Genomic DNA, 230,686 nt, shown 5'->3' on the forward strand with positions numbered 1-230,686 from the left:
GGCTCGTTGGCGATGATCTTCGACCCTAAAATCGTCTCGCGCTTCGCCGATTGCGGCGTGACCCTGGTCGATGCACCCACTGAAGTCATTCCACTGGCGCTGAAGTACCTGGGGCGCGACCCGCGAAGCGCCGCGCCGGAGGACCTCAAGGCCGCCCAGGATTTGCTGCTGTCGGTCAGGCCGTACATCCGCAAGTTCGACTCGGTCAACTACCTGACCAGCCTGCCCAATGGCGATGTGTGCATGGCCATGACCTGGTCCGGCGATTACGCGACCGCCATGGCTCGCGCCGAAGAAGCCAAACTGAAGATCAAGCTGGCCTATTTCATTCCCAAGGAAGGTTCGCTGATCTGGTTCGACAACCTGTACATCCCCGCCGATGCGCCCCACGTGGCCAACGCCCACACGTTCCTCGATTACTTGATGCAGCCACAAGTCATGGCCGACGTGACGGACTTCATTCACTACGCCAACAGCAACGCGGCGGCCACACCGTTAGTGCACGCCGATGTGCGCAACAACCCGGCGATTTATCCCGATGACGAAACCCGCCAGCGGCTGTTTCCGCAGAAAACCCAGGATGCAAAAGAGATTCGTGCCATGACCCGCGTCTGGAGCACGGTGAAGAGCGGGATTTGATCGTTTACCCATTTTGGTTTGAGGTTTTTGTATGGCTACTCCAACTCAGAAAATGCTGTCGAGCGTTGATAACGCCCATTTGCTCAAAGCTGATAAAGCCCACTACATGCACGGCTATCACATGTTCGACGAACACGCCGAACAGGGTGCGCTGAACATTGTGGCCGGTGACGGCGCTTATATTTACGACACCCAGGGCAACCGCTTTCTCGATGCGGTGGGCGGCATGTGGTGCACGAACATCGGGTTGGGCCGAGAGGAAATGGCGCTGGCGATTGCCGACCAGGTCCGGCAACTGGCGTACTCGAACCCGTTTTCCGACATGTCGAATAACGTCGCCATCCAGTTGTGCGAGAAACTCGCCAGCCTTGCCCCCGGTGACCTCGATCACGTGTTCCTGACCACCGGCGGCTCCACCGCCGTGGACACCGCTTACCGGTTGATTCAGTACTATCAGAACTGCCGTGGCAAGCCGGAAAAGAAGCAAGTCATCGCCCGTTTCAACGCGTATCACGGCTCGACCACACTGACCATGTCGATCGGCAACAAGGCCGCCGACCGTGTGCCGGAATTCGATTACGCCAACGACAAGATTCACCACGTCTCCAACCCAAATCCTTACCGGGCGCCGGATGGCATGGACGAGCCGCAGTTTCTCGAGTTTCTGATCAAGGAGTTCGAAGACAAGATCCTGTCCATCGGCGCAGACAAGGTCGCGGGCTTTTTTGCCGAGCCGATCATGGGCTCCGGCGGCGTGATCATTCCGCCCAAGGGTTACCTGAAACGCATGTGGGAAGTCTGCCAGCGCTACGACATTCTGTTTGTCGCCGACGAGGTGGTGACGTCGTTCGGGCGCCTGGGCAAGTTCTTCGCCTCGTATGAGGTGTTCGATGTTCAGCCGGACATCATCACCACGGCCAAGGGGCTGACGTCGGCTTACTTGCCGTTGGGCGCGTGCATTTTTTCCGACCGTATCTGGAAAGTGATTGCCGAGCCCGGCAAGGGCCGTTGCTTCACCCACGGCTTCACCTACAGCGGCCACCCGGTCTGCTGCACGGCGGCACTGAAAAACATCGAGATCATTGAGCGGGAAAACCTGCTGGAGCATGTCGACGTGGTCGGCGCGTATCTGGAACAGCGTCTGGCCACACTCAGCGACTTGCCGCTGGTGGGCGATGTGCGCTGCCAGAAGTTCATGGCCTGCGTGGAGTTCGTGGCCGATAAACGCACCAAGGCGTTGTTCGCCGACGAGATCAACATCGGCGAGATGATTCACTCCAGGGCGCAGGCCCGGGGGCTGCTGGTGCGGCCGATCATGCACCTCAATGTCATGTCGCCGCCGCTGATCCTGTCGTGCGCTCAAGTGGATGAAATCGTCGAGACCCTGCGGGTGTGCATTCTTGAAGTGGCGGGCGAACTTGAGCAGAACGGCCTGTATTTCGGCCAATGAGTTCGTCGAATCCGCGGTTATCAGGTGCCGGTTCACCCGCTAGACTGCGGGGCATGAGCAAACCAAACGATGACACATTGATCGCCTTGCCCTTCGGCGCCTTGCATAAATGGCACGGCGAAATGCGCCAGGCCTTCGCCCATATCGATGAGCCCGACGCGCTGAGCTTTTTGGCGTCGGCCTTCGGGCATCTGGTGGCAATCGAATCGGTGATGATCAGCCTGGAACACAAGGACCGCCCGCCACAATTGTTGTATCAGCGGGGCATCCCGGAAAAATACCGGGAGTCGATCATCGACCGCTATTTTTCCGGGGGCTACCTGCTCGATCCGTTTTGCCTGGCGGTGGAGCAGGGGCTGGCGCAAGGGTTTTATCACCTGGAGGACATTGCCCCGGACAACTTCTTCGACAGTGAGTACTACAAGACTTACTACTTGAAGGCCGGGAGTTCGGAAGACAGTTTTTACATTGTCGATACCGGCCATGACACCCAGGTGTCGGTGAGCCTGTTTCAAGGCTTCGGCGGGGAAAGTCTGCGGCTTGAACAGCTGAACCTGCTGCGGGCGGTTGAGCCGCTGGTGCGCGAATTCATCAGCGAGTTCAGCCGCCGGGGCTTGCAGCTCAGCGCCGTCAATGAGGGCGTGCGTGACGATCTCAAACAACGTGTGCAGTCTGCCTTCGAGCAGTTCGGCTGCGACTTGCTGACCGAGCGCGAGCGGGAAGTGGCGCACATGGTGCTGCGGGGGCACTCGGTGAAATCCACGGCCAGCCAGATGAGCATCTCGCCGGAGACGGTGCGCATGCACCGCAAGAACCTTTATCTGAAGTTGAACATCGGTTCACAGTCGGAATTGTTTGCGCTGTTTATCGAGTGGCTGCGCAAGCACTGATCCAACCGCCAGCCGCTCCCACAAGGCATCACCATAGAAGACGGGATGAGCAATTAGCCGGGTCTTCGAACCACTACGGATCTGACTTTTTATCTACCTGGGGAGCCAAGGGGCTATCCAGCACCCAATGCATTTTCTGAAAGGCTTTGCGCTCGCGCGCGACCGCAGCGTCCCATTCATCCCCGAACGCTTTGCCCGAGCGGACCAGCTCCATGACGGCCGCCGTTGCGACGGTCAGTTCGAGGCGCGCCTGGCGCAGGTCTTCGTTGAACTTCTCAATCGTCATCCATGCACTCTGAAAGTCGTCGCAGCCGTTTGTATGGCCGGGAAGCAGATTTTTTCGGCCAGATTTGAGGGTCGATTGGTAGCAAGTCATAGAGGTTCAACTAGAATTTTAGACGTCGGAAGGCAGGTTGCAGCCGCGCTCAAATAACAAAAACAGTGCAAAACAAGGGGCACCCAACCTTGAAAATTTCAGCCCTCTGCGCTACCGGGAGCTTGTTGGTTTCGACTGCGGTGTCTGCCACCGGGATTATTCCTGTCCTCGACCTGGACTTCACACGACCGGCTATCGAGACCCTGAAAAAAATCGGCATCAATGACGCGTGTATTATTGCCGCCTCCAACCCTGCAGCGTTCACCTACTGCCGGGAAGGGTCATCAACGCTCTGGAAATATCAGGCGCTGGATCTGGAACAACAGGCGTCGATCCTTAAAGGCGAACAGCGACCCTCCACGGATTTCGGGCGAATCACCGTGGTGGAAGTTGACAGTGCCGCCTGCCTGGAAGACACCCCTGCGCCTTTGATCAAGCCGGCTATCACTCGCGGGTTGGCCTTGGGCGTGATCTTGCTGTTTTTGTTGATCGGCTTTCGATACACCTACCGGGCGATCATGCCCCACCGCGATGACCACGAAGAGCTGTCGGACGCGTCCTTGCAACGATTGACCGGATACTTGCCGGCAAAGGCGCTGGGAGCGTTTGGTATTGCCGCTGCCGTGACGCTGGTTTACTGCTTCTGGTGACATCACCGGCAACAGCGTTCGTCCGGACAACTCGGTCAACTGTGGGAGTGAGCCTGCTGCCTGTTTGGCGTACATGTTTAAAGGCGTTTAAGGTTACTTCCTGAAAGCTACAGCGCCTTGCGCCATTGCCTACGACTACGCCAGAATCCGCCGGCTTGTGCGCTTTGGACCCCCTCGGTAACTTGGTCCCCGTCACTGATACCCAGTGATCGGGTTTAGTAGCCCGAAGGTTTGAAGGCTGCACAAGCGTCTGTCAGACAGGTGTTCCAATGCCTGTCCCTGATGGTGGCTGTGCGCAGGGCGCCCTCGGGCGCGCCGGCTTTGCCTTCTTTCCCCGGTCTACTAACCTGCGTACAGCCGCCACCCCTTGTATTAGTAGCGAGGTGTGGCTGCCCATTAAGGAAGAAAGGCATATGTGCAAAGTTACTCCAAACCCGCCAGACACTGATCCGGCATCCCCCTACGAATCACTCGATTCCAAAAAACTCCACGAAGCCGCCGAACGCGCCCTCGACCATTACCTCAACCCCGCCGCCCTCAAAATCCCGGTCATTCGAAAACCGAGCACCATGTTCATGATCGCGCCGGACATCAAAGACGAAGACCTGCTGGCCCACACCTGCGAATCACTGGCCTCGGCCAGCGTCATGACTGCTGATTTCGCGGCGTACCTGGAAGGACCGCATCGGCATACGGCGCTGGGGATCCAGCAGATCATCATGCAAGCGGAACTGGCGGTGAACCGGATGATGGATAACGTCGACGTGCCCCAGTAAGCACCGCCCCTGTGGCGAGGGAGCTTGCTCCCGCTTGAGTGCGCAGCACTCACAAGATTTGCATGCATTGCGAAAATCTTGGGGCTGCTGCGCAACCCAGCGGGAGCAAGCTCCCTCGCCACAAAATCAATTCTGATTTGAAATGCTCCTTTGGGTGACTAACGGCAACCCCCCCCAATGTGGAATCCATTGCTTCCCATTAATAGGAAGCATTACTATTCACGCCCCGTCTCCACAGCACACTGCAATGACCCCCAAGTTGCCCCGCAGACACGGCTTTTTCGAGCATTACGAAGAGTTGGTTGGCACCTGGACCCGTCGCCTGAGAAATCGTCAGCAGGCCGAGGACCTGGCGCACGACACCTTCGTGCGGGTGCTTGAGTCCGATTCGTCGGCGGTGGAACAACCTCGGGCCTATTTGCACCAGACCGCGCGCAATATCGCGGTGGATGGTTATCGGCGTGAGGACCGGCGGGGCGCCATGGAGTCGGAGGCGGTTGATCACAGTGGGTCGTCGTCCGGTGACCCGGAGCATTTCATGCAGGCGATCCAGTTGGCTGATTCCATCGAACGGGCGCTCTGCGAGCTGCCGGTTAACTGCCGAAAAGTCTTTGTCTGGCAGAAGATCGAAGGCCTGACCCAGGCGGAAATCGCCGAACGCCTGGGTCTGTCCAAGAACATGGTGGAAAAGTATATGATCCGCACCTTGCGGCATCTGCGCGACCGCCTCGACGGACTGCACCCATGATCGGCCGCGCTTTCTCATCCCCAGCCAAACAGGAACTTCCATGATGGATACTCGTGATTGTGCGTGCGGGCAAACAACGGTGCGCGACGATGCGGTGCGCTGGTTTGTGCGTTTGCAGGAACCGGCCGTGGACGTCGAAGCGTATCGGCGTTTCGAAGCCTGGCTGGCTGAACATCCCCAACATCGCGACGAATTCCAGGTGCTGCAGGGCTTGTGGACGGCCGCCGATCTGCTGCCCGCCAAGCGTCTGCAAGCCCTGTGCGAAACGCCGCCGGCACGTCGCAAGCGTCAGCCGCTGGTGCGTTATGCGGTGGCGGCCAGTGTGCTGGCCGTGGCGCTCGGCTTGGGGTTGTTCAGCGGGTTGAATCACCCGACGACCTACATGGCCGACTATTCCACTGCCTTGGGCGAGCGTCGTCATGTGGCGTTGCCCGACGGTTCGGTGATCGACCTGAACAGTCGCAGCCGCGTTCTGGTGCGTTATGAAAAGGACCGTCGCGGTATCGAACTGATGGAAGGCGAGGCCATGTTCAGCGTCGAGCACGACATCAACCGGCCGTTCGTGGTCGAGGCGGGTAGCGGCAAGGTGACGGTCACCGGCACGCGTTTCGATGTGCGCCGCGACCTGACCGAAACCCGGGTCGCGGTGGAGCAGGGCACGGTCAAGGTTCAGGGGCAGGGACCTGATGTGATCAGCCTCACCGCCGGCCTCGGCACTCGTGTCGATGCCAAAGGCGTGGTTGCCGCCGCTTATGCGGTCAATCCGGCGGAACTGACCGCGTGGCGCAGCGGCAAACTGGTGTTCAACAACGCCAGCCTTGCCGATGTCGCCGCAGAAGTCTCGCGCTACCGCGAGAAGCCACTGACGGTCGGCAACGACAAAGTGGGCAATCTGCGCCTGACCAGCGTGTTCAAAGCCGACAACACCGACGCGCTGCTCAAGGCCTTGCCGAGCATTCTGCCGGTGGCCGTGCGGACCCTCGATGACGGCAGTCAGGAAATAATTTCCAATTAATTTCCAAACCGATTCAGGTTTTTTTTGAGTTCTTCGTCTTCTTGTCCAACTGCAACTGGTTTGCATTAACAGCCGCACACTCTTGCGATCTACAGGACAATGTTCGACGTGAAGAAAACCCCCGCTAAAAACAATAAGTCACCTTGGCTGCGGCTTGTGCTCGCCCTGGCCGTCAGTGCCGCGCTTCCCCAGGCATTTGCCGCCGACGGCATTCATATTCCCGCGCAACCGTTGGGCCAGGCCTTGAGTGAGCTGGGTCAGCAAACGTCGTTGCAGGTTTTCTTCAGTCCTGAGCTGGTGGCCGGCAAACAGGCCCCCGCCGTCGACGGCGACCTCTCGCCGGAACAGGCCTTGCGCCAATTGCTGCAAGGCAGCGGCCTGCAATACCAGATCGATCAAGGCTCGGTGACCCTGATGCCAGCGCCGACTTCCGCAACGGCCGGCCCGATCGAGCTGGGCATGACCGACATCAAAGTGGTCGGCGACTGGCTCGGCGATGCCGACGCTGCGGTGGTGCAGAACCATCCCGGCGCACGTACCGTGATCCGCCGCGAAGCGATGGTCGAGCAGGGCGCCATGAACGTCGGCGACGTATTGAAGCGCGTGCCCGGCGTGCAAGTGCAGGACGCCAACGGCACCGGCGGCAGCGACATTTCCCTGAACGTCGGCGTGCGCGGCCTGACCTCGCGCCTGTCGCCACGCTCCACCGTGCTGATCGACGGCATACCGGCAGCCTTCGCGCCCTACGGCCAGCCGCAACTGTCCATGGCACCGATTTCCTCCGGCAACCTCGACAGCATCGACGTGGTGCGCGGCGCCGGTTCCGTGCGGTATGGACCGCAGAACGTCGGTGGCGTGATCAACTTCGTGACGCGCGCGATCCCGGAAAAAGCCACCGGTGAAATCGGCACCACCCTGGAAACGTCCCAGCACGGCGGCTGGAAGCACATCGACACCGCATTCCTCGGCGGCACCGCCGACAATGGCATCGGCATGGCGCTGTTGTATTCCGGCGTGAACGGCAACGGTTACCGCGAGCGCAACAACGGCAATGACATCGACGACGTGATGCTCAAGACGCACTGGGCGCCCACCGATGTCGACGATTTCAGCCTCAACTTTCACTACTACGACGCCAGCGCCGACATGCCCGGCGGCCTGACCCAGGCACAGTACGACGCCAATCCGTTTCAGTCCGACCGCAATAACGACAACTTCAGCGGGCGCCGCAAGGATGTCTCGTTCAAGTGGACGCGGCAGCTCGATGATCGCACTCAGGCCGAAGTGCTGACGTACTACACCGACAGCTTCCGTGGCAGCAATATTGCGGCTCGCAATCAGCAAACCCTGGGCTCGTTCCCGCGCACGTATTACACCTTCGGTATAGAACCGCGGGTGTCCCGTGTGTTTGACGTCGGCCCGACCACCCAGGAAGTCAGTGTCGGTTATCGCTACCTCAAGGAGGGCATGCACGAGCAGGCGAGCCGCCTGGCGCTGGTCAACAACGAGCCAGTGATTCGTCCTGGTTCGGACGGCCATGTGTACCAGGATCGTACCGGCGGCACTGAAGCCAACTCGGTGTACGTCGACAACAAGATCGACGTCGGTAACTGGACGATTACGCCCGGCATCCGCTTCGAACACATCAGCACCGACTGGCACGACCGCGCCGTGCTCGACACCGCCGGCAGACGTGTACCGGAGAAAAACCGCAGCATCGAAAGCAACGAGCCACTGCCTGCCCTGAGCGTGATGTATCACCTGTCGGAGGAGTGGAAGCTGTTCGCCAACTACGAAACCTCGTTCGGCAGCCTGCAGTATTTCCAGCTGGGTCAGGGTGGCACGGGGGATGAACCCGCCAATGGCCTGGAGCCGGAAAAGGCCAAGACTTATGAAGTCGGCACGCGCTACAACAATGAGGTGTGGGGCGGCGAGTTGACGGCGTTCTACATCGACTTCGATAAAGAGTTGCAATACATCAGCAATGACGCGGGCTGGACCAACCTCGGCGCGACCACGCACCAGGGCATCGAGGCGTCGGTGCACTACAACATGGCGGCACTGGACCCACGGCTCGACGGCCTGACCGCCAACGCCGGGTTCACTTACACCCGCGCCGTGTATGAAGGTGAAATTCCAGGCTTCAAGGGCCGTGACCTGCCGTTCTATTCGCGCCAGGTGGCGACCGCCGGCCTGCGTTACGACATCAACCGCTGGACCTACAACCTCGACGCGTTTGCCCAGTCCAAGCAGCGCTCACCGGGCGTTGCGGTGAACGCCGACGGCAGCTTCACCAACAACTACATCACCGAAGGCTCCGCCGATGGTCAGTACGGCGACATTCCGGGCTACGTAACCTGGAACGTGCGCGGTGGGTATGACTTCGGCGCGCAGTTGTCGAATCTGAAGCTCGGGGCCGGGGTGAAAAACATCTTCGACAAGCAGTACTTCACCCGCTCCAGCGACAACAACTCGGGGATGTACGTCGGTGCACCACGCACGTTCTTTGTGCAGGCCAGCGTCGGGTTCTGATAGCCCGAGTCGCCTTCATTCGCGGACAAGCCTCGCTCCTAGGGACCACCGAACCTGTAGGAGCGAGGCTTGCCCGCGAAGCTTTCAAACCTTCAACACTTTCCCGCCAATGGCTACCGCCACCAGCAACACCGCCATCAACCCGAAGGCAAAACTCAAGCTGCTGCCATGGGCGATGAAGCCGATCACTGCCGGGCCCGCGAGAATTCCTGCGTAGCCCAATGTGGTAATGGCCGGCACTGCAATGTGCTCAGGCATGACCGTCTGTTTCCCGACCGCGGTGTACAGCACCGGCACGATGTTCGAGCAGCCCGCACCCAATAACGCATACCCGACCAGTGCCGCCTCCCAGGCCGGCGCAAACGTCGCCAATGCCAAACCCGCCGCCGCCATCAGGCCGCCGAACACCATCACCCGCGTCGCGCCCAGGCGCCGGACAATCCGGTCCCCGGTCAGCCGTCCGGCGGTCATGGTCAGCGCAAACGCGGCGTAACCGAGCCCCGCATACGCCGTGTCAATCCCGCGTTCCTGCACCAGGAACACCGCGCTCCAGTCGAGCGCCGCGCCTTCGGCCAGGAACACGATGAAACACATGCCGCCAATAAACAGCACGATGCCATGGGGCACGGCAAAGGCCGGTCCCGAGCTTTCGCTGCCGTAAGGCAACAGGTGCGGCGCGGCTTTGAGCAAGGCCAGCACCAGAACCACGATCACCACCGCCATCGCCCCCAACGGCGACAGACCCAAGCCGAGCAGGGCGCTGACACCCGCCGCGCCGACAATCCCGCCGAGGCTGAACATCCCGTGAAACCCCGACATCATGTTCTTGCCGCTGGCCCGCTCGACGATCACCGCTTGCAGGTTCACCGTCGAGTCCACCGTGCCCAGGCCCGCGCCGAACATGAACAGCGTGGCGATCAATGCCGGTATTGACGACACGGTGGCCAGCAACGGCAACGCCGCGCAAATCAACAACGTCCCCCCGGTTGCCACCCGACGGCAGCCGAAACGCGTGGCGAGCAGGCCAGCTATCGGCATCGCCAGAATCGAGCCCACCCCCAGGCACAACAGCAACAACCCGAGCGTCCCTTCGTCGAGCCCGGCCCGTGCCTTGGCATAAGGCACCAGCGGCGCCCAGGCGGCGATGCCAAGACCGGCAATGAAAAAGGCGATGCGGGTGGACATCTGCTCCAGGCGTCCGGGAACAAATGAGGCTTGGGTATTGAGGCTGGTCATATCGATCCTTGGCAAAAAAACGTCGCACTCCCAAAGGGACAGTGACTGACCCATAGGGTTCGGTCAGCGTCCACAGCGGTTTGCGGTCAGGCAGGGCGACATCCTTGCATAGCCTGACCCTCTGTCGCGAGCGCAGGCCGCGAGTTAATTGCCTGTGCAGGCGACAACGTGTGGATGCTGAAGGTTTGCAGCGGTATTTTCCGACGCACTGGCTGTGGTCACGAACGGTTGTCGATCAACGAGCAATAAAACGTGTCACCGAGACGATCTGCGTTCCTTGCACTTGAATGTGCAAGAGCGCGGCAGGAAGGGAGGGCTCGTCGTCGAAACATTCAACAATGACAGTGCTGGCTGTTGTCGCCTGGATCGAAAGGCGCAGCGAGCGGCGTAACAGGCGTTTGATCGCAGCACTCAGGGGGACGGCTGATTTGCCATTGCGTACTTGCTCACAAAACGCCAGCGCTACCTCGCGCGGTGTGGGGGGAGGCGGCGAAACAATTGCGGCTTCGTCAAACAGTCGATTGAGCTGATCGGCCGCAGCCACCGCTCTCGGGAAACCGGCGAAGGCTGAAACCTGCAGCAATATTCCCGTCAGTTCTGCCGGTGCGAGCCCCGAGGCCAGCCCCGTCTTGAAATGCACACTCAACGGTGGCCCGACCATGCCCGCCGCGACAATCGCAGCAAACGACACCGCTTCACGCAGACGAGGATCCAAGTCAGAACGGTCATGCAAATAACCGTAAACAACACCCACCGCCAGTTCGCCCAGGGCCGGGACCGTTCTGAACAGTGCTTCCAGGCGAGTTGCGCCGTCAGGAACCAGGTCGATGAAGGATTTCCGGCCCTCGCTGTATAGCGTTTCCATGGGAGAGATCGGGTATCGGCTGCTCATGTCGTGCCCTCTTTTCAGACCTGCAACGCCAATCTAGAAGGTGCCTCTTGTCTCGCTCTCGGTGCCGCTGGTGAAGCTGACGTTTGGTCCTGGCTGCCAACGCACGGCGTGCGACGCGTCGTTATTGCGCTCGATGCATTTCCACAGGGTGTCTTGATCCGCCGGCACATCAACCGAACCGTTCCATTGGTTCTGCGAAGGCCTGTGGGCCAATGCCACGGCATGACGAGGATCCCAGGCCCCCAGTTCCAGCGACGAGCCCACGGCATAATCGTCGCGCAGCGTGATGAATTCGGGGTTGAAGGTTTCGAACACGCGCGGGTTGTCGGTCTTTAGATCGGCGTTCCCATCGAGGAAGGTATCGCCCTTATCGCAGGCGCCACAATCATGGCGGCATTCGCTCCGGCCTCTGAGGAACAGCGGTTCATTGCGATTGTTTTCGGCCATGTGGTTGGGTACGACGTCGTAGACCAATTTGACGCCTGCAGTTACTCCGCCGAGTACCAGGGCAATGAGCAGGGACACTAGGGAAGCCCGTTTCATGACCTTCCTCCGAACGTGCATCAGGAGCTTCACTCTGGCCCGGGGGCGAAGGCTTGTCTGCTGTCATAACTGACAGATCTGGCAGACTTGTTCGCAATAAGTGTCGAGGGATTTATAACTGAGTGACTGGAGGAACGCCCGGCTCTTGCTCACACAACGCCCGAACCAGTGGGTCGCGCACCTGCATCAGTTCGAACAGGCCCAGGGCACGTAGCGCCGGCAACGCCTGGAGAATGTCTTGCGTCGCGGCCGTGCGTTGATCCTCGGGTGTCTGGGGATCGATCAGCATCCGGGCATTGATCAGAAAGGCCCCGACCGTGCCTTTGCGCACGACAGTTCTATTGAATTGGCCTTGGTTCAGATCGTCGGGAAGCAGGTCTTCGGCGCGCATGGTTGAGACTCCGGTGAATGAGTGCCCAGACTAATCCGTTGCTCATGGCTAAACTGCGCTATCCGGGTCATTCGATAACGTGAAACTGCCAATGGCTGAACCGCTGATATCTATTGAACAGGCGCAATCCAACGCAGGGCCGCTGGTGATTGCCTCGGTCCTGAACAGTCCCATCGAGCGCGCCAGCACTCCCCACCGGCATGCGCGCGGGCAACTGTTGGGCGCGCGGCGCGGGCTGTTGACGGTGGAGGCGGCAGATCATCACTGGGTGGTGCCGGCGACCCATGCGGTGTGGATTCCACCCGACTGTGTGCATGGCTTGCGCTCCCACGGGCCCTTCCACGGCTGGAGTGTCTACGTGGTCGCGCCGGCCTGTGTCGTATTGCCCGGACAACCCTGCATCATCGCAACTTCAGGTTTGCTTCGTGAGGCCGTCGACCGGGCGGCGACCTGGAGCGAGGGACCGCTGGATCAGCGACAGGAGCGGATCGCTCAATTGATTGTGGATGAGGTCGCCGCGCTGCCCGCCGAGCACTTCGGTCTGCCGCTGCCACTCGACCCGCGTCTGCGGCGGATCAGTCAGGCGCTGGCCGACGACCTCGCCGACAACCGTTCGCTCACCGAGTGGGCGCAATGGGCCGGTTTGTCCGCCCGGACCCTGGCCCGGCGCTTCGTCGATGAAACAGGCTTCAGCTTCAGCCAATGGCGCCAGCGCGCACGCTTGCTGCGAGCGCTGGAGTTACTCGCCGCCGACGTACCGGTGACCACCATCGCCCTGGAACTGGGCTACGACAATGTCAGCGCGTTCATTGCGATGTTCCGGCGAACGTTTGGCGTGACGCCGGGGCGGTATTTCATCGCAGGCCGTTGACGCCTACAGTACGGGCTCTTTTCAAGCTGACTTTCAGGACCGATCCATGACGCCGTTCTACGATGCTCGAGGCAATATCTACGCGGTGGTGACGCCCGACGAGGTGCGCGGTCGCGGTATCGATTTGCCGGACCAGGCTCGTGACGCCGCGCAGATCCGCGAGCACTGGGTATTGGCCGCTATCGAGGCATTTTGCAGTTGGGCGCCCGGTTCACAGCCATCGGGCAGCAAAGACCATCGCTGCGACGGGCTGTTGGTGGGGCCGTTTCAATCCTCGCCACCCTTTGATCTGTTGATCGTCAATACCGACGGCACCCTGGCCGAGCGCAGTGGCAATGGGCTGACGATTTTTTCCCAGGCGCTCAGTGAGCAAGGATTGATGCCCGAGGAGCAGGCGTGCCTGCTGCGGGTTCATCACGACAAGCGCGATGCGGTTTCACCGGTGGAAACCACTGTGGACGCCGCTGAGGTCGACGGTGTGCAAGGGTTCTGGCTGGATTTGGGCAAGCCTTCGTTCGGGCCGCAAGCGGTGGGTGCGCGCGAGGCTGAACGCGTGACGCTGAACGAGCGCGAAGTCAGCCATGTGCAGCCGTTGTCGGCGCTTGATCCTGCCTGGAACCGCAGCCAGTTTGTGCGCATCGGCAATCCCCATTGCGTGACGCTGCTGACGAATGCCGACGCGTTGCCCAGCAATGAGCAGATGCGAGAATCGCCCTTGGCTCAAGGCTTGATGCGTATCGCCTATGCCGCGCCGACCGGGGCTGGGCATCCGTGTCCGGCGGGGGTGAATTTGCAATGGGCGATACTTGAGTCAGAGGGGAGAGTGGTGGCGCGGGTGTTTGAGCGCGGGGAAGGGCCGACGGCGTCGTCAGGCACCAGCGCCAGTGCGGTGGCGTGTGCGGCGTGGCGGGTGGGTTGGGTGGCGGCGGGTGAGGTGAAAGTCGTCATGCCGGGCGGCACGGCGCCGGTTTTGTTGGAAGAGTCGGAGGGGAAATTGAGTCGGGTCAGGCTGTTTGGCACGGCGCGGTTGATGGGTTGATTATTAGATAGCCATCGCGAGCAGGCTCACTCCCACAGGGGTTTTGTGATCGGCTCGCCCCCCCCTGTGGGAGCGAGCCTGCTCGCGAAGAGGCCCGCCCAGTCAGCGAAATTTCAGAGCTGACCCGCCCATTCCACCACCGGCATCGTCCGCTTCATCAACACCTTGCCATCGCGTACCGAATACAACGGCAACCCCTGGCTGCGAATCACCTCGTAGTCGCTGTCCGCCGACAGAATTAGCAAGTTCGCCGGGCGCCCGGCTTCCAGCCCATAACGGTCCCCAAGGTTCATGGCCTTGGCGCTGTTGTCGGTGACCAGGTCCAGCGCACTTTGCAGGTTGCGATACCCCAGCATGTGGCAGATATGCAGCCCCGCTTCCAGCACCCGCAGAATGTTGCCGTTGCCCAGCGGATACCACGGGTCAACGATCGAATCCTGGCCGAAGCACACGTTCATCCCCGCTTCCAGCAACTCATTGACCCGGGTCACGCCGCGGCGTTTCGGAAAGGTGTCGAAGCGCCCTTGCAGGTGAATGCTTTCGGTGGGGCAGGAGACGAAACTGATCCCCGAATGCCCGAGCAGACGGAAGAGTTTGGCGCAGTACGCGTTGTCGTAAGAGCCCATGGCCGTGGTGTGGCTGGCGGTCACCCGCGAACCCATGCCACGGCTGCGGGCTTCTTCGGCCAGCACTTCCAGAAAGCGTGAATGCGGGTCGTCGGTTTCGTCGCAATGCACGTCCACCAGGCAGCCGGTGCGCTCGGCGAGGTCCATCAGAAACTTCACTGAGCTGACGCCCTGATCGCGGGTGTATTCGAAATGCGGAATGCCCCCCACCACATCGGCGCCCATACGGATCGCTTCTTCCATCAGCTCCCGGCCGTTGCGGTAGGACTCGATGCCTTCCTGCGGGAACGCGACGATTTGCAGGTCGATCAGGTGCCGGCTTTCCTCGCGCACTTCAAGCATTGCCTTGAGCGCGGTCAGTTGCGGGTCGGTGACATCGACGTGAGTGCGCACATGCTGGATGCCGTGGGCGGCGAGGGTCTGGATGGTTTTCTTGGCGCGGGCCTTGGTGTCTTCCTCGGTGATGGTCACCTTGCGTTCGCCCCAGCACTCGATGCCCTCGAACAGCGTGCCACTCATGTTCCAGCGTGGCTCGCCAGCGGTGAGGGTGGCGTCGAGGTGAATGTGCGGCTCGACAAAGGGCGGCACCACCAGGTTGCCGCCAGCGTCGAGGTCGTCGGGCCCCAGGGTGGGGGCTTCGGTCTGACGGGCGATGGTGCGGATCAGGCCGTTTTCCAAGTGCAACTCATGCAGGCCTTCTTGGTTGCGCAGGCGGGCGTTGATGATGTGCATCAGGCGAATCCTTTTATAGATCTTGTAAGGGAGCTTCAGCGGCACGGGCACCCAGTACGCTGGTCAATAGCACATACGTTAGCGCGGCAGCGGCAATCCCTACCAGTGGCGCGATCCAGGGCGAGCTGAATGCGGCGACGGTGCCGACGGCATAGGCGGTCAAACCGGGCCAGTTGAACGCCGGTAATCGAGCATCGGCCAGACGAGGATATTGACCACGATAGCGGTAGAAGAAATCCGCCATGATCACGCCGCCTATCGGCGGAATCACCGTGCCCAGCAGGATCAGATACGGCACAAGCATGTCGTACATGCCCAGCAGCGCGAGCAAGGTGCCGATCACCGCGCCGGCCAGGGTCACGGTTTTGCGGCGGCCGGTGCGCAACAGGTTGCAGCCGGCGACGGCGAAGTTGTAGATGGTGTTGTCCTGGGTGCTCCAGATGTTGAGCAGCAACATGGCCATCGCGGCCATGGCGAAACCTTGCAACAGCAGCACTTCGACCACGTCCGGTTGCTGGTAGACGATGGCCCCGTAGGCCCCGATCAACACCATCAGGCCGTTGCCGATAAAGAAGCCGATCAGGCTCGCCAGCACGGCGACCCGGGCGGAACGGGAGAAGCGCGTCCAGTTGGTCGCCTGGGTGGCGCCGCTGACAAAGGTGCCAAAGACCAAAGTAATCGCGGTCGACCAGTCAAGCGTTCCCGTCGGAACCACCGCGAGCAGCCCATCGAGCCCGCCGACCTTCACTGTGGCGACCCACATCGACAGCATCAGCAGCAACATCATGGCGGGCACCGCAATGTACGAAAGGATTTCCAGCCCGCGATAACCGACATACGCGGTGGCGCAAAATGCCAGGCCGAACAGCACCATCAGGCCCAGAACGGTGCCCTCGCTCAGTTCGAAATACTTGCCCAGCACCACGGCGGCCGTGGCCGTGCCCCAGGCGTACCAGCCGATCTGGGTGAAGCCGAGGATCAAGTCGCTGAGCTTGCTGCCGACCTCGCCGAAGCAAAAACGCCCCATCAGCACCGAATTCAGGCCGCTCTTGAAGGCGATGTAACCCAGGCTTGCGGCGTAGATGCCCAGCAGCAGATTGCCGACGATAATCACCGCCATCATCTCGCCAAAACTGAACGCCACGCCAAGCTTGCCGCCGGCGAACATGGTGGCGGTGAAGAAGGTGAATCCCAGCAGCACCATGGCGGTGGAGGCGAGGCCTTTGCGGGCATGCATCGGTACTTCGCTGAGAGGGTAGTCGTTGCCCGGATCTTTTTGCGTCATGTGGCGTTCCTTGCTGAATGGGTGACGCGGGAGGGGTTGCAGTGGTCGTGCCAATGGCTGGATATGCAGTTACTTATAGTCGAGGCGGAGAGTTTGGCGCGGGAGGGGCACAAATGCGGTGCACCTGAAGGAATATAGAGCCCATGTGGGAGCGAGCCTGCTCGCGAATGCGGTGTGTCAGGCAATGTAGATGTCGACTGATACACCGCATTCGCGAGCAGGCTCGCTCCCACAGGGATTCGGTTTCTTCAGGAGGGCTGGATTAAGGGCAGGAACCGCAGTAAAGCCGCGACGATGGCCTCGGGCGCATCCTCCTGAACCAGGTGCCCGGCATTGGGAACCGCATGAAATTGCGACCCGGCGATCATCTGATGCAGTGCCCGTCCACGCTCGATGGGAATCCACTGATCCTCCTCGCCCCACAGAATCTGCACCGGGCAACGCACCGTTGGGTACAACACCTCAGCCTCGCGGGTGTAACGCTCGTCCATCTGCGCAATCTGCCGATAGAACGCCGCTTGCCCGGGATCGCCCAGCCACGGTTGTACATACGGGTCGAGCTCTTCATCGGGGATGTCGCGCTTGATCGCCCCGCGAATATATGCCGGCACAATCGCCTGTTGAATGTAATCGGGCAGTCCGCTGAACGCCGCTTCATGCTGGCGTACATGCTGCACGAACGGCGAACCCCAGGGCGTCAACGCCACCGGATCAATCAATGTCAGGCTGCGGTAATCCTTGCCGTTGAGCAGGTGCGCGCGCAGCGCGGTGGCACCGCCGAAGTCGTGGGCGACCACGTCCGGCCGCGCCAGGCCCCAGTGATCGAGCAAGCTCGCCAACAGGTCGTTCTGCACCCCCAGCGATACGTCGCCGGTGATTTTCTCGGATTGCCCATAACCCAGCAGGTCGAAGTAATGCACCCGGTGGGTGGTGATGAAATGTGGAGCGATGCGGTGCCACACGTAAGACGAAAAGGGCGTGCCGTGCACAAACACCAGTGGCGGGCCGTCGCCGCGTACGGCGTAGCGAACGGAATGCCCGTTGAAGCGATAGGTCTGAGCCAGCGGCCAGTCAGTCCTCATGGGGATGTCCTCTTGGCATGTTCGAGCCAAAAAGCATAGGCATAAAAAAACAGCCAATGAAGGCTGTTTTTTGTATCACTGACGAAACGCATTGCTCCTTGTGGGAGCGAGCCTGCTCGCGATAGCGTCGGCACACATGGCATCAATGTGACTGACAGGGCGCTATCGCGAGCAGGCTCGCTCCCACAGGGGAATTGTGTTGTCTTTTAGAGCGGGTTACTCGCCGTGATAGATGCAGCCGCTGGTGCACGTCTCGTGGATACGGATCGCGCTGAGTTCCGGCAGCAGGGGCTTGAGTTCCTTCCAGATGAACTTGGCCAGCACTTCGCTGGTCGGGTTTTCCAGGCCGGGAATATCGTTCAGGTAGTTGTGGTCGAGGCGCTCGTACAACGGCTTGAAAATCGCCTTGATTTCCGAGAAGTCGCGGATCCAGCCGGTGTGCGGATCGAGGTCGCCGCTCAAGTGGATCGCCACTTTGAACGAGTGACCGTGCAAACGGCCGCATTTGTGGCCTTCCGGTACGTGAGGCAGGCGGTGGGCGGATTCGAACGTAAACTCTTTGAAGATTTCCACAGTGATTTCAGCTCTGTCAGGTGGCGATCGCCGCGGCGATGTGGGCAGGCGGCGAGTTTACCAGAGCGCCAGGCAAAACACTGACTAAAGGGTCAGCAAGCGCTCGCCGAGGCGACCATTGGCGGCCAGTTCGAGAAACTCGTCACCCAGGCGACGGCTTTCGTCCATCGTCGCACGCCAGTATTTCTGCCGGCTCGGGGCATCGCCCATGAAGCGCTTGAAGTCGTTGCGGTCCGGCAGTTTGCCGTAGGGCAGGCGCGCCAGGTAGTCCTTCGATGGCGCCAGCAGCAGGACATCCTGCAACCGCGCCGGGCAGGCTCGGCGCCACGGCAGGGTCTTGTCGAACCAGCCGGGAATGACCCGGTCGGTGAAATGCGGATAGAGCACGATGTCGTTGCCGCTGTAGGGCAGGTCGAGGTGATAGTCGAGCAGGCCGCCATCGCGAAACGTCCCCGCGCCTGCGCCCGGCAGGTCACGCACGCCTTCCATCACCATCGGGATCGAGCCCGACGCAAGCAGCGCCTGACGCAGGTTACCGGCATTCAGCGCGACGAAGCGTGACGGGAAATCGTTGAGTGCATGGACCGGCGGCGCCAGGCGCGGGTCGTGGATGATCAGCCGTTCGAAATGCCGCGACAGCCGTGCGCGCCCCCGCAGGTTGTCGGCGATCACCGACGACAGGCCCAGCCCGAGACGGCCGCGATGATCGTCCGCGAGCAAGCCGTGGCTTTTGACCACCATGATGTTCAGGCGGTAGTGGGCGTTGTCCAGAATCGACGCATCGCGACCGTCGAGCAGTTCATCGAGCATGCGCCGGGAGCTCTGGCTGATCTGCGCCATGGTCACGCCCTTGTCGAAGTTCTGCTCGGTGTAGAGGTGACCGAGGCGCCGGATGCCTTCGGCGGCGTCCGGCAGACAGGCGCTGGCGAAGCGCCAGGAGCCCACCGACGCTCCGATCAACGCACGCTCGCGCGGTGCGGCCGGCAGCCATTCGCCAAACAACGCCAGGTCCAGACCTTGAATCCCCAACGCTTTCGGCCCCCCGGCGGCCCCCGGCAACGTGCCGACATCGGCGGCGCTCAAACCGTTTTCACGGATGCGTGCCAAGGCCCGCGGGCCGGCCTTGAGGGTCAGGGAAGGGAACTTGATGTGGATGGCGGTCATACCGGTCTCGATGTCGGGCAAGCGGGGGATTATAAACAGCTCAGGCAACGCCACCAATCCACACTGTGGGCGTGAGCCTGCTCCGATTGCGGTCTGTCAGGCATTAAAGATGTCGACTGACATGACGCTATCGCGAGCAGGCTCGCGCCCACAGGGTCGGTGTTCGCCCAGGATTTATGGGTTGCTCCAATGATGGCAATTCAGTTTCAGTTAAGTTCAGCCCGCTAAGGTGCTCCTCGTAGGCAACACATAAAAAATACGGAGACACCCATGAAAACCCTGACTGCCCTGTTCACCGCGTCCATCCTTACCCTGACCGCCAGCCTCGCCCACGCCCGTGATTTAGGCCCCGATGAAGCCCTGCGATTGCGCGACGCTGGTACCATTGTGTCTTTCGAGAAGCTCAACGCCACCGCTCTGGCCAAACATCCCGGTGCCAAAATCACCGAAACCGAGCTGGAAGAAGAGTACGGCAAGTACATCTACCAGGTTGAGCTGCGCGACCCACAGGGCATTGAGTGGGATCTGGAATTAGACGCTGTCAGCGGCCAGGTTCTCAAGGATCATCAGGATACGTAATGAAGGTGTGTTCATTTTCACGCATGGCGTTGGTGCTGCTGGCGTTCTGCTCGGTCGTCATGGCCCGCGACCTCGATCAGGACGAAGCCCTGCGCTTGCGCCAGCAAGGCGTGATCCTGCCGCTTGAGCAATTGTTAAAACAGGCGTTGGACCGCTACCCCGGCTCCAAACTGCTGGAAGCCGAGCTTGAAGAAAAACACGACGTCTACATTTACGAAGTCGAGTTGCTGACCACCGAAGGGGTGGTTCGTGAACTGGACCTCGACGCCACCACTGGCCAGTTACTGAAAGACAAGGAAGATTGATCGATGCGTTTGCTTCTGGTGGAAGACCACGTGCCGCTGGCCGACGAATTGATGGCCGGCCTCAACCGGCAGGGGTATGCCGTGGACTGGCTGGCCGATGGCCGAGACGCGGTGTATCAGGGCAGCAGCGAGCCGTATGACCTGATCATCCTCGACCTGGGCCTGCCGGGTTTGCCGGGGCTTGAGGTGCTGGCGCAATGGCGGGCCGGTGGTCTGGTCACGCCGGTGCTGATCCTCACGGCACGCGGTTCCTGGGCCGAGCGCATCGAAGGCCTCAAGGCCGGTGCCGACGATTACCTGACCAAACCGTTCCACCCCGAAGAGCTGCACCTGCGGGTCCAGGCGTTATTGCGGCGCTCCCACGGTCAGGCCAACCAGCCGACGCTCAAATCGGCGGGGCTGCACCTGGATGAAGGTCGCCAGTGCGTCACGCGTGACGGTGCCGATATCCAGCTGACGGCCTCCGAGTTTCGCCTGCTGCGTTATTTCATGCTGCACCCCGAGCAGATCCTTTCCAAAAGCCACCTCGCCGAACACCTCTACGACGGTGAAACCGAGCGCGATTCCAACGTGCTCGAAGTCCACGTCAACCATCTGCGGCGCAAGCTTGGGAAAAGTGTGATCGAAACCCGTCGCGGCCAGGGTTACCTGTTCGGCGGACAAGCCCAGTGAGGTCGATTCAGCGCCGCTTGAGTCTGGGGCTGATCAGCGTGATGGTGGTCGTCGGCCTGGTGCTGGCGCAAACCAGCCTGTGGTTGTTCGAAAAGGGGCTGCAGCGCTACCTCGAAGACGGTTTGCGCAACGACAGTGAAAACCTGCTGGTGGCGCTGGTGCGCGGGCCGGCGGGGTTGCAACTGGATGAGCGGCACCTGTCGCCGGCCTATCAACGGCCGTTTTCCGGGCACTACTTCCGTATCGATTTCGCCGACAAGCATTGGCGTTCCCGCTCGTTGTGGGATCAGGAACTGCCGCCACTCGACCATCCCGGCCTGCACAGCAACCTGCAACTGGGGCCGGAAGGTCAGCAATTGCTGGTGCTGCGTTCGGACTATCGCCGGCTCGGGCAATCGATTTCGATCAGTGTGGCGCAGGACTACACGCCCGTGCGCGAGAGTTTTCGGCGCATGCAACAAGTCGGCCTGGGCCTCGGGCTGGCGGGGTTGCTGCTGATTCTGCTGCTGCAACGGATCACCGTGCGCCGCGCCTTGCGCCCACTGGAAAAGGCCCGCGAGCAAATCGCCCAGTTGCAGCAGGGCCAGCGCTCGCAACTCGATGACCAGGTGCCGGTGGAACTGGAGCCGCTGGTGGCGCAGATCAACCATTTGCTGGCCCACACCGAAGACAGCCTTAAACGTTCACGCAATGCCCTGGGCAACCTTGGGCATGCGTTGAAAACGCCGTTGGCGGTGTTGCTGAGCGTAGCTTCCAGCGAGAAGCTCGACGCTTATCCCGAACTGCGCAAACTCCTCAAGGCACAACTGGAACAGGTCCAGCAGCGGCTCAGTCGCGAACTCAATCGCGCCCGCTTGTCCGGCGATGCGCTGCCGGGAGCGCTGTTTGATTGCGATGGGGAACTGCCGGGGTTGTTGGCGACGTTGAACATGATTCACGGCGAACACCTGAACCTGAGCTACCGCGCACCAACCGGTTTGCAGCTGCCGTGGGATCGCGAGGATTTGCTCGAACTGCTAGGCAATCTCTTGGATAACGCCTGCAAATGGGCGGATGCCGAGGTTCGGTTGAGCGTGGTCGAGACGGCGCAAGGGTTTGAATTAAGCGTGGAAGATGATGGGCCGGGGATTCCCGAGGCGCAGCGCGATCAGGTGCTGAACCGGGGGACACGGCTGGATGAACAGACGGATGGGCATGGGTTGGGGCTTGGGATTGTGCGCGACATCGTCGACACGTGGGGCGCGGTGATGCGGTTGGAGGAAAGCGAGTGGGGCGGCCTGAAAGTGCTGATCAAACTCCCCAAACGCTGAGTATCCCTGTAGGAGCGAGCTTGCTCGCGAAAGCGGTGTGTCAGTCGACATCTCTGTTGGCTGACAAACCGCTATCGCGAGCAGGCTCGCTCCCACATCTTGATCTTCAGTGGACGCGATAACGGCGTTAAACGCGAAACTGGTCCATCAGACTCTGCTGCTGATTCGCCAGGCTATTGAGTGACTGGCTCACCCGCGCCGATTCATTCGCCTGTCCCGACAGCGACTCCGTCACATCGCGAATCGTCGCCACGTTGCTGTTGATCTCCTCGGCCACCGCGCTCTGCTCTTCGGCCGCAGACGCAATCTGCAGGTTCATGTCGCTGATCACCGTCACCGCCTCGCCGATCTGGCGCAGCGCTGTCACCGCTTGGCCCACTTGCTCGACGCTGCCTTGCGCCTGGCGATGGCTGTTGTTCATCGAGCCAACCACGTCCTGCGTGCCGCACTGCAATTGCTCGATCACGACGCGGGTTTCTTCAACCGACTCCTGGGTGCGTCGCGCCAGGTTGCGCACTTCATCGGCGACCACCGCAAAACCTCGTCCGGCCTCACCGGCGCGGGCCGCTTCGATCGCGGCGTTGAGGGCCAGCAGATTGGTCTGTTCGGCAATGGCGCGGATCACTTCCAGCACCGAACCGATTTTCTCGCTGTTGGCCGCCAGGCCTTCCACTTGCACCATGGCCGCGCTCATGTCGGCGGCGAGGTTGCCGATGCTGGTGGTGGTCTGGTCGATGACGGTCAGGCCGCGGCGAGTCGCTTGGTCGGCATCCTTCGCGGCCTGGGCGGCTTGCGCGGCACTGCGGGCGACGTCCTGGGCGGTGGCGCTCATTTCGTGGGAGGCGGTGGCGACCTGATCGACCTGACGGTATTGCTGCTCCATGCCGGCGCTGGTCTGCGTGGCGATGGCGGAGGATTGATCCGCGGTGCTGCGGGCGTCCTGCACCGAGCGTTTCACTTCGGCGATGATCGGTTGCAGCTTGTCGAGGAAGCGGTTGAACCAGCCAGCCAACTGGCCCAGTTCGTCCTGCTTGTCGTAAGCCAGGCGTCGGGTCAGGTCGCCTTCGCCGCTGGCGATGTCTTCGAGCATGTGCGCCACGCCGAGGATCGGTCTGGTCACGCTGCGCGCCATCAGCCACACCAACAGCAAGCCAATCAGCGCGGCCAGTACACCGAGGCCGAGCTCAATCAGGGTGCCGCTGCGGTTGCTGTCATCGAGTTGGTTTTTCAGGGTTTCGGCGGGGCCGACCAGGACTTTTTCCGGCACGTCGAGCAACACGCCCCAGGATTTCCCGCCGGGAATCGGCTGGAACGGCGACAGCACTTTCAGTTGCTGGTTGCTGTGCAGGCTTTCGGTGGTGCTGCTGGCCGCGAGCATGCGAATCAGCTCGGTGCCGTCGGACGTGTCCACGGTGTCCAGGTGCTGGCTGAGCTTGCTGGCGTCCGCGCTGTAACCGGCGAGCAAGCCGACCGGGCTGATGATGCTGACGCGGGTCTGGCCGTCGTAGAGCTTTTTGCTCGCGCCCTGACTCATGGCCTGCAAGCTGTTGAGGTTGATGTCCACCGACAGCGAAGCGATGACTTTGCCGTTGACCATCAGCGGGAACACGATGCTGGTCATCAGCACCTGCTGGCCGTCGATCACATAGAAATACGGTTCGATCACGCACGGCTTGAGCGTTGTGCGCGGGCAGGTGAACCAGGCGTTGGCCGGCTCGCCGCTGGGACCGGCCTTGGTGTCGGCCATGTCGCTTTCCGGCAGCGCCATGGAGGTCACTTTGCCAGGCACAGGTTGCGACCAATACAGGGCAAAACGGCCCTTGTCGTTGCTGCCCAGCTCAGGCTGGCCAGCGAACAGATCGTCCTTGCCGTCCAGCGCGTTGGCTTCGAATACCAGGGACAGGCCGAGCAAATCCGGGTTGGCTTGCAGCGCCGACTTGACCTGGCGGGTCAGGTCTTCACGCAGGTCGAAGGCGTCCAGAAAACGCTTTTCCGCCTGGTCGCGCAGGAACAGCACCTGGCGCGAAAAGCCGTGGCCGTATTGATAGGCGTCCATGAACTGCTGACGAATCACCAGCGCCTGGTTTTCACCCTGGGATTCGATCCGGGCCTGAGCGGCTTCGGTGAGCATCTCCATGCTCGAGGCTTTCACCATCTCGGAGCTGTGCTCCATGCGATACAGCGAAAGACCCACCAGCAGGGTCACGATGCCGGCCAGGCAAAGCCCGGCCAGCAGGGTGATTTTCCATTGGATGGAAAGTTGTCTGAGCGACATGGAGAGACGTCCTTATTCGATATTTATCTGAGACTTTGCACTGTAACGGCCACGCTTCACCTTTCTTTATGCCGGCATCCGAATAAGGCTCGCCGCTGATTTTGTGGCGAGAACGCTTGCCTGGGGCGAGGGAGCTTGCTCCCGTTGGGTTGCGAAGCGACCCCTGGCATTCCGTCAGCCACTACGCATCGGCAGGTTTTACGCCTGCTGCGCAGTCGAACGGGAGCAAGCTCCCTCGCCACAGGTATTTCGTGGCCCGTTACATACAGGTCGGCCCATGCGCTTTGACACCGGGCCGACTCTGCGGCACAGTGCGCGCCCTCTAATAAAACCCATTCCTTGATCTGCTGGCGGCGCTTCGCAGACTGCCGGCTGAGCTCATTTCGCTTGCCCTGAGGTATCGATGATTAATGCTGTAATTGCCGCGGTCGGCGTCATGCTGGTCCTTAGCCTGTCCCGCGTGCACGTAGTGATCGCGCTGATTGTCGGCGCCCTGGTGGGGGGGCTGACCGGTGGCCTGGGCATCGATGCCACCCTGAAAGCCTTTAATAGTGGCCTCGGCGGCGGGGCGACGGTGGCGTTGTCCTACGCTTTGCTCGGTGCGTTCGCCGTGGCGATTGCCAAGTCCGGCCTGGCCCATGCCCTGGCGGACAAGGCCCTGCTGATGGTGGATCGCCAACACGCCAGCGGTGGCGGCCAGGTCAAGTGGCTGCTGATCGGCTTGCTGTGGGTGGTGGCCATCGCTTCGCAGAACATTCTGCCGATACATATCGCCTTTATTCCGCTGCTGGTGCCGCCGCTTCTATATGTGCTGACCAAGTTGCAACTGGATCGCCGCTTGATCGCCTGCGTCATGACCTTCGGCCTGATCACGCCGTACATGTTCCTGCCGGTCGGCTTCGGCAACATCTTTCTGAATGAAATCCTGCTGGCCAACGTTGCGCGCAGCGGCGTCGATATCAGCGGCATCAACGTCACCCATGCCATGGGCATTCCGGCGTTGGGCATGGTCGTCGGCCTCGCGGTGGCGTTTATCAGCTATCGCAAGAAGCGCGTCTACGACCTGGAAAAGATCGAGAAAGTCGAGCAAGTCGCGGTGGAGTACAACCCGCTGAGCCTGATCGTCGCCGGTGTGGCCATCGCGGCGGCGTTCATCATTCAGCTGCTGCTGGACTCGATGATCATTGGTGCGCTGGCGGGTTTCCTGATCTTTTCGGTGTCGGGCATTGTGAAGTGGCGCGACACTGACGACCTGTTCACCGAAGGCATGAAAATGATGGCGATGATCGGTTTCATCATGATCGCCGCCTCGGGTTTCGCCGAAGTGATGAAAGCCACCGGTCAGGTGCAGACGCTGGTGCAAACGTCGGCGTCGTGGATCGGGCACAGCAAAGGCGTCGGCGCGCTGTTGATGTTGCTGGTCGGCCTGCTGGTGACCATGGGCATCGGCTCGTCGTTTTCCACCGTGCCGATCCTGGCGGCGATTTTCGTGCCGTTGTGCGTGCAGTTGGGTTTCAGCCCGATCGCGATCGTGTGCATCGTCGGCACGGCCGGTGCGTTGGGTGACGCCGGTTCGCCGGCCTCGGACTCGACGCTGGGCCCGACCTCCGGTCTGAACATTGATGGCCAGCATCACCACATCTGGGACACCGTGGTCCCGACCTTCCTGCATTACAACCTGCCGCTGCTGGCGTTCGGCTGGGTGGCCGCGATGGTCCTCTGATTTCACTTCCGTAGGAGCCAGCGGTGCGGCGCCCCTACTTGCCGCACCGCTGGCTCCTACAGTTTTTCGTTGGCGTGCCGTTAAAGCCTTTAACCACGCCAACAAAATCAAAAGAGTGAACCGTCATGCGCATGAGCCTGAAGGCTAAAGTCCTGTCCCTTGCTGTCCTCCCGGTGTTGCTCTTTGCGCTAGTCATCAGCCTGACCACGCTGTTCATTCTGCAGGAGCAGGCCAGCAAGGAAGTCGAGGAAACCCGCCAGCGCCTGCTCAGCGATGCCAAGGCCACCCTGCAAAGTTACGTGGCCGTGGCCATGACCACGATCAAACCGCTTTACGACGCGGCCACCCCTGGCGATGACGCGGCGCGGGCGCAGGTGATCAAGCTGTTGTCGAGCATCACCTACGGCAAGGATGGCTACTTCTTCGGCTACGACTCCAACACCGTGCGCCTGTTCAAGGCCAACAGCCCGGAAGGCGTGGGCCAGAGCTTCAAGGACAACCGCGACCCGAACGGCGTCTACGTCAACCGCGACCTTGTCAAAGTCGCCAAAGACGGCACCCACTACCTGCAATACAGCTCGCCACTGCCCGGCAACACTCAAGTGCTGGTGCCGAAACTGGGCTACACCGAATACCTGCCGAAGTGGGACATGGCGGTCGGTACGTCGGTGAACCTTGATGGTATCGAGGCGCAAGTCGCGCTGGTCCAGGCCAAGGTGCAGGAGCGGATGGAAGGCGTGGTGCTGACCATCGTCGGTATCGCCGTGGTGATGCTGCTGGTGATCGCGGCAGCCGGGATGCTGCTGGCCAATACCATTCTGCGTCCGCTGAACCTGATGAAAGCCAACCTCGATGACATCGCGGCGGGCGAGGGCGACCTGACCCGTCGTCTGACCATCACCAGCCAGGACGAACTCGGCGAACTGGCCGGCTCGTTCAATCGCTTTGTCGACAAGATCCACGGCCTGGTGCGTCAGATCACCGAAATGACGTCGCAACTGACCGGCCTGGTGAATCAGGTCTCCGACCAGGCCCAGCGCTCGGATCAGGCTATGGAGCGTCAGCGCCACGAGACCGATCAGGTCGCCACGGCGATCAACGAAATGTCGGCGGCGGCTCAGGAAGTGGCGAAAAGCGCACAAAACGCGGCGGTAGCGGCCCAACAAACCGACGAAGAAGGCCAGGCCGCCAAGCGTGTGGTGGCCGGCAGCATCGTCAAGATTCATGCGTTGGTGAACGACATCCGCAGCAGTGGCGTGTCCCTCGACAGCCTGCAAAAAGACGTTTCGTCGATTGTCAGCGTGCTGGGGGTGATTCGTTCGATTGCCGAACAGACCAACTTGCTGGCACTGAACGCTGCCATTGAAGCCGCGCGTGCCGGTGAAGCCGGTCGTGGTTTTGCGGTGGTGGCCGACGAAGTGCGGGCGCTGGCCAGCCGCACGCAGATCAGCACCCAGGAAATCCAGGGCATGATCGACCGCTTGCAGGCCGGGACCCAATCGGCGGTGGAAGCGATGCGTCGTTCCAGCGAAGCGGGCGATGGCACCTCGGCCCAGGCCAATGAAGCCGGCGCATCGCTGGACACCATGGCCCAGCTGATCGGCACCATCAATTCGATGAACGCGCAAATCGCCAGCGCGGCTGAAGAGCAGACCGCCGTGGCCGAAGAGATCAACCGCAGCGTGCATCAGATCGCCGTGGCGGTGGACAGCGTCGCCGACGAAACCCAACTCGGTGCCCAGACCTCACGCAGCCTCGCCGACCTCGGCCAGCGCCTGGGCAAACTGGTCGGCCAGTTCCGGATCTGACAAGCGACGCGAGCCTGCTCGCGATAGCGGTCTGTCAGCCAATATTAATGTTGGATGTGCCGGCCCCATCGCGAGCCGGCTCGCTCCCACAGGGTTTGTTTGGTGTCAGGGTCTGTCCCAGTAGGGCACCGTTCCGAAGCACTCCACGAAGAAATCAATCACCGTGCGCACCTTCACCGACAACCGTCGGCTACCTGGCCACAGCACCGCAATCTGCTGCGGTTCGAGGCTGTTGGACACCTGATATTCCCCCAGCACCGGCACCAGCGTGCCGTTGCGCACCGCCTCGCCGATCAGCCACGACGGAAACATCACCAACCCCAGGCCTTGTTCGGCGGCTTGCGTGAGCGTGTCGGCGTGGTTGCCGGTGATCGGGCCTTTGACGGAGTAGGGCGTCCAGTCCTGCGCGTCCTTGCGGAAAAACCAGCGTTGCTGCCCGGCCACGCCCTTGTAGGCCAGGCACTGATGCGCTGCCAATTCTTCGGGATGGTGCGGCGTGCCATGGCGTTTGAGGTAGGCCGGGCTGGCGGCCACTTGAAAGCGATGGGGCGCCAGGATCCGCGCCTGCATGCTCGAATCGTGCAGCGGGCCAATGCGAAACAGCAAATCGGCGCCTTCCTGCAACGGGTCGACGTAGCTGTCGGTTTGCTGGATATCCAGTTGCAGTTTCGGATAGCGCTCGCACAACAGCCCCAGCCACGGCGTCAGATGCCGTTGCCCGAAGACCACCGGCGCATTGATCCGCACCAGCCCGCTGGGTTCGCTTTGCTGCTCCTGCAAGGCCTGTTCGGCTTCCTCCAGTTGCACCAGCACCAGCCGCGCGTGATGACCGAGCATGCGGCCGGCTTCGGTGGGCGTGACGGCGCGCGTGTGGCGGTAGAGCAATTGCTGGTTCAAGGCTTGTTCCATCAACTGGATCTGTCGGGAAATCGACGAGGGTGCCAGGCCCTCGCGGCGGGCGACTTCGGAGAAGCTGCCATGGTCGAGCACCGCGACAAACAGCCGAAGCGCCTTGAATCCAAGCTCGTTGAGGCCATGCATGGTCGATCCTGCTGTGCGAGTTGCGCAAAAGTGTTGTCGGGATGCTCCCATTTATCGCAAAGGATCGCCAGCCGATAATGCCTGCCACAACAGCCCCCTGGCAGGAGCGAAGGTTGCTCGCGAAGGCGGCGTGTCAGACGCCGGAAATGTCGACTGATATGACGCCTTCGCGAGCAAGCTTCGCTCCTACCGGGGCCGTATTCATCTGACGAGCAGGTTTTCCTTATGCAATCCTCTTCAATCGACATCGCTTCAGTGCCAGCGGCCAAACCAGGGCTGCGGCTGTTGCTGCTGCCTCTGGTGATCCTCGCCGGCATGGGCCTTTCCGTGGAGGCCGGTCTGCTCGGGCCGCTCGGGGTTCAGGTCGGGCATTTATGGGCGACGTTGAGCATCTTCGGCGTCGGCTCGGCGATTCTGTTTCTGCTGTTGTTGTTCAGCGGCAAGCAACAAGGTCCGGCGTTGAACACCTTGCCGCGCTGGCAGTTGATCGGCGGCTTCCTCGGGCCGATCTACGTGGTGGTGCTGACCCTGGCCACGCCGCACATCGGGATCGCGATGACGATGATCGCGATCCTCTCCGGGCAGGTCGGCAAAAGCGTGTTGATCGACCACTTCGGATGGTTCGGCGCCACCCGCAAAAAGGTCAACGGAGAGCGTTGGCTAGCGTTGCTGCTGATTGTCGCGGCACTTGTTCTGATTGCTCGGGGTTGATGATGAATCTGATTATTTTGTTGGCCGTGGTGGTGGCCGCCGGCGCGGTGTTGAGTATCCAGGCGGCGATCAACGGGCGTCTGGGGGAAACCGTCGGCGTGTTGCGCAGCAGTTTGCTGACCTTCGCAGTGGGCGCGGTGGTCACCGGGTTGCTGATCCTGTTTTTTGAACCGGCCCATGCCGTGAGCCTGCTGGACGTGCCGAAATGGCAACTCAGCGGTGCCTTGTTCGGCGTCGTCTACATGATGGTCATGGTCGGCGCGGTGCCGCGGGTCGGCACGGCGGTGGCAACCGTGGCGGTGATCGTCGGGCAGTTGGGCATGGGGATGTTGATCGATAACTTCGGCTGGCTGGGTAACCCGGCGATCGAGTTGTCGAGCAGTCGGTTGCTGGCGATGGTGTGCCTGGCGCTGGCGTTGCTGTTCATGTATCGCAGCAGCACTCGAAGCGAGTAACTGCGCGCCATTTTGTAGCTCCTACACTGATGAGTGAAGTGCGCATTTGCCGCACGCGACGACCACACCCAAGGAGTCAGACTCATGATCGACAGTGAAAGTACCTGCGACTGCCCCAAATGCTCCTGCAAACTGGGCGAGCACCCGATAGCGCGTCACGGCAAACACTATTGCTGTGAAGCGTGCGCCAAGCACCACGAACATGGCGAGGAGTGTGCGAGCAAAGGTTGCAAGTGCGCACACGCCAAATAGCTCATCAACATGAAGTGGAGCCTCTCGGGCTCCACTTTCAATGTCGGATAACTACCCCCTGTAATGCTCAGCCCGCCGGTCGCCACGTCACATTTTCGATGCCGAATTTCTCCGCCAGCGGCTTGCTGGTTTTTTGCACCTTCTCTCGGCCAAAGCGGGGTATTCGTCCAACCCCTGCGTCACAACTGGCCCAGTGCCAAGCCTCCGCGTTGTCCATTTTGTCCAGGCGGATAATGAAAGACTTTGGCGCGCCATGAAGGGTGTATTCAATGACGAAAAGTTTTGCGTTGTTCATAAAGCCCGTATTCCTCCCTGTGGTAATACAAGGATCGTTGGGGTTAAGGAAAATTCATTCGGATTGTCAGACGGCTGCCGCCGGTGGCGACAAGGTGAGTGGCCCGTTACCATGCAAGACCTGAAAACCCCAATGATCATTGCCCATGGCCCTTGCCGCCCCGCCAGACCTGAGTGACACCGATGTGCCCGTGCAACCGCTGGCACGCACTTACTCGCGTGGCTTGTACATCGAGCCCCACGAGCATGAATGGGGCCAATTGCTGTACGCCATGAGCGGGGTCATGTGGGTGGAAACGCCCCAAGAGGCGTTGGTGGTGCCGCCGCAACGGGCGGTGTGGCTGCCGCCGGGCGTACCGCATGGCATCCGCGTGGTCTCGGACCTGCAGATGCGCAACATCTACCTGCGGCCCTCATTGGCGGTCACGTTGGATGACAGTGTTCAGGTGATCGAAGTCGGCGGGCTGCTGCGTGAGCTGATCGTCGGGCTTGTGGAGCAGGGCGATGATGGCGCGCCCGAGTACTACGAGGCGCTGGTCGGCCTGGCGTTGTTGGAGCTTAGACGAGCCAGGCGTTCGCTGTTGAAAATCCCGTTGCCGGATGATTCCAACCGACGCCTGATGAACCTGTGTCAGGCGGTCATGGCCGCGCCCTCGCTGGCCATTCCCTTCGAGCAGCACGCGGAAAATGCCGGTGCCAGCGTGCGCACCCTGGCACGGCTGTTCAAGGAAGGCCTGGGCATGGGCTTCGCCGAATGGCGGCGGCAGGTGCAATTGGCGACCGCGGCGGCGGAGTTGATTCAAGGCGTGCCGGTCAGCACGATTGCCCGCGAACTGGGCTATTCGCCGAGCAGCTTCAGCGACATGTTCCGCCGGGAACTGGGTGTCGCGCCTTCGCAGTTTGCGGCGAGCCAACACCCCGTCCAGCCATGACGCACCCCTGTAGCAGAGGGAAAACCTTGTAGGCGTGAGCCTGCTCGCGATAGCGGTGTATCAGGTAGCACAAATGTCGACTGACACTCCGCTATCGCGAACAGGCTCACGCCTGCAGGGCTCCGCCGCTACACAATTGGCAGTGCACCCGCCGCGCTTTGGCCGATATTCAGAAGCACTTGGCCGATGCCCGCCGCCAACGCTCTTTAGACTTCAGGCATACCTTGTTTGCCCACGGAGTCTGCCATGAGCTACCTCATCTCGCTGGTCATTGGTCTGGGCGTCGGCCTGCTCTACGGCGCACTGGATTTTCGTTCGCCCGCCCCACCGGCCATTGCCCTGGTGGGCCTGCTGGGCATGCTCGCCGGCGAAAAGTTGTGGCCCATGGGCCGGCAACTGGTGGCGGGCTGGGTCTCCTGAAACCCCTTTCTTTATGCGATGGACACTCCCATGAAAGCACTGCAATTCGACCAGACCGGCGACCTCTCGGCCTTGCGTTATGTCGATGTCCCGACCCCCGTTCCCGGCGCCGATGAAGTGCTGGTGCAGATCAAGGCGGCCGGCCTCAACCCCAGCGATGTGAAGAATGTGTTGGGACGGTTTCCCTACACCACCTTGCCACGGATTCCCGGTCGGGATTTCGCCGGTGTGGTGGTTGAAGGGCCGCAGGCACTGATCGGTCAGGAAGTCTGGGGCACCGGTCGTGAACTGGGTTTTTTTGCCGATGGCTCCCATGCGCAATTCGTCAAACTGCCGGCCAATGGCGTGGCGCTCAAACCCACCCATCTGAGCTTCGCCCAGGCCGCCAGCCTCGGCGTGCCGTACACCACGGCGTGGGATGCGCTGGAACGCAGTCTGGTGACTGCTGCAACGCGGCTGTTGGTGATCGGCGGCGGAGCGGTCGGCAGTGCCGCGCTGGCGTTGGCCAAGGTGCGGGGTGCTCAAGTCCTGGCGGCGGCGCGGCGACCCGAGCAGGTCAAGGATCTGCAGGCGCAGGGGTATCAGACGCTGCAACTGGATAAACCGGAGGAGCTGGGCGCGCAGGTGCAGGCCGTGTATACCGGCGGCGCCGACGTGATTTTCGACACCACCGGCTTCTGGCTACCGGCCTCGGTCCCGGCGCTCGCGGCGTTCGGCGGCATCGCGATCATCGCGGCGCCGGTCGACGGCATGGTGCAACTGCCGGCGCTGGCGTTGTATCGCAAGGGCGGTTCGGTGGTGGGGATCAATTCGTTGTTGTATGGCGTGCAGGCGTGTGCGGCGATGCTCGATCAGTTCGGCAAGTTCTTTGATCAGGGGGTGTTGCCGTTGCCGGAAGGGTTGTTTGAATCGCCGCTGGCCGAAGGGCTGGAACGGTATGAAGAAGTGAACCAAGGTGCCGGGGACAAGGTGATTTTGGTGCCGTAACGCCGATCAAAATGTGGGAGTGAGCCTGCTCGCGATGACGGAGTGTCAGTCGACATTTGTGTTGCCTGATACACCGTCATCGCGAGCAGGCTCGCTCCCACAGGGTTTTGCATTGTCAGATCAAGCCTCGGGAACACCATTCTCCCACGCCGACCAATTGTTCAAGATCTCCAGCACCAACGGATTCCCCGTCCGGTACAGGTTCTCCAGTGCCGGCACAAACCCGCCCTGATCCGCATACTTGAGCAGGTTGTCCACCTCGCTCTGGCCCGGGGCCGGTCGATCAAAGTCGGAGCCCGCGCGCACCACCGCCAGGCGTTGCACATCCACCAGACCCTCGCGACTGGCCCGCAGCAGCGCTTCGTAGGTGGAGTTATCTTCCTGTTGCGTCGTGCAGTATTCGCCTTTGTCGTCGGTCAACAGCTTGGTCCAGACCTCGGCACGTTCACTCAAGCGCGTCCCGGAAAACCAGGTATTACCGGCCAGCGTGTCGCACTTCGTCACCGTCGGTGGCTGATTGGCTGGGGCCGACGGGTATTTCAGGCGCCATGCCGCCGATTCCTTGCTCTCGCTCAACTTGACGTTGTGCGTCAGGGCGAATGCCTTGGCCTGCAACTTCGGATTGAGCTCGAACACTTCGGTCTTGTAGTCCAGCGGCGGTTTTTGGTTCGGGCCTTGGGTGTTGATGCCGATGTATCCGGTTGGCCAGTCTTTCGGCGCGTCTCGCGAATCCAGTTCCCACTGGGTGCCGAACTCCACCAGGTAATGGGCCCACGCGGTGGTGCCAATGGTCCCGTGTTTCGGGTTGATGCCGGCAATGCCGGCGATCAGGAAGTAGCTTTTACGCAGGTCGAATTTCGGCGACAGGGCCAGGGCCAGTGTCGAAGCTGCGGCGTTGGTCTGGCCCATGCCGGTGACCATCAGGCACACCTGCTGCGTGTTGCAGCGAATGGTCGGGTACTCGGCGGACAGGCCCGGCACTCGAACTTCCTGATTGAGCTCCAGACGATCGATCCAGTTTTGCGCCTCGGGGGCGAACATGGTGATCAGCATCACTTTCGGCTGGATCGGTGCTTCGCTTGCCCAGGCAGTGGAAGAGAGCAGGGCGGCACAGGCCAGGGACATACGCGTCATTGCATTCATAAAACCTCCAGGTTCAATCAAGCCTCAGAACTGATAACCGATGCCGGCGTAGTAACCCCAGCCATTGGAGCGAGCGCGGAAGTCACCGTCGCCGAAATTCAACTCGCTGCCATCCTCCCAGTTGCCGCCGTTGTGGAAGTAACGGCCGACCAGGGTGAAGCGCAAGTGTGTGAACGAGTACAGCAAGACGTTGGTGGCGACGGTGGCGTTGGCGGTGCGGGCCGGGTTGTCCTTGTGCAGGTCGGAGCCGAAATCGAAGTTGGTGAAGCCGATGTACGTCAGTGACGCGCCGTTGCTGAAGCTGCTGATCGGCACGATGTATTTGAGCTGGGCACGGTAGCCGTCCCACGAATACTCGTTGCTGGCGCCGTAGTTTTCCCACTGATAACGCCCGTAGAAGTTCGCCGACAAGTTGACTCGCGAGTGGGTGTCGATGTCGGTGCCCAGGCCGCTGTAAAGCGTATTGGCGCGGTTGGCGCTGTTGCTGCCGTGGTCGTAGATCCAGTCGAACGCCACGTACCATTCTTTGAACGGCCCGATGGCCAGGCTGCGGCCGGCAAGGTGGTCGATGGAAATGCGCGGTTCGTGCTCCATGAACACCGGCGAACCGTGGTCCCACACGCCTTTGTCATGACTGTTGCCGATGTCGAAGATCTTCGGGATGTCGATGTAGCCGTACAACTCGAACGGCCCTTTGCGCCCGAAGTACTCGTACTCCAGGTAAATATCGTCGGCCGGTTGCGGGCCGAAACTGATGTCTTTGCTGCCGATGACGGTCAGGTCCTGATTGAACCAGTCCGACAGGTAAACGCCTTTTTTCGGCGGGCTGGCTTCGGGACTCAGGGTTTCGCCCTGGGCGGATTCTTCGGCGGGCGCGGATTGCGCCAAAACGGTGCTGCTGAGTAGTCCTGTAACGCTGGCCAGCAGCAAGGAAACAGCAAGAGTGCGCGAGCAAGTCACGCGGCTGGACGTGCGGTGCATTAAAAGTCCCTTTTCGTGCGGATCAAAAGCCCGATTCTTCGGGCTTGCGCGGTTATGTCGCGAAAACGTCTATATCAGCGACTCGCAAACGTTTGCATAACAGATGCCAATTATTTCAATTCCATGAAAAATCGACGAAATAAGGGTTTTTATTGTCGGGTTGGTCAGTTACGCGAACTGACACTTCTGTAGCTGCTACAAGGCCGGTGGTGTTGCGCCTTGGATTGACCGCCAGTGGTAGACTCGCCCCCATTGTCTTCACGAGGTATTCCCATGAGCGAGCCGATTCGTCTGACCCAATACAGCCACGGCGCCGGCTGTGGCTGCAAAATTTCGCCGCAAGTGCTTGAGGTGATTCTGGCCGGCAGCGGCGCGCAGAACCTCGATCCCAGGCTTTGGGTCGGCAACGCCTCGCGCGATGACGCGGCGGTGTACGCGATCGACGAAGAACGCGGCGTGGTCTCGACCACCGACTTCTTTATGCCGATCGTCGACGACCCGTTCGATTTCGGCCGCATTGCCGCCACCAACGCCATCAGCGATATCTACGCCATGGGCGGTGATCCGCTGATGGCGATTGCAATCCTTGGCTGGCCGGTGAATGTATTGGCGCCGGAGATTGCCCGGGAAGTGATTCGCGGTGGACGTTCGGTGTGTGACGAGGCGGGCATTCCGTTGGCCGGTGGGCATTCCATCGACGCCCCGGAGCCGATCTTCGGCTTGGCGGTGACCGGGCTGGTTGAAAAGCGCCACATGAAGCGCAACGACACCGCCACCGCCGGTTGCCTGCTTTACCTCACCAAACCGCTGGGCATCGGCATCCTCACCACCGCCGAGAAGAAGGGCAAGCTGCGCACGGCCGACATTGGCCTGGCTCGCGACTGGATGTGCACCCTGAACAAACCCGGCAGCCGTTTCGGCAAGCTCGACGGCGTGACGGCGATGACCGACGTCACCGGTTTCGGCTTGTTGGGGCATCTGGTGGAAATGGCCGACGGCAGCAACGTCACCGCACGCATCGAATACAACCGTGTGCCGCGTCTGCCGGGTGTCGAGTATTACCTCGACCAAGGCTGCGTGCCGGGCGGCACCCTGCGTAATTTCGACAGTTACGCGAGCAAGGTCGGGCGCGTGCAGGAACTGCATAAACGGGTGCTGTGCGATCCGCAGACCAGCGGCGGCCTGCTGGTGGCGGTCACGCCCGAAGGCAACGAGCAATTCCTCAAAGTGGCCAGCGAATTGGGCCTGGCCCTTGAGCCAATCGGTGAGCTGGTCGAGCGACAGACCCACGCGGTCGAGGTGTTTTGATGTCAATCGACTTCACCGACTACCGCGACATCTTTCTCAACGACCGGCCGATGCTGGATGCCCGCGCGCCGATCGAATTCCACAAGGGCGCGTTCCCCGGGGTGGTCAATCTGCCGCTGATGAACGACCACGAGCGGCAGCGGATCGGCACCTGCTACAAGCAACACGGCCAGCAAGCGGCGATCACCCTGGGGCATCAATTGGTGTCCGGCGAGATCAAGGCCGAACGCATCCAGGCCTGGGCCGATTTTGCCCGGGCGCACCCCGAGGGCTATTTGTATTGTTTTCGCGGCGGCTTGCGTTCGCAGATCGTCCAGCAGTGGCTCAAGGACGAGGCCGGCATCGACTATCCGCGCGTCGGTGGCGGCTACAAGGCCATGCGCAGCTTCTTGCTGAACACGGTCGATCAGGCCGTTGCCCAGTGCGATTTCGTATTGCTGGGCGGCATGACCGGCACCGGCAAGACCGAGGTGCTCACGCAGCTACGCAACGGCCTGGACCTCGAAGGCCACGCCAATCATCGCGGTTCCAGCTTCGGCAAACGCGCCACCGTCCAACCGTCCAATATCGACTTTGAAAACCGCCTGGCGGTAGACGTGCTGAAGAAGCGCGCTCACGGCATCGAGCAGTTTGTGCTGGAAGACGAAAGCCGGGCGATCGGCAGCTGCGCGTTGCCCTTGCCGCTGTTTCAGGGCATGCAGCAGTACCCGATGGTCTGGCTGGAGGACAGCCAGGAAGGGCGGGTCGAACGGATCTTGCGCGATTACGTCGTGGACTTGTGTGCCGAGTTCATCAGCGTGCATGGCGATGAAGGCTTTGCGCTGTTTTCCGAGCGTCTGCTGGAAAGCTTGAACAATGTGCAGAAGCGCCTGGGCGGTGAACGGCACCGGCGGATGTTGATCTTGATGGAAGACGCGTTGGCGGAGCAGGCGAACAGCGGGGCGGTGGATTTGCACCGGGGCTGGATCGAAGGGTTGCTGCGTGAGTATTACGATCCGATGTATGCCTTTCAGCGGGAGAAGAAGGGCGCGCGGATTGAGTTTGCCGGGGAGAAGGGCGCGGTTCTTGAGTACCTGCGCGAGCGGCAGATCAACCGACCGTGATGTGTTGAATTTTCTGGCCCCATCGCGAGCAGGCTCGCTCCTACACTGGATTTGTGTCGCGCCGGAAATCCAGTGTGGGAGCGAGCCTGCTCGCGATAGGGCCCAGACAGGCGCTATAAACTTTAATGCCTGGAGGGTATCGACTGCTTACGTCGGACACGTCTCCCGCCCATTATCGAGCCCTTGCTTGTAGCTATGGCTCTGCAGGCTCGCCTTGCCGTTATGCCAGGTCAGCGTGAGCACAAACAGCGAGTCGTAGTCGCTGGATTCCCAGTCTTCGGTGATCTTCTGTTTCTTTCCGACTGCATCTCCCGCGACCTTGTTGATCAGCTCGGGCAGGTAACCGTGGGACCAGGCGGTGTAGATGACCGAGTTGTGGTACTTGTCGTGGAGCAATTCATCGGCCAGGTCGCTGGTGTCGTTGGCTGAAAAGTTGATGTTCACCGGCAAGCCGAGCTTGATCGCGCTGGGGCTGATGGTCATCAGGGGGCGAATGTAGCTGTAGGAATTGTCCAGTTCGCCTTCCTCGACATTACGTGTCGGGTTGGCGGCAAAGACGTAATTGGCCTTGCCGAATTTTTCCGGCAGCAAGGTGGCCAGGTCGATGGCACGGTTCAGGCCCTGGCAGTTGAGCTGGCCCAGACCACCTTCGGGTTTTTCCGCGTGACGCAGGAATACCAGGGTCTGGGTGCCGTCTGCCGGTTGGGCGCGGCTTTCACTGGACTCCAGCGACAAAAACAACGCGCTCATCGCCAGCAGGGAGGGCAGGACGACATACGCGCGTTGCTTGAAGCGATCGGCAAATTTGAAAAGGTTCATCATTTAATAGGTGATCTTCAGCGCATTCGGTTAAGGCTGACAAACCTTTACACCACGAGCTCCCAGCATCGGGTGTTTTCCATGTCATTGGGCCGGTCCGTTTCCGAAAGGGCAGTTCTCAGAGTCCTCTGAAGCCCATTTGGTTCGATTCCGGCGAGTGCGCCGCAATGTACCGGTAACCTTGCATGGGTTGGAGCAGAGGTTATCGACAGGATGTTGCGGATTTATGGACACGGTACAGGTAGCGGCGCAGAACGATGACTGCAATGTTTTGATCTTCTTCATCAACAAGATTGATACGCAAAAAACCAGTCTCCTCCATTATGATCAGCGCTTACTGTTCACTGTGGATGCTCCCCATGACCGATCTGTCCGCGTTCCCGATTACCCAAAAATGGCCGGCTCAATACCCGGACTGGATTCAGCTGTACTCTTTGCCGACCCCCAATGGCGTCAAGGTGTCGATCATGCTCGAAGAGATCGGTCTGCCCTACGAGCCCCATCGCGTGGGCTTCGACAGCAACGATCAGATGTCCCCCGAATTTTTGTCGCTGAACCCCAACAACAAGATCCCGGCGATCCTCGATCCCCACGGCCCTGATGACAAACCCCTGCCGCTGTTCGAGTCCGGGGCGATCCTGATTTACCTTGCCGACAAGAGCGGCCAGTTACTGGCGCAGGAGTCGGCGGCGCGTTACGAGACGATCCAGTGGCTGATGTTCCAGATGGGTGGCATCGGGCCGATGTTTGGCCAGCTCGGGTTCTTCAATAAGTTCGCCGGTAAGGACTACGAGGACAAACGTCCCCGTGACCGCTACGTCGACGAAAGCAAACGCCTGCTGAAAGTACTGGACAGCCGTCTGCAAGGGCGCGACTGGATCATGGGCGAACGCTACACCATTGCCGACATCGCGACCTTTCCTTGGGTGCGCAACCTGATTGGCTTCTATGAGGCTGGCGATCTGGTGGGCATCAAGGATTTCCCCAACGTCACTCGCGTGCTGGAGCGCTTCCTGGCGCGGCCGGCGGTGATACGCGGGCTGGAAATTCCCAAGTAAATCTCTTCGACTCTCTCAAGACCAAGGCAGGCAATGAGCTCATTCGATTTCAAACAAGTAGATGTCTTCAGCCAGGTTGCACTCAAGGGCAATCCGTTGGCAGTCGTGTTCGGCGCAGACAGGCTCAGCGATGAACGCATGGCGGCGTTCGCAAGCTGGACCAACCTCAGCGAAACCACATTCATCCTCGAACCGCGCGACCCTCGCGCCGACTATCGGGTACGGATCTTCACCACCCTCACCGAGTTGCCGTTCGCCGGTCACCCGACCTTGGGCACTTGCCATGCATGGCTTGAGGCCGGGGGCGTGCCCAAGGGCGAGGAGATCATTCAGGAGTGCGGCGTCGGTCTGGTGCGGGTCCGCAGGCAAGGCGCGGAGCTGGCCTTTCTCGCGCCGCCACTGATCAAGACAGGGCCGGTGGACGCTGACGTCGTCGAGCGTGTGCGCCGAGGGCTGCGACTGGAGCCGGGGGCGATTGTCCGGGCTCAATGGGTCGATAACGGTGCCGGCTGGTTGGCGGTGATGGTCGAGGACCGCCGACAGGTGCTGGATTTGCAGCCGGATCATTCACAGATGCTGGGCCTGGCCGTCGGCGTGATAGCGCCATGGCACCCTGAGCGCGATGGCGATGATGCGCAGTTTGAAGTGCGCGCTTTCATCTCCGGCGATGGCATGCCGGAAGACCCGGCTACCGGCAGCTTGAACGCCGGGATTGCGCAGTGGTTGCTTGCCGAAGGCTTGGCGCCGGCGTCCTACGTGGTCAGCCAGGGCCTGACCATGGGCCGCGCCGGGCGCATTCAGGTGGAGCAGGTGGGTGATGAGATCTGGATTGGTGGTTCGGTGGTGACCTGCATCAGCGGTGTGCTGGAAATCTAAAACTTGTGGGCGCGGGATAGCGCGCTAAGGCGGTGCGTCAGATACATCTTTGTTGGATGTGCCGCCGTCATCGCGAGCAAGCCCGCTCCCACAGGGAACCGCGTTATATCGCGCGATTATCGCAGCCTCGGTAACGCAGTCTTGGGTGATCGAGGTTTGTGCCCCGCGCCTTTGAGGGCATAAGCTTCGCCCCCTACGACTTTCATCACGACCTCCGTTTTTCAGGAACCCCTCATGTCCAGCCAGTTCCCCGAAGCACGTCCACGCCGTCTGCGCCGCAATGCGAGCCTGCGCAGCCTGTTCCAGGAAACCGAGTTCAGTCTGAACGACCTGGTGCTGCCGATTTTCGTCGAGGAAGAAATCGATGACTTCGTGCCGATCAAAAGCATGCCCGGCGTGATGCGCATTCCAGAGTCGAAACTGGCCGGTGAGATCGAGCGTTACGCCCGCGCCGGGATCAAGTCGGTGATGACGTTTGGCGTGTCCCATCACCTGGACAGCAGTGGCAGCGACACCTGGAGCGACAACGGCCTGGTGTCGCGCGTGTCGCGCATTGCCAAGGACGCGGTGCCGGAGATGATCGTGATGTCCGACACCTGCTTCTGCGAATACACCGACCACGGCCATTGTGGCGTGATGCACAACCATGAAGTCGACAACGACCAGACCCTGATCAACCTCGGCAAACAAGCCGTGGCGGCGGCACGGGCCGGTGCGGATGTGATTGCACCGTCAGCGGCCATGGACGGGCAGGTCCAGGCCATTCGCCGGGCCCTCGACCAAGCCGGTTTCACCCAGACCGCGATCATGGCCTATTCGACCAAATTTGCGTCTGCGCTCTACGGCCCGTTCCGCGAAGCTGGCGGCAGCGCGTTGAAAGGCGACCGCAAAAGCTACCAGATGAACCCGATGAATCGCCGCGAAGCGGTGCGCGAGTCTCTGATGGACGAGCAGGAAGGCGCCGATGCGCTGATGGTCAAACCGGCCGGCGCGTACCTGGACATCATCCGCGACATTCGCGAAGTGTCGCGTTTGCCGTTGTCGGCGTATCAGGTCAGCGGCGAGTACGCGATGATCAAATTCGCCGCGCAGGCCGGGGCGATTGATGAGGACCGCGTGGTGCGTGAAAGCCTTGGCGCGATCAAGCGGGCGGGGGCGGATCTGATCTTTACCTACTTCGCGATGGACCTGGCCCTGGCCGGGATCTAAGAAACACCTCGGAACCCCTGTAGGAGTGAGCCTGCTCGCGATGGCGTCTTGTCATTCGACCCATGTATTGACTGATACGCCGCCATCGCGAGCAGGCTCACTTCCACAGTAAATACTGGGGGCTCAGGGGCTGCCGAAAAACGGCCGGATCCCGTGCTCCTTGAAATACCGCTCAATCACCTTGGGATCCGCCGAGTTGTCGGCAATCGCCACATACGTATCCGGACGCAGCAGGTAAAACCCGTTACGCCCCAACCCCGCCGCTTCAAACGCCGGCCGCCAGTCGAACACGTGCAACGGCAGGTGATGCTCGTGACACCAGGCGATCATTTCGTCACTGGTGTCGCCATACACATGCACCTGCCAGGTCAGACACTTCAGCGATTCGAAATTGTCCCCCTCACCGTCGTGAGCCCAGGGCAGGCGGTCGCCGCCATGAACGTGGCCCGCGACCCCCGTGCTCAACGCTGTCCCACGATAGTTCAGGGTGATCTGCGACACCGTGCGAAACAGGAACTCACGGGACGTTTCGAATGAGGCCATTTTGGGGATCAGGAACGGTGCCAGACGGGTGCGCAACAAATCGGCCATGCGCCCTTCGGCAGTCACGAAGGTGAAGACCCGGTCGGTGGTGGCCACCAGTTTGCGGGCGAAGGTGATGCGTTCGGTTTCGTAGGTGTCGAGCAGCGTGGCTGTGGCGCCGCCGCTCAAGACGGCCGCCAGCTTCCAGGCCAGGTTGATGGCATCGCCGATCCCGGTGTTCATGCCCTGACCGCCCGCCGGGCTGTGGACGTGGGCCGCGTCGCCCAATAGAAAGGCACGACCGTTGCGAAAGTGATCCGCCACCCGATGATGCACACGATACGTCGAGAACCAGTTGACCTGCTCAATCTGCACCTTCAGGTGTTCGATGGCCCGACTGCTGACGTCGGCAAACCCGAGGGTTTCAGCACGGTCGGCGCGCTCGTCGCGCACGGTGCCGATCAAGCGGGCGCGGCCTTCGCCGGCTAACGGAAACACCGCGAGAAAGTCCGCTTCATCCAGGTCCAGGTGCAGTTCGCCGTTGAACGTCGGCCCGTGAGCCTGCACGTCCGCCACGTAGAAAACCTGCTGGTAGGTGCCGCCGGGAAAACCGGTGTCGAGGGTCTTGCGCACGATTGACCGGGCGCCGTCGCAACCCGCCAGGTAACACGCCTGGCAGATTTCCTGTTGGCCATCGTGCAAGCGCAGCCTTGCACTGATGCCATCGCCGGTCTCTTCAAAACCCTCCAGTTCGGTGCTGCGTTCGACCTTGATACCGAACCCTTCGAGGCGTTCAATCAGCAATTGTTCGTGCTCATCCTGAGGGAGCATCTCGAGAAACGCGTAAGGCGTCAGCCCCTCGCCGATGCCGGTCAATGGCAAGCGCGCTACGGGCTCGCCCTTGACCCAGAAATTCGCTGCGTCCACCCGGTGGCCTTTTTGTACCACGGCATTGCTGAGGTCGAGCTGACGGTAAAGCTCCAGCGTCCGTGCCTGGACCGCCAGCGCCCGGGACGTGGTGCCGGGGGCCGACGTCTTGTCGATAATCCTTACCACAATCCCCAGTTTGCTCAGCCACAGCGCCAATACCAGCCCGGTCGGGCCGGCGCCGACGATCAGCACGTCGCTACGGTTCATGAGCCTGTCCTCCTCGGTGTGTGGCACAAGTATGGTCCAGCGCGGGGATATGAAAAGGCAGGCCGCCCAACGGAAAAGGCCCGCAACCGTGAAGTGGTGGGGGATGAAAGGGGAACGGGGCGTTGCGGCAGCAGTCATAGCCTGCGCCATGCCTTTGATCGTATGGTTAACCCGGTTCAGAAGAGTTGATGGAGCACCATGCAAGCCAATCGATTGATCATGAGTCTCGCGGCGCTGCTGGTGCTGGCGGGTTGCGGCACCCAGCGCACTCAGGAGTTGCCGGCCCGCAAACCCGCCGAGGTCAAGGCCGAGATCGTGCGCCTGCTGCCAGCGAAAACCGTTGACCGCCAAGGCTGGGCCACGGACATCTACGCCGCTTTTGCCGCGCAGAACATCTATCCCTCCACGCAAAACCTGTGTTCGGTACTCGCGGTCACCGAGCAAGAGTCGACCTTCCAGGTCGACCCACCCGTGCCGGGCCTGGGCAAGATCGCCCGCGAAGAGATCGACCGTCGTGCCGCTAAAGTCCATATCCCCAGCCTGCTGGTCAGCGGTGCACTGCAGGTCAGTTCATCCAACGGTAAAAGCTACAGCGACCGGCTGAATGCGGCGCGCAGCGAAAAAGAACTCAGCGCGATTTTCGATGACTTCATCGGCATTGTGCCCATGGGGCGGACCTTGTTTGGAGGGCTCAATCCGGTGCACACCGGTGGGCCGATGCAGGTCAGCATCGACTTCGCCGAGCAACAGGCACGGGATTATCCGTATCCGGTGAACGGCTCGATCCGTCGTGAAGTGTTCAGCCGTCGCGGCGGCATGTACTTCGGCATTGCTCACTTGCTCGGGTACCCGGTGAGTTACAAACAGCCGCTGTATCGCTTCGCCGATTTCAATGCCGGTTGGTACGCCAGCCGCAATGCGGCGTTTCAGAATGCGGTGAGTCGAGCGTCAGGCATCCCTTTGGCGCTGGATGGTGATCTGGTGCGCTATGACGCGATCATGCCGGGCACCACGGAATTGGCGGTGCGCAGCCTTGGCAAGCAATTGGGCATGCGCAACACGACCATTCGCGATCAATTGGAGGAGGGCAAAAACCTGCAGTTCGAGGACACCCAGCTTTATGCGCGGGTGTTCGACCTGGCCGAGAAGGCGGAAGGTCGGCCGTTGCCTCGTGCAGTGTTGCCGGGGATCGTGCTGCAAAGCCCGAAAATCACCCGCAAACTCACGACGGCTTGGTTTGCCAAGCGGGTGGATGAGCGTTATCAGCGCTGCATGACACGGGCGGGCAAGTGACCGGCCGCAAAAAACAGGCAAAAAAAACCCGGCTGATGAGGCCGGGTTTTTCATTGAGTACTGCGGTAAAACCCTTCATTTATACAGCGCGGCTTTCGATCAGACGATCCGAACCACCTTCAGCAACGCGGTTTTCGATCAGGCGATCCGAACCACCTTCAGCGACGCGGTTTTCGATCAGGCGATCCGAACCACCTTCAGCAACGCGGTTTTCGATCAGACGATCCGAACCACCTTCAGCGACGCGGTTTTCGATCAGACGATCCGAACCACCTTCAGCGACGCGGTTTTCGATCAGACGATCCGAACCACCTTCAGCTACGCGGTTTTCGATCAGACGATCCGAACCACCTTCAGCGACGCGGTTTTCGATCAAACGATCCGAACCACCTTCAGCCACACGACTTTCGATCAGGCGATCCGAGCCGCCTTCAGCGACAACCGGGTGAGCAGAAGAAGCGGCGAAAGCGTTAACTGCAAAAACCGAGAAAGCGATGCTGAGAAGGATTTGGCGTTTCATGATGGTGTGCTCCGGGGTGTAGTTGTTTGGTATGGAGGCGATGTTACGCCGCGGATTTTTTATGAGAACTTCATTGAGGTGATGGTGAACATCGACGGCATTGATAGGTGACACGATCCCCCTCACGCGGGCGTGATGGTTCAGTCGTCGGATGGCGGCGGCGGGGTCGATCGGCGCTTCTACACTGGATAGCTGGCGCGTGCCTTTACCTTCGAGGAGTCGATCATGAGTGCCAGTTCCCATGCTCCCGAGCACACCGGCCTGCTGCTGGTGGATCCTTACAACGACTTCCTCAGCGAAGGCGGCAAACTGCATGGCCGCGCTCAACCGGTGGCTGACAGCGTCGGTACGCTGGCCAACCTGAAAACCGTGGTGGCGGCTGTTCGCAAGGCCGGCATCCAGGTTTTCTATGTTCCGCATCACCGCGCCGAGCCCGATGAACTGGCGCACTGGAAACACCCCACTCCCTATCAACAAGGCGCCAGCCGTGCGCAAGTATTTGCCGCCGGAACCTGGGGCGGGGAATGGCACCCGGATTTCCAGCCACAGGCCGGTGACGTGATCGTCAAGGAACACTGGGGCGGCAGTGGTTTTGCCAACACCGATCTGGACTATCTGCTCAAACAGCACGGGATCAACAAGGTTGTGGTGGTGGGGATGCTCGCCAATACGTGCATCGAAAGCACCGCCAGGTTCGCCGCCGAACTGGGCTATCACGTCACGCTGGTGCGCGACGCCACGGCCGCGTTCAGTGCCGAGGCCATGCACGCCGCGCATGAGATCAATGGACCGACGTATGCCCACTCGATTGTCACGGCGGCGGAGTTGATCGCGGCGCTCGGTTGATCGCGCTCAGATGACTTTCACTGCCCGACCGATGAATTGAATCGGCCCGGTCGGCTTGCCGATCGGTGAGCCCTGCGGATTTTCCAGGGTCAGCTCGAACAGTTGATTGGGTTGCAGTGGCGGCAATTTGTCGAGCGGAATCGATAGGGTCTGTCCCGGTTTGACCAAGCCCAGAGACACCGGTCCTTGCCAGTCATCGGCCTTGGTCCAGAACTCGAGCGCCTTGTCGGCCGGGACCTCAATGACACCCAGCGGAATCAGCTGGATTTCCCTCGGGTTGCTGGCCTGGATCACCCAGCCAGGAGCCTTGTCCTGAGGACCGACCAACACCACCAGGTAGGTAGGCTTGACGGTGGTTTGCGTCAGCATCAATGCGCCGAGCAGCAACGTGGCCGCCAGCCCTGCACCAGCGAGCCCGCGCCAGAGCGGCAACAGATTCCACCAGGATAAAGACTGAGCCGCGATGAGCGACGGTGGCCGTGTCACCTTGTTCACGCTGCGCTCGATACGCTGCCAAAGGTAGGGTGACGGCGGGTGAGGTTCTGCCAGATCGGTCAGGCCGAGCAGGCGACGCTCCCAGGCGTCGACGGCGGCCCGTAACTCAGGTTCGTCGGGCAGGCGCTGTCGGACCTGGGTGCGAAGCTCTGCGGACAGGGTGCCCAACACATATTCGCTGGCCAGTTCGTCGAGTTCTTCCGGGGTTTCATTCGTCGGTTTGCTGATCATCCCATGCACTCCCGCAGTGCCGTCAGGCTCCGCTTGATCCAGGCTTTGACGGTGCCCAGCGGGGTGCCGAGTTTGTGTGAGATTTCAGCATGAGAATATCCGTCGACGTAGGCATGCAGGATACAGGCGCGCCTTGCAGGCTCCAGTTGTTCCAGGCATTGATGAATGCGCCCGGAATGAGCCTGGGCATCGAAGGTTGCCGTGTCGTCCACCCCATCGAAATCACCTTGAATCTCGCGACTGTTATCACGGATGAAATTCAGGGCCAGATGTCGCGTCAAACTGAATATCCAGCCCCGCGCCGACCCTCGCGCCGGGTCGAACTGCGCGGCGCCATTCCATATCTTGATGAAGGCATCGTGGACGATGTCTTCCGCCAGCGCAGTGTCACGCACCAGGCGTTTGGCAACGCCCAGCAGGCGCGGACTCTCCTGCACATACAAATCACGCAGGGCCTGACGCTCACCGCGGGCGCAGGCGGCGATATGGGCTTCGTAATCGAAAAGAGTTTCGGGTAAGGACACTGAGTTCAGCCGTCAATAATGGGCAGCAGCCCCGGGCCATCGGACCGGGGCCAGTGCTGAGCAGCGTAGACCAATTTCCCGCAAGCCTGGTTTCAGTTGGCCGCCCAAAAAATGTAATCCGCCTGGTACTTCACCACTTCTTGCTTGCCCTTGTTGGCCGCCGAGCATTCAGCGCTCGGAGCCACGCCACCTTTGAGGGCGACGCGCTGGATGTAGCTGACGCCGGTCATTGCGCCTTTTCCTTCGGCCGGGTTGGCCTTGACCAATTGATAGGGCAGGTTGCCCGGACTCGAAGGCGCGACAGCCAGTTGAGTGCCGGTGACTTTCGAACCGTCTTTCGCCTGCCAGGTGGCGGGCGGTCCGAAATAGGTGCCGACCTGTTTGCCGCTGCGATCATTGAGTACCGCTTTGGGGCCGACAAAGAACCATTCGGTCTGGCCGGCGGCATTGACCTTGTCACGGCATTCGTAAGTGATCTCGCCGACACCGGTGGTTTCCAGGGCGACCTTGTGCCCGTCCGGGACCTTGATGCTGTCGGGCAGACCTGACTGGGCGTAGGCCATTGGGCCCGCGACGAACAAACCGGCAAGGCAAATCAGCTGTTTGGCATTCATGAATAGCGCTCCGTAAATGAGTAATCTGCTCGGCAGCCTCAGGGGCTGTTACTGGTACTACCCATCGGAAAGCGATTTGGATGCAGTGGCATAAAAAGAAATTTTCCAGCATGGTCAGTATCAGATGCTACAAAGAGACACTCTTGAAGGGGGGTGCTTATGTACCAGCTCTACGGACACCAGAATTCCGGCGCCGCCGCGATAGAGGCCGCCCTCGAACTCTGTGAAATCCCTTATCGTTTTATCGACGTCGAGTCGTCTGCGGAGGCTGCCAAAGCCCTGGAGAAACTCAACCCGCTCAAGCAGATTCCCACCTTGCAATTGCCCGACGGCAGCGTCCTCACCGAAAGCGCGGCGATCCTGATTCATCTGGGGCTCGCGTTTCCCGAGTCAAACCTGCTGTCGAACACGCCCGCCGAGCGTGATCAAGCGATCCGGGGCCTGGTGTACATCGTCAGCAATTGCTATGCGGCCATCGGCATCATCGATTACCCCGAGCGCTGGCTGATCGAGCCGAATCAATCGGCCATGGAAAACCTCATGGCCGGCGCCCGTCGACGGTTGCACTGGAGTTGGGAGGTGTTTGCCGATCAGTTCTCGGGCGAGTTGTACCTGGACGACGAGACGCCTGGGGCACTGGATGTGCTGGCGGCGGTGGTGACGCGATGGGCGGGCAGTCGTGAGCATCTGCGCAATGCCCGACCCGGTTTTTATGCGTGGCTGACGCGAATCGACCGCCACCCGACGCTGGCACCGGTTTTCGCCCGGCATTGGCCAACCTGAAAAATCACGTAAATCAAATGTAGGAGCGAGCCTGCTCGCGATGGCGGTGGATCAGTCAATACAAGTGTCGACTGACACACCGCCTTCGCGAGCAGGCTCGCTCCCACAGGGAAACTGCGTAATTTCAGAGTCACTCGCCGCGAATGTACTGCTCCAACTGGCGAATCAATTCAGCCTGTTCGGCGATGGCTTCCTTGACCAGGTCACCGATCGACAGCAAGCCGATCAACTTGCCGTTTTCCACCACAGGCAGGTGGCGCAGGCGTCTGTCGGACATGATGCCCAGGCAGGTATCAACGGTTTGATGGGTGTCCACGGTGATCACCGGCGACACCATGATGTCGCGAACCGGCGTGCCCACCGAAGAACGGCCATGCAGCACCAGTTTGCGCGCGTAGTCCCGCTCGCTGATGATCCCCAGCACTTCGTCATTCTCCACCACCAACAAGGCGCCGACGTTTTTTTCGGCCATCTTCATCAGGGCTTCGAGCACCATGTGATCGGGTTTGATCTGGTGCACTTCCTGATTTTTCTGATCTTTCAACTTGAGCAGTTGGGCGACGGTTTTCATGATGGCTTCTCAGGTGTTGTCGTTGTTATTGAAGAATCGTAGACCCAGGCGCCGAGGGCAAGGCGGAAAGCGGCAGATAACGCGCAAAAAACGTCATTCGACGGATTTTTTTCGGTTAACCGGAAGTTTTTCGCTGATCCATGGGCTGATCTCAGCCCCCTGTGGGAGTGAGCTTGCTCGCGATAGCGCAGGGTCAGCCAATACAAGCGGCGACGGATGCACCGCCATCGCAAGCAGGCCCGCTCCCAAAGGGGGTGCATTCAGCTCAGAGAGGGCTATCCCCCGCGATGACGCGTAGAATTGCCGCTTGAATCAAATCTTGAGGTTGCAGTGGTGGATTTACAGCAGGGCTTCGTCCTGACCCGGCATTGGCGCGACACCCCGGCCGGTACGCAAGTCGAGTTCTGGCTGGCGACCGACGCCGGTCCCCAACGTATCCGTCTGCCACATCAACCGTCGGTGGCATTTATCCCGGCGGCCCGGCGCGAGCAAGCCGAGGCTGTTTTGCGCGGCGAAAAAAATGTCGAGCTCAAGCCATTGGCCCTTCAGGATTTCGAGCACCGCCCGGTGCTCGGCCTGTATTGCCAGCAACATGGTCAGTTGATGCGCCTGGAAACCGCGCTGCGCAAAGCCGGCGTCGAGATGTTCGAAGCTGACGTGCGCCCGCCGGAACGCTACATGATGGAGCGTTTCATCACCGCGCCGGTCCTTTTTGGTGGCACGCCAGGGTCCGAAGGCCTGCTGCTCGACGCGCAGATGAAACCCGCTCCCGACTACCGGCCCAACCTCAGGCTGGTGTCCCTGGACATCGAAACCACGGCTCAGGGCGAGTTGTATTCCATTGCCCTGGAAGGCTGCGGCGAGCGCCAGGTCTACATGCTTGGTCCGCCCAATGGCGATGACAGCGCGGTGGATTTCCAACTCGACTACTGCGACTCCCGAACCGTCCTGCTGAAAAAGCTCAACGAATGGTTCGCCCGCCATGACCCCGACGCGATCATTGGCTGGAACGTCGTGCAGTTCGACCTGCGCGTGCTGCACCAGCACGCCCGTCAGTTGGGTGTACCGCTGAAACTGGGGCGTGGCGGCGAAGAAATGCAATGGCGCGAGCACGGCAGCCGCAACCATTACTTCGCTTCGGCCGCCGGCCGGTTGATCATCGACGGCATCGAGTCCCTGCGCTCGGCGACCTGGAGCTTCCCCTCGTTCAGCCTGGAAAACGTCGCGCAAACCCTGCTCGGCGAGGGCAAGGCGATCAGCACGCCGTACCAGCGCATGGACGAAATCAACCGCATGTTCGCCGAGGACAAGCCGGCACTCGCCACGTACAACCTCAAGGACTGCGAGCTGGTGACGCGGATTTTCGCCAAGACCCAACTGCTGACCTTCCTCCTGGAACGGGCCAGCGTCACCGGTTTGCCGGCGGACCGCAGTGGCGGCTCGGTGGCGGCGTTCACCCACCTGTACATGCCGCTGATGCACCGACAGGGTTTCGTGGCGCCGAATCTGGGCAACAAGCCCGCGCAGGCCAGCCCCGGCGGTTTTGTCATGGATTCGCAGCCGGGCTTGTACGAGTCGGTGCTGGTACTCGACTACAAAAGCCTCTATCCGTCGATTATCCGCACTTTCCTGATTGATCCGGTCGGGCTGATCGAAGGCTTGCAGCATCCCGAAGACAGCGAGTCTGTGCCGGGTTTTCGCGGTGCGCGTTTTTCCAGGACCCGGCATTGCCTGCCGGCGATCGTCGCGCGGGTAGCCGAAGGCCGCGAGACCGCCAAGCGCGAGCACAACGCGCCGTTGTCGCAAGCGCTGAAGATCATCATGAACGCCTTCTATGGAGTGCTCGGTTCCAGCGGCTGTCGCTTCTTCGATACGCGTCTGGCGTCGTCCATCACCTTGCGCGGCCACGAGATCATGCTGCGCACCCGGCAGCTGATCGAAGCCCAGGGGCACACGGTGATTTACGGCGACACCGACTCGACGTTCGTCTGGCTGCGTCGCGCTCACGGTCAGGACGAGGCCGCGCAGATCGGCCGCGCGCTGGTGGACCACGTCAACCAGTGGTGGCGCGAGCATGTGCAACAGGAATACGGGCTGGAAAGCGCTCTGGAATTGCAGTTCGAGACCCACTACAAACGCTTTCTGATGCCGACGATTCGCGGCGCCGAGGAGGGCAGCAAGAAGCGTTACGCCGGGCTGGTCACCCGCGCCGATGGCACTGACGAAATGGTCTACAAGGGCCTGGAAACCGTGCGCACCGACTGGTCGCCGCTGGCCCGGCAATTCCAGCAGGAACTGTACTCACGGATTTTCCATCGTCAGCCGTATCAGGATTACGTGCGCGACTACGTGCGCAAGACCCTGGCCGGCGAGTTCGACGACCGCCTGATCTACCGCAAGCGCCTGCGCCGTACTCTGGATGACTATGAACGCAACGTGCCGCCCCACGTCCGTGCGGCGCGGATCGCCGATGACTACAACGACCAGCAGGGCCGCCCCCGGCAATACCAGAACGGCGGCTGGATCAGCTACGTGATCAGCGTCGCCGGGCCCGAACCGCTGGAGATTCGCAGCGCGCCCATCGACTACGACCATTACGTCACCCGGCAATTGCAACCGGTGGCGGATGCGATTCTGCCCTTCGTGGACGACGACTTTTCAACCTTGATTGGTGGGCAACTGGGCTTGTTTTGAGTCCAGCAGCTGCAGCGTCCAGTCATCCCGTATGCCGTGAAAGTATTGATCCAGTGCCTTATGGAACACGCTGCCCTTGGGGGCGATTTGGGCGAACAGGGTCATCGACGAGTGAAACTTGAGGTTGTCGGGATGTCCGAAAATCTCGGCGATCGAGCGTTGTTTGATGTCCAGGACCAATTGAGTGCAGGTTCGCAGTCGAGCGCCCAGCGTTGGATGCTCAAGATAGGCCACGGCTTCCTCGCGGGAGCGGATCGCGTAATGTCGAGACATCTGGCTACCGCCCAATCCGGCGAACTGCGGAAAAACGAACCACATCCAGTGCCGGCGCTTGCGGCCGGCTTTCAACTCTTCCCGGACCCACTCGAACACGGGGTCTTGTGCTTGCACAAAGCGTGGCAAATTGAAGTCGTCGAGCTGATCAGTGCTTCTCATGCAGAAGCCCTCTGACAGTACCGCGATGGCTTAGACCATGGCCAACCGGTGCTTGCGTTGTGGCGCGTGAAACGCGTGGTCCAGCGCCTTCAAGTCCTCGTCGTCGAGCCGCAGTTGTGCGGCCTGCGCATTCAGTTGCACATGTTCAGGAGCGACCGCTTTGGGGATGGCGATCACGCTTGTCTGTCGCAGAATCCATGCCAGTGCTATCTGAGCCGGCGTCGCGGCGTGACGGGCGGCAATCTGCCTGAGCGCCGGATGGGTCAGCATCGTTCCTCCCTGACCGATGGGACAGTATGCCATCAACGGCTGCTGATGCTGTTGACACCAGGGCAGAAGATCAAATTCGATGCCGCGCTCTTCCAGGTTGTACAGCACCTGGTTGGTAGCGCAGGCCGGTGAGTTCAATTCCTCCAGGTCGTCAACGTCGAAATTGGACACGCCCCAACGGCCGATTTTGCCGTCTTCTCGCAGGCGTTCGAAGGCTGCGACGGTTTCCTCGAGCGGATACTGGCCGCGCCAATGCAGCAGGTATAAATCGATGTAATCGGTGTTCAAGCGCCGCAGGCTGCGTTCGCAGGCCTGGGGGATGCCTTTGCGGCTGGCGTTGTGCGGGTAGACCTTGCTGACCAGGAAGACCTTGTCGCGCAGGCCTGTTATGGCTTCACCCACCACTTCCTCCGCGCCGCCTTCGGCATACATCTCGGCGGTGTCAATCAGGGTCATGCCCAGCTCGATGCCCAGGCGCAGCGCGGCGACTTCCTTGTTGTGTTGCGAGGGATCTTCGCCCATGCGCCAGGTGCCTTGACCGATGACCGGTACGTCGACGCCGGCCAGTTCGAGGGTCCGCATGAAAACCTCCTTTTTCGAATCGATAGATACTCTCCAGTTGGCAGCAGAATACCCCGGTGGTTCCGTGGACGTGTAGCAGCTGCTCGGCAGCTGCTTGATTGTGGGGGGATGTTTAGTGGGCCGAAAACTTCAGCACAGTGCTCTGGGTATAGGTCTTGCCCGGGTCAAGTCGGGTGGACGGGAAGTTCGGCTGGTTCGGTGAGTCCGGGTAGTGCTGGGTCTCGAGGGTAAACGCGCCCCAATGCGGATAAACCTTGCCGCCCTTGCCCTTGACCGTGCCATCGAGGAAGTTGCTGGTGTAGAACTGCACGCCGGGTTCAGTGGTGTAGAGCTGCAAGCGGCGCCCGGAGAGTGGGTCGCTGACATCGGCCGCCAGCTTGCCCACATCACCCTTGGCGTCCAGGGCCCAGTTGAAGTCAAATCCGCCCTGTTTCGGCTCGGCGAATTTCAGTTGCGGGTGATCGGCCTTGATGTTTTTGCCGATGGCGGTGGGTTGTGTGAAGTCCATCGGCGTACCCGCGACCGGGGCCAGTTCGCCGGTCGGAATCAGTTTGGCGGTGACCGGCGTGTAATGGGTCGAATGCAGGGTGACGAGCTGTTTCAGAACATCCCCGTTGCCCGCGCCGGCGAGGTTGAAATAGCTGTGATTGGTCAGGTTCAGTACGGTCGGTTTATCAGTGCTGGCCTTGTAGTCGATGCGCAGTTCATTGTTCTCGGTGAGGCTGTAAGTGACCTCGGTCTTGAGGTTGCCGGGGAAGCCCATTTCGCCGTCCGCCGACAGATAGGTCAGGGTAACACCCACCGAATCCTTGCCTTTGCTCGGCTGAGCTTTCCATATGCGCTTGTCAAACCCCTGCGGGCCGCCGTGCAGCGAGTTGGAGCCGTCGTTGAGCGGCACCTGATAGCGTTTGCCGTCCAGTTCGAACGCGCCGTTGGCCAGGCGATTGCCGAAACGCCCGATGGTCGCGCCAAAGTACGCGGTGCCGCTCTGATAGCCCTGAACGTCGTCAAAACCCAGCACCACGTCGTCGAGCTTGCCGTTTTTGTCCGGCACCTTCAGCGACTGCAAAATGCCGCCGTAGGTAATGATGGTGGCTTGCAGGCCATGGCTGTTGCGCAAGACGTATTGCTCGACGGGTGTGCCGTCGTTGGTCTTGCCGAAGGCTTTGTGTTCGCTGGACAGGCCAGCCGCTTGAGTGGGGAGGGTGGCGATCATCAGGGACAGTCCGAGGCCGGAGAGCAGGTGTCGGGAGTGCAGCATGGTTGACCTTCCTTTTTGTTGTTTTTGGAATGTAGTCATACTAATGATCGATTTCGATCGTCGATCAAGGAAGGATTTATAGCTGATATGTGAAGTGTTGCAATTAAAAGTATGACTAATGTGTCGGTGTTCGTTATGGAGGCCAGGGTTTACGGACCATCGGCACTGCACTTTTTCAGCTTTGGCGGCTCTATCCTTGGCCAGCCTGCGGCGATCCCCTCCGTCGGCCAATGCCCAAGTTCAAGCACCCATGGCTCGAGTTTTACCCTTCTTCGCTTCACTTCTACGGCGCCGATGCCTGCTGCTGGCCAGCCTGTCGATGCTCTTCGCCAGCGGATGCAGCCAGCAACAGGGTAGCGACATCGTCAACCAGTTCCGCGAAGGCACGCCCCAGGAATTCCTCCAGACCAGCGTCGACCGCATGGCGACCCTGGCGATGCGCGACAACCTCGACAGCCTCTACTTGCTGATGAGCAAGCTCTACCTGCGTAACCCGGACGAGTTGAAAAAATCCGGCTTCCTCGACGCCCGCACCGCCGGTAAACAAGTGCGCCTGGCCATCGAACAACAGCAGCCGCTGCCGACCCTCGGTGGCAAGAAGGACCTCGCGGCGCTGAGCTACGCCATGAGCCCTGAGTTTCTCGGCGACCGGGTCGGCGCCTTCATCTACGCCATCGGCAGCATGCTGGTCACCGCTCACGGCAACCGTCTCGAGTTCTATATGACCGATGCTATCAACCCGACCTTCGTCAATAACGCCGCCCGCAACATCGAGAAAGCCACCTGGATCCTGAGCCAGCGGCAAAACAAAAACGGCGAGCCCTTGCTGTTCTCCAACGAAATTTCGGAGGAGGGCAGCAACCTGAGTTTTGCCGTGGAGTTCGGCAAAATCGTCGCGCGGCTGGATCTGCTGACGCAGATGCTGGACGAGCGTTATCGGCGGATCGGCCTGAACTACGCGCAGAGCTTGCTGTTTTTGAATTTCCTGCCCGTGCAGTAAATCAACCCCACCGCACTCACTGACACAGCAGATCCCTCTGTAGGAGCGAGCCTGCTCGCGATAGCGTTGGCACATTCAATATCACGTCACTGAAACATCGCCATCGCGAGCAGGCTCGCTCCTACAGGGGGGGTTGAGTAAATAGGAAAAGTAGTAAGTTGTGGAATAACGATAGTTCGCATCGATATAACTGGTTATAAGAAAAATCGCTATGCTGCGGTCCAGTTTTTCCATGCGTTTTATTGCGGGCGTGTTAATGGATTTCGTTAACTTCGGGTTGGTGGTGGCAGGGTTGGTCGTCGGCTTTATCGTCGGCATGACCGGGGTAGGCGGTGGGTCTTTGATGACCCCGATTCTGCTGTGGTTCGGTATCAATCCGGCCACGGCGGTGGGCACCGACTTGCTGTACGCGGCCATTACCAAATCCAGCGGTGTGCTGGTTCATCGCAAGAACAACAATATCGACTGGGCGATCACCGGTTGGCTGACCCTCGGCAGCGTGCCGGCAGTAGCGCTGACGTTGTGGTTTCTGAGCAGTTTGCAGACTTCTCCCGACGCGATGAATTCCGTTATCAAACAGGCCCTCGGCTTCGTTCTGTTTGCCACGGCCCTGGCGATTTTCTTCAAAAAACGCTTGCTCGACTTCGCCCACAAACGGGCTGGCGGCCATTACAACCCCAGCGGTTCGCGCCTGAATGTGTTGACGGTCATCACCGGTCTGGTCTTGGGCACCATGGTCGCACTGACCTCGATCGGTGCCGGCGCCCTCGGCACCGTAGCGCTGTTCATCCTCTATCCGTTGCTGCCGACACGCCGCCTAGTCGGCACGGAAATCGCCCACGCCGTGCCATTGACCCTGGTCGCCGGCCTGGGCCATGCCAGCATGGGCAACATGGATTGGCAGGTGCTGGGTTACTTGCTGGTGGGTTCGCTGCCGGGGATTTACCTGGGCAGCCACTTGACCGGTCGTATCTCCGACGAAGTGCTACGTCCTTGCCTGGCCACGATGCTGGTGTTGATCGGCTATAAACTGGCGTTTTAGCGTGTACCCCAGATAAAAATGTAAATTGTCTAGTCTTGAAGCAGGGCTACGCCTGTTTCACCCGAACGCCCGATGCACCGCATCGGGCGTTTTGTATTTTAAGGACAGGTGTGGGCACTCTTGGTTGTCGATAAAGATCGCTGCCGCACCCTCTGCTCAAAAAGTGCTGCGCAGGTGAACGTCAGTTGGTGACCAACAGTTCCGGGCCGAGGTAGTCGTTGATGTGGTCAATATCGTCGTCGCCCAGACTGCCCACCGAAGAGGCCAGGCGCAGGCGCGACATCAAGTAGCGCAGCTTGGCCTCGAACAAATCGTGGCGCGCATCGAAGAGCAGCTCTTCGGCATTGAGAACGTCCGAGTTGGTGCTGGTGCCGCCTTCTTTGAAGCCTTTGCGTGTCGAAGTCAGTGAGCGTTCGTTGGACTCCACTGCTCTCTCCAGCGCGCGAATACGTTGGGCGCCGCTCTCTACGCCGCGATACTCACGGGTGGTACCGGAGATGACTTCCTGGCGCGTAGCGTCGAGTTCGTCCAGGGCCTTATAGCTATTGGCGCTCGCCTGGCGCGTCAACGCGCTAGTGCCACCACCGTTGTACAACGGGAAGTTTGCCTCCAGCCCGATTGAGGCGTAGCGGTTGCGTTGATTCAGCTCGGAGATTGATTGGCTATCGCCCGCGGTGTAGCCGGCAACGAAATCAAGTGTCGGCCAGTGACCAGCCCTGGCGCGCTTCACTTCTTCTTCAGCGAGGTCGCTGCTATGACGGCGCGCATGGATCAGCGGGCTGTCAGTCTGAGCCTTGATTAACCAGTCCTGCAGGTTGCTCGGTAGCAGCGGTGGCGTATTGAAGGTCGGACGCAAGGTGGTCAGGGATTCGGGGGATTCTCCGATGTATTCCTCAAGCTTGCGGCGCGCGTTGACCAGGTTGTCCTGCGCTTCGATCAGCTCAACCGCGGCGAGGTCGCGGCGAGCGATCGACTCGTCGATGTCGGTGACGGTACCGGCCCCCAACTCCATGCGTCGTTTAGCCGAAGCGAGTTGCTCGTCAAAGGCGCTTAACTTGGCTTTGGCAAGGATGATGGTTTCGCTGGCCAGGAGCACGTCGAAATAGCTTTCGGCCAGGCGCACTGCGGCGTCCTGACTCTTGGCATCGAATACCGCGACGCTGTAGTCGGCACGCTGTTTACCCTGGCGGAACTCGGCCATTTTCTGTTTGTTGAACAGCGGCTGGCGCAAGCGCACGTTAGCGCCCTTGGAGTCGTAGTCGAGATCCCTTTCGATGCCGCTCTGGCGCTGGGTGCCATTGACCTTGTTGTCGTAGGCCGAGGCACTGATCTGCGGTAGCAGGCCGGCCTGGCCAATGGCGCGGTTTTCCAGGCCGGCCTCTTTTTCATGTACGGCGGCGCGATAGACGGGGCCTTGGTACTGCAACAGATCCCAGGCTTGCTTGAGGTCCATGGCGCCAACCGGGAAGGACAGCGCAAGCAGGCAAAAGATCAGGCAATGACGGTCCATTTCATTGTTCCTTGAACGAGCTGTCGACACGCTCGAGCATTGGTTTGAGAAGATAGCTCATCAAGTTGCGCTCGCCGGTCTTGATGGTGACGCTGGCGGGCATACCGGGACGAATGTGATTGCTGCCAAGCTGGCTCATGCCATCGGGAGTGACTTCTACCTGTGCCAGATAGAACGGTTGCTTGCTTTCCTCGTCGAGCAGGCGGTCGGCGGAGACTGTCTTCACACGGCCAGGGATGTTGGGCGTCTGGGCATGGTTGAAGGCCGGAAACGCAATGTCCACGGCCAGGCCGGGGACCATCTTGTCGATCGCCTGTACCGGAATCATCGCGTCAACCTGCAGCGGTTCATTGTCCGGAACGATTTCCATGATTTTGAAGCCGGGCTGAATGATCCCGCCGATGGTCGCAATGCTCAGTGAATGGACGATGCCATCGATCGGCGAGCGAATCACCGTGTGGGTCACTTCATAGTCCAGCGCACGCAAGCGGTCGGCCAGGGTGGTATTTTCCTTGGCGGTGTCGGTGAGCTGCGATTCGACTTCCTTCTGGTAATCGTGCTGGCGCTGAAGGATGCGCAGCTTGATTTCGGTGGTCTGGCTGCGTATGCGGGCGATGTTGTTGAGGTTTTCGGCCTGGCCGGCGGAGAGGTCGGAATTGCTGCGTTCCAGCTCAAGCAGGCGGTTGCGTGGCACATAGCCTTCGGCCGCCAGCACGCGGGTACCTTTTAGTTCCTGGTTGAGGAAGTCGATCTGCGAGGCGCGGGCGCCATAGACCTGCTGCAGGCCCTTGAGCTGCACCGCCGACGCCGCGAGGTTTTCCTGAAGGATGCTGATTTCGCCAGCGAGGCCGGCGCGTCGGGTGTCCAGCAGGCGTTGTTGCAGATTCATGGCGGCCACCAGGCGGTGGTCATTCCCGAAGCGCTTGAGCAGTTCAGGGTCGTAGTTCACCACGTCGCGGCCGTCGCGTTCCGCTTCCAGACGGTTTTCCACCGTCTTGCTGACGATGTACTGGGCGCTGACCGCACCCTGTTCGGAGGCGGCGCGCAGCGAGTCGAGGCGGACCAGCTCCTGGCCTTTTTTCACTGCATCACCTTCGCGAACAAGAATGGCCTCCACAGTGCCGCCGGTCAGATGCTGCACGGCTTTACGATTGCTGGTGACTTTGACCGTGCCAGTCGCGACCACGCCGGCATCCAGTGGCGCCAGCCAGGACCACAGGAGGAAGCCACCGAAGCCGGCGAGCATCAGCAACATGCCCCAGCGCACGGGTTTACCGACGTCCAGATCCACCACGTTCCTGGGATCGGCGAGAATCATCTCGGTGTGTTGGCTCATTTGCATGATCGGTCACTCCCGTGATTTGACGGAGGCCAGCGGAGTCGATGCGCCTGCAGGCATCACACTGGCCTTGCGCAGCGCTGCAAATACTTCGTCGCGAGTACCGAGCATCTGCACACCGCCGTCGCGCAGCATCAGCACCTTATCGACGGCGCAGAGCACATTGGGACGGTGGGAAATCAGAATGACGGTGGCGCCGCGGTTTTTCAGTTGAGCCAGCGCCTCGACCAAGCCCTTTTCACCGACGTCGTCGAGGTTGGCGTTCGGCTCGTCCAGCACAATCAGATTGGGTTCTCCATACAGCGCGCGAGCCAAGGCGATGCGTTGCTTCTGGCCTCCGGACAGCGGGCTGCCATCGGTGCCCAGACGGGTCTCATAACCCTGCGCCAAACGCAGGATCATCTCGTGCACTCCAGTCGTCCTGGCGGCGCGTATGACCGCATCGCTGTCCACTTCGCCAAAGCGCGCAATGTTGTCGGCGATGGTGCCCTCGAACAGCTCCACGTCCTGTGGCAGGTAACCGAGCCAGGGGCCAAGTTCGCCCTTGTTCCAGGTGAATATGTCCGCGCCGTCCAGGCGCACCTTGCCGGCCTGCGCCGGCCAAACGCCAACCAACAGACGAGCGAGGGTGGATTTGCCCGAGGCGGATGGACCGATAATGCCAAGGCTTTCGCCGGGGGAAAGGTTGAAGCTCACTCCGCGCAGAATCGTGTTGCTGGTGCCGGGCGCACCGGCATACACATTCTCCACCGCCAGCATGCCCAGCGGCCGCTGCAGCGACATGCTCGGTGGCCGGCGAGGATAGTCGTTCAGCATCTCGTTCAACCGGGCCCAGGCCGAACGGCAGCCAAGCAATTGCTTCCACGACGCGATGACTTGTTCAACCGGGGCCAGCGCGCGGCCGGTGAGGATCGAGCAAGCAATCATCATCCCCGGGGTGATCTTGCCTTCGATCGCCAGCAACGCGCCGGCGCCGAGGATCAGCGATTGCAAAGTGATGCGCACGAAGCGCCCGGTACTGCTGATCAGGGCAGCACGGTCGGAAGCCAGGGTCTGCATTTCCAGAATGTGCAAATGGCTTTGGTACCAGCGCTTGCCGATCGAAGGCAGCATGCCCATGGCCTCGATAACCTCGGCGTTGCGCAGGTTGTTGTTGGCGTAGCTGGCGGAGGTGAGGGCAGCCTGATTGGCTTCGGCCAGTGGCTTTTGCGTTGCCTTCTCGGTGAGATAAGCCAGGCCCACCAGAATCAGCGAGCCGATCAGCGTGACCAGTCCGAGCAGCGGGTGGATCAAATAGGCGACCAGCAGGTAGATGGGGGTCCAAGGCGCATCAAAGAATGCGAACAGACCATTGCCGGTGAGAAATTGACGCACCTGTGCGAGATCTTGCAGGGCCTGGGCCGGATTGCCTCCGGCGCGACTCAGGTTGCGCTCGAATGCTGCGGTGAAAATGCGTCGATTGAGGTCCATGTCGAGGCAGTTGCCGACTCGGATCAGCACGCGGGTGCGGAACATTTCCAGCGTGGCCATTAGCAAGAACAGGCCTATCACCAGGAAGGTCAGCATCGTCAATGTTGTGACGTTACGACTGACCAAGGCCCGATCGTAGACCTGCAGCATATAAATAGCTGGCGTCAACATCATGACGTTGATGACGCCGCTGAATCCGGCCAACGAGTAAAAACTGCGGCGAAGTCGAAAGAGCGCGTCGGCCAGTTCGGATCGGGTACTTGAGAGCTTGTGCATTTGATAGACCCTCACCGAAAAGCCGGGTGTGCTTGCGGCAAAAAGCAGCAAGGAAAATGTGTGAAAAACCATAGATGTAGTTGCGAATGCTTCTCGCGGACACAAGCCATAGCGTTCCTGGAAAAGTTCCGTAAATTTTTATGTTCACATGCAGCAGCGTAGGTGGCGTTTGTCTCTCTAGCGATACAGTTTGAAATAACATTTCGCTCTAGTAGTTCGTATGAATATTTATATGTCGTTTAATAACAGTAAGTTGGCATGCCCAATGACGATGATATTTTTTTACGTCGTAATATTGACAGCGCATTGCTATAGAACTTTAGTCATGTTCAAGGGCGCCCGTCTGAATCTTGCCATCGCTTCGAAAGTGCAGGGCACGGTGGTCCTGAAGGAGCACGGCATGTCGATCATTTTGTTCTGTTGCACCGTGACGGAGCTGTTCAGGAAGTTCGCTTCGACTTCCCGATTCCATGGCCCACCAGTGGCTCGGAATCGCTCTGCCTAAACGCTCAGCGAGCAATTTCATCCAGCGAATTCCAGGCGCGCATTCACCGGCGCAGGGGACGGCTTTGCCTGCCCCACGCCTGCTCTCGCCAAACACTGAACCAACGAACTGCGCAAGCCAGCACGTGACTTGGCGCGGGAGGATTTATTCGTCCCGAGCCTTTCCCATATAGATCGAGGGCAATCGAAATGGCCAATTTCAACAAGTCGGACCTGGAGTTCATTCTCAAGCAAATCTTCATCGCAGAAGCGCATGCCGACGGCGCCAGCCTCAGTGATTTGCTACCCAACAGTCAGGTGCCATACGGCCTGCGAACCGTCGATGGCAGCTACAACAACCTGGTCGCCGGACAAAGCGAATTTGGCGCTGCGGACAATTCCTTCCTGCGCCTGCTTGACGCTTCGTATCGTGCGTCGTACGCCGGGACAGGGACGGTGGTCGATCCGCAGCCACGGATTATCAGTAACCTGATCAACGACCAGACCGCCAACAACCCGGCCGCTGTCGCTGCGAACGGTGGTGCTGACCCAGTGATCAGCCCCGGTCTGGATGGCGTGTTCGGCACGGCCGACGACAAGGAAGTATTCTTCATCCCCAACGAGTCGCCGGACGCCGGCCTGACCGCCGGCTTCAACTCGTGGATGACCTTCTTCGGCCAGTTCTTCGACCACGGCCTTGATCTGCTCAGCAAGAGCAGTACCGACGTTGTGTTTATTCCGCTGCAGCCGGACGATCCGTTGTTTGTGCCGGGCAGCCCGACCAACTTCATGGTGCTGCCACGTGCAGTGCGTACGGCCGGCGCGGACGGAATTGTCGGCACTTCCGATGATGGTCAGCCCAACACCACCTCACCGTTCGTAGACCAGAGCCAAACATACAGCTCGCACCCGTCGCACCAGGTGTTCCTGCGTGAGTACGTCCTCAACGCGGCCGGTGACCCTATTGCAACGGGGCGCTTGATTACCAACCGCGATCTCGGCGCTGATGGCAAATTCGGCACGGCCGATGATGGCGACGGCGAAAGCGGCGGCATGGCGACCTGGGCAGTGGTAAAAGCCCAGGCCCGTGACATTCTCGGCATCAACCTGACCGACCTCGATGTGCACAACGTGCCGTTGCTCGCGACTGATGCCTATGGCAGCTTCATCCGGGGGCCGAACGGTATGCCGCAGGTGGTGATGCGCACCAGTAACGGTACCGACGGTATTGCCGGGACGGCTGATGACGTCACGCAACTGGTCGAAGGCAACCGGGATGCGCCGATCAGTCTGGCCAACGCCGTAAGCACCGGACATGGTTTCCTCGACGACATCGCCCACAATGCCGCGCCGGTCGCCGTCGGTGGGGTTCTGCAAGCGGATGCCGACGCCGATGTCGGCAATGCGCAGCCCGTGGGTGCGGGCGGCAACAACCTGACCTATGACAACGAACTGCTCGACGCCCACTACATTGCCGGCGACGGCCGGGCGAACGAAAACATTGGCCTGACCGCCGTGCACCATGTGTTCCACTCCGAGCACAACCGCCTGGTCCAGCAATCCAAGCAAACCATCCTGGCCGCCGGCGATCTGGCGTTTCTCAATGAGTGGCTGGTGGACGACGTCGCCGCAATGCCTACGACACTCGCCGAAATATCAGCCTTGGTGTGGGACGGCGAACGCCTGTTCCAGGCCGCCAAGTTCGGCACCGAGATGCAGTACCAGCACCTCGTCTTCGAAGAGTTCGCGCGGACCATTCAGCCGCAGGTTGACGCATTCCTTGCCCCCAACGGGTATGACACCTCGATCAACCCGGCCATCCTCGCCGAGTTCGCCCATGTGGTGTATCGCTTCGGTCACTCGATGTTGACCGAGACCGTCGATCGTTTCGACCCCGAGTTCAATCCGCTGCTCACTGACCCGAACAACCCGGACTCGCAAATGGGTCTGATCGCGGCCTTCCTCAATCCGCTGGCGTTCGCCGGCAGTGGCGCTACTGCAGACGAAGCGGCAGGGGCGATCATTCGCGGTGTGACCCGTCAGGTCGGCAACGAGATCGACGAGTTCGTCACCGAAGCGTTGCGCAACAATCTGCTCGGTCTGCCCCTCGATTTGCCGGCCTTGAATCTGGCGCGTGGTCGCGACACGGGTATCCCGACCTTGAATGAGGCGCGGCGTGAGTTCTACTCATCAACCGGCGACAGCCAACTCAAGCCGTACATCAGTTGGGCAGACTTCGCGGACAACCTCAAACACCCCGAGTCGTTGGTCAACTTCATCGCAGCCTATGGCACGCATGAAACGATTACGGCGGCGACCACGCTGGCAGACAAACGCGCTGCAGCCCTGGCGCTGGTATTCGGTGGTGATGATGCGCCGGCTGACCGCCTGGACTTCCTCAACAGTACCGGTGCCTATGGCAACGTAACGCTGGCCGGCAAGGATGGGCTGCTGGGTACTGCCGACGATGTGGCGGGTGTAACGATCACGGGCGTCGACGATATCGACTTCTGGGTCGGTGGCCTCGCCGAGCAGAAGATGCCGTTCGGCGGTATGCTCGGTTCGTCGTTCAACTTCGTGTTTGAGACCCAGATGGAGGCGTTGCAGGACGGCGACCGCTTCTACTATCTGTCACGTACCGCGGGCCTGAACTTCGGCACCGAGTTGGAAAACAACTCCTTTGCCAAGCTGATCATGCTCAACACCGATGTCACACACCTGTCGAACACCGTGTTCCTGACGCCTACTTACACCCTGGAAGTGAATCAGGCCAATCAGTTCACTGGCCTTGGCGCGGGCAGCGCCGATCCAACTGGCGGCCTCATGATCAACGGTGTGGAAATCGTGCCGCTGGTGATCCGCGATAACCCCGACACCGTGGGGGCGGACAGTAATTATCTGCAATATACCGGCGAAGACCATGTCGTCCTGGGTGGCACCGCTGGCAATGACATCATCGTCTCCGGTGAGGGCGATGACACCCTTTACGGCGACGGTGGCAACGACCGCCTCGAAGGCGGCGCCGGCAACGATGCGGTACTGGGCGGCGCGGGCGATGACATCATCACCGACTCGTTCGGTGACAACCGTCTGGAAGGTAATGCCGGTAACGATGTGATCGTCGCCGGTAGCATGCTGGTTGGCGGCAACCTGATCCTGGGGGGCGATGGCCAGGACTTCATCATCACCACCGAAGACATCAGCACCACCTTCGGCGGTCAGGGTGACGATTTCATCCTCGGGGCCAAGACCAACCTGCCAGCTACGGGCAACGAAGGTGATGACTGGATCGAGAGCGGTACCCAGGACGGTGCGCCAGGCGATAACGCCTCGCCGTTGCTCAATGACGACGTGATCGGCAACGATATCTTTGTCGGTGGTGGTGGCTTCGACGAAATGATCGGCGAGGGTGGCGATGACATCTTCGTCGGCAGCGATGCCCAGGACAATATGGACGGCATGTCCGGTTTCGACTGGGTGACCTACAAAAATGACAGGGTCGGTGTGACCGTTGACCTGACCATGGCCACGCTGGCGCAACCACACGGCAACGCGCCAAACCAGAACAACGGGCCGTTCAATCCGGTCGGTGCCTCGCCGACCTCGATCCTCGACCGTTTTGCCGAGGTCGAAGGCTTGTCCGGTTCGCAATTTGGCGATGTGCTCAAGGGCGATAATGTTGATGCGGTCACGATTGCCGACCACGGCGGGACCACGGGCAGTGCGCTGACCAATGTGGCGTTGATTCGCGGACTGGAGCAATTCCTGGCCGATGCCGGCTTGCCGACCACTGGTTTTGCCACGGGCAATATCATCCTCGGTGGCAATGGCAGTGACCTGATCGAGGGGCGTGGTGGCGATGACCTGATCGATGGCGATAAATGGATCAACGTCAGAATTGCGGTGTATGGCCCCAACGACGTCAACCATACCGGCCCTGAAATCGCCACCTTCGACAGCATGGTCGACATGATTCCGTTCATGATCGACGGCACCTATAACCCAGGTCAGCTCAAGGCCGTGCGGGAAATCCTGCCCGGCACTTCGACAGGCGGGGCGGCTTTCGACACTGCCGTTTTCTCCGGCCTTCAGTCTGAGTATGTGGTGACGCGTGACACCCGAGGCACGGCCAATGTGGCGGACGATGTCTGGACAGTGACCGATACCGAAGCGGGTCGCGACGGCACCGATACCTTGCTGCATATCGAACGCCTGCAGTTCGCCGATACCCAGCAAGTGCTGGTGCCGGATCTGAACGCACAACCGTTGGGCAGACCGACCGTCGCGGATGGAAACGGCGGCGCGATCACAGTGGGCGACACATTGACGGTGAGCATGGCCGGAGTGCGCGATTCCGACAACATCACGGTGGGTAACCCGCAGGGTTTCGTCAACAATGCCTCGGTGTCCTACTATTGGCAGTTCGAAGCCGACCCCGGCACCGGCGTGTTCGAAGACATCATCCAGCTGCCAGCGGGTGACCTGGCGTTCCAAAGTGCCGACGGCACCACGTTCAAGGTCTCGCCGGATCTTGCCGGGCTGGCACTGCGGGTCAAAGCGATCTACCAGGATGGTCACGGCACGACTGAAGTGGTGTTCTCGCAACCGACTGATGTGGTGGCTCCCGGCGAGCCGGTTGTGCCGACGGCGCAGACACCGGTAGTCAATGCCACTGCGGGGGGCGAGGGCCTTAACATGGTCCGCTCCGACCTCAACTTCATCCTTGATCAGATCAAGATTGCCGAGGCTGATGCGGCCGGTCAGGACATCCTCTCGCTGATCCCGAATATCCGCGCGCCGTTGGGCCTGCGTGCGGTCGACGGCTCGAACAACAACCTGATGAACCTCAACGGCATCAACAACACCGAGTTTGGTGCCGCGGATAACACCTTCCCGCGCTTGACCGATCCGGTCTTCAATCCGGCGGAAGGTGCTCCTGCCGGCTTCTTCGGCCCCGGCTCGCCGGCCATTCCGGGATCGTCGTATCAGCAGAACAGCGGCTTTGTGTTTGACTCGCAGCCGCGCACGATCAGTAATCTGATCGTCGACCAGACGTCGAACAACCCGGCGGCCTATGCCACTGCTTACGACCCGGGTGCGGACGGTGTGCTCAACTTCGGCGCAGAGGGGAACGACGACGTGCTCAAGGATGGCACTCGAATAGTCGCCAGCCCCGGCATGGATGGTCAGTTCGGTACTGCCGACGACCATGATGTGTACCTGTTCGAGAACACCGCGTCGGACGCAGGGTTGTCCGCGCCGTTCAACGCCTGGATGACCTTCTTCGGGCAGTTCTTCGATCACGGTCTGGACCTGGTGACCAAAGGCGGTTCGGGCACGATCTTCATCCCGCTGCAACCGGATGATCCGCTGTATGTGCCCGGTGGCAACACCAACTTCATGGTGCTGACCCGCGCGACCAACCTGCCCGGGGCGGATGGCGTTCTCGGCACGGCCGACGACATCCATGAGCACACCAACACCACGTCGCCATTCGTGGATCAAAACCAGACCTACAGCTCGCACCCATCACACCAGGTTTTCCTGCGCGGTTATGAGCTGACCGACAACGGCCCCATCGCGACCGGCAGATTGATCACTAACCGTGACCTGGGGGCGGATGGCAAGTTTGGTACCGCAGACGACACCGAAATCGGTGGTATGGCGACCTGGAAAGTGGTCAAGGCGCAGGCCAACGACATTCTGGGTATTCGCCTTACCGACGCCGACGTCGACAACTCCCCGCTGTTGGCGACCGACGCTTATGGCAATTTCATCAAGGGGCCGAACGGCTTCCCGATGGTCGTGATGAAGGGCGCTGACGGTCTTGGTGGCACGGCTGATGACGTCCTTGTCGAAGGCAATCCGCTTGACCCCATTAGCCTGACCAACGCTGTGCGTACCGGTCACCAGTTCCTCGCCGACATTGCCCACAATGCAGCGCCGGTGTTCAGCGGTGGCGTGCTCGTGCCTGACGCGGATTCGGATACTGGCAACGCAGTGCCGTTCAATCCGCAGACCGGGGCCAACCTGGCCTACGACAACGAGTTGCTCGATGCGCATTACATCGCTGGCGACGGCCGGGTCAACGAGAACATCGGCCTGACCGCGGTGCATGCGATCTTCCACTCCGAGCACAATCGGCTGGTCGCGCAGACCAAGGACACCGTGCTTGATTCGGGTGACGTAGCCTTCCTCAACGAGTGGCTGCTCACTCCTGTGGGCGCTTTGCCCGCCAACCAGGCTGAGATCGATGCGCTTGTGTGGAATGGCGAGCGCTTGTTCCAGGCTGCCAAGTTCGGCACCGAGATGCAGTATCAGCACCTGGTGTTCGAGGAGTTTGCGCGGACCATCCAGCCCAACGTTGACCTGTTCTTTGCACCGACCCAGGTCTATGACGTTGACCTCGATGCCTCGATCGTCGCCGAGTTCGCCCATACCGTGTACCGGTTTGGCCACTCGATGCTGACCGAGACCGTCGATCGCTTCGACGTCGACTTCAACGTGATCGGCGATCCGAACAGCGCTGATCCTGATCAGCAACTCGGTCTGATCGCGGCGTTCCTCAACCCGTTGGCGTATGCCGCCAGTGGCGTGACGCCCGAAGATGCGACCAGTGCGATCGTGCGTGGGATGACTCGGCAAGCCGGTAACGAAATCGACGAGTTCGTCACCGAGGCGCTGCGCAACAACCTGCTCGGCCTGCCGCTCGACCTGCCGGCGATCAACATTGCCCGTGGCCGCGACGTGGGGATTCCTTCGCTCAATGCGGTCCGCCGCGACATCTACAGCCAAACCGGTGATACCCAACTCAAGCCTTACATCAGCTGGGTCGACCTGGTGCAGCACCTCAAGCATCCAGAGTCGTTGATCAACTTCATCGCGGCCTATGGCACGCATAGCACGATCACGGAGGCGACCACACTGGAAGCCAAACGCGCTGCAGCCATGGCGCTGGTATTTGGTGGTGATGATGCGCCGGCTGACCGCTTGGACTTCCTCAACGGAACCGGTACCTGGGCCAACGTCACGCTGGCCGGCAAAGATGGGGTGATGGGGACTGCCGACGATCTGAAGGGAGTGACGATCACGGGCGTAGATGCCATCGATCTCTGGATCGGCGGCCTGGCCGAAGAGAAAACCCCGTTCGGCGGCATGCTCGGCTCGACCTTCAACTTCGTGTTCGAGAACCAGCTGGAAAAACTGCAGGACGGTGACCGCTTCTACTATCTGGAGCGTACGGCTGGCCTGTCGATGAATGCCGAACTGGAAAGCAATTCGTTCGCCAAGCTGATCATGGCCAACACCTCGGCTACGCACTTGCCGGGCCTGGTGTTCTCGGACCCTGGTTTCTATCTGGAAAGGGACCAGAGCAAGCAGTACAACGATGGCCTGGGCAACGCTGATCCGCTTGGCGAGAACGGCGAGCAGGTGGTGTTCCGCGACAACCCGCTGACCGCAGGACCGGACACCAACTACATCAAGTACACGGGTGATCAGCACATCGTGCTGGGCGGCACCAACAATGCCGACATCCTCATCGCCAGTGAAGGCGATGACACGGTCTGGGGTGACGGCGGCAACGATGTCATCGAAGGCGGTGACGGCAACGACCAACTGCGCGGTGGCGCCGGCGACGACATCATCACTGACCGCGGCGGCGACGATAACATCCAGGGGGGCGACGGCAACGACGTGCTGCACGGTGGCAATGGCGTCAACCTGATCATCGGCGGGTTCGGCAATGACTTCATCGTGACCGGAGAGGACGCCTCCGAGGCTATTGGTGGCCACGGCAACGACTTCATTCTGGGCAGCAAAGCCAACGAACAGGACATGGGTAACGAAGGCGACGACTGGATCGAGAAGGGCACGTCGGACGGTGCACCTGGCGACAACTTCGACCCGCTCGGCAACGACCCGATAATCGGCCACGATGTGTTCATCGGCGCTAGCGAAAACGACAAGTTCAACGGCGAGGGCGGCGACGACATCATGGTCGGCAGTCTCGGCCTGGGTGACCGCTATATCGGTGGCTCCGGCTATGACTGGGCAACCTTCAAGGGGCTCGCCCAGGGCGTGACCATCGACTTCACCGATCGCTTTTTCGATGTTCCGCCGGTGCCGGGTTCGGGGGCTTCGGCGCTGGTGCGGTTCGACATCATGGAAGGTTTGTCGGGTTCATCACACGGGGACTACCTGCGCGGTGATAACGAAGATGCCACAACACTGCCCGGCGCCGGAGCAACTGGCAGTGTGCTGACCAACATCAACCTGATCGACGGCCTGGTTGATCTTCTGCCCGCCGGAGCAACGTTCTTCGACGGCGGCAACATCATCCTCGGCGGCAGCGGCAGCGACCTGATCGAAGGTCGCGGTGGTGACGACATCATCGATGGTGACAAGTGGCTGAACGTGCGTATAAGCGTGCGGGAAAATGTCGATGGTACTGGCGAGGAAATCGCCACGTTCGACAGCATGGAGCCGCTGGTGCCGTTTATGTTGAACGGTACTTACAACCCGGGCCAGTTGGTCATCGTGCGGGAGATTCTGACCGGCAATGACAGCTACGACACTGCATTGTTCTCCGGTAATTTGGGGGAATACGGCATCGAGATCGATGGCGACACTGTCATCGTGACCGACTCGGTGGCGGGGCGTGATGGCGTCGATCGCCTGACAGGCATCGAGCGTCTGCAGTTCGCTGACGTGGCGCAATCGTCCGGAGTGGGCACCGCTCAAAACAACGACCCATCGGGTCATCTGGCAATCCTCGATGCTGCAACCGGTGTGCGTGACGAAACGCCTGTCGCCGGCCAGTTGCTGCGAGTCAGTGATCGGGCGGTACACGACGCGGACAACCAAAGCGGGACCAACCCGACCGGTGCGGTGACTGGCGGGGTGGCTTACTACTGGCAGGTCGAAACCATTGCCGGCACGGGCGTTTATGATGACATCACCTCCCTCGCTGCGGGCGAGGCAACGCGGGCGATCGGCACCACCTACCGGGTGACGGACGATGTGGCAGGTCTGAACATCCGCGTCCGGGCGGTGTACCAGGATGCGAAGGGCACGCTGGAGATCGTCGATTCGTCCGGGAACAGCACACCGACCGAAGGGCCGACCGTTACCGGGCTTGCCGTGCAGAACCAGCTGTTGACCGCTGACCCGTCGAGCATCATCGACCTCGATGGCCTGAGCAATCCGCAGTTCACCTATCAGTGGCAGGCGAACGACGGGCTTGGCTTCGTCAACATCGCCGGCGCTACCGGTAGCACGTTCGCGCTTGGCCAGGCTCAGGTCGATCAGGAAGTGCGCGTGGTCATCGGTTACGTAGATGCTTTCGGTGTGGCCGAAAGCGTTTCGTCCAACATCCTGGGGCCGGTGGAAAACGTCAACGATGCACCGACTGCAGGGCCAACCTTAACCGGGCTTGCCGTGCAGAACCAGGTGTTGACCGCTGACCCGGCGAGCATCATCGACGTCGATGGCTTGAGCAATCCGCAGTTCACCTACCAATGGCAGGCGAACAACGGGTCTGGCTTCGTCGACATCAACGGCGCTACCGGTAGCACGTTCGCGCTTGGCCAGGCTCAGGTCGGACAGGCAGTGCGCGTGGTCATCGGTTACGTGGATGACTTCGGTGCGGCCGAAAGCGTTTCATCCAACACCCTGGGGCCGGTGGCCAACGCCAATGATGCACCGACAGGCGCATTGCTGATCAGCGATACGACACCGAATCAAGGGCAGGTGCTAACCGCGCTGACGGGCGAGATTGTCGATGCGGATGGGCTGGGCACCTTCAGCTTCCAGTGGCAGCAAGGTGTCGGTGTGTCCTTCACTGACATCAACGGTGCGACTGCTGCGACCTTCACCCCGGGTGCGGCGCAAGGCAATCTGCAACTGCGAGTGATCGTGCGCTACACCGATGGCTTCGGCACGCTGGAGTCGGTGACCTCTGCGGCGACGGCGGCAGTAACTGTACTGAGTGGCGTGGTCCTGCAGGGCAATGCGTTTGCGAACACCCTCACCGGCACTGCGGGTAACGATGTGCTGATTGGCCTGGGCGGGAGCGATACGCTGAATGGCCTGGCCGGTATCGACCAGTTGTTTGGCGGCACGGGCAACGACATCCTCAACGGCGGAGACGACAACGACGTCCTCAATGGCGAGGACGGCACCGACACCCTCAACGGTGGGCTCGGCGCGGATACCATGAACGGCGGTGCCGGCAACGACACGTTTGTGGTCGACAACGTCGGTGACCTTGTCACCGAGGCGCTGGGTGGTGGTACCGATCTGGTGCGAACCAGTCTGACGAGCTACCAGCTCGGTGCCAACGTCGAGAACCTGACCTATACGGGAACCGCAAACTTCACCGGTACCGGTAACGCGCTAGCCAACATCATCACCGGCGGGGTGGGTAGTGACCTCCTCAATGGCGGTGCAGGTGCTGACCGGTTGGTGGGGGGCGCCGGCAACGATACCTATGTCGTCGACGCAGCCTTGGACGTGGTGGTCGAGGTGTTAGGTGGCGGTACGGACACCGTGCAGACCTCGCTGGCCAGCTACACGCTGGGCGCTAATGTCGAGAATCTGACCTACACCGGAGTCGGCAACTTCGTCGGCAATGGCAACGGGTTGAACAACGTCATCACCGCCGGAGCGGGTAATGACACCCTCAATGGTAACGACGGCAACGACCAACTGTTCGGTGGCATTGGCACCGATACCCTGAACGGCGGCAATGGCGATGACAGCCTCGACGGCGGTGATGGGGCGGATGTCTTGAATGGTGGATCAGGCAACGACACGCTGCTCGGTGGTGACGCTAACGACATATTGTTGGGTGGAACCGGCATTGACTTTATCGATGGCGGAATTGGCAACGATACGGTCACTGGCGGTGCCGGTAACGACATGATGGTTGCCAGCAGTGGCAACGATATCTTCATGTTCGCAGCGGGCTTCGGGGCCGATCAGATCATCGGCTTCGATGCCGACGCGGTGGGAGGCCAGGACCGGCTCGATATTTCCGCGTTCGGCGTCACTGCTGCGACCTTTGCCGGCATCGTTATCATCACCGATATCGGTGCGGATACCTTGATCAGCTCCGCAGGGCCTGAATCCATCCGCCTGGTCGGTGTGGCCGATGCAACAACCGTCACTGCCGCAGACTTCATTCTGGCCACTTGAGGTTCTGATCAACAATGTCGCAGGGAGCGTGGACATCGGAGGGGAGGGCAATGGATGCCCTCCGTTTTTTAAAACTCTGGCCGTTTGTTCGGCCGAAAATGCGTGAACCACTCTGGCACGCCGGTATGTCGGTTCGTGGGAAACGCTCGATCAACATTTGACCAGGGAATGGAAATAGGGGAGCCCGACCTTGAACATTTCAACGACCTGCGCCATGAGCAGCCTGTTGGTTTCGCTCACCGCTTCTGCTACCGGGATCATTCCGGTCTTCGAGCTGGACTTCACCCGATCCGCAACAGAAACGCTGCAAAAAATGGGCATCAACGACGCTTGTATTATCGCCGCTTCACATCCCGCTGAATTTACCTACTGCCGAGAAGGATCTTCAACGCTCTGGAAGTATCAGGCGTTGGATCTAGAGCAACAGGCGGCGATCCAAATTGGCCAAACGCGGTCTTCGATGGATCATCAGCGAATTACTGTCGCGCAATTCAATAGCACTGCCTGCGAAGAAGATCACCTTGAGCCAGTGGTAAACCCGGCGATTGGTCTTGGATTTGTCCTCGGCTTGTTCACCCTGTTTCTGTTGATCGGTTTTCGACGCGCCCGCCACCTGTAATCCAAACGTGATGAATGCTTCCCACGGACTCTTGCCTGCTGAACAAGCTGATAAGACGCCGGGCTGTTCCTGTCGCAAAAATCCTGGAGCAACGCAGCCTGGCGTTCCGGCCTTTTTTCACCACCAGGCAAGGTGGCCTGGTGCAGGTCAAGCGGATGATGGAGCGGTGCGGCGGGGTGTTCAGTCGGGAAAGTCGCGAGGGCGACGGCACGGTGTGTCCGCCTGTTGTTCAAGCGAATTCCCTGAATATGGGGAGGAACTTTACCCAGTAGCGGGTGCCATGCCCCAGTCGCTTTTTGGGCATGGCAAATTGATGTTGATAAGCCATTGTTCTGCTGGGTATTGATGCTTTGTATAGAACATTACGAATCTGGCGAACTCCTTGCACTCCTCCCATTACCCCCTTCACGACTTAGAGGCGGCTGGTGATGGACAGAAAAGCGCGGCACCCCTGCAAGTGGTTTGGTCTCCTGACGCCCCTGAGCGTCCTTCTGACAATGACGCTCGGCACAACAAACCTGCGCGCCAGCCCGATCGACGACGAACGACAGCCCGAACCCTCCGACCCTTCAGCGTACTACGACGAACCGACTGACAAAGTAGGCGCCTTGAACGCCATTTTGACCATGCCCCCGGCTAACCTCGATTCCTTCGACTTGCCGGGTGGCGTCAAAGGCAGCAAAGACACCACGCGCAAGGAAAACATCCTGCCGCCAGCGCTGCAGACCAGTTTCAATTACCCCACCAACGGAAAACCCAGTCCGCTGTATGGTGCTCTGCCGTTCACTCAACCACTGGCGCTGTTCGAAGAATTCGGTGTGGAAAAACTCGACCCCACCACCCCGGCGGCACTGTTGCCGTTTCCACCCGCCGCCATTGGCCCGCTGCCACAACAAGATCCCACCAGCGTCGCACGCAGCGCTCCGCCGAGTGCGGCGCTCGACGCGTTCTTGCGTCAACCAGGCCTGACTCCGTTCCCCAGCCAGTATTCCAACGTGGTCGACCGCAACCCTTGGCAGAAGCAGATTGAATTTTTCCTCAACCGCCGTATCGGCTCGTCGGCTGAAGGCCGTCCGCCAGGAAAAGGCTGGTCGCACCAGCGCTGGAACGAGTTTTACCCGCAGGTGGCCTACAAGACCGTGCAAGCCGGCGCACGGGTGAATACCGGTTTGCGTGACAGTCGCCAGATGCACCGCTATGCCGTGGGTGAGTTCGGTCCCAGTGGTCTCTATTACAATGTGGCGGGCGTGCCAGCGACAGCAGGCACCTCCAAAGGATCTGAACCGCGTTTTCATCCGAAAATGCCGGTGCAGAAACTCAACTCGCTATGGACCTTCGACGGCACCTTGCCGCCAAAATTGCTCATGGTGCGGTACGGGCAACCCGTGTTGATGCGTCATTACAACGGCTTGCCGATCGACCCGTCGGCGAACATGGGTTTTGGTCTGCACACCATCACCACCCACGAACACAACGGTCACGTACCGGCGGAAAGCGACGGTTACACCAATGCGTTTTTCTTCCCAGGGCAATTCTACGACTATCGCTGGCCGATCCAGTTGGCCGGTTACGACAGCATCAACACCAAGGCTGAAGACCCGCGTGCAGCGTTTCCGTGCTCGCCGGGCGAAACCCTGTGGACTAACGACCTCGCCCCCGGCCGCAAAACCTGCGACAACGGGATGATCAAAATCCGCGGTGACTGGCGCGAAACCATGAGCACCCACTGGTTCCACGACCACATGCTCGATTTCACCGCGCAGAACGTCTACAAGGGCAACGCGGCGATGATGAACTACTACAGCGCCCTGGACCGCGCCAATGAATCGGTGAATGACGGCGTCAACCTGCGCCTCCCCAGCGGCAGCGCCTTGCCCTGGGGTAACCGCGACTACGACGTCAACCTGATGTTTGCCGACAAGGCGTGGGATAAGAACGGTCAACTGTGGTTCAACCCCTTCAACACTGCCGGCTTCCTCGGTGACCAGGTGCTGGTCAACTGGAAGTGGAAACCAACCTTGGACGTCCGTGCCCGCAGCTATCGGTTCCGTATGCTCAACGGCTCCGTGTCGCGCTACTTCAAGATGGCGCTGGTGCGCGAGATCAAGGGCACCAGCGGCGAGTTCCAAGGGCCTGTCGGGTCGGGCGTGTCGTATGCCCGGGTGCCGTTCCACCTGATCGCCAACGACGGCAATATCATGGAACACGCCGTGCCGTTCGACGGCACCATGGACCTGGATGCCGACGGTGACAAACAGAACCACAACGCGATCCTGCCAACCCTGGGCATCGCCGAGCGTTTCGACATCATCGTTAACTTCTCGAAAAACGGGATCAAACCAGGCGACAAGCTGTTCTTCGTCAACCTGCTGGTGCACCAAGACGGCAAGGGTCCGGAAGAACCCGTCGCCCTGGCTGACGTGCTGTCCGAGAAGTACCGGGCGATCATCAAGCAAACCAGCAAGGGGCCAAAGTGGGAGGACGGTGATCCGGCGGTAGGCAAGGTGTTGCAACTCAACGTCAAGGCTTACACCGGTCAGGACCTGGCCATGGACCCGGCCGCTTATGAGCCGGCCAAACCGGGCAAGGCTGAAGGCCTGTTTATGATCCCGCTGAAAATCCATCGCGACAATGCGGCCGACAAGGCGCTGCTGGCTCAGGCTCGTCACCGCACCTTTACCTTCGGCCGTTCTGATGGCACCGATGAAGCACCCTGGACGGTCAAGACCGACGGCGGTTTCGGGTTTCGCATGGACCCACGTCGGCTGAACACCTCGACCAAACTGGCCAGCGGTCCGACCGACGCCGGCGCCACGGGCTTCGGCACGCTGGAAGTGTGGCACATCAAGGGTAATGACACGGGCTGGGGCCACCCGGTGCACGTGCACTTCGAGGAAGGGATCATCCTCAGTCGTGGCGGCAAGCCACCACCGGAATGGGAAAAATGGGCACGCAAGGACGTGTATCGCGTCGGTTCGGAAAAGGATGGTACGGACAATGTCGAGATTGCGATCCAATTTCGCGAATTCGCCGGCACCTACATGGAGCACTGCCACAACACTCAGCATGAGGACAACTCAATGCTGTTGCGTTGGGACGTTGAAAAACCCGGGCAAGTGCAGTTGATGCCGACTCCGTTGCCGAGCTGGGATGGCGTGCGCTACGTGAACTCCGCTGCGCTGCCAACCTTCCGCACCGGCGACGGCTACGGTACCAAAGCAGCGGTCACACCATGATCCGCAGGGGAGCCGACATGACATCAACTGCGCCGCGCTCCCGCGCCCTGGGCATGCACCTGATTTTGCTGCTGGTCACCGGCGTGCTGGCCGCTTGGCTGCTGCTCGCTCATGAAGGTGCACCGTCACCCACGGAATCGGCGACACCCTGGGGCGGCGATTACTTCCCCAACACCTTGCTGACCGATCAGGACGGTCGGCAGGTGCGTTTTTTCGAGGACCTGATCAAGGGCAAAGTGGTGGTGATCAACTTCATCTTCACCACGTGCAGCGACTCCTGTCCGCTGGAAACCGCGCGCCTGCGCCAAATGCAACAGTTGCTCGGGGACCGGGTCGGGAAGGATATCTTTTTCTACTCGATCAGCATCGACCCGCTGAGCGATACCCCCGAGGTGCTTAAAGCCTACGCCCAGCGCTTCAAGGTGGGACCGGGCTGGCAGTTTCTCACCGGCGAATTCGAGGCCGTTACCGACCTGCGAAAAAAACTCGGGCTGTTTATCGAAGGCGTCGACAACGGACGCAGCAAGGATCACAACCTGAGCCTGATCGTTGGCAACCAGAGCACCGGTCGCTGGATGAAAGCCTCGCCGTTCGAGAACCCGTGGATCCTCGCCGATCAGTTGGCCAATACCTTGCAGAACTGGAAGCAGGCCAGTGCCGAAGGGAGCTACGCCAATGCGCCCGAGATTCGTCCGCCGAGCAACGGAGAAGAATTGTTTCGCACCCGTTGCGCGTCGTGTCACAGCCTCGGGCCGCAAGACGGGCAGGGCATCGGCATGCGCAGCATCGGCCCGGACCTTATCGGCGTGACCCGTCAGCGAGACCCCGTCTGGCTCAATCGCTGGATCCGCGAACCGGACCGCATGCTTGCCGAAAAGGACCCGATTGCGCTGGAACTGTTTGAGCGCTTTGACAAGATTCCAATGCCCAACCTGCGCCTGGATGAAGACGCAGCGCAGTCCATCATGGATTTTTTGCAGGAAGAAACTGACCGTCAACAATCGTTGCAGGCGGCGCAGCTGCAATAGCAGCTGAATACAATCATTGAGCCGTCGGGCTCGATCAATGCCACCAGCACTGATCCAATGAAGAGGCTTCAACCCGGTACTCAGGAGCCACCCATGCAGATACTCCAGCGCCAAAAAGTACCTGCGCTGCCGCACACGGCGGCAGGAGAAGGCACGGGCTTGCGTGGCCAGTTCAATCTGCTGCGCTGGTTTTCCCTGGGCAGTTTTTTCATCATCGCCGCCGTGGCGCTGGGGCTGGGTTATATATCTACGCGCTTCGTCGTCGAGGAAAGCATCGAGCGCGACTCCATGCTGACTGCGCAATTCATTCAGGCCATTGGTGATGCCGAAATCCGCCACGCCTCGATTACCCCGAACAGAACCATGGGCGAAATGCTCGATCCTCGAGGTGACAATGCCTATTCCGACGTCGATCCTGGCTCTCGTGCGGCTGCCCGCACAGAGTTTCTTGATCATGTCGCACACTTGCCGGACACGCTGTTGGCGGTGGTGTACGCTCTGGATCGCACGGTGGTCTGGTCGACCAACCCGGAGTTGGTCGGCGTGCGCATTGAAAATGATAAGGAGCTGGACGAATCCTTTGAGATGAAGGAAACCGTGTCCACCAGCTACCACCAGATCGATGAAGAACGTCCCGAACAGATGCTGCTGCGCGAACCCAAGTACTTGTTCATCGAGAACTACATCCCGATGTTCAATGCCGACAAAAGCAAAGTGATCGCCATGGTGGAGATCTACAAAGAACCTGCGGACCTGGTGGCGCGCATCCAGCGTGGTTTCAAGTCGATCTGGCTGGCGACCCTGCTTGGTGGTGTCATCATTTACCTCGCGCTATTCTGGATTGTCTGGCGTGCGTCCGAGCTGCTCGAGAGCCAGCAGAAACAGTTGATCGCCAACGAAACCTTCGTGGCGCTGGGTGAAATGTCCTCGGCCGTGGCCCACAGTTTGCGCAATCCGCTGGCGAACATTCGCTCGAGCGCCGAACTGGCCCAGGAAATCGCCAGCCAGAATACGCAAAAGAACATCGGCGACATCATCAATCAGGTCGATCGCATGTCGCGTTGGGTTCGTGAATTGCTGATGTCGTTGCGGCCGATGAATGACGACTATGAGGCGGTGGATCTGGTATTGATCATTGATGACACCCTGGGTGCCTTCGACGCGCTGATCAAACGCTCCGGCGTTGAAGTCCGTTTCACACCCAAGGTCTGCCCGCCAGTGGTTAGTCAGCAGGTGTTGCTGACGCAAATTCTCAATAGCCTGATTGCCAACGCCCTGGAAGCCATGCCCAGGGGCGGCGTGCTGAGTATCGAGATTGAATCGCCGCAGACGGGCCATGTGTGCATGATCCTGAGCGATACCGGCAAGGGCATGACCAAGCAACAGCAACAAATGGTCTTCAAGCCGTTTTTTACCACCAAACAAGGCGGGTTGGGCGTAGGCCTGGCCCTGGTCAAAAGGATAATGGAACGCTTAGAGGGCTCGGTCGAGCTGACCAGCCAGGAGCAGGCAGGAACCCGCGTTTGTCTCAACTTTAAAGTGGCAACGGGGGGAGAGTACGGAGCACAGCATACCGCTGGTCGAGGATGATGGAGCGCTCATGGCGGGTTCTCACGGCGGATCAGGTGTATCGTAATAAGGGATGAGATTAGCTCAGCCTGTTGCGCAATGACCGCCCTGACCTAAGCTTTGGTCAAGGCGGAACACAATTGCGGTGCGTCACCCGGAACGATCGCCGCGATGCGCAATCATTAGAGCGTGGATATCAAAAGGAGATGCGCATGCTCATCAGGTCTTTGACCCTGACTACCTTGCTGGCTTTCGCCGGCCCCTTGCTTGCCGCCGAAGACGGCTCACCGCTGGACAATGACAAAGGCAGATCCCGGCCACTGATTGTGATTGCTTCGAGTACCGTTGACCCGGTCTGGGTGAGCCTGAAAAAGGCGATGGACGATCCGGCCAACAAGGATGGCGTCAAGCAACGCAATATCAGGGTGTACACCGTGCTGAACATGTTCGGTCAGCTCGACGGCAAGGACCTCGGCCAACAGGACACCATGGCACTGATCCGCTCGCTGAAACTCGGCGCGGGGGCGTTTCCCAAAGTCATCCTGGTGGGCAAGGACGGCGAGAAGAAGTTCGAGAGTTCGGGGGATGAATCAAAGTCGGTCGACTTGAAGAAGATTTTCGACACCATCGACGCCTTGCCAGCCGCCGAAAAAGAAGCCGCACCGCCGACAGTCGCAACGCCCGTCGTCGCCGAACCGGCCGCTAAAGGCGCCAAGGGTGCAAAACCCGCCAAACCCGCCAAACCGGCCAAGCCCCCTGAGATGCCTGACGATTGAATCCCTATTGACCCCGGGTGAGCAGACTCCGATTCTTGTAAACGTCGCCACCCACTGTGGGCGCGAGCGTGCTCGCGAAAGCGGTCTGACAGGCAACCTTGATGTTGGATGTGCCAGCTCCTTCGCGGGCAAGCCCGCTCCCACAGGGATGCCCGTTTGGCATAAGGGTTGGGGCGTTACCAGTTGTAGCGATAGCCGACCGTCAGCGCCCAAGGCTGTTCGATATCGTTGCCTTTGGTGTAGCCCGCTTCGGCGAAGAAGTTGTGTTTTTCAACCGCCGTCACAGTGACGCCACCCGCTACCTCGGCTCGTGAACTCGGCAAGCGGCTGTCGAGTTTTGCCCCGTTGACGTTCACTGTGCTGTCGCCTGCATGTTCGGTGATCCAGGCGGCCTTGACGTAAGGTTTCACCGCAACGCCATTGCCTGGCTGCAGATTTCGCCCGAACGCTCCGCCAACACGGCTTTGCAGCGAAACCATCGAATCCTGTTTAACGCTCAGGCCATTGCTCGCCGTGTAGCTGCCGCCACTGATGCGCGCTACCTGCAGCCCCGCTTGGGGTTCAACGAACCAGCCCTGGCTTAGGTCGATAGTCTTGCCGAGTTGAACGTCAGCACTCACGGCGTGGTTCTTGTAGCGCGCCTTGACCTTGTCGCCGAGGTTGCTGGTGATGTCGACGTCATTGTTCAGGTGGCTGTATTTCAGCGCGCCATCGACATACATCCCGCTGCGGTCCAGATAGGCGGCATAACCCCCCAGCGTCGCGCTGTCGATCGTGCCATTGCTGGCCTCGCCAAAGTGTTGCCGCGCCTGACCCTTGCCGAGCAAGCCGCCCACATACAGCGTACCGTCGGCAAAGGACAGGGCCGTGTCGGCGCCGATTTCCAGGCCGTTGACCTGTTGCTGGAACGCGCGACTGGCACCTGTGTCCAGGCGTTGTTCAGTGCCATAGCCACGGATCCACAGACCTCCCTGATCCTTACCCGAACGAAGATCGCCCAAATGCTGGGTCGTCGCATTCATCTGCGCGCCGATCAGCGCAGCGGAGGCGGCGTGGCTGGCGACCGCCGCGTTGGCGCCTTTGCTGAGAACTTTTGCCTGAGGAACAGGGTGAGTCTGGATCGGTTGCGGCGTTTGCGGTGGCGGGGCGATGACTGGCTTGTCTGGCTGTTCAGTGACGGGTGGGGTCACCGGGTTGACTGGATCGACCGTATCGGTCGGATCTACGGGATCTACGGGATCTACGGGATCTACGGGATCTGCCGGATCTACGGGATCCAGGTCAGGTGTGTTTTCGCCGGGTTTGGCCAGGAACCAATCGTCGTCGTGCTGTTGCAGGGTGTAGCGGTAGGCGCCGGCATCGACGGTCCCGCCATGGAGTTTAAAATCACCGCTGCCACCGTTGCCATCCACCAGCATCAGTTGCTGCTGCTCGCCGCTCGGCGCGTTCCCGGAGTCGGCAACCACCAGGGTGTGGCTGTCGCTGATCGGCCCTTGCACCTTGATCAGGTCGCCTTGCAGTGAGGCCAGGTCCGTGTTCATCAGGAAGCTGCCATTGCCGGTCAACGGGCCTTTAATCGTCAGCGTGTGAAAACCGTTGATGGCCGGATCGGCGAACGTGACTTGACCGGCGATATGGTTCGCGCCGCCCAGCACTGCATCACCCTTGAGTCGCAGAACACCACCCGAATTGATCGTTGTGTCACTGGCTTCGGCCAGGTCGCCGAGCACCATGAGGCCACCCTGATTGACGGTGGTGAAGTGGATATGCGGGCCAGCCCCACTATCCATCATCCCGCCCTGATTGACCACGGTGTTGATGACCGAGGCGTTCTCGCTGAGGGAAAGTTCGCCACCGTCATTGACCGTCGTGCGGTCGGCATTGCCGTTTTCGTAAACGGTCATCTGACTGTTGTTGACGAAAGTGTTCTTGGCGGTGGCATCGGTATACACCCACATAGTGCCGCCTTTGAGCTGGGTATCACTGACCACCGCGTTCTGCGCCACCTCCAGGTTGCCGTCGTTGACGATGGTGCGCAGGGCTGTGGCTGAACCGACGACGACCATGGTGCCGTTTTCAACGACGGTGCTGAATGCCGCCGCAGAGTCATAGACACTCAGCCTTCCACTGCCATCGACTGTGGTGCCGTTCGCGCGCCCGCCGTCCAGAAGTTGGATGAACCCATTGCTCACGGTGCTATCGGTCAGAGTGCCGCCCGTACCGACGTAAATCGTCGAGCCATCGTTCACCGCTACATTGGCCTGAGGCGTTGTCAGGCAGTTGAGCGAGTCGCAGCTGGCAGCAAAGGCGCCGGCAGGCGCGCAGCCCAGCATCAACAATGCCCCGGACAGGGAGACACGAGAAAACGGTACACCAAAAGTAAACATAACGATCCGCCGACTGCATGGAAATGAGCCGCGGATTCTCCGGGTGTGGGCGAGGCGGATAACGCAGGCACTTCCTATCTTTTTGTAGGACGCGTCCTACAAAAGTCGACCGTTGAGGTGCTCTTGAAGGCTGTTTTGCAGGCGTTGCATCTGCTCGGCAAAGGCCTGATGCAGGCGACTCAGGGCGTCTAGCGGAATCGACTGGCCACACGCCTGCTCCAGTTCCTCGCAAGCGCTGATCAGCGGCGCCGCGTGGATGATCCGCGCGCTGCCGAGGATCTTGTGACTGCGCCGCCCCATGGCGCTGTAATCGCCAGCGGCATACAGCGCCTGCATGGCGTCGAAGTCTTCCTGATTAGTGCGCAGCACCGTGGCCAGCAACTGGCGAGTCATGGCCGCATCACCCGCCGTAATATCGCTGACCTTCGAGATATCGAAGCAGGGGGCCGCCGCCTGTTGCACTTGTTCGACCTGGCGAAGATAGCGCTCAAGCGCCGAGCGGGTGACGGGTTTGAACAGGCAGTCGTTCATGCCGGCATCCAGGCAGCGCTGGATTTCCTGAGGCTGAGCATTGGCCGTCAGTCCGACCACATGGGTTGCAGTTCGTCCTTCCCGGGCCTCGACCGACCTGAGTTGGCGGGTCATCTGGTCGCCGCTCATTTGCGGTATGTTGCAGTCGGTGATCACGTAGTCGAAGATTTCCCGGTCCCACACCCGCAATCCCTCGAGCCCGTTCTCGGCGCACGTCACGCGCATGCCCAGCGACTCCAGTTGACGTTGCAGCACCACGCGGTTGAACTCGTGATCTTCGACGATCAGGATATCGCGCGCTGGCAGCGGTGCCAGGTGTTCAGTGCTGTCCAAAGGCGCCGGGGCGTCGTCAGGCGCCAGGTCCGCGTCGAGTTCCAGGGTAAAACACGAGCCTTGTCCCGGCGCGCTGACGCAGCTCAGTCGCCCGCCCATCAACTGCGTCAATTGCTGACAGATCGCCAGGCCCAGCCCCGTACCGATCTGCAACTCGCTGTCGCTGGATGCGAACTGGGTATAGGGCTGGAACAGCCGCTCGCGCTGTTTATCATCCATGCCGACACCGGTGTCTTGAACACTCAGGCGCACGTGGGCGAGGTCGCCTTGCGGTTCAATCAACAGCTGTACCATTACCGAACCTTGCGGAGTGAATTTGATCGCGTTGCTGATCAGGTTGGACGCAATCTGCCGGAACCGCAGCGAGTCCAGCTCCACCGCGGTATCGAGCCCTTGGTTGATGAATTCCAGCGCGACGTTTTTCTGCTGCGCAAGGCTGGCGAAACTCTGAATCACCGTGCTGACCAATCGCTCGGGATGGCAGGTGCCGCTGCGCAGCTCGAACTTGCCGGATTCGATTTTCGACAAATCAAGAATTTCGCCGATCAGCTCCATCATGCCGCTCGCGGACTTTTGTGCGATGTCGATCAGCTGCGCGTCGGAGCGATGGTCGCGCATCAGTTCGAGCACGCCGATCAAGGCGCTCATCGGCGTGCGGATCTCATGGCTCATCACCGCGAGGAAGTGACTCTTGCCCCGGTTGGCTGCTTCTGCCAGGTCCTTGGCCTGATGCAGTGCGTGCTGCAAATGCTGCTGTTCGGTAAGGTCGATCCAGCCGCCGATCACCCCGGTCATGGTGCCGTCGGAATCGCGGTAGGGCAGTGCCCAGTGGTAAATGTGATACGTCTTGCCGTTGACGGTCATGGTGAAGTTGTCGAAGGACGGCTCGCCGCTGTCGAGCGTCGCGCGATGAATGCGCTTGTAGCTCCAGGCGTCGTCGGGGGCAAGAATGTTTGCTTCGATCAGGCCTTTGCCCTGCACCTGCTCCAGTTCGATTTCCATCACTTGCAGATAGGCGCGGTTGCAGGTCAGCAGCAAGCCTTGGCGGTCGCGCACGTAAATCGGATGCGGCGTGCCGTCCACCAGCACTTTCATGAACTCCAGTTGGTCATTCAGGGCTTTTTGCGCTTTCTGACGTTCGGCGATTTGCCGGCGCAAGCCGCGGTTCCATGCCAGGATCGCCAGCACTACCACCAGTAGCCCCAGCACCGCTTTATAGAACCAGCTTTTGTAAGCGCTCCAGCCGCCCTGGCTCTCCTGCGGGTTCTGCCAGCGGTTGGCCAGGTCGCTGAACTTCTCGGGACGGATATCGAGCAGGGCCTTGTTGAGGATCGAGACCAGTTCGGCATTCTGATGCCCGGTGGCAAAGCCGATCAGCGCGGGTTGGGAGCCGATCACCGAGTCGATTTGCAGTCGGCCACGGAAAAAACGGTCGATCAGGTACGTCGCGCCCAGTTGCGGCTGGATGACGCCCTCGACCCGGCCTTCAGCGAGCAATTCATACGTCTCGATGGGCGCGTCCACTGAGACCTGTTGAATGTCCGGCCACTCGCGTTCCAGCCAGTTGGCGGCGGCCGAGCCTTTGACGAGCGCGACTGGCCGGCCTTTCATGCCCGTCAGGCCCGAATGCTCGGGTTGCGTGCGTGTCACCAGCACAAAGGGGTTGATCACGTAGGGGCGGGAGAACATCAGGCCGGGTTCGCGGCGTTCACTGTAGGTCAGCGCGGCAATGATGCTGACCGGGTCCCGTTGTGCCCGGCTGGTCATGGCATCGACGGAAGTGATTTTGCTCGGACGGAACACCAGCCCCGTTCGGTCATTGATCAGTTCGAGCAAGTCCGCCGCCATACCGCGGAGTTGACCTTCCGCGTCGAAAAAGCTGAAGGGCGAATACAAGTCGTTGGCCAGCACATCGATCTGCGGGTGATCCTTGATCCATTGCTGTTCCACCGGCGTCAATTGCAGACGGCTGTAACCCAGCCTTGGATTGGCGCCGATGCCCCAGCGCCGGGCCATCACGCCGCGTTCCTGGGGGGAAATGTTTGCCAGGGCACTGTTGAGCAGCGTGCGCAACGGCGTGTTCCCGCGCTGTACCGCAAAGCTGAAGCCCAGGCCTTCGGAGTCGCGCTGGATCGTCTGCTTAAGGCTTTGCTGATAGCTGCGCTCCACCAGGTACTGCGCGGAAATGGCGTCGGTGAGCAGCACCATTCCTTCGCCATAGGCAACCCGGCCCAAACCTTCATCGGTCGAGTGCACCGACTCGACCTGCAACTGCGGGAACAATGAGGCAACCCGTTCCCGCTGAATCCAGTCGGGATCGAACAATACGGTAGTGCCGGCCGGGGGGTGGTCTGCGGGCCAGTGCGTACCGAACTTGCTGATCAACACCGCCTGGTCGTAGGCGTAAGGTGCACTCAGCAGCAGATCGGCACGGACGGCTTCGAGGTGATTGATTCGCGGCACCAGATCGACTTCGCCCTGTTGCAGCGCGGCCAGCGCCTGTTCCTGGCTGGCATAGCGATTAACCTGCAAACGTACACCGAGCCCACGGGCCAGCACGTCGAGGTAATCGGCGGAGAGGCCTTCGTAATCCTTTTGATTGGCGGTGATATCCAGCGGCGGCCGGTCGGGCAGATACACGCCAACCCGCAGCACGGCATTTTGATGGAGCCACTGGCGTTGCGCGGCCGTGAGTGTGAGCGCGACGCTGCTGTCCGCGGCGCGGCTGAGCAATGAAAGCGGTTCTGCGCACGCGCTATAGGACAGGAGCATCAGCACGCCCAGCAGCACTCGGCGGATCGCGGTCATGAGTCAGACCAGATCATTGCGTTTGGCAAATTCGATCAGCTCCAGCAGCGTCGAGACGTTGAGCTTTTCCATCAGGCGGGTTTTATAGGTGCTGACCGTCTTGTTGCTGAGCAGCATGTCGTCGGCGATTTCCTTGTTGCTCTTGCCCAGTGCCAGACCGTGCAGCACTTTGAGTTCACGGCGGGTAACGGCGCTCAGGAGCTGCGCATCGTTGTGGGCGAAATCGCTTTTGCGCACCGAATCGAACGTGCTGACCGGAAACCACGTCTTGCCGCTGGCCACGGCTTTGAGCGCGGCGACGATTTCTGCCGGATCATCGATTTTCGACAAAAAGCCCGATGCGCCGGCCCGCAGGCACTGCGCCGCGTAGGCCTGGCTTCTCAGCCCGGTGTGCACCAGCACATGGGCCTGGCTGCCGCCGATGCGCAGCCGGTCAATGACTGCCATGCCGTCGAGTCGCGGGATGTCGAGGTCCAGCACAATGGCATCCGGCTTCAGCTCGAATGCCTTGCTGAGGGCGTCTACACCGTTGTCGCACTCACCGACAATCTCATGGCCCTCACGGGCCAGAATCATCCCGATTGCCATGCGCACCACAGCGTGATCATCGACCAACAGTACTTTCATGGGTCAGCCCTTAATGCTCTGATTCAGCATAGTCCTGTCGCAGATAAGCGGTATGGAGGGCTGATGCGTGGTGGTGGGGTGAGAAAAAAGAGGGCGATGCTACTTGGTTTGGGTGGGGTATGTAATCTTTAACGAGGGGGCCATTGTGCAGCACCACAGGTTTTGCATTGGTCGACAATCGGGTTCAAATCGATCCTCCACAGCGGCTATAAAAACCGCGTGTACCGCTGGGGGCCTGATTTCATTGGTCTCGGAAATTTCCTGCAAGTCCTATCGGACTTCATGAACTGGTTTCTGTCAGAGCGCGCCGTTAGCCTTCGTCAGCCACCGCAACCATCGCGGTCGGACGTGGGAGTCCGCAACACTGAGGGATCCAGGGACGAAATAACCAATGGCCAGAAAGGAGCCTCGTCTATGAAGAAGTTCGGCAAAAATGATCCGCAACGCCCAACCGATGCCACTCACCTGAAGCTTGTCCGGGCGGGCGACACGACCGAGCACGACACCCGCATTCGAGTGCGCAAGCCCAGACGTTCCGTCCCGATCAACCAGATCTTGTCTGTTGCCCCGGGCGTCGACACCCTCACGCTCTTGCATCAGGCCAGCGAAACCCTTGCGTCGCTGAATGCGGTGCTTGTGAATTTTGCCGTCAAGCTGGATGGCTCGAACAGGGTGATGCTGGGGGCGATTCAGCAGTTGGCGGGGATTGCAGAGTTGTTGGTGGCTCAGGCTCGGGACAATCTTGATCCGAGGAACGATGCGCCTGACGCTCCAGCGCCGACTCGGCACTGAGCCGACGTAATAACGACAATGGGCGACCCCAAAGAGGTCGCCCATTTTTATTGCCAGCATTGACCCCTGTGGCGAGGATTACTCGGTAAGGGCACTCAATATGTTGTGAGCGATCTTGATTCGCTCGGCGTTCGGGTAATTCTTGTTCGCCAGAATCACGATACCGATGTCTTCCGAAGGCACGAACGCGACATACGCGCCGAAACCACCCGTCGACCCGGTCTTGTTGAACCATGCCGCGTCTTGCGCAGGTTGTGGCGGGTTCAGCCACTGGACTTTTTGCGCCTCCATCGCCATCTCCGTCGAGTTGCCACTCAGTAACGTTTCGAGGCTGGCCGGATAGTGGTAGTGCTCCCAGCCCAAGCCTTGCGTCATCTCGCCCACGGTGTAGTAACCGCTGTGAGTGAGGGCGATCGCTTGTTGCAATGGCTTCTCCAGCGTCGCCGGTTTCAGGTTCGCTTCAACATAACGAAGCAAATCCGCCGCGCTGGTTTTCACCCCATACGCCTCCGAATCCAGCGCTCCCGGGCTCACCCGCACCGGTTTGCCATCCTTGCCGTAACCCTGGGCGTAAAGCCCCATCTGATCCTGCGGCACCTTGAGATAGGTGTGCTTGAGGCCGAGTTTGGGCAGCAGGTTTTTTTCCATCAGCTCATCGAACGGCTGGCCCATGCTTTTGGCCGCCAGATAACCGGACAGCCCAAGGCTGGGGTTCGAATACTGGCGGTGGGTGCCTGCGGCATAAACGGGCTTCCACTGTTTGAAGTAGGCGAGCATTTTGTCTGGATGATCGGCCTCGTCAGGAAACTGCAGCGGCAACCCGCCAGCGGTGTAAGTGGCGAGTTGCAACACGCTGATGGTGTCGAATGCACTGCCGCGCAGATCAGGCCACACCTGGCTGGCCCGGTCAGACAAAGACAGTTTGCCGCTCGCCTGGGCGTAAGCCGTCAACGTGGTGGCAAAGGTTTTACTCACGGAGCCGATTTCGAACAGCGTGTCTTTGCTGACGGGTTTACCGTCCTCTTTCGACGCCATGCCGTAATTAAAGTAATGCTGCTGACCCTTTAAGGTGATCGCGACCGCGACGCCAGGGATATTCTGTTGTTGCATGACCGGCCCGATGGCGGCTTTCACCAGGGCGTCGAGCTGATCGTCGGATTTTGTTGCGGCCATACAGTGACTTGCGCCGAGGAACAGGGCGAAAGCGCTGAGGGACGCCAGTCTTGGCAGTTGAAATTTGAACATGATTGGAATCACTCTCCATGAGTTGCCATTACTTTAACCGCTACACTCCGTCCGGATCCAACACCGGACGGCTGATGGGCGCGCCAAATCTAGGCAGTCGGGCGAAAATCGACAAACGACGATATTTCGGGTTAGCCATTAGAAAAATTTGGGAGTGGGCATGATTCGTCCTCATCTGCCGCTGAACGCATTGCGGGCCTTCGAGGCTTCCGCACGCCATTTGAGCTTTACTCGGGCAGCGGTGGAGTTGTTCGTCACGCCGGCGGCGGTCAGCCATCAAGTCAAAAGCCTTGAAGCCCAGCTTAACGTAACGCTGTTCAAACGCTTGCCCCGCGGTCTGATGCTGACCAGTGAAGGCGAAACCTTGCTGCCGGTGTTGCGCGAGTCCTTTGACCGGATTGCCGAAACCCTTGAACGTTTCGAGGGCGGGCATTTTCGTGAAGTGTTGACCGTGGGTGCCGTGGGGACCTTTGCGGTGGGTTGGCTGTTGCCGCGACTGGCGGACTTCCAGTCGAAACATCCATTCATAGATTTGCGCCTGTCGACTAACAACAATCGGGTGGATGTGGCTGCCGAGGGCCTGGATTACGCCATCCGGTTTGGCGCCGGCGCATGGCACGGGATCGAGGCGTCAAAGCTGATCGAGGCGCCGTTGTCGGTGCTCTGCGTCCCGGAAATAGCCGGGCAGTTGCAAGAACCTGCGGACTTGCTCAAGCAGACGCTGTTGCGTTCCTATCGCACGGACGAGTGGCCCGAGTGGTTTCTGGCCGCCGGGTTACGGGCCAATACGCCGGCGCCTAGGAGCATCGTCTTCGACTCCTCGCTGGCCATGATGGAGGCGGCGCTACAAGGCGCCGGCATTGCCTTGGCGCCGCCGCTGATGTTCGCCCGGCAACTGGCGGCGGGGGCGATCGAGCAACCGTTCGACATCGGTATCACCACCGGCTGCTATTGGCTGACCCGCTTGCAGTCGCGTCCTGAAACGTCGGCGATGACGATGTTCAAGGAGTGGCTGCTGCAAGCGGCCAGGACACACTGACGAATACCATTTCCCCTGGAGGCGTGAGCCTGCTCGCGATGGCGGTGTAACAGTCAACGATGAGGTTGAATGTTATGGCCTCATCGCGAGCAGGCTCGCTCCCACAGGGGATTCTTGGTGCTGCGAGGGTTTAGCGCACCAGGCACGGCCGCTTGTTATCGAACTTCCACCCCGGAATCAGAAATTGCATCGCCACGCTGTCATCCCGGGCGCCCAGTCCCATGCCTTTGTACAACTCATGAGCCTTGGCCAGTTGATCCAGATCCAGCTCAACCCCTAACCCGGGCTTCTTCGGCACCTGCACGCACCCCCCGACGATTTGCAGCGCAGCCTTGGTCAGGCGCTGACCGTCCTGCCAGATCCAGTGGGTGTCGATGGCCGTGATTTCACCCGGCGCAGCCGCGGCGACATGGGTGAACATGGCCAGGGAAATGTCGAAGTGGTTATTGGAGTGCGAACCCCAGGTCAGGCCCCATTCGTGGCACATCTGCGCCACGCGAACCGAACCCTGCATCGTCCAGAAATGCGGGTCGGCCAGCGGAATATCCACCGATTGCAACTGGATGGCGTGGCCCATTTCCCGCCAGTCGGTGGCGATCATGTTGGTCGCGGTTTTCAGGCCTGTGGCACGGCGGAACTCAGCCATGACTTCTCGACCCGAATACCCGTTTTCCGCCCCGCACGGGTCTTCGGCATAAGCGAGTACGTGATGCTGGTCGCGGCACAGTCGAATGGCTTCCTTGAGTGACCACGCACCATTCGGGTCGAGGGTAATGCGCGCATCGGGAAAGCGTTCGGCCAGCGCGGTGACGGCTTCGATTTCCGCGTCGCCGCTGAGCACGCCACCCTTGAGTTTGAAGTCCTTGAAGCCGTAACGGGCGTGCGCGGCCTCGGCCAGGCGCACCACGGCATCGGCGGTCATGGCTTTGTCGTGGCGCACGCGAAACCAGTCATTATCGGCCTCCGGTTCGCTGCGATAGGGCAGGTCGGTTTCATTGCGGTCACCGACATAAAACAGATAACCGAGCATCTTCACTTCGTCACGTTGCTGGCCTTCACCGAGCAGGGCCGCAACCGGCACGTCCAGATGCTGGCCGAGCAAGTCGAGGAGGGCGGCTTCCAGGCCCGTGACCGCGTGGATGGTGATGCGCAGGTCAAACGTCTGCAATCCGCGACCGCCAGCATCACGGTCAGCAAAGGTCTGGCGCACCTGATTGAGGATCTTCTGATACGTGCCGATCGGACTGCCGACCACCAGCGAACGTGCATCTTCCAGCGTCTGGCGAATGCGCTCGCCCCCCGGCACTTCGCCGACCCCGGTGTGCCCGGCGTTGTCCTTGAGAATCACGATATTGCGGGTGAAAAACGGGCCATGGGCGCCGCTCAGATTGAGCAACATGCCGTCATGACCGGCCACCGGCACCACTTGCATGCTGGTGATGATCGGGGCTTTGGCGGTGTCTTGTGGGTTCATAGTCTTGTCCTTCAACACAGAGATTCAGGCGTGATTGGGCGCTGGTTTGCCCAAGGCAACGGCGGGTGCGGTTTTCGGTGTGTTGCGCGCGGCGAAGACGATGATCGCGGCGATGATCGATGTCGCGGCCAGGCCATACAGCCCGCCCTGAATCGACCCGGTATGTTCTTCCAGCAGACCGAACGTGGTCGGTGCCACGAAGCCGCCAAGGTTGCCCACCGAGTTGATCAGCGCGATGACGCCCGCCGCGATTCGCGCATCCAGATAAGCCTGAGGAATCGGCCAGAACAGCGACGAGGCCGACTTGAAGCCCAGCGCCGCGAAGCAGATCGCCACGAAGGCAAAGATCGGCCCGCCCGTGGTCGACATGAACATTCCGGCCGCCGCGATCAGCAGGGCGGCGGCGACCCAGGCTTGCTGGTGTTTCCATTTCGCCGACAGCGAAGCGAAGGCGTACATGCCGACGATCGACAGCAACCACGGGATCGAATTGAAGAGCCCGACCTGAATGTCGCTGAGGTCGCCCATCTTTTTGATGATGCTCGGCAGCCAGAAGGTCGCGGCATAAATGGTCAATTGGATGAAGAAGTAGATCAGGCAGAACAGGATGATCTGGCGATCTTTGAGCAACGTGCCCAACGATGGCTTGATCGGTGTCGCCGCTTCCCGGGCCAGTTGTTCGTCATCGATGGCTTTGACCAGCGCATCTTGCTCGGCGCGGGTCAGCCATTTGGCGTCGTGGGGTTTGGAGTCCAGCCAGAACCACACAAATACGCACAGCCCGACTGAAAACATCCCCTCGATGAAATACATCCACTGCCAGCCATGCATCCCGAATCCGCTGATCTGCAACAGCAAACCGGACAGCGGGCCGGAGATCAGCGAGGCAATGGCCGAACCGCTGAGGAAAATGGCAATCGCCTTGCCACGCTCGACGCCAGGCAACCAGCGCGTGAAGTAATAGATCACCCCGGGAAAGAACCCGGCTTCAGCCACGCCCAGCAGGAACCGCAGGATGTAGAAGTGGGTTTCGTTCTGGATGAAGGCCATGCCGGCGGCGACCAGGCCCCAGGTCAGCATGATGCGGGTCAGCCAGATGCGGGCGCCGACTTTTTGCAAAAGCATGTTGGAGGGGACTTCGAACAGCGCATAGCCGATGAAGAACAGGCCGGCGCCGAGGCCGTAGGCGGCAGCTCCGATGCCCAGGTCCTGCTCCATGTGGGCGCGGACGAAGCCGATGTTCACGCGGTCTATGTAATTGACGATGAACATGATGACGAAGAGCGGCAGGACATGGCGTTTCACTTTCGAGATGGCGGACTTCAGGACCGAATCGGCGCCCTCGTGCATCCCGGATATGGAGGTATTCACTTGGTTTTCTCCCACTGATTATTTTTATGCGGGGTGTGGCTGGATGTTGCTGTGTTGATAGACATCATACAACTACATTTTTTTGTCCTGCAAGCGGTCTGACCTAATAAAATGGCGTTTATTTTCGCTGAATTAACTTTTTTGCTGGTGGATGGCACCTTAAATAACGGTCGTTTTTGAGCGATTGTTGAGTGTTGTCATACAAGCTGGCCGTGGTTTTCTTGGGATTCCAGCTGAGCGCAGTGCTACGATTCCGTTAGCCCTGCCTCCGGATGATCGCCATGCAAGAAGACCTCTACGCGCCTGCCCGTAAGCGCACCCACAACCTGGCCCATGACCTGGTGGCCAAACTGAGCCAGAGCATCTTGCTCGGGCAGATGTTGCCGGGAGACAAGCTGCCGTCGGAGAACACGATTGTTCAGGAGCACGGGGTCAGCCGCACGGTGGTGCGTGAGGCGATCTCGAAGTTGCAGGCCTCAGGCCTGGTGGAAACCCGTCACGGCATCGGCACCTTCGTGCTGGAGCGCGCACCGGAGCAGGGGCTGCGATTGAATGTCGATACCGCGCTGGGAGTGCGCAGCATTCTGGAGTTGCGCATGGGCCTGGAAACCCAGGCTGCCGCGCTGGCGGCGAGCCGTCGCACCGATCAGCAGTTGATGCAGATGCGCGAAGCGCTCGACGACTATCAGAGCCTGCTCGCCAACAACGACAGCTGCGTCGAGGCCGACAAGCGCTTCCACCTGCTGATCGCCGAAGCCACCGGCAATGTGTGCTTCACCGAAATCATGCAGCACCTGGGCAACGCCATGATTCCCCGGACCCGGGTCAATGCCGCCGAACGTGGCGCGGCGGATTTGAGTAAGTTGGGGCAATTGGCGAACCTCGAGCACGAGGCAATTCTCAACGCGATCAAACGCCAGGATCCGGACGCTGCGCGGGCCGCCATGTGGCTGCACCTGACCAACAGCCGCGACCGGTTTTCGGCCGGTGCCTGACAACCGTTTGTCCAGTTGATAGCACGCTATTCCCGCACCCGCTTCCAACGAGTATGGCCCGGATTTTCTGGACCTCATCAGTGAGGTGCGTCATGGCAAACGACTCAATGCTCCAGGGTGGAACACCCAATACCGACCCCACCAGACCCATGTCCGGCACTGACGAGCCGACGCTGGATGACGATGCTCCGCCTGGCAGGGACCCTTCACTGGACCCGGCGGCCGCAGACGCCGATCGACCCGAAGACTGGAAGGATCCGGCTGCTGACGAGGACGTACCGCCGGCGGATGAGCCAACCCCTTTATCCGATGACAGGCGATAAACAGAACCCGGCCACTGTGCCGGGTTTTTCTTTACTGTTCGACCTTGACCAGCCTGACTCGACTCTCGGTGCCCCCTAACGTGGACGAGGACACAAAGAAGTAAGCGTAGTCTTCAAGGTAGAAAATCTTGCTGTCACGTTTGAGCTTCTGGCCAAGGTCAAACTGACAGCGCAGTTCTTTGGCGGGGCCTTTCAGTTCGCTGTTGACCTGGGCTGCGTCGAGCACACGCTGCACGGTGCATTGCACACTTTCACGTTTCATTGTTTCGCCGTCGAGGGTGCTTCGTTCCCGTTTGCTGGCACGCATTTCCAGTGACGCACCCACCGGCATGCGTTGCCAATCGCCGGTGAAACTCAATTGCTGAGTGTCGGTGACGGTGGATAACGGTGGTCTGTTTCGCTTGCTCTCTGTCAGCGAGTATTGTTCTGCCAGTGGCAACAAGCCCCTGAAACTGACGATGTACCGGCCGACGGGAGCCTGTTCCCGGCGCTCGCGCAATTGTCCGCTCTGAGCGTCGGTGTCGAACACCAGCGCATTTTCCGTGCTTGAGTTTGAAAAATAAAAGTGCGTGTTATTGATCTTCGACACCGTGCGCTTGAGTGTCCGGGTGGGCGGCGCAAGCTTTAAATCGGTGATGGCCTTCAATACCGAAGCGGACACAGGTTCTATCTGGTAGCTCAGCGGAAGTTTGGCGCGGGCGACATACGCAGGCAGTGTCGAGCGCTGCGAGGGTGCGGTGCACGCAGCGCTCAGCAAGGTCTGGGTGTCCGCGCTGCCTTGGGCGAAGGCCTGCGACGGGTTGTTCAGTACCCCGCCCATGGACACCCGATCATTCGGGCCAAGCTGGAATGAGCTCAACACTCGATAGGTCTTGCGTGCGCAATCGACTTCGTAGCGCTCGCGAGTCTGTCCGAACAGTTGCAGGTTGGGCTTGTCGGTGAGCAGCATGGGTTCGTCGAATCCGCCCCAGAACCGCCTGACGTTGCCCTCGATTTTCAGGCTGTTGACGTCGATCATCACCCAGCGAGCGGCTTCAGTGCGATGGACAATGCGCCAGTCCGACGCTGCGGTGCGCGAACAGGCTTCGCTGAAGTGCGGCTTGCTGGCCAGTTCGGTTGCCAGTTCCTTGGGAATCAGTACGGTCAGCGGTGTGTGTTGGTGGCTGCCATCCGTCGTCGCGATGGGGAAGTTGTCGAGGAACAGTAGTTTGACATCGGGCACCTTGCAGTCCGCTTGCAGCTGTACAACGCTCGGTAAACCATCGCGAGTGTAAGCCGGTGTGTGGACTTGAAAGCTGAGGGTATCGCCGTTACGCATCACCGAGTTTTCCAGTGGCGTTTTCTTGAACACTTCTTGCACCGTCAGTACCGGCTGCCGGTAGGGAGGTGTGGCGGGAGTCGCGGGTGGCGGGCTGGCGCAACCGGACAATATCCCTAGCACACAGGCAGCAGCGAAACGGTTCATAAGCATTTCCAGGCGATAGCGTCACGTTCATGTGAACAGAGGACGTCGGCATCGCCAGGCGATTCTTTAATTCGCATGGCGTGCAGTCATGGCCGGGCGGGCGGCGCCGCGATGACGGCGGAACGCCGCTCCAGATTCAACGCCAGCACGCTGATCAGCACCACCATCGCACCTATCCCGACCATCAACGTTGGCTGCTCGCCCAAGGCAAACGCTGCAATCGCCATGGCGGTGGGCGGAATCAGATACAGCGTCATGGTCGCGCGACTCAAATCGATGTGGGCCAGTACAAATGCCCAGGCCAGGTAGGCGAGGGCGCTGGGAAACACGCCCAAGGCAACCACGGTCATTTGCACCTGCATCGGCGCGCTGGCGACTTTGCCGGCCAGCCCCGGCAGGTAAATCAGCAACAGCGCCGTGCCCGACCAGACCGTGTAGCAGACCAGCGTCAACCCGTTGTAGCGAGCGCAATGATGCTTTTGCAAGGCGAAGTAGAAACTCCACGACACCGCCGCCAGCAAGATCAGCAACCCGTGCGCATCCATGCTGCCCAGCCCTCGATCACCGGCCACCACAATCACCACGCCGATCAATCCCAACAAGACACACCCCCAGCGCCAGGCGCTGACCCGGTCCTTGAACACGAAACGCGCCAGCAAGGTACTGAACAACGGGGTCGATTGCGCCAGCACACTGGAGGCGCCGGCGCTGACATTTTGCTGGCCGATATTCAAGGCGACGTGGTGAAGGCTCACGGCAAAAAAACCAAGGACGAACAGTAACGGCAGATCGCCAAGCTTCGGCAGACTGATGCCTTTGAAGGCGGCGACGACCGCCATGAACACCGATGCGATCAGAAAGCGCAGCAGCGCTAAGTGGCCGGGGTCGTAGGCCTGCAAGCCGATGTGGATGCCGGTCGGTGAGAAGCCCCAGCAGGCGACGACAAACGCCATGGCCAAGAGAATTTTCAGGGTGTGCGTGGAGGGCTTCATGGTCGATTACCGGTGGGTTGATGCACCGAGTATCAGAAGTCTGATCATTCGCAACAACTGACTTATACTGCAACAACTGTTCACTTTGGGTGATGTATGGAATTGGCGCAAATTCGCATGTTCAAGACCGTTGCCGAGGTCGGCAGCATCGCCCGGGCGGCGGAGCTGTTGCATTGCGTGCCGTCGAACATCACGGCACGCATCAAGTCGCTGGAAGCCGAGTTGGGGGTGGCGCTGTTTCTACGCGAGGGCCGAGGCTTGCGTATCAGCCCGGCGGGCCAGACGTTTCTGTCATACGCCTCGAAAATTCTGGCGCTGACTGTTGAAGCCAAACGGGCGGTGGACCCTTCGGCCGAACCGTCCGGCCCGCTACGCATCGGCGCCATCGAATCCTCGGCCACCGGTCGCCTGCCGCGTCTGCTGGCCAAGTTTCACAAGCGATATCCTGGCGTCGCGTTGGAACTGACCACCGGAACCTGGAGCCAACTGCTCGATGACACCCTCAATCATCGGCTCGACGGCGCGATCGTCGCGGTGGATGTCGAGCGCTCGCTGCTCAAGCGCACGCCGATGTACCGCGAAGAGCTGCTGCTTATAGCCTCGACATCCCTGGGGCCGGTGCGCGATATCGCCGACTTGCAGGACAAGACCGTGTTCATGTGGCCGCAAGGCTGTCCTTACCGGGCGGCGCTGGAGCACTGGTTGTTGCGGCAGGGGCAGGCGCTGCCGATTGTCAGTCTGGCCAGTTATGGCGCGATAGTCGGGTGTGTCAGCGCCGGGGCCGGCGTCGCGCTGGTGCCCAAAGGGGTATTTGAACAGTACGCCAAAGGGGCGGGGTGCGCGGGGTTTGAGTTCCCTGAGCTGACGGCGATCGACAACCTGTTTTACTGGCATGAAAACGCCGGGGTTCACCCGGCGCGGGAAGCGTTTGTGGCGATGTTGCGTGAGGAATTTGCGTAGGCGCGGGCGCAGACGGCGATCTTTGGTACGGATCTACACGCCCACATCCCGCATCAACAACCCGAACTTCAAATCCACCGCATCCGGAATCGGCACATACACCGTGTGCCCATCCCCCGGCGCCACTTCGATCGCTTCACCTTTGATGTTCTGCAACTGATGCAAATCGAAGTGGAAATTACCCTGGGGCGTCATCAGTTCCATGTGATCGCCCAGGCTGAACCGGTTCTTGACCTTCACTTGCGCCAGGCGATCACGGCGCTCGCCGGTCAACTCGCCGACAAACTGCTGGCGCTCTGAAACCGAGCTGCCGTGCTGATAGTTCTGGTATTCGTCATGCACATGCCGGCGCAGGAAGCCTTCGGTGTAGCCGCGCTGGGCCAGGGACTCCAGATCCGTCATCAAGCTGCGATCGAACTCGCGACCGGCCACGGCATCATCAATCGCGCGGCGATAGACCTGCGTGGTGCGTGCGCAATAGAAGTGCGATTTGGTCCGGCCTTCGATCTTCAGCGAGTGCACGCCCATCTGCGTCAGTCGCCCGACATGCTGCACGGCGCGCAGGTCCTTGGCGTTCATGATGTAGGTGCCGTGCTCGTCCTCGAAGGCCGGCATCAATTCGTCCGGGCGATTGGCTTCCTGCAACAGGAACACCTGGTCGGTCGGTGCGCCGATGCCCAGGGTCGGCTCGGGCTGGAATTGCTGAACGATTTCACCGAGCTGATTTTCCGTGGCTTGCGTCGCCGAATACTTCCAGCGACAGGCGTTAGTGCAACTGCCCTGATTGGCATCGCGCTTGTTCATGTAACCCGATAACAGGCAGCGGCCGGAATAGGCCATGCACAGCGCGCCATGGACAAAGACCTCCAGCTCCATCGCCGGGACGTGCTGGCGGATTTCGGCGATTTCTTCCAGTGACAGTTCCCGGGACAGGATGATCCGGCTCAAGCCCTGTTGCTGCCAGAATTCGACACTGGCCCAGTTCACCGTGTTGGCTTGTACCGACAGGTGAATCGGCATCTGCGGGAAGTGTCGGCGTACCAGCATGATCAGGCCCGGGTCGGACATGATCAGCGCGTCCGGGGCCATGGCAATCACGGGGGCCAGGTCGTTGAGGAAGGTCTTGAGCTTGGCGTTGTGCGGCGCAATGTTCACCACCACATAGAAGCGCTTGCCTTGGGCCTGTGCCTCTTTGATGCCGAGCGCGAGATTGGCGTGGTCAAATTCGTTGTTGCGCACCCGCAGGCTGTAACGCGGCTGGCCGGCGTAGACCGCATCGGCACCGTAGGCGAAGGCGTATCGCATGTTTTTCAAGGTGCCGGCGGGAGCGAGCAGTTCTGGGGCAAGGAGCGTCATGGCAGTGTCGATCGCAAAAGTCCGCGAGGGTAATCGCCTTGCCCGCGAGGTTCATTGATCTGGATCTATGCTTGATGAACAAACGGATGGCACTCGCGCGAACCGTGGCGGACTAAGCATCAGCACGGCTCTTCAATACGAGAGCGCACTGACATGGATCGGACATGAACGAACAGACGGTACACAACAAATCGCTGGTGATCTTGCTCGGGGTGGTCACCGCCGCCTTTATCTGGATTTTGCTGCCGTTCTACGGCGCGGTGTTCTGGGCGGTGATCCTCGGGATTCTGTTCGCGCCGCTGCAACGCCGGATACAACTGAAGTTCAGCTGGCCGCGCAACCTGACGTCGTTGCTCACCTTGAGCATCTGCCTGGTGATCGCGATCCTGCCGGTGATTATCCTCAGCATCTTGCTGGTTCAGGAAGGGGCTGCGCTGTACAAGAGCATCGAAAGCGGCGAGCTGGACATCGCGGGGTATGTGACGCATTTCAAACACAGCCTGCCGCCGTACTTCCAGCATTTGCTGGATCGGGCCGGGCTCGGCGAGCTGGACGGGCTGCGGGAGAAAATCATCAAGAGCGCGGTGACGGGCAATGAGTTTGTCGCCACGCAAGTCTTCAGTTTCGGTCAGGGCACGTTCGATTTTGTGGTGGGTTTTTTCATCATGCTCTACCTGCTGTTCTTCTTCCTGCGAGACGGTGCGGAACTGGCGCGTAAAGTTCGCTCCGCCGTCCCGTTGCAGGAGCACCAGAAACGCCGTTTGCAGCTGAAGTTCAACCGTGTGGTGCGGGCGACCGTAAAGGGCAACCTGCTGGTGGCGATTACGCAGGGCGCATTGGGCGGTTTGATTTTCTGGTTTCTGGACATCCCGAGCGCGTTGCTCTGGGCGGTATTGATGGCGTTTCTATCGCTGTTGCCAGCCGTGGGGGCCGGGATTGTCTGGGCACCGGTGGCGGCGTTCTTCCTGTTCACAGGGGCGATCTGGCAAGGGGTGGTGCTGGGGTTGTTCGGGGTTTTTGTGATCGGCCTGGTGGATAACGTGCTGCGCCCGATCCTGGTGGGCAAGGACACGAAGATGCCGGACTATCTGATCCTCATCTCGACCCTTGGCGGTCTGGCCATTTTCGGCCTGAACGGCTTTGTCATTGGGCCGCTGATCGCGGCGTTGTTCATGTCGAGCTGGGCGATCTTCATCGAAACCAAACCAAGGGTGCAGCTGCCTTAAGCGCTGAGCTGCCCCTGGCCGATTTGTTGCGACAGTGCCTTGGCGGCCGGCAGCGAAGTGAGCGGTCCGCTGATCGGTTCGCCGTCCTGCACCAGATACCAACAGGCGAGCAATCCTAGCTCTCTGAGCGGTGCGGGAACGGCGCTGCCAATTACGGACATGATCTGAACCTGGGACATAAATACCTCCATCAATCGATGGAGCTACCTTACGGACCTGCCTCGTTAACGGACAATCAACACTTTCGATAGTCGTCATTGACGCCAGTGAGTGTTGAGTTCAGTCGACCACCAGGTCAAGCATATGGACCACTTCCTGCTCGTTGAGCAGGCCTTTGCGCACCAGGTTTTCGGCCAGCAGCGAAAGAAACTTGGCGCTGCGATGGCCTTCCAGGTGCTTGAGTTCGGTCAAAGCGTTGTGCACCTTGCTGGAAGTGCACAAGCCGACAATGCGGTGCGGGTTTTGCGTGGGCATGAGGTCGTCCTTGTTTTTATCAACCTGTTGTTTACGCACAGATCCAAGCTTGCGGACCTGACATGACATAAATATGACCGTTTTTCCCAAGTCGGGGGAAGGGCGGTCGAGTCAATCTTGCCAACTTGAACCGTCCACACTGTCTCCACAGCGACATTGGCGCGATTTTTCCAGACCTTCGCCGACGAACGGTCACAAAAAAGCCCCGCTGATTAGGCGGGGCCTGATGAGTCTGTTACCAGCGGCCATAACCGTGGGGATGGCCGTAGTAACCGCGCGGTGGACCGTAATAACCACGGGGCGGGCCGTAGTAAACCGGCGGTGGTGCGTAGTAGACCGGTTGCTGCACGTAGACCGGCGCAGGCTGGTAATAAACCGGTGGTGGCTGTTGTATATAAACCGGCTGAGGCTGGGCGTAGACCGGTTGCTGTACATACACCGGTCGGTTGCTGTTGATGATGGCCGAGCCGACGATTGCCGAACCAACGATCGCGCCAAATACCGCTGGACCCTGCCAACCGTGACCGCCGCCAGCCTCTGCCTGCCCTGTGATAGCAAGAGCACCGAGCAGCAAGGCAACTGTGGGGATTTTACGGATCATGATAATTCCTCGGTTCTTCGACCCGGCGCTTGCGTCTGCAATAGACCCAAGGATCGTCGCGGGGATACCTCTAAGACAGCGTTTTTTTGAAAATCAGCACAGCCGTTGGGTAAATTTTGTGTAAGGTCTGTACCGGCTTCTTTACGGCCGCTGCCACCCTGCGCGGGCACGCCGTTATGATCGATCAGAATTCGATGGAAGGGCTCATCCCGTCCATCTGAAAGTGCTTATGAAGGAGATATTTCATGCAGATGAACCCCAACCGAGACACCCAGCTGTGCATGTCGCTTTCCGGGCGTCCCGGCAATTTCGGCCTGCGGTTTCACAATCATCTGTATGAACAGTTGGGCCTGAATTTCTACTACAAGGCGTTCAGCAGTCAGGATCTGCCGGGTGCCATTGGCGGCATTCGTGCGCTGGGTATTCGTGGCTGCGGCGTGTCGATGCCGTTCAAGGAGGCCTGCATTGCGCTGGTCGATGAGCTGGACGCGTCCGCAGCGGCCATTCAATCGATCAATACCATCGTCAACACCCATGGCCATCTCAAAGCCTACAACACCGATTACATCGCCATCGCCCAGCTGCTTGAAACCCATCAGGTGCCGAAGGAATCGACCTTTGCCCTGCGCGGCAGCGGCGGCATGGCCAAAGCCGTGGCCAGTGCCTTGCGTGATGGCGGCTATCAAAACGGCGTGATCGTGGCCCGTAACGAACAGGCCGGGCGGGCGTTGGCTGAATCACTGGGCTATCAGTGGCAGGCGGAACTGGGCTCTCAGCGTCCGCAGATGTTGATCAACGTCACGCCGATCGGCATGAGCGGCGGTCCCGAGGCCGATCAACTGGCGTTCGACGCTGAAACCATCGCGGCTGCCGAAACTGTCTTCGATGTGGTGGCGATTCCCTCGGAAACACCGCTGATCGTGCGCGGTCGCGCCGAGGGCAAACGCGTCATTACCGGGTTGGAAGTGATCGCGATCCAGGCGCTGGAGCAGTTTGTCCTGTACACCGGCGTGCGGCCGACGAATGAGCAGTTCAAGAAAGCGGTGGAGTTTGCTCGCGGTTGATCCTTCAGATTATTGGTTGGCTGTACCGGCCTCATCGCGAGCAGGCTCGCTCCCACAGTGGATTGGCGTCGTACACATTTTTTGTGTCCGACAGAAAACCCTGTGGGAGCGAGCCTGCTCGCGATGGGCGCAACTCGGTCTCTCAAGTGCATCTGCCGCCTATACTCCCCGCCAGCAAAGACTTGCCGCCCCAACCAACAAACCGTGCCCGAGGTTCCCATGCATCCCCCCATTCTCAACCTGAATCAGGTCGAACTCGAACCGTTGCCCGAAGCCCTGGCGCCCACCGGTGATACCGCCGGCCGCTACCAACAGAGAATGGCCCGTGTCGGCCAGCAGTTGGGGTCGCAAAAGCTCGGTTATCGGTTATACGTGCTGGAACCAGGCATGCGTGGCAGCCCGTTTCACAGTCATCGGGTCAACGAGGAGATGTTTTACGTCGTGGCCGGGGAAGGGGAGGTGCGCCTCGGTGCCGAACGGTTTCCGATCCGCGCCGGCGACGTGATCGCCTGCCCGCCGGGCGGTCCTGAAGCGGCGCACCAGATCATCAACACCAGCAAGGGAGAACTGCGCTACCTGGCGGTCAGCACCCAGCAATCGCCGGAGATTTGCGAGTACCCGGATTCCGGCAAATACGTGGTGATGGACCACTTCAAGGTCGACGCCGAAGGTAATCCCTCAGGCTTCGTCGCCATCGCCCGGCCGGGCGATGGCGTGGATTACTGGGACGGCGAGTAGCACTCCCTTTAGTAGGCGCGAGGCTTGCCCGCGAAGGCGATTTTCAGTTCGACGATAATGTTGAATCGCTTTCGCGGGCAAGCTCCTACAAATCACAACGTTGGTTATTCGAGGCGCGCCAGGCGTTCTTCGAGTGCGGCAATCCGCGCTTCGAGCTCTTCGATTCGTTCAATCGACACACCGCTACCGGCACTGCGTTCGGCCGGGTTTTGCCGGGCGGCGAGGATGACTTCGATATCCGCCGGATCCCCCAGCGCATGCATATAGCGGTCTTCCCGCTGGCCGGCCTGACGCGGAATCAGCAGTGCCAATCCGCGAGCAATCAGACGTTCCAGTTGATGCACAACCTGCTCGGCATCTTCAAACTCATGCATGCGTGCGCTGCGGGTCAGCAGTTCATTGACCGTCTGCGGACCGCGCAAAAACAACAGCCCCGTCAGAATCACTTGGGCCGGCACCAGTTCCAGTGCCTTGTCGACCTTATGTTCCCAGCGATCGGCACGGCTGCCCATCACCAGTTTGGTAAACCCGCGGCCTTCAAGGGCGCGCAGGCTCTGGCCGACCTGGCCCTGAGTGAGGTTCATCACCGGTTCGCGACTGGTTTTCTGGTTGCAGGCAATCACCAGCGCATTGAGGGTCAGCGGATAGGTTTCCGGGCTGGTGGCCTGCTTCTCGATCAACGAGCCCAGAATGCGGATTTCCGTGCTGTTGAGGCGCGGTTCGTCGAAGGTCGTTTCTTGCTCAGTGCTCATCGCGCTTTTCCCTATGCAATCGAAGCATGCAGTCGAAGCCGCCTAGCCTAATCCTTGCTGGATAAAAGACAAGCCGCAGGAGCGGCGGGCATGGCTATAATCGGCCCACGTTTTCCTCCTGTCACCACACGAGACTGTCATGACTATTTCCCTGTATGCCGCTTCCGTTCCTGTTTTCAAACAAATGCTCAACGCCCTGAGCGACGTTCTGAACAAGGCCGAAGCCCACGCCACCGCCAAGAACATCGACCCGAACGCATTCCTGCAAGCCCGCCTGTACCCGGACATGTTCCCGCTGGTGCGTCAGGTGCAGATCGCCGTTGATTTCGCCAAAGGCGTGTCCTCGCGCCTGGCCGAGATCGAAGTGCCGAAGTACGACGACACCGAAACCACCTTCGCTGAACTGCAAGCCCTGATCACCAAGGTTCTGGCCTACATCGGCGAGATCAAGCCAGAGCAGATCGACGGCAAGGAAGGTATCGAGATCGTGACGCGTCCAGGCACGCCAAAAGAGAAGCGCTTCAGTGGCCAGGCTTACCTGCTGACCTACGGCCTGCCGCAGTTCTTCTTCCACGTCACCACCGCTTACGCATTGCTGCGTCACAACGGTGTGGAAGTGGGCAAGCGCGACTACATGGGCGCGTTCTAAACCGCCCGCGCACAAAAAAGCCCCCGCAGCCTGACGTTGCGGGGGCTTTTTCATGGGTAAGTATTATTCAACGATGCCGCAGATCCTGTGGGAGCTAGCCTGCTCGCGAAGGCGGTACATCAACCAACATCATCGTTAAGTGTTGGTCGGCATTCGCGAGCAGGCTCGCTCCCACAGAGATGTGGGTCAGGCCAGGCGTTCGGCTTTTGCTTCTTCACCCAGGCAAGCCGCGGCGGTGAACAGCACATCAGTGGAGGAGTTCAGCGCCGTCTCCGCAGAATCCTGCAACACACCAATAATGAAACCTACCGCTACCACCTGCATGGCGATTTCACTCGGAATGCCAAACAGGCTGCACGCCAGCGGGATCAGCAACAACGAACCACCGGCCACGCCCGAAGCACCACACGCACAGATCGCCGCCACCACACTGAGCAGAATGGCTGTCGGGATATCCACGGCGATGCCCAGGGTATGCACGGCCGCGAGCGTCAGCACGGTAATGGTGATCGCCGCGCCGGCCATGTTGATGGTCGCACCCAGCGGGATCGATACCGAGTAAGTGTCTTCATGCAGGCCCAGGCGCTTGCTCAATTCCAGGTTGACCGGAATGTTCGCCGCCGAGCTGCGGGTAAAGAACGCGGTGATGCCGCTTTCTCGCAAGCACATCAGCACCAGAGGATACGGGTTGCGGCGCAGTTTCCAGAACACGATCAGTGGATTCATCACCAGCGCGACAAACAACATGCAGCCCAGCAGCACGGCCAGCAGATGCACGTAGCCGATCAACGCCCCGAAGCCAGACGTGGCCAAGGTCGACGCGACCAGGCCGAAGATCCCCAGCGGTGCGAAACGAATCACCAGGCGCACGATCAGGGTCACGCCATTGGACAGGTCGCCGAGCACCTCGCGAGTGGTGTCACCGGCATGGCGAATCGCAACGCCCATGCCGATCGCCCAGGCCAGAATGCCGATGAAGTTGGCGTTCATCAGCGCACTGACCGGGTTGTCGACCACGCTGAGCAGCAGACTTTGCAGTACTTCGCTGATGCCGCCCGGCGCAGTCACGGCGACGTCATGACTGGACAGCACCAGACTGGACGGGAACATCATGCTGGCAACCACCGCGACCACCGCGGCGGCAAACGTCCCCAGCAAGTACAAAAACAGAATTGGCCGGATGTGGGTTTCCTGGCCGTGCTTATGGTTGGCGATCGACGCCATCACCAGCACGAACACCAGAATCGGCGCGACGGCTTTGAGTGCCGAAACGAAGACCTTGCCGATGAATGCCGTGGATTTCGCCACCTCAGGCGCGATCAGCGCCAGGGCAATCCCGGCGATCAGGCCGATGACGATTTGCGAGACCAGGCTCAAGCGTTTCAAGCGTTGCAATAGCGAAGGGGATGAAGCAGTCATAAAACGGCATCTCTGATTATTAGGTGCGGGGGTGTCGCGACATCAATGCCAGTGAATGGCCGATGAACAAGGTGTACGTATCGCAGGGCGCGGACTTTATCACAGCGTGGTCTTGATCCTTCAGACCTGTGACGATCTGCCGCCCGCGTGATCAACGAGATCGGCAGGTTCGTGCAACCCTGATCGGAAACACTCTGTTAAGATTGCGCATCCTCATTTTCAAGTCATGCCAGTGGGCCTTCGGGTTATCGCTGGTGTCGTCGTTTTCTGGAGTTCTGCATGCTGTTGCCCATCCTTCTGTTGTCGGCCGCCGGTTTTACCGTGCTGACCACGGAATTCGTCATCGTCGGCCTGTTGCCGGCGATTGCCCGAGACCTTGAAGTCAGCATCCCCCAAGCAGGTTTGCTGGTGACCCTGTTCGCCTTTACCGTCGCCGCGTTCGGGCCGTTCCTGACCGCGTACTTCGCAAGGTTCGAGCGGCGCAAGCTGTTCATCTCGGTGCTGATCATGTTCGGCCTGGCCAACACCCTCGCGGCGTTTGCGCCGAACATCTGGGTGATGGCCATCGCCCGCTTGATCCCCGCGTTGGGGTTGCCGGTGTTCTGGGCGCTGGCCAGTGAAACCGCCGTGGACATCGTCGGGCCGGATTACGCCGGGCGGGCAATTGCCAAAATCGGTTTCGGCATTGTCTGTGCCACGGTGTTCGGCATTCCGGTGGGCACGTTGATTTCCGATGCGTTCGGCTGGCGCAGTGCCTTCGGCATTCTGGCGGTGATCGCGTTTGCCAAGGCGTTGCTGCTGTTTATCTACCTGCCGAAAACCAACCTGCATCAGCATCAGGTGAGCTTCCGTTCGCAGTTCAAGATCTTGCGCAGCCCGTTGATGCTGGGCCATGTGCTCCTGTCGATCCTGGTGTTCAGCGGCATGTTTACCGCTTACACCTACCTGGCGGACATCCTTGAACGCCTCGCCGGTTTCAACGGTACGGTGGTCGGCTGGTGCCTGATGGGCTTCGGCGCAGTCGGTCTGATCGGCAACTCGTTGGGCGGTCGCGCGGTGGATCGTCATCCGTTGATGGCTTCGATGATGTTCTGCACGTTCATGATCGCTGGCATGGTGGCGTTGGTACCGAACATTCATTCGCCGCTCGGTCTGGCGGCAGCGATGGGCATCTGGGGCGTGACTCAGGCGGCGTTGTTCCTGGTCAGTCATGTGCGATTGATGAAGGCCGCGCCCGAGGCGCCGGCCTTTGCCGCGTCGCTGAACATCGCCGGGGCCAACCTCGGGATCGGCCTGGGTGCGATGGTCGGCGGACGGGTGATCGACAGCGTTGGCCTGGGCGGGCTGGGTTTTGCGGCTGCCGCGTTTATCCTGGTTTCGATTCTCCTGGCCATGGCGCTGATGACCATGAAACCTCGCGAGATCTGCGCCTGACCTTCACAGCTCGGTAAACAGCTCGCGTCGGGCACCTTCGGTAATCGCCACGATGCCGGGGTGCTTGACCTTGCGTTCCACGGAAATGGCGTAGAACGACTCCGTCACGGCGTCGGTCTGGCCAATCAACTCCACGCCGTATTGGCGTTTCACTTCGTCGGCAATCACGCTCGGGCCGATGAAAATCCCGCTGCCCGATTGACCGAAAGCCTGCATCAGCGCGCTGTCGTCGAACTCGCCGACAATGCGCGGCTGGATTTGCTGCTCGGCAAACCAGCGCTGCAAGCGACTGCGCACCACGGTTTCCGGCCCGGGAATCAGCAGTGGTGCGCCGTGCAGGCTGCGTGGGAAATCCTGACCGTACTGTGCTGCCAACTCGGCGGTGGCGAAGAAGCTGATCCCGCATTCACCGAGTTTCTGGCTGTAACCCTTGATGTCCAGGTGCGAGGGCATCGGGCTGTCGGAAATCACCAGGTCCAGGCGCTGGATCGCCAGGTCGGCGAGCAGCCGTTCCAGTTTGTCTTCGCGGCAGGTGATGCGCAGCGGTTCACTCAACTCCATGGTCGGTGCGATCAGGCGATAGACGATGGATTTGGGCACCACATCGGCGACGCCCACCCGAAACAGGATCTGCTGTTCATTGGGTTGTGCCCGCAGCATCAACTCCAGTTCGCCGCCCAGCTGAAACATTTGCTCGGCGTAGGGCAGGGTCTGACGCCCGGCCTCCGTCAGCTCAAGCTGGCGACCGACCCGCCGGAACAGCTCGATGCCATAGGTTTGTTCGAGCAGGGAAATCTGCCCGCTGATGGTCTGGGGCGTCAGGTTCAGCTGCTCGCAGGCGCGCACGATGCTGCCGGTCTTGGCCACCACCCAGAAGTAATGCAATTGGCGATAGTTGAGCATGACGGCCTACAGTTCGTAAAAACCGAAGTATAACCGCTAAAAATACGAATTTTCCTGAAGTGTTTGCCTCCCTAGAATGCCTCGCTATCAACGGGCCATCGTTTCGGCCCGTTTTGTTCTATCGAGGAAAGCATCATGAAGCTTAAAACCACGGCACTGTTGATTGCGTCTTTACTGGTATTGGCCGGTTGCGACCAGGCCGAGAAAAGCGCGCAGCAATTGATGGGCAAGGCTGCCGAATCCGCCAAACAGGCGATCGACGACACCCACAAAGCCGCCGAACAAGCGATCAGTGATGCCACCGGCGGCCTGATCAGCAAGAAAGAATCATCGGCCGAAGACCAGCGCAAAACCGAATCTTCGTCCCAGGAAATCTAAACCGTCTACAACGAGTCAGGACTGACCCATGGAATATCTTTTAGAACTTGCTGCAAGCCCCACCGCCTGGGTCGCCCTGGCCACGTTGATCGTCATGGAAATCGTGCTCGGCATCGATAACCTGATCTTCATCTCGATCCTGACCAACAAGCTGCCCGAGCAGCATCGGCAGAAAGCACGCCGCATCGGTATCGGCATGGCGCTGATTCTGCGACTGGGCCTGCTGAGCACTATCGCGTTCATCGTCCAGTTGACCGAGCCTGTGATCGATATTCTCGGCCATGCGTTCTCCTGGAAGGACATGATCCTGATCGCCGGTGGCCTGTTCCTGTTGTGGAAGGCGACTACCGAGATCCATCACAGCATGGACCCGGCCCCGGATGATCCGATGTCGGCGACCTCGACCGTGACCCTGGGCTTTGCTGCCGCGATCGGTCAGATCCTGATGCTGGACATGGTGTTTTCCATCGACAGCATCATTACCGCTGTGGGCATGACCGAGCATTTGCCGATCATGATCATCGCCGTAGTGGTGTCGGTGCTGGTGATGTTGCTGGCGGCTGATCCTCTGGCCAAGTTCATCAACGACAACCCGACCGTGGTGATGCTGGCGCTGGGCTTCCTGATCATGATCGGTATGACACTGATCGCTGAAGGTTTCGGGGCTCACGTGCCTAAAGGCTACGTCTATGCGGCCATGGCTTTCTCGGCGACCATCGAGGGCTTGAACATGATGTCGCGTCGGGCCAAGCAGAAGAAAATAGCGGCTGAAGCTTAACCCGCGGAAAAACGAAACGGCCGCCTGCGCTCGAAAGAGCCCAGGCGGCCGTTTTTGTTGGCGAATCCGAAGGGTCAGTGCGCGGTCGCGTGGTGGACCGGTGGTTTATCGGTCTTCGCCAAAGGCGCCGATTGAACGGGGTGGTGATGGTGCCGACGGGTAATCCGCAAAACGCCCCACAGCATGGCGGCGGCCACGGCCAGCCAGCCGGAAATCAACATCACGATTGTCATTGTCAGGCTCATCAGTGCCTCCTCTTTGCCCTGCATCGGGCACACACTCTTTGCAAATGACAGTCTAGTCGCTGCTGTGTTTCAGGCTATTGACCAAAGGTCGGCTGTCATCAACCAGTTCGCTCTATCGAATGCACTCAACTGTAGGTTAAGGCTATACCGCCACCGCGTGGCGTCCTATGATCGACGGCCAAGCCGGGAGCGTATTGACTGGCGTCTGAACAAGAGAGTGATGATCGTGCGGGTATTTTCTCGAATTCGAGCGGCGGCGCTGATTGTCGGCTGCGTTGCAGGTTTGGCCGGATGCGCGGGGAGTGTGGCGCCGGAGATCAAGCGGTTGCCCGAGCGGGTAGAACTCAGCGGCACGTTCTACCGTGGCCAGGACTATCAGAGCGGACCACAGGTATTGGCCAGCATGCTGGCACAGCAGGGCATCGTGATTACGCCCGGGTTGCTGCAAAAACCCCTGCACTTGCCCGGCGCCGAAGCACAACTGCAACAGAATATGCAAAACCTGGCGCGTGAGTACGGGATGGTGGTGTATCCCCTCGACAGCCAATTGCCGGCACTGTTGACCCAGGTCGCGGCCGGTTATCCGGTGATGGTGCGCTTCACTGAAGGCTCGGCGCTCTGGGCTGAGCCGCGTTACGCCATTCTCGCCGGATACAATCGCCAGAAGCAGACGGTGTTGCTGCGTGCCGGGATGAATCGCCGGAACTTGATGAGCTTCAGTTCGTTTGAGTCCTCTTTCAAGGATGCTGGCGGCTGGGCCGTATTGATTCAGAAACCCAATCAGATCCCTGCCAACGTTGATCAGCAGCGCTGGCTGAAGGCGGCGAGCGATCTTGGCCAGGCCGGTCAGGAACAGGCTGCTGCCCGCGCGAAGAAGGCGTTGACCGCACAATAAGCTTCCGTTCGTCATGTGCCCGGCACCGTCGGGCATGCCTGGCCTCTAAAGGACAAGACCCGGTTTCTCCGGGCCAGATCCCAGGAGGCGCCCCATGGCACATTCCAATACCCCCGACGGCCCGCATTCATCCGAACATTCTTCGGGCGACGAATTGGGATTCGACCCCGATTCGCCGGACCTCGCCGATCCTCAGGTCGATCCCATCGGCCCCGCCAAGGCGCCGAGGGATGTAAAGCCGGGCGACAATCCCAAGGCTCCGGCGAAGCCTTACGACCCACTCGCTGATCTGAAACCCTAACCCTTGGTGAGGTGCGTATGTCTACTGATTCGAGTTTCAACGACAAACGTCCGGACAGTGTTCCAACGACCCCTGAAGAGGGTGTTGATCCGGTGATGGATCCGAACGATCCGTTAAGGGATCCGTTGGCCCGTCCGATGGTGGTCCCGACGGAGCATCCCCATGGCATGAAAGATCCAAGCGCCGGGGATGGCATTCCGGATGACGATCAGATGCCGCTGCCCAACGATTAACGCCAGACGAAAAAAAGCCCCGAATGATCGGGGCTTTGTTTTTTCTGTCGCTGACTTATTTCGAGGCTTCAACCACACCGCTCTGGCGGTGCTTGAGGTTCTTGTCCGACTTGTACTGCAAGGCTACCGACGGCACGTCTGCGCCTTTGCCGGTTTCCACCCAGCTGCGGATGCGGGCGGCATCGGCAAAATGCGTGTACTTGCCGAAGGCGTCGAGAATCACCAGCGCCACTTGGCGATTGCCCATGCTGGTCACCAACACCAGGCAGTGACCGGCTTCGTTGGTGAACCCGGTTTTGGTCAGCTTGATGTCCCAGTTTGGCTTGCGGACCAAATGGTCGGTGTTGCGGAAACCCAGGCTGTAGTTGGGTTTGCGGAACGTGACGGTTTTTTCCTTGGTGGTGCTCAACTCGGTCAATAACGGGTATTTGTGTGCGGCGATCAGCAATTTGCTCAGGTCGCGGGCAGTAGAGACGTTACGCGGGGAGAGGCCCGTCGGCTCGACGAAGTGGGTGCTGGTCATGCCCAGCGCCTTTGCCTTGGCGTTCATCGCGGCAATGAATGCGACGTAGCCCCCCGGATAATGATGAGCCAGGCTCGCCGCTGCACGGTTTTCCGAGGACATCAGGGCGATCAGCAGCATTTCCCTGCGCGGCAATTCGCTTTTGAGTTTGACCCGGGAAAACACGCCTTTCATTTCTGGCGTGTCGCTGATGTTGATATTGATGTACTCGTCCATGTTCTGCCTGGCTTCGACCACAACCAGACCGGTCATCAATTTGCTGACCGAGGCGATAGGGACAACCACATCGGGGTTGCTGGCATAGATGACTTTGTTGGTCTGCATATCCAGCAGCAAAGAGCTGCCGGAAGCGAGCTTGAGTTGTTTCGTGTCTCGGGGGGCTGCGGTGGTCTCCGCGGCGCTGGCGATTGGCGTGATGAACGTCCCTGTAAATACAAAAAATAGGCTCAGGATGGAAAGACGGATTTTCACGCTGGCGGACTCATAAGGTGTTGATAAGCCGTTATGTAACGGGTTATTTCGTAAAAAGCGCGACATTCTGGAGTATGGCTGAATAACTGTCGATGGTTGTTCAAGGAGGAGGTGAAAGTCCTTGGAAACATGAAAAAAAAGTCATTTTCCGGCGGATGGTCGATCTTTCACCCCAGGCAAAAAGAACCCCGCCATTGGCGGGGTTCTTTTGTTCATCGCTTATGTCGAAGCGCGCACTCAGCTGTGCAGTGTTTCTGCCGCGTACAGCGTGTTTTCCAGCAGGCAGGCACGCGTCATCGGGCCGACACCGCCCGGTACCGGCGTGATCCAGCCAGCGCGGGGCAGGGCGGTTTCGTAGATCACGTCACCCACCAGTTTGCCGTCTTCCTGGCGGTTGATGCCGACGTCGATCACGATCGCGCCTTCCTTGATCCACTCACCTTTGACCAGGCCCGGTTTGCCGGCGGCGACGACAACCAGGTCGGCACGGCCGACGTGGCCGGCCAGATCCTTGGTGAAGCGGTGGGTGACGGTCACGGTGCAACCGGCGAGCAGCAATTCCATCGCCATCGGACGGCCAACGATGTTGGAGGCTCCGACAACCACCGCGTCCATCCCGTAAAGGTCGACACCGGTGCTTTCCAGCAAGGTCATGATGCCTTTGGGGGTGCACGGACGCAGCAACGGGATGCGCTGGGCCAGGCGGCCGACGTTATAAGGATGGAAGCCGTCGACGTCTTTATCTGGACGAATGCGCTCCAGCAATTTGGAGGCATCCAGGTGCTCAGGTAAAGGAAGCTGAAGCAGAACGCCGTCAATTGCCGGATCGTCGTTCAGGCGATCGATCAGGTCGGTCAGTGCTTCTTGAGTGGTTTCGGAAGGCAGGTCGTAGGCTTGGGAAATGAAGCCGACCTCTTCACAGTCTTTACGCTTGTGCGAGACATAAACCTGAGAGGCGGGATCGCTGCCGACCAGGATCACCGCGAGGCCCGGGGTGCGCAGGCCTTGCTCGCGACGCTCGGTGACTCGTTTGGCGATCTGCTGGCGCAGGCTGGCGGCGATCGATTTGCCGTCGATTAGTTGTGCAGTCATTGCGCGTGATTAACCATCGAGAGGGGAAAAAAAGAGAACGCATTCTCGCATGTCATGAGGTGAGGGCAAAGGCGCTTGGTCTGCAAATTCCTCTAAGCCCTTTAATTAAATGAATTTTTTATAAAAAGCATTTGACGGCCTTCGGGGCGCTCTATACTATTCGTCGCACTTGTCGGGCACAGCCTAGCACTGGATGAGAAGGTCAAGCGGAATTACGGTTCTGCGAGACTGGAAAGCTCTTAGTTTGTAGTCCTCCAAGAGTACAGATTAATAAGGCGCCCGTAGCTCAGCTGGATAGAGCATCCGCCTTCTAAGCGGATGGTCGCAGGTTCGAGTCCTGCCGGGTGCGCCATTAGGCAGCTTTGGCACAAGTAGCGCGATATGGTGGGCGTAGCTCAGTTGGTAGAGCACGGGATTGTGACTCCCGTTGTCGAGGGTTCGATCCCCTTCGTCCACCCCATATTTCAAAAGGCGCCAGATTAACAGTCTGGCGCCTTTGCTTTAACAGCTTCAAACGCGGATGTGGTGGAATTGGTAGACACACTGGATTTAGGTTCCAGCGCCGCAAGGTGTAAGAGTTCGAGTCTCTTCATCCGCACCAAATAAAGCTTCACTCAAGCCGGTTGGCCTGGTTGGGGCGCAGCAAGGGAGTTGATTGGCTTCTTTGCAAGGCAATATGGTGGGCGTAGCTCAGTTGGTAGAGCACGGGATTGTGACTCCCGTTGTCGAGGGTTCGATCCCCTTCGTCCACCCCATATTTCGAGAGGCGCCAGATTTAACAGTCTGGCGCCTTTTTTGTTTTAGCGGTTCGAGTGTCAAGCGGCTGCATGTCCTGGGTCGCAGGGGTGGGGTGTTTCGTCGTATTTATGTTTCTCGATGATGCCGCGCCGCCCGCCGGCTTGCTCGCAAGACCGGCTGTCAGGGAGATGATTGGCAACTTCTTCTATATATAGAAGGATTGGTGCAGAGCCCTGGCGTGACTGGCTGTATTTGCTAACAGGGCGAGGCACAACCGTTTGTCCCCGCCTATAAATTGCCTGCTGCTTTTTTACCCGTTTTCAGTAGGGTGACTTCTTGAGTTTGACCCACTAGAATGCATGCCCTTGATTCTGGGGTCGGAAACGGCCGGCTAACGTCTGTGCAACGAGGAATATCCATGCAAGTTTCTGTTGAAAATACTTCTGCTCTTGAGCGCCGCATGAGCATCACCGTGCCGGCTGAGCGCATCGAGACTCAGGTCAACAAGCGTCTGCAGCAGACTGCCCAAAAGGCCAAGATTGCTGGCTTCCGTCCAGGCAAAGTGCCAATGAGCGAAATCAAGCGCCGTTTCGGTGCTGATGCGCGTCAGGAAGCTGTAGGCGATGTGATCCAGTCTTCGTTCTACGAAGCTGTTGTCGAGCAAAAGCTGAACCCGGCTGGCGCTCCTTCGATCGAGCCTAAATCGATGGAAGCTGGCAAAGATCTGGAATACGTTGCAGTTTTCGAAGTGTTCCCTGAGTTCACCGTTGCTGGCTTCGACGGCATCACCGTAGAGCGCCTGAGCGCTGACGTGGCTGACGCCGATCTGGACAAGATGCTGGACGTGCTGCGCAAGCAGAACACCCGTTTCGAAGTGGCTGAGCGCGCCGCTCAGAACGAAGACCAACTGAACATCGATTTCGTTGGCAAGGTTGACGGTGAAGTGTTCGCTGGCGGTTCTGCCAAGGGTACTCAGCTGGTGCTGGGTTCCGGCCGCATGATCCCTGGTTTCGAAGACGGCCTGGTTGGCGCTAAAGCCGGCGAAGAGCGCGTGCTGAACCTGACCTTCCCGGAGGACTATCAGAACCTCGACCTGGCTGGCAAAACCGCTGAGTTCACCGTGACCGTGAACACTGTTTCCGAGCCGAAACTGCCAGAACTGAACGAAGAATTCTTCGCTCAATTCGGCATCAAGGAAACGGGCCTGGAAGGCTTCCGCACCGAAGTTCGCAAGAACATGGAGCGTGAACTGCGTCAGGCGATCAAATCCAAGGTCAAGAATCAGGTAATGGACGGTCTGCTGGCCACCAACCCGATCGAAGTGCCTAAGGCGCTGCTGTCCAACGAAGTTGACCGTCTGCGCGTGCAGGCTGTTCAGCAGTTCGGCGGCAACATCAAGCCTGACCAACTGCCGGCCGAGCTGTTCGAAGAACAAGCCAAGCGCCGTGTTGTTCTGGGTCTGATCGTGGCTGAAGTGGTCAAGCAATTCGACCTCAAGCCTGACGAAGCCCGCGTTCGTGAAATGATTCAGGAAATGGCTTCGGCCTACCAAGAGCCTGAGCAGGTTGTGTCCTGGTACTACAAGAACGACCAGCAACTGAACGAAGTTCGTTCGGTTGTGCTGGAAGAACAAGTTGTGGATACTGTTCTGCAGAAAGCTAGCGTGACCGACAAATCGGTCTCTTACGAAGAAGCAGTCAAGCCGGTAGAAGCTCCACAAGCCGACTGATCGTTTTTGCGGTAAGAAGCACACACCATAAGCCAGCCTTCGTGCTGGCTTATGCGTATTCAAGACATAACTATTTGGGAGTGACTGCAGAGCATGTTCCGTAATTCGTATATTCAGCAGAACTCTGATATCCAGGCCGCTGGCGGCCTGGTCCCGATGGTTGTCGAGCAGTCTGCTCGTGGCGAGCGCGCCTATGACATCTACTCGCGCCTTCTCAAGGAGCGAGTGATTTTTCTGGTTGGCCCGGTAGAGGACTACATGGCCAACCTGATTTGTGCGCAATTGCTGTTCCTTGAAGCGGAAAACCCGGACAAGGACATCCATCTCTATATCAACTCCCCGGGCGGTTCGGTGACAGCGGGCATGTCGATCTATGACACCATGCAGTTCATCAAACCCAATGTATCGACCACCTGTATTGGTCAGGCCTGCAGCATGGGCGCCTTCCTTTTGACGGCCGGTGCCGCCGGCAAGCGTTATTGCCTGCCGAATTCGCGCGTGATGATTCACCAGCCACTGGGCGGTTTCCAAGGCCAGGCTTCGGATATCGAAATCCATGCCAAGGAAATTCTCTTCATTCGTGAGCGTCTCAACACGCTGATGGCCAAGCACAGCGGCCACACACTTGAAGAAATCGAGCGCGATACCAACCGCGATAACTTCATGAGTGCAGAAGCCGCGCGTGAGTACGGGTTGATCGATGAAGTGATCAACCAGCGCCCCGCTTAAATTAAGCAGCTCAAAATAGGGTGGGTCGGCTGGTCCGATCACCGGCGGGCTTGAAAAAGCCCGCAATAGCCTTCATCTTGTGTTGCAAGCCTATCGGATTTGGATCGAACGAATGACTGACACCCGCAACGGCGAGGACAACGGCAAGCTGCTCTATTGCTCCTTCTGTGGCAAAAGCCAGCATGAAGTACGCAAATTGATTGCCGGCCCCTCGGTCTTTATCTGCGACGAGTGCGTCGACCTGTGCAATGACATCATCCGAGAGGAGGTGCAGGAAGCCCAGGCCGAAAGCAGCGCGCATAAATTGCCTTCGCCTAAAGAAATCAGCGGCATCCTTGATCAGTACGTGATTGGTCAGGAGCGTGCGAAAAAGGTTCTGGCCGTAGCGGTGTACAACCACTACAAGCGTCTGAACCAGCGCGACAAAAAGAATGACGACGTCGAACTTGGCAAAAGCAACATCTTGCTGATCGGCCCGACAGGCTCGGGTAAAACCCTGCTTGCCGAAACACTGGCCCGCTTGCTGAACGTTCCGTTCACCATCGCCGATGCAACCACCCTCACCGAGGCGGGTTACGTGGGTGAAGATGTCGAGAACATCATTCAGAAGCTGTTGCAGAAGTGCGATTACGACGTGGAAAAAGCCCAGATGGGCATTGTCTACATCGACGAAATCGACAAGATCTCGCGCAAGTCTGACAACCCGTCGATCACCCGGGACGTTTCCGGTGAAGGCGTGCAGCAGGCCCTGCTCAAGTTGATCGAAGGCACGGTCGCTTCCGTTCCGCCGCAAGGTGGTCGCAAGCATCCGCAGCAGGAATTCCTTCAGGTCGACACCCGTAACATCCTGTTCATCTGCGGTGGTGCGTTCTCCGGTCTGGAAAAGGTTATTCAAAACCGTTCCACCAAGGGCGGCATCGGTTTCAACGCGGAAGTTCGCAGCAAGGAAGAAGGCAAGAAGGTGGGTGAATCCCTGCGTGAAGTCGAGCCTGACGATCTGGTCAAGTTCGGTCTGATCCCGGAGTTCGTCGGTCGTCTGCCGGTCCTTGCCACGCTGGACGAGCTTGATGAGGCTGCGTTAATGCAGATTCTCACCGAGCCGAAAAATGCTTTGACCAAGCAGTATGCCAAGCTGTTCGAGATGGAAGGTGTAGACCTGGAATTCCGGGCCGACGCGCTGAAATCGGTCGCCAAACGTGCCCTGGAACGCAAGACCGGTGCCCGTGGACTGCGTTCGATTCTCGAAGGTGTATTGCTCGACACTATGTATGAAATCCCCTCGCAGTCCGAGGTGAGTAAAGTAGTGATCGACGAAAGCGTTATAGAAGGCAAGTCCAAGCCACTGTATATCTACGAAAACAGTGAGCCGGCTGCCAAGGCTGCGCCAGACGCTTAAGCGTCCGGCAGCTGGAGCAAAGAAGGGGCCTTCGGGCCCCTTTTCTTTTAAAGCGTTTTTAACACCCTCTTTGCGCTTGTTTTTTTTCAAAGCAGCCCCCATCTTGGTTTCAAGCTTACTTCCATCTGTTTACGGCCATATGGCCGCCGTAGAGGCGAAATCATGAAGACAACCATCGAATTGCCTCTCCTGCCATTGCGTGATGTTGTGGTTTATCCGCACATGGTTATCCCGCTGTTCGTGGGGCGCGAGAAATCCATCGAAGCCCTCGAGGCTGCGATGACGGGCGACAAGCAGATTCTTCTGCTGGCTCAGAGAAACCCTGCTGACGACGATCCCGGTGAAGATGCACTTTATCGCGTAGGCACCATTGCGACCGTTCTGCAGCTGCTCAAGCTGCCTGACGGCACGGTCAAGGTTCTGGTCGAAGGCGAGCAGCGGGGCGCCGTGGAGCGCTTCAGCGAAGTGGACGGCCACTGCCGTGCCGAAGTCTCGCTGATCGACGAAGTCGACGCGCCTGAGCGCGAGTCGGAAGTGTTCGTCCGCAGCCTTTTGGCTCAGTTCGAACAATATGTGCAGCTGGGCAAGAAAGTCCCGGCTGAAGTCCTCTCGTCGCTCAACAGCATCGACGAGCCGGGTCGCCTGGTTGACACCATGGCCGCTCACATGGCCCTGAAGATCGAGCAGAAGCAGGAAATCCTCGAAATCATCGATTTGTCGGCCCGGGTCGAGCACGTTCTGGCGTTGCTGGATGCCGAGATCGACCTGCTGCAAGTCGAAAAACGCATTCGCGGTCGCGTCAAGAAACAAATGGAGCGCAGCCAGCGCGAGTACTACCTGAATGAGCAGATGAAGGCCATTCAGAAAGAGCTCGGCGACAGCGACGAAGGCCACAACGAAATCGAAGAGCTGAAAAAGCGCATCGATGCCGCGGGCCTGCCGAAAGATGCCTTGGCCAAGGCCCAGGGTGAACTGAACAAGTTGAAACAAATGTCGCCAATGTCCGCGGAAGCGACCGTGGTGCGTTCGTACATCGACTGGCTGGTTCAGGTGCCGTGGAAGGCCCAGAGCAAAGTGCGCCTGGACCTTGCGCGCGCAGAAGACATTCTTGATGCAGACCACTACGGTCTGGAAGAAGTCAAAGAGCGGATCCTCGAATACCTCGCCGTGCAAAAGCGCGTGAAGAAAATTCGTGGTCCGGTGTTGTGCCTGGTCGGTCCTCCAGGGGTGGGTAAAACCTCTCTGGCAGAGTCGATCGCCCACGCCACCAACCGCAAATTTGTCCGTATGGCCCTCGGTGGCGTGCGTGACGAAGCGGAAATTCGTGGTCATCGCCGGACTTACATCGGTTCGATGCCAGGAAGATTGATTCAAAAGATGACGAAGGTGGGCGTCCGCAACCCGCTGTTCCTGCTCGATGAAATCGACAAAATGGGCAGCGACATGCGTGGCGATCCGGCGTCGGCGTTGCTGGAAGTGCTCGATCCGGAGCAGAACCACAACTTCAACGATCACTATCTGGAAGTCGACTACGACTTGTCCGATGTGATGTTCCTGTGCACCTCGAACTCCATGAATATTCCGCCGGCGCTGCTCGACCGGATGGAAGTGATTCGTCTGCCTGGCTACACCGAAGACGAAAAGATCAACATCGCCGTCAAATACCTCTCGCCCAAGCAGATTACTGCCAACGGCTTGAAGAAAGGCGAGCTGGAATTCGACGCCGAAGCGATCCGCGACATCATCCGCTACTACACCCGCGAAGCCGGTGTGCGTGGGCTGGAACGCCAGATTGCGAAGGTTTGCCGCAAGGCGGTCAAAGAGCACGCGCTGGAAAAACGCTTCTCGGTGAAGGTCACTGCAGAGATGCTGGAACACTTCCTGGGTGTGCGCAAATTCCGCTACGGTCTGGCTGAATCGCAGGATCAGATCGGTCAGGTCACCGGTCTGGCATGGACTCAGGTGGGTGGTGAATTGCTGACCATCGAAGCTGCTGTCGTGCCGGGTAAAGGCCAGCTGATCAAGACCGGTTCGCTGGGTGATGTGATGGTCGAATCGATCACGGCCGCGCTGACCGTTGTGCGCAGCCGTGCGAAGAGCCTGGGGATTCCCCTGGACTTCCACGAGAAGCGCGACACGCACATCCACATGCCGGAAGGGGCGACCCCGAAAGACGGCCCTAGCGCCGGCGTAGGCATGTGCACGGCCCTGGTGTCGGCATTGACCGGGATTCCAGTACGTGCGGATGTTGCCATGACAGGCGAAATCACCTTGCGTGGCCAGGTGTTGGCGATTGGCGGATTGAAGGAAAAACTGCTGGCTGCTCACCGTGGCGGGATCAAGACCGTGATCATTCCTGAAGAGAACGTGCGCGATCTGAAGGAAATTCCTGACAATATCAAGCAAGATCTGCAGATTAAACCGGTTAAATGGATTGACGAGGTCCTGCAAATTGCGCTGCAATACGCGCCGGAGCCGCTGCCAGATGTGGTTCCAGAGATAGTTGCAAAGGATGAAAAACGCGAGTCTGACTCTAAGGAAAGAATTAGCACGCATTAGTACGCATTTGCCTGAGTGGCTTGTTGACAGCTTTTTAGAGCCCTTGTTATAAAGCGGCTCTTAAGTGTCTGTAGGCCATTCAGCACTCGTTTTTGCTTTCACCAAAAAACTTAGAATCATACTCAAATAGATATAAGGGGACTTAGAGTGAACAAGTCGGAACTGATTGATGCTATCGCTGCATCCGCTGATATCCCGAAAGCTGCTGCTGGCCGTGCGCTGGACGCTGTAATCGAATCCGTCACTGGCGCTCTCAAGGCTGGCGACTCTGTTGTTCTGGTTGGTTTCGGTACCTTCTCCGTTACCGATCGTCCAGCTCGCATTGGTCGTAACCCACAGACCGGTAAGACGCTGGAAATCGCAGCAGCCAAAAAACCAGGTTTCAAAGCCGGTAAAGCACTGAAAGAAGCTGTCAACTAAGTTCGTTTCAGGTTTTTGCCTATCCGGGTCGGGGTCATGCCTGACCTGGCAGCGGAGCGGTAGTCCAGTCGGCAAGTTGCCGGTCCGAGACGCCGAGGGTCGCAAGTTCGAACCCTTGGTCCGCTCCGCCAGTTACGAGAAGGCGCATCCTCGGATGCGCCTTTCTTCTATCCGGATTCTACCCACGCTCCACGGTTGCCTAATTTTGAAGTTCAACCGTTTCTGGGGGACGCATGCTGCAGAATATCAGGGACAATTCACAAGGCTGGATTGCCAAGACCATTATCGGGGTCATCGTTGCACTGATGGCTTTGACCGGTTTCGACGCCATTTTTCAGGCCACCACCAGTCGTAATGATGCGGCCAAGGTTAACGGCGAAGAAATCAGCCAGAACGAGCTGAGCCAGGCGGTCGATATGCAACGCCGTCAGCTGATGCAACAGCTGGGCAAGGATTTCGACGCTTCCTTGCTCGACGAAAAAATGCTGCGCGAATCGGCTCTCAAAGGCTTGATCGACCGCAAACTGCTGCTGCAAGGCGCAGAAGAATCGAAATTCGCTTTCTCCGAAGCGGCCTTGGACCAAGTGATCCTGCAAACACCTGAGTTTCAGGTGGATGGCAAGTTCAGTGCTGAGCGCTTCGATCAGGTGATTCGTCAACTGGGCTACAGCCGCATGCAATTCCGCCAGATGCTGGCTCAGGAAATGCTGATCGGTCAGCTGCGCGCGGGCCTGGCGGGTAGCGGTTTCGTCACCGACGCACAGGTTCTGGCCTTCGCCCGTCTGGAAAAACAGACCCGCGATTTCGCTTCCCTGAACGTCAAGGTTGACCCGGCAGCTGTGAAGCTGACCGACGATGAGGTCAAGGCCTACTACGACGAACATGCCAAGGAATTCATGACGCCGGATCAGGTTGTCATCGATTACCTGGAATTGAAGAAGTCTTCCTTCTTCGATCAGGTCAGCGTCAAGGACGAAGACCTGCAAGCGGCGTATCAGAAAGAAATCGCGAACCTGTCCGAGCAACGCCGGGCTGCGCACATTCTGATCGAAGTGAACGATAAAGTGACCGAGGCGCAAGCCAAGGCCAAGATCGAAGACATTCAGGCGCGTCTGGCCAAAGGCGAGAAATTCGAGGCGCTGGCCAAGGAATTCTCCCAGGACCCGGGTTCGGCGAACAACGGCGGTGACCTGGGCTACGCAGGCCCTGGTGTATACGACCCTGCATTTGAAACCGCGCTGTATGCGTTGGCCAAGGATCAAGTGTCGGCACCGATTCGCACTGACTTCGGTTTCCACCTGATCAAACTGTTGGGCGTTGAAGCACCGGAAGTGCCGACGCTGGCCAGCCTGAAAGACAAGCTGACCCGTGAGCTGAAAACCCAACAGGTCGAGCAGCGTTTTGTCGAGGCGACCAAGCAACTGGAAGACTCTTCGTTCGAGTCCTCCGATCTGGCCCAGCCGGCGCAAGACCTGAAGCTGACTGTTCACACCTCCAAGCCGTTTGGCCGCGAGGGTGGCGAAGGTGTGGCGGCTAACCGTGCCGTGATCACCGCGGCGTTCAGTCCTGAAGTGCTGGATGAAGGTGCCAACAGCACCGCCATCGAGCTGGACCCGGAAACCGTGATCGTGCTGCGCGCCAAGGAACACTTGAAGCCTGCGCAACTGCCGCTGGAAAGCGTCAATGCCAGCATTCGTGCGCAGTTGGCCAAGGAGCACGCCAGTGCTGCCGCCAAGACCAAGGCTGATGAGTTGATCGCCAGCCTGCGCGATGGCAAGACTCCGCTGGACAAGGCGATTGACGGTCAGAACTGGAAAGTGACTGAAGCGGCAACTCGCGCTCAGGAAGGGATTGACCCAACCGTGCTGCAAGCGCTGTTCCGCATGCCAAAACCTGTCGCCAAGGACAAGCCGACCTACAGCAGCGTGACCCTGACGGATGGTAGTCTCGTGATCGTGCGCCTGAACGGCGTGAACGAAGCCGCCGCGCCGACCGAAGAAGAGAAGGCCCAATACCGTCGCTTCCTCGCCTCGCGCATTGGCCAGCAGGACTTTGCGGCCTACCGCAAACAGCTGGAAAGCCAGGCCGAGATCAAGCGTTTCTGATGCTTGACTGAGTTGCCCGTTCCACAAAGACCCCGGCCGAAAGGCCGGGGTTTTTTATGTGTGCGATCCAGGCCGCGACTTCCGAGGGGCCCTTCGGTCACTCAGACGGGACTTTTTCCCATAGCTGACAGTCAGTAGCCTTGTAAATGTTTTAAGACACTAATCGATGCTCCGCTAAGCATCGATCTGTTGCACAATACGCCCCGGACCGTTTCCCTCAGGATGTTCAATGTTTAAATCAATTCCCATGCGTGTTGCCGGGCTGGCGTTGTTGCTGGCCGCCGCTGCCGGCTGCTCGTCGAAGAAAGCCCCCATCTACGAGCATGAGAACTTCGATGACTCCGGGACGTTTTCGCGCAATTACCCGGTGACGGATGCGCAGACCTGCGAAGCCGCCCGTCGGGCGTTGCTGAGCCAGGGCTATATCATCACCAGCGCCGACCCGAAGCTGGTCAGCGGACACAAAAGCTTCCAGCAGACCGGCGAGACCCACATGGAGATCAGCTTCAGTGTGGTGTGTGCCGATGATGGCAGTGAGGGCCATCATGCGACCATGTTCGCCAACGCCCTGCAGGACCGTTATGCGCTGAAGAAAACCAATAACTCGGCCAGTGTGGGCGTGGGTGTGTTGGGTTCGGTGTCGATGCCGATCGGTTCCTCCGACGATTCGATGGTCAAGGTTGCCAGCGAAACCGTCTCGTCGGCCAAGTTCTACGAGCGTTTCTTTGCGCTGGTGGAGTTGTTCCTGCCGCCGGAAGCGAAAAAGGCTGCACACATCCCCGAGAAACCCAAGACCGACCTGGGCATGCCGGAAGCCAAGGCTGCTCCGGCGCCTTTGGCCCCGACGCCAGCCCCTGCTGCGGAGCCTGCGCCAGTGCCTGCGGTTGAACCTGCTCCAGCCCCCGCGGCCTCGGAACCCGTCGCACCACCGCCTGAAACAGCGCCGATCACCCCGGTTGAAAACCCGGAGCCGGTTCCGTCCCCGGAAACCGTTACGCCACCGCCGCAATCCAGCCTGCCGCCACCGAGCGAGCCTATTTCGGCCATGCCGGCTGCCAGCCAGTAATCGATGTACATTTCGGGATCGTGTCAGATGGCACCGTTCCCGAAATGGCTGTTAGTTTGATCCGCGTCAACCAGGCTGCAGTCCTACAGCCTTTATCGAAAAAATCCTGTGATAAATTCCTGACCGCCTGCTACGTTTTATAAGTAGCCGCTGAGCGGTGCGCCCGCGTCATTTTTCTTTCACGCGGGCACTTTATGCTCGGGGCGTTGGTCATTTATTCAGGCATTTTTAAACGAGCGGTAGGGGGATTTCACAATGGACGATTATCAAGAAGAGCTGCTCGAGTATCAGGCATTTGAACTGGACCCATTGGAGCCAGCAGAAGACGCTACAGAGCTTTGAGCATCACGCGGATTGGCGATGGCTGCGGCGAAACTCGCCGGGTGTCTGGCCGTTCCAGCGTTTGAAGGCGCGTTGGAAAGCTTCGGCTGAGGCAAAACCCAGCAGGTAGGCGATTTCACCGAACGCCAGTTCCGTGTCGCGAATGTAGGTCATGGCCAGGTCGCGGCGCGTGTCATTGAGAATGGCGCGAAATTGCGTGCCTTCCTCGGCGAGTTTGCGACGCAAGGTCCAGGTCGGCAGCTTCAGACGTGCCGCCACTTCTTCCAGGTCGGGTTCCCGGCCACCATTGAGCAATGGCCCCAGCAACTGAGTGATGCGTTCACGCAGGCTGCGGGTGCGTGTCAGTTGCTCCAGTTCCCGCTCACAGAGTTGCAGCAAGTGTCGCCAGGTACTCGGGCAGTGCTCCGGGTTGCGCTGGGCGAGGCTGGCCAGGCTCAGGCGCAGTTGATTCTGTTCGGCACCAAACTGAATCGGACAATCGCCCAGCGCGGCATATGCTTCACGATAATCCGGTTCGGCAAACTCAATCTCGATCCGTTCGGCGCGAAGGGGGGCAGGGCTCACGCTGGACAATTGCTGCAACCACCCGGCGATGATCGAATCCACCACGAAGCGGTTGTAGGCGTTGTAGGGACTGATGGAATAGAACCGCAGCCACGCGCCCTGAGCGTCTTCATGAAAGCTCGATTGACCACGGTAGTTGGAGCCATACAGGGCTTCAAAACGAATCAGGCAGCGCGCCGCTTCGCGAACCGTCGGCGCCTGGGCGGCGGTGACTCCGGCCAGGCCGGCCTGACTCAGACGACTGAGCTGGCCCATGCGCAAACCCAGCGCCGGATCATCGGTCAGTTGAATGGCTCCGTGGCCCAGGCGCATGTAGCGCGGGATCGACAGCCGGGCCCCCGCTTCGGCCAGGCGCGCGGCATCGAGGCCGTATTGCTCAAGCAACGGTTGCGGGTCCACACCGTGGCTGCGCACGGCGTCGGCCAGGCTGTGAACAAAGCCCACCGACAGATCCCCAAGGCGCATCGGCAGCGGTTTCATGGGTTACAACCAGAGGTTCAGCAAACGCGCGCCACGGGCGTTGCCGTCGGCGAACTGCTGCCCGTTGTTGCTGAGAAAACTTTGACCCGCGCTGCCCTTGTCCCAGAATTGACCGCGCAGGAACACGCTCATGCCGGCAATGGCCCGGCTGCTGGGCGGCTGGCCGGTCAATGTCAGACGATGCCAGGCCTGGCCTTCACTGAGTTCACCGGCCTTGAGGCTGACCGAGCTGGGCGTCGACAGCCCCTTGTAACCCCGCCACGGTTTGTCCCAGGTGTCGCGGCCAACGACATACGCCGGAACAGCCACCAAATGGGCGCCCTGAGCGTCGAGTTTGCGGTAGTTGTCCGGGTACCAGCTGTCGCTGCCGATCAGTACGCCCAAGCGTCCAGCCGGTGTGTCGACAACGTTGAGCGTATGCTCGCCATTGGCCTGGATGACGTCATGGTCAGCAAAGACCGGATGCATCTGGCGTTGCGGCTGGCCGATCGGCACACCGTCGCGACCGAACACCACGCTGCTGTTGTACAACGCACCGCGGCCGACTTTCAGTGTTCCGTCGATGATGCTCGGTTCGGGCAGCACGATAGTGCCGGCCACCAGGGTCACGTTGAACGCCTTCGCCAGCCCCCCGAACAGTGCCTGATAATCCTTGGCCATGCTTTTGGCCTTCATCCGCAAGTGAGCGTCATCGAGACGACTGTCGCCCTTGGCGCTGATCAACGCACGGACGAACTGCACAGGATTGCTCACCGCCAGCCAGTTCATGGCTTCCTCAAGTGTGGTCGCCTGGTACAGCTCATCTTTCTCGCCGCTGACCATCAGCCAGGTGCCGATATGTTCGGGCAGCACGACGATGGTCTTTTCATTGAGCAAGCCTTGGTCCTGGGCCTGCTGCAAATAGGCGGCGAGCTTGCGGTGCAGGCGTTCGGGGCTTTGATAGTCGGTGGGAAACAGCTCGGGCTGGATACCCAGCAGATTGCCGCGATCGGCGGGTGTGCCTTGATCGACCGCGAGTTGGATGCGCAGGTCCGACAGGTAATGACCCACCGGACGGTCTGCGGCCCACATGGCGTAGGTCGTGAGGGCGGCAATCAATGCCATGGAGAAAGTCAGGTACAGAAGTTTGCGCATGGAAAACAGTCGACAGCCGTGTGCAGGGTTCGCGACTAGGGTAGGGCCCATGCTGACGCTTGCCAAGGGGCGCTGCACATTTGGATCAATAAGTTGTCAGTTTCGGTCATTGAGTGACGGGGGCGCGACTCTTAGTCTGTCCAACATGACTGACGGGGGCCGAAGAGCTCCTGCATTTTTTCCGTGATCGCTCGATGTGGAGTTACAAATGGCCGCCGCTCATTACCCGCACCTGTTGGCCCCGCTGGACCTGGGTTTCACCACGCTGCGCAACCGCACCCTGATGGGTTCGATGCACACCGGTCTTGAGGAAAAGCCTGGTGGTTTCGAACGCATGGCGGCGTACTTCGCCGAGCGTGCTCGCGGCGGTGTCGGCCTGATGGTCACCGGCGGCATTGGTCCGAACGATGAGGGCGGGGTGTATTCCGGCGCGGCCAAACTGACCACCGAGGAAGAAGCGCTCAAGCACCAGATCGTGACCCGTGCAGTGCACGAGGCGGGCGGCAAGATCTGCATGCAGATCCTCCACGCCGGTCGTTATGCCTACAGCCCGAAACAGGTAGCGCCGAGTGCCATTCAGGCGCCGATCAACCCGTTCAAGCCTAAAGAGCTGGACGAGGAAGGTATCGAGAAGCAGATCAGCGATTTCGTCACGTGCTCGACCCTGGCGCAAAAAGCCGAGTACGACGGCGTCGAGATCATGGGTTCGGAAGGTTATTTCATTAACCAGTTCCTCGCCGCCCACACCAACCACCGCACCGACCGTTGGGGGGGCAGCTACGAAAACCGTATGCGCCTGCCGGTGGAAATCGTCCGCCGTGTACGCGAAGCGGTCGGCCCGAACTTCATCATCATCTTCCGCCTGTCGATGCTCGACCTGGTGGAAGGCGGCAGCAGCTGGGAAGAGATCGTGACCCTGGCCAAAGCCATCGAGCAGGCTGGCGCGACCATCATCAACACCGGCATCGGCTGGCACGAAGCGCGGATTCCGACCATCGCCACCAAAGTGCCGCGTGCGGCGTTCAGCAAAGTCACGGCCAAGCTGCGTGGTTCGGTGAGCATTCCGTTGATCACCACCAACCGCATCAATACGCCAGAAGTGGCCGAGCAGATTCTGGCCGAAGGCGATGCCGACATGGTGTCCATGGCGCGGCCGTTCCTCGCCGACCCGGACTTCGTCAACAAGGCGGCCGCTGGCCGTGGCGACGAAATCAACACCTGCATCGGTTGCAACCAGGCATGCCTGGATCACACCTTCGGCGGCAAGTTGACCAGCTGCCTGGTGAACCCCCGTGCTTGCCATGAAACCGAGCTTAACTACCTGCCGGTGCAGCAGATCAAGAAAATCGCCGTGGTGGGTGCCGGTCCTGCGGGCCTGTCCGCAGCCACGGTGGCGGCCGAGCGTGGGCACTCGGTGACGCTGTTTGATTCGGCCAGCGAGATTGGTGGTCAGTTCAACATTGCCAAGCGTGTGCCGGGCAAGGAAGAGTTCGTCGAAACCCTGCGCTATTTCAACCGCAAACTGCAAACTACCAACGTCGAGGTGTGCCTGAACACCCGTGTCGACGTGGCGAAACTGGTTGAGGGCGGTTACGACGAAATCATCCTGGCCACCGGCATCGCCCCAAGAACCCCGGCGATTCCCGGCGTTGAAAACGCCAAGGTGCTGAGCTACCTGGACGTGATTCTCGAGCGTAAACCGGTGGGCAAGCGTGTCGCGGTAATTGGCGCAGGCGGTATCGGTTTCGACGTGTCGGAATTCCTGGTTCACCAAGGCGTTTCCACCAGTCTGGACCGCGATGCGTTCTGGAAGGAGTGGGGCATCGACACGCATCTTGAAGCGCGCGGCGGTGTTGCCGGCATCAAGGCTGAACCCCATGCGCCGGCTCGCGAGGTGTTCCTGCTGCAACGCAAGAAATCCAAAGTCGGCGACGGCCTGGGCAAAACCACGGGCTGGATTCATCGCACCGGTCTGAAGAACAAGCAGGTGCAGATGCTCAACAGCGTCGAATACTTGAAGATTGATGATGAAGGCCTGCACATCCGCATCGGCGAAACCGGTGAGCCGCAGGTGCTGCCGGTGGACAACATCGTGATCTGCGCCGGGCAGGATCCGCTGCGTGAATTGCAGGAGGGTCTGGTGGCTGCCGGGCAGAACGTGCATTTGATTGGTGGCGCGGACGTGGCGGCGGAGTTGGATGCCAAGCGCGCGATCAATCAGGGTTCGCGGTTGGCTGCTGAGTTGTAAGCAACTCAATCCCTGTGGCGAGGGAGCGTGCTCCCGTTGGAGTCCGAAGGACTCCCTCTATCAGCGATCGTGGTGTGTCAGGTTAATCACTGTCGCCAGTTTTGCGGCCGCTGCGCAGCCGAGCGGGAGCAAGCTCCCTCGCCACACATTGGCTGCTAAGATGCCGACTCTTCACCCAGAGCCGGCATTGATGCTTCTCCCTCCCAACGACTGGCTACCCCAAGCCCCGCTCCAGCCCCTTGACCTCGACTGGCTCACCACGGCCAGCATCGAAGTCGCCATCCTGCGTCTCGACCGGATTGACCCACTGATCAGCGGCAACAAGTGGTTCAAACTCATCGAACACCTCAACGCCGCTGACCGGATTGGCGCCCAAGGCATCATCAGCCTCGGCGGTGCCTACTCCAATCATCTGCATGCACTGGCAGCTGCCGGCAAACGTTTCGATTTCAAAACGGTCGGCCTGCTGCGCGGTCATCCGCTGGAAACACCGACGGTGAAAGACTTGCAAGCGTTCGGCATGCAGTTGCACTGGTTGGGTTATGGCGGTTATCGAGCGCGGCATGAAGCGGGTTTCTGGCTGCCCTGGCAGGTGCAATATCCCGACCTGTATCCGGTGCCTGAAGGGGGCGGCGGTCTTCGGGGGGCGCGGGGTTGCAGGCAGTTGAAGGCGATGGTCCTCGATCAACTCGGCGACCTGGGCTGGAGCGATTACGACGGTTGGTGGCTGGCTTGCGGAACCGGCACGACCCTGGCCGGCCTGACGCTGGCGGAGGCGGGCGAACACCCGGTGTATGGCGCGCTCGCGGTGCCCGACGATCATGGTGTGGCACAGCAGGTTGAATCGATTGTCCGAGAGGCGGGTAGTCATGACGTGGCTTACGAACTGTTCGATGCCAGCCGTGGTGGCTTTGCCAAAGTCGATCCTCTGCTGCTCAGTTTCATCGACCTGGCGGAACAGGCTTCGGGAGTTCCCCTCGAACCGCTGTACACCGGCAAGGCGCTGCTGATGCTCAAGCAGCAAGTCGAGGCTGGAACATTTGAAAAGGGCACACGGCTGATCTTCGTCCACACGGGCGGATTGCAGGGCTGTCGGGGGGACAGCTTGAAAACCTGAAGCCCCTCGCCACAGGGATCGGTGTTTTTCACCCGCGCTTGGGCATCATCCGCAGCAGCGTGTTATCGCGCACCACGTAGTGGTGATAAATCCCCGCCGCCGCGTGCAGGCCGATCAGCCAATAGCCGATGGTGCCGCCGAGTTCATGCCATTCCTCGATTTGCTTGGCCAGCGTCTTGTCCTCCGGGATCAGCAGCGGTAGGTCAACGCCATAAAACATCACCTGATGCCCCTTGGCGCTGGTCACCAGCCAACCGAGTATCGGCATCGCGATCATGAAAATGTACAGCGCCCAGTGCATCAGTCTGGCCAGCACGGTCTGCCAGCGGGGCGAGGCCGGGAAGATCTGTGGTGCCGGGCCCAGGCTGCGCGCGAACAACCGCAGCCAAACCAATACGAACACCGTCAAGCCGAGCATGAAGTGCGATTCGGTGATCAGCGTCCGGCCACCGCTCCCTTTGGGAAAGATCCCGCGAAATTCGATACAGGCGTAAACCAGCGCCAGCAGGACCAGCATCAACCAATGCAGCGTGATCGATACAGTGCTGTAGCGTGATTCGGAGTTCTTCCAGGGCATACGGTGTTCCTCACAGTCTGGTCAAAAAGCCCACCGTTCTTGTTCGACGGTGTTTTTAACTGTAAACCGCTTTGGTCGATTTGCCTGTGGCTGTTTGGGCATTCAATGCTCTGGCTCAAGTGATCGCCCAAAAAAAGCGCCAGTTCCGAAACGGAGCTGGCGCTTTTTTATGAATCAGTAAACGTTATCAACTGCTTTGTGGCATCTCACCCTTGGCCAGACGCTTGTTGATGTCGGCGATCACTTGCGGCAAGTCGGTGATGGTGTCGATCATGTAGTGCGGCCGCGAACCTTCGAACATCGCGTGGATGCGTTTGCGTTCACTGTCGAGTTGCTCGCTGCCCAAGGCGCGGAAACCTTTGTAATCCAGCCCCAGCGCGTTACCGGAGCAGATCAGCGCCACGGTCCACATGCCGGCGCGACGTCCTTCGAGAATACCCGGCACAGTGTCATCGATCTTCACGCAGGCCGCGACGTCGTCGATGCCCAGCGCAATCACGTTGGCCAAGGCCTGTGCCGGCCATGGACGGCCGTTAGGCACTTCGTCGGTGGCGACCACGTGATCGGCCACGTAACCGTTGGTGGCGGCCAGTTCGACCACCTTGTCCATGACCTGTTTCGGGTAGCCGGAGCAGGAGCCAATCTTGATCCCTTGCTGACGCAGGTTGGCGATGGTGTCGAGTGCACCCGGAATCAGCGCCGAGTGCTCGGCGATTTTCTCGATCTGCAGCGGCATGAAACGCTTGTAGATGGCAGTGACATCATCGTCGGTCGGGGTGCGGCCGAACACGGCGCGATAACGCTCGGCAACTTCCGGCTGATCACACAGGGTGCGAATGTGGTCCCACTTGCCCATGCCCATCGGCCCGCGGGCTTCTTCGATGGAGACCTGGACGTCGAACTCGGCGAAGGCTTCGACAAAAATCTGCGTCGGCGCGAACGAGCCGAAGTCGACCACGGTGCCGGCCCAGTCGAGGATGGCGGCCTGGAGTTTGGTTGGGTTATTGTAGTTCATGTGTTGTGTCCCTTGTAGGAGCGAGGCTTGCCCGCGAAGAACGATAATTCGGTGTGTTCGAAGAACCGCGTCGTCTGCATTCGCGGGCAAGCCTCGCTCCTACAGGATCAGCGGTGCCTGCTCATTCAGATTTCGAGGACTTCCATCTCGCGCAGTATTTCGGCGACCGCCGCTACCGCTGCGTGCATCTCGGCCTGGTTGACGTGTCCGATGCAGCCGACGCGGAAGGTTTCGACCTGGGTCAATTTGCCGGGGTAGAGGATGAAACCCTTGGCCTTGACGCGTTCGTAGAACTCCTTGAACTGATAGCGCGGGTCTTTCGGCGCGTGGAACGTGACAATGATCGGGGCCTGGATCGCGGCGGGCAGGAAGCTGCGCAAGCCGAGTTTGGCCATGTCATCGAGCAGCACCTGGCAGTTGTTGGCATAGCGCTGATGCCGCGCCGGCAAACCACCTTCTTCGTTGTATTGCAGCAAGGCTTCGTGCAGCGCGGCGACCACATGGGTGGGCGGCGTAAAGCGCCATTGGCCGGTCTTGGCCATGTAGGTGTGCTGGTCGAACAAATCCATCGCCAGCGAGTGCGAATTGCCAGCCGCCTTGGCCAGTGCGTCTTTGCGGGCAAAGACGAAACCCATGCCCGGTACGCCTTCCAGGCATTTGCCCGAGGCGGCGATCAGCGCGTCGAACGGCACCTGTTGCGCATCGATTGGCAGCGCGCCAAAGGAACTCATGGCGTCGATGATCAGGCGTTTGCCGTGTTGCGCAATGACGTGGGCAATCTCCGGCAGCGGATTGAGGATGCCGGTGCTGGTTTCGCAGTGAATCAGCGCAACGTGGGTAATGCTGGCATCGGCGTGCAGCAGACGGTCGACGTCGGCGGCGGTGGTCGGTTCGTCTTCGGCGGTTTCGAAGGTGCTGAAGGAGCGCCCGAGCACTTCGCAGATTTTCGCCAGGCGTTTGCCGTAGGCGCCGTTGATCAGCACCAGCACTTTGCCGTCGCGAGGCACCAGCGTGCCGATGGCCGCTTCGACCGCGAACGTACCGCTGCCTTGCAAGGGCACGCAGTGGTGGCTGTCGCCGCCGTTGATGATTGCCAGCAATTGCTCGCACAGGCTGGCGGTCAGTTGATTGAAGCGGTCATCCCATGAACCCCAGTCGACCATCATCGCCTGACGGGTGCGGGCCGAGGTGGTCAGTGGGCCGGGGGTGAGCAGGATTGGCTCGGCAGTGCTCATTCTTGTGTCCTCGCAAAAGCTCTCTGTGGGATGAAGCTACGGGGCATAAATTGCAATTTCGGGTGCTATCAATCAAATTGTTTGTTGTTATGCCAGCCATCAGTGAGAGTTATTCATGAACCTGTTCCAGCTTCGAGCCTTCGACGCCGTGGCCCGCGAAGGCAGCTTCACCCGTGCGGCCGAGCGGCTGTTCATCAGCCAACCGGCGGTCACCGGGCACATCAAGGCGTTGGAGGAGCATTATCAAATCACCTTGCTGCGCCGCACCGCGCGACGCGTGGAGCTGACGGAGGAGGGCACCAAGCTGGCGGCGATCACCCGGGCGATGTTTGGCCTGGCCGAAGAAGCGCAAGTGCTGCTGGAAGCGAATCGACAGTTGCTGACCGGGCGCCTGGAAGTCGCAGCGGACGGGCCGCACATGGTGATGCCGATGCTCGCCAGTCTGCGCGCGCGATACCCCGGAATTACCGTGAATCTGCGCTTGGGCAATGCTCAGGAAACCCTGGCAGCGTTGTTGTCCGAGCATGCCGACGTGGCGGTGTTGACTGAAGTCGAGCCGCGCAAAGGCCTGCATCTGCAAGCGTTGAGCGAATCACGGATTTGCGCGCTGGTGCCTGACAGTCATCCCTGGGCCAAGGCGTCCAAGGGCGTGAAGCTCAAGGAGCTGGATCAGGTGATCATGGTGTTGCGTGAGCCGAGTTCGATTACCCGGCGGACATTCGATGAAGCTTGCGCGTCGGCATCGGTCAACCCGAGGGTGTTGCTGGAGCTGGACAGTCGCGAGGCGGTGACCGAGGCCGTGGCCGCCGAGTTGGGGGTTGGCGTGGTGTCTTCGGTTGAGGTCAGTCATGACCCGCGGGTGGCGGCAGTGCCGATTTTGGGTGAAGGGTTGGTTAACCGGCACATGATCGGGTGCATGGAACGGCGGCGGGATTTGCGCTTGATTCGGGCGTTTTTTGAATTGGCGCCTATCCGATAAACCGAGGCGCGACCTTCGCGGGCAAGCCTCGCTCCCACAGGGGTTTATGCTGGCCGCAGATCTTGTATACGACGCATAACCTGTGGGAGCGAGGCTTGCCCGCGAAGAGGCCAGACCTGCCTACACCAGACTCTCGCGCACCATCTCCAGAAACGTCGCCACCACCCGCCGTGAACTTTGCTCGCGCAAGCACACCAGCGTCTCTGTCAATCGCCGTGTGCAATCGGTAATCGGCAACGCACACACCCGCGAATCCGCGCCAAACTCGGCGGCGGACACCACGCCCACCCCGATCCCCACGACCACCGCCTCACGCGCCGCTTCCCGGCCTTCAACCTGGATCGCCGGGCGGATGGAAAACCCGGCCTGGGCCATTTCCTCTTCCAGTGTCTGACGCGTCACCGAACCGATTTCCCGCAGCACCAGGGGCGTGTCGTGTAAATCCGCCAGGCAAATCGATTCGCGATTCGCCCACGGATGATTGTGTGAAACGAAGGCCACCATCGGGTCATTGCGCAGCGGCAGCGAGATCAGCCGCTCGTCACTCACATCCCGGCCGAGCAACGCCAGGTCGGCCTGATAGTTGAACAGGCGAAACAGAGATTCGTCGGTGTTGCCGGTTTCGATTTTTACGCTGATGCCGGGGTAGCGTTCACAGAAACGCGCAATCTGCGGCAGTACGTGCACCGGCGCATCCACCGCGAGAATCAGGCTGCCGGTCTGCAAGGCCCGGGAGTCATGCAAGAGCTCCTGCGCCTCGTCCTCGATGACGAACAGGCGCTGGGTAATGCTCAACAAGCGCTCGCCCAGATCCGTCAGGCGCACCGAGCGTTTGTTGCGGTGAAACAGCAACACCCCGAAGCGCTCTTCGAGCTTGCGCACTTGGTCGGAAATCGCCGGTTGCGTAAGAAAAAGCCGCTCGGCGGCTTTGGTAAAGCTTCCGTGGACGGCCACGGCGTGGAAGGCTTTGAGTTGGGCGTGGGAAACCGACATCGAAACCTCCAGTAACAAGTCGAGCCTATATTGGAAATACGATAAATCGATTTCACTTATTAATCAGTAATTGTTTTTATCGAACTGAGCCCCGGTGACTGATCAGTCGAACAGCGTCGGTGGCCATGAGCCTGCGCGTGCAGTTACAGGCCTCATCTGACCGGTATCGCCTCAGGGAAGCAGCGGTATCGAAGTGCTCAACAATAAAAAAACAGGCGTTATTTCTCAATTTCTGCCGGCACACTCACACCCTGAGGTCAGAAATCACAATGAACAACTCCATCGGCACCATCAAGCGGTGGCGCGTGCAGATCTTCGCGATCACCTGGCTCGCCTACGCCGCTTTCTACTTCACCCGCAAAGCCTTTTCCGTGGCCAAACTGGGGATCGCCGAAGACCCCACCTTCATGCTCGACAAAATGGCCATGGCCAACCTCGACGCCCTCTACCTGACCGCCTACGCCTTCGGTCAATTCACTTGGGGCATCCTCGCCGACCGCTTTGGCCCTCGGGTCGTGGTGCTTGGCGGATTGCTCATTTCCGCGGCGGCCGCCCTGGTGATGGGCAGTTTCGCGACGTTACCGATCTTTGCCACCTGCATGCTGATTCAAGGCCTGGCGCAGTCCACCGGATGGTCGGGGCTGTGCAAGAACATGGGCAGTTTTTTCCCTGCCCGGCAGCGCGGAAGGGTGCTGGGGCTGTGGAGTTCCTGTTACGCCTTTGGCGGTCTGGTGGCCTCGCCGTTTGCCGGCTGGTGGGCGTATACGCTCATCGGCAGCTGGCACGCGGCGTTCATTTCCAGTGCGGCGGTGGTTGGGCTGGTCGCCGTGCTGTTTTTTATTTTCCAGCGCAATAAACCGCAAGACGTCGGCTTGCCCGCAGTGGAGCCGGAACTGACAACGAAAGAGGCCTGCGCGCAAAGCAAGACCAGCGTGCTTGAACCGTTAAAGGAAATCCTGCGCAACCGCACGGTGCTGGTATTGGGCCTGGCGTATTTCCTGTTGAAACCGGCGCGCTACGCGATTCTGCTCTGGGGGCCGGTGATCGTCTTCGAGCAGATGCCCTCGGTGGGCAAAGTGGGCGCGGCAATCATTCCTACCGCGTTTGAACTGGCCGGGCTGCTGGGGCCGATCCTGCTCGGGCTGGCCTCGGACAAACTGTTCGGCGCCCGGCGCATGCCGGCCTGCGTGATCAGTCTGTTGGCATTGACCGTTTCCCTGGCGCTGTTCATGGGCGCTCTGCACACCGGCAGCGTGTTGTGGGTGGTGGCGCTGCTGTTTGTCATGGGCCTGACCTTGTACGGGCCGGATTCGATGATCAGCGGGGCGGCAGCGATTGATTTCGGCACCGCCAAGGCGGGCGCCACGGCCGCCGGGTTCGTCAACGGTTGCGGCTCGGTCGGGGCGATTCTCGGCGGATTGCTGCCGGGTTACTTCGACTCGGTCACCGTGTTCATCGTCTTCGCCGGCTGCGCATTGTTTTCCGCCCTGGTGCTGATCCCCCACTGGAACAGCCGTCCGACTGGCCTGCGCGTCGAAAGCGCTTCCGTGCCTAACCAGGCGATGACCGTAAAACCCCTGCGTACCTGAGGAAAAACCGATGAGTCCTTTCTGGCTGAAACAGGCGCTGGAGGCCTGGTCCTGCGTGCCGTAAAAACATACAGGAACCTGCAGGAGCGAAGCTTGCTCGCGAAAGCGCTGTGGATGTGCGCCTGACCAGGTTCGCGGCGGCTGGCAAGGCTGACAAGGGCTGATCAGTCCCGACGGTTGACCAGCCAATCGAGCAACAGAAGGCCATCGCTGCGTGGCTGGCGAGTGGGTCGAGGCGCTGGCGGGTTGCTCGCCGCCGCACACAACACAGGACGATCCGGGTCGCTGTCGAGAAAACTGATGAGCACGTCAGTGCCGGCGAGCGGCAGCCTGGACGGATCGATCCGACCGTCCGGCGCGGCGAGGGCCACGGGTAGCCAGAGGCCGGTGGATTCCTTGTCGTCGGCTTGCGCGGTGGGCCACAACCGGACCTCAATCCGCCCTTGAGCATCCAGCACCGCGGGTTGCCCGACAGCGCCCAGCACTCGCGCCTTCTGATAGCCCGGAATGCTCGGTCTGGCCTGTGTGAGCGCTGGCCGGAACACCGTGGACCACGGAATCGCGCTGAACTGATTGCTGTAACGCCGGAGCTTGTCGGTGTCCTCGGCGAGAATCGACGGCTGTCGGCCCTGATGCCGGATCTCGGTCAGCAGCCATTGATCGTTGAAGTTCGCGATGGGATGTTCCGACACTTGCACGATGCATCCGCCGCGCAAATCACTGTGATTGCTCTGCCCCTGAATCTGCCGATGCCTGCAGCGCAGCCGTTCCAGTGATCGACGACTCGATTGCTCGCGCTGGAGCTGTTGCGGTGCAGGCGAGGCATGGCGCTGGAACAACTCAGTGATCACCGGCACGCTGGCGGGGTCGGCCGTCTCGCCGTGAAAGGGCATCAGCAGCGGTTCCTGGGGAAAGCTCAGGCTGTCATCCGCCAACACCAGCACATGGCCGTCGTGCTGATGTTCGAAGTGATAGTGGATGCCTTCTTCTTCGCAGAGCCGTTGCAGGAACGCCAGGTCGGTCTCATCAAACTGAATGCAGAACGGTCGCACCGCATAGCGTCCGTTGGGCAGTTCAAAACGGAAGCTGTCTTCGGCGATCGCGTTTTCGCTGAGCAACTGACGCAGGATGGCGGGCGCGTCGAGTTGATGAAAAACCCGACGGCAAGGGTGTCGGTCCAGTTGCTGCAACCACGGCACCAGCACCAGATGGTAGCCGATTCGGTGCGGGCCACGGTGCTCGCGACTGGCGCTGTGCAAGATGCCGTGAATGCCGGTGTCACCCCTCAGGCTCAGGAACGCCGGTTGCTGAAGCAACTGCTCGAGGTTCATGGCGGGTGCCAGGCCGATTACTTCGATCTCGAAACGATAGGGCTGGTTGAGACTTTCTCGGCCACTGAACTGCAACACCTGCAGAGTCAATCCACTGTCCAGGAGGGTTAGGGTGTAGGGACTTTCCTTGTCGTTGTGCATCGAACGCGCTTCTGCCATGGAATATGGGCGCAGAGGGTACGAAACCACGGACCTTTATGGTCACCGCAAGTGAACATTTCAGAATCGCCCTACAACCGCCGGTGAAGAAGTCGATTGGTCATGCCGGTGAGCCGGGGTGGATTTTTTGGTCGATTGCCAACTTTAGGCCGTATAAACTTGCGCAAAGCGTCGGCCAATAGATGTCTCGGCGCCACAGATAAGAGAGTGAGTAATGGGCGCACAGTGGAAGGTTAAACACAAAGAAGCGGCATCTAACGCCAAGGGCAAGATCTTCGGCAAACTGGTGAAAGAAATCACTATTGCTGCCCGCAACGGTGCCGATACCGCCACCAACGCACACCTGCGTCTGGTGGTCGAGCAGGCGAAAAAAGCCTCGATGCCCAAGGAAACCCTGGATCGTGCGATCAAGAAAGGCGCGGGTCTGTTGGGCGAAACCGTGCAATACCATCGTGTGACGTATGAAGGTTTCGCTCCGCATCAGGTGCCGCTGATCGTTGAATGCGTCACAGACAACATCAACCGCACCGTCGCGGAAATCCGCGTGGCTTTCCGCAAGGGCCAGTTGGGCGCTTCCGGTTCGGTATCGTGGGACTTCAACCATGTGGGCATGATCGAAGCGTCTCCGGACAGCCCTGACGCCGATCCGGAAATGGCTGCGATTGAAGCCGGAGCCCAGGATTTCGAGCCAGGAGACGAAGAGGGCACGACCCTGTTCCTGACCGACCCTGCGGACCTGGACGCCGTTCAGAAAGCGCTGCCTGAGCAAGGTTTTACCGTGTTGTCGGCCAAGTTGGGGTATCAGCCAAAAAACCCGGTAAGCGGTTTGAGCGATGAGCAGATGGCTGAAGTCGAGGCGTTCCTGGAAGGCCTCGATAACCATGATGATGTGCAGGATATGTTTGTGGGTTTGGCGGGTTAAACCGAGCCGGTTGTAATTCTATTTGTGGCGAGGGAGCTTGCTCCCGCTCGGCTGCGCCGTCCAGCGGGAGCAAGCTCCCTCGCCACAGGTTTTGTACTTGCCTTTAGCTCAGTTGAACGCGGCTAACGCCTGTCCTATCTCACTGAACCCCGGCCGCGCCAGCACCTGCGGCTGGCAGCAGCGCTGCTGCAACGCCTCCAGCTGCAAACGCCTTTCATCACTCAACCCCGAGTCGATCCGCTCCAGCAATTCCCCCAGCAACACCCCGAATGCCCGCACTTCGATCCGTTGCAGCGCACGGCTTTCAAGGCTGTCGCACGTCGCATGGAAAGACGCCGCGCCAAAGTCCCCCAACAGACAATTACCGTGCTCGTTGCACAAAATATTGTGGCCATAGAGATCGCCATGGGTGATGCCCTGGTGATGCAGATGCTCGGCCACCGAGGCGATTGCGCGGGCCATGCGCAGTGCTACGTGCGCACTGAAACGGGTGCCATCGGCATAGACGTCACGGGTACAGGACGCCAGGCTCGGCAGCCCGGCCAGGTTGCGATAACTCGGATCAATCAGTTGCATCACCAGCCCGGCCTGCTCTTCGGGATGCCCGATGATTCGGCCTTCGACCCGGATCAGATTGGGGTGAAGACCGGCGGTAATGCAGGCGTTCATTTCGTGCAGCGGTGAACCGTCGCTGGTCATTTCGCCTTTGTAGAGTTTGACCGCAACCTGGGTGGCCGGTTGACCCGGTTGCTCCCACGCTGCCCGATGAATCACTCCCGAAGCACCTTCGCCCAGCTGTTGCTCCAGGCGCAGCTCGGACCACGCAATACTCGCCGTGGCATCGAGGGCTGCGGCATCGGCTTCGGTTTCCAGCGGATTACCGGCATAGGCCAGCCAGGTCAGGCTTGGCAGGGTCAGCAGCCACTCGGGCAGCTCAGTCAGTTGATTGGCGGCGATGCGGATCAGTTCGAGTCGATGGCATTGGCTCAGGCTTTCGGGCAGGCGCTGCAAGCGATTGCCGGCGAGCATGAGTTTTTGCAGGTGTGGGCGCTGGCCCAGCTCGGCGGGCAATTCACTGAGGCGGTTATCGGTCAGGATCAGCCAACGCAGCAATGGCGGCAGGGCAGCGGCGGGCACCGTCTCGATGGCATTGGCCTTGAAGCCGATCATCGTCAATGCGGTGCATTGGCCGAGGCACGCGGGCAGTTCGGTGAACAGGTTGTCCGAGCAAAACAGCACGCGCAAGCGGGTCAGGCGGTGCAGATCATCTGGCAGCCGGCTCAAGGCGTTGCCGCTGAGGTTGAGCACTTCGAGCGAGTCCGCCAGGTCGAAGATTTCTCGCGGAAATTCAGTCAGGCCGCAGGCCAGGTCCAGGCGGGTGATACCTGTCAGTTGACCGGCGCGCAGTTGGGCAAGGGTATCCATGGGCGGGTTCGCTATTGATCGAGGGGAGGGCGCGGGGGCTTGGAAATGGGCGACATGATAGCGGTAAAGGTGTGCAGCCGGTGCTGCAACACACAATTTACGGCGGCCCGACTTTCACCAACCGTGTGCAATAAACCTTCCGACGGATAATGGGCGGTCGCCCGTTGGGCTGCTTCGCAGTCCAACGGGGTGATGCGGCGTTCCGACAAGCTAACTCGCCGCAGGGGTGTGGTGTACGGCAGATTCTGTTGGGTCAGTCACTACCGCTCGATACTGCGATTCCACCGTGCATTCCACGCCGGGCGCTGCTCATTGACCTGGTCCCAGTCAACGGCAATCGCGGTGGTCAGGTACTGCTTCATCGCCTCGACCTGACCCCGGGTTTTATCGGTGGTCGGCGTATTCGGGTTGGACGGGATCTGGTCGCCATCCTCCAGCGCCGTGGCCTGGGCTTGCGGCGTCAGCAAAAACGCAGCGAGTTTCTGTGCCAGTTCCGGCTGCGTGTTGTTGGCGATGGCGCACTCGGCCACGTTGAGCACCACGGCGCCTTCCTTGGGCTGCGCGTATTCCACCGGCATGCCTTTGAGTTTCAGCGCAGTGACTTGGGTCGGGGTCAGCGGGAACAGCGCGGCTTCGTCGGTCTGGAGCATTTCGGAAATCTTCGCCGAGCTCGGAATGTATTCCAGCACGTTGCGGCCGACAGTGTTCGGCCAGGCCTTGAAGCCCGGCTCGACGTCGGTTTCGCTGCCGCCCTGAATCCGGTTGAACATCAGGAAGCCATGCAGGCCGAAGGTCGAGGAGGCCATCGACTGGAACACCAGCTTGTCCTTGAAGCGCGGGTCGGCCATGTCCATCCACGAGGTCGGCGCCGCCCAGCCTTTTTCCTTGAACAGACGCGTGTTGTACGCCAGCCCGGTCACGCCGAGGCTGACCGCCACCGCTTGATCCTTGATGCGACCCTTGGCCGGAATCTGCGCCAGCGGTGCGCTGTCTTCGAGTTTGTCGCACAAGCCCATGGCGATGGCGCGGTACATGATGCCGTCGTCGAGGAACATCACGTGCATCTGCGGGTTGCCTTTGCTGGCCTGGACCTTGGCCAGGATATCGGCGGAAGTCCCCGGTACGATCACCACTTTGACGTTGTTGGCTTTCTCGAACACCGGCAGCACCTTGTCGGCGTAGAGCCGCTCCATGGTCCCGCCGTTCATGCCGAGATAAAGCGTGGGTTCGGCCTGTGCCTGGGTGACCGTGAGCAGGGCAGTCAGACAGGAGAAACCGAGCAGTGCAGTGCGTTTGACGTTATTCATTGGCGCGACCTTCCTCTATCAAGCAACGGAGATGGAGTGAAACCGGGTGATGGAAAACGCATCCAGTGGCGTCTTGGAGGCGCCACTGCAGATGATCTCGGTGAGCGCCTGGCCCACCGCAGGACCGATCTGGAAACCCGCACCGGCAAAGCCGAAGGCGTGCAACAGACCGGGTTGAGTGCTGCTATGACCGATCACCGGTTGGCGATCAGGCAAGTAGCCTTCGGTACCGCTCCAGGTGCGAATCGCCTGGGCGCCTTGAAGAAACGGGTAGAGTTCGACGGCCTGGCGCAGGATCTCGATCACGGCGTGTTGGCCGGGGCGTGCGCGCGCGTCATCGAGGGCAAAACCCTGGCCGCCACCGAGCACGCAATTGCCACGTGCCACCTGACGCGCATAGATGCCGCCACCCTCGACGCCGGTGCTGGCATTCATCACCCATGGCAACGGCTCGGTGACCAGCATCGCCGGGTGGCCGGCGTGCATCGGCACCGCTTCGCCGAATTGTTCAGCCAGGCGTCCGGCCCAGGCCCCGGCGCAGTTCAGCAGCCAGGGCGCGTGCAATTCGAGGCCGGTTTGCGTGCGGACGCGAAAGCGCTGACCGTCGTGTTCTACCGCTGTGACGGCGCATTGTTCATGGACTTGCGCGCCGTGCCGACGGGCCGTTTGAGCAAAGGCGGGGGACACCAGGCGCGGGTTGGCGTGGCCGTCGTCCGGGCAAAACGATGCGCCGGCCGCGACGTCGCCGACCCACGGAAACCGCGCGCGCAATTGATGGCGGTCGAGCAGCTGCAAATCGAGGCCGAAGCCTTGGCTGCTGACGGCATAGTGCTGCAAGGCGTTCAGGTCGTTGAGGCTGCGGGCCAGTTTCAAGTGACCGCTGCGTTGATATTCGCCGTCGATGCCGATCAGTTGCGGCAACTGTCCCCAGAGCTCGTGGGCCCGTTGCGACAGCGGCAATTGCGACAGTGGGCGCCCCTGACGCCGAACACCGCCGTAGTTCACGCCGCTGGAATGCGAGCCGCAAAAGTCACGCTCCAGCAGTGCAACACGCCGGCCGGCCTTGCTCAGGAACAGCGCGGCCGAGGCCCCGACAATGCCGCCGCCAATGATCACTGCATCGACTTCGATCATGCCTCGACCTCCAGGCCAAACGGCAGTGGTTTGATCGGCGCCTGCGCCCGCAAGCGACCGATGTCCGAGACCGGGCGCCGGCTTTCGCAGGCGATGATTTCCGCCGCTGCGGCGCCGCACATGCGCCCCTGACAACGGCCCATGCCAATGCGGCAATGCGCCTTGACCCGATTGATTTCCCAGTGACCTTCGCGCACCACCTGGCGGATGTCGCCGGCCAGCACTTCTTCGCAACGGCAGACGATCACCTCATCGGCGGTTTCGCTGGCCCAGTGCTCGGGGAAGGCGAAGGCGCGCTCCAGTCCGTTGCGGAATTCGCCGATGCGCTGCAGGGCGCGTTCAAGGTGGTCGGGATGTTTTGGCGGAATCAGGTAACCGATGTCTTCGAGCAACGCCAGCGCCGCCCGTTCGCCCGCCATTTCAGCGGCGTCGGCGCCCATGATGCCGGCGCCATCACCGGCCAGATAAACCTCGGCGACACTGCTGCGACCGGCGGGGTCACGTTGCGGTAGCCAGGCGCGGTTGAGTGGGTTCCAGGCGAATTCACAGCCGAGCAAATCGGCGAGTTGGGTTTCACTGCGCAGGCCGTGGGCGAAAGCAACGGCGTCGCAATCGAGCAGATGTTCGCCTTTGGCGTTGGACCAATCCACTGATTGCACGCGCTGTTCGCCATTGATGCGTTTGAGGGTTGCGCCCTGATGCACCGGGATGCCGTGGGCGGTCAGCCAGCTGCGGTAATAAATGCCTTTGGCGAGTGTGGCCGGTTGCGACAGCAGGCCGGGCAGGGCGCGGGCCTGAGCGCTGAAGGGTGAGCTGTCGAGCACCGCGAGCACTTTCGCACCGGCCTTGGCGTATTGATACGCCACCAGGTACAGCAATGGGCCGCTGCCAGCGAACACCACCCGCTCACCGATGGCGCAGCCCTGAAACTTGAGCGCGATCTGCGCTGCGCCAAGGCTGTAGACACCCGGTAGCGTCCAGCCTGACACCGGCAGAATCCGGTCGGTGGCCCCCGTGGCGACGATCACTCGGGAGAATTCCAGTCGTGAGGCTCGGCCCTCATGCACCGTGTCCAGCGCACCGTCTTCGGCGTTCCACACCAGCGTCTCGGGGCGGTAGTCGAGTTGCCCGCGTAGCGTGTCGATCGTTTGATGCAAGGCACTGGCCTTGCGCGCTTCAAAGCCGTACAGCTTGACCGCCGAGCGCTTGAAATTCTCCGGCTGACGTCGATAAATCTGCCCGCCACCGCGCGCCGCTTCGTCCAGCAGCACCGGACGAACACCATGCGCCACCAACGTCTGCGCCGCACGAATCCCGGCCGGGCCTGCACCAATGATGACCACAGCCTTCATACCCACCTCATCCATGAGCACTGCAAATCCCCTGTGGGAGCGAGCCTGCTCGCGATGGTGGCGGCACATTCAACAGATGTGTTGGCGGACAAACCGCTTTCGCGAGCAGGCTCGCTCCCACAGAGGATTCCGGTTCTGCGGGTAGTCAATGTATTCATAGGGTGCGTCCCGGTTCGCGGCTTATTTGTTGGCCTGCTTCGAGCAGCGTCGAGCAGGCCCGCACGCGGCGGCCGTCGCCCATGCGGACCCAACAGTCCTGACAGGCGCCCATCAGGCAGAAACCGGCGCGGGGTTCGGCGCTGAAGTCGCTGCCGCGCAGGTGTTCGCTGCAAGTCAGCACTGCGGTCAGCAAGGTATCGCCGAGCAGGCCGCTGGCCGGTTCGCCGTCCAGGGTAAATTCCACAGCCGGGCGATCGCCTTCGGCCAGTCGTTTCAGCAGAGCCATGGCGCCCTCATTGTTTACCCACCAGAACCCGATCCAGGCCGTACACCCGATCGAGCAGAATCATGGTCAGCGCGGTCAGGCCGATCACCAATGCCGACACCGCCGCCATCATCGGGTCGATGGACTCGGTGGCGTAGACGTACATGCGCACCGGCAGGGTTTGCGTGGCCGGCGAGGTGACGAAGATCGACAGCGTGACCTCGTCAAAACTGTTGATGAACGCCAGCAGCCAGCCCCCGGCAACCCCCGGCAGAATCATCGGCAAGGTGATTTCCCGGAACAGCGTGAAGCGTCCGGCACCCAGCGACTGCGCGGCGTGTTCGGCGCTGCGGTCCAGGCCAATGGCCGACGCCAACACCAGGCGCAGCACATACGGCGTGATCACCAGCACATGGGCGAAGATCAGCCAGGCGAAACTGCCGTTGACGCCCATCAGCGCAAACAGACGCAACAACGCCACGCCCAATACCAGGTGCGGAATGATGATCGGTGACAGAAACAGGCCGTTGAGAAAGTCCCGTCCTGGGAACTCGAAGCGCGTGATCGCCAGCGCCGCCGGCACCGCAATCAGCGTGGCAATACTGGCCGCGCAGAACGCCAGGATCAGGCTGTTGTAGAACGCATCGACAAAGTCGGCACGCTCGAACACCGCACGAAACCATCGCAACGAAAACTCGGTGGTCGGCAGGCTCAGGGTGTTTTCCGGGGTGAAGGCAACGAGGCACACCACCACCAGCGGCGCGAGCATGAACAGCACCACCAGGGCATGGAACAGCAGGGCGAAAGGACCGTTCTTGGACATGACGAGTTATCCCAATGACTTCTTGTAGCGGCCTTCGATCATCCGGTTCCACGACAGCATGATCAGCAGGTTGAGCAACAGCAGCGCGACCGCGATGGCCGCGCCCATCGGCCAGTTGAGCTCCGACAGGTATTGGTCGTAGATCAACGTGGCGACCATCTTCAAGCGACGTCCGCCGAGCAGACCGGGAATGGCGAACGAACTGGCGGCCAGACCAAACACAATCAAGGTGCCCGAGAGCACGCCGGGCATGATCTGCGGCAATACCACCTTGCGCATCACCGTGAAGTGGCTGGCCCCCAGCGACAGCGCGGCCTGCTCGGCGGCGGGGTCGAGTTTTTGCAGCGAGGTCCACACCGGAATGATCATGAACGGCAGCATCACGTGCACCAGCGCAATCACCACCGCGAACGGCGTGTACAGCAACTTCATCGGCGAACCGCCGAAGGCTTGCAGGGTCTGATTGACCAGCCCGTCGGCACCCAGCAGAAGGCTCCAGCCGAAGGCACGCACCACCACCGAAATCAGCAGCGGCGTGAGGATCAGAATCAGGAAGATCGAGCGCCAGGGTGCGCCCATGCGGCTGAGGATGTAGGCCTCGGGTACGCCGATCACCACGCAGAGCAGGGTGGTCAGGGCGCTGATCCACATCGTGCGCAGGAAGATCTCGTAGAAGTACGGATCGCCCAGCAAGCTACTGTAGTGGTCGAGGGTGAAGGCGTCGCCGTTGATCCCCGAGCTGTAATCGAACACGTTGAACGACAGCACCAGGGTCAGCAGCAGCGGGATGATCAGCAGGCCGAGGTACAACGCCAGGGCCGGTGCCGACAGCCAATACCCTTGGCGTCCCTGGCGAATGGCAGCAAGCGTACTCATGCCGGCACCTCATCCACGCTCAGTACCCGCAGCAAGGTCGCGTCCCAATCGAGTCCGACTGCTGTGCCTTCGGTCAAGGGTGCCGAGCCGTCGTTGCGGCGCACCACGCTGAGTTCGCCCAAGTTCGTCGAGACGCCGTACAACCATTGGCTGCCAAGGAAGAAACGGCTGACGATCTGGCCTTGCAGCCGACCTTGGCCGTGCTCCCGCAGATCGATTTTTTCCGGGCGCAGACTCAGGGTCAGTTCACCGCCCCTTTGCACCTGGACCACGCCCGCGCCATCACGCTCGCCGGGCAGCAAATTGGCTTTGCCGACGAACCCGGAAATGAACTCGGTGCGTGGGTGTTCATAAAGGGTGTAGGGCGCGTCGATCTGGGTGATGCGCCCGGCCTGCATCACCACCACGCGGTCGCTGATGGACAGTGCTTCGGACTGATCGTGGGTGACCATCAACGTGGTGATCCCGACTTCACGCTGGATGCGGCGGATCTCGAACTGCATCTCTTCGCGCAGGTTGGCGTCGAGGTTGGACAGCGGCTCATCGAGCAGCAGCACGGGAGGTTCGATCACCAGCGCCCGGGCCAGCGCGACACGCTGACGCTGGCCACCGGAGAGTTCCCGTGGGTAACGCTCGGCGTGCTGATTCAGGCGCACCAGTTTCAACACCCGATCCACTCGTTGCTGCAACTCGGCGCCTGGCACTTTGCGCATCCGCAGGCCGAAGGCGACGTTGTCTTTGACAGTCATGTGCGGGAACAGCGCGTAACTCTGGAACACCACGCCCAAGCCACGGCTGGCGGGTTTGGCGTGGGTGATGTCGCGACCGTCGAGCAGGATGCGTCCGCTGCTGACTTCGACGAAGCCGGCGATCATTTGCAGGGTGGTGGTTTTGCCGCAGCCGGAGGGGCCGAGCAGGGACACGAACTCGCCTTTCTCGACCGAGAGGTTGGTGGCGACGACGGCGTCGATCTCGCCGTAACGTTTGCCGAGTCCTTCAAGTTGCACAAAAGCCATGACTGCGCTCCACCTGAGATTGTTATGCGTCGCCCGAAGGCGCGCTTTTTTGTATGGGCAGATACGAAAAGATGTTGCGGGGTGCGTTGGCGCTCGACTTCAGTCGGCTGCCGCTGTTGTTCGAATCGCCCCTGTCTGGACGCAGAGTAGGACGAAGAATAGGATGGGCTCAATGGCCTATTTCACTGAAGCGATGACTATTTTCAGTTTCATTCGGTGAGTAAATTTTTTGTCGAGTAATCACATGCCTGATTCCACTGAGCGGAATGAAAACAAAAATGAAGTCGGTGTCGGGGCCGTGTCCAGACTGTTTGCCGTGTTGCGCAGTCTGGGTGACGCCGTCGAGGGCGGGGAGCGTGTGACCCAACTGGCCCAGCGTATCGGCCTGTCGCAACCGACCACGCACCGTTTGTTGCGCAGCCTGATGGACGAAGGCATGGTCGAACAGGACGCTCGCAGCAAACGCTATCGCTTGAGCCTGGATTTTTTTGCGTTGGCGGCGCGGGCCGGCAACACCGGGAATTTGCGCGAACTGGTGCGACCGTCGTTGCTGCGACTGTCGGCTTCGTTGGGGGATTCGTTGTTTTTACTGGCGCGCAGCGGGTTTGATGCAATCTGCCTGGACCGCAGTGAAGGGCCGTTTCCGATCCGCACCTTTACCGGCGATATCGGCGGGCGGGTGGCGCTGGGCGTCGGCCAGGGCAGTCTGGCGATTCTGGCGTTTCTGCCGGAAGAAGAGCGCGATACGGTGATCCATTACAACTTGCCGCGGCTCAAGGATTTTCACCTGTACGACGAGGTGTTCCTGCGTTCGGAAGTCGAGAGCGTGCGCACGCTGGGTTACGCCGGGCGCAACACTGGCGTACTGCAAGGCATGGCCGGCGTGGCGGTGCCGATTCTCGATCGGGAAGGACGGGCCGTGGCGGCGTTGAGCGTGGCCACGGTGAGTGATCGCCTGGGGCCGGATCGTTTGCCGACGGTGGTGGAGATGCTCAAGCGCGAAGCGGCGCTGATCGGGCCGCGGATCAATCCGTTTGATCCGCTGCTGCGTAGGCCTTCGCAGGTGTTCGGGCAGGGCTGAGCGCATTCTCCAAATAACCGCCGCTCCCCCTTTAGGAGTGAGCCTGCAGGGGAATGCGGTGGTGGTCAGAATTGGGTGGTTTGCTTGAGCCTCTGCGCCGCTGGCGTATCGCTCGGGCTGACCATCGCATAGTTGTAGCCGGCGCCGGACCAATACTCGGCCTGCAACTCGCCATCGCTGCGACTGCCCCGAGGCAGCAGGTTGTTTTTCGGTCCTGGTGGTCGCACGTAGAAGCTGATCTTGTGACCGCCCTGGTCTTCGTAAACCACCATCGCTGCCGGCCCTTGCTCGGTGCTGAGCAAGCGACCACTGACCGGCTTGTACCCCGAATCCGTCAGGTCCGGCAGTCGATTGGCGCGGGTGAAATAACGGTCGAGCCAGGCCTGCATGTCACCGTCGTCGCTGACCTTGAAGTCGGCCGGCAGAATGCCTTGCTGGGCGATCAAGCGGTACGCCTGCAGGGCATCGGTCATCGGCGGTTGCGCGCTGACCAGTGTCATTTCCCGCGCCTGCCAGCCGCTCAGTCCACCGACGCTGACGGCGATCAAGAGCACCGCGGCGCTGGCCAGATGACGGCGGGACTGGCGTTTGATCCGCTGGCGAATCAGCGCCGGGTCGAGGTCCGGGTTGGCCGTATGGTGCAACGCGCCGCTCATGGCCGCGCGCAGGTGCTGGGCGTCCTGCTGCCAGGCGCGCACTTGCGCGGCGGTTTGAGGGTTGCTGGCCAGGTAAGTCTCGACCAGGCGTCGGTCGGCGTCATTGAGTTGATGATCGACGTAGGCGTGCAGGTCGCGTTCGCTCGGGGGCATGCTGATCATTTGAGTATCCGCAGAGAAGGGCTGGTGATTTCGCCGTCGCTGAGTTGGCGCAGGGCCTGACGGGCGCGGGACAGGCGGGACATCACGGTGCCGGTGGGGACGTCGAGAATCTCGGCGACCTCTTTATAACTCAAACCTTCCACCGACACCCAGAGCAGCAGCGCGCGCTGTTCGGTGGTGAGTTGGTCGAAGGCTTGCAGAGTCGATTGGGCGAGCACGGTACGTTCTACCGACGGTTGCGCATCGTCACGACCGGTAAAGAATTCGAGCATCCGCGCATAACGCCGGGAGCGCCGGTGGGCGTCGAGAAACTGCCGATAAAGGATCGAAAACAACCACGCGCGCAAGTCGCCCTCTGGGCGTTTGTCGCCCCAGCTCGACAGGGCGCGCTCCAGGCTCGACTGCACCAGATCGTCGGCGCTGCTGGGATTGCGGGTCAGCGACACGGCAAACCGTCGCAACCTGGGAATGATTTCTCTGAGTTGTTCGTCGATATCGTTCATGAAGTTCTGACTAGTCACTACGCTGTGGACTAGGAAGACGCCCGGCATTGGAGGTTATTCCACGTCCGGAAAAATAAATACCGGGCGATGGAATAAAGCGCTGTGGCGTACGTCTGCTTGGTTCTTCTCACTTGTGGCCGATGGCCCTGGAGTCATTCATGGTAGATCGTTCATCACCGCCCACCCGGCCACCGCTGAGTGCTGCAAGCCTGACGTTACGCCTGGGCGGCATTGCCGTGGTAGTCGCGGCGCTGGCCGGTGCTTTTGCCTACGTCAACGGCACGCTCGACCCACACCGCCTGACGCCGAAAAAGCTGATCAATGTGCTGGAAACCAACAACGGCGTGCACCCCGGATTTCGCCGTAACCACTCAAAAGGGGTGTGCGTGATCGGGCATTTCGAAAGCAGTGGCGAGGCGCGCAGCTATTCCAGCGCCCAGGTCTTCAACGAGGCGCAGACCCCTGTGGTCGGGCGTTTTGCCTTGCCTGCGGGTAATCCCTACGCGCCGGACAGCAGCGTACCGATCCGCAGCATGGCGTTGCGTTTCACTCAGGCTAACGGCCAGCAATGGCGCACCGGGATGAACAGCATGCCGGTGTTCCCGGTGGGTACGCCTGAAGCGTTCTATCAATTGCAGCAAGCGCAATCGCCGGATCCGGCCACCGGAAAGCCCAATCCTGGGGCGGTTCCGGCGTTCTTTGGCGCTCACCCGGAAGCCGCGCCATTCCTGGCCTGGATCAAGACGGCCAAGCCTTCGGCCAGTTATGCGACGGAGACGTACAACAGCGTTAACGCGTTTTACCTGGTGAACGCGGCCGGCCAGCGCCAAGCGGTGCGCTGGAGCATGACGCCGGTTGCCCAGGATGCTGCGGGTGCCACGGCGCCTGAAGGGGCTGACTTTCTTGAAAAAGACCTGGTTCAGCGTTTATCCGCTGGGCCGCTGCGTTGGCAGTTGAACATCACCCTGGCTAACCCCGGTGATCCGGTCAACGACGCCAGCAAGGCCTGGCCTGACGGTCGCAAAGTGGTGAATGCCGGCACCTTGGTGCTGGAACGCACCCAGCCGCAACTCAATGGCGAATGCCGCGACATCAACTATGACCCGCTCGTATTGCCGGCCGGTATCGAAGGCTCCGACGACCCATTGCTCGCCGCTCGCTCGGCGGGGTACGCCAGTTCCTATCTGCGCCGCACCAGTGAAGTCAAACAGTTGCCTGCCGCCAACGCTAAACAGGAGGCTCATCAATGAGTGCTCAACCGAATCATTTCGCGCCGTTGGCGCGGCTGCTGCATTGGCTGATGGCGCTGATGGTCATTGCAATGCTGTTTATCGGCGCAGGCATGGTGGCCTCGGTGTCCGAGCGGCATGAGTGGCTGATCCATCTGCACAAACCGTTGGGGATTGCGATTCTGCTGCTGGTGATCGTGCGCCTGGTCGTTCGTTTTTCCACTCGGCAACCACCGTTGCCGGCGGATTTGCCCGGATGGCAGGCACTGGCGGCGAAGGCTTCGCATGTCTTGTTGTACGCACTGATGTTCATTTTGCCGCTGCTGGGCTGGGCGATGATTTCAGCGGCCGGGGATCCGGTGATGCTCAGCAATTCGTTCCAGTTGCCGTCGATCCTGCCCGCCAATGCGCAGATGTTTGCGTTTTTGCGCAAGGCTCACGGGTATCTGGCGTACTTGCTGTTTCTGACCGTGTTGCTGCATCTGGCGGCAGCGTTGTTTCACGGTTGGGTGCGGCGTGATGATGTGCTGGACAGCATGTTGCGCGGGAAGGATCGCGGCTGAAGGCATCATGGCTGCATGCAGGGCATGCAGCCATCGAGGGCGATCAGCGCAGGGTATCGATCATATCGGCGACGGTCGTCAGCACGTCCTTGCCCAACTGCTTGGAGCGCTTGCCCGACCAGCCGGTCAAGGCGTTCGGCGCATCGTTGTTGTCCTTGAAGGGCATCTCCAGGGTCAGCGACAGGCAGTCGAATTTCTGACCGACACTGTTACAGGCCAGCGTCATGTTGGCTTTGCCCGGTTCGTCACGGGTATAGCCGTGCTTGGTCTGGAAGTCCTTGGTCAGGTGTTTCAGATGGCTGCGGAAATGCTCTTCGAGTTTTTCGATCCGCGGCGTGTAGCCCGGGTTGCCTTCGCAACCGGCGGTGAATACGTAGGGGATTTCTTCATCGCCATGGATGTCGAGGAATAAGTCGACGCCGTACTTTTCCATCTGCTGTTGAACGAACAGCACTTCCGGGCTGATGTCCTGGCTGGCGCTCTGCCAGGCGCGATTGAGGTCCTGGCCCATGGCGTTGGTGCGCAAGTGACCGTGGAAGGCGCCGTCCGGGTTCATGTTCGGCACCAGGTACAGGTCGGCGCTGGCCAGCAGTTTGTTCAGTACCGGGTCGTCGTGCTTTTCCAGGCGTTCGATCACGCCTTCCATGAACCATTCGGCCATGTGTTCGCCGGGGTGTTGCTGGGCAATCATCCAGACTTTGCGCTGACCTTCGGCGCCGCTGCCTTTACGCAGTAACTGGATGTCACGACCTTCCACGCTTTTGCCGGTGGCGAGCAGTTCGGTGCCAGCCTTGGTCAGCGCCTGTTCGATCAACCAGTCGTGACGGCCACGGCTGTAGGGTTCGAAGTAGGCAAACCAGGCGTGGGTGGCCGTCGCTTCGAGGCTGAAGCGCAGGCAGTCGCCTTCGAAGATGGTCGGTACGCGGAACCAGTTGACGTGGTCGTAGGACGCCACCGCCTGATAACCGTCCCAAGCCTTGTTGTACGAGGATTTGCTGGCATTGTTCAGACGAAACCAGTGCTCCTGACCGACATGCAGACCACTGGCCTTGAAATGAAACCACTGGAAATGCTGGCTGCGGGTGTCCGGTTTGATGGCCAGCAGGGCTTGAAGTGGATTACTGATGTCCAGCACTTCAATGTTGCCGCTGTCGAAATTTGCGCTGATGTCGAAAGAGGATTTAGCCACGGTCATAGTCGATTCCTGAATATGATTTTTATGGCTGCTACTTTACACGCTGGGAAGGGAAAAACCGGGGGAAATTGCGGGGTAAAAGGGGGGCGTCTTCCTTGACGCAGACGCAGCTTAGAGACTGTGTGAATGATTCTCAAGCGCTATTTTTCATTAGTTTGAGCCAATGATGCCGGGCTTCTCTTGCCAATGGATATTCTTTTGATATCATCCGCGCCAATCGAATTCGCAACACCTGAAGACTTCATTAGCCTGAAGCCAAAGCCAGAATAACTGGCAAAAAAAGACCCGGCAAAAAGCCGGGTCAAAAACCGTGATTAGCCTGATGAGGAGATAGTCCAGGAGACCGACCTAAGGTCTCTTGGTCCATCGACTGATCTCGCGATCAGCTGCATGCAATAATAATCATTCTCGTTTGCAAGTCAAATGATTTTATCTGCTCGATTGGAAAATTCTTTCCCGTCTTTCCTCAAAAGTGCGTCCGGCTCAAACGCGCTGACCCTGTAAAGAACGATCAATCATCGCCTTGGCCATATCGATCATATGCACCGTCGAAAAGGCCAGGTCCCGACTTGCGCCGTGCAAGTTGCTGGCCGACTCGTAGGCGGTCGCTGCGGCACAGCGCAACAGATCCGACGCATGCACCAGCGCTTCTTCACCGCTGACCGCAGGGTTCACATCAAAAAATCGCTCCTCGACCACCGCTTCTGACACAGTTGGTTTCAAGTAATAGTCCAAGGCTTTTTGCGCGGCGGCGTTGCCTTTGGGCGAGGTGAGGGTGGTGTCCATTTGCATATCCGACAGGTCATTGCGGGGTAACGTCATGGCGATGGCAAGCTCCGTGATAGATTCAGATCCGTGAACCAATCCTAGTACTAACTGTATTTGTGACGAGAATTTAAATACTACAATTTGTGTTTTGTTGCCCGGAGTCCGCCACGTATCGTGCCGCCCATGGATAAATGGATTGAGTTGGTCAAAGCCAAGATGAGTGAGTTGAAAGTCACTCAGGAAGTACTCGCCGATCGCCTCGGGATGTCCCAGGGCGGTGTGGGTCACTGGCTGAATAAGCGCCGTCAGCCGAGCATCGAAGACATGAATCGTGTCTTGCGGGCGCTCGGGATGGATTTTCTGGAAGTGGCGATGGTCATTCGGGAGCCTTTGGTCGTATCGGACGACGAGATGCCCCTGACGCAAAAGTACAACCCGTACTTCCGTTACCCGGTCAGTGACTGGCGCGAGCCTGCGCAGCTGCGTGACGGTGAGCTATCGGTCTACGGCAAGCCGCGTTTCGAACTGACCGATTACCACGCTCAGGGCGCGGCCTTCTGGCTCGAGGTGGTCGGCGACGCGATGACCGCGCCCAGCGGAATCAGCATTGCCGAAGGCATGATGATCCTGGTGGACCCGGCCATTGTGCCGGAACCCGGAAAGCTGGTGATCGCGCAATGGGCGGGCAGTGTTGAAGCGATCTTTCGCAAGCTGATCGAAGAGGGCGGGCAGCGTTACCTGGTCCCGCTCAATCCGACATATCCGAAAGCCCTTTTCACCGAAGAGTGTCGAATCCTCGGCGTGGTGGTTCAGGCAACGGCCAAATTCTAATCAGATCGGTCCTCGCAATGCGTAGGACCGATCTTCATTTCACGCTTCTTCCAGTTCGACCAACGCACTGCCTTCGCTGACCATCTCGCCTTCCTGGCAGTACAGCGCCTTGATCACCCCGGCATGGGGCGCGCGAATGCTGTGCTCCATCTTCATCGCTTCCAGCACCACCAGTTGCGCACCGGCCTCAACCGTTTGCCCAGCCTCGACCAGCACGCGCACGATGCTGCCGTTCATGGGCGCGGTGAGCCCACCCTGATGACTGTGACTGGCTTCGACGGCGCTGATCGGGTCGTAAGCCTCGATGCGGCGCAATTCCCCTTCCCACTGCAGATACACAACCTCGCCACGGCGAATGACCCGGTGCTGGCGGCGCACGCCGTTGTGCTCGGTCAGCAGCTGTTCGCCCTTGAGCTGTGCGGTGTGGGCATCAACGTTACCCAGCGTCAGCGCCCGGTCCTGTCCTTCACAACTGAGGTGGAGGGTGATTTCCCTCGGCAGTCCAGCACGAAAACCATTGCCCACAGCCCAAGGCGAGCTCAGGTCATCAGCACGCGGAGAACCTGCCTGGCTCTGGGCAAACGCCTGAGCGGCGGCTTGCCAGAACTCATCACTGAGGTCCGCAGGCTCTGGCAACAATTGCTCCTGATAACGCGGAATAAACCCGGTATCAAGTTCTGCCGCAGCGAATGCCGGGTGAGCGATGATCCGGCGCAGGAAGTTGATGTTGGTCTTCAGCCCGCCGATCGCAAACTCATCGAGCATGCTCAACAATCGCAGCCGCGCCTGCTCACGGTCCTCGCCCCAGGCAATCAGCTTGCCGAGCATCGGGTCGTAGAACGGCGAGATCTCGTCGCCTTCTTCCACACCGCTGTCGACCCGACGTCCCGGACCTTCGGCCGATTCGCGATACAACGCCAGGCGCCCGGTGGCCGGCAGGAAATCATGGCTCGGGTCTTCGGCGTACAACCGCACTTCAATCGCATGGCCGATCAACGGAACCTGCTCTTGAGTCATCGGCAACGCTTCACCGCGCGCCACACGAATCTGCCACGCCACCAGATCGAGGCCGGTGATCGCTTCGGTGACCGGGTGCTCAACCTGCAGACGCGTGTTCATCTCCATGAAGAAAAACTCGCCGCGCGAATCCAGCAAAAACTCCACGGTGCCGGCGCCGACATAGCCGATGGCCTGTGCCGAACGCACGGCAGCTTCGCCCATGGCGCGACGCAGTTCCGGACTCAAGCCGGGAGCGGGCGCTTCTTCGACGACTTTCTGATGGCGACGCTGAATCGAGCAGTCACGTTCATTGAGGTACAGGCAGTTACCGTGCTGATCGGCGAACACCTGGATTTCCACATGACGCGGCTTGAGCAGGTATTTCTCCACCAGCATCCGCGAATCGCCAAACGAGGATTTCGCTTCACGCTGCGCCGAGGCCAGGGCTTCGGCCAGCTGGCTGACGTCCTCAACCACTTTCATGCCTTTGCCGCCGCCACCCGCTGTCGCCTTGAGCAACACCGGATAACCGATGCGTTCGCAGGCATCGCGGAAGGTATCGAAGTCCTGGGCTTCGCCGTGGTAGCCGGGCACCAGGGGCACGCCGGCAGTTTCCATCAAGGCTTTGGCGGCCGACTTGCTGCCCATCGCGTCAATGGCCGAGGCGGGCGGGCCGAGGAAGATCAGGCCAGCGTCTTCAATGGCGCGGGCGAACCCGGCGTTCTCGGACAAAAAGCCATAACCGGGGTGAATCGCCTGAGCGCCGCTGGCCTTGGCCGCAGCGATCAATTTATCGATTTGCAGATAGCTGTCAGCGGCTTTGCTGCCGCCGAGGTCGACGCGGATATCCGCTTCGCGGCTGTGCCGGGCGTCGCGGTCAGTGGCGCTGTGCACGGCCACGGTGGTCAGGCCCAACGCCTTGGCGGTGCGCATCACCCGGCAGGCGATTTCGCCACGGTTGGCCACCAGCAGAGAGGTAATCACAGGTGCGCTCATCAACGCGGCTCCTTGGGGGTGGTCGGTGCTTGCCAGCTCGGCGGACGTTTTTGCAGAAAAGCCCGCAGACCTTCCTGGCCTTCGGGGCTGACGCGGATGCGGGCGATGGCATTCTCGGTGTAACGGCGCAGCGCCGGGGTCAGCGCGCCGTTGCCGACTTCACGCAGCAAGTCCTTGCTGACGCGCATGGCGGCCGGGCTGTTGAGCAGCAGGTTGTCGATCCACTTCTCCACGTTCTGCTCCAGCTCAGCGACCGGATAGCTCTCCGACAGCAGGCCGATTTCCCGCGCCCGTTGCCCGCCGAAACGTTCAGCCGTCAGGGCATAGCGGCGTGCTGCGCGCTCGCCGATGGCTTGCACCACGAACGGGCTGATCACCGCCGGTGCCAGGCCGATGCGCACTTCTGACAGACAGAACTGCGCGTCATCGGTGCCAATCGCCATGTCGCAGCAACTGATCAGGCCCAGCGCGCCGCCGTAGGCCGCGCCTTGCACCACGGCCAGGGTAGGGATTTTCAGCTTGGCAAGGTTGTACATCAATTCCGCCAGTTCCCGGGCGTCGTCGAGGTTGGTGTGGTAATCGAGCTCGGCCGATTGCTGCATCCAGGCCAGGTCGGCACCGGCGCTGAAATGCTTGCCGCGGCCGCGCACCAGCAGAAACCGCAGGCTGGCATCGGTTGATACTTTGTCCAGTGCGAGTATCAGTTCGCGGATCATCTCGGCGTTGAACGCGTTGTTCTTTTCTTCACGGCTGAGCCACAGGGTCGCGAAACCTCGTGGGTCGGTCAGCAGTTCGAGGGTGTTGAAGTCGCTCATGTTTGTCCGTCTCCACAACTCTATTCTGTGGGAGCGAGGCTTGCCCGCGAAGGTGGTTTGTCAGTCACATCGATGCTGGATGTGCCAATGCCTTCGCGGGAAAACCACGCCCCTACAGGGTCGGATCACATCCGGAACACGCCGAAGCGGCTCGGTTCGATTGGCGCGTTCAGCGACGCGGACAAGGCCAGGGCCAGCACGTCGCGGGTCTGCGCCGGGTCGATGACGCCGTCGTCCCACAACCGTGCGCTGGAGTAATAAGGGTGGCCCTGTTCTTCGTATTGATCGAGGATCGGTTGCTTGATCTCGGCTTCCTGCTCGGCGCTGAAACCCTGGCCACTGCGCTCGGCTTGCTCGCGCTTGACCTGCACCAATACGCCAGCCGCTTGCTCGGCGCCCATCACGCCGATGCGCGCGTTCGGCCACATCCACAGGAAGCGCGGATCGTAGGCGCGTCCGCACATGCCGTAGTTACCGGCGCCAAAACTGCCGCCGATGATCACGGTGAATTTCGGCACCTTGGCACACGCCACGGCGGTCACCAGTTTTGCGCCGTGCTTGGCGATGCCGCCGGCCTCGTATTTCTGGCCGACCATGAAGCCGGTGATGTTTTGCAGGAACAGCAAAGGAATGCCGCGCTGGCAAGCCAGTTCGATAAAGTGCGCGCCTTTCTGCGCGGCTTCGGCGAACAGGATGCCGTTGTTGGCGAGGATCGCGATAGGGTAACCGTGCAGATGCGCGAAGCCGCACACCAGCGTGGTCCCGAACAGCGCCTTGAATTCGTCGAACACCGAACCGTCGACCAGCCGCGAGATCACCTCGCGCACATCGAACGGTTGCTTGGCGTCGGCCGACACCACGCCGTACAGCTCATCGCTGGCGTAGAGCGGGGCGATGGGTGTGCGCTGCTGCAGTTCGCCGAGCTTGCGCCAGTTGAGGTTGGCGACGCTGCGCCGCGCAATGGCCAGCGCGTGTTCATCGCTCTCGGCGTAGTGGTCGGCGACACCGGAAATCTTGCAATGCACATCAGCCCCGCCGAGGTCTTCGGCGCTGACCACTTCGCCGGTCGCGGCTTTCACCAACGGCGGACCGGCGAGGAAAATGGTGGCCTGCTGGCGCACCATGATCGCTTCGTCAGCCATCGCTGGCACATAAGCACCACCCGCCGTGCAGGAGCCCATGACCACTGCAATTTGCGGGATGCCCATGGCGCTCATGTTGGCCTGGTTGAAGAAGATCCGTCCGAAGTGCTCGCGGTCTGGAAACACTTCATCCTGACGCGGCAGGTTGGCACCGCCCGAATCCACCAGATAGATGCACGGCAGGCGATTCTGCTGGGCGATGGTCTGGGCACGCAGGTGTTTTTTCACCGTCAGCGGGTAATACGAGCCACCTTTCACTGTGGCGTCGTTGGCGACGATCATGCACTCGACGCCTTCGACACGGCCGATCCCGGCAATCACGCCCGCCGCCGGAACGTCTTCGCCGTAGACCGCGTAGGCCGCCAGTTGGCTGATCTCTAAAAACGGTGAGCCCGGATCGAGCAGGCGATTGATCCGTTCACGCGGCAGCAATTTGCCCCGCGAGGTGTGACGTTCTTGCGCCTTCGGACCGCCACCTTGCTGCACTTGGGCGAGCAGGGTGTGCAGGGCGTCGACCTGTTTGAGCATCGCCGCGCTGTTGGCCGCGAACTCCGCCGAACGGGGGTTGAGCTGGGTATGCAGAATCATGGGGCTACTCCGTAGCAGCTTCGAGTTGCAAGCGACAAGCTACAAGTTGAAGCAAGAGCACGGTCCTCTTGCAGCTTGAAACTTGCCGCCTGCCGCTGACGAAATTTATTTCGTTTCGTTGAACAGTTCGCGACCGATCAGCATGCGACGGATCTCACTGGTGCCAGCGCCGATTTCGTACAGCTTGGCGTCACGCAGCAGACGACCGGCCGGGAATTCGTTGATGTAGCCGTTGCCGCCAAGAATCTGGATCGCGTCGAGGGCCATTTGCGTGGCGCGTTCGGCGCTGTAGAGGATCACGCCGGCGGCGTCCTTGCGGGTGGTTTCGCCACGCTCGCAGGCTTGGGCCACGGCATACAGATAAGCGCGGCTGGCATTGAGTTGGGTATACATGTCGGCGACTTTGCCCTGGATCAGCTGGAACTCACCGATGCTTTGGCCGAACTGCTTGCGGTCGTGGATGTAGGGAACGATCAGGTCCATGCAGGCCTGCATGATCCCGGTCGGGCCGCCGGACAGCACGACGCGTTCGTAGTCGAGGCCGCTCATCAGCACTTTCACGCCGCCGTTGAGCACGCCGAGGATGTTTTCTTCCGGCACTTCGACGTCATCGAAGAACAGCTCGCAGGTGTTGGAACCGCGCATGCCGAGCTTGTCGAATTTATTGCTGCGGCTGAAGCCTTTCGAATCACGTTCGACGATGAACGCGGTAATGCCGTGGGGGCCTTTTTCCAGGTCGGTCTTGGCGTAGATCACGTAAGTGTTGGCGTCGGGGCCGTTGGTGATCCAGGTCTTGCTGCCGTTGAGCACGTAGCGATCGCCACGTTTGTCGGCACGCAGCTTCATCGACACCACGTCGGAACCGGCATTCGGTTCGCTCATGGCCAGGGCGCCAATGTGTTCGCCGCTGATCAGCTTCGGCAGGTACTTGGTTTTCTGTTCGTGATTGCCGTTGCGGTTGATCTGGTTGACGCAGAGGTTGGAGTGCGCGCCGTAGGACAAGGCGACTGACGCTGAGCCGCGACTGATTTCTTCCATGGCGACCACGTGGGCCAGGTAGCCCAGGCCAGCACCGCCATATTCTTCCGCGACGGTAATGCCCAGCAGGCCCATGTCGCCGAATTTGCGCCACAGGTCAGCCGGGAACAGGTTGTCGATGTCGATCTGAGCGGCGCGCGGGGCGATCTCTTTGGCGACGAAGGACTGAACCTGATCGCGCAGCATGTCGATGGTTTCACCGAGGGCAAAGTTCAGGGATGGGTAGCTCATGGGTCACCTTTTGGCTTTTTTGTCGGTTAGTGAGGCCGTCAATTGGCTCTCACCTTTACGTTAACGTAAGCCTGTGACGAATGGCTGTCAATCACCCTTTACGTTAACGTCAACTTGAGCGACAGTAGGGCCAGTTCAAGATCGAACAGCGGCAAATCCTGTAGGAGCGAAGCGTGCCCGCGAAAGCGTCAGATCAGTCGACTTCAGTGTTGAATGTACTGGCTTCTTCGCGAGCACGCTTCGCTCCTGCAGGTTGGGTCGCCCACCCGCAAATAAAGACAATAGGGGTCGTCATGGATCAACCCAGTGCAAGCCCGCAGCGCAGCTATACCCGTGGTTCCCAGGAAAAAGCCTTACTGGCTATGACCATCGGTCAAGCATTCGACAACACCGTCGCGCAATACCCGGCCGGGGAGGCGCTGGTCGTGCGCCATCAACAGTTGCGCTACACCTGGCAGCAACTGGCCGAGGCTGTCGACCTGCACGCCAGAGCTCTGTTGGCGCTGGGCTTGCAGACCGGTGACCGCCTCGGTATCTGGGCACCGAATTGCGCGCAGTGGTGCATCAGCCAATTTGCCAGCGCGAAAATCGGTGTGATCCTGGTCAACATCAACCCGGCCTACCGCAGCTCCGAACTTGAATACGTGTTGAAGCAATCCGGCTGCCAATGGCTGGTCTGCGCCGGTGCGTTCAAGACCTCCGACTACCACGGGATGCTGCAGGGCCTGGTGCCTGAGCTGGCGGAGCAATCCATCGGAAAGCTGCACAGCGAACGCCTGCCAGACTTGCGCGGCGTCATCAGTCTGGATGCACAACCCCCGTCGGGCTTCCTGCCGTGGTCGCAACTGGGCGATCTCGCCGCCAGCGTGTCCGCCGAACAATTGCGTGAGCGCCAGGACAGCCTGCATTTCGATCAGGCGGTGAACATCCAGTACACCTCCGGCACCACCGGTTTCCCGAAAGGCGCGACCCTCAGTCACTACAACATTCTCAACAACGGGTACATGGTCGGCGAAAGCCTCGGGCTGACGGCCCATGACCGCCTGGTGATCCCGGTGCCGTTGTATCACTGCTTCGGCATGGTCATGGGCAATCTCGGCTGCATCACCCACGGCAGCACCATGATCTACCCCAACGATGCGTTCGACCCGCTGCTGACCCTGACCACGGTGGCCGAAGAAAAAGCCACTGCACTCTACGGCGTGCCGACCATGTTCATCGCCATGCTCGATCACCCGCAACGTGCCGACTTCGATCTGTCGAGCCTGCGCACCGGGATCATGGCCGGGGCGACCTGTCCGATCGAGGTCATGCGCCGGGTCATCAATGAAATGCACATGAGCGAAGTGCAGATTGCCTACGGCATGACGGAAACCAGCCCCGTGTCGTTGCAGACCGGTCCATCGGACGAGTTGGAACTGCGCGTCACCACCGTCGGCCGGACTCAGCCGCAGCTGGAAAGCAAGATCATCGACGAGGCCGGCAACCTGGTGCCGCGTGGCACCATCGGCGAACTCTGCACCCGCGGTTACAGCGTGATGCTCGGTTACTGGAACAACCCGCAAGGCACCGCTGAAGCCATCGATCAGGCGGGCTGGATGCACTCCGGCGACCTGGCGAGCATGAATGATGAGGGTTACGTGTGCATCGCCGGGCGCAACAAGGACATGATCATCCGCGGCGGTGAGAATGTTTACCCCCGTGAGCTGGAAGAGTTCTTTTTCACCCATCCGGCGGTGGCGGACGTGCAAGTGATCGGAATTCCGTGTTCGCGCTATGGCGAAGAGATTGTCGCCTGGATCAAATTCCACCCGGGCCACAGTGCGACAGAACAAGAGCTGCAAGCGTGGTGCAAGGAACGCATCGCGCACTTCAAGACGCCGCGTTACTTCAAGTTCGTGGAAGAGTTTCCGATGACCGTGACCGGCAAGATCCAGAAATTCCGGATGCGCGAGATCAGTATCGAGGAATTGCGCGAAAAGCAGGTCTGACAAATTCGCCCTTGTGGGAGCCAGCAGGCTGGCTCTCACAAGGGACGGTGGTGAAAACCTGGATTGCAGAAAGCACAAAGGGGAGCCGAGGCTCCCCTTTAATTTTCGTCGCACGTGCTCTTTTTTTATTATTGAGGGGCGGTCTGTTGTTGTTTTTAGTGACCGTGACCCTTTACCGCTGTTTTTGTCGATCCCCATCCGGGATCAAGAGCAAACGTATTTTTTTGAGCGCTGATCTACTTTTTCGCTGAGCGATCCAACCAGTTCGGGAGCTACCTGAAGGTAGTTTTATTGTTCTCTGCCCGGTTGCGGGTTACTCCGAAAAGCACCCTGAAAAGCACATCCTCTCCAAAAAAATCTGTTAGCTGCGTCTCTGCCGTGTTGTTTTTGTTATGTCAGAGTCGTTACGTCTTATTTTTATTGGGTTTGCCGCTTTTTTTGTTCTTGTTATGCAGTAGAGATAGCAGAAGCCGTGCCAACTTTAAAAAATCCTTACAAATCAACTATTTAACTTTTTGTGAGATTTTTCCTTCGGATGAAACCAGACAATTTGTTTCCGTGTTACTCGCTTGTGCCCCACGTTTCAGACACAGCGGTAACACCCGCACGCCTCACTGTGCGCTGCGAGCCCTTGCTACGCGCGAACCGGTCGGTCGCCCCAGCACGGAGCAAATCTGCTGGCCGGCCAAAATCAGAGCGTCCAGATCAATGCCGGTCTCAATACCGAGGCCGTTGAGCAGGTAAACCACGTCTTCGGTGGCGACGTTACCGCTGGCGCCCTTGGCGTAAGGGCAGCCGCCGAGACCGGCGATGGAGCTGTCGAACACCGCGATACCCTCCAGCAGGCTGGCATAGATGTTGGCCATGGCCTGGCCATAAGTGTCGTGGAAGTGCCCGGCCAGTTTTTCACGCGGCACTTGGGCCGAAACCACCTCGAACATCTTGCGGGTCGCGCCGGCGGTGCCGGTGCCGATGGTGTCACCCAGGGAGACTTCATAGCAGCCCATCGCGTAAAGCTCGCGGGCGACGTGGGCGACTTGTTCGGGAGCGACGTTACCTTCGTAAGGACAGCCCAGCACGCAGGACACGTAACCACGCACGCTGACGCCGTGTTGCCTGGCCGCATCCATGATCGGCACGAAGCGCGCCAGGCTTTCGCTGATCGAGCAATTGATGTTGCGTTGCGAAAACGCTTCGGAGGCCGCGGCGAACACCGCGACTTCCTTGACCCCGGCCGCGATTGCATCCTCAAACCCGCGCAGGTTGGGGGTGAGTGCGCCATAGGTCACACCCGGTTTGCGCTGGATTTGCGCAAAGACGTCGGCGGAGCCGGCCATTTGCGGCACCCACTTGGGTGAAACGAAACTGCCGACTTCGATATAGCCAAGGCCCGCAGCGGTCAGCGCGTCGACCAGTTGCACCTTGTCCGCAACGCTGATGGGTTGGGCTTCGTTCTGCAGGCCATCACGGGGACCGACTTCGACCAAACGTACATGAGAGGGTAGGGACATGGGAATCGACCTGCTGTAATTGTCTGAATGTTCAGCGAATCCCGTAGGAGCGAAGCTTGCTCGCGAACGCGGTATGTCATTCAACGTTGGTGTCGACTGATGTGACGCTTTCGCGAGCAAGCTTCGCTCCTACAAGTATCCGGAATGTTTATTGAGCGGGTTGCTGGCTCTTGATCGTCTGCTCCAGCGCCTGGGTGCAGCGCTCCTGCGCGGTGTCCAGTTCCAGTTTCATCTGCTCGATGTCGAGCATCTGCTGCTCCAGCTGTTCGCGGCGCTCGGCGATCTTGCTCAGCATGGTTTGCAGCTGTTTCTGGTTGCCGCCGGTGGGGTCGTAAAGTTCGATCAGCTCGCGGCATTCAGCCAAGGAAAAGCCAATGCGCTTGCCCCGCAGGATCAGCTTCAGACTGACCTTGTCACGGGGCGTATACACGCGTTCCTGGCCACGGCGCTCCGGGCTGAGCAGGCCTTGCTCTTCATAGAAGCGAATGGCCCGGGTGGTGATGTCGAGCTCGCGGGCGAGGTCTGAAATGCTATAGGTCTGGCTGCTCATGGAAGCGCTCGAAGAAGGTCATGGCGCTAAGCTAATGGCAGGTTGACGTTTACGTCAAGGGGCGTGAATTGTTGGTGTCCTTGCTGGCCTCTTTGCGAGCAGGCTCGCTCCCACATTGCATCTGCAAGGAACACAACATCTGTGTGTGCAGAGATCCCTGTGGGAGCGAGGCTTGCCCGCGAACGATAACGCGGTCCAAAGCCTTACACCTTATCGAGCTTCTTCTCATGCGCCGTCACTTGCTGGCACAACTCGATCATCTGTTCGCGCATCCAGCGGTTGGCCGGGTCCTGGTCAGTGCTTTCGTGCCAGTAGAGGTGCGTTTCCACCGGCGGCACGTCGTTGACCGGCAGGTTCACCGAATACAGGTCATGACGACGGGCGAAGCGCTCCGGCACGGTCATGACCATGTCGGTCTGCTGCAACACCTGGGACGCCATCAGATAATGCTGGGAGCGCAGGGCAATCTTGCGCTGGATGCCCATTTTCCCCAGGGCCAGGTCGACGTGACCCAGACCGCTGCGGCGGCTGGAAATATGAATGTGCGTCAGCGACAGATAATCATCGAGGGTGAATTTCTCCTTGCCCGCCAGCGGATGGCCCTTGCGCATGGCGCAGACGTAGCGGTCTTCCATCAACTTGACGTGACGCACCTGCGGGTCAGTGTTGAGTGGCGCATCCACGGCGAAATCGAGACGCCCGGCCGCCAGTTCCTTGGTGGTCTCGCGGCGCTTGGACAGAAAGCTTTCGATGATCACCGTCGGCGCCAGGCGGCGCAGGCGCTGGAACAGCGGTGGCAGAATCACCGCTTCGGTCAGGTCGGTCATGCTGATGCGATACGTCTTGACCGCTTGCAGCGGGTTGAAAATCCGGCTTTCCTGCACCGACACCCGCAGCAGGGAGAGGGCGTTACGCACCGGTCCGATGATGTTTTGCGCCATCGGTGTCGGCACCATGCCTTGCGCCGTACGCACGAACAATGGGTCGTTGAAGGTCTCGCGCAGGCGGGCCAGAGCGTTCGAGACGGCTGGCTGAGTAATGCCGACAATCTGCCCGGCTCGGGTCAAATTGGCTTCGGTGTAGATCGCGTCGAAGACGATGAAAAGGTTGAGGTCGACCTTGCTCAGATTCATTGCGCTGCACTCTTATTGTTGGTTCTCAATCAGCCGATCATATATCGGTGATGAATGTTAATACACGCCGAGAATAGGCTAGGTAAATTATCAACGCTGTTCTAGCATCGATGCATGACCTAAAACAACCTCTGCCCAAGAAGGTAATTGCTCATGGATTTCGCTTATTCGCCCAAGGTTCAGGAACTGCGTGAGCGCGTGACCGCGTTCATGGACACTTACGTTTATCCCGCCGAAGCCGTGTTCGAGCGCCAGGTCGCCGAAGGCGATCGCTGGCAGCCGACCGCGATCATGGAAGAGCTCAAACTCAAGGCCAAGGCCGAAGGGTTGTGGAATCTGTTTCTGCCTGAGTCCGAACTCGGTGCCGGCCTGACCAACCTCGAATACGCGCCATTGGCGGAAATCATGGGCCGCTCGCTGCTCGGTCCTGAGCCCTTCAACTGCTCCGCACCGGATACCGGCAACATGGAAGTTCTGGTGCGTTACGCCAACGAAGAACAGAAACAACGCTGGCTCGAACCGCTGCTGCGCGGCGAGATCCGCTCCGCGTTCGCCATGACCGAACCGGACGTTGCTTCATCCGACGCCACCAACATGGCTGCCCGCGCTGTGCGTGACGGCGACGAGTGGGTGATCAACGGTAAAAAGTGGTGGACCTCAGGCGCCTGCGACCCGCGCTGCAAGATTCTGATCTTCATGGGCCTGAGCAATCCTGACGCGCCACGCCACGCCCAGCACTCGATGATTCTGGTGCCGGTGGATGCCCCGGGTGTGAAGATCGTTCGTCCGTTGCCGGTGTTCGGCTACGACGACGCGCCTCACGGCCACGCCGAAGTGCTGTTTGAAAACGTTCGCGTGCCGTATGAAAACGTCCTGCTGGGCGAGGGACGCGGCTTCGAAATCGCCCAGGGTCGCCTTGGCCCTGGCCGGATTCACCACTGCATGCGCTCGATCGGCATGGCCGAGCGTGCGCTGGAGTTGATGTGCAAACGTGCAGTGAGCCGCACCGCGTTCGGTAAACCGTTGGCACGCCTGGGCGGCAACATCGACAAGATCGCCGACTCGCGGATGGAAATCGACATGGCACGCCTGCTGACATTGAAAGCGGCGTACATGATGGACACCGTCGGTAACAAGGTGGCGAAGAGCGAGATCGCGCAGATCAAAGTCGTCGCGCCGAACGTGGCCCTGCGGGTGATCGATCGGGCCATCCAGATGCATGGCGGGGCAGGGGTTTCCAACGATTTCCCGCTGGCCTATATGTATGCGATGCAACGCACCCTGCGCCTGGCCGATGGCCCGGACGAAGTGCACCGCGCGGCAATCGGCAAGTTCGAGATCGGCAAGTACGTGCCGAAAGAGATGATGCGTAGCGGGCACTGACGAAGCCTTGGAACGCCAGCAGATTTGGTTTGACTGCTGGCGTCCAAGCTGCGGTCATCGAGAAGTTGTGTCAGCCCTGAACTCCGCAGACTACAGACATTCGCGCATTTTCCCTTATGCCTGCAACGATGATTCTCCCACCGTTCTGGATGGCTACAGAATATGGGATTCCTGGCACGGATGATTTGATCCAGCCAGCGTTACCAAAGCCAGTGTCAAAAGTACCGTCAGACAACAATCGTCCCCAAAACATTGATGAAGGGAACCCGGGCGTCCAGCCTGCCACGACGATTTTTTTGTCGCTGGGCTGAATCGACAGTGCTCTCCAGCTCGCGTTTTGATGACCTAGCGCCGTAAGTACTTCATGACCTCCGTTAAATGTTGGGTCGGGCTTGCCGTTTGCGTCAAATCGCATCACCAGGGCATCGGAATGCCCCGTCATACCCACGCAAAGCAATTTACCGTCATCCTGAACGATCAACTCACCCAACTCGTGTCGGCCATCTACTGGGCCCAACCACACGTAACCATCGTCGCCAACACTCTTGTCGAGCGCTCCATCAATGTCAAACCGCGCCAACACAATTCGGGAGACGGAAGCGCTCACCGTGACGTAATTACCCCCAACAACGATCTTGCTGTCTGGTTGCACAACCACGTTAATCATTCGACTAAGGTGCTCGCCGAAGCTGACCTCGACTTTCCCTTGCTCGCCAAATTCGAGATCAGTCCCATCACTTCCATCGCCCAGGCCATCCTTTTTCAGTCGTGTCAGTTGACCCAAATTGCCGATACCCATTGCATCCGTCTTTTGGGTCAGGATGAGGATTTTGCCGTCGTGCTGCAGGCATCCCTCAGTCGAATCGTAATTTGAGGAAAACGCAGGAGAGGGCAACTGTATGGTGCCGAAAACAAGATCAGGGCTCCCACTATCATTCAGTCGTAAGACTGCCGGTGCTCCTGGTTTTCCTTGCTCAGTAAGAATATCGCCGATGACCAGAATCTTGCGCTCTTGAAGTATCAGTCGGCAGGGTTTGGATCTTCTGCCACTCTCAAATTGTCCTGTCACAATACCGTCGGTACCAAATGTAGTATCTCGATCGCCGTCGACGTGGTTCCTATGGATTTGAAATTCTCCGCCGTTCTCGATGGCGTAAGTCAGCATTCCGTTGTCCGATGAGACAATCGAATGAGCAATGGCGTTTGCAGGGCCAGTCACCGTGCCTAGAAAGCCGAAGGTTTCATCCCGGTCGCCAGATTTGAGTGGTGTTGGAGTTTGCGGGTCGGTTGGCATGTCATTATTCCTTTCAGGTGATAGACCCTCAACAAGGGGGTCACCATTCAGCAATAACTTTCGATAAAAAAAACCTGTAAGAAATGTCAGTATTAGTGTCTTTTCAGGCCAATTTAGTGACGAGGAAAAGCCTGCCCGCTTCAGTAAACCCAAACCTCTACCCGCCGATTCTTGATCCGCCCCTCATCCGCGCTATTCGCCGCCACCGGCATTTCGGCGCCAAAGCCGCGAATCTCGCGAAACACCACGCCGCTTTTCACCAGTTCCCGCCGCACCGCCATGGCCCGCAGTTTCGATAACAGATCGGCACGCGCCGGATCGCTCTTGGCATCACCAAATCCCACCAGCGTCACCTGCCGATTGGTTTTATCGTGCTGCTTTATATAGTCGAGCACCCGCGACAAGTCTTGTCGGGCCTTGTTGTCCAGCGTCGCGCTGCCTTCCTCGAAACGGAAATTCACCGACAGCCGCTGGGCGTGGCGACTTAGCGCCTGATATCCCTCGGGCATCAGTGCATTCGGCGTAACCGTCATGGCCTGGACGGTCTGCGCGATAAAACCATTGGCTGCGACGATTTCCTGCCCTTTGCTGCTTTGCGCGAACGCCACCAGCGCTTGTGCCCAAGGATTTTTCCCGGTGGGCGGCAGGTAAAAGAACAGTCGCCGGGACAGCGGATAGTCTTCCGTGGCAATAAGGTTGTTGAGCGGCAGCATGGCCTGGGATTGGCCATCGGCAATCGCCACGGCTTTGGCCTGGCGCACGTAGGGCAAACCGATAAAACCGATGCCTTGCCGATCCAGACTGACGGCGTCGGACAATTGCTCGCTGGATTCGAAGCGTTTCGCGGCGCTGTTGAGCGTTTTCCCGCGGCGGCTGAGGACCAATTCCTTGAAGGTGTCGTAGGTGCCCGATTGGTCATCCCGCGCATACAGGTGAATTGTCCCGCCGCTGCCACCGAGCTCTTCCCAGGTTTTTGCCTCACCGCTGAAAATTCGCGCCAATTGGTCGGTGCTGAGCTGGTTCAGCGGATTTTGCGGATGGAGGATGATCGCCAGCCCATCGATGGCGATGACTTGTTCGGCGCCGGGGCTTTTGAAGTCGCCCAGGGTTTTGAGCTCGACTCGTTCGCTGTCCTTGATCGGGCGTGACGAGGCGGCGAGGTCGGCGGATGCGGTTTTGAGGGCGCTGAACCCGGTGCTGGAACCATGAGCCGCGACGTCCACTATCACCCGTCGTCCCTGAACCGTTTCGCCGACGATACGTTGTTCGTTGGCTTTGTCCGGGACTTCACTGCGGACCTTGAGCAAGCCTTGTTCGCGCATCAGTCCTTCGACCAGCGCCGGCCCCAACGCGGCGCCGATGGTGTTGGAACCCTGGATGCGCAGGACGGGGCTGTTTTCGGGCGTCGGCAGATCGCCCGCTGAGGCGGTGAAGGGCAAACAGGCACACAGCGTCAACAGGAACGATCTGCACAGCGTCATGCCGGCACCTTGTTTGGCCAAAGGAAGTGCCGGGAGAATAAGTCAGTGAGATTTCTAAAAGATGACAGTCACTGGATGTGGGAGCGAGCCTGCTCGCGATGAGGGCTTAACAGTCAACACTTGTATTGAATGTAAGTCCGCTATCGCGAGCAGGCTCGCTCCCACAATTTGATCTGTGTAAAGCCTGGGGGAATCAGCTCAACTCAAGCCAGATCGGCGCATGATCCGATGGTTTTTCCATCCCACGCAGTTCGTAGTCCACTCCCGCATCCTTGACGCGCGGCAACAACCCATGGGACGCCATGATCAGGTCAATCCGCAGCCCGCGCTTGGGTTCGTCTTCAAAACCGCGGCTGCGGTAGTCGAACCAGCTGAAACGGTCGGCCACGTCCGGGTTCAAGTGACGGAAACTGTCGACCAAGCCCCAGTTCTTCAAGCGGGCCATCCACTCGCGTTCTTCCGGCAGGAAGCTGCATTTTCCGGTTTTCAGCCAGCGTTTCATGTTGTCCGGGCCGATGCCGATGTCGCAGTCTTCCGGAGAAATGTTCACGTCGCCCATCACCACCACTGGCTGTTCATTGCTGAACTGGCTTTCCAGCAACTGCTGCAGGTCGCCGTAGAAACGCTCCTTGGCCGGGAACTTGGTGGGGTGATCGCGGCTTTCGCCCTGTGGGAAATAGCCGTTCATGATGGTCACCGGCACGCCATTGGCGTCGGCGAACGTGCCCCAGATGAAGCGTCGTTGGGCCTCTTCGTCGTCGGTGGCGAAGCCTTTATGCAGGGCAATCGGTTCTTTACGCGAGAGCAGGGCGACGCCGTAATGGCCTTTCTGCCCGTGGAAATACACGTGATAACCCAGCGCCTGTACCTCGGCCAGCGGGAACTGGTCGTCGTGAACCTTGGTTTCCTGCAGCCCGATCACGTCCGGCTGGTGCTTGTCGATCAGCGCCGCCAGCTGATGCGGGCGAGCGCGCAGCCCGTTGATGTTGAAGGAGACGATCTTCATGGTCGGCAGTCCTGGCAAAAGGGCGATGCTAGCTGACCTATGGGAATCGGGCCAGTGTTGGGGTGAGGGGGATTCACTGTGTTCTGTCAGATCTGTATTGGCAGTCAGGGCCTCATCGCGGGCAAGCCACGCTCCTGCAAGGTTTTCGAGCGGACACAAATTTTGTGTACGCCACAGAACCTGTGGGCGCGTGGCTTGCCCGCGATGAGGCCCGTCCAGTCGATGAAGAGCCCGCCTTGGTCTATACCTGTGGGGGAACTGTATTGCCACCCAAAGGCTCGTACCAATAAGAGCGCCGCCATTTTGAGCAGCGCCCCGGGGAGATCTACCATTATGCCCGAAACCTCGACCGCCATTGCCGATATCCACATGCTCGACAGCGGCTACGCCCACGAAGCGCGCTCCCTGCTTTACCACGCTTACCGGCACGAACCGACCTTCGGCTATTTGTTCGAGGCCGAACGTCCCGGCTATGAGCATCGTGTGCGAGCGACCGTGCGGGAACTGGTCAAACAACACTTTCTTCAGGATCTGCCGGCCATCGGCCTGCTGGTCAACGACCGCCTGATCGGCATCGCCCTGATCGCTCCACCGCAACGTCGATTGGGTATCACCGAAAGCTGGGCCTGGCGCCTGCGTATGGTGCTCAGCGCCGGTTTCCGTTGTACCCGTCGTTACCTCGATTACCACGCTGCCGTTGCCGCTTGTGTGCCGTCCGACTCGGTGCATGTCCTGCCGTTGCTGGGGATTCACCCGCAGTTCCAGGGCAAACACTTCGGCGAGCAACTGCTGCAAGCGGTGCATAACTGGTGTGCCGTGGATGAAACCTCCCAGGGTGTGATTCTGGACACCGGGAATCCTCGTTATCTGGAGTTCTATAAGCGTCAGGGCTACGAGGAAATCGGCGAGGTAGCGGTAGGACCGATCCGCGAACACGTATTTTTCCACGCCAATCCCCAGGTGTTACAAACAGCAACGGCATAAACGTAAACTTTCGGTAGAACTTTCACTGCATGCCAGGCTCTATCACGCTCCCAAGCTCGTGATAGCATCCGCGCCTATGAAGTTTCCAGGAAGAATTACCAGTGGCGTGCTGATGCTGTTCACCAGCTGCGCGGCACTGGCGCAAAGTGAATTGGATGTGCGGATCAAACCGTCCAACGATGAACTGAAAGCCAATATAGAGGGCTATATCGGCAGCCTCGGCGATCGTGACGAAGAAGCCTTGCTGCGCTTCAGTCGTGGCGCCGAGGAACAGGCGCGCAAGGCCGCCCAGGCGTTGGGCTATTACCAGCCGCAGATCGACAGCGACGTGAAGGGCGGCGAGACGCCGCGCCTGATCCTCAACATCGATCCTGGCGAGCCGGTGCATTTGCGCAATGTCACGATTCGCGTCGACGGCCCGGCGGCCTCGCTCAAATCCTTTCGTGTCCCCAAAAGCGCTGCGCTGAAAACCGGCGCGGTGCTGAACCATGGCCGTTATGAAGATGCTAAGAAACTGATCCAGAATCAGGCCTCGCGTTATGGTTTCTTCAGCGGCCACTTCACGCATCAGACGTTGTCGGTGGACCCACGCGCCGGTGTCGCCGACATCGACCTCGTCTATGACAGCGGCCCGCGTTATGCCCTGGGCAAGGTCAGTTTCGAGGGAGATACGCCGTTCGACGAAGACTTGTTGCGGCGCATGGTGCCGTTCAAGGAAGGCGCACCCTATGACTCTGAACTGATTGCCGAACTCAATCAGGCGATGCAATCGAGCGGCTATTTCGAAAGCGTGCGGGTGGACGCGGCGCCGACGGCGTCCAAGAACGATGTGATCCCGGTCGACGTCAAGCTCGAAACCCGCAAACCACGGACCATGGGCCTGGGGCTGGGCTATTCCACCGACGTCGGTCCCCGGGTCAAGGCCAACTGGACCCGGCACTGGGTCAACCCGCAAGGGCACAGCTATGGCTGGGAGACCGAAATATCGGCGCCACGGCAGAACGTCGGGGTGTTCTACGACATTCCCCTGGACCCGCCGCTGACCGACAAATTGCGTTTTGCCGGTGGTTATCAAAACGAAGAAATCGCCGACAAGGACTCCCTGAGCAAACTCCTGACGGTTGGCCCCGAATGGCACAGCAAGTTGCCCAGTGGCTGGCAGCGCGTGGTGTCGCTCAAGTGGCAACGCGAGGAATACCGGCTCGGCGATGACTCCGGACTCAGTACCCTGCTGATGCCCGGCGTCAGTTATTCCTACCTGAAAAGCGACAACCGCATCGACCCGCACAATGGCTATCGCCTGGAATTCGAGAGCAAAGTGGCGAAGGAAGGCTTGGGGTCCGACAACAACCTGATCTACGGCACGGCGCTGGTCAAAGGCTTGACCACGGTCTTCGACAAGCACCGTTTCCTCGGTCGGGTGCAGGTCGGCGGCAGCGCCACCAACGGCTACAAATCGATACCGCCGTCGTTGCGCTTTTTTGCCGGTGGCGATCAGAGCGTGCGCGGCTATGACTATCAAAGCCTGTCCCCGGAAAACTCTGACGGCGACCGCATCGGTGGCCGCTATATGATCACCGGCAGCGTCGAATATCAGTACTCTGTCGCCGAAAAATGGCGGGTCGCAACCTTCGTTGACCAGGGCAACTCCTTCAATACACTCGAACTGCCGAACCTCAAGACCGGAGTGGGCATCGGCGTACGCTGGGTGTCCCCGGTGGGGCCGATTCGTCTCGACCTGGCGCACGCGATGGACGACGACGGCGGCATTCGACTGCACTTTTCCATGGGGCCCGAGCTGTGAAGCGTGGTTTGAAAATAACGCTGCTGGCGATTCCGGCGCTGCTGATGCTGGTCGTTCTGGCCGTGACCACGGTGCTGGGCACTGCGGCGGGCAGTCGCTGGGCGCTCGGCTGGGTGCCGGGCCTGACCGTGGAGAATTTCCAGGGCCGATTGGGCGGGCAGTGGAGTGCCGATCATCTGGTGTGGCAGCAGGACACCCGTCGGGTTGAGCTGAGCAAACCGATCTTCGCCTGGTCGCCGTTGTGCCTGATGCGCATGACCTTGTGCATCGAGCAATTGAAGGCCGATCAGGTCAGCCTGCAATTCCCGCCGGGCAACGAAGAAGACAACGGCGGGCCAATCACGCTCCCGGATCTGGATTTGCCCCTGGCGATCGAATTGGGTGATGTGCAAGTCGGCAGTCTGCTGTTCAACGGCAGCGAAGAACTCAAAGGCCTGCAGCTGGCCGCGCACTGGACGGTGCAAGGCTTGCAGATCGATTCGGTGAAGTTGCAGCGTGACGAACTCAGCCTGAATCTGTCCGGCCTGCTGCAACCCAGCGGCAACTGGCCGCTCAAGGCTGAAGGTACGTTGACCCTGCCGGCCCCCGAGCCTTGGAGCCTGGCGTTGAAGGTGGACGGCGACCTGCTGAAAACCCTGAACCTGAAAGCCGACAGCAGCGGTTACTTGAATGGCCAACTGACCGGCGAGCTGCAACCGTTGGTCGACAACCTTCCGGCCAAAGTACGGATCACCGCCGACGGCTTCAAACCCAGCGCCGACCTGCCGGACACCTTGCAACTCAATCAACTCGAGCTCACCGGTGACGGCGACCTGAAAAACGGTTACCAGTTGCTCGGCAAAGCCACGCTGCCCGCTGAAAAAGGCCCGGTGGCGCTGGTGCTGCAAGGCAAGGTCGATGCCAGCGGCGCGCAGATTGCTGCCCTCGACCTGACGGCCAACGACAAGCAATCACTCAAGCTCACCGGCAACCTCGACTGGAGCAAAGGCCTGAGCGCCGACGCGAAGATCGACTGGCTGGATTTCCCGTGGCACCGTCTCTATCCGTTGATCGACGAGCCAGAAGTGGCGTTGCGCCGCTTCAACGGTGAAGTCTCCTACACCGACGGGAAATACATCGGTCACTTCAAATCGGCCCTCGATGGCCCGGCAGGTGCGTTCAGCCTCGAAAGCCCGTTCAGCGGCGACCTGACGAAAATCTATCTGCAACAGATTCAACTCGAAGCCGGGCAGGGCAAAGCCATCGGGCATCTGAACCTGCAGTTTGCCGATGGCATCGGCTGGGACACTGCGCTCGATCTGTCGGCGATCAACCCGGCGTATTGGGTCGCGGAGTTACCGGGTACGTTGGCCGGACCGTTGCGCAGCAAAGGCGAGATGAAGAATGAAAAACTCAGCCTGGACGCCGACCTCGACCTCAAAGGCAAACTGCGCGGCCAACCGGCGGTGATCCAGGCCAAGGCCGACGGCGGCGGTGAACAATGGAACCTCAACGCGCTGCAAATCCGCCTCGGTGACAACAGCATCACCGGCAAGGGCAGTCTGCAACAGAAGCTCGCCGGGCAGATCGACATCAAGCTGCCACGTCTGGCCCAACTCTGGCCGCAACTGCGCGGACAGCTCAACGGGCGCATTGATGTCGCCGGCACGCTCAAGGCACCGCAAGGCAAGCTCGGGCTGCAAGGCACGCAGCTGGCTTTCGAAGATAATCGCCTGCAAAGCCTGAACCTGGACGCGACCCTCGATGGCGCGCAGCGGGCGAAAATCGACCTCAAAGGCAGCGGCATCCAGGCCGGCGACACCTCGCTGGGCACGCTGACCGCCAACGGCCAGGGCGATATCAAGAACCAGAAACTCGCCCTCGACCTGCAAGGGCCGAAGCTGAAACTGGCGCTCGGGCTGGACGGTAATCTGGACCAGGGCAATTGGCGCGGACGCCTGGCCAGCGGTGATATCCAGGCCGGCGGTCAGGACTGGAAGCTGCAAGGCCCGGCGAAGCTTGAACGGCTGGCGGACGGCAAGATCAACTTCGGCGCCCATTGCTGGATGTCCGGCCCCGCCAGTCTGTGTGGCGAAGACCAGCGCCTGATGCCGGAACCGAAGCTGCGTTATCACCTCAAGCAATTCCCGATCGAAAGCCTCGCGCAATGGTTGCCGAAAGATTTCGCCTGGAAGGGCCGGCTCAATGCCGACCTGCAACTGGACCTGCCGGCCAGCGGCCCAAACGGCCAGATCAGCGTCGATGCCAGCAGCGGCACGTTGCGCATCAAGGAAAAGGATCAGTGGCTGGACTTCCCGTACCAGACCCTGAAACTCACCAGCAAACTCACGCCCAAACGCATCGACACCGACCTCAATTTCGTCGGCGGCAAGCTCGGCGAACTGAGGGTGCAGGCGCAGATCAATCCGCTGCTGAAAAACAAACCGCTCACCGGCTCGTTCCGTCTCAGTGGCCTGGATCTGTCGGTGGCGCGGCCATTTGTGCCAATGGTCGAGAAACTCACCGGGCGCTTGAACGGCAGTGGCACGCTGTCCGGCGATCTGCTGGCACCGCAGGTGAACGGCAATCTGCTGCTCAGCGATGGCGAAGTGTCCGGGCCTGAATTGCCGATGGAGTTGCAGGGCTTGCAGCTTCAAGCGCAGATCGCCGGCGAAACGGTGCAGTTGAACGGCGGCTGGAAAAGCGGCAAGGCCGGGCAGGGCAGTCTCAACGGCCACATCGCCTGGGGCCAGGCGCTGGTGGTGGACCTGACGCTCAAGGGCTCACAGTTGCCCGTCACCGTCGAACCCTATGCCAAGCTCGAAGTGGCGCCGGACCTGAAGATCTCGATGAAAGACGAGCAACTGGCGATCGCCGGCAAAGTGCGGGTGCCCAAGGGCGAAATCACCGTGCGCGAGTTGCCGCCGTCGACGGTCAAGGTTTCCGATGACACGGTGATCGTCGGCCAGCAGACCGAAGAGGGCAAACCGCCGCTGGCCATGAAAATGGACATCGACGTGGTGGTGGGTGAGGACAAACTCAGCTTCGCCGGGTTTGGCCTGACCGCCAACCTGCAAGGGCATGTGCACATTGGCGACAACATGGACACCCGAGGCGAACTCTGGCTCAACGACGGGCGTTACCGGGCGTACGGTCAGCGGCTGACGGTGCGCCGTGCGCGGCTGCTGTTCGCCGGCCCGATTGACCAGCCGTACCTGGACATCGAAGCCATTCGCCGGACCGACGACGTGATCGCCGGTATTCGCCTCAGCGGCAGCGCCGAGCAGCCGACCACGCAGATCTTCTCCGAGCCGGCCATGAGTCAGGAGCAGGCGTTGTCCTATCTGGTGCTGGGGCGTCCGCTAAGCACCAACGGTGAAGACAACAACATGCTGGCCCAGGCTGCGCTCGGGTTGGGGTTGATGGGCAGTTCGGGAGTGACCGGCAAACTGGCCAACGACCTGGGGATTCAGGATTTCCAGCTCGACACCCAGGGCAGCGGCAATACCACCAGCGTCGTGGCCAGCGGCAATATCTCCGAGAAGCTCAGCCTGCGCTATGGCGTGGGTGTGTTCGAGCCGGCCAACACCATTGCCTTGCGCTACAAACTGAGCAAAAAGGTCTACCTCGAAGCCGCCGGCGGCGTGGCCAGTTCGCTGGACATCTTCTACAAGCGGGACTTCTAAAACCCCCGTCTTCTCCCAAACCGAGTCGCTGCCATCGCGAGCAGGCTCGCTCCCACAGAGATCACACCGAACTCTGTGGGAGCGAGCCTGCTCGCGATGGGCGTGCTGCGGTCATCGATCCGAAGCAACTTTTTTTGTAAGCCATTTATCGACTAAATAGAAAGCTTCCTAACTATTACGTTGACATTCGCTGCCTAGGCAGTAACATCTCGTCATACATTCTCTGCCTAGGCAGCTAATTGGTGGCCAGATGAAACACTTCACCCCAGACGAATTCCACACGTGCCATCTCGGCCTTCTGCTCGGGCGCGCTGCGCTGCTCAAGGACCGGATCATCGACACGCACATGGAGCCCCACGGCATCACCGCCGCGCAGTTCAAAGTGCTGATCATCATGGCCCAGTTCGGCGTCGATACCCCGGCCGAGCTGTGCCGTCACCTGTCGCTGGACAGCGGTTCGATGACTCGCATGCTCGATCGTCTGGAACAGAAAGGTTTCCTCGCCCGCCAACGTTCCGAAGCGGATCGCCGTCAGGTGCAACTGGTGCTCACCGAGCAAGGCCAGCAATTGACCGACCGTCTGCCGGAGATCGGCGCCGACGCCATGAATGAACTGGCCGGCGCGATCACCCCGGATGAGCTGAAAACCCTGGAGCAGATCCTCAAGAAAATCCTTGTGGCAGCCGGTGACTCGATCACCTTGCTGCGGGTAGGTGACAAATGAGCAGTAAAACGCTGCGTGCCGGCCTGAGCCTGGTGCTGGCGGCCATGACCCTGGCCGGTTGCGCCAGTTACAGCGGCCTGAACACCGAAGGCGTCAGCCTTGATGCGAAAAACCTCAAGGCCGGGCAATCCCTCAGCGGCGTGACTCTGTCGCCCGCGGCCTGGCCGAAAAGCGACTGGTGGAAAAGCCTCGGTGACCCGCAACTCGATGGCCTGATCCGCGAAGCCCTGCACGACAGCCCCGACATGCAGATCGCCGACGCCCGCGCCCACCAGGCCAGCGCCGCCGCGTATGCCGCCGATGCCGCGCGGATGCCGACCCTCGATGCCAGCGCCGGAGTCAGCCGTTCGCGCCTGGCACGAGATCAAGACCCGAGGGGGCAGGGCGGTACGTATTCCACCGTGCGCAACATCGGCGCCAGTTTCAATTACAACTTCGACCTCTGGGGCGGTCAGCGGGATGCCTGGGAAGCTGCATTGGGCGAGGCCCGTGCGGCGGAAGTCGATCAGCAGGCCGCGCAGCTGACCTTGTCCGCCGACGTCGCCCGCGCCTATAGCGACCTGGGGCAGGCGCACATCGTCTATGACCTGGCCAATGAAGACCTCAAGCGCACCAAACAAATGCTTGAACTGAGCCAGCGCCGCCTGAGCTCGGGGATCGACAGCCAATACCAGTTCCAGCAAACCGAAAGCCTGGAAGCCAGCTCCGAAGCGAGCCTGATCGACGCCGAAAAACGCCTGCAAAGCGCAAAAATCGCCTTGGCCGTGCTGCTCGGCAAAGGCCCGGATCGCGGCAATGAAATCGCCCGGCCGAAGATCCTGCAAGCCAGCGCCGTGGCGTTGCCGTCGGTGTTGCCCGCCGAGTTGCTCGGTCGTCGTCCAGACCTGGTCGCCGCGCGCTGGCGGGTCGAGGCCGCGAGCAAGAACATCGCCGCCGGCAAGACCCAGTTCTACCCCAACCTCAACCTGAGCGCCGCAGCCGGTGCCGAGTCGTTGCTGGGGGATGCGATGTTTGGTTCGGCCAGCCGTTTCTTTAACGTTGCGCCGACTGTCTCCGTGCCGATTTTCGACGGCGGCCGCTTGCGTGCCGACCTCGATTCCCGCGACGCCGATTACGACCTCGCGGTGGCGCAGTACAACAAAAGCCTGGTGAAAGCCTTGGGTGATGTCAGTGACACCATCAACCAGTTGCGCGACATCGGCCGGCAGATCGGGGCGCAGCAACACGCCACCGACATTGCCCAGGATTCATACAACACCGTGGTCCAGCGGTACGGTTCCGGCATCGGTAACTACCTGGACGTGCTCAGCATCGAGCAGCAATTGCTCCAGGCCCAGCGCCAGCTGGCCAACCTGAATGCCGAGCAGATCGACCTGTCGATCCAACTGATGCAGGCGCTGGGCGGCGGCTTCCAGGGCGAAACCCTGACCGCAGCCAACGCACTCCCAGCCACGCAGCACAATTAATTCAAGGTATTGGTCATGGCCACTGCAGAACACACACAAACCCCTGACAACGCTCCTGACACCAGCAACCCGCGCAAACGCAAAGTCATGCTGGTGGTGCTCGCGATCGTGGTGATCCTCGCCGGTGTCGCCGTCTGGGGTTATCACGAATTCTACGGGCGCTGGAATGAAAGCACCGACGACGCCTATGTGAACGGCAACGTGGTGGAAATCACCCCGCTGGTCACCGGCACTGTGGTCAGTATTGGCGCGGATGATGGCGACCTGGTCCATGAAGGCCAGGTGCTGATCAATTTCGACCCGAACGACGCCCAGGTCGGTCTGCAAAGTGCCCAGGCCAACCTGGCCCGCACCGTGCGTCAGGTGCGCGGTTTGTACAGCAACGTCGACGGCATGAAAGCCCAGGTCAACGCCCAGCAGGCGGAAGTGCAGAAGGCTCAGGACAACTTCAATCGCCGGAAAAACCTCGCCGCTGGCGGGGCGATTTCCCAGGAAGAGCTGTCCCACGCTCGCGACGACCTGACCTCAGCGCAAAACGCCCTGGCCAACGCCAGACAGCAACTGAAAACCACCAGCGCCTTGGTGGATGACACCGTGGTCTCGTCGCACCCGGACGTGATGGCGGCGGCCGCGCAATTGCGTCAGGCCTACTTGAACAATTCGCGCAGCACCTTGATCGCGCCGGTCACCGGGTACGTAGCCAAACGCTCGGTCCAACTGGGCCAGCGCGTCCAGCCGGGCACGGCGCTGATGGCGGTCATTCCGCTGGATCAGCTGTGGATCGACGCCAACTTCAAGGAAACCCAGCTGCGTGACATGCGCATCGGCCAACCGGTGGATATCGAAGCTGACCTCTACGGCAGCGACGTGAAGTTCAGCGGCACCATCGACAGCCTCGGCGCCGGTACTGGCAGTGCATTTGCCCTGCTGCCGGCGCAGAACGCCACCGGTAACTGGATCAAGATCGTGCAGCGGGTGCCGGTGCGGGTTCACATCAACGCTGAAGAACTGGCCAAGCATCCATTGCGGGTCGGCCTGTCGACTCAGGTCGATGTGAACCTGCGCGATCAGAGCGGCCCGGTGCTGGCGCAACAGCCGCCGCAAAAGGCGTCCTTCAGCACCAACGTCTACGACCGTCAGTTGGCCGAGGCCGACGCGATGATCACTCAGTTGATCCACGACAACAGCGCTGCGGCCAGTAAAACCGTCCAGCGCTGATACCTCCCCTGTGGGAGCGAGCTTTTGTGGCGAGGGAGCTTGCTCCCGCTGGGTCGCGAAGCGGCCCCAAAAGCTCTGCGACTGCTTCGCAGCCGAGCGGGAGCAAGCTCCCTCGCCACAAAAGCTCGCTCCTACAGGTTCAGCGGCACCCTCTGAAAGGCGCCGCGCCTGCCCAGCTTCAAGGGATTCACGATGAGCAATAACGCGTCTTTCACGCCGCCCAGCCTGCTGCTCAGCACCATCGGCCTGTCGCTGGCGACTTTCATGCAGGTGCTCGACACCACCATCGCCAACGTGGCGCTGCCGACGATTTCCGGCAACCTGGGCGTGAGTTCGGAGCAGGGCACCTGGGTGATCACTTCGTTTGCGGTGAGCAATGCGATTGCGCTGCCGCTGACCGGCTGGCTCAGCCGCCGGTTTGGTGAGGTGAAGCTGTTTCTCTGGGCGACCATTCTGTTTGTGCTGGCCTCGTTTCTCTGCGGTATCTCGACCTCGATGCCAGAGCTGATTGGCTTCCGGGTGCTGCAAGGCCTGGTCGCCGGTCCGTTGTACCCAATGACCCAGACGCTGCTGATCGCGGTCTATCCGCCGGCCAGGCGCGGCATGGCCCTGGCGTTGCTGGCGATGGTCACGGTGGTGGCGCCGATTGCCGGCCCGATCCTCGGCGGCTGGATCACCGACAGTTACAGCTGGCCGTGGATCTTCTTTATCAACGTGCCGATTGGCATTTTCGCGGTGATGGTGGTGCGCCAGCAACTTAAGGCGCGTCCGGTGGAAACCAGCCGCCAGCCGATGGACTACGTCGGGCTGATCACCTTGATCATCGGCGTCGGGGCGTTGCAGGTGATCCTCGACAAGGGCAATGATCTGGACTGGTTCGAGTCGAACTTCATCCTCATCGGCGCGGCGATTTCAGTGGTCGCGCTGGCGGTGTTCGTGATCTGGGAAATGACCGACAAGCACCCGGTGGTCAATCTGCGGCTGTTTGCGTATCGCAACTTCCGCATCGGCACCATCGTGTTGGTGTTGGGTTACGCCGGGTTCTTTGGCATCAACCTGATCCTGCCGCAATGGCTGCAAACCCAGATGGGTTACACGGCAACGTGGGCGGGGCTGGCGGTGGCGCCAATCGGGATTCTGCCGGTGCTGATGTCACCGTTTGTCGGCAAGTACGCGCACAAGTTCGACCTGCGGCTGCTGGCCGGACTGGCGTTCCTGGCGATTGGCCTGAGCTGCTTCATGCGCGCCGGGTTTACCAACGAAGTGGACTTCCAGCACATCGCGCTGGTGCAATTGTTCATGGGCATTGGCGTGGCACTGTTCTTCATGCCGACCTTGAGCATTCTGATGTCCGACTTGCCACCGAGCCAGATCGCCGATGGCGCGGGCCTGGCAACGTTCCTGCGGACCTTGGGCGGCAGTTTTGCGGCGTCGCTGACCACGTGGATCTGGATTCGTCGGGCGGATCAGCATCATGCCTATATGAGCGAAAGCATCAGCACTTATGAGCCGGCGACCCGCGAGGCACTGAATGCCCTGGGCGGGCCGAGCAACCCGGCGTATGCGCAGTTGGATCATGTGCTGACCAGTCAGGCGTACATGCTCTCCACCGTGGATTACTTCACGTTGCTGGGTTGGGCATTCATGGGCTTGATCGTGATTGTGTGGCTGGCAAAACCGCCGTTTGCGGCGAAGGCGGGGCCGGCGGCCTCCGGCCACTAAGCCAAACACAAACCCTGTAGGAGCGAGCCTGCTCGCGATAGCGGTGGGTCAGTCAATAAAAGTGTTGAATGTGAATCCGCCATCGCGAGCAGGCTCACTCCCACAGGGTATTTTCGGCGACACAGGATTTGCGTCTCATGAAGATCAAAAATGTGGGAGCGAGCCTGCTCGCGAAAGCATCCTGTCAGTCAACATCTATCTCAACTGACACACCGCCTTCGCGAGCAGGCTCGCTCCCACAGGGTATTGTCGGCGACACAGAATTTGCGTCTCATGAAGATCAAAAATGTGGGAGCGAGCCTGCTCGCGATAGCGTCCTGTCAGTCAACATCTATCTCAACTGACCCACCGCCTTCGCGAGCAGGCTCGCTCCCACAGGGCATTGTCGGCGACACAGGATTTGCGTCTCATGAAGATCAAAAATGTGGGAGTGAGCCTGCTCGCGAAAGCGGTGGGTCAGTCAATAAAAGTGTTGAATGTGAATCCGCCATCGCGAGCAGGCTCACTCCCACAGGGTATTGTCGGCGACACAGAATTTGCGTCTCATGAAGATCAAAAAAGTGGGAGTGAGCCTGCTCGCGAAAGCGTCCTGTCAGTCAACATCTATATCAACTGACACACCGCCTTCGCGAGCAGGCCCGCTCCCACAGGGTATGGTCGGCGACACAGAGTTTGCGTCTCATGAAGATCAAAAATGTGGGAGCGAGCCTGCTCGCGAAAGCGTCCTGTCAGTCAACATCTATCTCAACTGACACACCGCCTTCGCGAGCAGGCTCACTCCCACAGGGTATTGTCGGCGACACATAATTTGCGTCTCATGAAGATCAAAAATGTGGGAGCGAGCCTGCTCGCGAAAGCGTCCTGTCAGTCAACATCTATCTCAACTGACACACCGCCATCGCGAGCAGGCTCGCTCCCACAGGGTATTGTCGGCGACACAGGATTTGCGTCTCATGAAGATCAAAAATGTAGGAGTGAGCCTGCTCGCGATAGCGTCCTCTCAGTCAACATCTATCTCAGCTGACACACCGCCTTCGCGAGCAGGCTCGCTCCCACAATGGGGTCTGTGGTGGCCTTTTAGTTCGTGGGGGCTGCGAGTTGTGGCGGCGGGGCGAAGTTGAAGGGGGCGAGGGCAAACCCTTGCTCATCCACTTGCAACGCCCAGCCCTGACGGTCCCAATCCCCCAGCACAATGCGCTTGGCCGCTTGCTCGCCAATCTGCAACTTGTGGATGGCCGGGCGATGGGTGTGCCCATGGATCAAGGTTTTTACGCCAAATTCCTGCATGATCCGCGGCACTTCGTCCGGCGTGACATCGACGATGTCATTGGCCTTCATCCGCGTCTGCGCCCGGCTTTCACTGCGCAGTTTGCGCGCCAGTTTATGCCGCGTGCGCAACGGCAGGTGCCGCAGGATGAACAGGGTGATCGGGTTGCGCAGGTAGCGACGCAGCTTCATATAAGCTTCGTCGCGGGTGCAGAGGCTGTCGCCGTGCATCAAAAGCACCGGCTCGCCGTTGAACTGCACGACACTCGGGTCCTTCAGCAACGTGCAGCCGGCCTGTTTGCAGAAGGCCTGGCCGAGCATGAAGTCGCGATTGCCGTGCATCAGAAATATGGCCGTGCCGCTGTCGCTAAGGGTGCGCAGGGCCTGGCAGATGGAACGCTGGAACGGCGTCATGGCATCGTCGCCAATCCACGCCTCGAAAAAGTCGCCCAGAATGTACAACGCACTCGTCGAGCGGGCGCGTCCGGCGAGCAAATCCAGAAACGCCCGGGTGATGTCCGGGCGCTCCTCTTCCAGATGCAAGTCTGAAATCAGCAGTATCACGCTTCGATGATCTCGGCTTTCTCGATGATCACGTCTTCTGCTGGCACGTCCTGGTGGCCGGATTTCATGGTGGTGGAAACACCTTTGATCTTGTCGACAACGTCGGTGCCTTCAACGACTTTGGCGAATACCGCGTAGCCCCAGCCCTGAGTGGTCTTGGCGCTGTGGTTCAGGAAGCTGTTGTCAGCCACGTTGATGAAGAACTGGGCGGATGCCGAATGCGGCTCCATGGTGCGGGCCATGGCGACGGTGTACTTGTCGTTCGGCAGGCCGTTGTCGGCTTCGTTCTGAATGCTTGGGCGCTTGTCTTTCTTTTCTTTCATGCCTGGCTCGAAACCGCCGCCCTGGATCATGAAGTTACCGATGACGCGGTGGAAAACGGTGTTTTCGTAGTGACCGGCTTTGACGTACTCGATGAAGTTGGCAACGGTCAGCGGTGCCTTTTCAGCGTTCAGTTCCAGGACGATGTCGCCATGGTTGGTGGTCAGTTTGACTTTGGTCATGATTACTACTCATTCAATGAATTCGTGGGTTTCGGGGCATTTAAGCCCTCAACCGGTCCGGCCAATGTCGGCCAAGGTGCGCAGTTTAGCGTGCCGGGCGCGAATTTCGAGGCTGTTTTTCATTTGCATCCGATTAAATGCAGCCGTTTTCGGGCCTGCTCTGTCAGCGACTTGACGGCATCGGCTATGATAAGCCCCTTTGTTTTAACAGCCGCTTTGATTTGGCCAACTGGCCGCGCACTTGTACGTTCAAGGATCCTATGAGCAAGCCCACTGTCGACCCTACCTCGAATTCCAAGACCGGCCCTGCCGTGCCGGTCAATTTCCTGCGCCCGATCATCCAGGCGGACCTGGACTCGGGTAAGCACACGCAGATCGTCACCCGTTTCCCGCCTGAGCCCAACGGCTACCTGCACATCGGTCACGCCAAGTCGATTTGCGTGAACTTCGGCCTGGCCCAGGAATTTGGCGGCGTCACGCACCTGCGTTTCGACGACACCAACCCGGCCAAGGAAGACCAGGAATACATCGACGCGATCGAAAGCGACGTCAAATGGCTGGGCTTTGAATGGTCCGGCGAAGTGCGCTATGCCTCGCAGTATTTCGACCAGTTGCACGACTGGGCCGTCGAGCTGATCAAGGCCGGCAAGGCCTACGTCGACGATCTGAGCCCTGAACAGGCCAAGGAATACCGCGGCACCCTGACCGAACCGGGCAAGAACAGCCCGTTCCGTGATCGCTCCGTGGAAGAAAACCTCGACTGGTTCGCCCGCATGCGTGCCGGCGAATTCCCGGACGGCGCACGCGTGCTGCGGGCCAAGATCGACATGGCCTCGCCGAACATGAACCTGCGCGACCCGATCATGTACCGCATCCGTCACGCCCATCACCACCAGACCGGCGACAAGTGGTGCATCTACCCGAACTATGACTTCACCCATGGTCAGTCGGACGCCATCGAAGGCATCACTCACTCGATCTGCACCCTGGAGTTCGAAAGCCACCGTCCGCTGTACGAGTGGTTCCTCGAGAACCTGCCGGTTCCGGCAAAGCCGCGCCAGTACGAGTTCAGCCGTCTGAACCTGAACTACACCATCACCAGCAAGCGCAAACTCAAGCAACTGGTCGATGAAAAGCACGTCTTCGGTTGGGACGATCCGCGCATGTCCACGCTGTCGGGCTTCCGTCGTCGTGGCTACACGCCGAAATCGATCCGCAACTTCTGCGAAATGGTCGGCACCAACCGTTCCGACGGCGTGGTCGACTTCGGCATGCTCGAATTCAGCATCCGTGACGACCTCGACCACAGCGCCCCGCGCGCCATGTGCGTGTTGCGTCCGCTGAAAGTCGTGATCACCAACTACCCGGAAGGCCAGGTCGAGAACCTCGAACTGCCGTGCCACCCGAAAGAAGACATGGGCATGCGCGTCCTGCCGTTCGCCCGTGAGATCTACATCGACCGTGAAGACTTCATGGAAGAGCCGCCGAAAGGCTACAAGCGCCTGGAGCCGAACGGCGAAGTGCGTCTGCGCGGCAGCTACGTGATCCGCGCCGACGAAGCGATCAAGGACGCCGAGGGCAACATCGTCGAACTGCGTTGCTCCTACGACCCGGAAACATTGGGCAAGAACCCTGAAGGCCGCAAGGTCAAAGGCGTGGTGCACTGGGTGCCGGCCGCGGCCAGCGTCGAGTGCGAAGTGCGTCTGTACGATCGCCTGTTCCGCTCTGCGAACCCTGAGAAGGCCGAAGACAGCGCCAGTTTCCTGGACAACATCAACCCTGACTCGCTGCAAGTCCTCACCGGTTGTCGTGCTGAACCCTCGCTGGGCAATGCACAGCCGGAAGACCGTTTCCAGTTCGAGCGCGAAGGTTACTTCTGCGCGGATATCAAGGACTCGAAACCAGGTGCTCCGGTATTCAACCGTACCGTGACCTTGCGTGATTCGTGGGGCCAGTGATTCAAGGAAACTAAAGTGCTTACGATCTACAACACGCTCACCAAGAGCAAAGAAGTCTTCAAGCCGCTGGATGGCAACAATGTGCGCATGTACGTCTGCGGGATGACCGTGTACGACTACTGCCACATTGGCCATGGCCGCAGCATGGTCGCGTTCGACCTGGTGACCCGCTGGTTGCGGTTCAGCGGTTATAACCTGACGTATGTGCGCAACATCACCGACATTGAAGACAAGATCATCAATCGGGCCAAGGAGAACGGCGAACCGTTCGACGTGCTGACCGAACGCATGATCACCGCGATGCATGAGGACGAGGCGCGCCTCAATATCCTCAAGCCGGACATGGAGCCGCGGGCCACCGATCACATCGCTGGCATGCAGACCATGATCCAGACCCTGATCGACAAGGGTTACGCCTACGCTCCGGGCAATGGCGACGTGTATTACCGCGTTGCCAAGTTCATGGGCTACGGCAAGCTGTCGCGCAAAAAAATCGAAGACCTGCGCATCGGCGCGCGGATCGAAGTCGACGAGTCCAAGCAGGACCCGCTGGACTTCGTGCTGTGGAAAGGCGCCAAGCCGGGCGAGCCGAGCTGGCCTTCGCCGTGGGGCGACGGGCGTCCGGGCTGGCACATTGAGTGCTCGGTGATGTCGACCTGCTGCCTCGGCGAGACCTTCGACATTCATGGCGGCGGCAGCGACCTCGAATTCCCGCACCACGAAAACGAAATCGCCCAGAGCGAAGCGGCCACCGGCAAGACCTACGCCAACGCGTGGATGCATTGCGGCATGATTCGCATCAATGGCGAGAAGATGTCCAAGTCCTTGAACAACTTCTTCACCATTCGCGACGTGCTGGAAAAGTACCACCCGGAAGTCGTGCGTTACCTGCTGGTGTCGAGCCACTACCGCAGCGCGATCAACTATTCGGAAGACAACCTCAAGGACGCCAAAGGCGCACTCGAGCGTTTCTACCATGCGTTGAAAGGCCTGCCGAGCGTGGCGCCAGCTGGCGGTGAAGCCTTCGTCGAGCGTTTCACCCAGGTGATGAACGACGACTTCGGCACGCCGGAAGCCTGCGCGGTGCTGTTCGAGATGGTTCGCGAGATCAACCGTCTGCGCGAGAGCGATCTCAATGCGGCGGCAGGTTTGGCGGCGCGCTTGAAGGAACTGGCCAGCGTGCTGGGCGTGCTGCAGCTTGAGGCCGATGACTTCTTGCAGGCCGGCGCTGAAGGGCGCGTGGATGCGGCTGAGGTTGATGCGCTGATTCAGGCGCGTTTGACTGCCCGTGCCAACAAGGACTGGGCTGAGTCCGACCGTATCCGCGACCAGTTGACCGCGATGGGCGTGGTGCTGGAAGACGGGAAGGGCGGCACGACCTGGCGGTTGGCTGACTGACTGCTTCGAATGCCGCAAAACAAAACCCGCCTTGTGCGGGTTTTTGTTTTTGGGCAGTCCGCGAGGTTATGTGGTGTTTGATCTGGCGCCTTCGCGGGCAAGCCTCGCTCCTACAAGGTCGCGTCGTACACAATATTGTCGAAAGACGCGACCTTGTAGGAGCGAGGCTTGCCCGCGAAGGGTCTCCAGCCGGCCCCAGCCACGAGTGCTCACTCGTCAATCAGCCTGGCGCAACCGCTTGTAAAGAGTATTGCGGCTAACGCCAAGACGCCGGGCAAGGTGCGAAATATTCCCCCCAGCCGCCTGCAACAACCGGTTCAAATCCTCGGCATCATTCAAATCCACCGCCAGCGGTTCCGGCGAATCCACCGGCTCCATCTCCAGATCGACAAAAAAATCATCCGGCAAATGCTCCGGCCGCACCGGTTGTTCTTCGGCCATGGCCAGCGCCACCTGCATCACGCTGCTGACCTGCCTTAAATTCCCCGGCCACGGATGACGGCCGAACAACTCCATCACCTCGCGGCTCAACCCGGCCCACTGCGATGGCTCGCGATGCTGTTCCCACAAGCGCTTGAACAGCGCCTGTTTGTCTGTGCGTTCCCGTAACGGCGGCAATTCCAGGGTCAAACCGCCGATTCGGTAATAAAGGTCCTCGCGAAACCGCCCGAGCTGCACTTGCTCGCGCAACGAACGGTTGGTCGCGGAAATGATGCGGATGTCCACCGGGAACAACTCGCTGCTGCCCACCGGTTGCACGCACCGTTCCTGCAAGACCCTTAGAAGGCGAGCTTGTGTCGGCAATGGCATGTCACCGATTTCATCAAGGAACAGGGTGCCTTTGTCAGCCTTGCGGATCAGTCCGATGCTGCCTTTCTGATTGGCGCCGGTGAACGCGCCTTTCTCGTAGCCAAACAGCTCGGACTCCACCAGTTCGGCGGGGATCGCTGCACAGTTGACGGCAATGAACGGTTGTTTGCTTCGCGAACTGGCCTGATGCAGCGCTTTGACGAAGACCTCCTTGCCGACCCCGGTTTCACCGTGGATCAATAGCGGAATATCTTTTTCCAGCAAACGCTCGGCCTGACGCACGGCTTTTTCCACGCGACTGTCGCCGAAATGCAAGGTGCTGAGGCTGATTGCGGCGGGCATGGTCGCCGCCGGTTCCGCGCTCTTGGCCTCAGAAAACAGTCGAGCCTGAATCGACACCTGTTTCGGCCGCTTCAACAAGCATTGAAAACGGTTGCGCCCGGAGGCTTGCAACGCAAAAGGCAGGCCTTCCGGCTGGTTCAGCAATTCTAGCAACGACACCTTGAACAGGCTCTCGACACTGACCCGTGACAGGCTGATGCCCAGCAGATTGTCTGCCCGGCGGTTAGCCGACAGCACCTGGCCGGTTTCATCGAAGATCAGCAAACCGGCCCATTGGCTGTCGAGGTTGTTCAGCCCGGTGTTGAAGGTCAGTTGAAAATGCTGGCCGTGAAAGAGGTTGAGGATCAGCCGGTTTTCCACGGTCTGGCTCATCATCTTTACCATGCCAAGGGTGTGGGACGGCGGCAGGTAGCTGTCGCTGGACACGTCCAGCACCGCGATTACCTTGCGCTCGGCATCGAAAATCGGCGCGGCGGAACCGGTCATGAAGCGGTTGGCTTTCAGGAAGTGTTCATCGTGTTCGATATGCACGGCCTGCTCGCAGGCGAGGGCGGTGCCGATGGCGTTGGTGCCGCTGCAACGCTCCATCCAGCTGGCCCCGGCGCTAAAGCCGCGGGTCAGGCTCGGCTCGATGAAGCGCTGGGTGCCCCAGGACGTCAGCACCTGGCCCTGATTGTCGGCGAGCATGATCAGGCAATTGGAATTGCTCAGGATGTTTTCGTAATACGGCAGGACTTCCTGGTGCGTGGTCTGCACCAGCGAATGCTGGCTTTCCAGCAACTGGGCGATGCCATCGGCAGGCAACTGATCGAACGCCGGTGCGCTTTGATGATTGAGGCCGAACGCGCGGCAACGGGACCAGGAGTCCTGGATGATGGTGTCGTGGGACAAAACGGGGGCAGGTGCGGCCATGACAGTCAGCCTCTGAATAACGCTTTTATTGTTGTTATAGGTATTCCCTTGTGGGAGCGAGCCTGCTCGCGATAGCGGTGGGTCAGTCAATACTGATGTCGACTGATCCACCGCTATCGCGAGCAGGCTCGCTCCCACAGGTTTTTGCTCGCGGGAAGGCAAAAAGCATCCGTAGAGTGTTGTTCACTATTGTTCATTGTCAACGGCTGGATTGTTCAATTGTTCAGTCGCCGTTGTTCATTTCTGTTCAGCAACGAACGTTGATTTGCCATCACTTCAAACATTTTCAAAGCAGATCAATAGCTTGCATTTTCTGGCATGAAACTCGCTCTACAGCCTGGGTCGCTTGACTCCAAATAATAAAAAGGCCGAGCCATGTCATTAACCCTGGAGCACGTCTGCCGTACCGTCGAGGGCCAGACCTGGATCGACGATGCGTGCCTGAGTTTCGAACCCGGATCCTTCAACGTTTTGCTCGGGCGCACGCTGTCCGGCAAGACCAGTCTGATGCGCCTGATGGCGGGCCTGGACAAGCCCGACAGCGGCCGAATCCTGATGAACGGTGTCGATGTCACACAACGCCCGGTGCGTTTGCGCAACGTGTCGATGGTCTATCAGCAGTTCATCAACTACCCGACCATGACCGTCTTCGACAACATCGCTTCGCCATTGCGCCAGGGCGGTGTCTCCAACGAGTTGATCCAGAGCAAAGTGCTGGAAACCGCGAAGATGCTGCGCATCGAGAAATTCCTCAAGCGCTATCCGCTGGAGCTTTCTGGCGGCCAACAGCAGCGCACCGCGATGGCCCGGGCGTTGGTCAAGGATGCCGAGCTGATTCTGTTCGACGAGCCGCTGGTGAACCTCGACTACAAGTTGCGCGAAGAACTGCGCCAGGAAATGCGCGAGCTGTTCAAGGCCCGGCACACCATCGCCATCTACGCCACCACCGAACCCAACGAAGCACTGGCCCTTGGCGGCACCACCACCATTCTTCACGAAGGCCGGGTGGTCCAGAGCGGTAAATCCTCCGAGGTCTATCACCAGCCAAAAACCGTGCTGGCTGCCGAATTGTTCTCCGAGCCGCCGATCAACCTGATGCCGGGACGGATTGCCGGTAACGAAGTGAGCTTCGCCAATTTTGTGCACTTCCCGTTGAACGTCGATTTGCGCCCGGTGGGCGAGGGCGAGTTCCGCTTTGGCGTGCGCCCAAGTCATATCTCACTGGTGCCGAGCAACGACGATGACCTCGAACTCGCGGTGACCGTCGAGGTCGCCGAGATCAGCGGTTCGGAAACCTTCCTGCACGTGCGCAACGAGCATTTCCTGCTGGTGCTGCACTTGCCCGGCGTCCACGAATACGACGTCGATGCGCCGATCCGCATCTATATCCCGACCCATAAACTGTTTGTGTTCGATGCGCAGGGGCGGCTGGTCCAGGCGCCCGGTCGCCGTATCGCGAGGGTTGCCTGATGGCCGAAATCCGTTTGCAGAACCTCGCCCACAGCTACACCAGCACGCCGACCGGCCCCGAGGATTACGCGATCCGCGAGATGGACCACGTCTGGGAACAGGGCGGTGCTTATGCCTTGCTCGGGCCTTCGGGCTGCGGCAAGTCGACGCTGCTCAACATCATTTCCGGGTTGCTCAGCCCGTCCCAGGGCCAAGTGCTGTTCGACAGCAAAGTGGTCAACGACCTGACTCCCGAGAAGCGCAACATCGCCCAGGTTTTCCAGTTTCCGGTGGTTTACGACACCATGACGGTGTTCGACAACCTGGCCTTCCCCCTGCGCAATCAGGGCATGGCCGAGGCGAAAATTCACAGCAAGGTGCAGGAAATTGCCGAGGTCCTTGACCTCCAGGCGCTGCTGAGCAAAAAGGCGCGCAACCTCACCGCCGACGAAAAACAGAAAGTCTCGATGGGCCGTGGACTGGTCCGCGACGACGTTTCGGCCATCCTCTTTGATGAACCGCTGACGGTGATTGACCCGCACCTGAAGTGGAAACTGCGGCGCAAGCTCAAGCAGATCCACGAGCAGTTCAACATCACCATGGTCTACGTCACCCACGATCAACTCGAAGCGTCGACCTTCGCCGACAAGATCGCAGTGATGTACGGCGGCCAGATCGTGCAGTTCGGCACCCCGCGCGAATTGTTCGAACGGCCGACCCACACCTTTGTCGGCTATTTCATTGGCAGCCCGGGGATGAACCTGATCGAGGTGCAGCCACAACCGGGCGGCGTCGGTTTTGCTTCGACGCATCTGCCTTTATCCGACGCACAACAGAAACGTATCGCCGAGTCCGAGTGGAAAACCCTGAAGGTCGGCATCCGTCCGGAGTTCGTGCACGTGTGGGATGAGCCGTTCGATGACGCGATGCAGGCACAAGTCGTACACGTCGAAGACCTCGGCACCTACAAGATCATGACCCTGAACCTCGACGGTGCGCCGTTGAAAGTGCGCCTGGCCGAAGACAAACCGGTACCGGAGGGCACGGCCTGGATCAGCTTCCCGGCGCAGTGGTTGATGGTCTATGCGGACGATTACCTTCTGGAGGTGCAGCCATGAACAAGGTGCAGAACAACAAGGCCTGGTGGCTGGTCCTGCCGGTGTTTCTGCTGGTGGCGTTCAGTGCGGTGATCCCGATGATGACCGTGGTCAACTACTCGGTGCAGGACATCTTCGACCAGTCCAGTCGCTATTTCGTCGGTGCCGACTGGTACAAACAGGTGCTGCTTGATCCGCGCCTGCACGACTCGCTGCTGCGGCAATTCATCTATTCCGCCTGCGTGCTGCTGATCGAAATCCCGCTGGGCATCGCCATCGCCCTGACCATGCCGACCAAGGGCCGCTGGTCATCGCTGGTGCTGATCATTCTGGCGATTCCGCTCCTGATCCCGTGGAACGTGGTCGGCACCATCTGGCAGATTTTCGGTCGTGCGGACATCGGTCTGCTCGGTGCCAGCCTCAAGGCCATGGGCATCAACTACAACTATGCGGCGAACACCATGGACGCCTGGGTCACGGTGCTGGTGATGGACGTCTGGCACTGGACGTCGCTGGTGGCGCTGTTGTGCTTTTCCGGTTTGCGGGCCATTCCGGACGTCTACTACCAGGCGGCGCGGATTGATCGGGCCTCGGCCTGGGCAGTTTTCCGACACATCCAGTTGCCCAAGCTCAAGAGCGTGCTGTTGATCGCCGTGATGCTGCGGTTCATGGACAGTTTCATGATCTACACCGAGCCCTTCGTCCTCACGGGCGGTGGTCCGGGGAATGCCACGACCTTCCTGAGTCAGACGTTGACCCAGATGGCCGTAGGGCAATTCGACCTCGGCCCGGCGGCGGCTTTCTCGCTGGTGTACTTCCTGATCATCCTGTTGGTGTCCTGGCTGTTCTACACCGCCATGACTCACTCTGACGCCAACCGCTGAGGTCTGCCATGAGTAAAAGAAAGCTCATTCCACTGCTGATCTACATCCTGTTCCTGCTGGTGCCGATCTACTGGCTGCTGAACATGTCCTTCAAGAGCAACACTGAAATCCTCGGCGGTCTGACGCTGTTTCCCCAGGATTTCACCTTCGCCAACTACAAGGTGATCTTCACCGATCCGAGTTGGTACAACGGCTACCTCAACTCGCTGTACTACGTGAGCCTGAACACGATCATTTCCCTGAGCGTGGCGTTGCCAGCGGCTTACGCGTTCTCGCGCTACCGCTTTCTCGGTGACAAGCACCTGTTTTTCTGGCTGCTGACCAACCGCATGGCGCCGCCGGCGGTGTTCCTGTTGCCGTTCTTCCAGCTGTATTCCTCGATTGGTCTGTTCGACACGCACATCGCCGTGGCGCTGGCTCATTGCCTGTTCAACGTGCCGTTGGCGGTCTGGATTCTGGAAGGCTTCATGTCCGGCGTTCCGAAAGAAATCGACGAGACCGCCTACATTGACGGCTACAGTTTCCCCAAGTTCTTCGTGAAGATTTTCGTCCCGCTGATTGGTTCCGGGATCGGCGTCACGGCGTTCTTCTGCTTTATGTTTTCCTGGGTCGAACTGCTGCTGGCGCGAACGCTGACATCGGTGAATGCCAAACCGATCGCGGCGGTGATGACCCGCACGGTCTCGGCGTCGGGCATCGACTGGGGCGTGCTGGCAGCGGCGGGGGTGTTGACCATTCTGCCGGGCATGCTGGTGATCTGGTTTGTTCGCAACCACGTGGCCAAGGGCTTTGCCCTGGGCCGGGTCTGAGGAGCTGATGATGGAATGGATGAGCTGGACGGTCCCCACTGCGGCGTTCTTCATTGTCATTGGCCTGATTCTGACGGGCATGACGACCTGGGAATTACGTTCGCCGAGTGTCCCTCGGCGTGGTTTCTTGCCGATTGCCACCACCCGTGGCGATCGGCTGTTTATCGGTCTTCTCGGCAGCGCCTACCTGCATTTGCTGGTAATCGGCGTCACCGACTGGAGCATCTGGGTTGCGTTCGCGTTGTCCCTGGTGTGGCTGTTGGCTGTGATGCGTTGGGGCTAGTCGAAATCGATCGGCAATGTTGCTCCGAAAACCAAACAGGAGGTCTCTATGTTCGACAAAAACAATAAGCTGCGACATAGCATTTCATTGGCAGCCATGCTGGCACTCAGCGGTCTGAGCGCTTCGGCCTGGGCCGATGCCTACGAAGACGCCGCGAAGAAATGGATTGGCAGCGAGTTCAAGCCGTCCACCCTTACGCCAGAGCAGCAGCTCGAAGAGCTGAAGTGGTTCATCAAGGCCGCCGAGCCGTTTCGCGGGATGAGCATCAAGGTGGTTTCGGAAACCATCGCGACCCACGAATATGAATCCAAAACCCTGGCCAAGGCCTTCACCGAAATCACCGGGATCAAGCTGACCCACGACTTACTGCAAGAAGGCGACGTGGTGGAAAAGCTGCAAACCCAGATGCAGTCGGACAAAAACATCTATGACGGTTGGGTCAACGACTCGGACCTGATCGGTACGCACTTTCGCTACGGCAAGACCGAATCGATCACCGACCTGATGGCCAATGAAGGCAAGAACTTCACCTCGCCGACCCTGGACCTCAAGGACTTTATCGGCATTTCGTTCACCACTGCACCGGACGGCAAGATCTATCAATTGCCTGACCAACAGTTCGCCAACCTGTACTGGTTTCGCGCCGACTGGTTCGAGCGGGCGGATTTGAAAGCGAAATTCAAAGAAAAATACGGTTATGAACTGGGCGTTCCGGTGAACTGGTCGGCCTATGAAGACATCGCCAAGTTCTTCAGTGAAGACGTCAAGGAAATCGACGGCAAGCGCGTCTACGGGCACATGGACTACGGCAAGAAAGACCCGTCCCTCGGCTGGCGCTTCACCGATGCCTGGTTCTCCATGGCCGGTGCCGGCGACAAAGGCATTCCCAATGGCTTGCCGGTGGACGAGTGGGGCATCCGCGTCGAGGATTGCCACCCGGTCGGTTCCAGCGTGACCCGTGGTGGCGACACCAACGGCCCGGCGGCGGTCTACGCGACGCAGAAATACGTCGACTGGCTCAAGGCCTACGCGCCACCGGAAGCGGCGGGCATGACCTTCTCCGAATCCGGCCCGGTGCCGTCCCAAGGCAACATCGCCCAACAGATCTTCTGGTACACCGCGTTCACCGCCGACATGACCAAACCGGGCCTGCCGGTGATGAACGCCGATGGCACGCCGAAATGGCGCATGGCGCCATCGCCACGCGGGCCGTACTGGGAAGAGGGCATGAAGCTCGGTTATCAGGACGTGGGTTCGTGGACGTTCATGAAGTCCACGCCTGAGAAGCAGAAACTGGCGGCCTGGCTTTATGCGCAATTCGTCACGTCGAAAACCGTGTCGCTGAAGAAAACCATTATCGGCCTGACGCCGATTCGCGAGTCGGACATCAACTCGCAAGCCATGACCGACCTGGCACCGAAACTCGGCGGTCTGGTCGAGTTCTATCGCAGCCCGGCCCGCGTGCAATGGACCCCGACCGGGACCAACGTGCCGGACTATCCACGTCTGGCTCAACTGTGGTGGAGCCACATCGCGGAAGCGGCCAGCGGCGAGAAGACTCCGCAACAGGCGCTGGATGGCCTGGCCAAGGATCAGGACGCGATCATGGCGCGTCTGGAACGCTCGAAGGCTCAAGCCACCTGCGCACCGAAAATGAACCCGGAGCGCGATGCTCAATACTGGTTCGATCAGCCGGGTGCACCGAAGCCGAAACTGGCGAACGAGAAGCCCAAGGGTGAAACCGTGAGTTATGCCGAACTGCTGAAATCGTGGGAGGCGGCGCGTAAATAAATAGCTCGATCGTGTGAAGCAGAACGGCACCGAGAGGTGCCGTTTTCTTTAGCGTCTGATCCATTGCCATCGCGAGCAGGCTCACGCCCACAATGAGCTGCGGTGTTCACAGCCTGTGTGACCGGCTCAGCGCTCCACCCCGTCAACCGCAGGAAATCCCAACCGAAACACCGTCATCGCACCCGGCAAGCTCTTCACCTCGGCCACACCCTGATGAAGGCTCATGATCGACCGCACTATCGCCAACCCCAGCCCGGTGCTGCCCTGTGAACGCGAGCGGCTGCTATCGACTCGGTAGAACCGATCAAACAGGTGCGGCAGATGCTGTGCCTCAATCCCCGCGCCCGGGTTGCTGACCAGCAACGAAACCTGGGTCGCGCCGCGCTCAATCAGCAGCGTCACGGTTTTCCCGACCGGGCAGTGGCGTAGCGCGTTGGACAGCAAATTCGAGATCGCCCGTTGAATCATCAACCGGTCACCCATCACCCGCGCACGGCCGACCACGTTCAAATGGATCTGCTTGTCCTGCGCCGACAGGAAGAACATCTCGGCGACTTTCCAGGCTTCTTCTTCCAGGGCAACCGACTCGAACGGCACGAGTGCCGACGGGTGACTGACCTGTGCCAGAAACAGCATGTCCGAGACGATCCGCGCCACGCGCTCCAGTTCTTCAGTGCAGCACACCAGTACATCCTTGTACTCATCCACGCTGCGTTCGCGAGACAACGTCACCTGCGCCTTGCCCATCAAATTGTTGATCGGCGTGCGCAGCTCATGCGCCAGATCATCGGAGAACTGTGACAGCTGCTGCACACCGGTATCGAGGCGATGCAGCATGAAGTTGATGCCCTGCGCCAACTCACTCAGCTCCTGGGGCATATTCACCACCGACAGCCGATGATCCAGATCCTGAGTCGAGACCATCGCCGCCACTTTGCGAAACTCGCGCATCGGCGCCAGACCACGCTGCACCGCACCCCAGGCACTCAGTCCGATAAAGATCAGCAGCAACGGCAAGGCAATCAGGGTCGAGCGCAGGTAGGCGCTGAGCAAGGCCTCATTGTGGGCGTTGTCCATCGACAACAGCACCGGGACACGGGTGCCGTCCTTGAGGCTGATCAGCCTGGACGCCGTGAGGAATTTCGCCCCCTCGGCGTCAGTGCTGGTGGCGTAGGCCAACTCGTCGCTGACGGCCCGCACCACCTTCAATTCAAGTCGTGGATCGGCCATGCCAGTGCCGGATTTGAGCAGTTGCGTGCGCAGGTTGCCGCGGTCGTAAATCGTTAGCGTGAGGTTGTCATGGCCCATGACCTGATCGAGCAGAATGTGCGGTTTCGCACTGATTTCGCCGGTGTCGGTGTACAGCGACAGGCTGTGTTCGACCTGCTCCATCTTCTTCTCCAGACTGTCCCTGGATAACGCGTTCAGCTCATGGGTCAGTGCGAAATACGCCAGGATCGCCAGGGACACCACCAGCAGCGCGCCGAGAATACTGACCGTCAGCCCCAGCCGCATCGACAGGCTGGCCGGCTTCATTCCCGCGACTCCAGCACGTAACCGACACCGCGCAGGGTGTGGATCAACTTGTTGTCGAACGGGTCATCGATCTTTGCCCGCAAACGCCTGATCGACACTTCGACCACGTTGGTGTCGCAGTCGAAGTTCATGTCCCACACCAGCGAAATGATCTGCGTGCGTGTCAGCACCTCGCCGGACTGGCGCATCAACAGATGCAGCAGGGCGAACTCCTTGGTGGTCAGGTCGATGCGTTGCTTGCCACGAAACGCACGATGACGGCAGGGGTCGAGTTCCAGATCGGCGACTTTCAGTACCTGTGGCAGCGGGATGTTCTCGCTGCGGCGCATCAGGGTGCGCACTCGTGCGAGAAGTTCGGGAAACTCGAACGGCTTGACCAGATAATCATCCGCACCCAGATCGAGGCCACGAATCTTGTCCGCCAGACGCCCGCGCGCCGTGAGCATCATCACCCGGGTGGAGTGAGTGCGGCGCAGTTGTTCCAGTACGTACCAGCCGTCCAGTTTCGGCAGATTCACGTCGAGAATAATCAGGTCATAGGCCTGCTGTTGCGCCAGATGCAATCCATCCGCGCCGGTGGCCGCGTGGTCAACGATATAACCACTTTCGGTCAAACCCTGATGCAAGTATTCGGCAGTTTTAAGCTCGTCCTCGACGACAAGGATTCGCATGATCTATCACCACTTTTATTTAAGGGATATTTAATTAAGTTGAGCGGGAAGTTGTTGTTTTGGTAAAGGGTCCGAATGAGTTTCGATCACTGAATGGCGGATACGGTAAAGGCTGTAGTGGCTACAGGGTCAACGTCCGAGGCCTTTAAATCGGCGGTCTGCGACAGCCTGTCGCAGCAAGAATGCGTCAATAGCCATGTATTGCATCCAGCAAGTGCTGTTCGGCAGATAAGTGCCGAGTATTTGTTTCCATACATTGCGACAAAGCCCTGGTGCACTTCGCATCCTAGAACAAAACAACTTCAGCCAACCGTGGATAACGGATTTGTAATGCTCCTGTCACCTTGTCGATAAGTTCAAAACCCTACCGTGGCGGCATCAAAGATTCTTGAATAAAGGAAGACTTCCAATTGCCCGGTTTAACACACCTGACGGCGCGGTCACGCCTGAAAAAAACAGCCAGCGGCATTCTGTTGTTGGCCAGTACAAGCCTTGCGGGGGCATCGACCCTGACCCTGGATCAGGCCCTGCAAACAGCCTTTGCCGGCAACCCGGATCTGGCCGCGGCCCAATGGGAAATTGGCATCGCCGAGGGTGAGCGCAAACAGGCCGGACTGATCCCCAATCCCGAATTGTCGTGGGAAGCCGAGGACACCCGCCGCGATTCGCGCACCACCACCGTGATGCTCAGCCAGCCGATTGAGCTGGGTGGCAAGCGCGGTGCGCGGATCGATGTCGCCAGCCGCGCCCAGGACGCCGCCGGGATCGAACTGGAGCGCAAACGCAATGCCTTGCGCGCCGATGTGATTCAGGCGTTCAACCGTGCGCAAACCGCGCAGCAAAGACTGCAACTGTCCCGCCAGTCGCTGCAACTGGCCGAGGATGGCTTGCGCGTGGCCAATGGGCGAATCGAGGCGGGCAAGTCGTCGCCGGTCGAAGGCACGCGGGCGCATGTGCAACGCTCGGAAGTACGCCTGGAACTGAGCCGCGCCGAGCGCGATCAGACCAACGCTTATCAACAACTGGCGCAGGTCATGGGCGCACCGTTGCCGACCTCGGCCACCGTACAGACCGCCACGCAAAACCTGCCGACAGTGCCGCCGCCGACCCGTTTGCTTGAGCGTCTCGACGAGACCGCCGAGCTGCGCCTGGCCAAGCTCCAGATCAGCCAGCGCGAAGCGTCGCTGGGGCTGGAAAAGTCCCTGCGCATCCCCGACCTGACCGTGAGCATCGGCAGCCAATACAGCGAAACCGAGCGTGAGCGGGTCAACGTCGTCGGCCTGTCGATGCCGATTCCCCTGTTCAACCGCAATCAGGGCAACGTGCTGGCGGCGGCACGCCGCACCGATCAGGCGCGGGATCTGCGCAACGCCACCGAACTGCGCTTGCGCACCGAAATCCAGACCACCCTTGAGCAGTGGCAGACCGCCAACGGCGAAGTCCAGGCGTTCAATCAGACCATTCTGCCCGCCGCACAAAATGCGGTTGAGAGCGCCACGCGCGGCTTCGAAATGGGCAAGTTCGGTTTTCTCGACGTGCTCGATGCCCAGCGCACTCTGATCAGCGCCCGCAGCCAATACATCCAGGCCGTCAGCGAGGCGACAGACGCTCGCGTGCGCATCGAACGGATCTTCGGCGACCTCGTCGTCAACCCTTGAATTTCACACTTTTGATCACTGCGCGACGGTACGGCGCAGAGGAGTTTCCATGGATAAAAAACTGATGGGTGTCGTGGTGGCGACGTTGGTGCTGGGCATGGGTATCGGTTCGATGTGGGCGGGCAAGGCACCGCTTGAGGCCCACGCCGATGAAGCGGCCGAACACGCGGATCACGCTGAAGAAAACGCGGCAGCCGAGGGCGAGCATGGCGAAGAAGGGCGCATCAAGTTGAGTGCCGAACAGATTGCGGCGGCGGGTATTGAACTGGCCGAAGCGCGGGCGCAGAGCATCAGTTCCGGCCTGTCGTTCCCGGGCGAAGTGCGCTTTGACGAGGATCGCACCGCCCACGTTGTGCCGCGGGTTCCCGGGGTGGTCGAGTCGGTGGCGGTCAACCTCGGGCAGCCGGTGAAAAAGGGCCAGTTGCTGGCGGTGATCGCCAGTCAGCAGATTTCCGATCAGCGTAGCGAACAGGCGGCCGCGCAACGTCGTTTAGCCTTGGCCCGCACCACCTATGAGCGCGAGAAAAAGCTATGGGAAGACAAGATCTCCGCCGAGCAGGACGTGTTGCAGGCAAAACAGGCGTTGGAAGAAGCCGAAATCGCCGTGAACAACGCCCGACAGAAAATCAGCGTGCTCAGCGGGAGCGTGGTCGCCACCGGCGGCAATCGCTATGAACTGCGCGCGCCGTTCGACGGGATGGTGGTGGAAAAACACCTGGCACCGGGTGAGGTGGTCGATGAAACCACGGCGGCCTTCACGCTCTCGGATCTGTCGCGGGTCTGGGTGACGTTCGGCGTTTCGCCCAAGGATCTGAACAAGGTGCAAGTGGGCAAAGCCGTCACCGTCAGCGCGCCGGAACTCAACGCCGAGGTCACTGGCACGGTGGCCTATGTTGGCAGCCTGCTCGGCGAACAGACCCGCACGGCCACCGTACGTGTGACCCTGGAGAATCCGCAGGGCTCGTGGCGTCCGGGGTTGTTCGTCACGGCGCGTGTAGCGACCGACAGCCGTCAGGCCAGGGTCACCGTGCCCGAAGCCGCTATCCAGACCGTCGAGGACAAACCCACGGTGTTCTTGCGCACCGACGATGGCTTCAAGGCGCAGGCGGTGGAGTTGGGCAGCCGCGCGGCCGGTTTGGTGGAAGTCACTCAAGGGCTGGACGCCGGTGTGCAAGTCGCCAGCGCCGGCAGCTTCGTTCTCAAATCGGAACTGGGCAAAGCCTCGGCCGAGCACAGTCATTAAAAAGCGCGCTGAAGACGCCCATTAATCCGTGGAAGGTTCTCATGTTCGAACGCCTGATCCAGTTTGCCATCGAGCAGCGCATTATCGTGCTGCTCGCCGTTCTGCTCATGGCCGGCCTCGGGATCGCCAGTTATCAAAAACTGCCGATCGACGCCGTGCCCGACATCACCAATGTCCAGGTGCAAATCAACACCGGCGCCGCCGGGTTCTCGCCGCTGGAAACCGAGCAGCGCATCACCTTCCCGATTGAAACCGCCATGGCCGGTCTGCCGGCGCTGGAACAGACCCGTTCGCTGTCGCGTTCGGGGCTGTCGCAAGTCACGGTGATTTTCAAGGACGGTACCGACCTGTTCTTCGCCCGGCAATTGGTCAACGAGCGGTTGCAGATCGCCAAGGAGCAATTGCCCGAGGGCACCGAAGCGGTGATGGGGCCGATTTCCACCGGCCTCGGCGAAATTTTCCTGTGGACCGTGGAAGCCAGAGACGGTGCGCTCAAGGATGACGGTAGCGCCTACACACCGACGGATCTGCGGGTGATTCAGGACTGGATCATCAAGCCGCAACTGCGCAACGTCCCTGGTGTGGCCGAGATCAACACCATCGGCGGCTTTGCCAAGGAATACCAGATCGCTCCCGATCTGAAACGGCTGGCGGCGTACAAGCTGACCCTCACCGACCTGATCACGGCGCTTGAGCGTAATAACGCCAACGTCGGCGCCGGGTACATCGAGCGCAGCGGTGAGCAGTTGCTGATTCGTGCGCCGGGACAAGTGGCGAGCACCGAGGACATCGCCAATATCGTCATGGCCAACGTCGATGGCACGCCGATTCGGGTGAAGAACGTCGCCACCGTGGACATCGGCCGCGAGCTGCGCAGCGGCGCGGCCACGGAGAACGGCCGTGAAGTGGTGCTCGGCACCGTGTTCATGCTGATCGGCGAAAACAGCCGCACCGTGTCCCAGGCCGTCGCCAGCAAGCTGGAACAGATCAACCGATCGCTGCCCAAAGGCGTGATCGCGGTGCCGGTGTACGACCGCACGCACCTCGTGGACAAAGCCATCGCTACCGTGAAAAAGAACCTGATTGAAGGTGCGATTCTGGTGATCGCAATTCTGTTCCTGTTCCTGGGCAACATCCGTGCGGCATTGATTACCGCGATGGTGATTCCGCTGTCGATGCTGTTCACTTTCACCGGCATGTTCAGCAACAAGGTCAGCGCCAACCTGATGAGCCTGGGGGCCCTCGACTTCGGCATCATCGTCGACGGCGCGGTGGTGATTGTCGAAAACACCCTGCGACGGCTGGCCCATGCGCAGCAGCATCACGGACGATTGCTGACCCGTTCCGAGCGCTTCCATGAAGTGTTTGCGGCGGCCAAAGAGGCGCGGAGACCGCTGATATTCGGTCAGTTGATCATCATGGTCGTGTACCTGCCGATCTTCGCCTTGAGCGGCGTCGAAGGGAAAATGTTCCACCCGATGGCGTTCACGGTGGTGATCGCGTTGCTCGGCGCCATGCTGCTGTCGGTGACCTTTGTGCCGGCGGCGATTGCGTTGTTTGTCACGGGCAAGGTCAAGGAAGAAGAGGGCATCGTGATGCGCGGTGCGCGCCGGGTGTATGCGCCGGCGCTGGCGTGGGTGATGAACCATCGCGCCGTGGCGGTGGGCGCAGCGCTGGGTGTGATCGTGCTCAGCGGCGTGCTGACCAGCCGCATGGGCAGCGAGTTTGTGCCGAGCCTCAGCGAAGGTGATTTCGCCCTGCAAGCCTTGCGTGTGCCGGGCACCAGCCTCACGCAATCGGTGGACATGCAGCAGCGTCTGGAGACGTTGATCCTCAACAAAGTGCCGGAAGTCGAGCGGGTGTTCGCCCGCACCGGCACCGCGGAAATCGCCTCCGACCCGATGCCGCCGAACATCTCCGACAGCTACGTGATGCTCAAGCCAAAAGAGCAATGGCCGGACCCGGGCAAGTCTCGCGAAACCCTGATGGCGCAACTGCAAAAGGCCGCCGCGACGTTGCCGGGCAGCAACTATGAACTGTCGCAGCCGATCCAGTTGCGCTTCAACGAACTGATCTCCGGTGTGCGCAGCGACGTCGCGGTCAAAGTGTTCGGCGATGACATGGACGTGCTCAATGCCACGGCAGCGAAGATTGCCGCCGCGATGCAGAAGGTCAACGGTGCGTCCGAGGTCAAGGTCGAACAAACCACCGGGCTGCCGGTGCTGACCATCAACATCGACCGCGACAAGGCAGCGCGTTACGGGCTCAACATCGGCGATGTGCAGGACACCATTGCCGTCGCGGTGGGTGGGCGTCAGGCCGGCACGCTGTATGAGGGCGACCGACGGTTCGACATGGTGGTGCGATTGTCCGATGCCATGCGCAAGGACATCGACGGTTTGTCGGCGCTGTTGATTCCGGTGCCGGCACCGCTCAATGCCGCGGCCGATCAGATTGGTTTTATTGCCTTGAAGGAAGTCGCCAGCCTTGATCTGGTGCTGGGACCCAATCAGGTCAGCCGTGAGAACGGCAAGCGCCTGGTGATCGTCAGCGCCAACGTGCGCGGGCGCGATATCGGTTCGTTCGTCGCAGAGGCGGGCGAGGTGATCGAGCGAGAGGTGCAGGTGCCCGCGGGTTACTGGACAAGTTGGGGCGGGCAGTTCGAGCAACTGCAATCGGCGGCCAAGCGCCTGCGGATCGTGGTGCCGGTGGCGTTGCTGCTGGTGTTCGGGTTGCTGTTCATGATGTTCAACAACCTCAAGGATGGCTTGCTGGTGTTCACCGGGATTCCGTTTGCGTTGACCGGCGGGGTCATGGCGCTGTGGTTGCGGGATATTCCGTTGTCGATCTCGGCGGGGGTGGGCTTCATCGCGCTGTCGGGGGTCGCAGTGCTCAACGGGCTGGTGATGATCGCGTTCATCCGCAACCTGCGGGAGGAGGGGCGTTCACTGTCTGATGCGATCAACGTTGGAGCGCTGACACGTTTGCGCCCGGTGTTGATGACGGCGCTGGTGGCGTCCCTGGGCTTTATTCCGATGGCCCTGGCGACCGGTACTGGCGCGGAAGTGCAGCGACCGCTCGCAACCGTAGTGATCGGTGGAATCCTGTCCTCCACCATCCTGACGTTGCTGATATTGCCGGTGTTGTATCAGCTCGCCCATCGCCGCGATGAGGACACGATTCCCACCCAGCCGTGAACACAAACCTGTGGCGAGGGAGCTTGCTCCCGCTGGACTGCGCAGCAGGCCCCGCTTTTCAGATGAAGAGCGGGGGCCGCTTCGCGCCCCAGCGGGAGCAAGCTCCCTCGCCACAGTTCTTTCTCAGGCCTGACCTGCCTACCCCACATAACGGATATGTAATTTGTGCGCCACCGTCACGAAAGGTTCGGATTGTTACCTTGATTCCGTCAGCTACCAAACGAGGAATCAAACATGAAATTTGCACACATCAGTACCTTTGCAGCAGCGTTGGCGATGTCTTCCCTGACTTTGGCCGAAGGCGGCGGTGATCGAACGTTCCAACGAATGATGACTGCCAATGACCGCTCCGTAGAGCTGTTCGTCGCCAAGGAAAAAGCGCGCGACCCGGTCGTCGTCAATGAAAAGAAAGACGACAACACCAACGACTTGTAAGCGCATCGCACTTGAACAGGCCTGTCATCGAGTCCCGATGCCGGGCTTTTTTTTGAGCCAGGATTGGAAGGGAGTGGATATGAAAGTACTTCAGTTGATGACGTTCGCCGGCATGCTGGCGATGTCCCTGAATGTGTTTGCCGAGGGGGGAGGTGACCGGACGTTCGAACGGGCGCTGAGTGCTAACACCAAAGCCATGGAGCAGTACGCGGCCAACCAGGGAAAACCGGCGCCGCAGGTCAAGGACTACGAATACGGAATGAAGCTGGACGTGGCTAAAGTGGTAAGCGTTGTGCGTCCGCAAGTGGCTTGCGCTGTGGTGCCTGCCGCCATGACCTATGAAGACTCGAAAGGCCAACTCAACACCATCAGATACACCGTGGCGGGGGATTGCCGCAATCGTGGCAGCTGACACCGCCCTGATGGCCAGGGCCGGATTCCCTGCAGGCGCTGCCGAACCTTCGGCAACGTCTGCAGGTTTTACTCAGGCGAAAAAAGGCGCCCCGAAGGACGCCAAAGATTCACCTCTTACCAAAGGAGCAAGGAGCTTCTAAAGGTGAATGTGTATCAGCCGCTTGATCAGAGAATCGCCAACGGGTACTCGACAATCACCCGCACTTCATTCAGATCCGATTCAAATGCCGTGGCGCGCGTCGTGGCCTGGCGCAAACGCAGCGACAGGTCTTTCATCGAACCACTCTGCACCACGTATTTGACTTCGACATCACGTTCCCAGCGCTTCTGGTCGGTCAGTGGATTGCCGTCAGCATCGCGGCGCATGTACACGGCGTTGGCGTTGGTGTAATCGGCGTCGGTGCCTCGGGCGTAACGAGTCATGAACGAGAGCCCCGGTACGCCGTAAGTGGTCATGTCGAGGTCGTAGCGCGCCATCCACGAACGTTCCTTGGGCGAGTTGAAGTCGTTGTACTGGATGGAGTTGTCGAGGAAGATCGAGTCGGATTGACGCAGGTAATCGAAGTCGTCGTTGCCGTTGTTGCGCTGGTGTGAAAGCGCAACGGAGTGCGCGCCGAGTTTCACGCCCACTCGGCCGCTCCAGATGTTGTTGTCGAATTTGCCGAGCAGTTGTTTGCCTTCGTCGACCGCCTTGTAATAGTTCAGGCCGCCAAACAGCGACAGGTCATCCGATAGCGGATAGGTCCAGGCAGTGCCGGCGTAGTACTGATTCCAGGCATCCTTGAGGCGGCTGGAGTACAGGCTGAAGCTGAGGTTCTTGTTCAGTGCATAGTCGCCGCCACCGTAAGCGATCCATGGCGAATTGACCGGGCCGGCATAAAACGTGGCGAAGTTCTCGCGCATATCGCTGGACACGGGTTGGCTCATCGCATGCAGCCGACCGCCCTGAACCGACAGACCCTCGAGGCTGGTGTTGACCGCCGTCACACCGCGAAAGCTCTCCGGCAGCAATCGCGAGTCACCTGCCGCCACCACCGGGTTGGCCGGGAACACGTCACCGACCTTGACCACCGTATCGAAGGCTCGCACTTTGGCGGCTCCACCGACCTTGGTGTACTCGTCCCGCGCCTCGCCATCACTGTTGACTGGCAGCACATCAAACGAACTACGGCCACCGTTGCGCCCGTCACCGGTGTCGAGCTTCAAGCCGATCATCGCAAACGCATCGACACCGACGCCGACAGTGCCTTGGGTAAACCCGGATTCGAACTTGCTGATCACTGCATGGGCCCAGGTTTCTGAATAACCATTGCCAGTGGGGCTGGACTGGCCATTGCGGTGATCACGGTTGAAGTAGAAATTACGGTTGAGCACCGTCAGGCTGCTGCCCTCGATAAACCCTTCGGCTTTATCATCCGCCATTACCATGGACGGTCCGGAGCCGAGCACCACCGCTAAAGCGGCCATCGACATTTTTGTATTGTTAACCATCAATCACTCCTTGGGTTCGGCAGACGGGAACGTGCTTCGGCGTGGGTTTTATTGTTCGGCGGAGAAGGCCCGCCGGCATGGTCGCCGGGTGACATCGTTGCAAGCTGCGGATAACGCCAAGGTGATGGGGGAATTACAATTTCGTTATGTGGCTGGAGTAACAGCTCTGAGCATTCAGGTCAGGGCTGCGAGCTGTTCGATCGTCTGCGGAAAGCGTTCAACCAGACGTATCAGGGTCGTGGCTTGGGCATTGGGTATTGCCCGTCCCTGTTCCCAGTTCTCAAGGGTTCGGGTGTTGGTGCGCAGATACATGGCGAACACTGGCCGGGAGAGGTTGAGCTGTTGGCGGATGGCAACCACTTCCTCGGCCGTGATGGGCATCAGTTTCGGCAGCTGGACCTTGTGGGTGCGCAGAGTGATCTTGCCTTGGCGCTCTTCGGCCAGCGCTTCGAGGCCATCCACAAACGCAAAAACGGCACCCGAAGGTGCCGTTTCTGTTTTCTACCGAGTGTCGCTATGCGATCAGCCCGCCAGACCCGCCTGCTGAACCAGGGTCAGCAATGGCTGCGGGTAGACGCCGAGGAAGAATGCCACCAGAGCGATGGCCAGCAGCATCACGCCGCCTGCACGTTGTTCCCAGTGCAGTTGCGCATCGTGGCGACGCAGGTTCGGTTCGATCAGGTACAAGGTGACCATGACGCGCAGGTAGTAGAAGACGCCGATGGCGCTGCCCAGTACCAGGGAACCGACCAGCCACCATTGGTGCGACTCGACACCGGTGGCGATGATGTAGAACTTGCCGATGAAGCCCGCGGTGAGCGGGATACCGGCCAGGGACAGCATCATCACGGTCATGACGGCGGTCAGGTACGGACGGCGCCAGAACAGGCCGCGGTACTCGTACAGGGCGTCGGCGTCACGGCCGTTGTACGGCGAGGACATCAGCGTGATCACGCCGAACGCGCCGAGGCTGGTGATGACGTAGGTGACCAGGTACACGCCGATGGCTTCCACGGCCAGACCCTTGCTTGCCACCAGGGCAATCAGCAGGTAACCGAAGTGAGCGATGGACGAGTAACCCAGCAGACGCTTGAGGTTGCTCTGGGTCAGTGCCAGCAGGTTACCGAACAGGATCGACGCAATGGCGATGATGGTCAGCACGTCGCTCAGCACACCGCTGCTTGCCGCCGGGGAGATCTGGAACAGACGCACCATCACCGCGAACACAGCCACTTTGGACGCGGTCGCCAGGAACGCCGCCACCGGTGCAGGAGCACCTTCGTAGACGTCCGGGGTCCAAAGGTGGAACGGAACCAGCGACAGTTTGAACGCCAGACCGATCAGCATCATGCCCAGGCCCAGTTGTGCCAGCGAGCTTGGCAGGCCGGTGGCCGCGAGGGCCTGGCCGATACCGACGAAGCTCAGGCTGCCGGAGTCGGCGTAGAGCAGGGCCATACCGAACAACAGGAACGCCGAACCGGCCGCCGACAGCACCATGTACTTGATACCGGCTTCCAGCGAGCGCTTGTTGAAGAAGGCATACGCCACCAGACCGTAGACCGGCACCGAAAGCAGTTCCAGGCCGATGAACAACCCGGCCAGGTGCTGCGCGCTGACCAGGACCAGGCCACCGGCGGCGGCCATCAGGATCAGCAGGTAAAGTTCTTCACGGTTGCCCGGGTAACCCGAACCGCCATCGCCAAGGTAGGCGTGGGCGAGGGTTACACAGGCGAGGGTGGCGACCAGGATCAGCGCCATGTACAGGCAAGCGAAGGTGTCGATCTGCAGCAACGGAGTCACGGCCAGGGGCGCGACTTTCAGGGCTGGCAGGATCGACAGCAACGCCAGGTTCAGACCCGCCACGGAGATCAGGAAGGTCTGTGAGTGGTTGCGGCGCCAGGCGATTGCCAGCATCACCACGATGATCGTGGCGCTGGTGATCAACAACGGCGCAAGCGCAATAAAGTGTTGAGTCGTGAATTCCATAGCGCTCTTACCGGGCCGAAGCGAGTTGAGTGAAGGCGGTGCCGAGCCATTGCTGCACGCCATGCATCGTCGCAGCAGAGGTATCGAGGAACGGTTGCGGGTACACGCCGATGTAAATCAGCAGTGCCGCCAGACCGACCACCATGATCAGTTCGCGACCATCCATGCCATGCAGCACCGCGTCCGATTTGGACGGGCCGAAGTAGGCACGGTGGATCATGATCAGCGAGTAGACCGAACCGAACACCAGACCGGACGTCGCGATGATCGTGATCCATGGTGCGGCCGGGAATGTGCCGATCAGGATCAGGAACTCACCCACAAAGTTACCGGTACCCGGCAAGCCCAGGGACGCGGCGGCAAAGAACAGGCTGATGGCCGGCAGGTAAGCGATCTTCGACCACAGGCCACCCATTTCACGCATGTCGCGGGTGTGGGTGCGTTCGTACAACTGACCGCTGAGGATAAAGAGTGCCGCGGCCGACAGACCGTGCGCCAGCATCTGCATCACCGCGCCCTGCAGCGCCAGTTGGCTGCCGGAGTAGATGCCGATCAACACGAAGCCCATGTGGGAAACGGAGGAGTAGGCGATCAGACGCTTGATGTCGGTTTGGGCGAAGGCCAGGAACGCACCGTAGAAGATCCCGATCAGACCCAGGGTCATGGCAATCGGCGCGAACTCGGCCGAGGCATTCGGGAACAGCGGCAGGGCGAAACGCAGCAAACCGTAAGCCGCCGTCTTCAACAAGATACCGGCCAGGTCGACCGAACCCGCGGTTGGTGCCTGGGCGTGAGCGTCAGGCAGCCAGGAGTGGAACGGCACCACCGGCAGCTTCACCGCGAAGGCGATGAAGAAGCCGAGCATCAGGATGTACTCGGTGGTGAGCGACATCTTGGTTTTCAGCAGGTCGGCATAGTTGAACGTGATCACGCCGGTGCTGTTGAAGTTGACCAACACCAGACCCAGGATCGCCACCAACATGATCAGGCCGGACGCCTGAGTGAAGATGAAGAACTTGGTCGCCGCGTAGATTCGGGTTTTCTTGCCGTCCGAAGAACTGTGACCCCAGAGCGCGATGAGGAAGTACATCGGCACCAGCATCATTTCCCAGAAGAAGAAGAACATGAACAGGTCGAGGGCGAGGAACACGCCGACGACACCGCCCAGGATCCACATCAGGTTCAAGTGGAAGAAGCCAACGTGACGCTGGATCTCTTTCCACGAGCAGAGTACCGAGAGGATACCCAGCAGACCGGTCAGCAGGATCATCAGCAGCGACAGGCCGTCGAGCGCCAGGTGCACGCTGATGCCGAAGCGCTCGATCCAGATGTGCTTGAACTCAAGCGCCCAGGTCGGATCGGCGCCAGGCGCCGGAGCAAATGAATAATTACCGTGGGCCCACAGCCAGAGGCCGAGCGCGAGTTCCAGGGTCATGGTCAACAGCGCAATCCAGCGGGGGAGGGTAGCGCCGAAGCGCTCACCCATCCAGCACAGCAGGCCGCCGATGAAGGGGATCAGGATTAGCCAAGGCAGAATCATGACGGGCTCAATTCCTTTCGCAAGTTCGCAAGGTTCATATTCAGACCGCTACCAGCACGATGGCGCCGATGACCAGCACGGAGCCGGCTGCCATCGATGCCGCGTACCAACGCAGTTGACCGGTTTCGGTACGGCTCAGGGCTGTGTGACCGCCTTTGGCCATACGCGGGATCAGACCGATGGTCTGGTCGAGCGGGTCTTTGCGCAGTGCGTGGCTGATCGCAAGGTATGGCTTGACGAACAGTTTGTCGTAGATCCAGTCGAAGCCCCAGGCAGCGAACCACCAGGCCGAAAGGAAGCGGCCGATGCCGCTGTTGGCGATTGCAGTGACGAAACGACGCTTGCCGAGGAACAGCAGCGCGGCCAGCAGGATACCGGCCAGGGCGATGGCGCCCGAGGCGATTTCCAGGCTGTGCTTGGCTTCGCCGCCGGCATGGCCGACGCTTTCCGGCAGCACGCCGTGCAGCGGTGGAACGATCATGGCGCCGACGAAGGTCGACAGCACGATCAGCACCGACAGCGGCAACCAGTGAGCGATGCCGTGACCGGCGTGCGCTTCGGTCTTCGCTTCACCGTGGAACGCGATGAAGATCAGGCGGAAGGTGTACAGCGAAGTCATGAACGCGCCGACCAGACCTGCGTAGAGCAGACCGTGGTTGCCGCTGGCAAACGCTTCCCAGAGGATTTCGTCCTTGGAGTAGAAGCCTGCGGTCACCAGTGGCAGGGCGGACAGTGCCGCGCCGCCGACGATGAAGCTGGCGTAGGCCAGCGGCAGTTTCTTCCACAGGCCGCCCATCTTGAAGATGTTCTGCTCATGGTGGCAGGCAACGATCACCGCACCGGACGCAAGGAACAACAGTGCCTTGAAGAAGGCGTGGGTCATCAGGTGGAAAATCGCGCCATCCCATGCGCCAACGCCCAGCGCCAGGAACATGTAGCCGATCTGGCTCATGGTCGAGTAGGCGAGGATACGTTTGATGTCGGTCTGGACCAGTGCGGCAAAACCGGCGAGTACCAGGGTCACGCCGCCGACGATGCCAACGAGCTGCAGGATGTCCGGCGCCAACGCAAACAGGCCGTGGGTACGGGCAATCAGGTAGACGCCCGCGGTCACCATCGTTGCGGCGTGGATCAGTGCCGAAACAGGGGTAGGACCGGCCATTGCGTCCGCCAGCCAGGTTTGCAGTGGCAGTTGCGCGGATTTACCGACAGCGCCGCCCAGCAGCATCAGGGTGGCCATGACCATCCAGAAGTCGCCGGCCTGGAATTTCTGCGGTGCCAGCACCAGCAGTTCCTGGATGTTCAGCGTGCCCAACTGTTGGAACAGGATGAACAGGCCGATCGCCATGAACACGTCGCCGATACGGGTCACGATGAAGGCTTTGAGTGCCGCGTTACCGTTGTTGCGGTTGCTGTAGTAGAAACCGATCAACAGGTACGAGCACAGGCCCACGCCTTCCCAACCGAAGTACAGGAACAACAGGTTATCGCCCAGGACCAGGAACAGCATGCTGGCGATAAACAGGTTGGTGTAGGCGAAGAAGCGCGAGTAACCGGCTTCACCGCGCATGTACCAGGACGCGAACAGGTGGATCAGGAAGCCGACACCGACGACCACGCCGAGCATGGTCACGGACAGGCCATCCAGGTACAGCGCGAAGTTCGGCGTGAAGCCTTCCACCGCCATCCACTGCCACAACACTTGCGTGTAGTGACCGCCTTCAGGCGGGGCGACGTTGAATTGCCAGATCACGTAGGCCGTGACAATGGCAGACAAGCCGATGGAACCGACGCCAATCAGCGCCGACAGGTTTTCCGAGAAGCGGCCGCGTGAGAACGACAGCAGCAGGAAACCTATGAGAGGGAATACGAAAGTCAGATAGAGAAGATTCATCCGCGCATCTCGCTGGCAGCGTCGATATCGAGAGTGTGGAAGCGGCGATACAGCTGCAACAGAATCGCCAGGCCAATACTGGCCTCGGCGGCTGCCAGGCTGATCACCAGGATGAACATGATCTGTCCATCCGGCTGACCCCAGCGGCTACCGGCGACGATGAAGGCCAAGGCGGAGGCATTCATCATGATCTCCAGGCTCATCAGCACGAAGAGAATGTTGCGCCGGACCATCAGGCCGACCAGACCGAGGCAGAACAAGATGCCGGCGACCGCCAGACCATGCTCCAAAGGGATAGCAGGCATCGTCATTGCTCCTTGGCTTCGTTGCGGCCCAAGTGGAACGCCGTGACGGCTGCGGCAAGCAGCAGCATCGAGGCGAGTTCGACCACCAGCAGATAAGGACCGAACAGGCTGATGCCCACGGCCTTGGCGTCTACGGTGGTGTGGCCGATGGCCTGGCCGCTGGCGTCGCTGAACAGTACGTACAACAGTTCAACCAGCAGCAGGGTGCCGAGGGCGACCGGTCCGAGCCAGATGCCGGGCTTGAGCCAGACGCGCTCTTGCTGAACCGAGGCCGGGCCCAGGTTCAGCATCATCACCACGAACACGAACAGCACCATGATGGCGCCAGCGTAGGCGATCACTTCCAGCACACCGGCAAACGGTGCGCCGAGGGCGAAGAACGTCATGGCCACGGCGATCAGCGAAATGATCAGGTAGAGCAGGGCGTGCACAGGGTTAGTGTTGGTGATCACGCGAAGCGTGGACACCACAGCGATACCCGATGCGAAATAGAAAGCGAATTCCATCTTTCTTCCTTAAGGCAGCAAGCTCTTCACGTTGATCGGCTGGGCTTCATTCTGCGCGGAGCCTTTAGGCTTCCCGGCAATCGCCATACCTGCAACACGATAGAAGTTGTAATCAGGGTTTTTGCCGGGGCCGGAGATCAGCAGATCTTCTTTCTCGTAAACCAGGTCCTGACGTTTGAACTCGGCCATCTCGAAATCCGGTGTCAGCTGGATCGCGGTGGTCGGGCAGGCTTCCTCGCAGAGGCCGCAGAAAATGCAGCGCGAGAAGTTGATGCGGAAGAAGTCCGGGTACCAGCGACCGTCTTCGGTTTCAGCTTTCTGCAGCGAGATGCAGCCAACCGGGCACGCCACGGCGCACAGGTTGCAGGCGACACAACGCTCTTCGCCATCAGGGTCGCGGGTCAGGACGATACGGCCACGAAAGCGCGGCGGCAGGTACACGGCTTCTTCCGGGTACTGCAGCGTGTCGCGCTTGCGGAAGGCATGGCCGAAGATCATCACCAGGCTGCGAAGCTGGGTGAAGAAGCCATGCACGATGTCAAATATGTACTTCATGATTCTCTATCCTCACTGAGCCGCGACGGCGGGCGTGTTGAGCAACACGATCGCAGCGGTCACCAGCATGTTGACGAGGGTCAGCGGCAGGCAGAACTTCCAGCTGAAATCCATCACTTGGTCATACCGTGGGCGCGGGATCGAGGCGCGCAGCAGGATGAAGAACATGATGAAGAACGCGGTTTTGAGCGCGAACCAGATGAACGGGATCTGCGGCAGAATGCCGAACGGACCGTGCCAGCCACCGAAGAACAAGGTCACCAGCAGCGCCGAAATCAACACGATGCCGATGTACTCGCCGACGAAGAACATGCCCCATTTCATGCCGGCATATTCAATGTGGTAACCGTCGGCCAGTTCCTGCTCCGCTTCCGGCTGGTCGAACGGGTGACGGTGAGTCACGGCGACGCCGGCGATGAAGAAGGTCAGGAAACCGAAGATCTGCGGAATCACGAACCACAGGTTCTGCGCCTGGTACTCAACGATGTCGCGCATGTTGAACGAGCCGACCTGGATCACGATGCCCATCAGCGACAGGCCCATGAACACTTCGTACGACACGGTCTGTGCCGAGGCCCGCAAGCTGCCCAGCAGGGCGAACTTGTTGTTACTGGACCAGCCGGCGAACAGCACCGCGTAGACCGACAGACCGGCCATGGCGAAGAAGAACAGGATGCCGATGTTGATGTCCGCCACACCCCAGGTCGGGGTGATCGGGATGATCGCGAAGGCAATCAGCAAGGCGCTCATGGCCACGACCGGTGCCAGGGTGAAGATCACCTTGTCGGCGAACGGTGGCGTCCAGTCTTCCTTGAAGAACATCTTGATCATGTCGGCTGCAATCTGGAATGCGCCGAACGGGCCGACGCGGTTCGGACCGTAACGGTCCTGCCAGAGGGCGAGCAGACGACGCTCGACCCAGCTCAGCAGCGCGCCGCACACCACCACGGCGAGCAGAATCACGATGGCCTTGAGGACCGCGATGATCACGTCAATCACTTCAGGCGTGAACCAGGTCATTGAGCTGCCTCCTGCAGACCGTCAACGGTTTTGCCAAAGATCGCTGGCGGAATGCCGGCGATACCGGCCGGCAGTGCGACCAGACCGGCACCCAGCTCTTCGTTGATGCGCAGCGGCAGACGCAAGGTCTGGCCAGCCACGTTCAAGCTGAGCAGGGCGCCGTCATTGACACCCAGGCGATCGGCTTCGGATTTGGCCAGCGACACATAAGCGGCCGGGATGCGTTCCTGAACCGGCGCGGCTTTGGAAGAGGTCTCTTCGCTGCCGAACAGGTGGAAGAACGGCACAACCTGCCAGGTGCCCGGCGCCGGGTTGAATGCACGTGGAACAGCCGCGAACCAGTTCAGCGAATCACCGGTGCTTTCGATCAGGCGGGTGCCTGGGTCGCCAGCGCGGATGTGACCACCGACTTCGTCCTGGAACTTGTTCCAGGCTTGCGGCGAGTTCCAGCCCGGAGACCAGGCGAATGGCACTTGCTGACGCGGTTCGACCGAGCCCGAGTAACCTTCCATGGAGAAGGAGAACGCGGTGTCGATGTCCTGGGAAGTACGCGGTTCGTGCACGCTGATGTCGGCGCGCATGGCGGTACGGCCGGAGTAACGCAGCGGTTCGCGAGCCAGTTTCAGGCCTTTGATACGGAACGCGGCGGACGGCGCAGCGTCGACGATGCCCGCCAGTTGCGGTGTGCTGGCGGCGACGGCGGCGGTGACGTGGTCCAGTTGGGTCCAGTCGATCGGCTGGTTCAACAGGGTGGCGCGCAGGGCATGCAGCCAGCGCCAGCCTTCGTGAACCAGGATGCTCGCGTCGAGGTAAGTCGGGTCGAACACCTGGAAGAAGCGCTGGGCGCGACCTTCCTGGCTGACCAACGTACCGTCGCCTTCAGCGAAGCTGGCAGCCGGCAGAACCAGATGCGCGCGATCGCTGGTGGCGGTTTTCTGATGGTCTGCAACGATCACCACTTTCGCGGCGGTCAGGGCAGCATCAACCTTGGCTTTGTCGGTGCGGGTGTACAGATCGTTTTCCAGCACGACGACGGCGTCGGCCTTGCCGTCGATCACCGCTTGCAGCGCTGCATCGACCGAGTCACCACCGAGCATGGCCAGGCCGAGGCTGTTGGCCTCTGGCACGATCAGGCTGATGGAGCCGTTCTTCTCGCGCAGCTTCAAGGCTTTGGCGATGTTGGCGGCGGCTTCGATCAGGGCTTTGGAGCCCAGGGAAGTGCCGGCAATGATCAGCGGGCGCTTGGCCGCGAGCAGGGCGTCGGCGATGCGCTTGGCCAGTTCGAGGGCTTCAGCATCGAGGCCTTCAACCGCCGGGGCGCTGGCGTCGAGGGCGTGAGCCACGGCGAAACCGATGCGCGCCAGGTCGTCTGGAGCGGCGTGAACGCATTCTTCAGCGATGTCGTCGAGCTTGGTTTCAGCCAGGCTGGCGATGAACAGCGGGTTCAGCGCGTGCTGACCGATGTTCTTCACTGCCGCGTCGAGCCAAGGCTGAACGCGCATGGCATCGGCCATGTCTTCGGCTTTGCCTTTGACCGATTGACGCAGGGACAGGGCCATACGTGCAGCGGTCTGGGTCAGGTCTTCGCCGAGGACGAAAATCGCATCGTGATCTTCGATGTCGCGCATGTTCGGGATCGGCAGCGGGCTGTCTTTCAACACCTGCATGACCAGGCGAATGCGTTCCAGCTCGGCGGCTTCGATACCGGAGTAGAAGTGCTCGGCGCCGACCAGTTCGCGCAACGCGTAGTTGCTTTCGAGGCTGGCACGTGGCGAACCGATACCGACAATGTTGCGACCACGCAGCAGGTCGGCGGCTTTATCCAGCGCTTCGTCCAGGCCCAGCTTGGCGCCGTTGGCCAGCAATGGCTGACGCGGGCGGTCTTCGCGGTTGACGTAGCCATAGCCGAAACGGCCACGGTCGCACAGGAAGTACTGGTTGACCGAACCGTTGAAGCGGTTTTCGATACGACGCAGTTCACCGTAGCGCTCGCCCGGGGAGATGTTGCAACCGCTGGAGCAGCCATGGCAGATGCTCGGCGAGAACTGCATGTCCCACTTGCGGTTGTAGCGCTCGGAGTGAGTCTTGTCGGTGAACACACCGGTCGGGCAGACCTCGGTGAGGTTGCCGGAGAACTCGCTTTCCAGGGTGCCGTCTTCAACGCGACCGAAGTACACGTTGTCGTGGGCGCCGAACACACCGAGGTCGGTGCCGCCGGCGTAATCCTTATAGAAGCGCACGCAGCGGTAGCAGGCGATGCAGCGGTTCATCTCGTGGGAAATGAACGGGCCCAGTTGCTGGTTCTGGTGAGTGCGCTTGGTGAAGCGATAACGGCGCTCGTTGTGGCCGGTCATCACGGTCATGTCTTGCAGGTGGCAGTGACCGCCTTCTTCACAGACCGGGCAGTCGTGAGGGTGGTTGGTCATCAGCCATTCGACGACGCTGGCGCGAAACACTTTCGCTTCTTCGTCGTCGATGGAGATCCAGCTGCCGTCGGTGGCGGGGGTCATGCAGGACATGACGATCCGACCACGCTTGTCGTTCTCGTCGGTGTACTGCTTGACCGCGCACTGGCGGCAAGCGCCAACGCTGCCTAGGGCTGGGTGCCAGCAGAAATAAGGGATATCGAGGCCTAGCGACAGACATGCCTGTAACAGGTTGTCTGCCCCATCGACTTCGAGCTCTTTGCCGTCTACGTGGATAGTGGCCATGGTTCAAAGTTCTTCGTTGGCCCGGTGTCAGCGGGCGTGGCTAATGGAATCTTGTTATTCGCGTGAATCAACACAGCCGTTTACGGCGTCATCACACGACAAAGCGAAGGGCACGGACCCTTCGCTTTTTTAAGCGTTTACGCGCCGACTACGATCGGCCTTGCCAGAGGCGGGACGACGGCGCTGGTGGGCGCGATGCCGGCTTCGAACTCGTGGCGGAAGTATTTGATTGCGCTGCCCAACGGCTCCACGGCGCCCGGTGCGTGAGCACAGAAGGTCTTGCCTGGGCCGAGGAAACCGACCAGACCCAGCAGGGTCTCGATATCGCCGGCTTGCCCTTCACCGTTTTCGATGGCGCGCAGAAGCTTGACGCTCCACGGCAAACCGTCACGGCACGGGGTGCAGAAACCGCACGACTCACGGGAGAAGAACTCTTCCATGTTGCGCAGCAGGGACACCATGTTGACGCTGTCGTCCACCGCCATGGCCAGGCCGGTACCCATACGGGTGCCCACTTTGGCGATGCCGCCGGCGTACATTTGTGCGTCCAGGTGTTCCGGCAACAGGAAACCGGTACCGGCGCCGCCTGGCTGCCAGCACTTGAGCTTGAAGCCATCGCGCATGCCGCCGGCGTAGTCTTCGAACAACTCGCGACCGGTGACGCCGAACGGCAATTCCCACAGGCCCGGGTTCTTGACCTTGCCGGAGAAGCCCATGAGCTTGGTGCCCATGTCTTCGCTGCCTTCGCGGGCCAACGATTTGTACCAGTCCACGCCGTCGGCAATGATCGCCGGCACGTTGCACAGGGTTTCAACGTTGTTCACGCAAGTTGGCTTGCCCCACACGCCAACGGCCGCAGGGAAGGGCGGCTTGGAGCGCGGGTTGGCGCGACGGCCTTCCAGGGAGTTGATCAGTGCGGTTTCTTCACCGCAGATGTAACGCCCGGCGCCGGTGTGGACGAACAGCTCGAAATCGAAGCCGCTGCCCAGGATGTTCTTGCCCAGCAGACCGGCTGCCTTGGCTTCTTCCACGGCACGGTTGAGGTGCTTGGCGGCGGTGGTGTATTCGCCACGCAGGAAAATGTAGCCACGGTAGGTTTTCAGCGCGCGAGCACTGATCAGCATGCCTTCGATCAGCAGATGGGGCAGTTGCTCCATCAGCATGCGGTCTTTCCAGGTGTTCGGTTCCATCTCGTCCGCGTTGCACAGCAGGTAGCGGATGTTGATGGATTCGTCTTTGGGCATCAGGCCCCACTTCACGCCCGTGGGGAAGCCTGCACCGCCGCGACCTTTAAGGCCGGCGTCTTTCACGGTCTGGACGATGTCGTCCTGAGCCATGTCAGCGAACGCTTTGCGCGCTGCTGCGTAACCGTTCTTGGCCTGGTACTCGTCGAGCCAGACAGCTTCGCCGTCGTCGCGCAGACGCCAGGTCAGCGGGTGAGTCTCGGCCGAACGCTTGATGCGGTTGGCTGGACCGAAGGAAGTCAGGGTCATACGTAGCCCTCGAGCAATTTGGCAACGCCGGCAGGCTGCACATCGCCGAAAGTGTCGTCGTCGATCATCAACGCCGGCGCCTTGTCACAGTTGCCGAGGCAGCAGACCGGCAGCAGGGTGAAACGACCGTCGGCGGTGGTCTGACCCAGGCCGATACCCAGATTGCTCTGGATTTCGCTGACCACCGATTCATGGCCGCCGATGTAGCAGACCATGCTGTCGCAGACGCGAATGATGTGACGGCCGACCGGCTGACGGAAGATCTGGCTATAGAACGTCGCCACGCCTTCAACGTCGCTCGCCGGGATGCCGAGGATCTCGCCGATGGCGTAGAGCGCGCCGTCAGGCACCCAGCCACGTTCCTTCTGGACGATCTTCAGGGCTTCGATCGACGCCGCGCGCGGGTCTTCGTAGTGATGCAGCTCGTGCTCGATGGCCGAGCGCTCGGTTTCACTCAAGGTGAAACGGTCTGTCTGGATAAGCGTGCTGTTCATGCTTAGCGGTCCACGTCGGCCATAACGAAATCGATACTACCCAGGTACGCGATCAAGTCCGCGACCATGCTGCCTTTGATCACCGAAGGGATCTGCTGCAGGTGCGGGAAGCTTGGGGTGCGAATCCGGGTGCGGTAGCTCATGGTGCCGCCATCGCTCGTCAGGTAATAACTGTTGATGCCCTTGGTCGCTTCGATCATCTGGAAGGATTCGTTGGCCGGCATGACCGGGCCCCACGAAACTTGCAGGAAGTGCGTGATCAGGGTCTCGATGTGCTGCAGCGTGCGTTCTTTCGGTGGCGGCGTGGTCAGCGGGTGATCCGCCTTGTACGGGCCTTCCGGCATGTTGCGCATGCACTGCTCGATGATCTTGATGCTCTGGCGCATTTCTTCGACGCGCACGATGCAACGATCGTAGGCATCGCCATTGACGGCCAGCGGCACTTCGAATTCGAAGTTCTCGTAACCGGAGTACGGGCGCGCTTTGCGCAGGTCGAAGTCGCAACCGGTCGAACGCAAGCCTGCACCAGTGACGCCCCATTCGAAGGCTTCTTTGGTGTTGTAGGCGGCGACACCGATGGTCCGGCCTTTGAGGATGCTGTTGTCCAGCGCGGCTTTCTGGTATTCGTCCAGGCGCTTTGGCATCCACTCGACGAAGTCTTTCACCAGTTTTTCCCAGCCGCGTGGCAGGTCGTGAGCGACGCCGCCGATGCGGTACCAGGCCGGGTGCAGACGGAAACCGGTAATGGCTTCGATCACCGTGTACGCCTTCTGACGGTCGGTGAACGTGAAGAACACCGGGGTCATGGCGCCGACGTCCTGGATGTAAGTCCCCAGGAACAGCAGGTGGCTGGTGATCCGGAAGAACTCGGCCATCATGATGCGGATGACGTCGACCTTCTCGGGCACCTTGATGCCGGCCAGCTTCTCGACCGAGAGCACGTACGGCAGGTTGTTCATCACGCCGCCGAGGTAGTCGATACGGTCGGTGTACGGAATGAAACTGTGCCAGGACTGACGCTCGGCCATCTTCTCGGCACCACGGTGGTGGTAACCGACGTCCGGCACGCAGTCGACGATCTCTTCACCGTCCAGCTGCAAGATGATGCGGAACGCACCGTGCGCAGAAGGGTGGTTAGGACCGAGGTTGAGGAACATGTAGTCCTCGTTCGCCCCGGAACGCTTCATGCCCCAGTCTTCAGGCTTGAAGCGCGCGGCTTCTTCCTCAAGCTGTTGCTTGGCCAGGGTCAGGCTGAACGGATCGAACTCGGTGGCACGGGCCGGGAAGTCCTTGCGCAGCGGGTGACCTTCCCAGGTCGGCGGCATCATGATGCGGGTCAGGTGCGGGTGACCGGCAAAGTTGATGCCGTACATGTCCCACACTTCACGCTCGTACCAGTTGGCGTTCGGCCAGATGCCGGTCACGGTCGGCACGCTAAGGTCGCTCTCGGACAAGGCGACCTTGATCATGACGTCACTATTACGTTCGATCGACATCAAGTGATAGAACACTGTGAAGTCGGCGCCGCTTGGCAGCCCTTGACGCTTGGTGCGCAGACGCTCGTCCACGCCGTGCAGGTCATAGAGCATGACGTACGGCTTGGGCAGGTTACGCAGGAAGGTCAGGACTTCGACGAGTTTGGCACGGGCAACCCAAAGCACCGGCATGCCGGTGCGGGTAGGCTGGGCGGTGAACGCCTCGGGGCCAAAACGGTTGTTCAGTTCGACGACCACATCCTGGTCGTCTGCCTTATAAGGCGGGATGTACAGAGCACTGCCTGTAGTCATGGTTATTTATCGCTTTCGGTCAACGTAAAGAATGAAGCCAGTTTCTCGTTCTATTAAAGAAGCAGAGCTGGATCAGACTTCGTCGGGGCTGCGCAGGTTGGTGACTGCGATTCGCTGTTCGCGGCGCTGTTCCTTTTGCGAAGGCATCTCGGCGCGGTACACGCCTTGATCACCGACGACCCAGGAAAGCGGACGACGCTCCTGTCCAATCGACTCTTGCAAGAGCATCAAGCCTTGCAAAAAAGCTTCAGGGCGGGGCGGGCAGCCAGGCACGTAGACGTCCACGGGCAGGAACTTGTCCACCCCTTGAACGACGGAGTAGATGTCGTACATGCCACCGGAGTTGGCGCACGAACCCATGGAGATAACCCATTTAGGTTCGAGCATTTGCTCGTAGAGACGCTGAATGATCGGCGCCATCTTGATGAAGCAGGTACCAGCGATAACCATGAAATCCGCCTGACGCGGCGATGCCCGGATAACCTCGGCGCCAAAGCGCGCGATGTCGTGGGGCGCCGTGAAGGCGGTGGTCATTTCCACGTAGCAGCACGAAAGACCGAAGTTATACGGCCACAGGGAGTTCTTGCGCCCCCAGTTGACTGTGCCGTTAAGCACGTCTTCGAGCTTGCCCATGAAGATGTTTTTGTGGACTTGATCTTCTAACGGATCGGAAACGGTTTCCCGTTCGCCAATCGGATACTGCTCGTTAGGAGCATCGGGGTCGATCCTGGTGAGATTGTATTGCATTGCCAAAGCCTCATTGTTTCAGCTTCGCCTGCCGCTTGCGACGAGCTTCCGGAGCCCAGTCAAGGGCGCCCACTCGGAACAGGTAGACAAGACCTGCCAACAGAATTGCTATGAAAACGAGAGCTTCGACGAATCCGGTCCAGCCGCTTTCGCGGACGGACACAGACCAGGCAAAGAGAAAGAGGGCTTCGATATCGAAGATCACGAAGAGCATCGCGACCAGATAGAATTTGGCTGAGAGCCGCAAGCGGGCGCCACCTGTAGGTAGCATGCCTGACTCGAACGGTTCGTTTTTGCTGCGGCCCCAGGCTTTTGACCCGAGGAGGCTGGAGACGCCGAGCATGAAGGCGCAGAGGCCGACAACGCCCAGAAGGAAAATGGCAAAGCCCCAGTTGTGGGCCATGAGTCCTGTCGCTTCGGGCATGCTGGAAATCCTTAACAGAGAGCAAAGGTCTCTGAGCTTGAAAAAGAAACAACGCAGTGACGATATGTCGCAGCAATCAATCCCGCTGATTTTATGGCACAACACCGTGCAAGTAAAATTCCTATAGCGAAATTATTTACAGGAATAAGGACATAGCGCACCTCCAAAGCCATGCAGCCCATGCGTTGCGGGCATTAGCCGGGTTTTCATCAATATTGTTTTGTAGGGAATGTAACGAACATAGTTGTCGCCAAATGACAATCATTATTGTTTGCGATGGTTTTTAAACTGGTTATCCTGGTTGGGGCGGGGAAGTTGTCTTATATGCGCGTTACTACAAGTAGCGGGCGGGGTTGTTTTACCCTGCTTTCCTGATCTTGAAACTGCTCTGAATCAAGGTTTCTGGCTGCACGCGTTCCCCCGTAGGAGCGAGGCTTGCCCGCGAAGAATACGCCGCGGTGCTCCAGACTTACCGCGTCATCGTTCTTCGCGGGCAAGCCTCGCTCCTACGGGGGGGGGGGCGGTGGCGTTGCAAAAAATGCAGGCAAAAAAACGCCCCGAACCAGTCGGGGCGTCAGATGTGCGACGTTGCGGTTAGCTTTCTATTCGGTCCGCAACGGCCGTTTGCTCAGGCGAATCGGATCAGTGGAACTGTTCTTCTTCGGTCGAACCGGTCAGAGCGGTTACCGAAGACGTGCCACCTTGAATCACGGTGGTCATGTCGTCGAAGTAGCCGGTGCCCACTTCCTGCTGGTGAGCCACGAAGGTGTAGCCCTTCGAAGCGTCAGCGAACTCTTGCTCTTGCAGTTTCACGTAGGCAGTCATGTCGTTGCGGGCGTAGTCGTGCGCCAGGTTGAACATGCTGTGCCACATGTTGTGAATGCCGGCCAGGGTGATGAACTGGTGCTTGTAACCCATGGCGGACAGTTCGCGCTGGAACTTGGCGATGGTCGCGTCGTCCAGGTTTTTCTTCCAGTTGAAGGAAGGCGAGCAGTTGTACGACAGCAGTTGGTCCGGGTATTCCTTTTTGATCGCTTCAGCGAAACGACGCGCTTCGTCCAGGTCCGGCTTGGCGGTTTCGCACCAGATCAGGTCGGCATACGGAGCGTAAGCCAGGCCGCGAGCGATTGCCTGGTCCAGGCCGGCGCGTACTTTGTAGAAGCCTTCCTGAGTACGTTCGCCAGTCACGAACGGCTGGTCGTATGGGTCGCAATCGGAAGTCAGCAGGTCAGCCGCGTTAGCGTCGGTACGAGCCAAAATGATGGTCGGTGTGCCAGCAACGTCAGCTGCCAGACGAGCAGCGGTCAGCTTCTGTACAGCTTCCTGGGTAGGAACCAGTACCTTGCCGCCCATGTGGCCGCATTTTTTCACGGAAGCCAGTTGGTCTTCGAAGTGAACGCCGGCGGCGCCTGCTTCGATCATGCTCTTCATCAGCTCGTAAGCGTTCAGAACGCCGCCGAAACCGGCTTCAGCGTCAGCCACGATCGGTGCGAAGTAGTCGATGTAACCTTCGTCGCCCGGGCCTTTGCCGGCTTTCCACTGGATCTGGTCGGCACGACGGAACGAGTTGTTGATGCGCTTGACCACGGTTGGAACCGAGTCCACCGGGTACAGCGACTGGTCCGGGTACATCGATTCGGCGGAGTTGTTGTCCGCAGCAACCTGCCAGCCCGACAGGTAGATTGCCTGGATACCGGCTTTGACTTGTTGTACAGCCTGGCCGCCGGTCAGAGCGCCCATGCAGTTGACGAAATCTTTATCAGGACGGAAGGATGGCTTGGCGCCCTGGGTGACCAGGTTCCACAGCTTCTCGGCGCCCAGTTTTGCAAAGGTGTGCTCAGGTTGAACCGAGCCACGCAGGCGGACGACGTCAGCAGCGGAGTAAGCGCGTGTCACGCCTTTCCAGCGTGGGTTTTCAGCCCAATCTTTTTCGAGGGCTGCAATTTGCTGTTCGCGTGTCAGTGCCATGGAGATAAACCTCGTCGCATAGGTCTGTGTGGAAAATTCCTGCTCCTGCCAAGTACGCGATTCAATTGGGGGCGTAAGAGGCTGCTCGCTGACCAGAAGCTTAGGTGGTCAAGTCGGATTCGGCGGGATTGGCGACGGGATGAACGATGGGCTCGAGGGGAAGTGAGCAGGTAAGGGCGAACTGGCGAGCGCATTCGGGCGTCGTGGGCCTTGGTACGAACTTCAGTGTGGAGCCGGGTTACCTAATTACGCTTCCGTCCCTCGGGACAACTTCGTTCCAGTCGGCAACCTCGTCAAACACACCTTGTGGGCGGTACAGACACGAAGCGGCTCGCGGGGTAGATGCGAGCAGCGCCTCGAAGGCCCTTGCCAGGGCCCCTGATTAGCGGGAGCGAGGCCATCATGCCTTTGCTTTTTTGTATCGTCAAACGTTTTGTAGTGCTTTTTTTCGAGCACTACATCTTTGGTCTAATACGACTAATCAGTCAGTTTTCGGTGGTTTAGTCCAAAGTATCGACTTTCACCCGCAACGTCATGTCATCCCGGCCCTGAGTCGAGTAGCTGCGGGTCTGGCCCTGTTTATCGGCTTGGGTCTGACGGTTCACACCGGCCAGGGTGATCCACTCGCCCAAGCGTCCCGTGACAGTTGTGTCGGTACTTTGCACATTCACTACATCTGGACGTTCCTGGCTCATGCGGTCACGGTTGGTACTGATCGCCAGGTGAACGATGTCGCCGGTAACGCTGGCGGTGACGTAGAAGCCCTGAGTGACGTTGCGGTACTCGGTCTGGCTGCGCAGATCACCATAGGAATCGGTCTGAGTGCTGGTGAGCGGGACGCTTTGGCCGACCTGAATCAGCGCCGGTGTGCCTTCACTGGCCTGAATCTGCTGGATGCCGCCATCACGGCTGTCGGTGCTGCGATTGATGATGCGCGTCTGGCTCGGTTTGGCGCCGTTGACCGAGTAGCCCTCGTCGCCCTGGAAGTTGTTTTCGTTGGTGTCGACCGTGATCAGCAGGCGCTTTGCAGCAACGTCGAGTTGTGCGACAAGGGCCTTAAGTTCGTCGATCTTGCGCTGTTCTGCGTTGACAATCAGTTGGTTGCCGTAAGCGCTGACCTGGCCGTCCTTGCCGATGAAATCCTGTGCCATGGGTAGCATATCGGCGCTGGTGTGGTAATTCAGGGGCACGATCTCGGTGGCTGCCATGACTGAAAAACTGCACGTCAGCAGCAGCGTGGTGAGCAGGGTGCGTAGGGACATATCCGTTATCTCCGACATCTTGAAGTGTTGATATTGCCAGTTTGTCGGCCCGGCGTGGGGCAAGTTGAATCGTAGACAGCAAAACGCCCCGGCATCGGTCGATGGCGAGGCGTTTTGTGGTGTTCTGGTGGGCTTTTGTGGCGAGGGAGCTTGCTCCCGCTGGGCTGCACGGCAGCCCTAAAAATCTTGGGAACGCTTCGCGCCCCAGCGGGAGCAAGCTCCCTCGCCACAGTAATCTCCCATCACAGGGAATTAAGCGGAGTGCCGCACCATGTCCACATGCGGAATCCCGGCTTCCAGGAACTCCTCACTGACCAGGCTGAAGCCCAGGCGCTCATAGAACGCCGTGGCCTGGACCTGTGCGCTCAGCATCTGCTGCTTCAGATCGCGCTTCTCGGCTTCACCGATCACCGCTTGCATCAGCGCATCGCCGACTTTCAAACCGCGCCAGTCTTTCAGCACCGAGACCCGGCCAATGTGCCCGTCGGGCAGCAGGCGGGCGGTGCCAATCGGAAAGTCGCCTTCGAAGGCCAGGAAATGCACCGCCGTTGCGTCATCCGCATCCCATTCCAATTCTGGCGGAACGGATTGCTCGGCAATGAACACCGTCTCACGAATGCGCCGGATCTCGGCGTTGTCCTTTTGCCAGTCTGCGACACGAACGTGAATTTTATTCATCGGCAAACCCCAGGCTTCCTTGCTTGATCAGTTCGCACAGCAAGCCGCGGCTGTCTTCGTCGGTCAGCCACTCGCCCAGATTGTCGGCGTGCAGGGAGTCGGCAGCGCAGATCATTTTCAGCAGCTCACGCAGCTTGCCTGGCAGATAACGGCTCTGGCCGCTGGCGAACAACAACAGGTCGTCATCGACTTCGGACCAGGCCAGGCGTGCGCTCGGGTTGCGGATCAGTATTGCGCCTTGCTCCAGGCTGGCAAGCAGGTCGTCTTCTTCGATCTCTTCCGGGCCTACCACGAGTTCCGGGTAGCGCGGCTCGGTCATGTACTGGCCAAACCAGGTCAGCAGCAGGCGCTCGTCGCTCATGTGCTCGGCCAGCAAGGCTTTCAGGCGATCAAGGGCGTCGTGCTGAATCTGGTGCGGATCGACCGCCGGCAGGGCGTCGGCATCGGTGTAGCGCTCTTCATCGGTCAGGAACTGGCTGAGGAAGTCAGTGAAGTGAGTCAGCACTTCAGAAGCGCTCGGGGCGCGGAAGCCGACCGAGTAGGTCATGCAGTCATCAATCGCAACACCGCAGTGGGCCAGGCGCGGCGGCAGGTAGAGCATGTCGCCAGGTTCCAGGACCCACTCATCGGTGGCTTCGAAATCAGCGAGGATGCGCAGGTCCGCGTGTTGCAGCAACTTGCTCTCGGAATCGCACATCTGGCCGATTTTCCAGTTGCGCTTGCCGTGACCCTGCAGCAGGAACACATCGTAGTTATCGAAGTGCGGACCGACGCTGCCACCCGGGGCGGCGAAGCTGATCATCACGTCGTCGACGCGCCAGCTCGGCAGGAAGCGGAAGTTTTCCAGCAGCTCAGAAACTTCCGGAACGAACTGGTCAACCGCTTGAACCAGCAGGGTCCAGTCACGTTCCGGCAGTTTGCTGAATTCGTCTTCGGCGAACGGACCGCGACGCAATTCCCAAGGGCGCTCGCCGTTTTCGATTACCAGGCGCGATTCAACTTCTTCTTCCAGCGCCAGGCCAGCCAGTTCGTCGGCGTCAATCGGGCTTTCGAATTCAGGAATCGCCTGACGGATCAGCAGGGGTTTTTTCTGCCAGTAGTCGCGCAGGAATTCGCGCGCCGTGATGCCGCCCAGAAGTTGAAGAGGAATGTCAGGATTCATGTGTAACCTATTGAAAAAATGCACTTTTCAGACGGGAATAAAAACGCCCGGCGCTGCCGGGCGTCTCAAACGGGTTAAACGGTCGATCAGATGCGTTTGGCTTGTGCCACGGCGTTACCGATGTAGTTCGCCGGGGTGAGCAATTTCAGCTCGGCCTTGGCAGCGGCTGGCATGTCCAGGCCGTCGATGAAAGTTTGCAGTGCTTCAGGGCTGATGCCCTTGCCACGCGTCAACTCTTTCAGCTTTTCATACGGGTTTTCGATGTTGTAGCGACGCATCACGGTCTGGATCGGCTCGGCCAGCACTTCCCAGCACGCGTCCAGGTCAGCTGCGATCTTCTGAGCGTTGAGCTCCAGTTTGCTGATGCCCTTGAGGCTGGCTTCGTACGCGATCACGCTGTGGGCGAAGCCGACACCGAGGTTGCGCAGCACGGTGGAGTCGGTCAGGTCACGCTGCCAGCGGGAGATCGGCAGCTTGCTCGCCAAATGCTGGAACAGCGCGTTGGCGATACCCAGGTTGCCTTCGGAGTTTTCGAAGTCGATCGGGTTGACCTTGTGCGGCATGGTCGACGAACCGATTTCGCCAGCGATGGTGCGCTGCTTGAAATAGCCCAGGGAAATGTAGCCCCAGATGTCGCGGTCGAAGTCGATCAGGATGGTGTTGAAGCGGGCGATCGCGTCGAACAGCTCGGCGATGTAGTCGTGCGGTTCGATCTGCGTGGTGTACGGGTTGAAGCCCAGGCCCAGCTCGTCTTCGATGAAGGCGCGGGCGTTCTCTTCCCAGTCGATCTCAGGGTAGGCCGACAGGTGAGCGTTGTAGTTGCCGACAGCGCCGTTGATCTTGCCCAGCAGCGGAACGGCAGCGACTTGAGCGATCTGACGCTCCAGACGGTAAACCACGTTTGCCAGCTCTTTGCCCAGGGTGGTCGGCGAGGCCGGTTGACCGTGGGTGCGCGACAGCATTGGCACGTCAGCGAAACGGATGGCCAGTTCGCGGATGGCTTGAGCGGTCTGGCGCATCAGCGGCAGCATCACATCATCACGACCTTCGCGCAGCATCAGGGCGTGGGACAGGTTGTTGATGTCCTCGCTGGTGCAGGCAAAGTGGATGAACTCGCTGACCTTGGCCAGTTCCGGCAGCTTGGCCGCCTGCTCCTTGAGCAGGTATTCGATGGCTTTGACGTCGTGGTTGGTGGTGCGCTCGATCTCTTTGACACGCTCGGCGTGCTCCAGAGCGAAGTTCTCCGCCAGGGTGTTCAGCACCGCGTTGGCTTCGGCGGAGAACGCCGGCACTTCGCTGATGCCTGGGTGAGCGGCCAGGCGCTGGAGCCAGCGCACTTCAACCAGAACGCGAGCACGGATCAGGCCGTACTCGCTGAAAATTGGGCGCAGGGCCTGGGTTTTGCCGGCGTAGCGGCCGTCAACAGGGGAAACCGCAGTGAGCGAAGAAAGCTGCATGGGGTGTTCTCGGACAGTCGGGCAACGAAATGGGGCGCGTATCATACATGAAAAAATCCGCCGGTCCGTTGCCAACTGACCGGCGTATTACGCGTTACAGATCTAAAGCGGTGTTGCGGGCGCGGTTCAGCTGCTGCGCATCAGCGGGTAAAGCTCTTTGAGCAACTTGCGACGGCTGATCACCAGCTGCCAGCGATGGCCGCCCAACTGCCGCCACAGGCGCGCCGAACGAATCCCGGCCAGCAACAGGGCGCGGATTTTCGAGGCGTTGCTCGGTTGCTGCAGGTTGCGCATGTCGCCGTGGACCTGAATCCGTTGGCGCAAGGTGCTCAGGGTGTCCTGGTACAGCGCACCGCAGGCCGCAATCACGTTTTCGTGGGCCGGGCCGAAGTGCTCGACCTGGGACTGAATCTGCGGCAAACGCTTGCCGATCACATCGAGCAAGTCGTCGCGCTTGGCCAGCTGACGCTCCAGGCCCAGCATGGCCAGGGCGTAACGCAGCGGTTCGCGCTGCAGGGTGCTCGGGTCGCGTTCCAGAGCGCCGATCAATGCGCGATAGCCTTCGCGCAGATTGAGGTCGTCGCCGCCGTACACTTCCAGGGTGTCCTTGGGGTCGCGGATCAGCAGGCTGCCGAGCATGCAGGTCAGGCCGGCTTCGGTGGTCTGGCCGGTCTTGGCAATCTTGTCGACGAGGACGGCGGCGAGAAACACGCCGCCCAGCGCCGTCAGTTGCTCCTGAGTGGGGTTCATGCCTTGCTGCTCCATGGCTCTGCGACTTCAATCACGCCGCCGCCGAGGCAGATTTCACCGTCGTAGAACACCACGGACTGGCCCGGGGTGACCGCGCGCTGTGGGTCATCGAAGGTGGCGCGATAGCCGGTGGCGGTTTTTTCCAGAGTGCAGGGCTGATCGCTTTGGCGATAACGAACCTTGGCGGTCAACTTGCGCGGCTCGGTCAGATCGATCGGGTTGACCCAATAGATGTCCGAGGCGAGCAGGGCGCGGGAGAACAGGTAAGGATGGTCATTGCCCTGGCCGACGATCAGCTCGTTGTGTTCCAGGTCCTTGATCAGCACGTACCATGGCTCGTCACCGGCGTCTTTCAAGCCGCCGATGCCCAGGCCCTGACGCTGGCCGATGGTGTGATACATCAAGCCGTGGTGACGGCCGATGACTTCACCTTCGGTGGTCTTGATCTCGCCCGGTTGGGCCGGCAGGTATTGCTTGAGGAAGTCGCTGAAGCGGCGTTCGCCGATAAAGCAGATCCCTGTGGAATCCTTTTTCTTCGCGGTGGCGAGTTCGTGTTTCTCGGCAATCGCGCGCACTTCGGGCTTTTCCAGTTCACCGACCGGGAACAGCGTCTTGGCGATCTGTTCGCCGCCGACGGCGTGCAGGAAATAACTCTGGTCCTTGTTCGGGTCCAGGCCCTTGAGCAGTTCGGTGCGCCCATCGATGTCGCGGCGGCGCACGTAGTGGCCGGTAGCGATCAGGTCGGCGCCGAGCACCATGGCGTAGTCGAGGAACGCCTTGAACTTGATCTCGCGGTTGCACAGGATGTCCGGGTTTGGCGTGCGACCGGCCTTGTACTCGGCCAGGAAGTGCTCGAACACGTTGTCCCAGTACTCGGCAGCGAAGTTGGCGGTGTGCAGCTTGATGCCAATCTTGTCGCACACGGCCTGGGCGTCCGCCAGGTCGTCCATGGCGGTGCAGTATTCCGTTCCATCGTCTTCTTCCCAGTTCTTCATGAACAGGCCTTCCACCTCATAACCCTGTTCGATCAGCAGGAGAGCGGAAACGGAAGAGTCCACGCCGCCGGACATGCCGACAATGACGCGCTTCTTTTGTGTGTCAGAAGGGGCTGGATCACGCATAGGGATTCAATGAGTGTCTTGAAAAAGGACGCGATTCTAACAGGCCGAAGCCCGCAAGGCTAAAGAGAAGGGCGGATCAGTTCGAGACTGTAGTGCTGGCCGTCCAGATAATCATCGATACAGCGGATGATCAGCTCACTGCGCCAGTTTGCGCGCTGTGCCAGCAATTCGTCACGCGTCAGCCATTTTGCGCCGACGATGCCGTCATCCAGTTGATAGTCGGGGTAATGTTTGAGCGGCTTTGCGGTGAAACAGACCCGCTGGTAGGTCACGCCGTTGCTGGGGGCGGTGTAGAGGTAAATGCCCACCACGCCGGTCGGTTCGACGTCCCAGCCGGTTTCTTCCAGGGTTTCGCGCACGGCGGCTTCGATCAGGGTTTCGTCCGGGTCCAGATGGCCGGCCGGCTGGTTGAGCACCGCTTGTCCGTGCTTGAGTTCTTCGACCATCAGAAAGCGACCATTGTCTTCGACGATGGTGGCGACGGTGATGTGGGGTAGCCAATCCATGAAGCTTCCTCGGTTTCTAATATTGGAATAAAGAACAGTGTGGGAGCGAGCCTGCTCGCGATGACGGTGGGTCGGTCGACATCAATGTTGAATGATATATCGCTATCGCGAGCAGGCTCGCTCCCACAT

At 60.0% G+C, this 230,686-nt stretch carries 194 protein-coding genes, 4 tRNA genes and 5 pseudogenes (1 of these 203 cut by a window edge); 99 read left to right on the forward strand and 104 right to left on the reverse strand.

The window, feature by feature from the left end; genetic code table 11:
* The 3 genes in view from JIO00_RS09670 to JIO00_RS09680 are tightly spaced (at most 53 nt apart) and all read left to right on the forward strand, a layout consistent with a single transcriptional unit that may run on beyond the window.
* Positions 1-639: the 3' portion of a polyamine ABC transporter substrate-binding protein gene (locus JIO00_RS09670; protein WP_102594621.1), read on the forward strand. The gene continues 465 nt to the left of window position 1, outside the view; 639 of the gene's 1,104 nt are visible here — the last part of the coding sequence; the start codon falls outside the window, past its left edge; it ends in the stop codon at positions 637-639.
* Positions 640-670: 31 nt separating this feature from the next.
* On the forward strand, positions 671-2,089 hold the full coding sequence (locus tag JIO00_RS09675; protein ID WP_077748878.1) for an aminotransferase: 1,419 nt from the start codon (positions 671-673) through the stop codon (positions 2,087-2,089).
* A 53-nt stretch (positions 2,090-2,142) separates the two neighbouring features.
* Complete coding sequence (locus tag JIO00_RS09680) at positions 2,143-2,979, forward strand: helix-turn-helix transcriptional regulator (RefSeq protein ID WP_010458507.1); 837 nt, start codon at positions 2,143-2,145, stop codon at positions 2,977-2,979.
* Positions 2,980-3,052: 73 nt separating this feature from the next.
* On the opposite strand, the gene JIO00_RS09685 is transcribed toward JIO00_RS09680, so the two are convergent.
* Positions 3,053-3,265: a hypothetical protein gene (locus JIO00_RS09685; protein WP_077748877.1), complete on the reverse strand. Its 213-nt coding sequence runs from the start codon at positions 3,263-3,265 to the stop codon at positions 3,053-3,055.
* A gap of 179 nt (positions 3,266-3,444) precedes the next feature.
* Here JIO00_RS09685 and JIO00_RS09690 point away from each other — a divergent pair, with 179 nt between their 5' ends.
* The 5 genes from JIO00_RS09690 to JIO00_RS09710 all read left to right on the forward strand — a co-directional run bounded on the left by JIO00_RS09690 (position 3,445) and on the right by JIO00_RS09710 (position 9,076).
* Positions 3,445-4,005 (forward strand): hypothetical protein, encoded by a 561-nt coding sequence (locus JIO00_RS09690; RefSeq protein WP_077748876.1) that lies wholly within the window; start codon positions 3,445-3,447, stop codon positions 4,003-4,005.
* Between the two features lie 413 nt (positions 4,006-4,418).
* The gene (locus JIO00_RS09695; protein WP_077748875.1) at positions 4,419-4,781 is read left to right on the forward strand and encodes a DUF6124 family protein; all 363 of its coding nucleotides are present in this window, start codon (positions 4,419-4,421) and stop codon (positions 4,779-4,781) included.
* A gap of 247 nt (positions 4,782-5,028) precedes the next feature.
* The gene (locus JIO00_RS09700) at positions 5,029-5,529 is read left to right on the forward strand and encodes a sigma-70 family RNA polymerase sigma factor (protein WP_010458519.1); all 501 of its coding nucleotides are present in this window, start codon (positions 5,029-5,031) and stop codon (positions 5,527-5,529) included.
* A 40-nt stretch (positions 5,530-5,569) separates the two neighbouring features.
* Positions 5,570-6,544 carry a FecR family protein gene (locus JIO00_RS09705; RefSeq protein WP_200668056.1) on the forward strand — a complete coding sequence of 325 codons (975 nt, stop codon included), beginning with the start codon at positions 5,570-5,572 and terminating at the stop codon, positions 6,542-6,544.
* A gap of 108 nt (positions 6,545-6,652) precedes the next feature.
* Entirely contained in the window at positions 6,653-9,076 is a 2,424-nt protein-coding gene (locus JIO00_RS09710; RefSeq protein ID WP_200668058.1) for a TonB-dependent siderophore receptor, read from the forward strand.
* Positions 9,077-9,160: 84 nt separating this feature from the next.
* Here the strand turns inward: JIO00_RS09710 and JIO00_RS09715 are convergent, their stop codons facing one another.
* From JIO00_RS09715 to JIO00_RS09730, 4 genes are all read right to left on the reverse strand, one after another.
* On the reverse strand, positions 9,161-10,312 hold the full coding sequence (locus tag JIO00_RS09715) for an MFS transporter (protein ID WP_200668060.1): 1,152 nt from the start codon (positions 10,310-10,312) through the stop codon (positions 9,161-9,163).
* A gap of 235 nt (positions 10,313-10,547) precedes the next feature.
* The gene (locus JIO00_RS09720; protein WP_200668062.1) at positions 10,548-11,204 is read right to left on the reverse strand and encodes a carboxymuconolactone decarboxylase family protein; all 657 of its coding nucleotides are present in this window, start codon (positions 11,202-11,204) and stop codon (positions 10,548-10,550) included.
* 33 nt (positions 11,205-11,237) lie between these two features.
* The gene (locus JIO00_RS09725) at positions 11,238-11,747 is read right to left on the reverse strand and encodes a carbohydrate-binding module family 20 domain-containing protein (RefSeq protein WP_200668064.1); all 510 of its coding nucleotides are present in this window, start codon (positions 11,745-11,747) and stop codon (positions 11,238-11,240) included.
* 112 nt (positions 11,748-11,859) lie between these two features.
* The gene (locus tag JIO00_RS09730) at positions 11,860-12,138 is read right to left on the reverse strand and encodes a hypothetical protein (protein ID WP_200668066.1); all 279 of its coding nucleotides are present in this window, start codon (positions 12,136-12,138) and stop codon (positions 11,860-11,862) included.
* A gap of 91 nt (positions 12,139-12,229) precedes the next feature.
* Between JIO00_RS09730 and JIO00_RS09735 the strand changes: the two genes are divergently transcribed.
* Together JIO00_RS09735 and JIO00_RS09740 are read left to right on the forward strand one after the other, a co-directional pair.
* The gene (locus tag JIO00_RS09735) at positions 12,230-13,009 is read left to right on the forward strand and encodes an AraC family transcriptional regulator (RefSeq protein ID WP_200668068.1); all 780 of its coding nucleotides are present in this window, start codon (positions 12,230-12,232) and stop codon (positions 13,007-13,009) included.
* A gap of 46 nt (positions 13,010-13,055) precedes the next feature.
* Entirely contained in the window at positions 13,056-14,048 is a 993-nt protein-coding gene (locus JIO00_RS09740; protein ID WP_200668070.1) for a diaminopimelate epimerase, read from the forward strand.
* 113 nt (positions 14,049-14,161) lie between these two features.
* Here the strand turns inward: JIO00_RS09740 and codA are convergent, their stop codons facing one another.
* From codA to JIO00_RS09765, 5 genes are all read right to left on the reverse strand, one after another.
* Positions 14,162-15,406, reverse strand: coding sequence for a cytosine deaminase (gene codA / locus JIO00_RS09745; RefSeq protein WP_010458540.1), 1,245 nt, complete (start codon positions 15,404-15,406; stop codon positions 14,162-14,164).
* A 13-nt stretch (positions 15,407-15,419) separates the two neighbouring features.
* Positions 15,420-16,691 carry a cytosine permease gene (gene codB / locus JIO00_RS09750; RefSeq protein WP_010458543.1) on the reverse strand — a complete coding sequence of 424 codons (1,272 nt, stop codon included), beginning with the start codon at positions 16,689-16,691 and terminating at the stop codon, positions 15,420-15,422.
* A 248-nt stretch (positions 16,692-16,939) separates the two neighbouring features.
* On the reverse strand, positions 16,940-17,773 hold the full coding sequence (locus JIO00_RS09755) for an alpha/beta fold hydrolase (RefSeq protein ID WP_010458544.1): 834 nt from the start codon (positions 17,771-17,773) through the stop codon (positions 16,940-16,942).
* Positions 17,774-17,989: 216 nt separating this feature from the next.
* The gene (gene queD / locus JIO00_RS09760) at positions 17,990-18,346 is read right to left on the reverse strand and encodes a 6-carboxytetrahydropterin synthase QueD (RefSeq protein WP_008152165.1); all 357 of its coding nucleotides are present in this window, start codon (positions 18,344-18,346) and stop codon (positions 17,990-17,992) included.
* Between the two features lie 84 nt (positions 18,347-18,430).
* Positions 18,431-19,510, reverse strand: coding sequence for a hypothetical protein (locus JIO00_RS09765; protein WP_010458552.1), 1,080 nt, complete (start codon positions 19,508-19,510; stop codon positions 18,431-18,433).
* 270 nt (positions 19,511-19,780) lie between these two features.
* Here JIO00_RS09765 and JIO00_RS09770 point away from each other — a divergent pair, with 270 nt between their 5' ends.
* The 4 genes from JIO00_RS09770 to JIO00_RS09785 are packed head-to-tail and all read left to right on the forward strand — an operon-like array spanning position 19,781 to position 22,376.
* Positions 19,781-20,089: a PepSY domain-containing protein gene (locus tag JIO00_RS09770; protein ID WP_010458554.1), complete on the forward strand. Its 309-nt coding sequence runs from the start codon at positions 19,781-19,783 to the stop codon at positions 20,087-20,089.
* Entirely contained in the window at positions 20,089-20,394 is a 306-nt protein-coding gene (locus JIO00_RS09775) for a PepSY domain-containing protein (protein ID WP_010458557.1), read from the forward strand. The genes JIO00_RS09770 and JIO00_RS09775 overlap by 1 nt, the downstream gene beginning before the upstream one ends.
* Before the next feature lie 3 nt (positions 20,395-20,397).
* Positions 20,398-21,066, forward strand: coding sequence for a response regulator transcription factor (locus JIO00_RS09780; protein ID WP_010458558.1), 669 nt, complete (start codon positions 20,398-20,400; stop codon positions 21,064-21,066).
* Positions 21,063-22,376 carry a sensor histidine kinase gene (locus JIO00_RS09785; protein ID WP_083377230.1) on the forward strand — a complete coding sequence of 438 codons (1,314 nt, stop codon included), beginning with the start codon at positions 21,063-21,065 and terminating at the stop codon, positions 22,374-22,376. The genes JIO00_RS09780 and JIO00_RS09785 overlap by 4 nt, the downstream gene beginning before the upstream one ends.
* A 127-nt stretch (positions 22,377-22,503) precedes the next feature.
* On the opposite strand, the gene JIO00_RS30115 is transcribed toward JIO00_RS09785, so the two are convergent.
* Together JIO00_RS30115 and JIO00_RS30120 are read right to left on the reverse strand one after the other, a co-directional pair.
* Positions 22,504-23,259 carry a methyl-accepting chemotaxis protein gene (locus JIO00_RS30115; protein WP_370654464.1) on the reverse strand — a complete coding sequence of 252 codons (756 nt, stop codon included), beginning with the start codon at positions 23,257-23,259 and terminating at the stop codon, positions 22,504-22,506.
* A gap of 150 nt (positions 23,260-23,409) precedes the next feature.
* Positions 23,410-24,651 (reverse strand): annotated as a pseudogene (locus JIO00_RS30120) (chemotaxis protein); the annotation flags it as partial.
* Between the two features lie 406 nt (positions 24,652-25,057).
* Here JIO00_RS30120 and JIO00_RS09795 point away from each other — a divergent pair.
* The 3 genes and pseudogenes from JIO00_RS09795 to JIO00_RS30130 form a co-directional block, all read left to right on the forward strand.
* Entirely contained in the window at positions 25,058-26,374 is a 1,317-nt protein-coding gene (locus tag JIO00_RS09795) for a Na+/H+ antiporter family protein (protein ID WP_162179694.1), read from the forward strand.
* A gap of 131 nt (positions 26,375-26,505) precedes the next feature.
* Positions 26,506-27,276: pseudogene (locus JIO00_RS30125) on the forward strand (cache domain-containing protein); the annotation flags it as partial.
* Positions 27,277-27,591: 315 nt separating this feature from the next.
* A pseudogene (locus JIO00_RS30130) lies at positions 27,592-28,182 on the forward strand (methyl-accepting chemotaxis protein); the annotation flags it as partial.
* 105 nt (positions 28,183-28,287) lie between these two features.
* Here JIO00_RS30130 and JIO00_RS09805 read toward each other — a convergent pair.
* Complete coding sequence (locus JIO00_RS09805) at positions 28,288-29,223, reverse strand: LysR family transcriptional regulator (protein ID WP_077748864.1); 936 nt, start codon at positions 29,221-29,223, stop codon at positions 28,288-28,290.
* Positions 29,224-29,448: 225 nt separating this feature from the next.
* On the opposite strand from JIO00_RS09805, the gene JIO00_RS09810 reads away from it, so the two are divergent.
* The 3 genes from JIO00_RS09810 to JIO00_RS09820 all read left to right on the forward strand — a co-directional run bounded on the left by JIO00_RS09810 (position 29,449) and on the right by JIO00_RS09820 (position 30,641).
* Positions 29,449-29,934, forward strand: a complete 486-nt coding sequence (locus tag JIO00_RS09810) for a DMT family transporter (protein ID WP_010458572.1) — start codon at positions 29,449-29,451, stop codon at positions 29,932-29,934.
* Positions 29,934-30,389: a DMT family transporter gene (locus JIO00_RS09815; RefSeq protein WP_010458574.1), complete on the forward strand. Its 456-nt coding sequence runs from the start codon at positions 29,934-29,936 to the stop codon at positions 30,387-30,389. Before JIO00_RS09810 ends, JIO00_RS09815 begins: the two co-directional genes overlap by 1 nt.
* A gap of 84 nt (positions 30,390-30,473) precedes the next feature.
* Positions 30,474-30,641: a metallothionein gene (locus tag JIO00_RS09820; RefSeq protein WP_010458576.1), complete on the forward strand. Its 168-nt coding sequence runs from the start codon at positions 30,474-30,476 to the stop codon at positions 30,639-30,641.
* 67 nt (positions 30,642-30,708) lie between these two features.
* Here JIO00_RS09820 and JIO00_RS09825 read toward each other — a convergent pair whose 3' ends face one another.
* The gene (locus JIO00_RS09825; protein ID WP_010458578.1) at positions 30,709-30,936 is read right to left on the reverse strand and encodes a DUF6555 family protein; all 228 of its coding nucleotides are present in this window, start codon (positions 30,934-30,936) and stop codon (positions 30,709-30,711) included.
* Positions 30,937-31,081: 145 nt separating this feature from the next.
* Here JIO00_RS09825 and JIO00_RS09830 point away from each other — a divergent pair, with 145 nt between their 5' ends.
* The 3 genes from JIO00_RS09830 to JIO00_RS09840 all read left to right on the forward strand — a co-directional run bounded on the left by JIO00_RS09830 (position 31,082) and on the right by JIO00_RS09840 (position 33,274).
* Entirely contained in the window at positions 31,082-31,867 is a 786-nt protein-coding gene (locus JIO00_RS09830; RefSeq protein WP_154911515.1) for an AraC family transcriptional regulator, read from the forward strand.
* Positions 31,868-32,113: 246 nt separating this feature from the next.
* Positions 32,114-32,287 carry a DUF1427 family protein gene (locus JIO00_RS09835; protein ID WP_010458583.1) on the forward strand — a complete coding sequence of 58 codons (174 nt, stop codon included), beginning with the start codon at positions 32,114-32,116 and terminating at the stop codon, positions 32,285-32,287.
* Between the two features lie 30 nt (positions 32,288-32,317).
* Complete coding sequence (locus tag JIO00_RS09840) at positions 32,318-33,274, forward strand: quinone oxidoreductase family protein (protein ID WP_200668074.1); 957 nt, start codon at positions 32,318-32,320, stop codon at positions 33,272-33,274.
* 120 nt (positions 33,275-33,394) lie between these two features.
* Here JIO00_RS09840 and JIO00_RS09845 read toward each other — a convergent pair whose 3' ends face one another.
* Complete coding sequence (locus JIO00_RS09845; RefSeq protein WP_145308985.1) at positions 33,395-34,417, reverse strand: purine-nucleoside phosphorylase; 1,023 nt, start codon at positions 34,415-34,417, stop codon at positions 33,395-33,397.
* Between the two features lie 24 nt (positions 34,418-34,441).
* On the reverse strand, positions 34,442-35,398 hold the full coding sequence (locus JIO00_RS09850) for a nucleoside-specific channel-forming protein Tsx (protein WP_042932198.1): 957 nt from the start codon (positions 35,396-35,398) through the stop codon (positions 34,442-34,444).
* A 273-nt stretch (positions 35,399-35,671) separates the two neighbouring features.
* On the opposite strand from JIO00_RS09850, the gene selD reads away from it, so the two are divergent.
* Positions 35,672-36,706, forward strand: coding sequence for a selenide, water dikinase SelD (selD, locus tag JIO00_RS09855; RefSeq protein ID WP_010458591.1), 1,035 nt, complete (start codon positions 35,672-35,674; stop codon positions 36,704-36,706).
* Positions 36,706-37,809 (forward strand): tRNA 2-selenouridine(34) synthase MnmH, encoded by a 1,104-nt coding sequence (mnmH, locus tag JIO00_RS09860; RefSeq protein ID WP_200668076.1) that lies wholly within the window; start codon positions 36,706-36,708, stop codon positions 37,807-37,809. Before selD ends, mnmH begins: the two co-directional genes overlap by 1 nt.
* Before the next feature lie 147 nt (positions 37,810-37,956).
* On the opposite strand, the gene JIO00_RS09865 is transcribed toward mnmH, so the two are convergent.
* Positions 37,957-38,631, reverse strand: coding sequence for a hypothetical protein (locus tag JIO00_RS09865; protein ID WP_010458594.1), 675 nt, complete (start codon positions 38,629-38,631; stop codon positions 37,957-37,959).
* 356 nt (positions 38,632-38,987) lie between these two features.
* Between JIO00_RS09865 and JIO00_RS09870 the strand changes: the two genes are divergently transcribed.
* The 3 genes from JIO00_RS09870 (at position 38,988) to hemB (ending at position 41,771) form a co-directional block, all read left to right on the forward strand.
* The gene (locus JIO00_RS09870; protein WP_200668078.1) at positions 38,988-39,686 is read left to right on the forward strand and encodes a glutathione binding-like protein; all 699 of its coding nucleotides are present in this window, start codon (positions 38,988-38,990) and stop codon (positions 39,684-39,686) included.
* Between the two features lie 33 nt (positions 39,687-39,719).
* Entirely contained in the window at positions 39,720-40,562 is an 843-nt protein-coding gene (locus JIO00_RS09875; protein WP_010458599.1) for a PhzF family phenazine biosynthesis protein, read from the forward strand.
* A gap of 234 nt (positions 40,563-40,796) precedes the next feature.
* Positions 40,797-41,771, forward strand: a complete 975-nt coding sequence (hemB, locus tag JIO00_RS09880; RefSeq protein WP_200668080.1) for a porphobilinogen synthase — start codon at positions 40,797-40,799, stop codon at positions 41,769-41,771.
* Between the two features lie 123 nt (positions 41,772-41,894).
* Here the strand turns inward: hemB and JIO00_RS09885 are convergent, their stop codons facing one another.
* On the reverse strand, positions 41,895-43,430 hold the full coding sequence (locus JIO00_RS09885; RefSeq protein WP_200668082.1) for an FAD-dependent monooxygenase: 1,536 nt from the start codon (positions 43,428-43,430) through the stop codon (positions 41,895-41,897).
* 198 nt (positions 43,431-43,628) lie between these two features.
* Here JIO00_RS09885 and JIO00_RS09890 point away from each other — a divergent pair, with 198 nt between their 5' ends.
* Entirely contained in the window at positions 43,629-44,723 is a 1,095-nt protein-coding gene (locus JIO00_RS09890) for a DUF1615 domain-containing protein (RefSeq protein ID WP_077750525.1), read from the forward strand.
* A 79-nt stretch (positions 44,724-44,802) separates the two neighbouring features.
* Here JIO00_RS09890 and JIO00_RS09895 read toward each other — a convergent pair whose 3' ends face one another.
* Positions 44,803-45,243 (reverse strand): hypothetical protein, encoded by a 441-nt coding sequence (locus JIO00_RS09895; protein ID WP_052909712.1) that lies wholly within the window; start codon positions 45,241-45,243, stop codon positions 44,803-44,805.
* A gap of 225 nt (positions 45,244-45,468) precedes the next feature.
* Between JIO00_RS09895 and JIO00_RS09900 the strand changes: the two genes are divergently transcribed.
* Positions 45,469-46,089, forward strand: a complete 621-nt coding sequence (locus tag JIO00_RS09900; RefSeq protein WP_200668084.1) for an isochorismatase family cysteine hydrolase — start codon at positions 45,469-45,471, stop codon at positions 46,087-46,089.
* Positions 46,090-46,095: 6 nt separating this feature from the next.
* Here JIO00_RS09900 and JIO00_RS09905 read toward each other — a convergent pair whose 3' ends face one another.
* The 3 genes from JIO00_RS09905 to JIO00_RS09915 all read right to left on the reverse strand — a co-directional run bounded on the left by JIO00_RS09905 (position 46,096) and on the right by JIO00_RS09915 (position 47,953).
* Positions 46,096-46,815: an anti-sigma factor gene (locus tag JIO00_RS09905; protein WP_200668086.1), complete on the reverse strand. Its 720-nt coding sequence runs from the start codon at positions 46,813-46,815 to the stop codon at positions 46,096-46,098.
* Positions 46,812-47,339 carry a sigma-70 family RNA polymerase sigma factor gene (locus JIO00_RS09910; RefSeq protein ID WP_083377218.1) on the reverse strand — a complete coding sequence of 176 codons (528 nt, stop codon included), beginning with the start codon at positions 47,337-47,339 and terminating at the stop codon, positions 46,812-46,814. The genes JIO00_RS09905 and JIO00_RS09910 overlap by 4 nt, the downstream gene beginning before the upstream one ends.
* Before the next feature lie 92 nt (positions 47,340-47,431).
* A complete protein-coding gene (locus tag JIO00_RS09915; protein ID WP_200668088.1) occupies positions 47,432-47,953 on the reverse strand; it encodes a DUF3455 domain-containing protein in 522 nt (173 codons plus the stop codon).
* 159 nt (positions 47,954-48,112) lie between these two features.
* Here JIO00_RS09915 and JIO00_RS09920 point away from each other — a divergent pair, with 159 nt between their 5' ends.
* The gene (locus JIO00_RS09920) at positions 48,113-48,736 is read left to right on the forward strand and encodes a glutathione S-transferase (RefSeq protein WP_010458616.1); all 624 of its coding nucleotides are present in this window, start codon (positions 48,113-48,115) and stop codon (positions 48,734-48,736) included.
* Positions 48,737-48,866: 130 nt separating this feature from the next.
* Here JIO00_RS09920 and JIO00_RS09925 read toward each other — a convergent pair whose 3' ends face one another.
* Entirely contained in the window at positions 48,867-49,307 is a 441-nt protein-coding gene (locus JIO00_RS09925; RefSeq protein ID WP_007944798.1) for a CBS domain-containing protein, read from the reverse strand.
* A gap of 333 nt (positions 49,308-49,640) precedes the next feature.
* Here JIO00_RS09925 and JIO00_RS09930 point away from each other — a divergent pair, with 333 nt between their 5' ends.
* Positions 49,641-52,001, forward strand: a complete 2,361-nt coding sequence (locus JIO00_RS09930) for a DNA polymerase II (protein WP_200668090.1) — start codon at positions 49,641-49,643, stop codon at positions 51,999-52,001.
* Here JIO00_RS09930 and JIO00_RS09935 read toward each other — a convergent pair.
* From JIO00_RS09935 to JIO00_RS09945, 3 genes are all read right to left on the reverse strand, one after another.
* The gene (locus JIO00_RS09935; protein WP_010458619.1) at positions 51,966-52,436 is read right to left on the reverse strand and encodes a DUF1810 domain-containing protein; all 471 of its coding nucleotides are present in this window, start codon (positions 52,434-52,436) and stop codon (positions 51,966-51,968) included. The two genes, JIO00_RS09930 and JIO00_RS09935, sit on opposite strands and share 36 nt — an antisense overlap.
* A gap of 30 nt (positions 52,437-52,466) precedes the next feature.
* Positions 52,467-53,288, reverse strand: a complete 822-nt coding sequence (locus JIO00_RS09940) for an aldo/keto reductase (protein WP_169857395.1) — start codon at positions 53,286-53,288, stop codon at positions 52,467-52,469.
* 112 nt (positions 53,289-53,400) lie between these two features.
* Positions 53,401-54,549 carry an aldose epimerase family protein gene (locus JIO00_RS09945; RefSeq protein WP_200668092.1) on the reverse strand — a complete coding sequence of 383 codons (1,149 nt, stop codon included), beginning with the start codon at positions 54,547-54,549 and terminating at the stop codon, positions 53,401-53,403.
* A 250-nt stretch (positions 54,550-54,799) separates the two neighbouring features.
* Here JIO00_RS09945 and JIO00_RS09950 point away from each other — a divergent pair, with 250 nt between their 5' ends.
* Positions 54,800-55,549 (forward strand): hypothetical protein, encoded by a 750-nt coding sequence (locus JIO00_RS09950; RefSeq protein ID WP_083377214.1) that lies wholly within the window; start codon positions 54,800-54,802, stop codon positions 55,547-55,549.
* A 256-nt stretch (positions 55,550-55,805) separates the two neighbouring features.
* The gene (locus JIO00_RS09955; protein WP_200668094.1) at positions 55,806-56,591 is read left to right on the forward strand and encodes a sulfite exporter TauE/SafE family protein; all 786 of its coding nucleotides are present in this window, start codon (positions 55,806-55,808) and stop codon (positions 56,589-56,591) included.
* Between the two features lie 181 nt (positions 56,592-56,772).
* Here the strand turns inward: JIO00_RS09955 and JIO00_RS09960 are convergent, their stop codons facing one another.
* The 3 genes from JIO00_RS09960 to JIO00_RS09970 are packed head-to-tail and all read right to left on the reverse strand — an operon-like array spanning position 56,773 to position 61,186.
* Positions 56,773-58,101: a TolC family outer membrane protein gene (locus JIO00_RS09960; RefSeq protein ID WP_077750012.1), complete on the reverse strand. Its 1,329-nt coding sequence runs from the start codon at positions 58,099-58,101 to the stop codon at positions 56,773-56,775.
* Between the two features lies 1 nt (position 58,102).
* Positions 58,103-59,443, reverse strand: coding sequence for an HlyD family type I secretion periplasmic adaptor subunit (locus JIO00_RS09965; RefSeq protein WP_077750010.1), 1,341 nt, complete (start codon positions 59,441-59,443; stop codon positions 58,103-58,105).
* Between the two features lie 6 nt (positions 59,444-59,449).
* On the reverse strand, positions 59,450-61,186 hold the full coding sequence (locus JIO00_RS09970) for a type I secretion system permease/ATPase (protein WP_010458626.1): 1,737 nt from the start codon (positions 61,184-61,186) through the stop codon (positions 59,450-59,452).
* Between the two features lie 693 nt (positions 61,187-61,879).
* Between JIO00_RS09970 and JIO00_RS09975 the strand changes: the two genes are divergently transcribed.
* From JIO00_RS09975 to JIO00_RS10000, 7 genes and pseudogenes are all read left to right on the forward strand, one after another.
* Positions 61,880-72,865 carry a peroxidase family protein gene (locus tag JIO00_RS09975; RefSeq protein ID WP_200668096.1) on the forward strand — a complete coding sequence of 3,662 codons (10,986 nt, stop codon included), beginning with the start codon at positions 61,880-61,882 and terminating at the stop codon, positions 72,863-72,865.
* Between the two features lie 214 nt (positions 72,866-73,079).
* Complete coding sequence (locus JIO00_RS09980; protein WP_158080554.1) at positions 73,080-73,484, forward strand: hypothetical protein; 405 nt, start codon at positions 73,080-73,082, stop codon at positions 73,482-73,484.
* 86 nt (positions 73,485-73,570) lie between these two features.
* Positions 73,571-73,730 (forward strand): annotated as a pseudogene (locus JIO00_RS29765) (two-component sensor histidine kinase); the annotation flags it as partial.
* Between the two features lie 182 nt (positions 73,731-73,912).
* The gene (locus JIO00_RS09985; RefSeq protein WP_200668104.1) at positions 73,913-76,720 is read left to right on the forward strand and encodes a multicopper oxidase domain-containing protein; all 2,808 of its coding nucleotides are present in this window, start codon (positions 73,913-73,915) and stop codon (positions 76,718-76,720) included.
* Positions 76,721-76,737: 17 nt separating this feature from the next.
* Positions 76,738-77,748 carry an SCO family protein gene (locus JIO00_RS09990; protein WP_010458634.1) on the forward strand — a complete coding sequence of 337 codons (1,011 nt, stop codon included), beginning with the start codon at positions 76,738-76,740 and terminating at the stop codon, positions 77,746-77,748.
* A gap of 93 nt (positions 77,749-77,841) precedes the next feature.
* Positions 77,842-79,338, forward strand: coding sequence for a sensor histidine kinase (locus JIO00_RS09995; protein ID WP_200668106.1), 1,497 nt, complete (start codon positions 77,842-77,844; stop codon positions 79,336-79,338).
* 191 nt (positions 79,339-79,529) lie between these two features.
* A complete protein-coding gene (locus tag JIO00_RS10000; RefSeq protein WP_200668108.1) occupies positions 79,530-80,093 on the forward strand; it encodes a DUF4174 domain-containing protein in 564 nt (187 codons plus the stop codon).
* Positions 80,094-80,269: 176 nt separating this feature from the next.
* Here JIO00_RS10000 and JIO00_RS10005 read toward each other — a convergent pair whose 3' ends face one another.
* The 3 genes from JIO00_RS10005 to JIO00_RS10015 all read right to left on the reverse strand — a co-directional run bounded on the left by JIO00_RS10005 (position 80,270) and on the right by JIO00_RS10015 (position 86,779).
* Positions 80,270-82,480 (reverse strand): autotransporter outer membrane beta-barrel domain-containing protein, encoded by a 2,211-nt coding sequence (locus tag JIO00_RS10005; protein WP_200668110.1) that lies wholly within the window; start codon positions 82,478-82,480, stop codon positions 80,270-80,272.
* A 96-nt stretch (positions 82,481-82,576) separates the two neighbouring features.
* Entirely contained in the window at positions 82,577-86,152 is a 3,576-nt protein-coding gene (locus JIO00_RS10010; protein ID WP_200668112.1) for an ATP-binding protein, read from the reverse strand.
* A 3-nt stretch (positions 86,153-86,155) separates the two neighbouring features.
* A complete protein-coding gene (locus tag JIO00_RS10015; RefSeq protein WP_077749996.1) occupies positions 86,156-86,779 on the reverse strand; it encodes a response regulator transcription factor in 624 nt (207 codons plus the stop codon).
* Between the two features lie 414 nt (positions 86,780-87,193).
* Between JIO00_RS10015 and JIO00_RS10020 the strand changes: the two genes are divergently transcribed.
* The gene (locus JIO00_RS10020) at positions 87,194-87,571 is read left to right on the forward strand and encodes a DUF6124 family protein (RefSeq protein ID WP_042932867.1); all 378 of its coding nucleotides are present in this window, start codon (positions 87,194-87,196) and stop codon (positions 87,569-87,571) included.
* Positions 87,572-87,649: 78 nt separating this feature from the next.
* On the opposite strand, the gene ampC is transcribed toward JIO00_RS10020, so the two are convergent.
* Complete coding sequence (gene ampC, locus JIO00_RS10025) at positions 87,650-88,816, reverse strand: class C beta-lactamase (protein WP_102593398.1); 1,167 nt, start codon at positions 88,814-88,816, stop codon at positions 87,650-87,652.
* Positions 88,817-88,976: 160 nt separating this feature from the next.
* Between ampC and JIO00_RS10030 the strand changes: the two genes are divergently transcribed.
* Positions 88,977-89,855, forward strand: coding sequence for a LysR family transcriptional regulator (locus JIO00_RS10030; protein ID WP_200668114.1), 879 nt, complete (start codon positions 88,977-88,979; stop codon positions 89,853-89,855).
* A 130-nt stretch (positions 89,856-89,985) separates the two neighbouring features.
* Here JIO00_RS10030 and gudD read toward each other — a convergent pair whose 3' ends face one another.
* Both gudD and JIO00_RS10040 read right to left on the reverse strand, forming a co-directional pair.
* The gene (gudD, locus tag JIO00_RS10035) at positions 89,986-91,329 is read right to left on the reverse strand and encodes a glucarate dehydratase (RefSeq protein ID WP_010458646.1); all 1,344 of its coding nucleotides are present in this window, start codon (positions 91,327-91,329) and stop codon (positions 89,986-89,988) included.
* Between the two features lie 24 nt (positions 91,330-91,353).
* Positions 91,354-92,700, reverse strand: coding sequence for an MFS transporter (locus JIO00_RS10040; RefSeq protein ID WP_042932191.1), 1,347 nt, complete (start codon positions 92,698-92,700; stop codon positions 91,354-91,356).
* 281 nt (positions 92,701-92,981) lie between these two features.
* Between JIO00_RS10040 and JIO00_RS10045 the strand changes: the two genes are divergently transcribed.
* The gene (locus JIO00_RS10045) at positions 92,982-93,695 is read left to right on the forward strand and encodes a FadR/GntR family transcriptional regulator (protein WP_200668116.1); all 714 of its coding nucleotides are present in this window, start codon (positions 92,982-92,984) and stop codon (positions 93,693-93,695) included.
* Between the two features lie 92 nt (positions 93,696-93,787).
* Entirely contained in the window at positions 93,788-94,018 is a 231-nt protein-coding gene (locus tag JIO00_RS10050; protein ID WP_172790577.1) for a hypothetical protein, read from the forward strand.
* Positions 94,019-94,049: 31 nt separating this feature from the next.
* Here JIO00_RS10050 and JIO00_RS10055 read toward each other — a convergent pair whose 3' ends face one another.
* Positions 94,050-95,483: a hypothetical protein gene (locus JIO00_RS10055; RefSeq protein ID WP_200668118.1), complete on the reverse strand. Its 1,434-nt coding sequence runs from the start codon at positions 95,481-95,483 to the stop codon at positions 94,050-94,052.
* Positions 95,484-95,569: 86 nt separating this feature from the next.
* Positions 95,570-96,475, reverse strand: a complete 906-nt coding sequence (locus JIO00_RS10060) for a DMT family transporter (protein WP_200668120.1) — start codon at positions 96,473-96,475, stop codon at positions 95,570-95,572.
* A gap of 96 nt (positions 96,476-96,571) precedes the next feature.
* On the opposite strand from JIO00_RS10060, the gene JIO00_RS10065 reads away from it, so the two are divergent.
* Entirely contained in the window at positions 96,572-97,435 is an 864-nt protein-coding gene (locus JIO00_RS10065; RefSeq protein WP_010458658.1) for a LysR substrate-binding domain-containing protein, read from the forward strand.
* Between the two features lie 33 nt (positions 97,436-97,468).
* On the opposite strand, the gene trhP is transcribed toward JIO00_RS10065, so the two are convergent.
* A complete protein-coding gene (gene trhP / locus JIO00_RS10070) occupies positions 97,469-98,791 on the reverse strand; it encodes a prephenate-dependent tRNA uridine(34) hydroxylase TrhP (protein WP_010458660.1) in 1,323 nt (440 codons plus the stop codon).
* 164 nt (positions 98,792-98,955) lie between these two features.
* On the opposite strand from trhP, the gene JIO00_RS10075 reads away from it, so the two are divergent.
* Positions 98,956-100,017 carry an AI-2E family transporter gene (locus tag JIO00_RS10075; RefSeq protein ID WP_077749986.1) on the forward strand — a complete coding sequence of 354 codons (1,062 nt, stop codon included), beginning with the start codon at positions 98,956-98,958 and terminating at the stop codon, positions 100,015-100,017.
* Here JIO00_RS10075 and JIO00_RS10080 read toward each other — a convergent pair.
* The 3 genes from JIO00_RS10080 to JIO00_RS10090 all read right to left on the reverse strand — a co-directional run bounded on the left by JIO00_RS10080 (position 100,014) and on the right by JIO00_RS10090 (position 101,092).
* Complete coding sequence (locus JIO00_RS10080) at positions 100,014-100,196, reverse strand: hypothetical protein (RefSeq protein ID WP_010458664.1); 183 nt, start codon at positions 100,194-100,196, stop codon at positions 100,014-100,016. The two genes, JIO00_RS10075 and JIO00_RS10080, sit on opposite strands and share 4 nt — an antisense overlap.
* Before the next feature lie 100 nt (positions 100,197-100,296).
* Complete coding sequence (locus tag JIO00_RS10085) at positions 100,297-100,491, reverse strand: hypothetical protein (protein ID WP_200668122.1); 195 nt, start codon at positions 100,489-100,491, stop codon at positions 100,297-100,299.
* Positions 100,492-100,726: 235 nt separating this feature from the next.
* The gene (locus JIO00_RS10090; RefSeq protein WP_010458670.1) at positions 100,727-101,092 is read right to left on the reverse strand and encodes a hypothetical protein; all 366 of its coding nucleotides are present in this window, start codon (positions 101,090-101,092) and stop codon (positions 100,727-100,729) included.
* A gap of 245 nt (positions 101,093-101,337) precedes the next feature.
* On the opposite strand from JIO00_RS10090, the gene JIO00_RS10095 reads away from it, so the two are divergent.
* A complete protein-coding gene (locus JIO00_RS10095; RefSeq protein ID WP_200668124.1) occupies positions 101,338-102,156 on the forward strand; it encodes a shikimate 5-dehydrogenase in 819 nt (272 codons plus the stop codon).
* Positions 102,157-102,375: 219 nt separating this feature from the next.
* On the forward strand, positions 102,376-102,894 hold the full coding sequence (locus JIO00_RS10100) for a cupin domain-containing protein (RefSeq protein ID WP_010458675.1): 519 nt from the start codon (positions 102,376-102,378) through the stop codon (positions 102,892-102,894).
* A 104-nt stretch (positions 102,895-102,998) separates the two neighbouring features.
* Here JIO00_RS10100 and JIO00_RS10105 read toward each other — a convergent pair whose 3' ends face one another.
* Positions 102,999-103,646 carry a YceH family protein gene (locus JIO00_RS10105; protein WP_200668125.1) on the reverse strand — a complete coding sequence of 216 codons (648 nt, stop codon included), beginning with the start codon at positions 103,644-103,646 and terminating at the stop codon, positions 102,999-103,001.
* A 139-nt stretch (positions 103,647-103,785) separates the two neighbouring features.
* Between JIO00_RS10105 and JIO00_RS10110 the strand changes: the two genes are divergently transcribed.
* On the forward strand, positions 103,786-104,295 hold the full coding sequence (locus tag JIO00_RS10110) for a DUF1993 domain-containing protein (protein WP_010458678.1): 510 nt from the start codon (positions 103,786-103,788) through the stop codon (positions 104,293-104,295).
* Between the two features lie 186 nt (positions 104,296-104,481).
* Here JIO00_RS10110 and sstT read toward each other — a convergent pair whose 3' ends face one another.
* Entirely contained in the window at positions 104,482-105,714 is a 1,233-nt protein-coding gene (gene sstT, locus JIO00_RS10115; protein ID WP_102593403.1) for a serine/threonine transporter SstT, read from the reverse strand.
* Between the two features lie 279 nt (positions 105,715-105,993).
* Here sstT and JIO00_RS10120 point away from each other — a divergent pair, with 279 nt between their 5' ends.
* A complete protein-coding gene (locus JIO00_RS10120; RefSeq protein WP_010458683.1) occupies positions 105,994-107,148 on the forward strand; it encodes an MFS transporter in 1,155 nt (384 codons plus the stop codon).
* A 3-nt stretch (positions 107,149-107,151) separates the two neighbouring features.
* On the opposite strand, the gene nhaR is transcribed toward JIO00_RS10120, so the two are convergent.
* Positions 107,152-108,051, reverse strand: a complete 900-nt coding sequence (gene nhaR, locus JIO00_RS10125) for a transcriptional activator NhaR (protein WP_010458685.1) — start codon at positions 108,049-108,051, stop codon at positions 107,152-107,154.
* 135 nt (positions 108,052-108,186) lie between these two features.
* On the opposite strand from nhaR, the gene JIO00_RS10130 reads away from it, so the two are divergent.
* Both JIO00_RS10130 and JIO00_RS10135 read left to right on the forward strand, forming a co-directional pair.
* A complete protein-coding gene (locus tag JIO00_RS10130) occupies positions 108,187-108,429 on the forward strand; it encodes a hypothetical protein (protein WP_200668126.1) in 243 nt (80 codons plus the stop codon).
* Between the two features lie 28 nt (positions 108,430-108,457).
* Positions 108,458-109,207: a TerC family protein gene (locus tag JIO00_RS10135; protein WP_010458689.1), complete on the forward strand. Its 750-nt coding sequence runs from the start codon at positions 108,458-108,460 to the stop codon at positions 109,205-109,207.
* A 74-nt stretch (positions 109,208-109,281) separates the two neighbouring features.
* Here the strand turns inward: JIO00_RS10135 and JIO00_RS10140 are convergent, their stop codons facing one another.
* The gene (locus tag JIO00_RS10140) at positions 109,282-109,452 is read right to left on the reverse strand and encodes a hypothetical protein (RefSeq protein WP_178082292.1); all 171 of its coding nucleotides are present in this window, start codon (positions 109,450-109,452) and stop codon (positions 109,282-109,284) included.
* A gap of 167 nt (positions 109,453-109,619) precedes the next feature.
* Between JIO00_RS10140 and JIO00_RS10145 the strand changes: the two are divergent.
* The 3 genes and pseudogenes from JIO00_RS10145 (at position 109,620) to JIO00_RS10155 (ending at position 110,881) form a co-directional block, all read left to right on the forward strand.
* Positions 109,620-110,347, forward strand: a pseudogene (locus JIO00_RS10145) (peptidase C39 family protein).
* A gap of 94 nt (positions 110,348-110,441) precedes the next feature.
* Positions 110,442-110,648: a DUF6021 family protein gene (locus tag JIO00_RS10150; protein WP_010458694.1), complete on the forward strand. Its 207-nt coding sequence runs from the start codon at positions 110,442-110,444 to the stop codon at positions 110,646-110,648.
* Positions 110,649-110,665: 17 nt separating this feature from the next.
* Positions 110,666-110,881, forward strand: coding sequence for a hypothetical protein (locus tag JIO00_RS10155; RefSeq protein WP_010458697.1), 216 nt, complete (start codon positions 110,666-110,668; stop codon positions 110,879-110,881).
* 55 nt (positions 110,882-110,936) lie between these two features.
* Here JIO00_RS10155 and pbpG read toward each other — a convergent pair whose 3' ends face one another.
* Both pbpG and folD read right to left on the reverse strand, forming a co-directional pair.
* Positions 110,937-111,875, reverse strand: a complete 939-nt coding sequence (gene pbpG, locus JIO00_RS10160) for a D-alanyl-D-alanine endopeptidase (RefSeq protein ID WP_010458699.1) — start codon at positions 111,873-111,875, stop codon at positions 110,937-110,939.
* A 237-nt stretch (positions 111,876-112,112) separates the two neighbouring features.
* Positions 112,113-112,967, reverse strand: a complete 855-nt coding sequence (folD, locus tag JIO00_RS10165) for a bifunctional methylenetetrahydrofolate dehydrogenase/methenyltetrahydrofolate cyclohydrolase FolD (RefSeq protein WP_010458702.1) — start codon at positions 112,965-112,967, stop codon at positions 112,113-112,115.
* 275 nt (positions 112,968-113,242) lie between these two features.
* On the opposite strand from folD, the gene JIO00_RS10170 reads away from it, so the two are divergent.
* The 11 genes from JIO00_RS10170 (at position 113,243) to JIO00_RS10220 (ending at position 123,709) form a co-directional block, all read left to right on the forward strand.
* Positions 113,243-113,319 (forward strand) — tRNA-Arg (locus JIO00_RS10170).
* Positions 113,320-113,351: 32 nt separating this feature from the next.
* Positions 113,352-113,427, forward strand: a tRNA-His gene (locus tag JIO00_RS10175).
* 56 nt (positions 113,428-113,483) lie between these two features.
* Positions 113,484-113,568 (forward strand) — tRNA-Leu (locus JIO00_RS10180).
* A 78-nt stretch (positions 113,569-113,646) separates the two neighbouring features.
* Positions 113,647-113,722: transfer RNA gene (locus JIO00_RS10185), tRNA-His, on the forward strand.
* A gap of 401 nt (positions 113,723-114,123) precedes the next feature.
* Complete coding sequence (gene tig, locus JIO00_RS10190; protein WP_010458704.1) at positions 114,124-115,434, forward strand: trigger factor; 1,311 nt, start codon at positions 114,124-114,126, stop codon at positions 115,432-115,434.
* A 93-nt stretch (positions 115,435-115,527) separates the two neighbouring features.
* On the forward strand, positions 115,528-116,163 hold the full coding sequence (gene clpP, locus JIO00_RS10195) for an ATP-dependent Clp endopeptidase proteolytic subunit ClpP (protein ID WP_010458706.1): 636 nt from the start codon (positions 115,528-115,530) through the stop codon (positions 116,161-116,163).
* A 112-nt stretch (positions 116,164-116,275) separates the two neighbouring features.
* The gene (gene clpX / locus JIO00_RS10200) at positions 116,276-117,559 is read left to right on the forward strand and encodes an ATP-dependent Clp protease ATP-binding subunit ClpX (RefSeq protein WP_007946893.1); all 1,284 of its coding nucleotides are present in this window, start codon (positions 116,276-116,278) and stop codon (positions 117,557-117,559) included.
* A gap of 162 nt (positions 117,560-117,721) precedes the next feature.
* On the forward strand, positions 117,722-120,118 hold the full coding sequence (gene lon, locus JIO00_RS10205; protein WP_010458711.1) for an endopeptidase La: 2,397 nt from the start codon (positions 117,722-117,724) through the stop codon (positions 120,116-120,118).
* A gap of 147 nt (positions 120,119-120,265) precedes the next feature.
* Positions 120,266-120,538 (forward strand): HU family DNA-binding protein, encoded by a 273-nt coding sequence (locus JIO00_RS10210; RefSeq protein ID WP_002552737.1) that lies wholly within the window; start codon positions 120,266-120,268, stop codon positions 120,536-120,538.
* Positions 120,539-120,771: 233 nt separating this feature from the next.
* A complete protein-coding gene (locus tag JIO00_RS10215) occupies positions 120,772-122,643 on the forward strand; it encodes a SurA N-terminal domain-containing protein (protein ID WP_083377196.1) in 1,872 nt (623 codons plus the stop codon).
* Between the two features lie 229 nt (positions 122,644-122,872).
* A complete protein-coding gene (locus tag JIO00_RS10220) occupies positions 122,873-123,709 on the forward strand; it encodes a DUF2242 domain-containing protein (protein WP_010458715.1) in 837 nt (278 codons plus the stop codon).
* A gap of 345 nt (positions 123,710-124,054) precedes the next feature.
* On the opposite strand, the gene JIO00_RS10225 is transcribed toward JIO00_RS10220, so the two are convergent.
* Positions 124,055-125,095, reverse strand: coding sequence for an AraC family transcriptional regulator (locus JIO00_RS10225; protein ID WP_102593407.1), 1,041 nt, complete (start codon positions 125,093-125,095; stop codon positions 124,055-124,057).
* A gap of 3 nt (positions 125,096-125,098) precedes the next feature.
* Positions 125,099-126,229 (reverse strand): carbon-nitrogen hydrolase family protein, encoded by a 1,131-nt coding sequence (locus JIO00_RS10230; protein WP_083377195.1) that lies wholly within the window; start codon positions 126,227-126,229, stop codon positions 125,099-125,101.
* A 208-nt stretch (positions 126,230-126,437) separates the two neighbouring features.
* Here JIO00_RS10230 and JIO00_RS10235 point away from each other — a divergent pair, with 208 nt between their 5' ends.
* Both JIO00_RS10235 and JIO00_RS10240 read left to right on the forward strand, forming a co-directional pair.
* Entirely contained in the window at positions 126,438-128,477 is a 2,040-nt protein-coding gene (locus JIO00_RS10235) for an oxidoreductase (protein ID WP_077749744.1), read from the forward strand.
* A gap of 190 nt (positions 128,478-128,667) precedes the next feature.
* Positions 128,668-129,594, forward strand: a complete 927-nt coding sequence (locus tag JIO00_RS10240) for a 1-aminocyclopropane-1-carboxylate deaminase/D-cysteine desulfhydrase (RefSeq protein ID WP_200668127.1) — start codon at positions 128,668-128,670, stop codon at positions 129,592-129,594.
* Positions 129,595-129,622: 28 nt separating this feature from the next.
* Here JIO00_RS10240 and JIO00_RS10245 read toward each other — a convergent pair whose 3' ends face one another.
* The 3 genes from JIO00_RS10245 to JIO00_RS10255 form a co-directional block, all read right to left on the reverse strand.
* Positions 129,623-130,171 (reverse strand): cytochrome b, encoded by a 549-nt coding sequence (locus JIO00_RS10245; RefSeq protein WP_083377193.1) that lies wholly within the window; start codon positions 130,169-130,171, stop codon positions 129,623-129,625.
* A 187-nt stretch (positions 130,172-130,358) separates the two neighbouring features.
* Entirely contained in the window at positions 130,359-131,186 is an 828-nt protein-coding gene (gene phnX, locus JIO00_RS10250) for a phosphonoacetaldehyde hydrolase (protein ID WP_102593410.1), read from the reverse strand.
* A 125-nt stretch (positions 131,187-131,311) separates the two neighbouring features.
* Positions 131,312-132,421, reverse strand: coding sequence for a 2-aminoethylphosphonate--pyruvate transaminase (locus JIO00_RS10255; RefSeq protein ID WP_200668128.1), 1,110 nt, complete (start codon positions 132,419-132,421; stop codon positions 131,312-131,314).
* A 115-nt stretch (positions 132,422-132,536) separates the two neighbouring features.
* Between JIO00_RS10255 and JIO00_RS10260 the strand changes: the two genes are divergently transcribed.
* Positions 132,537-133,400, forward strand: a complete 864-nt coding sequence (locus JIO00_RS10260) for a LysR substrate-binding domain-containing protein (protein WP_010458735.1) — start codon at positions 132,537-132,539, stop codon at positions 133,398-133,400.
* Between the two features lie 120 nt (positions 133,401-133,520).
* Here JIO00_RS10260 and JIO00_RS10265 read toward each other — a convergent pair whose 3' ends face one another.
* Positions 133,521-134,393: a LysR family transcriptional regulator gene (locus tag JIO00_RS10265; RefSeq protein WP_145309556.1), complete on the reverse strand. Its 873-nt coding sequence runs from the start codon at positions 134,391-134,393 to the stop codon at positions 133,521-133,523.
* Between the two features lie 269 nt (positions 134,394-134,662).
* Here JIO00_RS10265 and JIO00_RS10270 point away from each other — a divergent pair, with 269 nt between their 5' ends.
* Positions 134,663-135,982 (forward strand): MFS transporter, encoded by a 1,320-nt coding sequence (locus JIO00_RS10270; protein ID WP_083377191.1) that lies wholly within the window; start codon positions 134,663-134,665, stop codon positions 135,980-135,982.
* A gap of 164 nt (positions 135,983-136,146) precedes the next feature.
* On the opposite strand, the gene JIO00_RS10275 is transcribed toward JIO00_RS10270, so the two are convergent.
* Positions 136,147-137,454, reverse strand: a complete 1,308-nt coding sequence (locus JIO00_RS10275; protein ID WP_200668129.1) for a type VI secretion system Vgr family protein — start codon at positions 137,452-137,454, stop codon at positions 136,147-136,149.
* A 232-nt stretch (positions 137,455-137,686) separates the two neighbouring features.
* Here JIO00_RS10275 and JIO00_RS10280 point away from each other — a divergent pair, with 232 nt between their 5' ends.
* Positions 137,687-138,394: a YebC/PmpR family DNA-binding transcriptional regulator gene (locus JIO00_RS10280; RefSeq protein WP_010458744.1), complete on the forward strand. Its 708-nt coding sequence runs from the start codon at positions 137,687-137,689 to the stop codon at positions 138,392-138,394.
* A 108-nt stretch (positions 138,395-138,502) separates the two neighbouring features.
* Here JIO00_RS10280 and JIO00_RS10285 read toward each other — a convergent pair whose 3' ends face one another.
* The 8 genes from JIO00_RS10285 to JIO00_RS10320 all read right to left on the reverse strand — a co-directional run bounded on the left by JIO00_RS10285 (position 138,503) and on the right by JIO00_RS10320 (position 146,751).
* A complete protein-coding gene (locus JIO00_RS10285) occupies positions 138,503-139,819 on the reverse strand; it encodes a leucine-rich repeat-containing protein kinase family protein (RefSeq protein ID WP_200668130.1) in 1,317 nt (438 codons plus the stop codon).
* 260 nt (positions 139,820-140,079) lie between these two features.
* Positions 140,080-141,126, reverse strand: coding sequence for an ABC transporter substrate-binding protein (locus tag JIO00_RS10290; protein WP_077749751.1), 1,047 nt, complete (start codon positions 141,124-141,126; stop codon positions 140,080-140,082).
* Between the two features lie 18 nt (positions 141,127-141,144).
* Positions 141,145-142,260, reverse strand: a complete 1,116-nt coding sequence (locus tag JIO00_RS10295) for an NAD(P)/FAD-dependent oxidoreductase (RefSeq protein ID WP_010458750.1) — start codon at positions 142,258-142,260, stop codon at positions 141,145-141,147.
* The gene (locus JIO00_RS10300) at positions 142,257-143,612 is read right to left on the reverse strand and encodes an FAD/NAD(P)-dependent oxidoreductase (RefSeq protein ID WP_077749752.1); all 1,356 of its coding nucleotides are present in this window, start codon (positions 143,610-143,612) and stop codon (positions 142,257-142,259) included. The genes JIO00_RS10295 and JIO00_RS10300 overlap by 4 nt, the downstream gene beginning before the upstream one ends.
* 154 nt (positions 143,613-143,766) lie before the next feature.
* Positions 143,767-144,057: a (2Fe-2S)-binding protein gene (locus tag JIO00_RS10305; RefSeq protein ID WP_083377186.1), complete on the reverse strand. Its 291-nt coding sequence runs from the start codon at positions 144,055-144,057 to the stop codon at positions 143,767-143,769.
* A gap of 7 nt (positions 144,058-144,064) precedes the next feature.
* Positions 144,065-144,859 carry an ABC transporter permease gene (locus JIO00_RS10310; protein WP_077749753.1) on the reverse strand — a complete coding sequence of 265 codons (795 nt, stop codon included), beginning with the start codon at positions 144,857-144,859 and terminating at the stop codon, positions 144,065-144,067.
* Between the two features lie 6 nt (positions 144,860-144,865).
* Entirely contained in the window at positions 144,866-145,735 is an 870-nt protein-coding gene (locus tag JIO00_RS10315) for an ABC transporter permease (RefSeq protein ID WP_200668134.1), read from the reverse strand.
* Positions 145,732-146,751 (reverse strand): ABC transporter ATP-binding protein, encoded by a 1,020-nt coding sequence (locus tag JIO00_RS10320; protein ID WP_010458760.1) that lies wholly within the window; start codon positions 146,749-146,751, stop codon positions 145,732-145,734. Before JIO00_RS10320 ends, JIO00_RS10315 begins: the two co-directional genes overlap by 4 nt.
* Before the next feature lie 244 nt (positions 146,752-146,995).
* On the opposite strand from JIO00_RS10320, the gene JIO00_RS10325 reads away from it, so the two are divergent.
* On the forward strand, positions 146,996-147,832 hold the full coding sequence (locus tag JIO00_RS10325) for an IclR family transcriptional regulator (RefSeq protein WP_077749754.1): 837 nt from the start codon (positions 146,996-146,998) through the stop codon (positions 147,830-147,832).
* A gap of 65 nt (positions 147,833-147,897) precedes the next feature.
* On the opposite strand, the gene JIO00_RS10330 is transcribed toward JIO00_RS10325, so the two are convergent.
* Together JIO00_RS10330 and JIO00_RS10335 are read right to left on the reverse strand one after the other, a co-directional pair.
* Positions 147,898-148,650, reverse strand: a complete 753-nt coding sequence (locus JIO00_RS10330) for an anti-sigma factor family protein (protein WP_010458764.1) — start codon at positions 148,648-148,650, stop codon at positions 147,898-147,900.
* On the reverse strand, positions 148,647-149,153 hold the full coding sequence (locus JIO00_RS10335; protein WP_010458766.1) for an RNA polymerase sigma factor: 507 nt from the start codon (positions 149,151-149,153) through the stop codon (positions 148,647-148,649). The genes JIO00_RS10330 and JIO00_RS10335 overlap by 4 nt, the downstream gene beginning before the upstream one ends.
* Positions 149,154-149,311: 158 nt before the next feature.
* On the opposite strand from JIO00_RS10335, the gene JIO00_RS10340 reads away from it, so the two are divergent.
* The gene (locus tag JIO00_RS10340) at positions 149,312-150,403 is read left to right on the forward strand and encodes a catalase family peroxidase (protein WP_200668135.1); all 1,092 of its coding nucleotides are present in this window, start codon (positions 149,312-149,314) and stop codon (positions 150,401-150,403) included.
* Positions 150,400-150,945, forward strand: coding sequence for a cytochrome b (locus JIO00_RS10345; protein ID WP_010458769.1), 546 nt, complete (start codon positions 150,400-150,402; stop codon positions 150,943-150,945). The genes JIO00_RS10340 and JIO00_RS10345 overlap by 4 nt, the downstream gene beginning before the upstream one ends.
* A 43-nt stretch (positions 150,946-150,988) precedes the next feature.
* Here JIO00_RS10345 and JIO00_RS10350 read toward each other — a convergent pair whose 3' ends face one another.
* Together JIO00_RS10350 and JIO00_RS10355 are read right to left on the reverse strand one after the other, a co-directional pair.
* Positions 150,989-152,140, reverse strand: a complete 1,152-nt coding sequence (locus JIO00_RS10350) for a M14 family metallopeptidase (protein ID WP_010458771.1) — start codon at positions 152,138-152,140, stop codon at positions 150,989-150,991.
* Between the two features lie 483 nt (positions 152,141-152,623).
* Positions 152,624-152,962, reverse strand: a complete 339-nt coding sequence (locus JIO00_RS10355) for a DUF6124 family protein (protein ID WP_010458773.1) — start codon at positions 152,960-152,962, stop codon at positions 152,624-152,626.
* A 129-nt stretch (positions 152,963-153,091) separates the two neighbouring features.
* Here JIO00_RS10355 and JIO00_RS10360 point away from each other — a divergent pair, with 129 nt between their 5' ends.
* A complete protein-coding gene (locus JIO00_RS10360) occupies positions 153,092-153,739 on the forward strand; it encodes a LexA family protein (protein ID WP_010458775.1) in 648 nt (215 codons plus the stop codon).
* 39 nt (positions 153,740-153,778) lie between these two features.
* Here JIO00_RS10360 and JIO00_RS10365 read toward each other — a convergent pair whose 3' ends face one another.
* The 4 genes from JIO00_RS10365 to JIO00_RS10380 form a co-directional block, all read right to left on the reverse strand.
* Complete coding sequence (locus JIO00_RS10365; protein ID WP_200668136.1) at positions 153,779-155,734, reverse strand: acetyl/propionyl/methylcrotonyl-CoA carboxylase subunit alpha; 1,956 nt, start codon at positions 155,732-155,734, stop codon at positions 153,779-153,781.
* Positions 155,734-156,549, reverse strand: coding sequence for a gamma-carboxygeranoyl-CoA hydratase (locus tag JIO00_RS10370; protein WP_010458779.1), 816 nt, complete (start codon positions 156,547-156,549; stop codon positions 155,734-155,736). The genes JIO00_RS10365 and JIO00_RS10370 overlap by 1 nt, the downstream gene beginning before the upstream one ends.
* A gap of 125 nt (positions 156,550-156,674) precedes the next feature.
* A complete protein-coding gene (locus tag JIO00_RS10375) occupies positions 156,675-158,279 on the reverse strand; it encodes a carboxyl transferase domain-containing protein (protein ID WP_010458780.1) in 1,605 nt (534 codons plus the stop codon).
* Between the two features lie 105 nt (positions 158,280-158,384).
* Positions 158,385-159,548 (reverse strand): isovaleryl-CoA dehydrogenase, encoded by a 1,164-nt coding sequence (locus tag JIO00_RS10380; protein WP_200668137.1) that lies wholly within the window; start codon positions 159,546-159,548, stop codon positions 158,385-158,387.
* Between the two features lie 293 nt (positions 159,549-159,841).
* Here JIO00_RS10380 and JIO00_RS10385 point away from each other — a divergent pair, with 293 nt between their 5' ends.
* Complete coding sequence (locus tag JIO00_RS10385; RefSeq protein ID WP_200668138.1) at positions 159,842-161,539, forward strand: AMP-binding protein; 1,698 nt, start codon at positions 159,842-159,844, stop codon at positions 161,537-161,539.
* Positions 161,540-162,150: 611 nt separating this feature from the next.
* On the opposite strand, the gene JIO00_RS10390 is transcribed toward JIO00_RS10385, so the two are convergent.
* From JIO00_RS10390 to JIO00_RS10400, 3 genes are all read right to left on the reverse strand, one after another.
* Complete coding sequence (locus JIO00_RS10390) at positions 162,151-163,050, reverse strand: hydroxymethylglutaryl-CoA lyase (protein WP_200668139.1); 900 nt, start codon at positions 163,048-163,050, stop codon at positions 162,151-162,153.
* Positions 163,051-163,198: 148 nt separating this feature from the next.
* Positions 163,199-163,600, reverse strand: coding sequence for a MerR family transcriptional regulator (locus JIO00_RS10395; protein ID WP_010458788.1), 402 nt, complete (start codon positions 163,598-163,600; stop codon positions 163,199-163,201).
* 203 nt (positions 163,601-163,803) lie between these two features.
* Positions 163,804-164,733, reverse strand: a complete 930-nt coding sequence (locus JIO00_RS10400; RefSeq protein ID WP_008148497.1) for a LysR family transcriptional regulator — start codon at positions 164,731-164,733, stop codon at positions 163,804-163,806.
* A 153-nt stretch (positions 164,734-164,886) separates the two neighbouring features.
* Between JIO00_RS10400 and JIO00_RS10405 the strand changes: the two genes are divergently transcribed.
* Positions 164,887-166,116 (forward strand): acyl-CoA dehydrogenase, encoded by a 1,230-nt coding sequence (locus tag JIO00_RS10405; RefSeq protein WP_077749762.1) that lies wholly within the window; start codon positions 164,887-164,889, stop codon positions 166,114-166,116.
* 70 nt (positions 166,117-166,186) lie between these two features.
* On the opposite strand, the gene JIO00_RS10410 is transcribed toward JIO00_RS10405, so the two are convergent.
* The 3 genes from JIO00_RS10410 to xthA all read right to left on the reverse strand — a co-directional run bounded on the left by JIO00_RS10410 (position 166,187) and on the right by xthA (position 169,897).
* Complete coding sequence (locus JIO00_RS10410; protein ID WP_200668141.1) at positions 166,187-167,410, reverse strand: hypothetical protein; 1,224 nt, start codon at positions 167,408-167,410, stop codon at positions 166,187-166,189.
* A gap of 140 nt (positions 167,411-167,550) precedes the next feature.
* The gene (locus tag JIO00_RS10415; RefSeq protein ID WP_083377180.1) at positions 167,551-168,891 is read right to left on the reverse strand and encodes a substrate-binding domain-containing protein; all 1,341 of its coding nucleotides are present in this window, start codon (positions 168,889-168,891) and stop codon (positions 167,551-167,553) included.
* 193 nt (positions 168,892-169,084) lie between these two features.
* Complete coding sequence (xthA, locus tag JIO00_RS10420; protein ID WP_010458795.1) at positions 169,085-169,897, reverse strand: exodeoxyribonuclease III; 813 nt, start codon at positions 169,895-169,897, stop codon at positions 169,085-169,087.
* Between the two features lie 333 nt (positions 169,898-170,230).
* Here xthA and JIO00_RS10425 point away from each other — a divergent pair, with 333 nt between their 5' ends.
* From JIO00_RS10425 to JIO00_RS29770, 8 genes are all read left to right on the forward strand, one after another.
* Positions 170,231-170,881 (forward strand): GNAT family N-acetyltransferase, encoded by a 651-nt coding sequence (locus JIO00_RS10425; RefSeq protein ID WP_010458800.1) that lies wholly within the window; start codon positions 170,231-170,233, stop codon positions 170,879-170,881.
* Between the two features lie 76 nt (positions 170,882-170,957).
* A complete protein-coding gene (locus JIO00_RS10430) occupies positions 170,958-172,685 on the forward strand; it encodes an autotransporter assembly complex protein TamA (protein ID WP_077749765.1) in 1,728 nt (575 codons plus the stop codon).
* On the forward strand, positions 172,682-176,350 hold the full coding sequence (locus tag JIO00_RS10435) for a translocation/assembly module TamB domain-containing protein (protein WP_200668143.1): 3,669 nt from the start codon (positions 172,682-172,684) through the stop codon (positions 176,348-176,350). Before JIO00_RS10430 ends, JIO00_RS10435 begins: the two co-directional genes overlap by 4 nt.
* A 250-nt stretch (positions 176,351-176,600) precedes the next feature.
* Positions 176,601-177,074: a MarR family winged helix-turn-helix transcriptional regulator gene (locus JIO00_RS10440; protein WP_010458806.1), complete on the forward strand. Its 474-nt coding sequence runs from the start codon at positions 176,601-176,603 to the stop codon at positions 177,072-177,074.
* Complete coding sequence (locus JIO00_RS10445; protein ID WP_200668145.1) at positions 177,071-178,540, forward strand: efflux transporter outer membrane subunit; 1,470 nt, start codon at positions 177,071-177,073, stop codon at positions 178,538-178,540. The genes JIO00_RS10440 and JIO00_RS10445 overlap by 4 nt, the downstream gene beginning before the upstream one ends.
* A gap of 15 nt (positions 178,541-178,555) precedes the next feature.
* Positions 178,556-179,758 carry an HlyD family secretion protein gene (locus JIO00_RS10450; protein ID WP_200668147.1) on the forward strand — a complete coding sequence of 401 codons (1,203 nt, stop codon included), beginning with the start codon at positions 178,556-178,558 and terminating at the stop codon, positions 179,756-179,758.
* A gap of 192 nt (positions 179,759-179,950) precedes the next feature.
* Positions 179,951-181,480, forward strand: a complete 1,530-nt coding sequence (locus JIO00_RS10455; RefSeq protein WP_077749769.1) for a DHA2 family efflux MFS transporter permease subunit — start codon at positions 179,951-179,953, stop codon at positions 181,478-181,480.
* A 409-nt stretch (positions 181,481-181,889) separates the two neighbouring features.
* Positions 181,890-182,096 carry a hypothetical protein gene (locus tag JIO00_RS29770; protein ID WP_234452942.1) on the forward strand — a complete coding sequence of 69 codons (207 nt, stop codon included), beginning with the start codon at positions 181,890-181,892 and terminating at the stop codon, positions 182,094-182,096.
* Positions 182,097-182,557: 461 nt separating this feature from the next.
* Here the strand turns inward: JIO00_RS29770 and lpxH are convergent, their stop codons facing one another.
* Positions 182,558-183,310, reverse strand: coding sequence for a UDP-2,3-diacylglucosamine diphosphatase (gene lpxH / locus JIO00_RS10465; protein WP_200668149.1), 753 nt, complete (start codon positions 183,308-183,310; stop codon positions 182,558-182,560).
* Positions 183,307-183,813 carry a peptidylprolyl isomerase gene (locus tag JIO00_RS10470; RefSeq protein WP_077748732.1) on the reverse strand — a complete coding sequence of 169 codons (507 nt, stop codon included), beginning with the start codon at positions 183,811-183,813 and terminating at the stop codon, positions 183,307-183,309. Before JIO00_RS10470 ends, lpxH begins: the two co-directional genes overlap by 4 nt.
* Before the next feature lie 260 nt (positions 183,814-184,073).
* On the opposite strand from JIO00_RS10470, the gene JIO00_RS10475 reads away from it, so the two are divergent.
* On the forward strand, positions 184,074-185,771 hold the full coding sequence (locus tag JIO00_RS10475; RefSeq protein WP_010458817.1) for a glutamine--tRNA ligase/YqeY domain fusion protein: 1,698 nt from the start codon (positions 184,074-184,076) through the stop codon (positions 185,769-185,771).
* A 15-nt stretch (positions 185,772-185,786) separates the two neighbouring features.
* Positions 185,787-187,169: a cysteine--tRNA ligase gene (gene cysS, locus JIO00_RS10480; RefSeq protein ID WP_010458820.1), complete on the forward strand. Its 1,383-nt coding sequence runs from the start codon at positions 185,787-185,789 to the stop codon at positions 187,167-187,169.
* A 216-nt stretch (positions 187,170-187,385) separates the two neighbouring features.
* On the opposite strand, the gene JIO00_RS10485 is transcribed toward cysS, so the two are convergent.
* Entirely contained in the window at positions 187,386-189,233 is a 1,848-nt protein-coding gene (locus JIO00_RS10485) for a sigma-54-dependent Fis family transcriptional regulator (protein ID WP_154911552.1), read from the reverse strand.
* A 375-nt stretch (positions 189,234-189,608) separates the two neighbouring features.
* On the opposite strand from JIO00_RS10485, the gene JIO00_RS10490 reads away from it, so the two are divergent.
* From JIO00_RS10490 to JIO00_RS10515, 6 genes are read left to right on the forward strand one after another with little or no spacing between them, the layout of a single operon-like run.
* Positions 189,609-190,703 (forward strand): ABC transporter ATP-binding protein, encoded by a 1,095-nt coding sequence (locus tag JIO00_RS10490; protein ID WP_200668151.1) that lies wholly within the window; start codon positions 189,609-189,611, stop codon positions 190,701-190,703.
* A complete protein-coding gene (locus JIO00_RS10495; RefSeq protein WP_077748734.1) occupies positions 190,703-191,800 on the forward strand; it encodes an ABC transporter ATP-binding protein in 1,098 nt (365 codons plus the stop codon). The genes JIO00_RS10490 and JIO00_RS10495 overlap by 1 nt, the downstream gene beginning before the upstream one ends.
* Positions 191,797-192,663: a carbohydrate ABC transporter permease gene (locus JIO00_RS10500; protein WP_102595558.1), complete on the forward strand. Its 867-nt coding sequence runs from the start codon at positions 191,797-191,799 to the stop codon at positions 192,661-192,663. Before JIO00_RS10495 ends, JIO00_RS10500 begins: the two co-directional genes overlap by 4 nt.
* Before the next feature lie 8 nt (positions 192,664-192,671).
* Positions 192,672-193,472, forward strand: coding sequence for a carbohydrate ABC transporter permease (locus JIO00_RS10505; protein WP_010458825.1), 801 nt, complete (start codon positions 192,672-192,674; stop codon positions 193,470-193,472).
* 10 nt (positions 193,473-193,482) lie between these two features.
* A complete protein-coding gene (locus JIO00_RS10510; protein ID WP_010458826.1) occupies positions 193,483-193,755 on the forward strand; it encodes a DUF2160 domain-containing protein in 273 nt (90 codons plus the stop codon).
* 48 nt (positions 193,756-193,803) lie between these two features.
* The gene (locus JIO00_RS10515; protein WP_010458827.1) at positions 193,804-195,546 is read left to right on the forward strand and encodes an ABC transporter substrate-binding protein; all 1,743 of its coding nucleotides are present in this window, start codon (positions 193,804-193,806) and stop codon (positions 195,544-195,546) included.
* A 126-nt stretch (positions 195,547-195,672) separates the two neighbouring features.
* On the opposite strand, the gene JIO00_RS10520 is transcribed toward JIO00_RS10515, so the two are convergent.
* Both JIO00_RS10520 and JIO00_RS10525 read right to left on the reverse strand, forming a co-directional pair.
* Positions 195,673-197,082 carry a heavy metal sensor histidine kinase gene (locus tag JIO00_RS10520; RefSeq protein WP_200668153.1) on the reverse strand — a complete coding sequence of 470 codons (1,410 nt, stop codon included), beginning with the start codon at positions 197,080-197,082 and terminating at the stop codon, positions 195,673-195,675.
* Positions 197,079-197,753 carry a heavy metal response regulator transcription factor gene (locus tag JIO00_RS10525; RefSeq protein ID WP_200668155.1) on the reverse strand — a complete coding sequence of 225 codons (675 nt, stop codon included), beginning with the start codon at positions 197,751-197,753 and terminating at the stop codon, positions 197,079-197,081. The genes JIO00_RS10520 and JIO00_RS10525 overlap by 4 nt, the downstream gene beginning before the upstream one ends.
* Positions 197,754-198,163: 410 nt before the next feature.
* On the opposite strand from JIO00_RS10525, the gene JIO00_RS10530 reads away from it, so the two are divergent.
* The 5 genes from JIO00_RS10530 (at position 198,164) to JIO00_RS10550 (ending at position 204,698) form a co-directional block, all read left to right on the forward strand.
* Positions 198,164-199,411, forward strand: a complete 1,248-nt coding sequence (locus tag JIO00_RS10530) for a TolC family protein (protein WP_077748736.1) — start codon at positions 198,164-198,166, stop codon at positions 199,409-199,411.
* Positions 199,412-199,460: 49 nt separating this feature from the next.
* Positions 199,461-200,654 (forward strand): efflux RND transporter periplasmic adaptor subunit, encoded by a 1,194-nt coding sequence (locus JIO00_RS10535; RefSeq protein ID WP_083377171.1) that lies wholly within the window; start codon positions 199,461-199,463, stop codon positions 200,652-200,654.
* A gap of 41 nt (positions 200,655-200,695) precedes the next feature.
* On the forward strand, positions 200,696-203,851 hold the full coding sequence (locus JIO00_RS10540; protein WP_200668157.1) for a CusA/CzcA family heavy metal efflux RND transporter: 3,156 nt from the start codon (positions 200,696-200,698) through the stop codon (positions 203,849-203,851).
* A 234-nt stretch (positions 203,852-204,085) separates the two neighbouring features.
* Positions 204,086-204,286 (forward strand): co-regulatory protein PtrA N-terminal domain-containing protein, encoded by a 201-nt coding sequence (locus JIO00_RS10545; RefSeq protein WP_145309595.1) that lies wholly within the window; start codon positions 204,086-204,088, stop codon positions 204,284-204,286.
* Positions 204,287-204,365: 79 nt separating this feature from the next.
* Positions 204,366-204,698 carry a DUF2790 domain-containing protein gene (locus tag JIO00_RS10550; RefSeq protein WP_077748809.1) on the forward strand — a complete coding sequence of 111 codons (333 nt, stop codon included), beginning with the start codon at positions 204,366-204,368 and terminating at the stop codon, positions 204,696-204,698.
* Positions 204,699-204,865: 167 nt separating this feature from the next.
* On the opposite strand, the gene JIO00_RS10555 is transcribed toward JIO00_RS10550, so the two are convergent.
* The 23 genes from JIO00_RS10555 to JIO00_RS10665 all read right to left on the reverse strand — a co-directional run bounded on the left by JIO00_RS10555 (position 204,866) and on the right by JIO00_RS10665 (position 230,557).
* Positions 204,866-206,191 carry an OprD family porin gene (locus tag JIO00_RS10555; protein ID WP_200668158.1) on the reverse strand — a complete coding sequence of 442 codons (1,326 nt, stop codon included), beginning with the start codon at positions 206,189-206,191 and terminating at the stop codon, positions 204,866-204,868.
* A 174-nt stretch (positions 206,192-206,365) separates the two neighbouring features.
* A complete protein-coding gene (locus JIO00_RS10560; protein ID WP_200668159.1) occupies positions 206,366-206,653 on the reverse strand; it encodes a helix-turn-helix domain-containing protein in 288 nt (95 codons plus the stop codon).
* A gap of 60 nt (positions 206,654-206,713) precedes the next feature.
* Positions 206,714-208,177, reverse strand: coding sequence for an NADH-quinone oxidoreductase subunit NuoN (nuoN, locus tag JIO00_RS10565; protein ID WP_010458846.1), 1,464 nt, complete (start codon positions 208,175-208,177; stop codon positions 206,714-206,716).
* Positions 208,178-208,184: 7 nt separating this feature from the next.
* Positions 208,185-209,717, reverse strand: coding sequence for an NADH-quinone oxidoreductase subunit M (gene nuoM, locus JIO00_RS10570; protein ID WP_010458848.1), 1,533 nt, complete (start codon positions 209,715-209,717; stop codon positions 208,185-208,187).
* Between the two features lie 40 nt (positions 209,718-209,757).
* Entirely contained in the window at positions 209,758-211,611 is a 1,854-nt protein-coding gene (nuoL, locus tag JIO00_RS10575) for an NADH-quinone oxidoreductase subunit L (protein WP_010458850.1), read from the reverse strand.
* Positions 211,608-211,916, reverse strand: a complete 309-nt coding sequence (gene nuoK / locus JIO00_RS10580) for an NADH-quinone oxidoreductase subunit NuoK (RefSeq protein WP_010458852.1) — start codon at positions 211,914-211,916, stop codon at positions 211,608-211,610. The genes nuoL and nuoK overlap by 4 nt, the downstream gene beginning before the upstream one ends.
* A gap of 2 nt (positions 211,917-211,918) precedes the next feature.
* Positions 211,919-212,422, reverse strand: a complete 504-nt coding sequence (gene nuoJ, locus JIO00_RS10585; protein ID WP_007905076.1) for an NADH-quinone oxidoreductase subunit J — start codon at positions 212,420-212,422, stop codon at positions 211,919-211,921.
* Between the two features lie 9 nt (positions 212,423-212,431).
* Complete coding sequence (gene nuoI / locus JIO00_RS10590; protein WP_007905075.1) at positions 212,432-212,977, reverse strand: NADH-quinone oxidoreductase subunit NuoI; 546 nt, start codon at positions 212,975-212,977, stop codon at positions 212,432-212,434.
* 12 nt (positions 212,978-212,989) lie between these two features.
* Entirely contained in the window at positions 212,990-213,997 is a 1,008-nt protein-coding gene (nuoH, locus tag JIO00_RS10595; protein WP_008146046.1) for an NADH-quinone oxidoreductase subunit NuoH, read from the reverse strand.
* Positions 213,994-216,708: an NADH-quinone oxidoreductase subunit NuoG gene (gene nuoG, locus JIO00_RS10600; RefSeq protein WP_010458861.1), complete on the reverse strand. Its 2,715-nt coding sequence runs from the start codon at positions 216,706-216,708 to the stop codon at positions 213,994-213,996. The genes nuoH and nuoG overlap by 4 nt, the downstream gene beginning before the upstream one ends.
* 137 nt (positions 216,709-216,845) lie before the next feature.
* On the reverse strand, positions 216,846-218,201 hold the full coding sequence (gene nuoF / locus JIO00_RS10605; protein ID WP_010458862.1) for an NADH-quinone oxidoreductase subunit NuoF: 1,356 nt from the start codon (positions 218,199-218,201) through the stop codon (positions 216,846-216,848).
* Entirely contained in the window at positions 218,198-218,695 is a 498-nt protein-coding gene (nuoE, locus tag JIO00_RS10610) for an NADH-quinone oxidoreductase subunit NuoE (RefSeq protein ID WP_007946422.1), read from the reverse strand. The genes nuoF and nuoE overlap by 4 nt, the downstream gene beginning before the upstream one ends.
* 2 nt (positions 218,696-218,697) lie before the next feature.
* Entirely contained in the window at positions 218,698-220,482 is a 1,785-nt protein-coding gene (gene nuoC / locus JIO00_RS10615; RefSeq protein WP_010458865.1) for an NADH-quinone oxidoreductase subunit C/D, read from the reverse strand.
* A 72-nt stretch (positions 220,483-220,554) separates the two neighbouring features.
* Complete coding sequence (locus tag JIO00_RS10620; RefSeq protein ID WP_010458867.1) at positions 220,555-221,229, reverse strand: NuoB/complex I 20 kDa subunit family protein; 675 nt, start codon at positions 221,227-221,229, stop codon at positions 220,555-220,557.
* Between the two features lie 10 nt (positions 221,230-221,239).
* Positions 221,240-221,653 carry an NADH-quinone oxidoreductase subunit A gene (locus tag JIO00_RS10625; protein ID WP_003223812.1) on the reverse strand — a complete coding sequence of 138 codons (414 nt, stop codon included), beginning with the start codon at positions 221,651-221,653 and terminating at the stop codon, positions 221,240-221,242.
* 642 nt (positions 221,654-222,295) lie between these two features.
* On the reverse strand, positions 222,296-223,621 hold the full coding sequence (gene aceA, locus JIO00_RS10630) for an isocitrate lyase (protein ID WP_010458877.1): 1,326 nt from the start codon (positions 223,619-223,621) through the stop codon (positions 222,296-222,298).
* Positions 223,622-224,121: 500 nt separating this feature from the next.
* Positions 224,122-224,883, reverse strand: coding sequence for a secretin N-terminal domain-containing protein (locus tag JIO00_RS10635; RefSeq protein WP_102595125.1), 762 nt, complete (start codon positions 224,881-224,883; stop codon positions 224,122-224,124).
* A 252-nt stretch (positions 224,884-225,135) separates the two neighbouring features.
* Positions 225,136-225,561: a GNAT family N-acetyltransferase gene (locus JIO00_RS10640; protein WP_083377166.1), complete on the reverse strand. Its 426-nt coding sequence runs from the start codon at positions 225,559-225,561 to the stop codon at positions 225,136-225,138.
* Positions 225,554-226,723, reverse strand: a complete 1,170-nt coding sequence (locus tag JIO00_RS10645) for a ribosomal protein uL16 3-hydroxylase (RefSeq protein ID WP_010458883.1) — start codon at positions 226,721-226,723, stop codon at positions 225,554-225,556. The genes JIO00_RS10640 and JIO00_RS10645 overlap by 8 nt, the downstream gene beginning before the upstream one ends.
* Positions 226,724-226,809: 86 nt before the next feature.
* Positions 226,810-228,180, reverse strand: coding sequence for an adenylosuccinate lyase (gene purB / locus JIO00_RS10650; protein ID WP_010458886.1), 1,371 nt, complete (start codon positions 228,178-228,180; stop codon positions 226,810-226,812).
* Positions 228,181-228,306: 126 nt separating this feature from the next.
* Positions 228,307-228,930, reverse strand: coding sequence for a high frequency lysogenization protein HflD (gene hflD, locus JIO00_RS10655; RefSeq protein ID WP_010458887.1), 624 nt, complete (start codon positions 228,928-228,930; stop codon positions 228,307-228,309).
* On the reverse strand, positions 228,927-230,051 hold the full coding sequence (gene mnmA, locus JIO00_RS10660; RefSeq protein ID WP_010458889.1) for a tRNA 2-thiouridine(34) synthase MnmA: 1,125 nt from the start codon (positions 230,049-230,051) through the stop codon (positions 228,927-228,929). Before mnmA ends, hflD begins: the two co-directional genes overlap by 4 nt.
* A gap of 59 nt (positions 230,052-230,110) precedes the next feature.
* A complete protein-coding gene (locus JIO00_RS10665; protein WP_083377164.1) occupies positions 230,111-230,557 on the reverse strand; it encodes an NUDIX hydrolase in 447 nt (148 codons plus the stop codon).
* Positions 230,558-230,686 lie beyond the last annotated feature (129 nt).

This window comes from Pseudomonas sp. SW-3 (genome assembly GCF_016615645.1).
Taxonomy (GTDB): domain Bacteria; phylum Pseudomonadota; class Gammaproteobacteria; order Pseudomonadales; family Pseudomonadaceae; genus Aquipseudomonas; species Aquipseudomonas mandelii.

Excerpts from the sequence above, each read along its gene's own strand:
- nuoG (WP_010458861.1), bottom strand. The coding sequence starts at position 216,708 with ATGGCCACTATCCACGTAGACGGCAAAGAGCTCGAAGTCGATGGGGCA.
- phnX (WP_102593410.1), bottom strand. The coding sequence starts at position 131,186 with ATGAACTACAATAACCCAACCAAACTCCAGGCCGCCATCCTCGACTGG.
- JIO00_RS10340 (WP_200668135.1), top strand. The coding sequence starts at position 149,312 with ATGGTAGATCGTTCATCACCGCCCACCCGGCCACCGCTGAGTGCTGCA.
- JIO00_RS09920 (WP_010458616.1), top strand. The coding sequence starts at position 48,113 with ATGTACCAGCTCTACGGACACCAGAATTCCGGCGCCGCCGCGATAGAG.
- JIO00_RS10500 (WP_102595558.1), top strand. The coding sequence starts at position 191,797 with ATGAACAAGGTGCAGAACAACAAGGCCTGGTGGCTGGTCCTGCCGGTG.
- JIO00_RS09755 (WP_010458544.1), bottom strand. The coding sequence starts at position 17,773 with ATGAGGACTGACTGGCCGCTGGCTCAGACCTATCGCTTCAACGGGCAT.
- JIO00_RS09850 (WP_042932198.1), bottom strand. The coding sequence starts at position 35,398 with ATGCACCGCACGTCCAGCCGCGTGACTTGCTCGCGCACTCTTGCTGTT.
- folD (WP_010458702.1), bottom strand. The coding sequence starts at position 112,967 with ATGACTGCACAACTAATCGACGGCAAATCGATCGCCGCCAGCCTGCGC.
- JIO00_RS10285 (WP_200668130.1), bottom strand. The coding sequence starts at position 139,819 with ATGGATACCCTTGCCCAACTGCGCGCCGGTCAACTGACAGGTATCACC.
- JIO00_RS10045 (WP_200668116.1), top strand. The coding sequence starts at position 92,982 with ATGCAAGAAGACCTCTACGCGCCTGCCCGTAAGCGCACCCACAACCTG.
- nuoM (WP_010458848.1), bottom strand. The coding sequence starts at position 209,717 with ATGATTCTGCCTTGGCTAATCCTGATCCCCTTCATCGGCGGCCTGCTG.
- clpP (WP_010458706.1), top strand. The coding sequence starts at position 115,528 with ATGTTCCGTAATTCGTATATTCAGCAGAACTCTGATATCCAGGCCGCT.
- JIO00_RS10140 (WP_178082292.1), bottom strand. The coding sequence starts at position 109,452 with ATGAGCCTGACAATGACAATCGTGATGTTGATTTCCGGCTGGCTGGCC.
- JIO00_RS09725 (WP_200668064.1), bottom strand. The coding sequence starts at position 11,747 with ATGAAACGGGCTTCCCTAGTGTCCCTGCTCATTGCCCTGGTACTCGGC.
- JIO00_RS10235 (WP_077749744.1), top strand. The coding sequence starts at position 126,438 with ATGGCCGCCGCTCATTACCCGCACCTGTTGGCCCCGCTGGACCTGGGT.
- mnmA (WP_010458889.1), bottom strand. The coding sequence starts at position 230,051 with ATGCGTGATCCAGCCCCTTCTGACACACAAAAGAAGCGCGTCATTGTC.
- JIO00_RS09845 (WP_145308985.1), bottom strand. The coding sequence starts at position 34,417 with ATGAATGCAATGACGCGTATGTCCCTGGCCTGTGCCGCCCTGCTCTCT.
- JIO00_RS09905 (WP_200668086.1), bottom strand. The coding sequence starts at position 46,815 with ATGATCAGCAAACCGACGAATGAAACCCCGGAAGAACTCGACGAACTG.
- JIO00_RS09775 (WP_010458557.1), top strand. The coding sequence starts at position 20,089 with ATGAAGGTGTGTTCATTTTCACGCATGGCGTTGGTGCTGCTGGCGTTC.
- JIO00_RS10050 (WP_172790577.1), top strand. The coding sequence starts at position 93,788 with ATGGCAAACGACTCAATGCTCCAGGGTGGAACACCCAATACCGACCCC.
- JIO00_RS10010 (WP_200668112.1), bottom strand. The coding sequence starts at position 86,152 with ATGACCGCGATCCGCCGAGTGCTGCTGGGCGTGCTGATGCTCCTGTCC.
- JIO00_RS09935 (WP_010458619.1), bottom strand. The coding sequence starts at position 52,436 with ATGAGAAGCACTGATCAGCTCGACGACTTCAATTTGCCACGCTTTGTG.
- JIO00_RS10100 (WP_010458675.1), top strand. The coding sequence starts at position 102,376 with ATGCATCCCCCCATTCTCAACCTGAATCAGGTCGAACTCGAACCGTTG.
- JIO00_RS10150 (WP_010458694.1), top strand. The coding sequence starts at position 110,442 with ATGGCACATTCCAATACCCCCGACGGCCCGCATTCATCCGAACATTCT.
- JIO00_RS10495 (WP_077748734.1), top strand. The coding sequence starts at position 190,703 with ATGGCCGAAATCCGTTTGCAGAACCTCGCCCACAGCTACACCAGCACG.
- JIO00_RS09900 (WP_200668084.1), top strand. The coding sequence starts at position 45,469 with ATGAGTGCCAGTTCCCATGCTCCCGAGCACACCGGCCTGCTGCTGGTG.
- JIO00_RS09895 (WP_052909712.1), bottom strand. The coding sequence starts at position 45,243 with ATGAAACGCCAAATCCTTCTCAGCATCGCTTTCTCGGTTTTTGCAGTT.
- JIO00_RS10550 (WP_077748809.1), top strand. The coding sequence starts at position 204,366 with ATGAAAGTACTTCAGTTGATGACGTTCGCCGGCATGCTGGCGATGTCC.
- JIO00_RS10105 (WP_200668125.1), bottom strand. The coding sequence starts at position 103,646 with ATGAGCACTGAGCAAGAAACGACCTTCGACGAACCGCGCCTCAACAGC.
- JIO00_RS09975 (WP_200668096.1), top strand. The coding sequence starts at position 61,880 with ATGGCCAATTTCAACAAGTCGGACCTGGAGTTCATTCTCAAGCAAATC.
- nuoE (WP_007946422.1), bottom strand. The coding sequence starts at position 218,695 with ATGAACAGCACGCTTATCCAGACAGACCGTTTCACCTTGAGTGAAACC.
- tig (WP_010458704.1), top strand. The coding sequence starts at position 114,124 with ATGCAAGTTTCTGTTGAAAATACTTCTGCTCTTGAGCGCCGCATGAGC.
- JIO00_RS10020 (WP_042932867.1), top strand. The coding sequence starts at position 87,194 with ATGAAGAAGTTCGGCAAAAATGATCCGCAACGCCCAACCGATGCCACT.
- clpX (WP_007946893.1), top strand. The coding sequence starts at position 116,276 with ATGACTGACACCCGCAACGGCGAGGACAACGGCAAGCTGCTCTATTGC.
- nuoH (WP_008146046.1), bottom strand. The coding sequence starts at position 213,997 with ATGACCTGGTTCACGCCTGAAGTGATTGACGTGATCATCGCGGTCCTC.
- nuoI (WP_007905075.1), bottom strand. The coding sequence starts at position 212,977 with ATGAAGTACATATTTGACATCGTGCATGGCTTCTTCACCCAGCTTCGC.
- JIO00_RS09805 (WP_077748864.1), bottom strand. The coding sequence starts at position 29,223 with ATGCATGGCCTCAACGAGCTTGGATTCAAGGCGCTTCGGCTGTTTGTC.
- JIO00_RS10060 (WP_200668120.1), bottom strand. The coding sequence starts at position 96,475 with ATGAAGCCCTCCACGCACACCCTGAAAATTCTCTTGGCCATGGCGTTT.
- JIO00_RS09830 (WP_154911515.1), top strand. The coding sequence starts at position 31,082 with ATGGCCCTTGCCGCCCCGCCAGACCTGAGTGACACCGATGTGCCCGTG.
- hflD (WP_010458887.1), bottom strand. The coding sequence starts at position 228,930 with ATGAACCCCACTCAGGAGCAACTGACGGCGCTGGGCGGCGTGTTTCTC.
- JIO00_RS10390 (WP_200668139.1), bottom strand. The coding sequence starts at position 163,050 with ATGTCCCTACCCTCTCATGTACGTTTGGTCGAAGTCGGTCCCCGTGAT.
- JIO00_RS09890 (WP_077750525.1), top strand. The coding sequence starts at position 43,629 with ATGCAAGCCAATCGATTGATCATGAGTCTCGCGGCGCTGCTGGTGCTG.
- JIO00_RS09700 (WP_010458519.1), top strand. The coding sequence starts at position 5,029 with ATGACCCCCAAGTTGCCCCGCAGACACGGCTTTTTCGAGCATTACGAA.
- JIO00_RS09695 (WP_077748875.1), top strand. The coding sequence starts at position 4,419 with ATGTGCAAAGTTACTCCAAACCCGCCAGACACTGATCCGGCATCCCCC.
- JIO00_RS10255 (WP_200668128.1), bottom strand. The coding sequence starts at position 132,421 with ATGAGCACTGCCGAGCCAATCCTGCTCACCCCCGGCCCACTGACCACC.
- JIO00_RS10455 (WP_077749769.1), top strand. The coding sequence starts at position 179,951 with ATGAGCAATAACGCGTCTTTCACGCCGCCCAGCCTGCTGCTCAGCACC.
- JIO00_RS10385 (WP_200668138.1), top strand. The coding sequence starts at position 159,842 with ATGGATCAACCCAGTGCAAGCCCGCAGCGCAGCTATACCCGTGGTTCC.
- JIO00_RS10155 (WP_010458697.1), top strand. The coding sequence starts at position 110,666 with ATGTCTACTGATTCGAGTTTCAACGACAAACGTCCGGACAGTGTTCCA.
- JIO00_RS10265 (WP_145309556.1), bottom strand. The coding sequence starts at position 134,393 with ATGTCGGTTTCCCACGCCCAACTCAAAGCCTTCCACGCCGTGGCCGTC.
- aceA (WP_010458877.1), bottom strand. The coding sequence starts at position 223,621 with ATGGCACTGACACGCGAACAGCAAATTGCAGCCCTCGAAAAAGATTGG.
- JIO00_RS10510 (WP_010458826.1), top strand. The coding sequence starts at position 193,483 with ATGGAATGGATGAGCTGGACGGTCCCCACTGCGGCGTTCTTCATTGTC.
- JIO00_RS10055 (WP_200668118.1), bottom strand. The coding sequence starts at position 95,483 with ATGAACCGTTTCGCTGCTGCCTGTGTGCTAGGGATATTGTCCGGTTGC.
- JIO00_RS10485 (WP_154911552.1), bottom strand. The coding sequence starts at position 189,233 with ATGGCCGCACCTGCCCCCGTTTTGTCCCACGACACCATCATCCAGGAC.
- JIO00_RS10270 (WP_083377191.1), top strand. The coding sequence starts at position 134,663 with ATGAACAACTCCATCGGCACCATCAAGCGGTGGCGCGTGCAGATCTTC.
- JIO00_RS10065 (WP_010458658.1), top strand. The coding sequence starts at position 96,572 with ATGGAATTGGCGCAAATTCGCATGTTCAAGACCGTTGCCGAGGTCGGC.
- JIO00_RS10490 (WP_200668151.1), top strand. The coding sequence starts at position 189,609 with ATGTCATTAACCCTGGAGCACGTCTGCCGTACCGTCGAGGGCCAGACC.
- selD (WP_010458591.1), top strand. The coding sequence starts at position 35,672 with ATGAGCGAGCCGATTCGTCTGACCCAATACAGCCACGGCGCCGGCTGT.
- nuoK (WP_010458852.1), bottom strand. The coding sequence starts at position 211,916 with ATGCCTGCTATCCCTTTGGAGCATGGTCTGGCGGTCGCCGGCATCTTG.
- JIO00_RS10095 (WP_200668124.1), top strand. The coding sequence starts at position 101,338 with ATGCAGATGAACCCCAACCGAGACACCCAGCTGTGCATGTCGCTTTCC.
- JIO00_RS10085 (WP_200668122.1), bottom strand. The coding sequence starts at position 100,491 with ATGCCCACGCAAAACCCGCACCGCATTGTCGGCTTGTGCACTTCCAGC.
- JIO00_RS10430 (WP_077749765.1), top strand. The coding sequence starts at position 170,958 with ATGAAGTTTCCAGGAAGAATTACCAGTGGCGTGCTGATGCTGTTCACC.
- JIO00_RS09685 (WP_077748877.1), bottom strand. The coding sequence starts at position 3,265 with ATGACGATTGAGAAGTTCAACGAAGACCTGCGCCAGGCGCGCCTCGAA.
- JIO00_RS09815 (WP_010458574.1), top strand. The coding sequence starts at position 29,934 with ATGATGAATCTGATTATTTTGTTGGCCGTGGTGGTGGCCGCCGGCGCG.
- JIO00_RS10030 (WP_200668114.1), top strand. The coding sequence starts at position 88,977 with ATGATTCGTCCTCATCTGCCGCTGAACGCATTGCGGGCCTTCGAGGCT.
- JIO00_RS09960 (WP_077750012.1), bottom strand. The coding sequence starts at position 58,101 with ATGGACCGTCATTGCCTGATCTTTTGCCTGCTTGCGCTGTCCTTCCCG.
- JIO00_RS09765 (WP_010458552.1), bottom strand. The coding sequence starts at position 19,510 with ATGACCGCCATCCACATCAAGTTCCCTTCCCTGACCCTCAAGGCCGGC.
- JIO00_RS10225 (WP_102593407.1), bottom strand. The coding sequence starts at position 125,095 with ATGAAACCGCTGCCGATGCGCCTTGGGGATCTGTCGGTGGGCTTTGTT.
- JIO00_RS09840 (WP_200668074.1), top strand. The coding sequence starts at position 32,318 with ATGAAAGCACTGCAATTCGACCAGACCGGCGACCTCTCGGCCTTGCGT.
- lon (WP_010458711.1), top strand. The coding sequence starts at position 117,722 with ATGAAGACAACCATCGAATTGCCTCTCCTGCCATTGCGTGATGTTGTG.
- JIO00_RS10110 (WP_010458678.1), top strand. The coding sequence starts at position 103,786 with ATGACTATTTCCCTGTATGCCGCTTCCGTTCCTGTTTTCAAACAAATG.
- JIO00_RS10300 (WP_077749752.1), bottom strand. The coding sequence starts at position 143,612 with ATGAAGGCTGTGGTCATCATTGGTGCAGGCCCGGCCGGGATTCGTGCG.
- JIO00_RS09940 (WP_169857395.1), bottom strand. The coding sequence starts at position 53,288 with ATGCGGACCCTCGAACTGGCCGGCGTCGACGTACCGGTCATCGGTCAA.
- nuoC (WP_010458865.1), bottom strand. The coding sequence starts at position 220,482 with ATGACTACAGGCAGTGCTCTGTACATCCCGCCTTATAAGGCAGACGAC.
- JIO00_RS10375 (WP_010458780.1), bottom strand. The coding sequence starts at position 158,279 with ATGATTCTGCATACCCAGCTCAACCCCCGTTCGGCGGAGTTCGCGGCC.
- JIO00_RS10325 (WP_077749754.1), top strand. The coding sequence starts at position 146,996 with ATGCCTGATTCCACTGAGCGGAATGAAAACAAAAATGAAGTCGGTGTC.
- JIO00_RS10635 (WP_102595125.1), bottom strand. The coding sequence starts at position 224,883 with ATGTCCCTACGCACCCTGCTCACCACGCTGCTGCTGACGTGCAGTTTT.
- JIO00_RS09770 (WP_010458554.1), top strand. The coding sequence starts at position 19,781 with ATGAAAACCCTGACTGCCCTGTTCACCGCGTCCATCCTTACCCTGACC.
- purB (WP_010458886.1), bottom strand. The coding sequence starts at position 228,180 with ATGCAGCTTTCTTCGCTCACTGCGGTTTCCCCTGTTGACGGCCGCTAC.
- JIO00_RS30115 (WP_370654464.1), bottom strand. The coding sequence starts at position 23,259 with ATGGAGCAGCAATACCGTCAGGTCGATCAGGTCGCCACCGCCTCCCAC.
- mnmH (WP_200668076.1), top strand. The coding sequence starts at position 36,706 with ATGTCAATCGACTTCACCGACTACCGCGACATCTTTCTCAACGACCGG.
- JIO00_RS10505 (WP_010458825.1), top strand. The coding sequence starts at position 192,672 with ATGAGTAAAAGAAAGCTCATTCCACTGCTGATCTACATCCTGTTCCTG.
- JIO00_RS09925 (WP_007944798.1), bottom strand. The coding sequence starts at position 49,307 with ATGAAAACCGTCGCCCAACTGCTCAAGTTGAAAGATCAGAAAAATCAG.
- JIO00_RS10090 (WP_010458670.1), bottom strand. The coding sequence starts at position 101,092 with ATGATCCGTAAAATCCCCACAGTTGCCTTGCTGCTCGGTGCTCTTGCT.
- JIO00_RS10475 (WP_010458817.1), top strand. The coding sequence starts at position 184,074 with ATGAGCAAGCCCACTGTCGACCCTACCTCGAATTCCAAGACCGGCCCT.
- sstT (WP_102593403.1), bottom strand. The coding sequence starts at position 105,714 with ATGACTGCTTCATCCCCTTCGCTATTGCAACGCTTGAAACGCTTGAGC.
- JIO00_RS10355 (WP_010458773.1), bottom strand. The coding sequence starts at position 152,962 with ATGACGTTACCCCGCAATGACCTGTCGGATATGCAAATGGACACCACC.
- ampC (WP_102593398.1), bottom strand. The coding sequence starts at position 88,816 with ATGTTCAAATTTCAACTGCCAAGACTGGCGTCCCTCAGCGCTTTCGCC.
- JIO00_RS10220 (WP_010458715.1), top strand. The coding sequence starts at position 122,873 with ATGTTTAAATCAATTCCCATGCGTGTTGCCGGGCTGGCGTTGTTGCTG.
- JIO00_RS09780 (WP_010458558.1), top strand. The coding sequence starts at position 20,398 with ATGCGTTTGCTTCTGGTGGAAGACCACGTGCCGCTGGCCGACGAATTG.
- JIO00_RS09955 (WP_200668094.1), top strand. The coding sequence starts at position 55,806 with ATGGATTTCGTTAACTTCGGGTTGGTGGTGGCAGGGTTGGTCGTCGGC.
- JIO00_RS09875 (WP_010458599.1), top strand. The coding sequence starts at position 39,720 with ATGAGCTCATTCGATTTCAAACAAGTAGATGTCTTCAGCCAGGTTGCA.
- JIO00_RS10120 (WP_010458683.1), top strand. The coding sequence starts at position 105,994 with ATGCTGTTGCCCATCCTTCTGTTGTCGGCCGCCGGTTTTACCGTGCTG.
- nhaR (WP_010458685.1), bottom strand. The coding sequence starts at position 108,051 with ATGCTCAACTATCGCCAATTGCATTACTTCTGGGTGGTGGCCAAGACC.
- JIO00_RS10000 (WP_200668108.1), top strand. The coding sequence starts at position 79,530 with ATGCTCATCAGGTCTTTGACCCTGACTACCTTGCTGGCTTTCGCCGGC.
- JIO00_RS09705 (WP_200668056.1), top strand. The coding sequence starts at position 5,570 with ATGATGGATACTCGTGATTGTGCGTGCGGGCAAACAACGGTGCGCGAC.
- JIO00_RS10405 (WP_077749762.1), top strand. The coding sequence starts at position 164,887 with ATGGATTTCGCTTATTCGCCCAAGGTTCAGGAACTGCGTGAGCGCGTG.
- JIO00_RS10555 (WP_200668158.1), bottom strand. The coding sequence starts at position 206,191 with ATGGTTAACAATACAAAAATGTCGATGGCCGCTTTAGCGGTGGTGCTC.
- JIO00_RS10640 (WP_083377166.1), bottom strand. The coding sequence starts at position 225,561 with ATGAATAAAATTCACGTTCGTGTCGCAGACTGGCAAAAGGACAACGCC.
- JIO00_RS09720 (WP_200668062.1), bottom strand. The coding sequence starts at position 11,204 with ATGAGCAGCCGATACCCGATCTCTCCCATGGAAACGCTATACAGCGAG.
- JIO00_RS10215 (WP_083377196.1), top strand. The coding sequence starts at position 120,772 with ATGCTGCAGAATATCAGGGACAATTCACAAGGCTGGATTGCCAAGACC.
- JIO00_RS10370 (WP_010458779.1), bottom strand. The coding sequence starts at position 156,549 with ATGAGCGACTTCAACACCCTCGAACTGCTGACCGACCCACGAGGTTTC.
- JIO00_RS09965 (WP_077750010.1), bottom strand. The coding sequence starts at position 59,443 with ATGCAAATGAGCCAACACACCGAGATGATTCTCGCCGATCCCAGGAAC.
- JIO00_RS10280 (WP_010458744.1), top strand. The coding sequence starts at position 137,687 with ATGGGCGCACAGTGGAAGGTTAAACACAAAGAAGCGGCATCTAACGCC.
- JIO00_RS10240 (WP_200668127.1), top strand. The coding sequence starts at position 128,668 with ATGCTTCTCCCTCCCAACGACTGGCTACCCCAAGCCCCGCTCCAGCCC.
- JIO00_RS09995 (WP_200668106.1), top strand. The coding sequence starts at position 77,842 with ATGCAGATACTCCAGCGCCAAAAAGTACCTGCGCTGCCGCACACGGCG.
- JIO00_RS10625 (WP_003223812.1), bottom strand. The coding sequence starts at position 221,653 with ATGCCCGAAGCGACAGGACTCATGGCCCACAACTGGGGCTTTGCCATT.
- JIO00_RS10540 (WP_200668157.1), top strand. The coding sequence starts at position 200,696 with ATGTTCGAACGCCTGATCCAGTTTGCCATCGAGCAGCGCATTATCGTG.
- JIO00_RS10345 (WP_010458769.1), top strand. The coding sequence starts at position 150,400 with ATGAGTGCTCAACCGAATCATTTCGCGCCGTTGGCGCGGCTGCTGCAT.
- JIO00_RS10290 (WP_077749751.1), bottom strand. The coding sequence starts at position 141,126 with ATGAATAACGTCAAACGCACTGCACTGCTCGGTTTCTCCTGTCTGACT.
- JIO00_RS10380 (WP_200668137.1), bottom strand. The coding sequence starts at position 159,548 with ATGAGCTACCCATCCCTGAACTTTGCCCTCGGTGAAACCATCGACATG.
- JIO00_RS29770 (WP_234452942.1), top strand. The coding sequence starts at position 181,890 with ATGAAGATCAAAAATGTGGGAGTGAGCCTGCTCGCGAAAGCGGTGGGT.
- JIO00_RS09950 (WP_083377214.1), top strand. The coding sequence starts at position 54,800 with ATGGCTCGAGTTTTACCCTTCTTCGCTTCACTTCTACGGCGCCGATGC.
- JIO00_RS10520 (WP_200668153.1), bottom strand. The coding sequence starts at position 197,082 with ATGAAGCCGGCCAGCCTGTCGATGCGGCTGGGGCTGACGGTCAGTATT.
- JIO00_RS10015 (WP_077749996.1), bottom strand. The coding sequence starts at position 86,779 with ATGAAAGTACTGTTGGTCGATGATCACGCTGTGGTGCGCATGGCAATC.
- JIO00_RS09945 (WP_200668092.1), bottom strand. The coding sequence starts at position 54,549 with ATGCTGCACTCCCGACACCTGCTCTCCGGCCTCGGACTGTCCCTGATG.
- JIO00_RS09870 (WP_200668078.1), top strand. The coding sequence starts at position 38,988 with ATGACCGATCTGTCCGCGTTCCCGATTACCCAAAAATGGCCGGCTCAA.
- JIO00_RS10315 (WP_200668134.1), bottom strand. The coding sequence starts at position 145,735 with ATGAGTACGCTTGCTGCCATTCGCCAGGGACGCCAAGGGTATTGGCTG.
- nuoL (WP_010458850.1), bottom strand. The coding sequence starts at position 211,611 with ATGAATCTTCTCTATCTGACTTTCGTATTCCCTCTCATAGGTTTCCTG.
- JIO00_RS09740 (WP_200668070.1), top strand. The coding sequence starts at position 13,056 with ATGACGCCGTTCTACGATGCTCGAGGCAATATCTACGCGGTGGTGACG.
- JIO00_RS10515 (WP_010458827.1), top strand. The coding sequence starts at position 193,804 with ATGTTCGACAAAAACAATAAGCTGCGACATAGCATTTCATTGGCAGCC.
- JIO00_RS10445 (WP_200668145.1), top strand. The coding sequence starts at position 177,071 with ATGAGCAGTAAAACGCTGCGTGCCGGCCTGAGCCTGGTGCTGGCGGCC.
- JIO00_RS10470 (WP_077748732.1), bottom strand. The coding sequence starts at position 183,813 with ATGACCAAAGTCAAACTGACCACCAACCATGGCGACATCGTCCTGGAA.
- xthA (WP_010458795.1), bottom strand. The coding sequence starts at position 169,897 with ATGAAGATCGTCTCCTTCAACATCAACGGGCTGCGCGCTCGCCCGCAT.
- JIO00_RS09990 (WP_010458634.1), top strand. The coding sequence starts at position 76,738 with ATGACATCAACTGCGCCGCGCTCCCGCGCCCTGGGCATGCACCTGATT.
- JIO00_RS09915 (WP_200668088.1), bottom strand. The coding sequence starts at position 47,953 with ATGAATGCCAAACAGCTGATTTGCCTTGCCGGTTTGTTCGTCGCGGGC.
- JIO00_RS10665 (WP_083377164.1), bottom strand. The coding sequence starts at position 230,557 with ATGGATTGGCTACCCCACATCACCGTCGCCACCATCGTCGAAGACAAT.
- JIO00_RS10245 (WP_083377193.1), bottom strand. The coding sequence starts at position 130,171 with ATGCCCTGGAAGAACTCCGAATCACGCTACAGCACTGTATCGATCACG.
- JIO00_RS10525 (WP_200668155.1), bottom strand. The coding sequence starts at position 197,753 with ATGCGAATCCTTGTCGTCGAGGACGAGCTTAAAACTGCCGAATACTTG.
- JIO00_RS09820 (WP_010458576.1), top strand. The coding sequence starts at position 30,474 with ATGATCGACAGTGAAAGTACCTGCGACTGCCCCAAATGCTCCTGCAAA.
- JIO00_RS10440 (WP_010458806.1), top strand. The coding sequence starts at position 176,601 with ATGAAACACTTCACCCCAGACGAATTCCACACGTGCCATCTCGGCCTT.
- JIO00_RS09730 (WP_200668066.1), bottom strand. The coding sequence starts at position 12,138 with ATGCGCGCCGAAGACCTGCTTCCCGACGATCTGAACCAAGGCCAATTC.
- codA (WP_010458540.1), bottom strand. The coding sequence starts at position 15,406 with ATGCACATCATCAACGCCCGCCTGCGCAACCAAGAAGGCCTGCATGAG.
- JIO00_RS10305 (WP_083377186.1), bottom strand. The coding sequence starts at position 144,057 with ATGGCTCTGCTGAAACGACTGGCCGAAGGCGATCGCCCGGCTGTGGAA.
- JIO00_RS10350 (WP_010458771.1), bottom strand. The coding sequence starts at position 152,140 with ATGACCGTGGCTAAATCCTCTTTCGACATCAGCGCAAATTTCGACAGC.
- JIO00_RS09980 (WP_158080554.1), top strand. The coding sequence starts at position 73,080 with ATGAGCAGCCTGTTGGTTTCGCTCACCGCTTCTGCTACCGGGATCATT.
- JIO00_RS10310 (WP_077749753.1), bottom strand. The coding sequence starts at position 144,859 with ATGTCCAAGAACGGTCCTTTCGCCCTGCTGTTCCATGCCCTGGTGGTG.
- JIO00_RS10260 (WP_010458735.1), top strand. The coding sequence starts at position 132,537 with ATGAACCTGTTCCAGCTTCGAGCCTTCGACGCCGTGGCCCGCGAAGGC.
- JIO00_RS10425 (WP_010458800.1), top strand. The coding sequence starts at position 170,231 with ATGCCCGAAACCTCGACCGCCATTGCCGATATCCACATGCTCGACAGC.
- JIO00_RS10335 (WP_010458766.1), bottom strand. The coding sequence starts at position 149,153 with ATGAACGATATCGACGAACAACTCAGAGAAATCATTCCCAGGTTGCGA.
- JIO00_RS09970 (WP_010458626.1), bottom strand. The coding sequence starts at position 61,186 with ATGCACAAGCTCTCAAGTACCCGATCCGAACTGGCCGACGCGCTCTTT.
- JIO00_RS10130 (WP_200668126.1), top strand. The coding sequence starts at position 108,187 with ATGAAGCTTAAAACCACGGCACTGTTGATTGCGTCTTTACTGGTATTG.
- JIO00_RS10400 (WP_008148497.1), bottom strand. The coding sequence starts at position 164,733 with ATGAATCTGAGCAAGGTCGACCTCAACCTTTTCATCGTCTTCGACGCG.
- nuoN (WP_010458846.1), bottom strand. The coding sequence starts at position 208,177 with ATGGAATTCACGACTCAACACTTTATTGCGCTTGCGCCGTTGTTGATC.
- nuoF (WP_010458862.1), bottom strand. The coding sequence starts at position 218,201 with ATGACCCTGACTTCCTTCGGTCCAGCCAACCGCATCAAGCGTTCGGCC.
- JIO00_RS09715 (WP_200668060.1), bottom strand. The coding sequence starts at position 10,312 with ATGACCAGCCTCAATACCCAAGCCTCATTTGTTCCCGGACGCCTGGAG.
- JIO00_RS10135 (WP_010458689.1), top strand. The coding sequence starts at position 108,458 with ATGGAATATCTTTTAGAACTTGCTGCAAGCCCCACCGCCTGGGTCGCC.
- JIO00_RS10075 (WP_077749986.1), top strand. The coding sequence starts at position 98,956 with ATGAACGAACAGACGGTACACAACAAATCGCTGGTGATCTTGCTCGGG.
- JIO00_RS10620 (WP_010458867.1), bottom strand. The coding sequence starts at position 221,229 with ATGCAATACAATCTCACCAGGATCGACCCCGATGCTCCTAACGAGCAG.
- JIO00_RS10005 (WP_200668110.1), bottom strand. The coding sequence starts at position 82,480 with ATGTTTACTTTTGGTGTACCGTTTTCTCGTGTCTCCCTGTCCGGGGCA.
- JIO00_RS09865 (WP_010458594.1), bottom strand. The coding sequence starts at position 38,631 with ATGATGAACCTTTTCAAATTTGCCGATCGCTTCAAGCAACGCGCGTAT.
- JIO00_RS10410 (WP_200668141.1), bottom strand. The coding sequence starts at position 167,410 with ATGCCAACCGACCCGCAAACTCCAACACCACTCAAATCTGGCGACCGG.
- JIO00_RS10645 (WP_010458883.1), bottom strand. The coding sequence starts at position 226,723 with ATGAATCCTGACATTCCTCTTCAACTTCTGGGCGGCATCACGGCGCGC.
- JIO00_RS09885 (WP_200668082.1), bottom strand. The coding sequence starts at position 43,430 with ATGAACCGTAGCGACGTGCTGATCGTCGGCGCCGGCCCGACCGGGCTG.
- JIO00_RS09835 (WP_010458583.1), top strand. The coding sequence starts at position 32,114 with ATGAGCTACCTCATCTCGCTGGTCATTGGTCTGGGCGTCGGCCTGCTC.
- JIO00_RS10080 (WP_010458664.1), bottom strand. The coding sequence starts at position 100,196 with ATGTCCCAGGTTCAGATCATGTCCGTAATTGGCAGCGCCGTTCCCGCA.
- JIO00_RS09810 (WP_010458572.1), top strand. The coding sequence starts at position 29,449 with ATGCAATCCTCTTCAATCGACATCGCTTCAGTGCCAGCGGCCAAACCA.
- JIO00_RS09735 (WP_200668068.1), top strand. The coding sequence starts at position 12,230 with ATGGCTGAACCGCTGATATCTATTGAACAGGCGCAATCCAACGCAGGG.
- JIO00_RS10450 (WP_200668147.1), top strand. The coding sequence starts at position 178,556 with ATGGCCACTGCAGAACACACACAAACCCCTGACAACGCTCCTGACACC.
- codB (WP_010458543.1), bottom strand. The coding sequence starts at position 16,691 with ATGACGCAAAAAGATCCGGGCAACGACTACCCTCTCAGCGAAGTACCG.
- JIO00_RS10360 (WP_010458775.1), top strand. The coding sequence starts at position 153,092 with ATGGATAAATGGATTGAGTTGGTCAAAGCCAAGATGAGTGAGTTGAAA.
- JIO00_RS10535 (WP_083377171.1), top strand. The coding sequence starts at position 199,461 with ATGGATAAAAAACTGATGGGTGTCGTGGTGGCGACGTTGGTGCTGGGC.
- JIO00_RS10415 (WP_083377180.1), bottom strand. The coding sequence starts at position 168,891 with ATGACGCTGTGCAGATCGTTCCTGTTGACGCTGTGTGCCTGTTTGCCC.
- JIO00_RS09985 (WP_200668104.1), top strand. The coding sequence starts at position 73,913 with ATGGACAGAAAAGCGCGGCACCCCTGCAAGTGGTTTGGTCTCCTGACG.
- JIO00_RS10545 (WP_145309595.1), top strand. The coding sequence starts at position 204,086 with ATGAAATTTGCACACATCAGTACCTTTGCAGCAGCGTTGGCGATGTCT.
- hemB (WP_200668080.1), top strand. The coding sequence starts at position 40,797 with ATGTCCAGCCAGTTCCCCGAAGCACGTCCACGCCGTCTGCGCCGCAAT.
- JIO00_RS09825 (WP_010458578.1), bottom strand. The coding sequence starts at position 30,936 with ATGAACAACGCAAAACTTTTCGTCATTGAATACACCCTTCATGGCGCG.
- gudD (WP_010458646.1), bottom strand. The coding sequence starts at position 91,329 with ATGAACCCACAAGACACCGCCAAAGCCCCGATCATCACCAGCATGCAA.
- JIO00_RS10330 (WP_010458764.1), bottom strand. The coding sequence starts at position 148,650 with ATGATCAGCATGCCCCCGAGCGAACGCGACCTGCACGCCTACGTCGAT.
- trhP (WP_010458660.1), bottom strand. The coding sequence starts at position 98,791 with ATGACGCTCCTTGCCCCAGAACTGCTCGCTCCCGCCGGCACCTTGAAA.
- JIO00_RS10275 (WP_200668129.1), bottom strand. The coding sequence starts at position 137,454 with ATGCACAACGACAAGGAAAGTCCCTACACCCTAACCCTCCTGGACAGT.
- JIO00_RS10395 (WP_010458788.1), bottom strand. The coding sequence starts at position 163,600 with ATGAGCAGCCAGACCTATAGCATTTCAGACCTCGCCCGCGAGCTCGAC.
- JIO00_RS09675 (WP_077748878.1), top strand. The coding sequence starts at position 671 with ATGGCTACTCCAACTCAGAAAATGCTGTCGAGCGTTGATAACGCCCAT.
- JIO00_RS09680 (WP_010458507.1), top strand. The coding sequence starts at position 2,143 with ATGAGCAAACCAAACGATGACACATTGATCGCCTTGCCCTTCGGCGCC.
- JIO00_RS10230 (WP_083377195.1), bottom strand. The coding sequence starts at position 126,229 with ATGCGCAAACTTCTGTACCTGACTTTCTCCATGGCATTGATTGCCGCC.
- JIO00_RS10320 (WP_010458760.1), bottom strand. The coding sequence starts at position 146,751 with ATGGCTTTTGTGCAACTTGAAGGACTCGGCAAACGTTACGGCGAGATC.
- nuoJ (WP_007905076.1), bottom strand. The coding sequence starts at position 212,422 with ATGGAATTCGCTTTCTATTTCGCATCGGGTATCGCTGTGGTGTCCACG.
- JIO00_RS10365 (WP_200668136.1), bottom strand. The coding sequence starts at position 155,734 with ATGAGCGCACCTGTGATTACCTCTCTGCTGGTGGCCAACCGTGGCGAA.
- JIO00_RS10295 (WP_010458750.1), bottom strand. The coding sequence starts at position 142,260 with ATGATCGAAGTCGATGCAGTGATCATTGGCGGCGGCATTGTCGGGGCC.